Annotated in this window: 204 protein-coding genes, 2 tRNA genes and 4 pseudogenes (2 of these 210 running past the window's edge); 95 read left to right on the plus strand and 115 right to left on the minus strand. The window is 73.7% G+C overall.

Features of this window, described 5'->3' with window-relative positions; all coding sequences use genetic code 11:
* The 4 genes from ACLQ2V_RS00520 to ACLQ2V_RS00535 all read left to right on the plus strand — a co-directional run.
* Positions 1 to 28: the 3' end of a multifunctional oxoglutarate decarboxylase/oxoglutarate dehydrogenase thiamine pyrophosphate-binding subunit/dihydrolipoyllysine-residue succinyltransferase subunit gene (locus ACLQ2V_RS00520; protein ID WP_425716960.1), read on the plus strand. 3,734 nt of this gene lie to the left of the window's left edge; only the last 28 of its 3,762 coding nucleotides appear in the window; its start codon lies beyond the left edge, outside the window; it ends in the stop codon at positions 26 to 28.
* A 123-nt stretch (positions 29 to 151) separates the two neighbouring features.
* The gene (locus tag ACLQ2V_RS00525) at positions 152 to 331 is read left to right on the plus strand and encodes a DUF6104 family protein (protein ID WP_007072780.1); all 180 of its coding nucleotides are present in this window, start codon (positions 152 to 154) and stop codon (positions 329 to 331) included.
* 67 nt (positions 332 to 398) lie between these two features.
* The gene (gene pta, locus ACLQ2V_RS00530; RefSeq protein WP_425716340.1) at positions 399 to 2,465 is read left to right on the plus strand and encodes a phosphate acetyltransferase; all 2,067 of its coding nucleotides are present in this window, start codon (positions 399 to 401) and stop codon (positions 2,463 to 2,465) included.
* On the plus strand, positions 2,462 to 3,580 hold the full coding sequence (locus ACLQ2V_RS00535) for an acetate/propionate family kinase (RefSeq protein ID WP_425716341.1): 1,119 nt from the start codon (positions 2,462 to 2,464) through the stop codon (positions 3,578 to 3,580). The genes pta and ACLQ2V_RS00535 overlap by 4 nt, the downstream gene beginning before the upstream one ends.
* A 104-nt stretch (positions 3,581 to 3,684) precedes the next feature.
* On the opposite strand, the gene ACLQ2V_RS00540 is transcribed toward ACLQ2V_RS00535, so the two are convergent.
* Positions 3,685 to 3,861, minus strand: a complete 177-nt coding sequence (locus ACLQ2V_RS00540; RefSeq protein WP_425716342.1) for a hypothetical protein — start codon at positions 3,859 to 3,861, stop codon at positions 3,685 to 3,687.
* Positions 3,862 to 4,189: 328 nt separating this feature from the next.
* Between ACLQ2V_RS00540 and ACLQ2V_RS00545 the strand changes: the two genes are divergently transcribed.
* Both ACLQ2V_RS00545 and ACLQ2V_RS00550 read left to right on the plus strand, forming a co-directional pair.
* Positions 4,190 to 5,134 carry an alpha/beta hydrolase family protein gene (locus tag ACLQ2V_RS00545; protein WP_425716961.1) on the plus strand — a complete coding sequence of 315 codons (945 nt, stop codon included), beginning with the start codon at positions 4,190 to 4,192 and terminating at the stop codon, positions 5,132 to 5,134.
* A gap of 78 nt (positions 5,135 to 5,212) precedes the next feature.
* On the plus strand, positions 5,213 to 6,178 hold the full coding sequence (locus ACLQ2V_RS00550; protein WP_425716343.1) for an alpha/beta hydrolase family protein: 966 nt from the start codon (positions 5,213 to 5,215) through the stop codon (positions 6,176 to 6,178).
* 572 nt (positions 6,179 to 6,750) lie between these two features.
* On the opposite strand, the gene ACLQ2V_RS00555 is transcribed toward ACLQ2V_RS00550, so the two are convergent.
* From ACLQ2V_RS00555 to ACLQ2V_RS00565, 3 genes are all read right to left on the minus strand, one after another.
* A complete protein-coding gene (locus tag ACLQ2V_RS00555) occupies positions 6,751 to 7,713 on the minus strand; it encodes a zinc-binding dehydrogenase (protein ID WP_425716962.1) in 963 nt (320 codons plus the stop codon).
* A 42-nt stretch (positions 7,714 to 7,755) separates the two neighbouring features.
* On the minus strand, positions 7,756 to 8,934 hold the full coding sequence (locus ACLQ2V_RS00560; protein ID WP_425716344.1) for an NAD(P)-dependent malic enzyme: 1,179 nt from the start codon (positions 8,932 to 8,934) through the stop codon (positions 7,756 to 7,758).
* A 139-nt stretch (positions 8,935 to 9,073) separates the two neighbouring features.
* Complete coding sequence (locus ACLQ2V_RS00565; RefSeq protein ID WP_425716345.1) at positions 9,074 to 9,454, minus strand: S26 family signal peptidase; 381 nt, start codon at positions 9,452 to 9,454, stop codon at positions 9,074 to 9,076.
* 83 nt (positions 9,455 to 9,537) lie between these two features.
* Between ACLQ2V_RS00565 and sodN the strand changes: the two genes are divergently transcribed.
* From sodN to ACLQ2V_RS00580, 3 genes are all read left to right on the plus strand, one after another.
* The gene (gene sodN / locus ACLQ2V_RS00570; protein ID WP_425716346.1) at positions 9,538 to 9,942 is read left to right on the plus strand and encodes a superoxide dismutase, Ni; all 405 of its coding nucleotides are present in this window, start codon (positions 9,538 to 9,540) and stop codon (positions 9,940 to 9,942) included.
* 62 nt (positions 9,943 to 10,004) lie between these two features.
* Positions 10,005 to 10,529, plus strand: coding sequence for a GNAT family N-acetyltransferase (locus tag ACLQ2V_RS00575; protein ID WP_425716963.1), 525 nt, complete (start codon positions 10,005 to 10,007; stop codon positions 10,527 to 10,529).
* Positions 10,526 to 10,933 (plus strand): ATP-binding protein, encoded by a 408-nt coding sequence (locus ACLQ2V_RS00580; protein WP_425716347.1) that lies wholly within the window; start codon positions 10,526 to 10,528, stop codon positions 10,931 to 10,933. The genes ACLQ2V_RS00575 and ACLQ2V_RS00580 overlap by 4 nt, the downstream gene beginning before the upstream one ends.
* Positions 10,934 to 10,964: 31 nt before the next feature.
* Here ACLQ2V_RS00580 and ACLQ2V_RS00585 read toward each other — a convergent pair whose 3' ends face one another.
* On the minus strand, positions 10,965 to 11,351 hold the full coding sequence (locus tag ACLQ2V_RS00585; RefSeq protein WP_425716348.1) for a hypothetical protein: 387 nt from the start codon (positions 11,349 to 11,351) through the stop codon (positions 10,965 to 10,967).
* 43 nt (positions 11,352 to 11,394) lie between these two features.
* Here ACLQ2V_RS00585 and ACLQ2V_RS00590 point away from each other — a divergent pair, with 43 nt between their 5' ends.
* Together ACLQ2V_RS00590 and ACLQ2V_RS00595 are read left to right on the plus strand one after the other, a co-directional pair.
* Complete coding sequence (locus tag ACLQ2V_RS00590) at positions 11,395 to 12,345, plus strand: diacylglycerol/lipid kinase family protein (RefSeq protein ID WP_425716349.1); 951 nt, start codon at positions 11,395 to 11,397, stop codon at positions 12,343 to 12,345.
* A 448-nt stretch (positions 12,346 to 12,793) separates the two neighbouring features.
* Complete coding sequence (locus ACLQ2V_RS00595; protein ID WP_007072794.1) at positions 12,794 to 13,051, plus strand: WhiB family transcriptional regulator; 258 nt, start codon at positions 12,794 to 12,796, stop codon at positions 13,049 to 13,051.
* 108 nt (positions 13,052 to 13,159) lie between these two features.
* Here ACLQ2V_RS00595 and ACLQ2V_RS00600 read toward each other — a convergent pair whose 3' ends face one another.
* The 4 genes from ACLQ2V_RS00600 to ACLQ2V_RS00615 form a co-directional block, all read right to left on the minus strand.
* On the minus strand, positions 13,160 to 13,882 hold the full coding sequence (locus ACLQ2V_RS00600; RefSeq protein WP_425716964.1) for a sirohydrochlorin chelatase: 723 nt from the start codon (positions 13,880 to 13,882) through the stop codon (positions 13,160 to 13,162).
* Between the two features lie 62 nt (positions 13,883 to 13,944).
* A complete protein-coding gene (locus ACLQ2V_RS00605) occupies positions 13,945 to 14,721 on the minus strand; it encodes a phosphoadenylyl-sulfate reductase (protein WP_425716350.1) in 777 nt (258 codons plus the stop codon).
* Positions 14,718 to 14,876, minus strand: a complete 159-nt coding sequence (locus ACLQ2V_RS00610) for a hypothetical protein (RefSeq protein WP_425716351.1) — start codon at positions 14,874 to 14,876, stop codon at positions 14,718 to 14,720. The genes ACLQ2V_RS00605 and ACLQ2V_RS00610 overlap by 4 nt, the downstream gene beginning before the upstream one ends.
* Positions 14,873 to 16,585 carry a nitrite/sulfite reductase gene (locus ACLQ2V_RS00615; protein ID WP_425716352.1) on the minus strand — a complete coding sequence of 571 codons (1,713 nt, stop codon included), beginning with the start codon at positions 16,583 to 16,585 and terminating at the stop codon, positions 14,873 to 14,875. The genes ACLQ2V_RS00610 and ACLQ2V_RS00615 overlap by 4 nt, the downstream gene beginning before the upstream one ends.
* 399 nt (positions 16,586 to 16,984) lie before the next feature.
* On the opposite strand from ACLQ2V_RS00615, the gene ACLQ2V_RS00620 reads away from it, so the two are divergent.
* Together ACLQ2V_RS00620 and ACLQ2V_RS00625 are read left to right on the plus strand one after the other, a co-directional pair.
* Positions 16,985 to 18,580: a glycosyltransferase family 39 protein gene (locus tag ACLQ2V_RS00620; protein ID WP_425716965.1), complete on the plus strand. Its 1,596-nt coding sequence runs from the start codon at positions 16,985 to 16,987 to the stop codon at positions 18,578 to 18,580.
* 399 nt (positions 18,581 to 18,979) lie between these two features.
* Entirely contained in the window at positions 18,980 to 19,240 is a 261-nt protein-coding gene (locus ACLQ2V_RS00625; protein WP_425716353.1) for a winged helix-turn-helix domain-containing protein, read from the plus strand.
* Between the two features lie 210 nt (positions 19,241 to 19,450).
* Here the strand turns inward: ACLQ2V_RS00625 and ACLQ2V_RS00630 are convergent, their stop codons facing one another.
* Positions 19,451 to 21,091 (minus strand): histidine kinase N-terminal domain-containing protein, encoded by a 1,641-nt coding sequence (locus tag ACLQ2V_RS00630; protein WP_425716354.1) that lies wholly within the window; start codon positions 21,089 to 21,091, stop codon positions 19,451 to 19,453.
* A gap of 25 nt (positions 21,092 to 21,116) precedes the next feature.
* The gene (locus tag ACLQ2V_RS00635) at positions 21,117 to 22,148 is read right to left on the minus strand and encodes an SIS domain-containing protein (protein WP_425716966.1); all 1,032 of its coding nucleotides are present in this window, start codon (positions 22,146 to 22,148) and stop codon (positions 21,117 to 21,119) included.
* Positions 22,149 to 22,397: 249 nt separating this feature from the next.
* Here ACLQ2V_RS00635 and ACLQ2V_RS00640 point away from each other — a divergent pair, with 249 nt between their 5' ends.
* The gene (locus ACLQ2V_RS00640) at positions 22,398 to 24,239 is read left to right on the plus strand and encodes a tetratricopeptide repeat protein (RefSeq protein ID WP_425716355.1); all 1,842 of its coding nucleotides are present in this window, start codon (positions 22,398 to 22,400) and stop codon (positions 24,237 to 24,239) included.
* A gap of 62 nt (positions 24,240 to 24,301) precedes the next feature.
* Here the strand turns inward: ACLQ2V_RS00640 and ACLQ2V_RS00645 are convergent, their stop codons facing one another.
* Together ACLQ2V_RS00645 and ACLQ2V_RS00650 are read right to left on the minus strand one after the other, a co-directional pair.
* The gene (locus tag ACLQ2V_RS00645; protein WP_425716356.1) at positions 24,302 to 24,817 is read right to left on the minus strand and encodes a GNAT family N-acetyltransferase; all 516 of its coding nucleotides are present in this window, start codon (positions 24,815 to 24,817) and stop codon (positions 24,302 to 24,304) included.
* Positions 24,814 to 25,029 carry a biotin/lipoyl-binding carrier protein gene (locus ACLQ2V_RS00650; RefSeq protein ID WP_425716357.1) on the minus strand — a complete coding sequence of 72 codons (216 nt, stop codon included), beginning with the start codon at positions 25,027 to 25,029 and terminating at the stop codon, positions 24,814 to 24,816. Before ACLQ2V_RS00650 ends, ACLQ2V_RS00645 begins: the two co-directional genes overlap by 4 nt.
* Before the next feature lie 247 nt (positions 25,030 to 25,276).
* Between ACLQ2V_RS00650 and ACLQ2V_RS00655 the strand changes: the two genes are divergently transcribed.
* Positions 25,277 to 25,351, plus strand: a complete 75-nt coding sequence (locus tag ACLQ2V_RS00655; RefSeq protein WP_386988480.1) for a 50S ribosomal protein bL37 — start codon at positions 25,277 to 25,279, stop codon at positions 25,349 to 25,351.
* A gap of 199 nt (positions 25,352 to 25,550) precedes the next feature.
* Here the strand turns inward: ACLQ2V_RS00655 and rsrA are convergent, their stop codons facing one another.
* The 5 genes from rsrA to ACLQ2V_RS00680 all read right to left on the minus strand — a co-directional run bounded on the left by rsrA (position 25,551) and on the right by ACLQ2V_RS00680 (position 28,876).
* Positions 25,551 to 25,847 carry a mycothiol system anti-sigma-R factor gene (rsrA, locus tag ACLQ2V_RS00660; RefSeq protein ID WP_425716358.1) on the minus strand — a complete coding sequence of 99 codons (297 nt, stop codon included), beginning with the start codon at positions 25,845 to 25,847 and terminating at the stop codon, positions 25,551 to 25,553.
* Position 25,848: 1 nt separating this feature from the next.
* Positions 25,849 to 26,676 (minus strand): sigma-70 family RNA polymerase sigma factor, encoded by an 828-nt coding sequence (locus ACLQ2V_RS00665; RefSeq protein ID WP_425716359.1) that lies wholly within the window; start codon positions 26,674 to 26,676, stop codon positions 25,849 to 25,851.
* Between the two features lie 206 nt (positions 26,677 to 26,882).
* On the minus strand, positions 26,883 to 27,527 hold the full coding sequence (locus ACLQ2V_RS00670; RefSeq protein ID WP_425716360.1) for an alpha/beta family hydrolase: 645 nt from the start codon (positions 27,525 to 27,527) through the stop codon (positions 26,883 to 26,885).
* 48 nt (positions 27,528 to 27,575) lie between these two features.
* Positions 27,576 to 27,968, minus strand: a complete 393-nt coding sequence (locus tag ACLQ2V_RS00675; protein ID WP_425716361.1) for a WhiB family transcriptional regulator — start codon at positions 27,966 to 27,968, stop codon at positions 27,576 to 27,578.
* A 200-nt stretch (positions 27,969 to 28,168) separates the two neighbouring features.
* Positions 28,169 to 28,876: an SOS response-associated peptidase gene (locus ACLQ2V_RS00680; RefSeq protein ID WP_425716362.1), complete on the minus strand. Its 708-nt coding sequence runs from the start codon at positions 28,874 to 28,876 to the stop codon at positions 28,169 to 28,171.
* A 115-nt stretch (positions 28,877 to 28,991) separates the two neighbouring features.
* Between ACLQ2V_RS00680 and aroA the strand changes: the two genes are divergently transcribed.
* From aroA to ACLQ2V_RS00700, 4 genes are read left to right on the plus strand one after another with little or no spacing between them, the layout of a single operon-like run.
* On the plus strand, positions 28,992 to 30,293 hold the full coding sequence (gene aroA / locus ACLQ2V_RS00685) for a 3-phosphoshikimate 1-carboxyvinyltransferase (protein ID WP_425716363.1): 1,302 nt from the start codon (positions 28,992 to 28,994) through the stop codon (positions 30,291 to 30,293).
* A 58-nt stretch (positions 30,294 to 30,351) separates the two neighbouring features.
* Entirely contained in the window at positions 30,352 to 31,443 is a 1,092-nt protein-coding gene (gene rsgA / locus ACLQ2V_RS00690) for a ribosome small subunit-dependent GTPase A (RefSeq protein ID WP_425716967.1), read from the plus strand.
* A gap of 55 nt (positions 31,444 to 31,498) precedes the next feature.
* Entirely contained in the window at positions 31,499 to 32,317 is an 819-nt protein-coding gene (hisN, locus tag ACLQ2V_RS00695) for a histidinol-phosphatase (RefSeq protein ID WP_425716364.1), read from the plus strand.
* 59 nt (positions 32,318 to 32,376) lie between these two features.
* Positions 32,377 to 33,312 carry a hypothetical protein gene (locus ACLQ2V_RS00700; RefSeq protein WP_425716968.1) on the plus strand — a complete coding sequence of 312 codons (936 nt, stop codon included), beginning with the start codon at positions 32,377 to 32,379 and terminating at the stop codon, positions 33,310 to 33,312.
* 52 nt (positions 33,313 to 33,364) lie between these two features.
* Here the strand turns inward: ACLQ2V_RS00700 and ACLQ2V_RS00705 are convergent, their stop codons facing one another.
* Positions 33,365 to 34,633 carry a glycosyltransferase gene (locus ACLQ2V_RS00705; protein WP_425716365.1) on the minus strand — a complete coding sequence of 423 codons (1,269 nt, stop codon included), beginning with the start codon at positions 34,631 to 34,633 and terminating at the stop codon, positions 33,365 to 33,367.
* Positions 34,634 to 34,839: 206 nt separating this feature from the next.
* On the opposite strand from ACLQ2V_RS00705, the gene ACLQ2V_RS00710 reads away from it, so the two are divergent.
* The 3 genes from ACLQ2V_RS00710 (at position 34,840) to ACLQ2V_RS00720 (ending at position 37,324) form a co-directional block, all read left to right on the plus strand.
* On the plus strand, positions 34,840 to 35,838 hold the full coding sequence (locus ACLQ2V_RS00710; RefSeq protein ID WP_425716366.1) for an SDR family oxidoreductase: 999 nt from the start codon (positions 34,840 to 34,842) through the stop codon (positions 35,836 to 35,838).
* Positions 35,838 to 36,608 carry an ATP-binding protein gene (locus ACLQ2V_RS00715; protein WP_425716367.1) on the plus strand — a complete coding sequence of 257 codons (771 nt, stop codon included), beginning with the start codon at positions 35,838 to 35,840 and terminating at the stop codon, positions 36,606 to 36,608. The genes ACLQ2V_RS00710 and ACLQ2V_RS00715 overlap by 1 nt, the downstream gene beginning before the upstream one ends.
* 143 nt (positions 36,609 to 36,751) lie before the next feature.
* A complete protein-coding gene (locus tag ACLQ2V_RS00720) occupies positions 36,752 to 37,324 on the plus strand; it encodes a DUF5709 domain-containing protein (protein ID WP_425716368.1) in 573 nt (190 codons plus the stop codon).
* Positions 37,325 to 37,370: 46 nt separating this feature from the next.
* Here the strand turns inward: ACLQ2V_RS00720 and ACLQ2V_RS00725 are convergent, their stop codons facing one another.
* On the minus strand, positions 37,371 to 38,075 hold the full coding sequence (locus ACLQ2V_RS00725; protein ID WP_425716369.1) for a response regulator: 705 nt from the start codon (positions 38,073 to 38,075) through the stop codon (positions 37,371 to 37,373).
* A complete protein-coding gene (macS, locus tag ACLQ2V_RS00730) occupies positions 38,072 to 39,205 on the minus strand; it encodes a MacS family sensor histidine kinase (RefSeq protein WP_425716370.1) in 1,134 nt (377 codons plus the stop codon). Before macS ends, ACLQ2V_RS00725 begins: the two co-directional genes overlap by 4 nt.
* Before the next feature lie 121 nt (positions 39,206 to 39,326).
* On the opposite strand from macS, the gene ACLQ2V_RS00735 reads away from it, so the two are divergent.
* Positions 39,327 to 39,782: an ATP-binding protein gene (locus ACLQ2V_RS00735; protein WP_425716371.1), complete on the plus strand. Its 456-nt coding sequence runs from the start codon at positions 39,327 to 39,329 to the stop codon at positions 39,780 to 39,782.
* 51 nt (positions 39,783 to 39,833) lie between these two features.
* Here the strand turns inward: ACLQ2V_RS00735 and ACLQ2V_RS00740 are convergent, their stop codons facing one another.
* Positions 39,834 to 40,772, minus strand: coding sequence for a ribose-phosphate diphosphokinase (locus ACLQ2V_RS00740; protein ID WP_425716372.1), 939 nt, complete (start codon positions 40,770 to 40,772; stop codon positions 39,834 to 39,836).
* Between the two features lie 63 nt (positions 40,773 to 40,835).
* Here ACLQ2V_RS00740 and glpK point away from each other — a divergent pair, with 63 nt between their 5' ends.
* Positions 40,836 to 42,320 (plus strand): glycerol kinase GlpK, encoded by a 1,485-nt coding sequence (gene glpK / locus ACLQ2V_RS00745; protein WP_425716373.1) that lies wholly within the window; start codon positions 40,836 to 40,838, stop codon positions 42,318 to 42,320.
* Between the two features lie 19 nt (positions 42,321 to 42,339).
* Here the strand turns inward: glpK and ACLQ2V_RS00750 are convergent, their stop codons facing one another.
* Both ACLQ2V_RS00750 and ACLQ2V_RS00755 read right to left on the minus strand, forming a co-directional pair.
* The gene (locus ACLQ2V_RS00750; RefSeq protein ID WP_425716374.1) at positions 42,340 to 42,762 is read right to left on the minus strand and encodes a hypothetical protein; all 423 of its coding nucleotides are present in this window, start codon (positions 42,760 to 42,762) and stop codon (positions 42,340 to 42,342) included.
* Positions 42,763 to 42,861: 99 nt separating this feature from the next.
* A complete protein-coding gene (locus tag ACLQ2V_RS00755; protein WP_425716375.1) occupies positions 42,862 to 43,695 on the minus strand; it encodes a phosphoribosylaminoimidazolesuccinocarboxamide synthase in 834 nt (277 codons plus the stop codon).
* A gap of 136 nt (positions 43,696 to 43,831) precedes the next feature.
* On the opposite strand from ACLQ2V_RS00755, the gene ACLQ2V_RS00760 reads away from it, so the two are divergent.
* Positions 43,832 to 45,163 carry an ABC transporter substrate-binding protein gene (locus ACLQ2V_RS00760; RefSeq protein WP_425716376.1) on the plus strand — a complete coding sequence of 444 codons (1,332 nt, stop codon included), beginning with the start codon at positions 43,832 to 43,834 and terminating at the stop codon, positions 45,161 to 45,163.
* Between the two features lie 47 nt (positions 45,164 to 45,210).
* Here the strand turns inward: ACLQ2V_RS00760 and ACLQ2V_RS00765 are convergent, their stop codons facing one another.
* Positions 45,211 to 45,462, minus strand: a complete 252-nt coding sequence (locus ACLQ2V_RS00765; RefSeq protein WP_425716377.1) for a hypothetical protein — start codon at positions 45,460 to 45,462, stop codon at positions 45,211 to 45,213.
* Between the two features lie 139 nt (positions 45,463 to 45,601).
* Positions 45,602 to 45,675 (minus strand) — tRNA-Met (locus tag ACLQ2V_RS00770).
* A 134-nt stretch (positions 45,676 to 45,809) separates the two neighbouring features.
* On the opposite strand from ACLQ2V_RS00770, the gene ACLQ2V_RS00775 reads away from it, so the two are divergent.
* Positions 45,810 to 46,358, plus strand: a complete 549-nt coding sequence (locus ACLQ2V_RS00775; RefSeq protein ID WP_425716378.1) for a nucleotidyltransferase domain-containing protein — start codon at positions 45,810 to 45,812, stop codon at positions 46,356 to 46,358.
* 171 nt (positions 46,359 to 46,529) lie between these two features.
* On the opposite strand, the gene ACLQ2V_RS00780 is transcribed toward ACLQ2V_RS00775, so the two are convergent.
* The 3 genes from ACLQ2V_RS00780 to ACLQ2V_RS00790 all read right to left on the minus strand — a co-directional run bounded on the left by ACLQ2V_RS00780 (position 46,530) and on the right by ACLQ2V_RS00790 (position 50,794).
* Positions 46,530 to 46,603, minus strand: a tRNA-Met gene (locus ACLQ2V_RS00780).
* Positions 46,604 to 46,675: 72 nt separating this feature from the next.
* Positions 46,676 to 49,669, minus strand: a complete 2,994-nt coding sequence (locus ACLQ2V_RS00785) for a UPF0182 family protein (protein ID WP_425716379.1) — start codon at positions 49,667 to 49,669, stop codon at positions 46,676 to 46,678.
* A gap of 111 nt (positions 49,670 to 49,780) precedes the next feature.
* Positions 49,781 to 50,794 carry a YlbL family protein gene (locus ACLQ2V_RS00790; protein WP_425716380.1) on the minus strand — a complete coding sequence of 338 codons (1,014 nt, stop codon included), beginning with the start codon at positions 50,792 to 50,794 and terminating at the stop codon, positions 49,781 to 49,783.
* 184 nt (positions 50,795 to 50,978) lie between these two features.
* On the opposite strand from ACLQ2V_RS00790, the gene ACLQ2V_RS00795 reads away from it, so the two are divergent.
* Positions 50,979 to 52,208: a zinc-dependent metalloprotease gene (locus tag ACLQ2V_RS00795; RefSeq protein ID WP_425716381.1), complete on the plus strand. Its 1,230-nt coding sequence runs from the start codon at positions 50,979 to 50,981 to the stop codon at positions 52,206 to 52,208.
* Between the two features lie 198 nt (positions 52,209 to 52,406).
* Here ACLQ2V_RS00795 and ACLQ2V_RS00800 read toward each other — a convergent pair whose 3' ends face one another.
* Entirely contained in the window at positions 52,407 to 53,006 is a 600-nt protein-coding gene (locus ACLQ2V_RS00800; protein ID WP_425716382.1) for a hypothetical protein, read from the minus strand.
* Between the two features lie 298 nt (positions 53,007 to 53,304).
* Positions 53,305 to 53,835: a M48 family metallopeptidase gene (locus ACLQ2V_RS00805; protein ID WP_425716383.1), complete on the minus strand. Its 531-nt coding sequence runs from the start codon at positions 53,833 to 53,835 to the stop codon at positions 53,305 to 53,307.
* A 511-nt stretch (positions 53,836 to 54,346) separates the two neighbouring features.
* Between ACLQ2V_RS00805 and ACLQ2V_RS00810 the strand changes: the two genes are divergently transcribed.
* The 3 genes from ACLQ2V_RS00810 to ACLQ2V_RS00820 all read left to right on the plus strand — a co-directional run bounded on the left by ACLQ2V_RS00810 (position 54,347) and on the right by ACLQ2V_RS00820 (position 57,277).
* The gene (locus tag ACLQ2V_RS00810) at positions 54,347 to 54,514 is read left to right on the plus strand and encodes a DUF5679 domain-containing protein (RefSeq protein ID WP_007464795.1); all 168 of its coding nucleotides are present in this window, start codon (positions 54,347 to 54,349) and stop codon (positions 54,512 to 54,514) included.
* Between the two features lie 212 nt (positions 54,515 to 54,726).
* Positions 54,727 to 55,890 carry a hypothetical protein gene (locus ACLQ2V_RS00815; RefSeq protein WP_425716384.1) on the plus strand — a complete coding sequence of 388 codons (1,164 nt, stop codon included), beginning with the start codon at positions 54,727 to 54,729 and terminating at the stop codon, positions 55,888 to 55,890.
* Between the two features lie 10 nt (positions 55,891 to 55,900).
* Positions 55,901 to 57,277 (plus strand): ABC1 kinase family protein, encoded by a 1,377-nt coding sequence (locus ACLQ2V_RS00820; RefSeq protein ID WP_425716385.1) that lies wholly within the window; start codon positions 55,901 to 55,903, stop codon positions 57,275 to 57,277.
* 313 nt (positions 57,278 to 57,590) lie between these two features.
* Here ACLQ2V_RS00820 and ACLQ2V_RS00825 read toward each other — a convergent pair whose 3' ends face one another.
* The 3 genes from ACLQ2V_RS00825 to ACLQ2V_RS00835 all read right to left on the minus strand — a co-directional run bounded on the left by ACLQ2V_RS00825 (position 57,591) and on the right by ACLQ2V_RS00835 (position 60,637).
* Complete coding sequence (locus ACLQ2V_RS00825) at positions 57,591 to 57,956, minus strand: WhiB family transcriptional regulator (protein ID WP_425716386.1); 366 nt, start codon at positions 57,954 to 57,956, stop codon at positions 57,591 to 57,593.
* Positions 57,957 to 58,082: 126 nt separating this feature from the next.
* On the minus strand, positions 58,083 to 58,337 hold the full coding sequence (locus ACLQ2V_RS00830; protein ID WP_425716387.1) for a hypothetical protein: 255 nt from the start codon (positions 58,335 to 58,337) through the stop codon (positions 58,083 to 58,085).
* Between the two features lie 125 nt (positions 58,338 to 58,462).
* Positions 58,463 to 60,637, minus strand: a complete 2,175-nt coding sequence (locus ACLQ2V_RS00835) for an ATP-dependent DNA helicase UvrD2 (RefSeq protein ID WP_425716388.1) — start codon at positions 60,635 to 60,637, stop codon at positions 58,463 to 58,465.
* Positions 60,638 to 60,724: 87 nt separating this feature from the next.
* Here ACLQ2V_RS00835 and ACLQ2V_RS00840 point away from each other — a divergent pair, with 87 nt between their 5' ends.
* Entirely contained in the window at positions 60,725 to 60,967 is a 243-nt protein-coding gene (locus ACLQ2V_RS00840) for a mycoredoxin (RefSeq protein WP_425716389.1), read from the plus strand.
* Positions 60,968 to 61,091: 124 nt separating this feature from the next.
* On the opposite strand, the gene ACLQ2V_RS00845 is transcribed toward ACLQ2V_RS00840, so the two are convergent.
* On the minus strand, positions 61,092 to 62,366 hold the full coding sequence (locus tag ACLQ2V_RS00845; protein WP_425716390.1) for an MFS transporter: 1,275 nt from the start codon (positions 62,364 to 62,366) through the stop codon (positions 61,092 to 61,094).
* A 181-nt stretch (positions 62,367 to 62,547) separates the two neighbouring features.
* Here ACLQ2V_RS00845 and ACLQ2V_RS00850 point away from each other — a divergent pair, with 181 nt between their 5' ends.
* From ACLQ2V_RS00850 to ACLQ2V_RS00860, 3 genes are all read left to right on the plus strand, one after another.
* Positions 62,548 to 63,552, plus strand: a complete 1,005-nt coding sequence (locus ACLQ2V_RS00850; protein WP_425716391.1) for a helix-turn-helix domain-containing protein — start codon at positions 62,548 to 62,550, stop codon at positions 63,550 to 63,552.
* 73 nt (positions 63,553 to 63,625) lie between these two features.
* Positions 63,626 to 63,865, plus strand: coding sequence for a DUF397 domain-containing protein (locus ACLQ2V_RS00855; RefSeq protein WP_425716392.1), 240 nt, complete (start codon positions 63,626 to 63,628; stop codon positions 63,863 to 63,865).
* A 218-nt stretch (positions 63,866 to 64,083) separates the two neighbouring features.
* Entirely contained in the window at positions 64,084 to 64,350 is a 267-nt protein-coding gene (locus ACLQ2V_RS00860; protein WP_425716393.1) for a hypothetical protein, read from the plus strand.
* Positions 64,351 to 64,548: 198 nt separating this feature from the next.
* On the opposite strand, the gene nudC is transcribed toward ACLQ2V_RS00860, so the two are convergent.
* Genes nudC through ACLQ2V_RS00880 form a run of 4 tightly spaced genes read right to left on the minus strand, consistent with a single transcriptional unit; the run spans position 64,549 to position 69,272 of the window.
* The gene (gene nudC / locus ACLQ2V_RS00865; protein ID WP_425716394.1) at positions 64,549 to 65,499 is read right to left on the minus strand and encodes an NAD(+) diphosphatase; all 951 of its coding nucleotides are present in this window, start codon (positions 65,497 to 65,499) and stop codon (positions 64,549 to 64,551) included.
* 17 nt (positions 65,500 to 65,516) lie between these two features.
* Positions 65,517 to 66,869 (minus strand): M16 family metallopeptidase, encoded by a 1,353-nt coding sequence (locus ACLQ2V_RS00870; protein ID WP_425716395.1) that lies wholly within the window; start codon positions 66,867 to 66,869, stop codon positions 65,517 to 65,519.
* Entirely contained in the window at positions 66,866 to 68,176 is a 1,311-nt protein-coding gene (locus ACLQ2V_RS00875; protein WP_425716396.1) for a M16 family metallopeptidase, read from the minus strand. The genes ACLQ2V_RS00870 and ACLQ2V_RS00875 overlap by 4 nt, the downstream gene beginning before the upstream one ends.
* A 10-nt stretch (positions 68,177 to 68,186) precedes the next feature.
* A complete protein-coding gene (locus ACLQ2V_RS00880; protein ID WP_425716397.1) occupies positions 68,187 to 69,272 on the minus strand; it encodes an LLM class flavin-dependent oxidoreductase in 1,086 nt (361 codons plus the stop codon).
* Positions 69,273 to 69,468: 196 nt separating this feature from the next.
* On the opposite strand from ACLQ2V_RS00880, the gene ACLQ2V_RS00885 reads away from it, so the two are divergent.
* The 4 genes from ACLQ2V_RS00885 to ACLQ2V_RS00900 are packed head-to-tail and all read left to right on the plus strand — an operon-like array spanning position 69,469 to position 72,739.
* Entirely contained in the window at positions 69,469 to 70,533 is a 1,065-nt protein-coding gene (locus ACLQ2V_RS00885; RefSeq protein ID WP_425716398.1) for an ABC transporter substrate-binding protein, read from the plus strand.
* Positions 70,530 to 71,318, plus strand: coding sequence for an ABC transporter ATP-binding protein (locus ACLQ2V_RS00890; protein WP_425716399.1), 789 nt, complete (start codon positions 70,530 to 70,532; stop codon positions 71,316 to 71,318). The genes ACLQ2V_RS00885 and ACLQ2V_RS00890 overlap by 4 nt, the downstream gene beginning before the upstream one ends.
* Complete coding sequence (locus ACLQ2V_RS00895) at positions 71,308 to 72,189, plus strand: ABC transporter permease (protein WP_425716400.1); 882 nt, start codon at positions 71,308 to 71,310, stop codon at positions 72,187 to 72,189. The genes ACLQ2V_RS00890 and ACLQ2V_RS00895 overlap by 11 nt, the downstream gene beginning before the upstream one ends.
* 1 nt (position 72,190) lies before the next feature.
* The gene (locus ACLQ2V_RS00900; protein WP_425716401.1) at positions 72,191 to 72,739 is read left to right on the plus strand and encodes an RrF2 family transcriptional regulator; all 549 of its coding nucleotides are present in this window, start codon (positions 72,191 to 72,193) and stop codon (positions 72,737 to 72,739) included.
* A 92-nt stretch (positions 72,740 to 72,831) separates the two neighbouring features.
* On the opposite strand, the gene ACLQ2V_RS00905 is transcribed toward ACLQ2V_RS00900, so the two are convergent.
* The 9 genes from ACLQ2V_RS00905 to ACLQ2V_RS00945 form a co-directional block, all read right to left on the minus strand.
* A complete protein-coding gene (locus tag ACLQ2V_RS00905; RefSeq protein WP_425716402.1) occupies positions 72,832 to 73,050 on the minus strand; it encodes a hypothetical protein in 219 nt (72 codons plus the stop codon).
* A 244-nt stretch (positions 73,051 to 73,294) separates the two neighbouring features.
* A complete protein-coding gene (locus tag ACLQ2V_RS00910) occupies positions 73,295 to 74,707 on the minus strand; it encodes a DEAD/DEAH box helicase (RefSeq protein WP_425716403.1) in 1,413 nt (470 codons plus the stop codon).
* 208 nt (positions 74,708 to 74,915) lie between these two features.
* Positions 74,916 to 75,119, minus strand: coding sequence for a cold-shock protein (locus tag ACLQ2V_RS00915; protein WP_007072850.1), 204 nt, complete (start codon positions 75,117 to 75,119; stop codon positions 74,916 to 74,918).
* A gap of 249 nt (positions 75,120 to 75,368) precedes the next feature.
* Entirely contained in the window at positions 75,369 to 78,878 is a 3,510-nt protein-coding gene (locus ACLQ2V_RS00920; RefSeq protein ID WP_425716404.1) for a UvrD-helicase domain-containing protein, read from the minus strand.
* 48 nt (positions 78,879 to 78,926) lie between these two features.
* A complete protein-coding gene (locus ACLQ2V_RS00925) occupies positions 78,927 to 82,694 on the minus strand; it encodes a PD-(D/E)XK nuclease family protein (protein WP_425716405.1) in 3,768 nt (1,255 codons plus the stop codon).
* A gap of 121 nt (positions 82,695 to 82,815) precedes the next feature.
* Positions 82,816 to 83,016, minus strand: coding sequence for a hypothetical protein (locus ACLQ2V_RS00930; protein WP_425716406.1), 201 nt, complete (start codon positions 83,014 to 83,016; stop codon positions 82,816 to 82,818).
* Between the two features lie 809 nt (positions 83,017 to 83,825).
* A complete protein-coding gene (locus ACLQ2V_RS00935; protein ID WP_425716407.1) occupies positions 83,826 to 83,960 on the minus strand; it encodes a hypothetical protein in 135 nt (44 codons plus the stop codon).
* A 598-nt stretch (positions 83,961 to 84,558) separates the two neighbouring features.
* Positions 84,559 to 85,104: a TIGR00730 family Rossman fold protein gene (locus tag ACLQ2V_RS00940; RefSeq protein WP_425716408.1), complete on the minus strand. Its 546-nt coding sequence runs from the start codon at positions 85,102 to 85,104 to the stop codon at positions 84,559 to 84,561.
* Between the two features lie 4 nt (positions 85,105 to 85,108).
* Positions 85,109 to 85,996, minus strand: a complete 888-nt coding sequence (locus tag ACLQ2V_RS00945; RefSeq protein ID WP_425716409.1) for a TIGR00730 family Rossman fold protein — start codon at positions 85,994 to 85,996, stop codon at positions 85,109 to 85,111.
* Positions 85,997 to 86,156: 160 nt separating this feature from the next.
* On the opposite strand from ACLQ2V_RS00945, the gene ACLQ2V_RS00950 reads away from it, so the two are divergent.
* Entirely contained in the window at positions 86,157 to 86,324 is a 168-nt protein-coding gene (locus ACLQ2V_RS00950; RefSeq protein ID WP_425716410.1) for a hypothetical protein, read from the plus strand.
* A gap of 162 nt (positions 86,325 to 86,486) precedes the next feature.
* Here the strand turns inward: ACLQ2V_RS00950 and dapE are convergent, their stop codons facing one another.
* Entirely contained in the window at positions 86,487 to 87,560 is a 1,074-nt protein-coding gene (dapE, locus tag ACLQ2V_RS00955) for a succinyl-diaminopimelate desuccinylase (protein WP_425716411.1), read from the minus strand.
* A 24-nt stretch (positions 87,561 to 87,584) separates the two neighbouring features.
* Between dapE and dapD the strand changes: the two genes are divergently transcribed.
* A complete protein-coding gene (dapD, locus tag ACLQ2V_RS00960; protein ID WP_425716412.1) occupies positions 87,585 to 88,544 on the plus strand; it encodes a 2,3,4,5-tetrahydropyridine-2,6-dicarboxylate N-succinyltransferase in 960 nt (319 codons plus the stop codon).
* A gap of 68 nt (positions 88,545 to 88,612) precedes the next feature.
* Here the strand turns inward: dapD and ACLQ2V_RS00965 are convergent, their stop codons facing one another.
* Positions 88,613 to 92,002, minus strand: a complete 3,390-nt coding sequence (locus ACLQ2V_RS00965) for a S8 family serine peptidase (protein WP_425716413.1) — start codon at positions 92,000 to 92,002, stop codon at positions 88,613 to 88,615.
* Between the two features lie 140 nt (positions 92,003 to 92,142).
* On the opposite strand from ACLQ2V_RS00965, the gene ACLQ2V_RS00970 reads away from it, so the two are divergent.
* Together ACLQ2V_RS00970 and ACLQ2V_RS00975 are read left to right on the plus strand one after the other, a co-directional pair.
* A complete protein-coding gene (locus ACLQ2V_RS00970) occupies positions 92,143 to 92,700 on the plus strand; it encodes a sugar O-acetyltransferase (protein WP_425716414.1) in 558 nt (185 codons plus the stop codon).
* Between the two features lie 104 nt (positions 92,701 to 92,804).
* The gene (locus tag ACLQ2V_RS00975; protein ID WP_425716415.1) at positions 92,805 to 95,363 is read left to right on the plus strand and encodes a hypothetical protein; all 2,559 of its coding nucleotides are present in this window, start codon (positions 92,805 to 92,807) and stop codon (positions 95,361 to 95,363) included.
* 72 nt (positions 95,364 to 95,435) lie between these two features.
* Here ACLQ2V_RS00975 and ACLQ2V_RS00980 read toward each other — a convergent pair whose 3' ends face one another.
* The 3 genes from ACLQ2V_RS00980 to ACLQ2V_RS00990 all read right to left on the minus strand — a co-directional run bounded on the left by ACLQ2V_RS00980 (position 95,436) and on the right by ACLQ2V_RS00990 (position 97,850).
* Complete coding sequence (locus ACLQ2V_RS00980; RefSeq protein WP_425716416.1) at positions 95,436 to 96,086, minus strand: nucleoside/nucleotide kinase family protein; 651 nt, start codon at positions 96,084 to 96,086, stop codon at positions 95,436 to 95,438.
* Positions 96,086 to 96,730 carry an SIMPL domain-containing protein gene (locus ACLQ2V_RS00985; protein ID WP_425716417.1) on the minus strand — a complete coding sequence of 215 codons (645 nt, stop codon included), beginning with the start codon at positions 96,728 to 96,730 and terminating at the stop codon, positions 96,086 to 96,088. The genes ACLQ2V_RS00980 and ACLQ2V_RS00985 overlap by 1 nt, the downstream gene beginning before the upstream one ends.
* Before the next feature lie 100 nt (positions 96,731 to 96,830).
* The gene (locus ACLQ2V_RS00990; RefSeq protein ID WP_425716418.1) at positions 96,831 to 97,850 is read right to left on the minus strand and encodes a prephenate dehydrogenase; all 1,020 of its coding nucleotides are present in this window, start codon (positions 97,848 to 97,850) and stop codon (positions 96,831 to 96,833) included.
* A gap of 232 nt (positions 97,851 to 98,082) precedes the next feature.
* Between ACLQ2V_RS00990 and ACLQ2V_RS00995 the strand changes: the two genes are divergently transcribed.
* Positions 98,083 to 99,924: a M48 family metallopeptidase gene (locus ACLQ2V_RS00995; RefSeq protein ID WP_425716419.1), complete on the plus strand. Its 1,842-nt coding sequence runs from the start codon at positions 98,083 to 98,085 to the stop codon at positions 99,922 to 99,924.
* A 364-nt stretch (positions 99,925 to 100,288) separates the two neighbouring features.
* Here ACLQ2V_RS00995 and dapC read toward each other — a convergent pair whose 3' ends face one another.
* Together dapC and fdxA are read right to left on the minus strand one after the other, a co-directional pair.
* On the minus strand, positions 100,289 to 101,404 hold the full coding sequence (gene dapC, locus ACLQ2V_RS01000; RefSeq protein WP_425716969.1) for a succinyldiaminopimelate transaminase: 1,116 nt from the start codon (positions 101,402 to 101,404) through the stop codon (positions 100,289 to 100,291).
* Positions 101,401 to 101,727: a ferredoxin gene (fdxA, locus tag ACLQ2V_RS01005; protein ID WP_007464872.1), complete on the minus strand. Its 327-nt coding sequence runs from the start codon at positions 101,725 to 101,727 to the stop codon at positions 101,401 to 101,403. Before fdxA ends, dapC begins: the two co-directional genes overlap by 4 nt.
* A gap of 79 nt (positions 101,728 to 101,806) precedes the next feature.
* On the opposite strand from fdxA, the gene ACLQ2V_RS01010 reads away from it, so the two are divergent.
* Positions 101,807 to 102,850 carry a GNAT family N-acetyltransferase gene (locus ACLQ2V_RS01010; protein ID WP_425716420.1) on the plus strand — a complete coding sequence of 348 codons (1,044 nt, stop codon included), beginning with the start codon at positions 101,807 to 101,809 and terminating at the stop codon, positions 102,848 to 102,850.
* 117 nt (positions 102,851 to 102,967) lie between these two features.
* Here ACLQ2V_RS01010 and ACLQ2V_RS01015 read toward each other — a convergent pair whose 3' ends face one another.
* From ACLQ2V_RS01015 to mshB, 3 genes are all read right to left on the minus strand, one after another.
* Complete coding sequence (locus tag ACLQ2V_RS01015) at positions 102,968 to 103,432, minus strand: hypothetical protein (protein WP_425716421.1); 465 nt, start codon at positions 103,430 to 103,432, stop codon at positions 102,968 to 102,970.
* 176 nt (positions 103,433 to 103,608) lie between these two features.
* Complete coding sequence (locus tag ACLQ2V_RS01020; RefSeq protein ID WP_425716970.1) at positions 103,609 to 104,082, minus strand: hypothetical protein; 474 nt, start codon at positions 104,080 to 104,082, stop codon at positions 103,609 to 103,611.
* Between the two features lie 17 nt (positions 104,083 to 104,099).
* A complete protein-coding gene (gene mshB, locus ACLQ2V_RS01025) occupies positions 104,100 to 105,026 on the minus strand; it encodes an N-acetyl-1-D-myo-inositol-2-amino-2-deoxy-alpha-D-glucopyranoside deacetylase (RefSeq protein ID WP_425716422.1) in 927 nt (308 codons plus the stop codon).
* Between the two features lie 85 nt (positions 105,027 to 105,111).
* Here mshB and ACLQ2V_RS01030 point away from each other — a divergent pair, with 85 nt between their 5' ends.
* Positions 105,112 to 107,250, plus strand: a complete 2,139-nt coding sequence (locus ACLQ2V_RS01030; RefSeq protein ID WP_425716423.1) for a prolyl oligopeptidase family serine peptidase — start codon at positions 105,112 to 105,114, stop codon at positions 107,248 to 107,250.
* 108 nt (positions 107,251 to 107,358) lie between these two features.
* On the opposite strand, the gene ACLQ2V_RS01035 is transcribed toward ACLQ2V_RS01030, so the two are convergent.
* The 5 genes from ACLQ2V_RS01035 to ACLQ2V_RS01055 form a co-directional block, all read right to left on the minus strand.
* On the minus strand, positions 107,359 to 109,101 hold the full coding sequence (locus tag ACLQ2V_RS01035; RefSeq protein ID WP_425716424.1) for an ABC transporter substrate-binding protein: 1,743 nt from the start codon (positions 109,099 to 109,101) through the stop codon (positions 107,359 to 107,361).
* Positions 109,102 to 109,223: 122 nt separating this feature from the next.
* Entirely contained in the window at positions 109,224 to 110,210 is a 987-nt protein-coding gene (locus tag ACLQ2V_RS01040; RefSeq protein WP_425716425.1) for an ABC transporter permease, read from the minus strand.
* 9 nt (positions 110,211 to 110,219) lie between these two features.
* Complete coding sequence (locus ACLQ2V_RS01045; protein WP_425716426.1) at positions 110,220 to 111,233, minus strand: ABC transporter permease; 1,014 nt, start codon at positions 111,231 to 111,233, stop codon at positions 110,220 to 110,222.
* Positions 111,230 to 112,243 (minus strand): ABC transporter ATP-binding protein, encoded by a 1,014-nt coding sequence (locus ACLQ2V_RS01050; protein WP_425716971.1) that lies wholly within the window; start codon positions 112,241 to 112,243, stop codon positions 111,230 to 111,232. The genes ACLQ2V_RS01045 and ACLQ2V_RS01050 overlap by 4 nt, the downstream gene beginning before the upstream one ends.
* Positions 112,244 to 112,248: 5 nt before the next feature.
* A complete protein-coding gene (locus tag ACLQ2V_RS01055) occupies positions 112,249 to 113,355 on the minus strand; it encodes an ABC transporter ATP-binding protein (RefSeq protein ID WP_425716427.1) in 1,107 nt (368 codons plus the stop codon).
* Between the two features lie 225 nt (positions 113,356 to 113,580).
* Between ACLQ2V_RS01055 and ACLQ2V_RS01060 the strand changes: the two genes are divergently transcribed.
* The 6 genes from ACLQ2V_RS01060 to ACLQ2V_RS01085 all read left to right on the plus strand — a co-directional run bounded on the left by ACLQ2V_RS01060 (position 113,581) and on the right by ACLQ2V_RS01085 (position 121,247).
* Entirely contained in the window at positions 113,581 to 114,129 is a 549-nt protein-coding gene (locus ACLQ2V_RS01060; RefSeq protein WP_425716428.1) for a Uma2 family endonuclease, read from the plus strand.
* Positions 114,130 to 114,161: 32 nt separating this feature from the next.
* Entirely contained in the window at positions 114,162 to 115,598 is a 1,437-nt protein-coding gene (locus ACLQ2V_RS01065; RefSeq protein WP_425716429.1) for a TldD/PmbA family protein, read from the plus strand.
* A complete protein-coding gene (locus tag ACLQ2V_RS01070; protein WP_425716430.1) occupies positions 115,595 to 117,058 on the plus strand; it encodes a metallopeptidase TldD-related protein in 1,464 nt (487 codons plus the stop codon). Before ACLQ2V_RS01065 ends, ACLQ2V_RS01070 begins: the two co-directional genes overlap by 4 nt.
* Positions 117,059 to 117,446: 388 nt before the next feature.
* A complete protein-coding gene (locus ACLQ2V_RS01075) occupies positions 117,447 to 118,253 on the plus strand; it encodes a hypothetical protein (RefSeq protein WP_425716431.1) in 807 nt (268 codons plus the stop codon).
* Between the two features lie 10 nt (positions 118,254 to 118,263).
* Complete coding sequence (locus tag ACLQ2V_RS01080) at positions 118,264 to 120,180, plus strand: fumarate reductase/succinate dehydrogenase flavoprotein subunit (protein WP_425716432.1); 1,917 nt, start codon at positions 118,264 to 118,266, stop codon at positions 120,178 to 120,180.
* Positions 120,180 to 121,247, plus strand: coding sequence for a succinate dehydrogenase/fumarate reductase iron-sulfur subunit (locus ACLQ2V_RS01085; RefSeq protein ID WP_425716433.1), 1,068 nt, complete (start codon positions 120,180 to 120,182; stop codon positions 121,245 to 121,247). The genes ACLQ2V_RS01080 and ACLQ2V_RS01085 overlap by 1 nt, the downstream gene beginning before the upstream one ends.
* Before the next feature lie 153 nt (positions 121,248 to 121,400).
* Here ACLQ2V_RS01085 and ACLQ2V_RS01090 read toward each other — a convergent pair.
* Positions 121,401 to 121,829 (minus strand): annotated as a pseudogene (locus tag ACLQ2V_RS01090) ((deoxy)nucleoside triphosphate pyrophosphohydrolase); the annotation flags it as partial.
* 183 nt (positions 121,830 to 122,012) lie between these two features.
* Between ACLQ2V_RS01090 and ACLQ2V_RS01095 the strand changes: the two are divergent.
* The 4 genes from ACLQ2V_RS01095 (at position 122,013) to ACLQ2V_RS01110 (ending at position 124,114) form a co-directional block, all read left to right on the plus strand.
* The gene (locus ACLQ2V_RS01095; protein WP_425716434.1) at positions 122,013 to 122,321 is read left to right on the plus strand and encodes a 4a-hydroxytetrahydrobiopterin dehydratase; all 309 of its coding nucleotides are present in this window, start codon (positions 122,013 to 122,015) and stop codon (positions 122,319 to 122,321) included.
* A gap of 117 nt (positions 122,322 to 122,438) precedes the next feature.
* Positions 122,439 to 122,765, plus strand: a complete 327-nt coding sequence (locus tag ACLQ2V_RS01100) for a hypothetical protein (protein WP_425716435.1) — start codon at positions 122,439 to 122,441, stop codon at positions 122,763 to 122,765.
* Positions 122,766 to 122,947: 182 nt separating this feature from the next.
* Positions 122,948 to 123,313, plus strand: coding sequence for a PH domain-containing protein (locus tag ACLQ2V_RS01105; RefSeq protein WP_425716436.1), 366 nt, complete (start codon positions 122,948 to 122,950; stop codon positions 123,311 to 123,313).
* An 81-nt stretch (positions 123,314 to 123,394) separates the two neighbouring features.
* A complete protein-coding gene (locus ACLQ2V_RS01110) occupies positions 123,395 to 124,114 on the plus strand; it encodes a SanA/YdcF family protein (RefSeq protein ID WP_425716437.1) in 720 nt (239 codons plus the stop codon).
* Between the two features lie 24 nt (positions 124,115 to 124,138).
* On the opposite strand, the gene ACLQ2V_RS01115 is transcribed toward ACLQ2V_RS01110, so the two are convergent.
* The 6 genes and pseudogenes from ACLQ2V_RS01115 to ACLQ2V_RS01140 form a co-directional block, all read right to left on the minus strand.
* Positions 124,139 to 125,047, minus strand: a complete 909-nt coding sequence (locus ACLQ2V_RS01115) for an alpha/beta hydrolase (protein ID WP_425716438.1) — start codon at positions 125,045 to 125,047, stop codon at positions 124,139 to 124,141.
* Positions 125,048 to 125,122: 75 nt separating this feature from the next.
* Positions 125,123 to 125,749, minus strand: coding sequence for a histidine phosphatase family protein (locus tag ACLQ2V_RS01120; protein WP_425716439.1), 627 nt, complete (start codon positions 125,747 to 125,749; stop codon positions 125,123 to 125,125).
* Between the two features lie 186 nt (positions 125,750 to 125,935).
* A complete protein-coding gene (locus tag ACLQ2V_RS01125) occupies positions 125,936 to 126,340 on the minus strand; it encodes a CPCC family cysteine-rich protein (RefSeq protein ID WP_425716440.1) in 405 nt (134 codons plus the stop codon).
* Between the two features lie 187 nt (positions 126,341 to 126,527).
* On the minus strand, positions 126,528 to 127,613 hold the full coding sequence (gene ychF, locus ACLQ2V_RS01130) for a redox-regulated ATPase YchF (RefSeq protein WP_425716441.1): 1,086 nt from the start codon (positions 127,611 to 127,613) through the stop codon (positions 126,528 to 126,530).
* Positions 127,614 to 127,672: 59 nt separating this feature from the next.
* On the minus strand, positions 127,673 to 128,419 hold the full coding sequence (locus tag ACLQ2V_RS01135) for a Type 1 glutamine amidotransferase-like domain-containing protein (RefSeq protein WP_425716442.1): 747 nt from the start codon (positions 128,417 to 128,419) through the stop codon (positions 127,673 to 127,675).
* 284 nt (positions 128,420 to 128,703) lie between these two features.
* A pseudogene (locus ACLQ2V_RS01140) lies at positions 128,704 to 129,114 on the minus strand (hypothetical protein); the annotation flags it as partial.
* Between the two features lie 250 nt (positions 129,115 to 129,364).
* Between ACLQ2V_RS01140 and ACLQ2V_RS01145 the strand changes: the two are divergent.
* Positions 129,365 to 130,852: an AlkA N-terminal domain-containing protein gene (locus tag ACLQ2V_RS01145; RefSeq protein WP_425716443.1), complete on the plus strand. Its 1,488-nt coding sequence runs from the start codon at positions 129,365 to 129,367 to the stop codon at positions 130,850 to 130,852.
* A pseudogene (locus ACLQ2V_RS01150) lies at positions 130,849 to 131,343 on the plus strand (methylated-DNA--[protein]-cysteine S-methyltransferase); the annotation flags it as partial. The gene ACLQ2V_RS01145 and the pseudogene ACLQ2V_RS01150, both read left to right, overlap by 4 nt.
* Positions 131,344 to 131,483: 140 nt before the next feature.
* Here ACLQ2V_RS01150 and ACLQ2V_RS01155 read toward each other — a convergent pair.
* Positions 131,484 to 133,073 (minus strand): hypothetical protein, encoded by a 1,590-nt coding sequence (locus ACLQ2V_RS01155; RefSeq protein ID WP_425716444.1) that lies wholly within the window; start codon positions 133,071 to 133,073, stop codon positions 131,484 to 131,486.
* Positions 133,074 to 133,454: 381 nt separating this feature from the next.
* Here ACLQ2V_RS01155 and cysC point away from each other — a divergent pair, with 381 nt between their 5' ends.
* Both cysC and galT read left to right on the plus strand, forming a co-directional pair.
* Entirely contained in the window at positions 133,455 to 134,984 is a 1,530-nt protein-coding gene (gene cysC / locus ACLQ2V_RS01160) for an adenylyl-sulfate kinase (RefSeq protein WP_425716445.1), read from the plus strand.
* A 134-nt stretch (positions 134,985 to 135,118) separates the two neighbouring features.
* Entirely contained in the window at positions 135,119 to 136,195 is a 1,077-nt protein-coding gene (gene galT / locus ACLQ2V_RS01165; protein WP_425716446.1) for a galactose-1-phosphate uridylyltransferase, read from the plus strand.
* A 265-nt stretch (positions 136,196 to 136,460) separates the two neighbouring features.
* Here the strand turns inward: galT and ACLQ2V_RS01170 are convergent, their stop codons facing one another.
* From ACLQ2V_RS01170 to ACLQ2V_RS01180, 3 genes are all read right to left on the minus strand, one after another.
* Positions 136,461 to 137,675 carry an NADP-dependent isocitrate dehydrogenase gene (locus ACLQ2V_RS01170; protein WP_425716447.1) on the minus strand — a complete coding sequence of 405 codons (1,215 nt, stop codon included), beginning with the start codon at positions 137,673 to 137,675 and terminating at the stop codon, positions 136,461 to 136,463.
* Positions 137,676 to 137,979: 304 nt separating this feature from the next.
* A complete protein-coding gene (locus ACLQ2V_RS01175; protein ID WP_425716448.1) occupies positions 137,980 to 138,930 on the minus strand; it encodes a malate dehydrogenase in 951 nt (316 codons plus the stop codon).
* A 102-nt stretch (positions 138,931 to 139,032) separates the two neighbouring features.
* Positions 139,033 to 139,893: a bifunctional methylenetetrahydrofolate dehydrogenase/methenyltetrahydrofolate cyclohydrolase gene (locus ACLQ2V_RS01180; protein WP_425716449.1), complete on the minus strand. Its 861-nt coding sequence runs from the start codon at positions 139,891 to 139,893 to the stop codon at positions 139,033 to 139,035.
* Between the two features lie 458 nt (positions 139,894 to 140,351).
* Between ACLQ2V_RS01180 and ACLQ2V_RS01185 the strand changes: the two genes are divergently transcribed.
* The 5 genes from ACLQ2V_RS01185 (at position 140,352) to ACLQ2V_RS01205 (ending at position 145,983) form a co-directional block, all read left to right on the plus strand.
* Complete coding sequence (locus tag ACLQ2V_RS01185; protein WP_425716450.1) at positions 140,352 to 141,956, plus strand: peptide ABC transporter substrate-binding protein; 1,605 nt, start codon at positions 140,352 to 140,354, stop codon at positions 141,954 to 141,956.
* Between the two features lie 82 nt (positions 141,957 to 142,038).
* Complete coding sequence (locus ACLQ2V_RS01190) at positions 142,039 to 142,977, plus strand: ABC transporter permease (protein WP_425716451.1); 939 nt, start codon at positions 142,039 to 142,041, stop codon at positions 142,975 to 142,977.
* Positions 142,970 to 143,926 (plus strand): ABC transporter permease, encoded by a 957-nt coding sequence (locus ACLQ2V_RS01195; RefSeq protein WP_425716452.1) that lies wholly within the window; start codon positions 142,970 to 142,972, stop codon positions 143,924 to 143,926. Before ACLQ2V_RS01190 ends, ACLQ2V_RS01195 begins: the two co-directional genes overlap by 8 nt.
* Before the next feature lie 4 nt (positions 143,927 to 143,930).
* Positions 143,931 to 144,968 (plus strand): ABC transporter ATP-binding protein, encoded by a 1,038-nt coding sequence (locus tag ACLQ2V_RS01200; RefSeq protein WP_425716453.1) that lies wholly within the window; start codon positions 143,931 to 143,933, stop codon positions 144,966 to 144,968.
* On the plus strand, positions 144,952 to 145,983 hold the full coding sequence (locus ACLQ2V_RS01205; RefSeq protein WP_425716454.1) for an ABC transporter ATP-binding protein: 1,032 nt from the start codon (positions 144,952 to 144,954) through the stop codon (positions 145,981 to 145,983). Before ACLQ2V_RS01200 ends, ACLQ2V_RS01205 begins: the two co-directional genes overlap by 17 nt.
* 138 nt (positions 145,984 to 146,121) lie before the next feature.
* Here the strand turns inward: ACLQ2V_RS01205 and purH are convergent, their stop codons facing one another.
* The gene (gene purH, locus ACLQ2V_RS01210; RefSeq protein WP_425716455.1) at positions 146,122 to 147,693 is read right to left on the minus strand and encodes a bifunctional phosphoribosylaminoimidazolecarboxamide formyltransferase/IMP cyclohydrolase; all 1,572 of its coding nucleotides are present in this window, start codon (positions 147,691 to 147,693) and stop codon (positions 146,122 to 146,124) included.
* A 65-nt stretch (positions 147,694 to 147,758) separates the two neighbouring features.
* A complete protein-coding gene (gene purN / locus ACLQ2V_RS01215) occupies positions 147,759 to 148,379 on the minus strand; it encodes a phosphoribosylglycinamide formyltransferase (RefSeq protein ID WP_425716456.1) in 621 nt (206 codons plus the stop codon).
* Between the two features lie 329 nt (positions 148,380 to 148,708).
* Here purN and ACLQ2V_RS01220 point away from each other — a divergent pair, with 329 nt between their 5' ends.
* Positions 148,709 to 148,963: a CD225/dispanin family protein gene (locus ACLQ2V_RS01220; RefSeq protein ID WP_425716457.1), complete on the plus strand. Its 255-nt coding sequence runs from the start codon at positions 148,709 to 148,711 to the stop codon at positions 148,961 to 148,963.
* Between the two features lie 29 nt (positions 148,964 to 148,992).
* Positions 148,993 to 149,574: a DUF4190 domain-containing protein gene (locus ACLQ2V_RS01225; RefSeq protein WP_425716458.1), complete on the plus strand. Its 582-nt coding sequence runs from the start codon at positions 148,993 to 148,995 to the stop codon at positions 149,572 to 149,574.
* Between the two features lie 187 nt (positions 149,575 to 149,761).
* On the opposite strand, the gene ACLQ2V_RS01230 is transcribed toward ACLQ2V_RS01225, so the two are convergent.
* Positions 149,762 to 151,054: a DUF6350 family protein gene (locus tag ACLQ2V_RS01230; protein ID WP_425716459.1), complete on the minus strand. Its 1,293-nt coding sequence runs from the start codon at positions 151,052 to 151,054 to the stop codon at positions 149,762 to 149,764.
* A 159-nt stretch (positions 151,055 to 151,213) separates the two neighbouring features.
* On the opposite strand from ACLQ2V_RS01230, the gene ACLQ2V_RS01235 reads away from it, so the two are divergent.
* Positions 151,214 to 151,474, plus strand: a complete 261-nt coding sequence (locus ACLQ2V_RS01235) for a hypothetical protein (protein ID WP_425716460.1) — start codon at positions 151,214 to 151,216, stop codon at positions 151,472 to 151,474.
* 175 nt (positions 151,475 to 151,649) lie between these two features.
* Here the strand turns inward: ACLQ2V_RS01235 and sucD are convergent, their stop codons facing one another.
* The 3 genes from sucD to ACLQ2V_RS01250 form a co-directional block, all read right to left on the minus strand.
* The gene (gene sucD, locus ACLQ2V_RS01240) at positions 151,650 to 152,537 is read right to left on the minus strand and encodes a succinate--CoA ligase subunit alpha (RefSeq protein WP_425716461.1); all 888 of its coding nucleotides are present in this window, start codon (positions 152,535 to 152,537) and stop codon (positions 151,650 to 151,652) included.
* A gap of 2 nt (positions 152,538 to 152,539) precedes the next feature.
* Complete coding sequence (gene sucC, locus ACLQ2V_RS01245; RefSeq protein ID WP_425716462.1) at positions 152,540 to 153,718, minus strand: ADP-forming succinate--CoA ligase subunit beta; 1,179 nt, start codon at positions 153,716 to 153,718, stop codon at positions 152,540 to 152,542.
* Positions 153,719 to 154,166: 448 nt separating this feature from the next.
* Positions 154,167 to 154,571, minus strand: a complete 405-nt coding sequence (locus ACLQ2V_RS01250; protein WP_425716463.1) for a cobalamin B12-binding domain-containing protein — start codon at positions 154,569 to 154,571, stop codon at positions 154,167 to 154,169.
* Between the two features lie 392 nt (positions 154,572 to 154,963).
* Here ACLQ2V_RS01250 and ACLQ2V_RS01255 point away from each other — a divergent pair, with 392 nt between their 5' ends.
* Together ACLQ2V_RS01255 and ACLQ2V_RS01260 are read left to right on the plus strand one after the other, a co-directional pair.
* Positions 154,964 to 155,674: a M23 family metallopeptidase gene (locus ACLQ2V_RS01255; protein ID WP_425716464.1), complete on the plus strand. Its 711-nt coding sequence runs from the start codon at positions 154,964 to 154,966 to the stop codon at positions 155,672 to 155,674.
* 275 nt (positions 155,675 to 155,949) lie between these two features.
* Complete coding sequence (locus ACLQ2V_RS01260) at positions 155,950 to 156,735, plus strand: M23 family metallopeptidase (protein WP_425716465.1); 786 nt, start codon at positions 155,950 to 155,952, stop codon at positions 156,733 to 156,735.
* Between the two features lie 86 nt (positions 156,736 to 156,821).
* Here ACLQ2V_RS01260 and ACLQ2V_RS01265 read toward each other — a convergent pair whose 3' ends face one another.
* Both ACLQ2V_RS01265 and pcrA read right to left on the minus strand, forming a co-directional pair.
* A complete protein-coding gene (locus ACLQ2V_RS01265) occupies positions 156,822 to 157,379 on the minus strand; it encodes a dihydrofolate reductase family protein (protein WP_425716466.1) in 558 nt (185 codons plus the stop codon).
* 24 nt (positions 157,380 to 157,403) lie between these two features.
* Positions 157,404 to 159,830, minus strand: a complete 2,427-nt coding sequence (gene pcrA, locus ACLQ2V_RS01270) for a DNA helicase PcrA (RefSeq protein WP_425716467.1) — start codon at positions 159,828 to 159,830, stop codon at positions 157,404 to 157,406.
* A 205-nt stretch (positions 159,831 to 160,035) separates the two neighbouring features.
* Between pcrA and ACLQ2V_RS01275 the strand changes: the two genes are divergently transcribed.
* On the plus strand, positions 160,036 to 161,886 hold the full coding sequence (locus tag ACLQ2V_RS01275; protein WP_425716468.1) for a bifunctional metallophosphatase/5'-nucleotidase: 1,851 nt from the start codon (positions 160,036 to 160,038) through the stop codon (positions 161,884 to 161,886).
* Between the two features lie 234 nt (positions 161,887 to 162,120).
* Positions 162,121 to 162,513, plus strand: a complete 393-nt coding sequence (locus ACLQ2V_RS01280; protein WP_425716469.1) for a chorismate mutase — start codon at positions 162,121 to 162,123, stop codon at positions 162,511 to 162,513.
* Positions 162,514 to 162,737: 224 nt separating this feature from the next.
* Here the strand turns inward: ACLQ2V_RS01280 and ACLQ2V_RS01285 are convergent, their stop codons facing one another.
* The 7 genes from ACLQ2V_RS01285 to ACLQ2V_RS01315 form a co-directional block, all read right to left on the minus strand.
* Positions 162,738 to 163,751 carry an ABC transporter ATP-binding protein gene (locus tag ACLQ2V_RS01285; protein WP_425716470.1) on the minus strand — a complete coding sequence of 338 codons (1,014 nt, stop codon included), beginning with the start codon at positions 163,749 to 163,751 and terminating at the stop codon, positions 162,738 to 162,740.
* Positions 163,744 to 164,772 (minus strand): ABC transporter ATP-binding protein, encoded by a 1,029-nt coding sequence (locus ACLQ2V_RS01290; RefSeq protein WP_425716972.1) that lies wholly within the window; start codon positions 164,770 to 164,772, stop codon positions 163,744 to 163,746. The genes ACLQ2V_RS01285 and ACLQ2V_RS01290 overlap by 8 nt, the downstream gene beginning before the upstream one ends.
* A gap of 26 nt (positions 164,773 to 164,798) precedes the next feature.
* Positions 164,799 to 165,770 (minus strand): ABC transporter permease, encoded by a 972-nt coding sequence (locus ACLQ2V_RS01295; protein ID WP_425716471.1) that lies wholly within the window; start codon positions 165,768 to 165,770, stop codon positions 164,799 to 164,801.
* Positions 165,763 to 166,689 (minus strand): ABC transporter permease, encoded by a 927-nt coding sequence (locus ACLQ2V_RS01300; RefSeq protein ID WP_425716472.1) that lies wholly within the window; start codon positions 166,687 to 166,689, stop codon positions 165,763 to 165,765. Before ACLQ2V_RS01300 ends, ACLQ2V_RS01295 begins: the two co-directional genes overlap by 8 nt.
* A gap of 148 nt (positions 166,690 to 166,837) precedes the next feature.
* The gene (locus ACLQ2V_RS01305) at positions 166,838 to 168,475 is read right to left on the minus strand and encodes a peptide ABC transporter substrate-binding protein (RefSeq protein WP_425716473.1); all 1,638 of its coding nucleotides are present in this window, start codon (positions 168,473 to 168,475) and stop codon (positions 166,838 to 166,840) included.
* A gap of 620 nt (positions 168,476 to 169,095) precedes the next feature.
* On the minus strand, positions 169,096 to 169,785 hold the full coding sequence (locus tag ACLQ2V_RS01310; RefSeq protein ID WP_425716474.1) for a response regulator: 690 nt from the start codon (positions 169,783 to 169,785) through the stop codon (positions 169,096 to 169,098).
* A 2-nt stretch (positions 169,786 to 169,787) separates the two neighbouring features.
* Positions 169,788 to 171,026 (minus strand): PspC domain-containing protein, encoded by a 1,239-nt coding sequence (locus ACLQ2V_RS01315; RefSeq protein WP_425716973.1) that lies wholly within the window; start codon positions 171,024 to 171,026, stop codon positions 169,788 to 169,790.
* A 184-nt stretch (positions 171,027 to 171,210) separates the two neighbouring features.
* Between ACLQ2V_RS01315 and ACLQ2V_RS01320 the strand changes: the two genes are divergently transcribed.
* The 3 genes and pseudogenes from ACLQ2V_RS01320 to ACLQ2V_RS01330 all read left to right on the plus strand — a co-directional run bounded on the left by ACLQ2V_RS01320 (position 171,211) and on the right by ACLQ2V_RS01330 (position 174,565).
* Positions 171,211 to 172,767, plus strand: coding sequence for a PspC domain-containing protein (locus ACLQ2V_RS01320; protein ID WP_425716475.1), 1,557 nt, complete (start codon positions 171,211 to 171,213; stop codon positions 172,765 to 172,767).
* A pseudogene (locus ACLQ2V_RS01325) lies at positions 172,764 to 172,947 on the plus strand (hypothetical protein); the annotation flags it as partial. The gene ACLQ2V_RS01320 and the pseudogene ACLQ2V_RS01325, both read left to right, overlap by 4 nt.
* A 364-nt stretch (positions 172,948 to 173,311) precedes the next feature.
* Entirely contained in the window at positions 173,312 to 174,565 is a 1,254-nt protein-coding gene (locus ACLQ2V_RS01330; RefSeq protein WP_425716476.1) for a phosphatidylserine decarboxylase, read from the plus strand.
* Positions 174,566 to 174,633: 68 nt separating this feature from the next.
* Here the strand turns inward: ACLQ2V_RS01330 and ACLQ2V_RS01335 are convergent, their stop codons facing one another.
* A complete protein-coding gene (locus ACLQ2V_RS01335) occupies positions 174,634 to 175,551 on the minus strand; it encodes a CDP-alcohol phosphatidyltransferase family protein (protein WP_425716477.1) in 918 nt (305 codons plus the stop codon).
* A gap of 472 nt (positions 175,552 to 176,023) precedes the next feature.
* On the minus strand, positions 176,024 to 176,971 hold the full coding sequence (locus ACLQ2V_RS01340; protein ID WP_425716478.1) for an NUDIX domain-containing protein: 948 nt from the start codon (positions 176,969 to 176,971) through the stop codon (positions 176,024 to 176,026).
* Positions 176,972 to 177,115: 144 nt separating this feature from the next.
* Here ACLQ2V_RS01340 and ACLQ2V_RS01345 point away from each other — a divergent pair, with 144 nt between their 5' ends.
* Positions 177,116 to 177,481, plus strand: coding sequence for a PspC domain-containing protein (locus ACLQ2V_RS01345; protein WP_425716479.1), 366 nt, complete (start codon positions 177,116 to 177,118; stop codon positions 177,479 to 177,481).
* Between the two features lie 16 nt (positions 177,482 to 177,497).
* Here ACLQ2V_RS01345 and guaA read toward each other — a convergent pair whose 3' ends face one another.
* Positions 177,498 to 179,054, minus strand: a complete 1,557-nt coding sequence (gene guaA, locus ACLQ2V_RS01350) for a glutamine-hydrolyzing GMP synthase (protein WP_425716480.1) — start codon at positions 179,052 to 179,054, stop codon at positions 177,498 to 177,500.
* Between the two features lie 60 nt (positions 179,055 to 179,114).
* Positions 179,115 to 180,827 carry an FAD-dependent oxidoreductase gene (locus tag ACLQ2V_RS01355; protein WP_425716481.1) on the minus strand — a complete coding sequence of 571 codons (1,713 nt, stop codon included), beginning with the start codon at positions 180,825 to 180,827 and terminating at the stop codon, positions 179,115 to 179,117.
* A gap of 212 nt (positions 180,828 to 181,039) precedes the next feature.
* Between ACLQ2V_RS01355 and ACLQ2V_RS01360 the strand changes: the two genes are divergently transcribed.
* Positions 181,040 to 182,158, plus strand: a complete 1,119-nt coding sequence (locus tag ACLQ2V_RS01360) for an LCP family protein (protein ID WP_425716482.1) — start codon at positions 181,040 to 181,042, stop codon at positions 182,156 to 182,158.
* Positions 182,159 to 182,474: 316 nt separating this feature from the next.
* Positions 182,475 to 183,665, plus strand: coding sequence for a Cmx/CmrA family chloramphenicol efflux MFS transporter (locus tag ACLQ2V_RS01365; protein WP_425716483.1), 1,191 nt, complete (start codon positions 182,475 to 182,477; stop codon positions 183,663 to 183,665).
* A 37-nt stretch (positions 183,666 to 183,702) separates the two neighbouring features.
* Here the strand turns inward: ACLQ2V_RS01365 and ACLQ2V_RS01370 are convergent, their stop codons facing one another.
* From ACLQ2V_RS01370 to guaB, 3 genes are all read right to left on the minus strand, one after another.
* Complete coding sequence (locus ACLQ2V_RS01370; RefSeq protein WP_425716974.1) at positions 183,703 to 185,157, minus strand: M1 family metallopeptidase; 1,455 nt, start codon at positions 185,155 to 185,157, stop codon at positions 183,703 to 183,705.
* A 239-nt stretch (positions 185,158 to 185,396) separates the two neighbouring features.
* Entirely contained in the window at positions 185,397 to 186,515 is a 1,119-nt protein-coding gene (locus ACLQ2V_RS01375) for a GuaB3 family IMP dehydrogenase-related protein (RefSeq protein ID WP_425716484.1), read from the minus strand.
* Between the two features lie 33 nt (positions 186,516 to 186,548).
* Positions 186,549 to 188,111, minus strand: coding sequence for an IMP dehydrogenase (guaB, locus tag ACLQ2V_RS01380; RefSeq protein ID WP_425716485.1), 1,563 nt, complete (start codon positions 188,109 to 188,111; stop codon positions 186,549 to 186,551).
* Between the two features lie 222 nt (positions 188,112 to 188,333).
* Between guaB and ACLQ2V_RS01385 the strand changes: the two genes are divergently transcribed.
* Positions 188,334 to 188,747, plus strand: coding sequence for a DUF5319 domain-containing protein (locus ACLQ2V_RS01385; RefSeq protein ID WP_425716486.1), 414 nt, complete (start codon positions 188,334 to 188,336; stop codon positions 188,745 to 188,747).
* Between the two features lie 7 nt (positions 188,748 to 188,754).
* Here ACLQ2V_RS01385 and ACLQ2V_RS01390 read toward each other — a convergent pair whose 3' ends face one another.
* The gene (locus tag ACLQ2V_RS01390) at positions 188,755 to 189,570 is read right to left on the minus strand and encodes a response regulator transcription factor (protein ID WP_425716487.1); all 816 of its coding nucleotides are present in this window, start codon (positions 189,568 to 189,570) and stop codon (positions 188,755 to 188,757) included.
* Between the two features lie 255 nt (positions 189,571 to 189,825).
* Between ACLQ2V_RS01390 and ACLQ2V_RS01395 the strand changes: the two genes are divergently transcribed.
* Positions 189,826 to 190,209 carry a WhiB family transcriptional regulator gene (locus ACLQ2V_RS01395; protein ID WP_425716488.1) on the plus strand — a complete coding sequence of 128 codons (384 nt, stop codon included), beginning with the start codon at positions 189,826 to 189,828 and terminating at the stop codon, positions 190,207 to 190,209.
* Between the two features lie 178 nt (positions 190,210 to 190,387).
* On the opposite strand, the gene ACLQ2V_RS01400 is transcribed toward ACLQ2V_RS01395, so the two are convergent.
* The 3 genes from ACLQ2V_RS01400 to groES form a co-directional block, all read right to left on the minus strand.
* Complete coding sequence (locus ACLQ2V_RS01400) at positions 190,388 to 192,007, minus strand: molybdopterin-dependent oxidoreductase (protein WP_425716489.1); 1,620 nt, start codon at positions 192,005 to 192,007, stop codon at positions 190,388 to 190,390.
* A gap of 115 nt (positions 192,008 to 192,122) precedes the next feature.
* Entirely contained in the window at positions 192,123 to 193,772 is a 1,650-nt protein-coding gene (groL, locus tag ACLQ2V_RS01405; RefSeq protein WP_425716490.1) for a chaperonin GroEL, read from the minus strand.
* Between the two features lie 69 nt (positions 193,773 to 193,841).
* Positions 193,842 to 194,156 carry a co-chaperone GroES gene (gene groES, locus ACLQ2V_RS01410; RefSeq protein WP_320066466.1) on the minus strand — a complete coding sequence of 105 codons (315 nt, stop codon included), beginning with the start codon at positions 194,154 to 194,156 and terminating at the stop codon, positions 193,842 to 193,844.
* Positions 194,157 to 194,511: 355 nt separating this feature from the next.
* On the opposite strand from groES, the gene ACLQ2V_RS01415 reads away from it, so the two are divergent.
* From ACLQ2V_RS01415 to ACLQ2V_RS01440, 6 genes are all read left to right on the plus strand, one after another.
* Complete coding sequence (locus ACLQ2V_RS01415) at positions 194,512 to 195,750, plus strand: THUMP-like domain-containing protein (RefSeq protein WP_425716491.1); 1,239 nt, start codon at positions 194,512 to 194,514, stop codon at positions 195,748 to 195,750.
* Positions 195,751 to 195,987: 237 nt separating this feature from the next.
* The gene (locus tag ACLQ2V_RS01420) at positions 195,988 to 197,076 is read left to right on the plus strand and encodes a sugar ABC transporter substrate-binding protein (RefSeq protein ID WP_425716492.1); all 1,089 of its coding nucleotides are present in this window, start codon (positions 195,988 to 195,990) and stop codon (positions 197,074 to 197,076) included.
* Between the two features lie 35 nt (positions 197,077 to 197,111).
* Positions 197,112 to 197,918 (plus strand): ATP-binding cassette domain-containing protein, encoded by an 807-nt coding sequence (locus ACLQ2V_RS01425; protein ID WP_425716493.1) that lies wholly within the window; start codon positions 197,112 to 197,114, stop codon positions 197,916 to 197,918.
* 107 nt (positions 197,919 to 198,025) lie between these two features.
* Positions 198,026 to 199,180, plus strand: a complete 1,155-nt coding sequence (locus ACLQ2V_RS01430; RefSeq protein ID WP_425716975.1) for a sugar ABC transporter permease — start codon at positions 198,026 to 198,028, stop codon at positions 199,178 to 199,180.
* 7 nt (positions 199,181 to 199,187) lie between these two features.
* Positions 199,188 to 200,369 (plus strand): ROK family protein, encoded by a 1,182-nt coding sequence (locus ACLQ2V_RS01435; RefSeq protein ID WP_425716494.1) that lies wholly within the window; start codon positions 199,188 to 199,190, stop codon positions 200,367 to 200,369.
* A gap of 80 nt (positions 200,370 to 200,449) precedes the next feature.
* Complete coding sequence (locus ACLQ2V_RS01440; RefSeq protein ID WP_425716495.1) at positions 200,450 to 200,740, plus strand: DUF1707 SHOCT-like domain-containing protein; 291 nt, start codon at positions 200,450 to 200,452, stop codon at positions 200,738 to 200,740.
* Positions 200,741 to 200,761: 21 nt separating this feature from the next.
* Here the strand turns inward: ACLQ2V_RS01440 and ACLQ2V_RS01445 are convergent, their stop codons facing one another.
* The 4 genes from ACLQ2V_RS01445 to ACLQ2V_RS01460 all read right to left on the minus strand — a co-directional run bounded on the left by ACLQ2V_RS01445 (position 200,762) and on the right by ACLQ2V_RS01460 (position 205,946).
* Complete coding sequence (locus ACLQ2V_RS01445; RefSeq protein WP_425716496.1) at positions 200,762 to 202,525, minus strand: ABC transporter ATP-binding protein; 1,764 nt, start codon at positions 202,523 to 202,525, stop codon at positions 200,762 to 200,764.
* Entirely contained in the window at positions 202,525 to 204,228 is a 1,704-nt protein-coding gene (locus tag ACLQ2V_RS01450; RefSeq protein ID WP_425716497.1) for an ABC transporter transmembrane domain-containing protein, read from the minus strand. The genes ACLQ2V_RS01445 and ACLQ2V_RS01450 overlap by 1 nt, the downstream gene beginning before the upstream one ends.
* A 247-nt stretch (positions 204,229 to 204,475) precedes the next feature.
* Positions 204,476 to 205,681, minus strand: a complete 1,206-nt coding sequence (locus ACLQ2V_RS01455; RefSeq protein ID WP_425716976.1) for a helix-turn-helix domain-containing protein — start codon at positions 205,679 to 205,681, stop codon at positions 204,476 to 204,478.
* 61 nt (positions 205,682 to 205,742) lie between these two features.
* Entirely contained in the window at positions 205,743 to 205,946 is a 204-nt protein-coding gene (locus ACLQ2V_RS01460) for a hypothetical protein (RefSeq protein WP_425716498.1), read from the minus strand.
* 238 nt (positions 205,947 to 206,184) lie between these two features.
* Between ACLQ2V_RS01460 and ACLQ2V_RS01465 the strand changes: the two genes are divergently transcribed.
* Positions 206,185 to 207,627, plus strand: a complete 1,443-nt coding sequence (locus ACLQ2V_RS01465; protein ID WP_425716499.1) for a helix-turn-helix domain-containing protein — start codon at positions 206,185 to 206,187, stop codon at positions 207,625 to 207,627.
* On the opposite strand, the gene ACLQ2V_RS01470 is transcribed toward ACLQ2V_RS01465, so the two are convergent.
* Positions 207,606 to 208,172 (minus strand): NUDIX hydrolase, encoded by a 567-nt coding sequence (locus tag ACLQ2V_RS01470; RefSeq protein ID WP_425716500.1) that lies wholly within the window; start codon positions 208,170 to 208,172, stop codon positions 207,606 to 207,608. The genes ACLQ2V_RS01465 and ACLQ2V_RS01470 overlap by 22 nt on opposite strands.
* A gap of 442 nt (positions 208,173 to 208,614) precedes the next feature.
* On the opposite strand from ACLQ2V_RS01470, the gene ACLQ2V_RS01475 reads away from it, so the two are divergent.
* Positions 208,615 to 209,160: a hypothetical protein gene (locus tag ACLQ2V_RS01475; protein ID WP_425716501.1), complete on the plus strand. Its 546-nt coding sequence runs from the start codon at positions 208,615 to 208,617 to the stop codon at positions 209,158 to 209,160.
* Positions 209,161 to 209,219: 59 nt separating this feature from the next.
* Positions 209,220 to 210,335, plus strand: a complete 1,116-nt coding sequence (locus ACLQ2V_RS01480) for an AAA family ATPase (RefSeq protein WP_425716977.1) — start codon at positions 209,220 to 209,222, stop codon at positions 210,333 to 210,335.
* On the opposite strand, the gene ACLQ2V_RS01485 is transcribed toward ACLQ2V_RS01480, so the two are convergent.
* From ACLQ2V_RS01485 to ung, 6 genes are all read right to left on the minus strand, one after another.
* Positions 210,316 to 210,570 carry a hypothetical protein gene (locus tag ACLQ2V_RS01485; protein WP_425716978.1) on the minus strand — a complete coding sequence of 85 codons (255 nt, stop codon included), beginning with the start codon at positions 210,568 to 210,570 and terminating at the stop codon, positions 210,316 to 210,318. The two genes, ACLQ2V_RS01480 and ACLQ2V_RS01485, sit on opposite strands and share 20 nt — an antisense overlap.
* A gap of 32 nt (positions 210,571 to 210,602) precedes the next feature.
* Positions 210,603 to 211,649, minus strand: a complete 1,047-nt coding sequence (gene tsaD, locus ACLQ2V_RS01490) for a tRNA (adenosine(37)-N6)-threonylcarbamoyltransferase complex transferase subunit TsaD (RefSeq protein WP_425716502.1) — start codon at positions 211,647 to 211,649, stop codon at positions 210,603 to 210,605.
* A gap of 6 nt (positions 211,650 to 211,655) precedes the next feature.
* On the minus strand, positions 211,656 to 212,096 hold the full coding sequence (gene rimI / locus ACLQ2V_RS01495; RefSeq protein WP_425716979.1) for a ribosomal protein S18-alanine N-acetyltransferase: 441 nt from the start codon (positions 212,094 to 212,096) through the stop codon (positions 211,656 to 211,658).
* Between the two features lie 173 nt (positions 212,097 to 212,269).
* Positions 212,270 to 212,947 carry a tRNA (adenosine(37)-N6)-threonylcarbamoyltransferase complex dimerization subunit type 1 TsaB gene (tsaB, locus tag ACLQ2V_RS01500; protein ID WP_425716503.1) on the minus strand — a complete coding sequence of 226 codons (678 nt, stop codon included), beginning with the start codon at positions 212,945 to 212,947 and terminating at the stop codon, positions 212,270 to 212,272.
* 89 nt (positions 212,948 to 213,036) lie between these two features.
* Positions 213,037 to 213,897 carry a maleylpyruvate isomerase family mycothiol-dependent enzyme gene (locus ACLQ2V_RS01505; protein ID WP_425716504.1) on the minus strand — a complete coding sequence of 287 codons (861 nt, stop codon included), beginning with the start codon at positions 213,895 to 213,897 and terminating at the stop codon, positions 213,037 to 213,039.
* Between the two features lie 91 nt (positions 213,898 to 213,988).
* Positions 213,989 to 214,690, minus strand: a complete 702-nt coding sequence (ung, locus tag ACLQ2V_RS01510; protein WP_425716980.1) for a uracil-DNA glycosylase — start codon at positions 214,688 to 214,690, stop codon at positions 213,989 to 213,991.
* 133 nt (positions 214,691 to 214,823) lie between these two features.
* On the opposite strand from ung, the gene ACLQ2V_RS01515 reads away from it, so the two are divergent.
* From ACLQ2V_RS01515 to ACLQ2V_RS01535, 5 genes are all read left to right on the plus strand, one after another.
* Positions 214,824 to 216,215 carry a lipase family protein gene (locus tag ACLQ2V_RS01515; protein WP_425716505.1) on the plus strand — a complete coding sequence of 464 codons (1,392 nt, stop codon included), beginning with the start codon at positions 214,824 to 214,826 and terminating at the stop codon, positions 216,213 to 216,215.
* Between the two features lie 173 nt (positions 216,216 to 216,388).
* The gene (locus ACLQ2V_RS01520) at positions 216,389 to 217,528 is read left to right on the plus strand and encodes a sensor histidine kinase (protein WP_425716506.1); all 1,140 of its coding nucleotides are present in this window, start codon (positions 216,389 to 216,391) and stop codon (positions 217,526 to 217,528) included.
* Positions 217,529 to 217,598: 70 nt separating this feature from the next.
* Entirely contained in the window at positions 217,599 to 218,264 is a 666-nt protein-coding gene (locus ACLQ2V_RS01525; protein ID WP_425716507.1) for a response regulator, read from the plus strand.
* 106 nt (positions 218,265 to 218,370) lie between these two features.
* On the plus strand, positions 218,371 to 219,018 hold the full coding sequence (locus tag ACLQ2V_RS01530; RefSeq protein WP_425716508.1) for a DUF2306 domain-containing protein: 648 nt from the start codon (positions 218,371 to 218,373) through the stop codon (positions 219,016 to 219,018).
* Positions 219,018 to 220,016, plus strand: coding sequence for an NAD(P)-dependent alcohol dehydrogenase (locus ACLQ2V_RS01535; protein ID WP_425716509.1), 999 nt, complete (start codon positions 219,018 to 219,020; stop codon positions 220,014 to 220,016). The genes ACLQ2V_RS01530 and ACLQ2V_RS01535 overlap by 1 nt, the downstream gene beginning before the upstream one ends.
* Before the next feature lie 60 nt (positions 220,017 to 220,076).
* Here ACLQ2V_RS01535 and tsaE read toward each other — a convergent pair whose 3' ends face one another.
* The 4 genes from tsaE to ACLQ2V_RS01555 all read right to left on the minus strand — a co-directional run bounded on the left by tsaE (position 220,077) and on the right by ACLQ2V_RS01555 (position 224,384).
* Positions 220,077 to 220,559 carry a tRNA (adenosine(37)-N6)-threonylcarbamoyltransferase complex ATPase subunit type 1 TsaE gene (gene tsaE, locus ACLQ2V_RS01540; RefSeq protein WP_425716981.1) on the minus strand — a complete coding sequence of 161 codons (483 nt, stop codon included), beginning with the start codon at positions 220,557 to 220,559 and terminating at the stop codon, positions 220,077 to 220,079.
* A 56-nt stretch (positions 220,560 to 220,615) separates the two neighbouring features.
* Positions 220,616 to 221,704 (minus strand): alpha/beta fold hydrolase, encoded by a 1,089-nt coding sequence (locus ACLQ2V_RS01545; RefSeq protein WP_425716510.1) that lies wholly within the window; start codon positions 221,702 to 221,704, stop codon positions 220,616 to 220,618.
* Between the two features lie 14 nt (positions 221,705 to 221,718).
* Entirely contained in the window at positions 221,719 to 222,837 is a 1,119-nt protein-coding gene (alr, locus tag ACLQ2V_RS01550) for an alanine racemase (RefSeq protein WP_425716511.1), read from the minus strand.
* 77 nt (positions 222,838 to 222,914) lie between these two features.
* A complete protein-coding gene (locus ACLQ2V_RS01555; RefSeq protein ID WP_425716512.1) occupies positions 222,915 to 224,384 on the minus strand; it encodes an NAD(P)H-hydrate dehydratase in 1,470 nt (489 codons plus the stop codon).
* 422 nt (positions 224,385 to 224,806) lie between these two features.
* On the opposite strand from ACLQ2V_RS01555, the gene ACLQ2V_RS01560 reads away from it, so the two are divergent.
* Positions 224,807 to 225,103 (plus strand): hypothetical protein, encoded by a 297-nt coding sequence (locus ACLQ2V_RS01560; RefSeq protein ID WP_425716513.1) that lies wholly within the window; start codon positions 224,807 to 224,809, stop codon positions 225,101 to 225,103.
* Positions 225,100 to 225,770, plus strand: the 5' portion of a protein-coding gene (locus tag ACLQ2V_RS01565) for an alpha/beta hydrolase (protein WP_425716514.1). 1,075 nt of this gene lie beyond the right edge of the window; only the first 671 of its 1,746 coding nucleotides appear in the window; it begins with the start codon at positions 225,100 to 225,102; its stop codon lies beyond the right edge, outside the window. The genes ACLQ2V_RS01560 and ACLQ2V_RS01565 overlap by 4 nt, the downstream gene beginning before the upstream one ends.

Here is a 225,770-nt window from a genome sequence, read left to right on the forward strand (position 1 = left end):
GATCGAGGCGGCCCTGCCCCGCCCGTGACCCGAGGCACCCTGCCGCGCGCCGGGGCAGCGACCGTCGCCACGACGGGCCGCTGCCCCGGCGCGCGTCGGCACCCCACCCGACCCGGCCGCCGGCCGGGTGGCGAGGAATGAGGACGTACGGATGTACTTCACCGATCGTGGCATCGAGGAACTGGTCGAGCGCCGCGGCGAGGAGCAGGTCAGCGTCGAGTGGCTCGGTGAGCGGCTGCGCGACTTCGTGGACCTGAACCCGGAGTTCGAGACCCCGATCGAGCGCTTCGCGACCTGGCTGGCCCGCCTCGACGACCCCGACGACGACTGATTTCGTGACCTTCGGCCCAGGTCACACAGCCTGGGTGCGCCGGGGTGCGATCTTGTAGCGTGGGGCCGTGGCCCGCAGCGTGTATCTGACCAGTGTGAGTTCCGGCGGGGGCAAGTCGACCATCGCGCTCGGCCTCGCTGAACTTCTTTCCCGACAGGTCGAGCGGATCGGGGCGTTCCGCCCCCTGGTCGGCGGCGCCGGCCCCGACCCGATCCTCGCCCTGCTCACCGAACGTTACCGGATCGACCTTCCGGTGGCCGACCTGTACGGCACGACGTACGCGGAGGCCAGCGCGCTGGTCGCCGACGGCCGGCGCGAGGAGCTGATCTCCCGGCTGGTGCAGCGGTACCGCGACGTCGAGCGGCGCTGCCCGGCGATGGTCGTGGTGGGCAGCGACTTCGCCGACGGCGGCGACGGCGCGGGCCCCCGTGAACTGGCCTTCAACGCCCGGCTGGCCACCGAGTTCGGCAGCGTGGTGGTGCCGGTGATCGACGGCTTCGGCCAGGAGCCGGAGGCCATCGCGGCGGCGGCGCGCGGGGCGTACCACGACCTGGCGGACCTGGGCGCGACGGTGCTGGCGGTGATCGCCAACCGGGTGCCGGGGCCGATGACGCTGCCCGACCTGCCCGTCCCGACGTACGCCATCCCGGAGGTGCCGGCGGTGTCGGCGCCGACGGTGGCCGAGGTGGCGGCGGCGCTGGGCGCGACCATGCTGGCCGGCGACGACGCCGCGCTCGGCCGCGACGTGCTCGACTACGTCGTCGGCGCGGCGCACGTGCCGACCCTGCTGGACCACCTGACCGAGGGCGCGCTGGTGATCACCCCCGGCGACCGGGCGGACCTGGTGGTGGCGGCGAGCGCCGCGCACGTCGCCGGGCAGGTCTCCCTGGCCGGGGTGGTGCTCACCCTCGGCGAGCAGCCGGACCCGCGGGCGATGCGGGTGGTGGCGGGGCTGAACACCGGCTTCGCGGTGCTCTCGGTGCCCAGCGACAGCTACGACACGGTGGCCGCGTCCAGCCGCATCGAGGGGCGGCCCAGCGTCGCCAACCCCCGCAAGGTGGAGGCCGCGCTCGGCGCCTTCGAGGCGAACGTCGACACCGACGACCTGTCCCGCCGGCTGCGGGTCAGCCGCTCCGAGCGGGTCACCCCGCTGATGTTCGAGTACGACCTCATCGACCGGGCCCGGTCGCAGCGCCGCCGCCTGGTGCTCCCCGAGGGGACCGAGGAGCGCATCCTGCGGGCGGCGGAGATCCTGCTGCACCGGGGCGTGGCCGAGCTGACCCTGCTCGGCCGCCACGACGACGTCGCCCGGCGCACCCGGGAGCTCGGCATCGACATCACCGGCGCGACCGTGGTCGACCCGGCGACCAGCGAGTTGCGCGACGAGTTCGCCGAGGCGTACGCGAAGCTGCGCAGCCACCGGGGCGTCACCGTCGAGCTGGCGCACGACGTGGTGGCCCAGCCGAACTACTTCGGCACGATGATGGTGCAGACCGGGCACGCCGACGGGATGGTCTCCGGGGCCACCCACACCACGGCCGCCACCATCCGCCCCGCCTTCGAGATCATCCGGACGGTGCCGGGGCTCTCGGTGGCCTCCAGCGTCTTCTTCATGCTCCTCGCCGACCGGGTGCTGGTCTACGGCGACTGCGCCGTCAACCCCGACCCGGACGCCGCCCAGCTCGCCGACATCGCCCTCTCCTCGGCCGACACCGCCGCCCGGTTCGGCATCGAGCCCCGGGTGGCGATGCTGTCGTACTCGACGGGGACCTCGGGGGCGGGCGCGGACGTGGAGAAGGTCGCGGCGGCCACCCGGCTGGTCCGCGAGCGTCGCCCGGAGCTGCTGGTCGAGGGCCCGATCCAGTACGACGCGGCGATCGACCCCCGGGTGGCGGCCACCAAGCTGCCCGACAGCCCGGTCGCCGGGCGGGCCACGGTCTTCATCTTCCCGGACCTGAACACGGGCAACAACACCTACAAGGCGGTGCAGCGCTCGGCCGGGGCGGTGGCCGTCGGCCCGGTGATGCAGGGCCTGCGCCGCCCGGTCAACGACCTGTCCCGGGGCGCCACCGTCGCGGACATCGTCAACACCGTGGCGATCACCGCCATCCAGGCCGCCGGGGAGGCGTCATGAGTCGGGTGCTGGTGCTCAACTGCGGTTCGTCGTCGGTCAAGTACCGGCTCTACGACGGCGAGGAGATCCTCGGCTCCGGCACCGTCGAGCGGGTCGGTGAGGCCGGGCGCGGTCCGGCCGACCACGAGACCGCCGTACGGCAGATCCTCGACGGGCTGGACCTGGGCGGGCTCGCCGCCGTCGGGCACCGGGTGGTGCACGGCGGGCGGCGCTTCACCGAGCCGGTGGTCGTCGACGACGCGGTCTTCTCGGCGATCGAGGAGATCGTCCCGCTCGCCCCGCTGCACAACCCGGCGAACCTCGCCGGCATCCGGGTCGCCCGCGAGGCGCTGCCCGGGGTGCCGCAGGTCGCCGTCTTCGACACGGCGTTCCACCACACCCTGCCCGAGGCCGCCGCCACCTACGCGATCGACCGGGCCACCGCCGAGCGGTACGGCGTGCGCCGGTACGGCTTCCACGGCACCTCGCACGCGTACGTCTCCCGGCGCACGGCGCAACTGCTGGGCCGGCCGTACGAGGAGCTGAACACCATCACCCTGCACCTGGGCAACGGGGCGAGCGCCTGCGCCGTGGCCGGTGGGCGCAGCGTGGCCACCTCGATGGGGATGTCCCCGTTGGAGGGGCTGGTGATGGGCACCCGCAGCGGCGACCTCGACCCGACGGTCATCTTCCACCTGCGCCGCGAGGGCGGCATGACCGTGGACGACATCGACGACCTGCTGAACCACCGCAGCGGCCTGCTCGGGCTGACCGGGGCCAACGACATGCGCGAGGTGCAGGCCCGCTACGAGGCCGGGGACGCCGCCGCCACGCTCGCCTTCGACGTCTACTGCCGCCGGATCACCGGCTACGTCGGGGCGTACTACGCCCTGCTCGGGCGGGTGGACGCGATCACCTTCACCGCCGGGGTGGGCCAGCACTCCCCCGAGGTGCGGGCCGCCACGCTGGCCAACCTGGGCCGGCTGGGCATCGCCGTGGACCCGGAGCGCAACGCGGGCAGCGGCGACCGGGTGATCTCCCCGGACGGCGCGGAGGTCGCCGTCTGCGTCATCGCCACCGACGAGGAGCGCGAGATCGCCCGGGAGACCCGCACGGTGGTCGAAGGGCCCCACTGACCGCCCCTCGATCGCAGGAGCCGGCGACTGCGCGTGGCCGGCGACTGCGCGTGGCCGGCGACTGCGCGTGGCCGGCGACTGCGCGTGGCCGGCGACTGCGCCCGTCAGGCCAGGGCCAGCCAGGCGACCACGGCCAGCAGCAGCACCACGACGACCACGCCACCCACCAGCAGCGGCGTGCGGGACGCCACCGGGGCGGCCGGGGCGGCACCGTCGGGCTCGTGGGCGAACGCCTGGAACTGCTCGGTGTTGCCGCTGGGGTCCACGTACTTGTCAGCCATGGCCTGACCATAGCCAAGGCCGCCGACCGCGCCGCGCCCACCCGGGCGACGCGCCGCACGAGACGACGGATCGGCACCGCCGGCTCCCCCGGGTGGCCTGCCCGGCCGCTCCGGGTGGCCTTCCGGACCGGCCCGGACGGTGGGACCGGCCCGCCCTCGGGCCGCCTACCGTGAGGGGGTGAACGCCCGACGGCTGCGCGCCGCGCCGCTGGCACCCCCGCGCGCCGCCCCGCTGGCACCCCCGCGCGCCGCCCCGCTGGCACCCCCGCGCGCCGCCCCGCCGGCATCCCCGGTCGGCGTCCCGCCGGCACCTCCGCGTGGCAAGCCGCTGGTGGCCCTGCTCGCCGTGCTGACGGCGGCCCTGCTGGCCGGCTGCGGCACGGTCACCCCGGCCGCCCCCGGTGCCGCCCTGTCGGTGCGGTCCGCACCCACGGTGGCGTACCCGGTCGGGGTGCGCACCTTCACCCTCGACCCCACCGGCGCCCGCCCACTGCCGGTGACCGTCTGGTACCCGGCCGCCGCCACGGGCGGGGTCGCCCGGGGGCGCTTCCCGGTCGTCGTGTTCAGTCACGGGCTGGGCAGCCTCCCCGCCCTGCACGCCCCGCTGACCACCCGTTGGGCCGCCGCCGGCTTCGTGGTGGCCGCGCCGGCGTATCCGCACACCCGGCGGGGAGCCGCCCGGTTCAGCCGGGCCGACGTGCGCAACCAGCCCGCCGACGCCTGGCGGCTGATCCGGCACCTGGTCCTGCTCGGTGGCCGCCGGGGCGACCCGTTCGCCGGCCACCTGGACACCGCCCGGTTCGCCGCGGCCGGGCACTCGGCCGGCGGCTTCACCACCGCCGGCATGTTCACCTCGGGGCACCCGTCGCGGCTCCGGGCGGGCATCGTGATCGCCGGAGGCGGCCTGGCCGGCGCGTTCGCCGGCGCGAGCGCGCCGGTGCTCTTCGTGCACGGCGACGCCGACCAGGTGGTGCCGGTCACCGTCGGCCAGGCCGCGTACGCCCGCGCGCCCGGCCCCGCCGCCTTCCTCACCGTCACGGGCGGCGACCACGGCGGCTACCTGGGCCCCACCCACCCCGCCTTCCCGGAGGTCCTCGCCACCACCACGAACTTCCTCCGCTGGACCCTCTACAACGACCCCAGGGCCCTCCCCGCCCTCCCCCCACCCGCTTCCTCCCCCCACACCACCTGGCATCCCCGCAACCTCCCCACCCCACCCCCACCCCCACCCTCCGTGGATCATGGAGGTGTGGTGCCGGCCTTGTCCCGTTGAGTGGCTTTCCGGAGCCACCACGACTCCAAGATCGACGGACCCGGCGTCGCGCGGCGGCGGGTGAGGGAGGATGGGCCCATGGGTCGTCGTGTCGTCGCGCTGGTCGTCAGCGCTCTGTTCGTCGTCGGGGTGGGCGGGTGCTCGGGCGGGGATGGGTCGGGCGGGTCACCCGGCTCGCCGACCCCCGCCCGGAGCGAGTCGGCCCCCGCGCCACGGGTCCCGGCCGGTAGCGCGCCGAGTGCGACCTTCGCGGTCGGCGTACGGCAGCTCAAGCTCAGCCGCGACGACCGGCCGCTGCCGGTGACGATCTGGTACCCGGCCCGGGGGACGGCCGGGAAGTCGCCGCAGCGCTCCGCGCCCACGGCGACCGGGCGCTTCCCCGTGGTGATGTTCAGCCACGGCATGAACAGCCGACCGGCCGAGTACGCCACCCTGCTCGCCCGCTGGGCGTCCGCCGGGTTCGTGGTGGCCGCGCCGACCTTCCCGCACACCTCGCAGGGCAGCGACGGCACCCTGTTCGACGTGCTCAACCAGCCCGCCGACGTGTCGTACGCGCTGACCCGGGTGCTGACACTGAACGCCAAGGCCGGCGATCCGCTGCGCGGGCGGCTCGCCACCGACCGGGTCGCCGCGGCCGGGCACTCGGCCGGCGGGGTGACCACGATCGGCCTCTTCACCACCGGGCGCGACGAGCGGCTGGACGCCGGGGTGGTCTTCGCCGGCACCTCCCTCGGCGTGGGGACGGCGTTCGCCGGGGCCGCCGCCCCGCAGCTCTTCGTGCACGGCGAGGCCGACGAGGTGGTCGACTACGCCTCGGGCCGGGCGGCGTACGACAAGGTGCCGTGGCCCAAGGCGATGCTGAGCCTGCCGAAGGGCGACCACGGCCGCGCCCTGCTCACCGACGGCGCGGCCCTGCGGGTGGTGTCGGACACCTGCGTGGAGTTCCTCCGCTGGAGCCTCTACGGCGACGCCGAGGCCCGGCGACGCCTGCCGGCCGAGGCCGCCCGCGGCGAGCTGGCCACCCTCGACGACCGGCTCTCCTGACTGTGCGGCTGGCCGGGCCCTTCCCCGCCTGAGGAGGGGCGCCATGCTTACCGAGATCACCCCCGGTCATTGGCTGGCCGCCGTTGACGCCCCCGTGACCCCGGTCGACTGACGCCAGAGCACCCGGGGCCCCACGAGGGCTCCCGGTGCTATTCCTCGGACAGTTCCGGGCGGTGTTCAGCCGTCAGCCGGCGCGGCACGACAGCTTTCCCGCGCGGACCAGAGGGCCGGCGCAGGTTGACAGCGCGCCGCGCTCGAGATCTTGGTAGGAAATGGCCCCCATAGGGGCCGATTCCTACCAAGATCTTCACGTTTTCCATAGAGTGGAACAAGGTTCCCGAAATTCGGGCTCGATGAAGTGGTCCCTCGGCGCGCACAGAGACGAGCCAGAGCGGCGGGAAGCCCTAGGAGTGCGCGGCCAGCCTGGCACGCATGACCGCCACGGCCGGTCTCCCCCGGTGCCCGGAATCCCCCTCGCTCCACTCCATGTACGGCATATCGCGCTCTCCCGGAACGGAGAAGGCCCGTTGCCCACCCCATCCGGCGGGCGACCGACGTACCCGGGCGGGCGGTCAGGCCGTGTGGTCGATGACGATCTTGCCGAAGACGTCGCCGGAGTGCATCCGGGCGAACGCGTCGCCGATCCGGCTGAACGGCACGACGCTGTCCACCACCGGGTGCACCTCGTGCTCGGCGCAGAACGCCAGCAACTCGGTCAGCTCGCCCGGGGTGCCCATCGAGGTGCCGAGGATCTCCAACTGCATGGCGAAGACCCGGCGCAGGTTGACCTTCGGCTCGTACCCGGCGGTCGCGCCGGAGACCACGATCCGGGCCATCGGCGCGGCCGACTTCAGCGAGTGGTCGAAGGTGGCCTCCCCGACCGTCTCGATCACCACGTCGACCCGCTCCGGCAGGCGCGCGCCGGGGGCCAGGGCGGTCGCCCCCAGCTCGGTGATCCGGTCCCGCTTGCCGGCGTCGCGGCTGGTCGCGTACACCCGTTTGCCGAGCGCGACGGCGAGCGCGACGGCCGCCGTGGCGACGCCGCCGCCCGCGCCCTGGACCAGCACCGACTCGCCCTCGGAGACCCGACCCTTGGTGGTGAGCATCCGCCAGGCGGTGAGCCACGCGGTGGGCAGGCAGGCGGCGTCGGTGGCGGAGACCCCGCCCGGCAGGGGCAGCAGATTCACCCGGGGTACGGCCACCCGCTCGGCGAAGGTGCCGGGGAAGCGCTCGGAGAGGATGGAGATCCCGCGCGGGTCGCCCGGATCGGGCACCAGCGGGTAGACCACCACCTCGTTGCCGTCCGGGTCGGTGCCGACCGCGTCGCAGCCGAGGATCATCGGCAGCCGGTCCGCGGCCAGCCCCACGCCGCGCAGCGACCACAGATCGTGGTGGTTGAGCGAGCTGGCCCGCACCCGCACGGTGACCCAGTCGTCCTCGGGATGGATCGGCTCTGGACGCTCGCCGACGGTCAGCGCGGAGAGCGGGTCGGCGGCGTCGAAGCTCGACGCGAAGGCAGCACGCATGACCCGCACCGTAACAAGCACCGAGGCCCATAAGAAGGCCAAGCAGGCGGGTCAGGCGCGGGCGACGCCGTCGCGGCGGGCGGCGTCGGCCACGGCCTCGGCGACCGCGGGCGCGACCCGAGGGTCCAGCGGGGACGGCACGATCGCGTCGGCGGTCAGCGTCTCGGCGACCACGCCGGCGATGGCCTGGGCGGCGGCGACCTTCATCCCCTCGGTGATCCGGGTGGCCCGGGCGTCCAGCGCCCCCCGGAAGACGCCGGGAAAGGCCAGCACGTTGTTGATCTGGTTGGGGTAGTCGCTGCGCCCGGTGGCGACGATCGCGACGTGCCGGGCGGCAACGTCGGGGTCCACCTCGGGGGTCGGATTGGCCAGCGCGAAGACGATGCCGCCGGGGGCCATCCCGGCCACCGCCGCCTCCGGGATCCGCCCGCCGGAGACGCCGATCAGCACGTCGGCGTCGCGCAGCGCCTCGGTGACGTCGCCGTGGCGACCCTCGGCGTTGGTGTCGGCGGCGAGGGCCGCCTTGGTGCCGGTGAGCTCGGCCCGGTGCCGGCCGATGATCCCCTTCGAGTCGCAGACCACCACCCGGGCGGCGTCCACTCCCCCGGCGATCAGCATTCGGGTCACCGCCACCCCGGCCGCGCCCGCGCCGACGACCACCACCCGCAGGTCGCCGAGCTTGCGGTCGAGCAGGGCGGTGGCGTTTCGCAGCGCGGCGAGCACGACGATCGCGGTGCCGTGCTGGTCGTCGTGGAACACGGGGATGGGCAGCGCCTCGTCGAGGCGGCGCTCCACCTCGAAGCAGCGCGGCGCGCTGATGTCCTCCAGGTTGATCCCGCCGAACGAGGGGGCCAGCGCCCGCACCACCGCCACGATCTCGTCCACGTCCTGGGTGTCCAGGCAGATCGGCACCGCGTCCACGCCGCCGAACTGCTTGAACAGCACCGCCTTGCCCTCCATCACCGGCAGCGCCGCGCGCGGGCCGATGTTGCCCAGCCCCAGCACGGCCGAGCCGTCGGTGACGACCGCGACGGTGTGCCCCGCCCAGGTGTACTCGTCGGCCAGGGCCGGGTCGGCGGCGATCGCCTGGCAGACCCGGGCCACCCCCGGGGTGTACGCCAGGGAGAGGTCCTCCCGGCTGGTCAGCGGAACGGTCGAGGCGATGGCCATCTTGCCGCCGGCGTGCAGCGCGAAGACGGGCTCGGCGGGGTCCACGGTGGGTGAAGACATGGTGACTCCAGGATCTGTCGAGCAGATGGGGCGTCCGGGCCGGAGGCTAGGTGAGGCGTCGGCGGTGGTACGCGGTGCGGGGGTCACCCGGGCACCTGCTGAGCATAGTGTCGGCGCCCGGGCCCTGATGTGAGCAGGGTCATACTCGGCGGTAGCCTGCCGGGCGGCGCAGCCTACCCGGCCGGGGCCAGTAGCGGGCCACCACGCGTCCCCGCACGTCGGCCACGCCGTACGCCCGGGAGTCGTCGGTGACCAGGTCGTTGTCGCCACGTACCCACCAGCCGCCGTCCTGCGCGCGGACCGCGCGCTTGACCACCAGCAGCTCCGGGCGGGTGCGGAAGACCGCGATCACGACGTCGCCGGGACGCACGGGCCGCCCCCCGCAGCGGACCAGCACGGCGTCGCCGTGGCGCAGGGTGGGTGCCATGGACGGGCCGGTCACCAGTACGGCGGCCAGCGGCCCACGCAGTCGCGGCGCGGCCCCGGGGTCGGGCGCGGCCGGGGATTCGTCGGGGCGCACCCGTTTTCACCTCCGCCCCGTTGGGGACGATGTCAGGAGTAGTGTCGTCTTGGATCATCGCAAACTTCTTATGGAGGATCCCGATGCGACTTCCCCGCATCCTCATGCCGCGCGTCACCGCCAGCGCCCACTGCGACCTGCCCTGCGGCATCTACGACCCGGCCCAGGCCCGGATCGAGGCCGAGTCGGTCAAGGCCATCGCCGAGAAGTACCAGGCGAACACCGACCCGGAGTTCCGCACCCGGGCGCTGATCATCAAGGAGCAGCGCGCCGACCTGGTCAAGCACCACCTGTGGGTGCTCTGGACCGACTACTTCAAGCCGGCGCACTTCGAGAAGTACCCGCACCTGCACACCCTGTTCAACGAGGCCACCAAGCTCGCCGGCGCGGGCGGGGCCAAGGGCAGCGTCGACCCGGCCAAGGCCGACGAGTTGCTCGGCAAGATCGACGAGATCTCGAAGATCTTCTGGGAGACCAAGCAGGCGTGACTGCCGGCCTGATCCCGACCGTGCGGCCGGTGCGTCCCGAGGACGTGCCGGCCGTCGTCGCGATGGTGCACGAGCTGGCCGAGTACGAGCGCGCGCCCGAGCAGTGCCACCTGACCGCCGAGCAGCTCCACGCCGCCCTCTTCGGCCCGCAGCCGGCGCTGCACGGTCACCTGGCGGTGGACGACGCCGACCGCCCGCTCGGCTTCGCCCTGTGGTTCCTCAACTTCTCCACCTGGGCCGGGGTGCACGGCATCTACCTGGAGGACCTGTACGTCCGCCCGGAGGCCCGGGGCACCGGCGCGGGGCGGCGGTTGCTGGCCACCCTGGCGGCGATCTGCGTGCAGCGGGGCTACCGCCGGCTGGACTGGTCGATGCTCGACTGGAACCCGGCCGCCGGTTTCTACGCCTCGGTCGAGGCCACGCCGATGTCGGACTGGGTGTCGTACCGGCTGGCCGGGCCGGCGCTGCACCGCCTCGCGGCGCAGGTGGGCGGGGTGCCGGGCGAGGTGCCGGCCGCCCGGGGCAGCGCCCCCACGCGGGAGCCGGCCCGAGCGGGTAGAGTCCCGCACCGGGGGGATGAGGCGTGACTCAACTGACCGGCCAGCCAGCTACCGACGACGACGTGGTGCACCTCACGGTGCCCGCCGACGGCGGTTACCTCGGCGTGCTCCGTACCGCCACGGCCGGCCTCGCCGCCCGTCTCCAGTTCGCCCTCGACGAGATCGAGGATCTGCGGATCGCCGTGGACGAGGCGTGCGCCATGCTGCTGGCCATCGCCACCCGCGACGCCGAGTTGGAGTGCCGCTTCGCGGTGACCGACGATGCGCTCACCGTCGAGGTGACCGTGCCGACCGTGCGCGGGGCGACGCTGCCCTCGGAGTCGTCCTTCGCCTGGAAGGTGCTGACGGCCCTGACCACGGCCGCCTCGGCGAACGCCGCCAACGGCCGGGCCACCATCGCCCTGCTCACCCGCCGCGCCTCCCGCTACTAGCCGCGCCTCCCGCTACCGGGCGGGGCCGGGGTCAGAAGCCCAGGGCCCTGGTCGTTGCCGGGGTCACCAGGAGGGCGGGGACGGTCACGCCCAGGGCGATCACGGGGACGCCGAGCCAGGCGAGGCCGCCCTGGATCATGTACCAGCCGATCGGCAGCAGCAGGAGCTGAAGGGCGATCGCCGGGGCCCGGCCGCCGGCCCGTCGGCGGCCCAGCAGCCCGCCCAGGGCCCAGAGCCCCGCCGCGCCGGCGATCGCGAAGCCGGTCACCAGCAGCGCCGACGGCAGGTCGGTGACGGTCGCGGTGAGGTCGGCCCAGACCAGCCACGCGGCGACCAGACCGAGCGCGACCGCCTCCCCCCGGAGCAGCCCGACCGCCCAGCGCAGCGGGGTCGGGTTCCGGTCCGAGTCGATGGTCACGCGCGACACGATACCCGTGGTGGATCGGGGTACAGTGCCGCCCATGCGGGCCGTCCTGGTGGTCAATCCGAAGGCCACCACCACCAGCGAACGCAGCCGGGACGTCCTGGTCCGGGCGTTGCGCAGCGAAGTCGAGCTGTCGGTGCGGTACACCCGGCGGCGGGGCCATGCGATGGACCTGGCCCGGGAGGCGGCCGAGGAGGGCGTCGACCTGGTGGTCACCCTCGGCGGTGACGGCACGGTCAACGAGGTGGTCAACGGCCTGATGACGGCCCAGTCACCCACCTTCCGCACCGGCGAGACGACCGCCGAGCGGCTGCCGGCGCTGGCCACCGTGCCGGGCGGCTCGACCAACGTCTTCGCCCGGGCCCTGGGCCTGCCCCGCGAGTGGCCGGACGGCACGAGCATGATCCTGGAGGGGCTGCGCCTGGGCCGGTCGCGGACGATCGGGCTGGGCCGGGCCGACGACCGTTACTTCACCTTCTGCGCGGGCTTCGGCCTCGACGCGGCGGTGATCCACCGGGTGGAGCAGTCCCGCCGGCGCGGCCGGGTCTCCACGCCGGGGCTCTACCTACGGTCGGCAATCGGTCAGTACTTCGTCGGGGCGGACCGTCGGCACCCGACGATCACCCTGGAGCGGCCCGGCGAGCCCGCCGAGAGCGGGCTGGCGACCGTGATCGTCCAGAACACCGCGCCGTGGACGTACCTGGGCGACCGGGAGATCAATCCGAACCCGCAGGCGTCGTTCGATCTTCGGCTCGACGTGTTGGCGATGCGTCAGCTCCGCGTGGCTAGCACCACACGCACTGTGACGCAGGCCTTCTCCCGGGCGCCGGACCCGCGCGGCCGCCAAGTTCTTCGGCTGCACGACGTGGGCGAGTTCACCCTGCTAGCGGGCCGTCCGCAGGCCTTCCAGCTGGACGGCGACTATCTCGGCGAGCGGGAAATAGTCAGATTCGCATCCGTTCCGGCGGCACTGAGAGTAATCTGTTAGGCCTCGGGTACAGGCCTTCGTGGAGCGGTCCCCCTCACCGCAGACCGCGGTGGCCGCCACACCGAGGGTGAGGTGCCGGAAATGTCAGCAATGTCACGCCGACTGTACTATATTGATCCTCGACTGTGGTACGCCGGGTGACTGGGTCACTCCAGTAACCGGCACAAAGGGTCGTGAGCTCGCTCACCCACTCGGAGTTTTTTCCGGGTGTCACCCTTGACATTGCGTGAGTTCGTGAAAGTATTCACAAACGAACTTGAGTTACCGGGGCATTGCTTGGAGCGTTCACCACGTTGAGCCGTTCCAGCAGGTCCCAGGGCCACAAGAGTCTGCTCACGCAACGCCGAATTGATGGACGCGAACAGTAACCATCCGGCTTGCGTACGCATTTAAGAAAAGCCCCAAAGACAATCTCTACCACCCATCCAGAATGAGGAGTGTTGCCGCCATGGACTGGCGTCACCATGCTGTCTGCCGCGACGAGGACCCGGAGCTGTTCTTCCCGATCGGGACGTCTGGTCCGGCTCTCCTTCAGGTCGAGCAGGCCAAGGCCGTCTGCCGGCGCTGCTCCGTGACCGACCAGTGCCTGCAGTGGGCCCTGGAGTCCGGTCAGGACGCCGGCGTCTGGGGCGGGATGAGCGAGGAGGAACGGCGCGCCGTCAAGCGGCGCGGCGGCCTCCGGGTGCTGCGCGCTCACTCCGCCTGACCGACCCACACCGCACCACACCACACAAGGCTCACGCCCCGGCAGGGAAACCCCTGCCGGGGCGTTCTGCTGCCCGGGGCTGCGCACCCGGAAGGGGCGTGGCACCGCTCAGGCCGTCGCCACGGCCCGGTCCACCCGGCGGGCCACCAGGGCGGCCAGCTCCGGGGCGTCGGTGAGTGACCCGGAGACCGCCACCGCGCCGGCCGCTCGCCCCGCCGCCACCACCGCGTCGTGGAAGAGGCCGGGAGCCAGGAAGTACGCCGACACGGCCACCCGGCCCGCACCCGCCGCCCGCAGCCGGGCCACCGCCGCGCCGACCGCCGGCGGGGCGGCCGAGGCGTACGCCACCCGGCACGGCACCCCCAGCTCGGCGCCGAGCGCCCCGGCCACCCGCCCCACCGAGCCGCGCGCCCCGGCGTCGCGGGTCCCGGCGGCGGCCAGCACCAACGCGTCGAACCGGCCTGGCGCCGCCTCGGTGAGCCGCCGCCGCAGGCCGGCCAGGAGGCCGGCGTCGACCGTGCCGCCGGCCGGGCCGAGCACGTCGCCGACGCGTACCTCGATCGGTGGGCCCGACCCACGGGCCGCCGCGAGCGCCGCCGGGATGTCCACCCGCCGGTGGTACGCGGCGGTGAGCAGCAGCGGCACCAGCACCGCCCGGCGGTGACCGGCCGCCGCCAGCGACCGCAGCACCGCCGCCGGACCGGGGTCGGTGTGGTCCAGCCAACTCGCCCACACCGACCCGCCGGGGCGGGCGGCGGCGACCGCGCGGGCCAACGCGCGGGTCGCCTCGGCCGCCCGGGGGTCCCGGCTGCCGTGCGCGACCAGGACCACCGGGTCCCGGCTGCCGTCCACGCCAGGCAGCACCGGCTCCGGTGGGCCGGTCGCGGCGGCGCTCAGAGGTGCAGCCCGCACTCGGTCTTCTCGAACATCGCCCACCGGCCGGCCCGGGGGTCCTCCCCCGCCTTCGTCCGGCGGGTGCACGGCCAGCAGCCGATCGAGCCGTAGCCGCGCCGGAACAGCTCGTTGACCGGGATGTCGTGGCGGGCGACGTAGGCGTCCACGTCCGACTGGGTCCAGGCCGCGATCGGGTTGACCTTCACCCGGCCGCGCCGGGCGTCGAAGGTCACCACCGGCGTGTTGGCCCGGGTCGGTGACTCGTCCCGGCGCAGCCCGGCGGCCCAGGCGTCGTACCCGGTCAGCGCCCGCTCCAGCGGCTCGACCTTGCGCAGCTGGCAGCACTCGTCCGGGGAGCGGTTGAACAGCCGGGGGCCGTACTCGCCGTCCTGCTGGCCCACGGTGAGCCGGGGCCGGATGGAGCGCACGGTGACGGGCAGCCGCCGGGCCACCTCGTCGCGGACCCGCAGCGTCTCCGGGAAGTGCAGGCCGGTGTCGAGGAAGATCACGTCGATCCCCGGCGCGACCCGGGAGACCAGGTGCGCGAGGACGCCGTCGGCCATGGAGCTGGTGACGCAGAACCGGTCGCCGAACGTCTCGGCCGCCCAGCGGGCGATCTCCAGCGCCGGTGCCCCCTCCAGCTCCCGCCCGGCCCGCTCGGCCAGGGTGCGCAGCTCCTGCGGGTCGCGTCGGGCCGGGTCGGCGTCGACTCCGCCGCCGGGGGTCGGGCCGCCGGTCTGGATCAGCCCCAGGCTCACGGCGGAGACGACCCTCATCGGGTCACCGCCCGGTCGAGCAGCCCGGTGAACTTCACCGCGAAGACTCGGGTGCAGGCGTGGCACTCCCAGGCGCCGTGGCCGGCCTCGCTCGGTCGCAGGTCCTCCTCGCCGCAGTACGGGCAGTACAGCGGCACCGATCTGGTCTCACTCATCGCAGCTCCTCCTCGTCGGCTCTGACCACCCAGTTGGCGAACGTCTCCCCCGTGGTGCGGCCCGCCAGGTAGCGGCGGGCGATTCTCTCGACGTACTCCGGAAGCTCCTCGGCGGTGGTCTTCAGGCCGCGCAGCTTGCGGCCGAAGCCCGCGGTCTGCCCCTGCGCCATGCCCAGGCCGCCGCCGAGGTGGACCTGGAAGCCCTCGACCCGGCGGCCGTCCGCGGCGAGGACGAGCTGCCCCTTGAGGCCGATGTCGGCGACCTGGGTGCGGGCGCAGGCGTTCGGGCAGCCGTTGAGGTGGATGGAGATGTCCGCGTCGAAGTCGCGCAGCCGCTCCTCCAGCCGGGCCACCAGCTCCTCGCCGCGCGCCTTGGTCTCGACGATGGCCAGCTTGCAGAACTCGATGCCGGTGCAGGCCATGGTCCCGCGCCGCCAGGCCGACGGCCGGGCCGCCAGGCCGATCCCGCGCAGCGCCTCCACCAGCGACTCGGTCCGCTCCGGCGGCACGTCCAGCACCAGCAGCTTCTGGTACGGGGTGAGCCGCACCCGGTCGCTGCCGTGCGCCTCGACCGCGTCGGCGAGCCGGGCGAGCTGCGGGCCGGAGACCCGACCGACCACCGGGGCGGCCCCGACGTAGTTGCGCCCGTCGCGCTGCCGGTGCACGCCGATGTGGTCGACCGGCCGGGCGGGCAGCTGCGGGGCGGGGCCGTCGAGCAGGGTCCGGCCCAGGTATTCCTTTTCCAGCACCTCGCGGAAGCGCTCCACGCCCCAGTCGGCGACCAGGAACTTCAGCCGGGCCCGGCTGCGCAGCCGGCGGTAGCCGTAGTCGCGGAAGATGCCCACCACGCCCGCCCAGACGTCCGGGATCTCGGCCAGCGGCACCCAGGCGCCGAGCCGCTTGGCCAGCATCGGGTTGGTGGAGAGGCCGCCGCCGACCCAGACGTCGAAGCCGAGCCCGTGCTCGGGGTGGTCGACGCCGAGGAACGCGATGTCGTTCGCCTCGTACGGGGTGTCCACCAGCCAGGAGATCGACGTCTTGAACTTGCGGGGCAGGTTGGAGTAGTTCTTGTCGCCCACGTACCGGCGGACGATCTCGTCGATCGCCGGGGTCGGGTCGAGCCGTTCGGCCTCGGCCACCCCGGCGACGGGGCTGCCGAGCACGATGCGCGGGCAGTCGCCGCACGCCTCGGTGGTCTGCAGGCCGACCGACTCCAGCCGACGCCAGATCTCCGGCATGTCCTCCACCCGGATCCAGTGGAACTGGACGTTCTGCCGGTCGGTGAGGTCGGCGGTGTCCCGGGCGAACTCCCGGGAGATGTCGGCGATGACCCGGAGCTGGGCCAGGGTGAGCTGTCCGCCGTCCACCCGGACGCGGAGCATGAAGTACTCGTCCTCCAGCTCGTGCGGCTCCAGCACGCCGGTGCCCGTGCCGTCGATGCCGGGCCGGCGCTGCGTGTAGAGCCCCCACCAACGGAACCGGCCGCGCAGGTCCTGCGGGTCGATGGAGGCGAAGCCCCGGTGGGCGTAGACGTTCTCGATCCGGGCCCGGACGTTCAGCGGGTCGTCGTCCTTCTTGATCCGCTCGTTGGCGTTGAGCGGCTCGCGGTGACCGAGCGCCCACTGCCCCTCTCCCCGGTTCTGCCGGGGCGCCCGTGCCGTGGGTGCGCCGGGCACGTCGGGCCGGGCCGGGGTGCTGCTGACCGCCATCGCGGCGTCCTCCGTTGTCTGCTGTGCCTCGTGGCGCGCACGCGCGGCCGGCCCGTGGGACGGGCCGTGGACGGCGATGTCGGACGGCCGGCGCGAAGCGCCCGAGACAGATGGGTCGGGCGTCGTCAGGTGGCCGGACAGATGGCGCTGCGCACGCGGCCGTAGTCGACGTGGCGACGGGCCACGAAGCGACGGAGGAAAGCGGCGGCCATACGGCCATGCTCCCACACCCCGAGGCACCCATCCAGCGAGCGCGGGTGTGATCCCACATCACGGGCCACCGATGCGTAATCGCCCTCGATCAGGCAGGAGTTCCCGGCGGGGCGGGGCGCTACGGCGTCCGCCCGCCGGGGGTCGGCGGGGTGTGGAAGGCTCGGCGGCGTGAGCGATTCGCCCGCTATGCGGCAACCACCGGGGCGGCTCGGCCCGGTGTGGCTCGGCCCGGGGTGGCTCGGCCCGGTGTGGTTCTGGCCGACGCTGGCGACCCTGGCGATCGGCGGCGTGGGCCTGGGCTCCGCCCAGCCGTGGCGGGACGAGCTGGCCACCTGGAGCGCCGCCACCCGGCCGCTGGGCGCCCTGGCCCGGATGGCCGGCGTCATCGACGCCGCGAGCTGGCCGTACTACCTGCTCATGCACGGCTGGGTGCGGGCGTTCGGCGACTCGCCCGCCGCGCTGCGCCTGCCGTCCACGCTGGCCATGGCCGCGACGGCCGGGCTGACGGCGGTCCTCGGGGCGCGGCTGCTCGGGCCCCGGGCCGGGCTGCTCGGCGGGCTGCTCTTCGCGGTCCTCCCTGGCACCTCCCGGTACGCCCAGGAGGCCCGCCCGTACGCGTTCGTCGCCCTCTTCGCGGTGCTGGCGACGCTGCTGCTGGTCCGGGCGCTGGACCGGCCGGGTCGGCGGCGCAGCGCCGGCTACGCCGCCGCCGTCGTCGCGCTCGGCCTGGCCCACCTGGTCGCGCTCGTCCTGCTCGCCGCCCACGCGACGGCCGTGCTGGCCGCCGACCGACGCGCCGACCGCCGCCGCGAGACCCCGCCGGGCCGCTCCGACGCCTCCCGGCGCGCGGTGCGGGGCCGGCCACTGTGGGCCCGGCCGCTGTCGGGCCGGCCACTGTGGGCCTGGCTCGCCGCCGTGCTGGCCGCGCTGGTCGTGCTGGCCCCTCTGGCGCTGCTGGCGCTGGGCCAACGCGGCCGGCAGCTCGACTGGGTCGACCCGGCTCGCCCCGCCGACCTGATCGCGCTGCCGGGCGCGCTGGCCCAGAGCGGCACCGTGGGCGGGCTGCTGCTCGGGCTCGCCGCGCTCGGGGCCGCCCGCGCGCGGCGACGGGCCCTGCTCCCCGCCGCCTGCGCGGCGCTGCCGGTGCTGCTGGTCTTCCTGGCGGGGCTGGCCGGGCCGCTCTGGGTGCCGCGCTACCTCTTCTTCACCGTCCCGTTCGCCTGCGTCCTGGCCGGCGCGGCGCTGGCCGGAACCGACCCGGCGGCCCGCCCACCGGGGACGGGAGCGGGTACGGAGAAGACGGCCGGGGTGCCGCTGCCGGCGGCGCTGGCCGTGGTGCTCCTCGCCGGCCTCTTCGGGCTGCCCGACCAGGCGGCGCTGCGGCACAGCCACGAGTGGCCACGCGGCGCGCTGATCGACTACGCGGGGGCGGCCCGGGTCATCGGCGAGCAGAGCCGCAGCGGGGACGCGATCGTCTTCTCCCCCCGCGACGGTTGGCTCTTCCTCGATCTGGGGCTGCGCTACCACCTCGGCGACGGGGAACCCCGCGACGTGCTGGTCGTCCGGGGCCAGGACGCCCGCGGCGACTACTGGGTCGACGAGTGTCCGCGCCCGGCCGAGTGTCTGGCCGGGACGCGTCGGGTCTGGCTGGTGGTCGCCGGGCGGCGGGCGGACCCGGTCGAAGCGGTGCCGGGCGCGACGGGACGGGCGCTGCGCGACGGCTTCACCGTCGAACGGGTCACGCCCCGGCCGGGCCTCACGGTGGCGCTGCTCACCCGTTAGGTCGGCCCGAATGACGTAAGAGAACCGCTGACCGGCACCCCGCCGGTCACCGCTCCACGAAGCAACCGGGGCGCACCGGGAGGGTTCCCCGGTACGCCGTGCGGCCAGGTGCCCCTCCGCCCAGCGCCACTGACGACACCCGCTGTGCCCGGTGCACGAACCGCACCGCTTGCCGTCCCGGTGCACCTCCGCACTTCCCCTGGCCGCGTGGAACAGGTCCGTGCGGCTCGGGGGCCCGTCGTCCATCGCCATCTCCGCCTCCAGGGATGGGCAGCAGGTCCGGCCACGGAGCCCCTGGTCACGTGGCCGGACTGCTACCTCAGTCCCCGGGCTGCCAACCGAAGGGGACCTCTCACACAACTTGCCATGGTAGCCATGGGTAGTCAAGCATCCCCGAGGGTGGTTCACTGGAATCGCCGACCGGAGGGGATTTCTACCGTGCCGCCCTATTCATCCATTTATGAACGCATTGCTGACGAAATGGCGGAGCGCATTGCGTCCGGTGAGTTCCCGCCAGGAGGCAAGCTGCCCAGCCGCGCGGAACTCTGTGCGGAGTACGAAGTCTCCGACTTCGTGGCCGACCGCGTATTCCTGACGCTGAGGATGCGCGGCCTGACCGAAACGGTGCCGGGGCGCGGCGTGTACGTCCGGCAGCCCTGAGCGGCCAGGAGAGTGCACACGAAGCGGCCCGGACCATTCTGGTCCGGGCCGTTGCCCGTGCGGGCTCAGCCTGAGCGCTGAGTGTGGTGCCGTGGGCATCGCTCTTCATATCAGTGACATTGCGGTCTCCGCCTCGGCCTAACGCGCGATGTCATCGACATGAAGTTGATCAATCCGTCGGGGCCACGCGCCCCGGTCCCTCGGGGGCGGTCAGGAGCGGGCCAGGGGGACCACCAGCACCGCCTCGGTGCCCGCCTCGGCACCGTTGCGCAGCTCGATGGTGCCGCGCAGTTCCCCGGTCACCAGCGCCCGGACGATCTGCAGGCCGAGCCGGCCGCTGCGCTCGGCGTCGAACCCGGCCGGCAGGCCGCGCCCGTTGTCGGCGACGGTGACGTGCAGTTGCTTGCGGAACCGGTGCACCGAGACGACCACCTGCGGCGCGAGCGCCGACTCGACCCCGGCGACGGGAAGCAGGCTGCCGGGCCCCACCGCGCCGCCACCGGCCACCCCGCCGGCGGCCACCACGGCGCCGCCGGCCACCACCGCAACAGCACCGCCGGGGGCCGGCCCGGAGCCGTCCTCGGGGCCCTCCGGGGGCGGGAAGCCGTGCTCGACCGCGTTGAGCAGCAACTCGTTGAGGACCATGACCAGCGAGGTGGCGATCTCGGCGGGCAGCACCCCGAAGCTGCCCTTGCGGCGCATTCCCACGGTCTGCTCGGTCGCCGCGACCTCGGTCGCCGCGCTGGCCACCCGGTCGACGATGCCGTCGAACTCGACCGCCTCGTCGCTGGACATGGAGAGCGTCTCGTGCACCAGGGCGATGGAGGCGACCCGGCGTACCGACTCCTCCAGGGCGACCCGGGCCTCGGGCATGGCGACCCGGCGGGCCTGTAGGCGCAGCAGCGCGGCGACGGTCTGCAGGTTGTTCTTCACCCGGTGGTGGATCTCCCGGATGGTGGCGTCCTTGGTGATCAGGGCGCGGTCGCGGCGGCGTACCTCGGTGATGTCGCGGACCAGGACCAGCGCGCCGATCGGCACCCCGGCGGGCATCAGCGGCAGCGCCCGGGTCAGCATGGTCGCGCCCCGGGCGTCGATCTCCCGCCGGGGCGGGGCCTCGCCGCGCAGGGCGGCCAGGATGGCGTTGCCGGCGTCGGTGCCCTCCAGCGGGTCGCCGGCCAGCCGGCGGTGCAGCTTGGCCAGGTCCTCCCCGACCAGGTGGGCGGCGTAGCCGAGCCGCCGGTACGCGGACTGCGCGTTCGGGCTGGCGTAGGTGACCTTGCCGCCGGCGTCGAGCCGGACCAGCCCGTCGCCCACCCGGGGCGCGGAGGTGGTCTCCCCGGGGTGCCGGGGCGGCGGGAACGTGCCGTCGGCGATCATCTGCGCCAGGTCGTCGGCGGTGGTGAGGTAGTTCAGTTCGAGCTGGCTGGGGGTGCGGGCGGTGGAGAGGTTGGTGTCCCGCCCGACCACCGCGATCACCTCGCCGGCCTCCCCGTCGGCGGTGCGCAGCCGCACCGGGATCGCCTCGTGCCGGGCGGGCACGTCGCCGTACCAGACCGGGTCGCCCTCCCGCCAGATCCGCCCCTGCCCGTAGGCGATGTCCAGGTGGGCCACCTCGGGCCCGCCGACGATCCGCCCCACCTGGTCGTCCTGGTACGCGGTGGGGGCGGTCGTCGGGCGGACCTGCGCGACGCAGAGGAAGCTGCCCTCGTCGTTCACCGGCACCCAGAGCAGCAGGTCGGCGAAGGAGAGGTCGGAGAGCAGCTGCCAGTCTCCGGCGATCCGGTGCAGGTGGTCGATGTCGGCGGGGCGGAGCTGGGTGTGCTCCTCGGCGAGTTCGCGCAGCGTGGACACGCCGCCCAGCCTGCCACGCCGGCCCTCACATCGTCGCGGTGACCTTCTTCAGGCCGCGCGGGGCGTCCGGGTCCTCGCCCCGGGTCAGCGCCAACGCCAGCGCGAGGCGCTGCACCGGCAGGATGTCCAGCAGCGGGGCGTACCGCTCGTCGACCTCGGGGACGGCGAGCCGGGTGGCCCCCTCGACGTCGGCGGAGCCGACCACCACCACGTCGGCGCGGCGTTCGCCGAGGCGGGGCAGCACCTCGCCCATCGACCGGCCGCCGGGGCCGGAGCCGACCACGGCCAGCACCGGGACGTCCGGGTCGGTCATGGCCAGCGGGCCGTGCAGCAGGTCCGCGCCGGAGAAGGCCAGGGCCGGCAGGTACGACGTCTCCATCAGCTTCAGCGCCGCCTCCCGGGCGGTCGGGTACGCGTAGCCCCGGCCGGTGGTGACGAGCTGGGCGGCGAAGCGGTAGCGCGGGGCGAGCTGGGCCGGGGTGGCGTCGTCGAGGGTGCGGGCGGCCAGCTCGGGCAGGGCGGCCAGCGCGGCGCGCTCCTCGGCGGGCAGCGCCCCGTCGCCGGCCCGGATGCCCTCCACGAGCATCAGCAGGGCGAGCAGTTCGGCGGTGTACGACTTGGTGGCGGCCACCGCGCGTTCGTGCCCGGCGGCGATGTCGACGCTCAGCTCGGCGACCTCGGCCAGCGGCGAGTCGGGCTGGTTGGTGACGGCGAGGGTCAGCGCGCCGGAGCCGCGGGCGGCGCGCAGCACCTCGGCGAGGTCGGGCGAGCCACCGCTCTGGCTCACCCCGACGACCAGTGCCCCGGAGAGGTCGGGCCGGGCGCCGTAGAGGGTGACCGCGCTGGGCGAGGCGAGCCCGGCGGGCAGGCCGAGCCGGATCTCGGTCAGGTACGCCGCGTAGAGGGCGGCGTGGTCGGAGGTGCCCCGGGCGGTGAAGACCACGTGCCGGGGGCGGCGCTGCGCGATGACGGCGGCCACCCGGGCGATCGCGCGAGCGTGCTCGGCGGTGAGCAGCCGTTCGTAGCCGGCCGGCTGCTCGCTGATGTCGGCGGCCATCCCGGCCCCTGGACGCGTCACGAAAACCCCTTCCCTGCGCGATTGCCGCGCGTTTGCTGTTCAGTCTTGCACTTTTCACCCGACCCGGGCAACGGAGTGAGCAGCATCGCGCAGGGTATGCCCTCCCGACCCAACATCACCTAGGCTTGCCCGACCCGCCGACGCGTGGGGCGACCGCGCGGGGGCGACCGCGCGCGGTGGCGCTCCGGCCGCCGGGTGGGACGAGCACCCTACGAGCGAGAGGCCCACGTGTCCGAGGGAAGGGACGATTCCCCGCTGTCGGCGCAGGAGGAGCTCGCCCTTGCCCGGCTGGCGCTGGACGAGGGCGACCTGGCGCATGCGGCCGGGCACGTCGCGGGGGCGCTGGCCCTCAAGCCCACCCTGCCCGAGGCGCACGAGACGCTGGCCCGGCTGGCCGCCGCCGGGGGCGGCGGGGGCGTCGAGCTCTTCCCGCTGCACCAGCGCGTCTTCGTCGGCACCGTGGTCGCCCGCGCGCACCTGCTGGCCGCGTCGGGCCGACCCACCGAGGGGCTGGAGCTGCTGGCCGCCGCCACCGGGCACGACCGGAGCGCAGACTGGGCCGGGGTGCCCTGGGTCAGCGCCGCCGACCTGCCGCAACGGCTCGATCCCGAGCGGATCGCCCAGGTGCTGATGCAGGTCTGCGCCGCCGTGCCCGACCCGGTGCCACGCGCCGAGCGGGCCCCACTTCAGCCGTACCTCGCGTTGGCCCGCAACGCGGCCACCGCCCACCCCCGGCACGGTCTGCTGCTCGGCTCGGCCTCCGCGCTGGCCCGCCGGCTCGGCGAGGTCGACCTGGCGATCCGCTGGGCCGCCCGGGGCGTACGTGTCGCGCCGTCGAAGCTCGGCGAGGTCTGGCTCGGGTACGCCTACCGCAGCGCCGGCCGCACCCGCGACGCCCTCGCGGCGCTGCGCCGGGCCGTCGACCACGACCCGAGCGACCTCGCCGTGTACGCCGACATCGCCGGCACACTGGCCGACACCGGCCGGCTGGACGAGGCGCTGGAGTGGACCGACCGGGCCCTGGCCCGCGACCCCACCTTCGACTGCGCCGTGCACACCGCGCACCGGCTGCGCTTCCAGCGCGACGGCGACGTGGCGCACCTGGTGGCCCTGGCGGACTTCGTCCGCGACCACCCCGACGACACCCACGAGCACGGCGACCTCGCCGAGTGCTGCCGCAGCCGGCCCTGGCTCGGCCAGGTGACCCCCGCCGCCGGCGCGGCGGTGGCGGTGCTGCGGCACGCCCTGGCGGAGGAGCACGGCGGCCTCGGCGTGACCACCGTGCGGCTGGAGACGCTGGAGCCGCCGAGCGCCATGCGTACCGTGGCGACGGCCGCCCCGGGGCTGCGGGTCGAGGTGGCCGAGGTGGCCGACCCGGACCCGCGCGAGCCCCGCCGGGCCACCGAGCGGCCGCTGTGGCGCTGGGACGGCACCGTCGCCGCCCCGACGGTGCCCGCGCCGTCGGCCGAGGCCGCCGACCGGATCCGGCAGCTCGCCCACCCGGCCTGGGCGCACCCCCCGGCGGCGTACGACGCGGCGGTCGGGCTGGCCACGCTGGGCCTGGCCGACCTGCTCGGGCTGCTGGTGCACCCGCCCTCGGCGCCCGCCACCGGGATGGGCCGGCTGCTGGCCGGGCAGGACCCGTCGCTGTGGGTGCGCTGCGTGCAGGTCTGGGCCTGCCTGGGGCTGCTGCACCACCGCACCGACGAGCCGTGGCCGGAGTCGACCCGCCGCAGGGCGCTGGTCGACCTGGTCTGGGGCGTGGAGGACTGGATCACCGAGGCGGCGCTGTTCGCCCTGGTCACCGCCGCCTGGGTGGACCCGTCCGCCCGCGCCGACGTGGCCCGGGTGGTGGCCGAGCGGCTCGCCGACGCCGCCGCCGTGGCGAAGGAACGGCCGGTGCCGATCGCGGTGTCGCTGGCGTACCTGGCGCTGGCCACCCCGGCGCTGGACCCGGCGACGACCACGCTGGCCGGTGAGCTGATCTCCGGCCCGGGGCCCGCACCGCGCCGGCCGGGCCCGCTGCGCCGGCTCTGGGGCCGGCTCACCCGGCTGCGCCGTCGCCCCTGAGGCGCGGCCGACAGCCCGGGTCAGGCGGCCGACAGCCCGGGTCAGGCGGCCGACAGCCCGGGTCAGGCGGCCGTGGCGGGGAATTCCAGGCGCAGGCCGAGCAGGGTGATCCCGGGGGCCGGGGACCAGTCCCGCTCCGGGACGCGGACGAAGCCGAGCCGCTCGTACATGCCTCGGGCGGTCGCGGCCAAGCCGTCCCGGACGCAGATCGCCACCGCCGTGCAGCCCTGCTCGGCCGCGCGGGACAGGCAGGCCCGCACCAGCGCCCCGCCCGCGCCGCGCCCCTGGGCCGCCGGGTCCACCGCCAGCATCCGGAACTCGGCCTCACCGGGGGCGCTGATCTCGGCGTACGCGGTGCCGGCCAGCACGAACGTGACCGATCCCAGCAGCGCGCCGGTGGCCTCGTCGACGGCGACCAGCACCTCACCGTCGGTCGCCCGGGACGCCACGTCGGCGAGCGTGACGGCGTACGCGTTCTCGCCCTTGAGCTGCCCGTCGTTGTCGTACGCGGCGACGGTCAGCCGCCCCACCGCCGCGAACTCGGCCTCGGTGGCCCGCCGGACCGCGACGCCGCTCAACCGATCACCGCGATCAGGTCGCCGTCCTGCACCACGTCGCCCTCGCTGACCGCGAGCCGCTGCACCACGCCGTCGGACTCGACGACGACCGGAATCTCCATCTTCATCGACTCCAGGATCACCAGGGTGTCGCCCTCGGACACGGTGTCACCGGCCGAAGCGACGACCTTCCACACGTTCGCCACCATCTCGGCGCGGACCTCCTCGGCCATCTCGACCCTCCCTCTCCAGGTGTGCCTGCGTGTCTGGGTATCCAATCATGCGCCGACGGCCCGTGGGAGGACCCGCGCGCGGCAGGACGGCCCTCGGCGGGCCGGTGGGCCGCCCCGGCGGCGCAGGGCGGACGCCGACCGCACTAGCATCAGCGGGTCGGCCCCCGGTTGCCTCGGGGGCCGGTACGCGACCACCGCCGCGCTTCTGCGCGCGGGCGGGAAGTGACCAGCACCAGAGGAGGTCGACATGGCGAAGAAGTCCCGGAAGAAGAAGGCCCGGAAGAAGAGCAACGCTAACCACGGCAAGCGTCCCAACTCCTGACCGGCGCGGCGGGCCCGCCCGCCGACCGTTCAGCCGTCCCGCCCGGCCCCTCGGGGCCCACGGACGGCCGATGGCCCGGGTCGGTCGACCCGGGCCATCGTCGTGTCTCGGTGCCGCGCAGGGGCCTCGACGGGCGGGCCAGCGCGGCCAGCGGTCCCGCAGGGGCGTCAGTCGGCCAGCTCGCGGGGCTCGGTGCGCGTCAGTCGGCCAGCTCGCGCGGCTCGACCGTCGTCGTCGTCTCGACGACCACCAGCTCGGTCAGTCGAATGCGCAGCCGCTCGCGCAGCTGGTCGGGCGCGGTCTCGTTGCCGCAGCAGCGGGCGACCAGCGCCTTGATCTCCTGCTCGAGACCGTACTCGCGCAGGCAGGGCCCGCACTCGTCGAGGTGGCGGCGGATGAGGGTGCGGCGCTCCTCGCCGCACTCCAGGTCGAGGTAGAGGTAGACCTCGGCGAGCACCTCGTGGCAGTCCGTCTCGTGCGGCTTCCCACAGCTCACGTCACACCTCCCGGCCGGCGACGGCGGTCGAGTCCTTGCTTGGCTGGGCGGCGGAGAAGCCGCGCTCCCCGGCGTACCGTTCGAGCAGCTTGCGCAGATTGCGCCGGCCGCGGTGCAGCCGCGACATCACCGTGCCGATGGGCGTGCCCATGATGTCGGCCACCTCCTTGTAGGAGAAGCCTTCGACATCGGTGAGGTAGACAGCCATCCGGAACTCCTCCGGCAACTGCTGGAGGGCCTCCTTGACGTCGCTGTCGGGCAGCCGGTCGAGCGCCTCGGTCTCGGCCGAGCGCAGCCCCTTGGAGGTGTGCGACTCGACGGCGGCGAGCTGCCAGTCGGTGATCTCCTCGGTGGGCGCCTGGATCGGCTGGCGCTGCCGCTTGCGGTACGAGTTGATGTAGGTGTTGGTCAGGATGCGGTACAGCCAGGCCTTCAGGTTGGTGCCCTGCTCGAACTGGTGGAAGGCCGCGTACGCCTTCAGGTACGTCTCCTGGACCAGGTCCTCGGCGTCCGCCGGGTTGCGCGTCATGCGCAGCGCGGCGGCATAGAGCTGGTCGACGAAGGGCATCGCGTCCCGCGCGAAGCGGGCCCTGCGCTCGTCCGTCTTCTCGGTGGTCAACCGCACATCCCCTCGCGTCGGATGCTGTCTCGCCGAGGATACGCGCCGAAACCCGGCCGTAGATTCACTTTCGGCCGGTGTGCTGGTGCTCACCACCACCGCCGGCGCGTCCGGCCGCGTGGTCGCGGACCAGCCTGGGGCGTCGAGCAGCCGTCTGAGCTGCCGCGCCTCCCGTTCGCCCCGTTCCCGGCTCCGTGTTTGCGTCGGCACCGGTCACCCCCCTAGCAGAGATCGCTTCCCTCGGGGGTAACGCGGATCGACGGGCCCCGCATTCCGGTTGGCCGCTCCCCGTTCCTGGTCCCGGCCCCGGCGGTGCGCCGGCGCTGGGACCAGGAAGGGCCTGGGAGGGCGGCGTCGGCCACCGAAGTTTCGGGCAATCCGACACCACCGGAGACAACGACGCGCGCCGCACCGGGTCACGGCCGGGCGGCGCTCCCGCCGGCCGCCCAGCCGTGGGCACGCAGCCAGTCGACCGCCACGGCGGCCGTGCCGACCGGGTCGCCGCGCAGGTCGTGCCGGTCACCGGGACGGCGGACCACCCGGACCGGCGGGCCCGCCTCGGGCACCCCGAAGGGGTCGCGGTCGCCGTTGAGCACCAGCGTCGGCAGGCCGGTGGCCAGCTCGGCCGCCCGGGAGCGTTCCGGGCGGCCCGGCGGGTGCAGCGGGAACGCCAGCGCCAGCACCGCGTCGGCGCCGACGGCCACGGCGGTCCGGCAGGCCACCCGCGCGCCGCTGGAGCGGCCGCCGACGACCAGCGCGGGCACGGCGGGGTGCCGCCGGCGCAGGTGCCCGAGGACCGCCGTCCACGCCTCGTCGAGGTGCCCGGCGGGGGCGGGGGCCCGCCGCCCGGCCAGCCGGTAGGGCTGGGTCACCCGGACCACGGCCACCCCGGCGACGACCGCCGCGTCCCGTACGGCCCGCAGGTCCGGCGCGTCGACGTCACCGCCCGCGCCGTGACCGAGCACCAGCAGGGCGTGCGGCGCGGCGGCGGGCAGGTCGGTGTCGATCCGGGCCGGCCCGCGTGGGGTGGCGATCTCGTCGGTGTGGCGCACCGGGCCCATTCTGCTCCCCGGCCGACCCGCGCCCAGCCCTGCCGAGCCCGTCGTGGCTCAGCTCAGCGGCACCAGGGTGAGCAGCCGGTCGCGCACCGGCGGGCCGGCCTCCCCGGCCGCCTCCGGGTCCGGATCCACCTCGCCGCGCCAGGCGACCAGCATCGCCCGCCGCTCGCGCGGGGTGGTGCCGCCCCACACTCCGTGGCAGTCACCGACCTCCAACGCCCAGGCCAGGCAGGAGCCCTGCACATCGCAACTGCGGCAGAGCGCGACGGCCGCGTCGGCCGGCTCGTTTGGCGCCGGAAAGAACGTCTCCGGATCCACACTCTGGCAGGTGCCTCTGGTCCGCCACGCATCGTCCTGTCGCCGTTCACGCAGTGCCCGCAGTAGTCGCGGGTCCCGTCGCGCGGCGGCCACCTCGTGCGGCCGCGGCATACGCGCCCGTGTCATTCACCCACCTCCCCCGTGGGACCGGCAAGATCGATGGACGTCGTTCGCACCGTACGAATCGTCGCCCACTACCGGCGCTGTGTTCTATCGCATTTGGGGACACGGAGACAAGGGCCGGCGGGAAAGTGTGCCTGAAGAGCGGGGCGACGATTCACCCACAATGCGAGCAAATCAGCACCCGACAATGCGCCCACCTGCTGTCAGAAAAGCGTCAATTCCTCCGCCGGCGCGCTCCGCTCCGCCAGCCGGGCGGTCAGCCCCGGCCCGTCGTTGCGCACGTTGCCGACCTGCGGCCCGACCGGCCGGATCTCCAGGCCCGCCAGCCACCGCGCGGGCGGCGGGTCGAGCAGCGCCGCCGGCTCGTCCACCGGCCCCAACCAGGACGCCCAGCGCTCCCGGGGCAGCAACAGCGGCATCCGCTCGTGCACCTCGGCCAGCGCGCCGAGGGCGGCCGTGGTGAGCACGCTGAACGTCGGCACCGGCCCGGCCGGGCCGTCCCAGGTGGTCCAGATGCCGGCCAGCGCCAGCACCGAGGCGTCCGCCGGGGTGAGGTAGTACGCCTGCCGCCCGCCCTCGGGCCGGCGGACCCACTCGTACCAGCCGTCGGCGGGGACCAGGCAGCGGCGGCGGGCGAACGACGACGCGTACGCCCGGCTGGTGGCCAGCGTCTCGGCCCGCGCATTGATCATCCGGGCCCCGGCGGCGGGCGACCGGGACCACGGCGGCAGCAGGCCCCACCGGCCGACGCAGAGGGCGCGGTGCCCCTCGGGGGTCAGCCGCACCAGCGGCACCGCACTGGTCGGGGCGACGTTGTGGCTGGACCGCACGGCGCCGTCGGTCTCGTCGGACGAGGAGAACAGCTCGCTCAACTCGCCCGCGTTCCGGGTCGTCGCGTACCTGCCGCACATGGGCACACGCTAACTCGCCACGCCGCGTTCGGTTGTCCCGCCGGGGGCGTCCCGCGAAGCGGGAGCGCGGCTGTCGACCGGCCGCGCCGGGGGCGAAAGACGGCAGAATACGACCGTGGAGAATTCGATCGTCACCCGGCCGCTGCGGCCCTGGACCGCGCCCACCGCCGCCGACCCGGTGGCGGCCACGCTGCGGTTGCCCGGCTCCAAGTCGATGACCGCCCGCGCGCTGGTGCTCAGCGCGCTGGCCGGCGGCCCGTCCACGCTGCTGGGGGCGCTGCGCGCCCGGGACACCGAGCTGATGGCCGGCGGGCTGCGGGCGCTCGGGGCGCACATGTCGATCGCCGACGACGACCGCTGGCTGGTGCGGCCGCACCCACTGGTCGGCCCGGCCCACGTCGACGTGGGGCTGGCCGGCACGATCATGCGCTTCGTGCCGCCCGTCGCCGGCCTCGCCGACGGGCGGATCACCTTCGACGGCGACCCGCAGGCCCGCACCCGGCCACTCGGCCCGCTGATCGGCGCGCTGCGCTCCCTCGGGGTCCGGGTCGACTCCCCGGCCACCGGCAGCCTGCCGCTGACCGTCTTCGGCGCCGGCCGGGTCACCGGCGGCGAGGTGGTCATCGACGCCTCCGCCTCCAGCCAGCTCGTCTCCGGCCTGCTGCTGGCCGCGCCGCGCTTCGACCGGGGCGTGGTGGTCCGGCACGTCGGCCCGCCGGTGCCCTCCGCGCCGCACCTGCGGATGACCGTGCAGATGCTGCGGGCCGCCGGCGCGGCCGTCGACGACGGCACCCCCGACGTCTGGGTCGTCGAGCCGGGCGCGCTGACCGGGCGGAGCTGGGAGATCGAGCCCGACCTCTCCGGCGCGGTGCCGTTCTTCGCCGCCGCGCTGGTCACCGGCGGCGAGGTGACCCTGCGGGGCTGGCCGCGCAGCAGCGCCCAGCCCGTCGACCAGCTCCGCACGCTGCTGCAACGGATGGGCGGCGAGGTGACGCTGGGCACCGCCGGGCTGACCGTGCGCGGCACCGGCACGGTGCACGGGATCGACGCCGACCTCTCCGACGTCAGCGAGCTGACCCCGGCGCTGACCGCGCTGGCCGTGCTCGCCGACTCGCCGTCGCGGTTCACCGGGGTCGCGCACATCCGGGGCCACGAGACCGACCGGATCGCCGCGCTCGCCCGCGAGTTCACCGGCCTGGGCGCCGACCTCACCGAGTCCGTCGACGGGCTGGAGATCCGCCCCCGCCCGCTGCGCGGCGGCGCCTTCCGCACGTACCACGACCACCGGATGGCGCACGCCGCCGCGGTGACCGGGCTGGCCGTGCCCGGCATCGAGCTGGACGACGTGTCGTGCACCTCGAAGACCATGCCGGAGTTTCCGGCACTATGGTCGGCAGTGGTGACCGAGAAGAGCTGACCGGCGGGGGGACGTCCTGACCACCAAACGGCGGGAGTACGACGAGGACGACGTGCGGATCCGGCCCGGGAAGTCCTCGCGCCCTCGTACCCGGACCCGGCCCCGGCACGACGATGCGGTCGACGGCTTCGTCATCGCCGTCGACCGGGGCCGCTACACCTGCGTGCTCTCCGACGCCGGCCGGGATGACCCGCCGGTGACCGCGATGCGCGCCCGCGAGCTGGGCCGCAAGTCCGTGGTGGTGGGCGACCGGGTGGGCCTGGTCGGCGACACCGGCGGGGCGGCCGGCGCGCTGGCCCGGATCGTCCGCATCGCCGAGCGCCGCTCGGTGCTGCGGCGCACCGCCGACGACGACGAGACCACCGCCGAGGGGCGGCTGGAACGGGTCGTGGTCGCCAACGCCGACCAACTGGTCATCGTCAGCGCGCTGGCCGACCCGCCGCCGCGCACCGGCTTCATCGACCGCTGCCTGGTGGCCGCGTACGACGCCGACATCGAGCCGCTGCTCTGCCTCACCAAGGCCGACCTGGCCGGTCCCGAGCAGGTGGTCGGCTACTACGCCGAGCTGGAGCTGCCGTACGTGCTGGTCCGGCCCGACTCCGACCTCGACGCGCTGCGCGACCTGCTGGCCGGGCGGGTGTCGGTCATGGTGGGGCACTCCGGGGTGGGCAAGTCGACCCTGGTCAACCGCCTCGTCCCCGCCGCCGCCCGGGCGGTCGGCGTGGTCAGCGCGATCGGCCGGGGCCGGCACACCTCCACCAGCGCGGTGGCGCTGCCGCTGCCGTTCCGCCCGGGCGCCCCGACCGAGGCCGGGCGCTCCGCGGCGTCCGGGGCCGCGCCGGGCTTCGGCGCCGCCGCCGGCTGGATCGTCGACACCCCGGGCGTACGCAGCTTCGGGCTGGCGCACGTCTCGGCCGAGAGCCTGCTGCACGGCTTCCCCGACCTGGTCGAGGCGACGGTCGACTGCCCGGTCAACTGCCAGCACACCGCCGAGCAGGCCGGTTGCGCGCTGGACGCCTGGGTGGCCGCCGGCCGGGCCGACGCCCGGCGGCTGGCGTCGTACCGCCGGTTGCTGGCCTCCCGCACGGGCGAGGGCGACTCCCGCGAGCCCGACCAGCGCAACCCCGGCGACCCGCTGGCGGGGTCGTGACCCGCCGGCGACCCGCGCGCCGACCGCCCACCGGGCCGCCGCTACCGTCTGCGCCATGACCGGGTACGCCGACGACCTCGCCCTCGCCCACCTGCTCGCCGACCGGGCCGACGCCATCTCCACGGCCCGGTTCCGCGCCCTGGACCTGCGGGTGGAGGCGAAGCCGGACCTGACCCCGGTCTCCGACGCCGACACCGCCGTGGAGCGGGAGATCCGCGCGGTGCTGGCCCGGCGACGGCCCGGCGACGGCCTGCTCGGCGAGGAGTACGGCGCGCAGCCCGCCACCGGGCCGGACGGGCGGCGCTGGGTGGTCGACCCGATCGACGGGACGAAGAACTTCGTCCGGGGGGTGCCGGTCTGGGCCACCCTGATCGCCCTGCTGGAGGGCGACCGCCCGGTGCTCGGGCTGGTCTCCGCGCCGGCGCTGGGCCGGCGCTGGTGGGCCGCTGCGGGCGCGGGCGCGTACGCGGGCCCGGACGCCGCGCACGGCACGCCGATCCGGGTCTCACGCGTGAACCGGCTGGCCGACGCGAGCTTCTGCTACTCGTCACTGTCCGGGTGGGAGGACGCCGGCCGGCTGGAGCCGATGCTCCAGCTCATGCGCGACACCTGGCGCAGCCGGGCGTACGGCGACTTCTACGGTTACATGCTGCTGGCCGAGGGGGCGCTGGACGTGATGGTCGAGCCGGAACTGTCGCTGTGGGACGTCGCCGCGCTGGTGCCGATCGTCACCGAGGCCGGCGGCGCCTTCACCGACCTGGCCGGCCGGCCCGCCCCCGGCGGCGACGCGGCCACCCACGGCAGCGCCGTGGCCAGCAACGGCCCACTGCACGCCGAGGTCCTCGACAGGCTGGCTCGGCCGATCGCGCGCTGAGCGCCGGCAGCCTCTATCCTCGCCAGGTGGTGTCCTCCGGTTGGTATTTCCTCGCGGCGATGATCGTCGCGTACGGCATCGCCAACCTGCTCCAGTCCGTTGCCGCCGCGCGCACCACGCTGCACCACACCTTCGATCCGTGGCTGCTGCTGCGGCTGGCCGGGCACCGCACGTACCTGGTCGGGTTGTTCTGCCAGATCGCCGGCTTCGTGCTGGCGTTCCTGGCCCGCAAGGACCTGCCGCTGTTCCTGGTCCAGGCGAGCGTGGCGGCCGGGCTGGGGGTGACCGCCATCCTGGGCGTGCTGGTGCTGAAGTGGCGGCTGCCGAGGGCGGAGATCGCGCTGCTGGGCCTGCTCTTCGCCGGGATCACCGGGCTGGTGCTCGCCGCGCAGCCGGCACCGTCCAAGCAGCTCGGCACCGCCGGCCTGATCGCGCTGGCCGCGACGCTCGTGCTGATCGGGGTGCTCGGCTTCTTCGCGGTACGGCTGCACGGCGCCCCCGGGTCGGTGGCGCTCGGCTCCCTGGCCGGGCTGGCCTTCTCCGCCGCCGCGGTGGCCGCCCGCCCGCTGGCCGGGGTGGGGAGCCTGGAGGGGGTCGTCCGCGACCCGCTGCTCTACCTGCTGGTGGCGCACTCGCTGGTCGGTCAGCTCCTGCTCGGCCTGGCCATGCAGCGCGGCTCGACCACGGCGGCGGTCGCCGCGATGGACGCGGCCGGCGCGGTGCCGGCCGCGATCGTGGGGTTGCTGCTGCTCAACGACAAGATCTGGCCGGGCCGGGAGTGGCTGGCCGCGCTGGGCTTCCTGACCACGCTGGTCGCGGTGATCGGGCTCACCCGGTACGCCGAGCCGCAGCACCAGCCCGGGGCCCCCCGGCAACGCGAGCGCAAGATCGCCCCGGCCCCCGCTCCCGCGCCCGCCCCGGCCCCCGCGCCGGCCCCGGTCCGCTCGCGCGGCTCGGCGGCGCAGCTGGACCGTGCGGCGGAGCCACGCGGCTAGCCGGCCCGAGGCCGCCCGACCGCACCGGCCCGGGGCTGGCCGACCGCACCGCCTAGCCGCCGCCCGACTGCACCGTCTCGACGCCGCCCGACTGCACCGTCTCGACGCCGCTTGACCGGGCCGTCTCCTCGACCGGTCGACGCCGGCGCACCACCCGCTCGTAGAGCCGCTCCAGGGCCCCGGCCGTGCGCTCCCAGGTGTAGCTGCACCGCACCCGGTCCACCGCGGCGTGCCCGTAGGCGAACCGGCCGGCGTTGTCGGCCAGCAGTCGGCGCAGGGTCACCCCCAGGGTCCGCACGTCGCCCGGGGGCACCAGCTTCCCGGTGACCTCGTCGACCACGGCGTCGGCGATGCCGCCCATCGCGTACCCGACGACCGGCACGCCGCAGGCCATCGCCTCCAGCGACACCCGACCGGCCGAGGAGTAGCGCGGGGTGCAGGCGACCACGTCGGCCGAGCGGTACCAGGTGGCCATCTGGTCGTGCGGCACCCCGCCGACCAGCTTCACCTGGCTGCCCACGCCGGTGCGCTCGGCCAGCTCGCGCAGGCGGCGGGCCTCGGCGTGCCCGGCCAGCTGGTCGGCCGGCGGGCCACCGGCGATCACCAGCTCGGCGTCGCCGACCAGCAGCATCGCCCGGATCAGGTCCTCCTGTCCGTGGCCGGCCGAGAGCCCGCCGACGGAGAGGATCCGGTGCCGCCGGTCGCGCGGCGCCGCCTCGCCGTCGGGGTGGAACCGCTCGACGTCCACCCCGGTCGGCACCATCGCCACCGCCGCGCGTTGCAGCCCCATCCGGGTCAGCTCGTCGACCTCGTCGTTGCTCTGCGCCACCGCGATGTCCACGGCCCGGGTCAGGGCCCGCTCCAGCGGGATGCGGGTCCCGGGGCCGTCGTACTGGGGGCCGAGGTGACGAAGCTGCTCGACGCCGAGGGAGTGGAACGTCTGCACCACCGGGATGTCGGTCTCCCGGACCGCGTGCGCGGCGGCCAGCCCGCCCACCCAGTAGTGCCCGTGCACCACCTCCGGGGTCCACTCCCCCGACCACCGGTCGGCCAGCCAGCGGCCGAAGGCGGCGACGTGCGGGACCAGTTCGGCGGTGGGCGTCGGGGCGGCCGGGCCGATCGGGACGCGCTCCACCCGATAGCCGTCCACCTGCAGGGTCGCCGGCAGCGACGGGTGGTCGCGGCGCTCGTAGACATGCACGTCGTGGCCCCGGCCGGCCAGTTCGGCGGCGACCCGGGCGATGTGCTCGCGGGTGCCCACCACCGGACCGTCGACGAGCGGGGACGGGCCGGAGTGCGCGCAGACCAGGCCGACGCGCATGGGTCACCTCCATGGCTTTTCGTTGAGCTTGGTGGGTCCTCCCGGTCAGAGGGTCCCATTAACCGCGACCCCGGGAAGCGAAACCTGCCAAGTCGCGGCGGCCACCCCGGGCGGGGCGACCCACCCCGCCCGACCCTTACTCTGCGCGACGACTATCTGACCAGCCTGGGCGGCATGAGGGGGCTCGCCGAGGGTACGGGCGAAGAATGCCTCTCACCCGCACCATCGACGACACGACCATCGTGCTCACCGGTGCTTCCAGCGGCATCGGCGTGGCGACCGCGTACGCGCTGGCCCGTCGCGGCGCGGCCGTGGTCCTGGCGGCCCGCAGCGGGGCGGCGCTGGAGCAGGTCGCGACCCGCTGTCGCGCGCTCGGCGGCCGGGCGCTGGCCGTGCCCACGGACGTCACCGACCCGGTGGCGGTCGAACACCTCGCCGCCCGCGCGGTGCAGGAGTTCGGCCACCTCGACGCCTGGATCAACAACGCGGCGGTCAGCGCGGTGGGCCTCTTCGACGAGATCCCGGTGGAGGAGTTCCGCCGGGTGCTGGAGGTGAACCTGCTCGGTGCCGCGTACGGGATGCGGGCGGCCCTGCCGTACCTCGACGCGGCCGGCGGCGGGGTGCTGGTCAACAACGCCTCCGTGCTCGCCGAGGTGGCCATGCCCTACCAGTCGGCCTACAACGCGACCAAGCACGGCCTGCGCGGGCTCGCCGACACGATCCGGCAGGAACTGCGCGTCACCGGACGGGGGCACGTCTCGGTCTGCACGGTGCTGCCGGCCACCATCGACACCCCGTTCTTCCGGCACGCCGCCAACCACACCGGCCGGGAGCTGGTCCCGCCGCCCCCGGTGTACCCGCCGGAGCTGGTGGCCGAGACCATCGTCCGGGTGCTGCGCCGGCCCCGCCGCGAGGCGTACGCCGGGGGTGCCGCCCGGCTGATCGCCGCCCAGTGGCGGGTGGCCCCGGCGTTGGCCGAACGCGCGCTCGCCTGGTACGGCCGCCGGACCGAGCTCGGGTCCGCCGCCCGACCGGAGAGCACCGGGAACGTCTTCACCGCCGACGCGGCGGCCCGACGGGACGGCGGGTGGCACGGCCGGCGGCGGCAGCTCGTCCGGATGAGCGCCGCCTTCGGGCTGGCGGCGGCCGGCACGGCGGTGGGCACGATGGCGGCGATCGGTCGCCGACCACGGACGGACCGCTGATGGAGCGCACCGACCGACCGGACGCCCGCGAGCGGACCGCACCGCGCCAGGGCGTCGACGCGCACTGCCGGATGGAGGCCGACGGCTCGGGCGTGCTCCGGTTCTCCGGGGTGCTCGACGCCACCGCCACCGAGGCGGTCCGCGACGCGCTGCTCCTGCGGCTCTGCGAACGACCCGGCCCGCTGGTGGTCGACCTGACCGGGCTGCGGATCGCCGACCCGACCGCCCGACGGATCTTCGCCGAGGTGCGCCGGGAGGTCGCCGACTGGCCGGCCGCCGAACTGCTGGTCCTCGACCCCACCGGGGCGACGGCCGGCGACGACGGGCCCTCGGGCTGCGCCACCGCCGACGAGGCGACGGTGGCGCTGGCCCGCCCCCCGCTGGCCACGGCGACCAGCACCGAACTGCCGCCGACCGTGGGGGCGGCGCGGCTGGTCCGGATGCTGTTGACCGACCGCTGCGCCCAGTGGGGGCTGCCCGAGCTGGCCGAGCCGGGCTGCATCGCGGTGACCGAGATGGTCAACAACGTGGTCGCGCATGCCCGTACCGCGATGACCGTCCGCCTGGCGGCCCGGGACGACACCCTGCACATCGGCGTACGCGACCACTCCCGGCGGCAACCGGCCCTCCCCGGGGCGGCCCCGGTGGACACGGCGGGTGGGCGGGGCCTGCTGTTGATCGACACGGTGGCCCGGCGCTGGGGCAGCACCCTGCTGCCCGACGGCAAGCTCATCTGGGCGGTGCTGCGCCCCGATCCCGCAACGCCCTGATCCCGCCGGTCCGGCGGGTCGACCGCCGGCCTGGGGCGTTCGTCCCTGTTCTGCCGGCGCTGCGGCCGAGCGGCCGACGCGGTCGGCGAATAGTGCCGGGGCGGCATCGGTTACCCGGGGTGGGCAGTGGGTAGTGATCAGCCATGCGCGACGACGAGTACCCGACCCCCGTTTCCGATCCCGAGGCGGAGGGGCTGCCCGACACCGCCGACGACGACTCGACGGCCAACGACGACGTCGAGACCGGCCGCGAGGCGGACGGCCCGGAGCCGGCCCAGCTCCCCGGTGACCGCACCCCGGTGGCGGTGGACGCCTTCGGCACCACCGCCCAGGAGCAGCTCGACGGCGAGTCGCTGGACTACAAGCTGCAGCGGGAGAGCTACGAGCGCCCCGCCGACGACCCGCTGGCCGCCCCGGTCGACCCGGCCATCGCCGCCGAGGCCGACAGCGAGGAGGCCGCCGCCCAGGCCCAGCTCGCCGCGGACGTGATCGACCCGGGTCCCACCTCCGACCCGAACTCCCCGGTCTCGATCTACGACCACGGCCAGCTCGGCACCGTGGCCGACGCCCAGGTCGGCCGGCTGGTGGAGCCCGACGAGGGGGTGCGCAGCGACACCGAGACCGACAACGTCGCGTACGACGCGGGCGCGGCCGGCGGCGGCGCGAGCGCCGAGGAGCTGGCGATCCACGAGACCCAACCGCCCGCCTCGAACTGAGGCGGCGGTTCGCGACGGCCCGACCGGCGGTCCCCGGTCGGGCTCGTCAGCCGTCGAGGCCGCGTTCGATGGCGTACCGGGTCAGCTCGACCCGGTTGTGCAGGTGCAGCTTGCCCAGCGTGTTCTGCACGTGGTTCTGCACCGTGCGGTGGGAGAGCCCGAGCCGCGCGGCGATCTGCTTGTAGGACATCCCCTTCGCCACCAGGCGCAGCACCTCGGTCTCCCGGTCGGTGAGCCGGGGCGTGGCCCCGGCCCGGCCACCCGGGCCGGCCGCGCCGTCGCGCCCCCCGGCGGGCCCCTCGGATCCGGCCGCCAGCCGGCGGAACTCCCCCAGCACCAGGCCGGCCAGCCCCGGCGTGCAGACCGGCTCCCCCGCCGCCGTGCGCCGCACCGCGTCCAGGAACTCGGCCGGCGCCGCCGACTTGAGCAGGTAGCCGGTGGCCCCGGCCTTCACCGCGTCCAGCACGCTCTGGTGCTCGCCGCTGGCGGAGAGCATCAGGACCCGGACCCGGGGCAGCGCGGCGCGCAGCCCCCGGATCACCTCGACGCCGGAGATGTCGGGCAGTTGCAGGTCGAGCACCACCACGTCCGGCCGGGTCGCGGCGGCGACCCGGACCGCCTGGCGGCCCTCGCCGCTGGTGGCGACCACCAGGTGACCGGCCTCGGTCAGGTCCCGGGCCACCCCCTCGCGCCACATCGGGTGGTCGTCGACCACCATCACCCGGATGCCGGCCGGCCCCTCGGGGTTCATCGGGCGGCCCTCGGCACGGTCAGCTCGACCTCGGTGCCGACGTCGGGGGTGGAGGTGATGCTCACCGCGCCGCCGAGGTCGGCCACCCGGCCCCGGATCGACTGCGCCACCCCGAGCCGGCCCTGCCGGGCGGCCTCGTCGAGGCGGCCGGCGGGGATGCCCGGCCCCTCGTCACGCACCGAGACGGTCACGGTCTCCCCCTCGTCCTCGACCAGCACCCAGGCCCGCCCGGCGGCGTGCCGGGCCACGTTCTCCAGCGCCGCCCCGGTCGCGGCGGCCAGTTCCCGGGCCACCGGGGCGGGCAGCGGGACCGCGGTGGCCGGCGTCGAGAGCGAGACCGTCGCCGAGGCGTACCGGGCGAGCAGGGCGCGCAGGTCCAGGGTGCCCGTCCCGTCCTCGGGGGCGGGGCCGGGGGGTGGCGCCCCGGCGATCAGGGCGCGCAGGGCGGCCTCCTGCTCCCCGGCGAGCCGGGCCAGTTCGCCGGCCTCCCCGTCGAGGTGGGCGCCGCGCCGCTGCACCAGCGCCAGGACCTGCAACACGGAGTCGTGGATGTCGCGGGCGAGCCGCTCCCGTTCCCGGGTCGCCGCCTCCAGCTCGACCGCCCGGTGCAGCCGCTGCTCGGCGGTCGCCGCCAGCCGGGCGACGTGCCCGACCACCACGCCGGCCAGCAGCAGCAGGATCGTGCCGGTCAGGGTGGACTGGCCGATCCGGTCGCGGGTCGCCAGGTCGGCCCCGCCGACCAGCAGCGCGGCCACCACCCCCCGCCGCCGGCCGCCGGAGACCGCCCAGGCCAGCACCGGCCCGGCCAGCCAGACCACCGCGAGGATCGGCACACCGGCGGCGAGCGCACCCCGGCCCTGGGCCCACGGGCCGACCAGCAGCACCCCGAGCACGACCGCGAGGTCGGCCAGCAGCAGCGGCCAGCCCCGCAGCGCCGGGCGGGCGTACCCGTAGGCGGTGGTCACCGTCCAGCCGAGCATCACCAGCAGGACCACCCCGGCCACCACCGGGTGGGCGTACCGGTCGGCGTCGCGCAGGATCAGCAGACCGACGTACGCCAGGGCGGCGAAGCGGAACACCGCGACGGCCCGCCAGAGCGGGACCTCGAATCCACCGGGCGGGGACGGCACGCCCGACACGATGCCACAGACCGCCGCGCGGGCGGCAGGAGCGCCGGATGCGCGACCACAAATCCTGGCGTACGGTGAATAAGCCGCAAACAGGTCCGTGACCCACCCCCCGGACGGGGCCATGACGAACGCAGAACCACCGGCACCGCGTACGGTTGTGCCCATCGACACTTCGCCCCTGATCGCCGAGGCATTCGCTCAGGCCGAGGTTACCGCGCTGCGCCACGCGGTCACCTGCCACGCGCATGCCGCGGGCCTGGCCGGGCAGCGCCTCGACGACTTCGTGCTGGCGGTCAACGAGTTGATCACCAACGCGGTGCGGCACGGCGGCGGGCGGGGCTGGCTGCGGCTGTGGCAGCAGCCGGGGCGACTGGTCTGCGAGGTCGCCGACCACGGCCGGGGCATCGGCGCGGCGCGGCTCGACGACCACCGCCGCCCCGCCCCCGAGACCGCCGGCGGCTGGGGCCTCTGGCTGGCGCGCGAGTTGAGCGACGCCATGCAGGTCGAGACCGGCGCGGCCGGCACCACGGTGCGGATCAGCTCCACCGTCGGCGTCCCCGAGCCCGCCGGGGAGTGACCGACCCGCACCGCGCCGGGCCGATTCCCGGCTCAGGCGACGATTGCCCGCTCAGGCGAACAGGGAACTGACCGACTCCCCGTTGTGGATCCGGCGCATCGCCTCGGCCAGCGCCGGCGCCACCGAGAGCACCTCAAGCTTCGGCACCCGCTTCTCCGTCGGGATCGGCACCGTGTTCGTGCAGACGATCTCCAGCACCCCGTCCTGGTCACTGAGCCGCTCCAACGCCCCGCTGGAGAAGAGGCCGTGGGTGCAGGCCAGCCGGATCGAGCGGACCTTCAACTCCCGCAGGTGGCTGATCAGCTCGATCACCGTGCTGCCCTTGGCGATCTCGTCGTCGAGCACGATCACGTCCCGGTCGGCCACCTCGCCGATCACCGTGCTGATCTCGACCCGGTCGTCGCTGAAGCGCTGCTTCGCCCCCGCCGCGACCGGGGTGCCGAGCATCCGGGCGAACGCGGCGGCCTGCTTGGCGTTGCCCAGGTCCGGGGAGACCACCACCGCGTCGCTCAGGTCGTACTGGCGGAAGTGACCGGCCAGCTCGCGCAGCGCGTGCAGGTGGTCCACCGGGACGCTGAAGAACCCGTGCACCTGCGGCGAGTGCAGCGTCATCGCCAGCACCCGGTCCGCGCCGGCCGAGGTCAGCAGGTCCGCGACCAGCCGGCCGCCGATCGAGATGCGCGGCGCGTCCTTCTTGTCCGAGCGGGCGTACGCGTAGTGCGGCAGCACCACGGTGATCCGACCGGCCGAGGCGCCTCGGGCGGCATCGATCATGAGCAGCAGCTCGACCAGGTTCTCCTGCACCGGCGGCACCAGCGGCTGGATCAGGAAGACGTCACGCTCCCGGCAGTTCGCCTGGAGCTGCACCTCCAGGCAGTCGTTGGCGAACCGGGACACCCGCACGGGGCGCAGCGGCACCCCGAGGTGGGCACAGATCTCGTCGGCGAGGTCGGGATGGGCGGTTCCACTGAAGACGGCGATGTCGCGCACGATGACCGATCGTACGGCCGTCCACGCAAGGCGGACCGGCGGCGGGCCGGGTACGGTGCTGCGGTGACCGGAGAGTACGTTGCCGCCATTGACCAGGGCACCACCTCCTCGCGGTGCCTCGTGTTCGACCGGGCCGGGGAGATCGTCGCCGTGGCCCAGCGCGAGCACCGGCAGAGCTTCCCCCGCCCCGGCTGGGTCGAGCACGACGCCGAGGAGATCTGGGACAACGTCCAGTTGGTGGTCCGCGAGGCGCTGGACGCGGCCGGCATCGGGCCGGCCGGGCTGGCGGCGGTCGGCATCACCAACCAGCGGGAGACGACCGTGGTCTGGGACAAGGCCACCGGCCGCCCGGTCGCGCCCGCCGTGGTCTGGCAGGACACCCGCACCGGGCCGCAGCTGCGGGCGCTGGCCGACGCGTACGGCGAGCAGCGGCTGCGCGAGCGCACCGGGCTGACCCTGGCCACGTACTTCGCCGGCCCGAAGCTGCGCTGGCTGCTCGACCACGTCGACGGGCTGCGCGAGCGCGCCGAGCGGGGCGAGGTGCTCTTCGGCACCATGGACAGCTGGCTGATCTGGAAGCTGACCGGCCGGCACGTCACCGACGTGACCAACGCCAGCCGGACGATGCTGATGGACCTGACCACCCTCGACTGGGACCCGGAGCTGCTCGACGCGCTCGGCGTGCCGGCCGCGATGCTGCCGGAGATCCGCTCCTCCGCCGAGGTGTACGGCACGGCCGGCGGGCCGCTCGCCGGGGTGCCGGTGGCCAGCGCGCTCGGCGACCAGCAGGCCGCCCTGTTCGGGCAGACGTGCTTCCAGCCGGGCGAGGCGAAGTGCACCTACGGCACCGGCAGCTTCCTGCTGCTCAACACCGGCGCGAGCCCGGTCGCCTCGACGCACGGCCTGCTCACCACGGTCGCGTACCGCATCGCCGGCCAGCCGGCCGCGTACGCGCTGGAGGGCGCGATCGCGGTGACCGGCTCCCTGGTCCAGTGGCTGCGCGACAACCTGGGCCTGATCTCCACCGCCGCCGAGGTGGAGGAGTTGGCCCGCACCGTGGACGACAACGGCGGCTGCTACGTGGTGCCGGCGTTCTCCGGGCTCTTCGCCCCGCACTGGCGCAGCGACGCGCGCGGGGTGATCGCCGGGCTGACCGGGTACATCGCCAAGGGGCACCTGGCCCGCGCGGTGCTGGAGGCGTCCGCCTGGCAGACCCGCGAGGTGGTCGACGCGATGAACGCCGACTCCGACGTGGCGCTGCGCCGGCTGCGGGTCGACGGCGGGATGACCGCGAACGCCCTGCTGATGCAGTTCCTCGCCGACGTGCTGGACGTGCCGGTGGTTCGCTCCCGGATCACCGAGACCACCTGCCTGGGTGCCGCCTACGCGGCCGGGCTCGCCGTCGGCTTCTGGCCGGACCTGGCCACCCTGCGCGCCCAGTGGCGCTCCGACGCGCAGTGGAGCTCCACGATGGCGCCCGAGCACCGCGACCGGGAGCTGCGCCAGTGGCGCAAGGCGGTGCAGCGCACCCTCGACTGGGAGGAGTGACGGGCAGGGCGGCGATCCTTCAGCACATCAGCAGGGCGCGAGATGCCTGACCCAGGCAGGCAAGAGCGGCAGCATCGGCGGTCAGGCCAGCCGGCAGCCACCACTCCCTCTCGAAGACGAGACGGTTGTCGTAGGCGACGCCCATGGTCGTGTATCGAGAGCTCCGCGAACCCACGACGATGGTGTCCAAGAACTCCGTGTCGTCGTCTGCGGCGAGGTGACCCTGATCCTCGCTGCTCAGCGGCACGTAGAGCCACACCGAGACGTGTTCGTCGTCGGAAAGGACCCGCCAGAACAGACAGGGCTCACCCTCCGCTCGCACCACCCCCAGGGTGGGCACGCCGTTATAGCGATCGATGATCTCAACAGCCTCGACGGTAGGTAGGGGTGCCCAAGCGAGGTTTCCCAGCTCGGGCGTAGGTCCGATCTCCGCTCGTGGCATGCATCCATCCTTGGAGCGCCGCCGCTATCACTGAAAGCGATACCCTACTTACCAACAGCGGCATCCGGCGGCATTTCGCGCCCAAACCCGGCGTCGCGGTCAGGCCCAGGTCTCGCCGGTGAGCCGCTCGTAGACCTCCACGTAGCGGGCGCGGGTCGCCTCGATCACCTCGGCGGGCACCTCGGGTGCCGGCGGTTGCCGGTCCCAGCCACCGCTGGTCGCCCAGTCCCGGACGTACTGCTTGTCGTAGGAGAACTGGGCCCGGCCCGGCTGGTAGAACTGCGCCGGCCAGAACCGCGACGAGTCGGAGGTCAGCACCTCGTCGGCGAGGACCAGGGTTCCGTCGGGCGCCCAGCCCAGCTCGATCTTGGTGTCGGCGACCAGGATGCCCCGGTCGGCGGCGATCTCCGCGCCGCGCCGGTAGATGTCGATGGTGATCTGCCGCAGCCGCTCGGCGGTCTCCGGGCCGACCTTCTCCGCCACCTGCTGGAAGGTGATCGGCTCGTCGTGCTCGCCCTTGGGGGCCTTCGTCGACGGGGTGAAGATGGGCTCCGGCAGGATCGACGCCTCGACCAGCCCGCGGGGCAGCTCCACGCCGGAGACCGCGCCGGTGCGCTCGTACTCGGCCAGGCCGCCGCCGGTGAGGTAGCCCCGCGCGACGCACTCGACCGGGACCATGTCCAGCCGCCGACAGCGGATCGCCCGGCCGGCGAACTCCGCCGGCACGTCGGTGGCCGAGACGACGTGGTTGGGCACCAGGTCGGCGAGCTGGGCGAACCACCACAGCGAGAGCGCGGTGAGCAGCCGCCCCTTCTCCGGCACGGGTGTCGGCAGCACCACGTCGTAGATGGAGATCCGGTCCGAGGCGACCAGGATCAGCTCCTCGCCGTCGGCGTAGACGTCCCTGACCTTGCCGGAGTGCAGAAGTTTCACGCGCCCTAGTACACCATGGGCCGGTGGGAGGCCCGGCCCGGCCCGGTCACCCGGCACCGGCCGGACGGCCGTTGACACCCGCCCGCGTCGGCTGTGTAAATGGTCCGACCGCCCACCGGACGACCAGGAGAATCGCGTGCCCATCGTCCGTCCCCCGCTGCCGCCCCGTCCCGCCGCCGATCCGGGCCGTCGCCGGCTGCTGGGGGCGCTGCTCGGGATGCCGCTGGCCGCCTCCGGTCTCGCCGGCTGCGGTGGCGAGGAGGAGACCCCCGTCGACGACGGGCCGGTCGAGCTCTCCGTCTTCTGGTACGGCAGCGCGAAGCGGGCCGAGCTGACCGAGAAGGCGCTGCGGCTGTACTCCGCCCGCAACCCCCGGGTCAACTTCCGGGTGACCTGGCAGGGCTTCGACGGCTACTACGACCGGCTGGCCACCCAGGCCGTCGGCGGCAACGTGCCCGACCTGATCCAGGTCGACGACAGCGTCCTGACCGAGTACGCCCGGCGGGACGTCCTGCTCGACCTCGGCGGGTACGCCGCCGAGAAGCGGATCGACCTGAGCGGGCTCCCGCCGGGCCTGGTCCGCTACGGCGAGGTCGACGGCCGCCCGATGGCCGTGGCGGCGGCCCAGACCACCGCCGCCGTGGTCTACAACCGCGCGCTGCTGCGCCGGCTGGAGGTCCCGCCGCCGGCCAGCGGCCTGTCCTGGCCGGCGTACGTCGACTGGGCCGCCCGGGTCACCCGGGCCGCGCGGGGGCGGGTGGCCGGCACGATGGACCCCTCCGGGGACCACCGGGCGCTCTGGCTCTGGCTGCGTTCCCGGGGCGGTGAGCTGTACCAGGGCCGTCAGCTCGGCTTCACCGAGAACGACCTGCTCGACTGGTTCGAGCTGTGGCAGGGTGCCCGGACCCGCCGGGCCACCCCGAGCGCCGCCCTGATCGACCAGGCCGACGGCGGGGAGGCCAACCGGCAGCTCGTGGTCACCGGGCACACCGCCGCCTCGTTCGCGTGGGCCCACCAGCTCCCCGAGCTCCAGCGCTACACCGACGACGAGCTGGCGGTGGCCGCGATCCCCGGCCCGCCCGGCGTCCAGTGGGCGCGGGCGTCGATGTACTGGGCGGCGTTCCGCGGCACGCGCCACCCCGGCGTCGTGGCGGAAGTGATCAACTTCCTCACCACGAACATGGATGCGGGCATCGCCCTGGGCAACGAACGCGGCGTGAACCCCAACCTCGCCATTCGCCGCTACGTCAGGGGCAGCCTCACCGACGTCGGCCAGGAGCGGGCCGCGGACCTGGCCGCAGCCCTCGCCGACGGGCTGGGCCCGGCACCCAGCCCGCCCCCGAAGGGACACGCGCGGGTGCGGGCCCTGCTCGTCGCGGCGGCCGAGACCGTTCGCTCCGGCCGGATCGGCATCCGGCCGGCGGCGGCCCGGTTCGTCGCCGAGGCCAACGCCGCGCTGGCCCAGTGAGACCCCCGCCGACGGGGTCGTAGGTCAGCGCGGCGGACGGTCGTCGGTCAGCGCGGCGGCCGATTGCGACGGTTGCGCATCAGCATGAGGACCAGCACCACGATCCCGCCGACCACGACCAGGCAGCAGAGCAGGCCCACGACGCCCAGCCCGCCACCCCGGGACTTACGCCTGGCCGCCTCGACCACCAGCTCGCCCGTCCCGGAGGACGCCCACGCCGCCACCGGGACGAAGACCGACACCATCACCGCCGTGAGGACCGCGCCGAGCCGTCCCCACCACCTGTTCAAAGAAGTCATGTGGTCATCCTCGCCGAGCAATGCAACAACGGCACGCTGGACGACGAGGATTCGGCGCGGCTTCGCCGGAGAAGGACCGGCTCCGAAGGGCGGGAACGGCGAAAGGGCCCGGAGTTTCCTCCGGACCCTTTCGCACTCGTAGCGGGGACAGGATTTGAACCTGCGACCTCTGGGTTATGAGCCCAGCGAGCTACCGAGCTGCTCCACCCCGCGTCGACTTCAATAGTCTATCCCATCCCCACCCCCACCCCCACACCCCCCACCCCCACACCCCCGAAATCGTGGATCATGGACTTGTGGTGCCGGTTTCGTGGCGATAAGCGGCCTTCACGACCCACCACGACTCCATGATCGACGAAAAAGGCCGGTCGGTGGGCGACGATGAGGGGGTGGAGGCGCAGCTGCGGGGCATCGGGGAAGTCATGGGGGTTGCTCGGTGCGGTGGGGTCGCGGTGTGGCTGCGGGGCGGGTGGGCGATGGACTTCCACCTCGGCGAGGTGACCCGGCCGCACCTCGACGTCGACTGGTACTGCTGGCGCTCCGACGCCGACTGGCTGGCCGACGCGCTGCTCGGCCGGGGCTGGCGGGTGGATCACCGGGTGCCCGTCGACAACCAACTCGACCTGCTCCGCGCCGACGTCGAGATGAGCTTCGCCTACCTGGAGCGGGACGCGACGGGTCGGGTGGTGGTCGGCGGCGGGCCGTGGCGGGGCACGCCGCTGCCTGAGGGGATGCTCGACGGCCCACCGGGTCGGCTCGGCGGGCTGACCGTGCCGGTGATCTCCGTGGCCGCTCAGATCGAGTTCAAGGAGATGTACCCGGTCTGGATGCCGCACCGGCCCCGGCGGGCGAAGGACGCCGCCGACGTCGCACGCCTGCGCGCCGGCCCCGCCTGACTCACCGGGAGGGATCCGGAGCCCGCACCAGAGGCCGAGCCCGCGCCAGAGGCCGAGCCCGCGCCAGAGGCCGAGCCCGCAACAGAGGCCGCGAAGGTGACGGGGCGAGCGGGTTGCGGGGGCCGGCATGCGAAAGGCCCCGGAGTTTCCTCCGGGGCCTTTCCTAACGAGTAGCGGGGACAGGATTTGAACCTGCGACCTCTGGGTTATGAGCCCAGCGAGCTACCGAGCTGCTCCACCCCGCGTCGACTCGTTAACCGTAGCGCACCACCCGGTCCGGCCGCAAAACGGCCCCTCCCCGGCGGCTGCGGCGCTGGTCAGCCACCCGGTGCCGCCGAAGGCGAGGGGGGCGTGCCGCCGCTCGGTGGGACGCTCGCCCCCGGCGATGCCGGGACCGACGGGCTGGCCGCCTGCTGCGCCCGCTGGAACGCGGTCATCGCCTCGTCCAGGGCCTTGAGCGCCCGCCCGTACCGCTCGAAGTCGCCGGACGTCTGCGCGGCCTTCACCTCGGCAATGGCGATCTGCACCTTGGCCGCCGCCTGGGCCAGGTCGCCGGTCAGCGGTGGGGCGGTGTTCGGAGCACCGGTGGGCGGGGTCCCGCCGGTCGGCGGGGCCTCGGGGGTCTGCGGTGGGGCGGTGCCGCCCTCGGGCACCTTCTTACCCAGCTCGACGAGCTGCTTGATGCCCTCGGTGAGGTTGTTGGCCAGCACCACGTACGACCCGCCGTCGCCGTACGACAGCAGCACCTTCTGCAACAGCGGGTACGCGTCCGTCTGGTTGCTCTTCACGTACACCGGCTCGACGTAGAGCATCCCGTTGCCGAACGGCAGCGACAGCAGGTTGCCGTACTGCACCTGGGCCTGGTTGGAGGAGAGCAGGTTGAGCTGCTGACGGATGTTGGCGTTGTTGGTCATCTGCTGGTGCACCTGCACCGGCCCGGAGATCCGGGTCTGGTCCGGCAGCTCCAGCACCTCCAGTTGCGGCTTGCCGTCCGCGTACGACCCGGAGATCAGCGCGGCGAGGTTCTGCCGGCCGTTCGGGGTGACCGCCGAGGTGAGCTGGAAGCGCGGCGTGGCCTGCCCGGGGAACTGCGTCCACAGGTAGAACGGGGGCTGCCGCTCCCCCTCGTCCGGGTTGTCCGGCACGTTCGGCACCTGCCAGAAGTCCTGTGCCGAGTAGAAGTCGCCCGGCGCGGTCACGTGGAACTTGGTCAGCAGGTTGCGCTGCACCTTGAACAGGTCGGCCGGGTACCGGAAGTGCTCCCGCAGCTCGGCCGGGATCTGGTCGTTGGGCAGGATGAGGTCCCCGCCGAACGCCTTGTTCCACGCCTTGAGCACGGGGTCGGTGTCGTCGAACTCGTAGAGCCGCACCGTGCCGTCGTACGCGTCGACGGTGGCCTTGACCGAGTTGCGGATGTAGTTGACGTCCTCCCGGGCGAGCTGGAACGTGCCCCGGCCGGTCAGCTCGTCGGTGGTCTCCGCCTGGAGGTTGACCCGCTCGGCGTACGGGTAGCTCGCCGCCGTGGTGTAGCCGTCGACGATCCACTGCACCCGGCCGCCGACCACCGCCGGGTACGGGTCGCCGTCGAGGGTGAGGAACGGCGCGACCTTCTCCACCCGGTCGCGGGGGTTGCGCACGTAGAGCAGCTTCGAGTTCTCGTTGACCGCCTCGGAGAGCAGGAAGTTGGATTCCGTCTCCTTGAGCGCGTAGAGCAGCCGGCGGGCGAACGAGCCGATCTCGACGCCGCCCTCGCCGGTGTAGGTGTAGTACTGCTCGCCGCCGGTCTGGGTGGGCCGGTCGAACTCGGCGTTGCGGTCCGGGTTGGCCTGCCCGACGATCGCGTAGTCGGTGGGGCCCATCCGCTCGCCGTAGTAGATGCGCGGCTGGGTGGCCGGGATCTGCTCGACCTGGGAGGAGCACGCCTCCTGGGTCTTGTCGCCGAGGAAGCCCGAGACGAAGTACGGCTGCCCGCCGCAGACCACCTCGTTGGCCGGCGCGGCCACCAGCCCGTAGCCGTGGGTGTAGACGGTGTGCCGGTTGATCCAGGTGTTCTGCTGGTCGGTCAACCCGTTGTAGTTGACCTCCCGGACGCCGACGACGTAGTCGGAGGTCTCCTTCTCCACCGCGTACCGGTCGATGTCCAGCTTCGGGCCGAAGTCGTAGAAGCCGCGGACCTGCTGGAGCTGGGTGTACGTCTCGGAGACGAGCTGCGGGTCGAGCAGCCGCACGTTCGGCACCACCGACTTGTCGGTGGCCAGGCTCGCCGGCGGCACGAGGTTGTTCGCCGCGTACGGCGTGGTCTTCGTGTCGGCCAGCCCGAACGCCGCCCGGGTGGCCCCGATGCTGCGCTCGATGTACGGGGCCTCCTTGTCCTTGGCGCTCGGCTTGACCTCGAAGGTCTGCACCGCCCAGGGGTAGATGCCGCCGATGGCGACCGCCGAGACGCCGAGCAGGGCCAGCGAGATGCCCGGCCAGATCAGGTTCCGCATCACCGCGTTGGAGAACACGATGATCGCGATGGCCACCACGACCGAGATGTAGGCGAGGATCTCCTTGGCCGGCAGCAGCGCGTTGATGTCGGCGTACCCGGCGCCGTAGAGCTTCGCCCCCTCGTTGTACTCGAGCAGCATCGAGCGCCGGTCCAGCACGTACGCGAGGGCTTTGAGCAGCACGAAGACCGCGACGAGCGTGCTCAGGTGGGCCCGCGCGGCGCCGGTCATCCGGTCACCGACGCCCTGCAACCGCACGCCGCCGAAGACGTAGTGCACGGCCAGCGCGCCGAGCAGGGCCAGCACCACCACGGTGAAGCCGACGCCGAGCAGGTAACGCCAGAACGGCAACTGGAAGACGTAGAAGCCGATGTCGATGCCGAACTCCGGGTCCTTGACGCCGAAGTTGCCGCCGTTGCGGAACAGCAGCCACTGGGTCCACCGGCCCTGCGCGGAGAGCCCGGCGAGGATCCCGATGCCCAGGGCGACGAGGCTGATCCACAGGCCGAGCCGGGCGCTCAGCACCGCGCGGTACCGCTCCAGGGCGGGCTGCCCCGGCGAGCGCGGCCGCAGCCGGTACGCCAGCCAGAGGTTGCCGCCGAGGATCACCGCCATGGCCAGGCCGACGACGAGGAAGAGCAGCAGCCGGGTGGCGAGCACGCCGGTGAAGACCTCGGTGTAGCGGACCTCGTCGAACCAGAGCCAGTCGGTCCAGACCCGCACCCCCAGATAGAGCACGATCAGGACGGCTACCGCCGCGATCAGCACCCCCATCAGGACGCGTCCGCGTCGGCTCATCCTCGGCAGGGGGCTGCTACGCATGACCACTGTTTGGCTCCGCACGCTCGATGTGATCGGCTCCGACCAGGCACCCAGAGTACGGGGTGTTCCTGACAGCGTCAGCGCACGGTCACGCCGAGCGGGTGCGTGCCGTCAGCAGCGGGTCGGCTGGCCGCCCGCGCGCAGGGTCTCCAGGGCCGTCAGGGCGTCGTCGAGCGTGCTCACCTTGAGCAACGGCAGGCCCGGCTGGGCGTTACGGACGGCCTCGGCGCAGTTGTCCTGCGGCACCAGGAACACCTTGGCCCCGGACTGCTTCGCGCCGACCAGCTTCTGGGCGATCCCGCCGATCGGGCCCACCCGGCCCTCGTCGTCGATCGTGCCGGTGCCCGCGATGATCTTCCCGCCGGTCAGGTCGGCCGGCTCCAGCTTGTCCACGATGCCCAGGGCGAACATCAGGCCGGCGCTCGGGCCGCCGATGTCACCCAGGTCGATGGAGAGGGTGAACGGGTGCGGCTGCTGCTGGTCGATCTCGACACCGATGCGGGGCCGGCCGTCCTGCTCCCGGCTGGTCACCTGCGCCGTGTCGGCGGCACCGGCCCGGGTGTAGCCGATGGTCAGCACGCTCCCGGCCGGCTCGGCCCGGATCAGCTCGGTGAGCCGACCCGCGCTGGTCACCGGCGTGCCGTCGACCGAGGTGACCACGTCGCCGGGGCGCAGCGCCGAGGCCGACGGGCCGTCCGCCGCCACGGTCTTGACCTGCACCTGCACCGGGTAGCCCAGCTCGCGCAGCGCGGCCGTCTCGGCGCTGGTCTGCGAGTTGCGGAAGTCCTCCTCGTTGCGCTGCTCGATCTCCTTGCGGGTCTCCCCCGGCGGGTAGACCAGCTCGCGCGGCACCACCGCCTCGTCGGGGGAGAACCAGCCGGCCAGCGCCGAGCGCAGCCGCACCGTCGGCTGCACCCCGACCGTGGTGAGGCGGAGCTGACCGGCGGAGGCCGACGTCGCCCGCCCGGAGACCTGGATGACGTCCTTGCCGTCCGAGGTGCCCAGCGTGTTCACCGTCGGCCCCGGGCCGAGCACCACGTACGGGATCGGCGCGTTGAGCACACCGAAGCTGAGCAGGGCGGTGAGCAGGGCGCCCAGGAGTACGGTCACGCCGCGACGTCTCATGGCGCAGAGCGTACCGAGCCACCGCCCGGGGATCCCGACGGCGACGGGACGACTTCGCCCTCAGCGCAACGCCGAAGGCGGCGACCTGGGGCGCGGCCCGCGTACCGTAGACGTCGTGCCTGATATTCCGTTCGGTTTCGCGCTTCCGGGTGGGCAGCCACCAGACCCCAACGATCCCGCGCAGATGCAGCAGTTCATGACGCAGTTGCAGCACCTGCTCTCCGCGCCGGGCAGCGGGCCGGTCAACTGGGACCTGGCCCGGCAGGTGGCCGCCAGCCAGCTCGCCGCCGCGGGCGACCCGGCGGTGTCGCCGCACGAGCGGCACGCGGTCGAGGAGGCGCTGCGCCTGGCCGACCTCTGGTTGGAGCCGGCCACCGCCTGGCCGACGGGCATCCGCGTGTCGCTGGCCTGGAACCGCAACGAGTGGATCTACAAGACGCTGGACGTGTGGCGCAAGCTCTGCGACCCGGTGGCCAGCCGGATGGTCGGCGCGATGGGCGACCTGGTGCCGCCGGAGGCACGCGCCCAGCTCGGCCCGATGCACTCGATGATGGCCACCCTCGGCGGCGCGCTCTTCGGCGGGCAGCTCGGGCAGGCGCTCGGCTCGCTGGCCGCCGAGGTGCTCTCCGCCGGCGACATCGGGCTGCCGCTGGGACCGGCCGGCACCGCCGCGCTGATCCCCGCCAACATCCGCGCGTACGGCCAGGGCCTGGAGCTGCCCGAGGACGAGGTGCGGCTCTACGTGGCCCTGCGCGAGGCGGCTCACCAGCGGCTCTTCCAGCACGTGCCGTGGCTGCGCGGGCACGTCTTCTCCGCCGTCGAGACGTACGCCTCGGGTATCCGGGTCAACCGGGAGGCGATCGAGGAGGCCATGGGCCGGGTCGACCCGACCGACCCGGAGTCGATGCAGACGATCGCCCTGGAGGGCATCTTCACCCCCGAGGACACGCCGGCGCAGAAGGCCTCGCTGGCCCGCCTGGAGACCGCGCTCGCCCTGGTGGAGGGCTGGGTCTGCCACGTGGTCGACGAGGCGGCGGGCAACCGGCTGCCGAACGTCGTGCGCCTCGGTGAGGCGTTCCGCCGGCGGCGGGCGGCCGGGGGGCCGGCCGAGCAGACGTTCGCCGCCCTGGTGGGGCTGGAGCTGCGCCCGCGCCGGCTACGCGAGGCGACGACGCTCTGGGCGGCGCTGGCCGAACACCGGGGCATCGCCGGCCGGGACGCGGTCTGGGGCCACCCCGACCTGCTCCCCTCCGACGACGACTTCGCCGACCCGGCGGCCTTCGCCACGGCCCGCGTCGATCTGGACGACGAGCTGGCCACGTTCGACTTCAGCGCGCCGGGCGGCCCGCAGGAGCAGGCCCCGGGCACTCCCCCGCGCACCGAGGGCACCGGAGACGACGCCGAGGGCTCCTGACCCCCCGCACCCGACCCGCATCCCCCACCCACGGCCGCCGGCGCAACCCGCGGCGGCGGCCGCGTCCCCGTCCCTGCAACGCCGCACCGGGCCCCACCGGCAGGTCTTGGCAGGAAACGGCGCCCCTTCCCGGGGCCGGGAGCTTCCAAGATCCACCCGACGTCGGGGGCGGCGAGCGGAGGAAGGCGGGTGGTGGGGTCAGGGGTGGTGGGAGAGCAGGGCGCGGGTGGTTTCCCAGCCTTCCACGGCCGGATCGAGGTTGGTCAGGTCGGCGGGGCCGCGCAGCCGCCGCCAGGCGGCGGTGACCGCCACGTCCCCGGGCTGCGGGGCGGCCCGGCGCACGTCGGCCGGGAACGCCGTGTCGAGGTCCACCTCGGGCAGCCAGCCCGGCACCGGCAGCCGCGACGCGATGCCGAGCAGGCCGGGACCGGTCCCCTCGGCGGGGGCCACCGCCACCGGCCGGGTGGTCAGCGGACGGAGCAGCTTGCCGACGGTCAGGCCGGGCAGGTCCGGCGCGTCGGCGGCGACGACGGCCGCCTGGTCGTACCCGGTCAGTGCGGCCAGGACGGCGGTGCCGGTCGCGGCGGGCACCTCGTACACGGTGGTCCCCGGCCAGACCAGCGACTCGGCCAGCGCCCGGTCCTGCGGGGTGGCGGCGATCGCGGTCTCCACCTCCTGGAGGGTGGCGAGCAGGTCGACCACGTCCTCGGCGAGCGCGGCCCGCCAGGCCGCCGGGTCGATTCCCGGCGGTGTCCACGGCACCGGCCCGAGCAATGCCACCACCACACGTCTGGCCACGCCCCGACCCTAGGCGGTCGGTGCCCCGCCCGCTCCCCCGGGCTGAGGCGAGGAACGCCCGACGGAATCGAGGCGAGGCGGCGCGGCCAAGGCGAGGCGGCGCGGCCAAGGCGAGGCGGCGCGGCCAAGGCGAGGCGGCGCGGCCAAGGCCGAGGGCCGACGCAATGTCAGTGACAAGGCATTCCCGCACCGATGATCACCGAATGTCATTGACATGAAGTCGATCATGGGCGGGGTGAGGCCGGGGCCACACGCGATTCGTTCGACGATGAACGGCGCGGGGTCGGGCGGTAGGCGGTCAGTCGACCAGTGGGCTGCCGGAGGCGGCGGCGACGCCCTCCAGGTAGCCCCGGGCCCGCTCGGCCTTCGGGTAGCGGCCGACCAGCGCCCAGAAGCGGGCGTTGTGGCTGGGCACGATGAGATGGGCCAGCTCGTGCAGCAGGACGTAGTCGATCACCCAGTCGGGCATGTCCTGGATGCGGTGCGAGATGCGGATGGTCCGGTCGGCGGGGGTGCACGAGCCCCAGCGGCCGTTCTGGTTGGTCACCCACCGCACGCTGGCCGGGATCGCCCGGTCGCCGTACTCGGCGAAGTAGAGGCCGCGCAGCCGGGTGGCGCGGTCGAACAGGTCGTCGTCGGAGCGGCCGAGGCGCCCCTCCCGGGCCGCCAGCCGGGCCAGCATGCGGTCGACCCATTCGGTCTCCTCGGCGCGGGAGAACTGGTCGGGGATGAGCACCACGACGCGTTCACCGTCGCGGTAGGCGGACACCGTGCGTCGCCGGCGCTGGCTGCGTCGGACCTCGACGACCGGCTTCCGCGCGCCCGCCATCAGTGGGCCGCGCAGCCTCGGATTGCTGTCACGAAGGAAAGCTAATGCGTACTGACCAGGGGTACGCAAGAGTCAACACCACGACACGCGCCCAAAGAGTCCGGATTTGTCGGCTAGAGTCCGAAAAAAATCCTTGCGGAAAGTCACGGAGACGCTCCGTGACGGTGCCCGCTGCCTCGTGGACGGCACACCGGCTCGCTCTCCCCACCGTAGGGGATCAGCTCCCCGTTCGCCTGCCGGGGCCCACCGAGAGGGGTTCTGGGGCTTTCGTCCGGCGTGTCCCCGCCAAACTGACTTATCCGACCTAATTCGGCATGCACACTCTCGACGTCGACTTGCTCACAGTGTCGAAGCACAGCTGACATGAACCCGCCCTCACCTGGGTAGGGTCCGCGGACCAGCGGTCACGAGCGTGGCCGCGGAGAAGTCCCAGCGCCGGCGCCCCGCGTGGCCCGGCACCGGGCACACCGCCGGAACCGGATTGACCGGCGGACGAGACGAGGAGGGCACCGTGGCCGACCAGGCCCAGACTTACAACGGTTACTGCGTCAAGTGCAAGGAGAAGCGGGACTTCGAGGGGCACGTCGAGGTCTCGAAGACCGGGATGAACATGGCCAAGGGCAAGTGTCCGGTGTGCGGGACAACAGTGAACCGCATCCTGGGCAAGGCCAAGGTCTGACCGGTACGGCCCCGGTGCGGGGGAGGGCGGCCACGGCCACCCTCCCCCGCCACCTTTTCACGCCCCCGCCGCCGCTCACTGTCGGGTGGGCGACACAAATACCGACGGGCTGTGGATAACTCGGCTTTTCCTGTGGACAACCCTGGACAGGGCGATGCCGGCCTGTGGACAACGATCGACCGACAGCACGGACTCGGTGACGATCTGTTGCCATGAGCGCCAGCCCCGCCGTGTCGCCCCGGCCCACCCTGCTTCCCGGCCTGACCCGTCTCTGGCGGGACCGGCACACCCTCCAGCTCGGGCTGGGCTCGGGGCGGGCCGTCCTCGTCGAGGTGGCCAACCCCCGCGCCGTGCGGGTCCTCGACCTGCTCGACGGCAGCCGCAGCGAACGGCTCGTGCTGGCGCGCGCGGCCGACGTGGACGTGTCGCCGGACGAGGCGCGCGGGCTGATCGACGCGCTGCGCGGCGCCGGGCTGGTCGTACCCGCGCACACCCTGCTCCCCCGCGACCTCGCCGGCCCGGCGCGACACCGCCTGGCGGCGGAGGCCGGCGCGCTGGCCCTGGCCGCGCCCGGCCTGCCCGGCACGCCGGCCCAGGTGCTGCGGCGACGGCGGGCGGCCCGGGTGCTCGTGACCGGCGCCGGTCGGCTGGGTGCCCCCGTCGTCGTCGGGCTCGCCCAGGCCGGGGTGGGGCACGTGCACCCGGAGCTGACCGGCGTCGTGCGCCCGGCCGACCTGGTCGGCACCGGGCTCGGCGCGGCCGACCTGGGTTGCCCGCTCGCCCCGGCGGTCCGTGCGGCGGTGGACCGGGTCGCGCCCGGCACCGCCACCCGCCCACTGCGCCGCTGCCGGCCCGACCTGGTGCTCCAGCTCGGCGTCGACCGGCCGGCGGAGCTGCTGGCCGCCGGGTTCGCCCAGCGTCGCCAGCCACACCTGCTGCTCACCCTGCGGGAGGGGGTCGCGACGGTCGGCCCGCTGGTGCACCCGCCGGGCGGCCCCTGCCTGCGCTGCGTCGACCTGCACCGCACCGACCGCGACCCGGGTTGGCCGACGCTCGCCGCCCAGCTCGCCGGCGACGCGGCCGACCAGTGCTGCGACACGGCCACCCTGCTGGCCGCCGCCGGGTACGCCGTCGCCGAGGCGCTGGCCCACCTCGACGGGGCGACCCCGGAGACGCTGGGCTGCGCCGTCGAGGTGACCGGCGCCGGTCGGCTGCGACGGCGGGCCTGGTCGCCCCACCCGTACTGCCGATGCTCCGGCGCGGGGCCCGTGACGCGCCGGCCGGGAGACGCCGCGCGGGCCGTACGCCGACCCCGAATCGGCGGTGACCGGCCCCAGCCCGCCCACGGAGCAGCAGGGAGGGGCCCGAGTCGGTAACAATGGCCGGGTGACCGACATCCCGCGCCGGGCCGTGTCCCGGACCGCCAAGCTCGCCGCTCTGCCGCTCGGCTTCGCCGGTCGGACCGTCCTCGGCATGGGTAAGCGCGTCACCGGGCTCGCCTCCGACGTGATCTCGGCCGAGATCCAACAGCGCACCGCCGAGCAGCTGTTCAGCGTCCTCGGCCAGCTCAAGGGCGGCGCGATGAAGTTCGGGCAGGCCCTGTCGGTCTTCGAGGCGGCCCTGCCGGAGGACATCGCCGCCCCCTACCGGCAGGCCCTCACCAAGCTCCAGGAGGCCGCGCCGCCGCTGCCGGCGGCCACCGTGCACAAGGTGCTCGCCGAGCAGCTCGGGCCGGGCTGGCGGGAGCGCTTCGAATCCTTCGACGACACCCCGGCCGCCGCCGCCAGCATCGGGCAGGTGCACCGGGCCGTGTGGCGGGACCCGGACGGCGGCCCGTCCCGCGAGGCGGCTGTCAAGATCCAGTATCCGGGGGCCGGCGACGCGCTGCTCGGCGACCTCAAGCAGCTCTCCCGCCTCGGCGGGATGTTCCGGGCCATCCAGCCGGGCCTGGACGTCAAGCCGCTCCTGGCCGAGCTGCGCGAGCGGATCGCCGAGGAGTTGGACTACGAGCTGGAGGCCGAGTCGCAGCGCGCCTTCGCCGCCGCGTACGCCGACGACGAGGAGATCTTCATTCCGGCGGTGCTCACGGCCACCCCCCGGGTGCTGGTCACCGAGTGGATCGGGGGCACCCCGCTCGCCGAGATCATCCGGGCGGGGACGGAGGAGCAGCGCGACGAGGCCGGCCGGCTGATGGCGATCCTGCACCTCTCCGCGCCGGCGCGGGCCGGCCTGCTGCACGCCGACCCGCACCCGGGCAACTTCCGGTTGCTGCCGGACGGCCGGCTCGGCGTGATCGACTTCGGTGCCGTGGCCCGGATGCCGGAGGGCACCCCCGAGCCCATCGGCCGGCTCGCCGGGCTGGCGCTGCGCGGCGATGCCGACGGCGTGGTCTCCGGGCTGCGCGAGGAGGGCTTCGTCAGCCCCACCGAGCCGATCGACGCCCAGGCGGTCCTCGACTTCATCCGGCCCATGCTCGATCCGGTCGCCACCGAGGAGTTCCGGTTCACCCGGGCCTGGCTGCGGGCCGAGGCGACGCGGCTGGCCAGCCCCCGCTCGCCGGCGTACCAGCTCAGTCGGCAGCTCAACCTGCCGCCGTCGTACCTGCTGATCCACCGGGTGACGCTCGGGTCGATCGGGGTGCTCTGCCAACTGGAGGCCAAGGCGCCGTACCGGGCGATCCTGGAGCGCTGGCTGCCCGGCTTCGTCCCGCCGAAACCCGACGCCCCCGCCTCGACGCAGCGCCCCGGGGAGACGACCGCCTGACCGGGCCGGCCGCACGACGACGCGGGGGGTGCCGGCCGATCGGCCGGCACCCCCCGCGGGTTCGGTTCGGTTATCGGACGCCCAGCTCGCGCGCAGCCCGGTGGCTGCTGTCGATCGCGACGGTACGGGCGGAACGCGTTGCCTCAGTGCTCGTGGTGATGTGACCGGCCTGAGGCCGGGGCATTCGGGCCCGGGACAACGCTTCGTGGAGTAGTTGCATCTCGATGGTGCCGTTGGGCAGGTGCAGCATGTCTCTCAGCTCTCTCTCGTGGCCGGTGCGGGGCACCGACGGGGTTGGTGCGGATCGGGTGTGTCAGGCAGCGAGCCGGACGCTCTCCCGCGGCTGGGCCAGTCCACTGGCCGCCAACCGCGCCTCGGCCTCGACCTTCAGCGCGGCGTCACGGGCGACGTCCTCCTTGCGCGGGCGGCCCCGGGGCCGCTTGCGCGGGACGACCGCGCCACGCTCGAAGATCTCGCCGCCCCAGACGCCCCAGGGCTCGGCCCGCTCCGCCGCACCGGCGAGGCACTCGACGCGCAGCGGGCAGTCCCCGCAGAGCGACTTGGCCAGCTCCAGCTGGGCGGGCGAGTCGGAGAACCACAGGTCGGGGTCGAACTTCCGGCAGGGCAGGTTCGCCTCCAGGTCGACGCGCGCGTCGATGGGGGCCAACGCCAGACTCATCTCCCGGTCACCTCTCTCTCACTTCGATCTCGTGGATCGCATTCCGACGAACTTCGGGGCAAAAAATTAAGGCCGCGGATCCCGGTAGCGGGTTCCGCGGCCTCAAGGTGAGCCGGAGTCTGAGATTCAGACCGGTCTACCTCGAGGTGGAACACCGCGGCCATCGCTGCGCCGCTTGGCACCGTCGACTCCATTGCCCATGAAGCCACTGGTCCCCTCGACTCCGGCGAACGGCGCAACAGTCAGGTGCAGCTCGGCCTGAACCTGGACCTGGTGCGTCTGCGGAGCCCACGGTCGGGCGGCGGGGGCCACCCGGACAGTCGACAGCGGGGACACGGCAGCGGGCATCGCCGCGGGGCGCTCATAGGTGAGAATTTCCATCGGTGACACCTCCCTGACGTTCCTCGAAGTCGACTGTTCTTCACCCCGCCTGAGCAGCCACAATGGAGCTGGCCGCGAGGTGTGTCCTGAGGCTATTCCTCGCCCGGGGGCGAGGGCAAACGAATTTACGGGTCGATTTCGAAAGTTTTCTCAGGGCAGACTTCCTCGACCGTCGCGCCCGCCACGAGGGCCAGCACCGTCTCCCCGTAAAGGCCGATCTTGCGGGGGCCGATCCCGGCGATCGCGATCAACTCCTCGGGCCGGCCGGGCCGTCGTTCCGCCAACGCGACGATGGTTGCGTCGGTGAAGATCACGTACGCCGGGACCTTCTGCGCTGCGGCCACCCGGGCCCGCCAGTCGCGCAGCCGCCCGTACAGCTCCTCGTCGATGTCGGACGGGCAGGTCGGGCAGCGGCCGAGCTTGCGGTCCGGGCCGGCGACCAGGGTCGCGCCGCAGATCCGACAGGAGACCACCTGGGGGCGACGGCGCTCGACCCGCTTGGTCGCCGCGCCACCGCCGGCCTTGGCCCGCTCCGGACCGCCGCCGCCGGAGCGGTCGAGCTGCGGCAGGAACCGCGACGGCCGCCGGGCCCGCCCACCGGGCGAGCGGGCCACCGCGTACGACAGCCAGAGCCACTCGCGGGCCCGGGTGATCCCGACGTAGAGCAGTCGGCGCTCCTCCTCGACCTGCTCGGCGGTGCGGGCGTAGGTGGTGGGCAGGGTGCCCTCGGATAGCCCGACGAGGAAGACCGCGTCCCACTCCAGCCCCTTGGCCGAGTGCAGCGACGCCAGCGTCACCCCCTCGACCGTCGGCACGTGCTGCTGGGTGGCGCGGCGGGCCAACTCGTCGTTGAAGTCGCTCAGCGTCACCGGCCGCTGCACGGCGGCGGCCTCGCCGATCGGCAGCACCGGCGGGGTGGCCGCGTGCTCCTCGGCGAGCTGCACCAGCGCGGCCAGCGCCTCCCAGCGTTCCCGGGCCGCGCCGCCGGCCGGGGCGCCCTCCGCGGACCAGCCGACCGCCGAGAGCCCCTCCGCCACGGCGTCGCGCAGCGGCAGGTCGCCGGGGAGCGAACGGGTGGCGGCCCGCAGCGCCACCATCGCCTGGCGCACCTCGACGCGCTCGAAGAACCGCTCGGCGCCCTGCAGCACGTACGGCACCTCGGCCTCGGTGAGCGCCTTCTCGTACGCCTCGGACTGGGCGTTGGTGCGGAACAGCACGGCGATCTCCCGGGCGGGGGTGCCGGCGGCCACCAGGGCCCGGCAGCGGGCCGCCACGGCGGCGGCCTCGGCCGGCTCGTCGGTGAAGATCCGCAGGTCCGGCTCGGGGCCGGGTGGGCGCTGCCCGCGCAGCTCCAGCCGCAGCCGGGCCTCCACGCCCCGGGCCTGGGAGATGACCGCGTTGGCCAGCCCGACCACCTGCGGGGTGGAGCGGTAGTCGCGCACCAGCCGGACCACGGTGGCGTTCCGGTGGCGGCGCGGGAAGTCCACCAGGTACGCCGAGGTGGCCCCGGTGAAGGAGTAGATCGTCTGGCTGGCGTCGCCGACCACGGTCAGGTCGTCCCGGCCGCCGAGCCACGCCTCCAGCAGCCGCTGCTGCAACGGGTTGACGTCCTGGTACTCGTCGACCACGAAGTGCCGGTACTGGGTGCGGACCTGCTCGGCCACGTCCGGGTGCTCCTCGATGCCCCAGACGGCGGCGCGCAGCATGTCCTCGAAGTCGATCACCCCGTTGGCCCGCTTGATCGTCTCGTACGCGGCGAAGACCTCGGCCACCCGGGCCGGCTCGTGCGGGGTGTCGCGCAGCGCCTTGGCGGCCGCGACGACGTACTCCCCTGGCTCGACCAGGGAGGACTTGGCCCACTCGATCTCGCCGGCCAGGTCCCGGGCGGCGGCCCGGTCGGTGCGCAGGCCGACCCGGGCGGCGGCGAGGGTGACCACGCGGGCCTTGCTGTCCAGCAGCTCGGGCATCCCCCGCCCGTGTAGCAGCCGGGGGGCGAAGTAGCGCACCTGGCGCAGCGCGGCGGCGTGGAAGGTGCGCGCCTGCACCCCGGCCGCCCCGAGCAGGGTCAGCCGGCTGCGCAGCTCGGCCGCCGCCCGCGCGGTGAAGGTGACCGCGAGCACGTGCCGGGGGGAGACCTCCCCGGTCAGCGCCCGGTGGGCGATCCGCGAGGTCACCGCCCGGGTCTTGCCGGTGCCGGCGCCGGCCAGGACGCAGACCGGGCCGGCGGGGGCGGTCACGGCGGCGCGCTGCTCCGGGTCCAGCCCGGCGAGCACCCGTTCCGACGCTGAATGAACCACCACAGCGAGGAATCATCTCAGCTCCGGGTGATGTTGCAGCGGTTAGCCTGGCCTGACCGGGCCGGCTGACGGATCTTGGAGGACCTGATCATGTTGACGATGTACTCGACCCCGTGGTGCGGCTACTGCCACCGGCTCAAGTCGCAGCTCGACCGGGAGGGCATCGCGTACCAGGTGGTCGACATCGAGCAGGACCCGAAGGCGGCGGAGTTCGTGATGGGCGTCAACGGCGGCAACCAGACCGTCCCGACGCTGCGCTTCGCCGACGGCAGCGCCCTGACCAACCCGTCGATCAACCAGGTCAAGCAGCACCTGGCGGCCCTGCCGGGCTGACCGCGCGACCGGGCTCCGGCAGAGGTGGTCGGCGCACCACCTCTGCCGGTCGCACGGCAGGCCCGGGGGCCGGGCGACCCGGCCCGCGCGGCGGGTCCAGGGCGACCCGGCCCGCGCGGCGGGTTCAGGGCGTCCGGTGGGCGACCCGGGGCTCGGCGGCGGCGGGAGCCGGCGGGCGGCGCTGCAGCGGGATGCGGGGCAACGCGCCGGGCGCGGGCGGCGGCGCGGAGAGCCGCCGGCCCCGCCACAGGAAGACGCCCGCGGTGGCGGTGGTCAGGCCCACCAGCGCGAAGAGCAGCCGGTAGTCGAACACGCCGACGAGCAGCGCGCCGGCCCCGATGGAGATCGCCTGCGGGGCGCTGATCAGCGCCTCCGACGCCGACGTGACCCGGCCGACCAGGCCCGTGGGGGTGCGCCGCTGGATGAGCGTGTTCATCCCCACCGTGATCAACGGAAGCGCGGCCCCGGCCAGCAGCAGCGCCGCGCAGCCCAGCCAGAGCCCCGGATACGCCAGGGCGAACGCGGCGGGGCCGAAGAGGGTCACCCCGGCGGCCAGTGCGCCCACCTCCCCCGTGCGGCGCACCACGGTGGCGGAGCAGAGGCCGCCGACCAGGCCGCCGAGGCCCTGCACGGTGACGAGCACGCCGACGAACGCGGCGTCGCGGCGCAGCCCCTGGTCGACGTACGCGAAGATCAGTGCCTCGGTGAAGCCCATCACCAGCGAGGCGAGGCCGTAGCCGAGCAGCGCCCGGCGCAGCGCCGGCTCGCCGGCGAGGTGCCGCAGCCCGGCCCCCAGCTCGACCGACCACCGCCGTCCCAGGCCGGCCGACGGCGTCTCGGGCACCCGGAGCAGGACGGCCACCACGGCGGCCACGACGAACCCGGCCATCGCCAGCGCGGTCAGCAGCCAGCCGCCGACGGCGGCGTAGAGCGCGGCACCGGCGAGCGGCCCGATGAGTCGCAGCGCCTGGCGTACGGTCTGCAACGCCCCGTTGGCGTCGGCCAGCAGCTCGACCGGGACCAGCTGCCTAGTCAGCCCGCCGATCAGCGCGCTCAGCGTCAGGTAGGAGAGCCCGTAGAGGGCGGCGACCACGTAGATGGTCGGCACGTCGGCGCTGGTCGAGACCGTGAAGAGCGGGGTGAGCAGGAGCGCGGTGGCGAGGTTCGCGGCGATGAAGAAGGGCCGGCGAGGATAGCGGTCGGTCGCCCAGCCGACCAGCGGCGCGAGCACCATCGGCGCGATGATCGCGAAGATCGTCGCCCCGGCCAGCCCGTCGGAGCCGGTCAGGTCCTTCACCCAGATGGCGAGGGCGAGCAGCAGGATCGACTCGGCTGCCATGCTGGCCAGCAGGGCGCCGAACAGCAGGCGGAACTCGGGGCGGCGCAGGACGGTGCACATCGGTTTTCCTCTCGCAGGGGTGGGGTGGGGGGTGGCCCGCGTCGTGGCAGCGGTTCTCTTTTCCGCGAGACACACCCCCGTCGGAGCTTCCGACGTCGGTCGCGCCGTCCATACTGACCGTGGGGGGCGACTTTCAGACAGTTACCGTCGCGTCTGCGCGGCCGATGGAGAAGAGGACACCGTGCCTCCTGCCGGACTCAGCCCGATCATGCGTCGTCGCAGGTTGGGCACCGATCTGCGCCGACTACGCGAGGCCGCCGGGCTGACCGGTGAGCAGGTCATCGCCGCGGTCGGCTGGGCCTCCGCGTCGAAACTGTCCCGTCTGGAGAACGGCCGCAGCCGCCCCGACCCCGACGACGTGCGCGCCCTGCTGGACCTCTACGGGGCCGACGAGGCCACCGGCGCGGAGCTGCTGGACATCGCCCGGCAGGCCGGTGACATGCGGGGCTGGCTGAAGAAGTACCCGGTGATGACCCCGCAGCAGCGCATCTTCGCCGAGCTGGAGGCGGGCTGCACCGAGATCCGGGAATACAACCCGGTCCTGGTCCCGGGGCTGTTGCAGACCCAGGGGTACGCCCGGCTGCGGATCGTCTCGGCCCAGCAGGTCGAGTCCGGGGTCGGCGACCCGGAACCCGACGCGGTCCCGGAGCCGCCGCCGGCCCCGGTGGCCCCGGAGACCCAGATGGCCGCCCGGCTGGCCCGCCAGTCGCGGCTGCTCCGCGCCGACGCGCCGCACTACACGGCGGTGCTGGAGGAGGCCGCGTTGGGCCGCCGCGCCGGCCCGCCGGAGGTGCTGCGGGAGCAGTTGCGGCAGCTCGCCGAGCTGGCGGGGCAGCCACACGTCACCCTGCACGTGCTGCCCCGAGAAGCGCGGATCGGCGAGTGGTACCTCCCACCGACCGCGTTCTCGATCTACCTCTTCGCCGACCCCCTCGACCCGGAGACGCTGGCCATCGAAGGCGACTTCACCAATGCCATGTCTACCGAGGCAAACACCGTAAATCGCTATAAAGTGGCGTTTGAGTGGTTGCGCGCGGCGGCGCTCTCCGCATCGGACACCGTCACCTGGCTCTTCGAGGAGTCGGAGCGGCTGGTGGAGGCGGGGGAGCCGTCCACGGCGGCCCACGGGTCGGCAACGGCGCCGCCCCAACGCCGCCGGCACTCCGGACGCCTGACGGATCGGTGATCCCGCCCGGGACCACGCCGTCCGGCGTGCGGCACCACTGTCCCGTCGGAAGAGTTCCAGTCAGGAGCAGATCATGCACGACATCAGCGACACGCCGTCCGCCCTCGCCCCGCGCCTGGCCGCAGCCGCCTGGCGCAAGAGCACCCGCAGCCAGACCTCCAACTGCGTGGAGGTGGCCCCGCTGCGCGGCGGGCCGGCGGCGGTGGCCCTGCGCGACAGCAAGGACCGCGGCGGCCCGGTGCTGCTGTTCGACCGGGCCGGCTGGCGGGGGTTCCTCGCCGGGACGAAGGGCGGGCAGTTCGATCTGAGCTGATCCCACCGAGCGGGTCGGGGCCGTCGGCGCGCTGCCGGCGGCCCCGTCGCAGCTGCGATCGGCAACCCCGCTGAGCAGGGTTCATCCGATCGAGGGACCTGGGGAACCAATCGTCGGGTTTCACTTGCTGGGCCCTGGCGCGGGCGTAACATGTGTCGGCAGAGTGACGTGGAACTTCCACTCAGTACCGTCCGTCACGGTCGCATCCGGAGACCCCCATGCGGTTCCTGATCGTACGCACCGACATCCGTGCCGCCGCAGACCTCGACATCGTGACCGCCTGGGCCGGGGGTGGCCGGGTGCGCGACGAGACCATCTCCCCCGAGCCGCGCCGCCAGGTGATGCGCGCCGAGGACCGGGACGCCGCCCTGCTGCTGGCGCGGGCCCTCGCCACGGCGGGCTCGGTCCGCCGAGGCCGACAGCGGATCAAGGTGCTCCCCCTCGACGACGCCCGCACCCCCTGGCAGTACGAGTCCGGCGGCTGAGGCGACCGACGTCCGTCCCGGTCGGATCGGCTCCCCGCCGTGGTTCCCACCCATCCCGACCAGGACGGCCCGTGTTCCCGGCCCGGGTTTCGTCGCGGCAACGACGGCCCCGGGCCGGGACCGCGTCCGGGTCCGGGGCGCAGGCGGGCCGGACCCCGATCGCGGCCGGGTCGGGCCGGGGCGGCGAACGCCGTCGGGTCAGCAGTGGCCGTCGAGCCAGCGGTGGATCAGGAACCGGGCGATCGACGTCGGCGGGGGCAGGGACAGCTCGTTGCCCTCCCCCACCTCCACCCGGTGCCCGGCCAGCGCCGCGCCGATCTCCCGGCGGGTGAACCAGCGGGCGTGCGCGATCTCGGCCGGATCCACCCGCACCCGGTGCTCCGGGTCGGCCAGGGCGAGGAAGCCGAGCATCAGCGAGCCGGGGAACGGCCAGGGCTGGCTGCCCGCGTAGGTGATCTCCTCGACCGCCAGGCCGACCTCCTCCCCGACCTCGCGCAGGACGGCGGCCTCGGCCGACTCGCCCGGCTCCACGAACCCGGCGAGGCAGGAGAATCGGCGTCGACCCGACGTGCCGGCCCAGGCCGCGTTGCTGCCGAGCAGGCAGCGCCCGTCCAGCCCGGCGACCCCGTCGTGGACCATGACGATCATCGCCGGGTCGGTGCGCGGCCAGACCCGGCCCCCGTCCGGGTCGATCCGCGACCAGCCGGCCTCGTCCACCGTGGTCCGGTGGCCGGTGGCCGGGGACCAGCCGTGCCGCAGGTGCCAGTTCAGCAGCGCCAGCGCGGCGGTGAAGATCCCGGCGTCGCGGTCGCCCAGCAGGTGACCGACCTCGGTCAGGTGCGCCGCCCGGGTGCCCGGCAGCTCGGGCAGCGGAGAGTCCACGGCGAAGACCGGCACATCGTCGGGCTCGACGCCGAGGAACATCGGCACCGAGCGGGGGGCCGGCGGCAGCTCGCCGGAGGCGAGGAGCACCAGCTCCGGCGGGGAACCCCCGGCGCGGACCAGGGCCCGCCCTTCGCTGGCCGAGTCGAGCACCAGCACCCGGGCCCGCTCCCACGCCTGCGCCAGCCACTGCGGGTCGGAGCGCCGGTGCGCGGCCCGGTCCAGGGTGGAGCGGGCCAGCGGCAGGGCCGTCTCGCCGTCGGTCACCGCCCCCTCCCGAACGCTCACGGGCTGGCCGGGGCGGTGTCGACCGGGGTCAACGCCGTCAGGGCGGGGGCGATCCGTTCGGCGTCGCCGAGCACCACGGTGACCGCCCTGTTCGGCGCGAGGTAGCGCCGGGCCGCCTCCGCCACGTCGTCGACGGTGGTCCCCGCCAGCCGGGCGGCGTACTCGGCGAGGAAGCCCAGGCGCAGGCCGCTGCCCGCGTACGCGCTGGTCAGCGACGCCAGGCCACCCTGGGTGGAGATCCCGAGCTGGAGGGTGCCCAGGGCGTACTGGCGGGCCTGCTCCAGCTCCTCCGGCTTGACCGCGACGGTGGCGAGGCGACCCAGCTCGTACGTCGTCTCCAGCAGCGCCGGCGCGGTGACCTCGGTGGCCACCTCGGCGGCGGCGACCAGCACCGAGCCGGCCACCGAGTGCTCGACCAGCGAGTGCGGGCCGTACGTGTAGCCCTTGTCCTCGCGGATGTTCTCCACCCAGCGGGAGGAGAAGTAGCCGCCGAAGATCAGGTTGGCCAGTTGCAGCGCGGCGTGGTCGGGGTGGGTGCGGGGCACCGCCGGCAGCGCGATCCGCAGCGAGGACTGCACCGAGCCGGGCCGGTCGACCAGCAGCAGCGGGCCGGGCTCCAGCGGCGGCGCGGGCGGCAACTCGGCGCGGTGCCCGGCGCCGGCCCAGCCCGACAGGGCCTTCTCGGCGGCGTCCAGCGCCCGCTCCGGCTGCACGTCGCCGACCAGCACCAACACCGCGCCGCCCGGGTGCACCCGCTCGGCGTGCAGCCGGCGCAGCGCCGCCGGCCGGACCGCCCGGACCTGCTCCGGCTCCGGGGTCTGCACCGCGTACGGGTGCCGGCCGTAGACCCGGCGCAGCAGGGCGGTGCGGGCCAGGTGGGCCGGCTGGCTCTGGGCCATCTGGATCCGGTCGACCAGCCGGTCCCGCTCGGTGCCGACCTCCTCGGCCGGGTACGTCGCGCCGGTCAGCACGTCGGCCAGGATCTCCAGCATCCGGTCCAGGCCGGTGACCAGCCCCGCGCCGGAGAGCATCAGCCGGTCGGCGTCGATGCCGGCGGAGAGCCCGCCGCCGACCGCCTGGAGCTCGGCGGCGATCCGCACGGCGCTCATCGACTCCGTACCGGAGAGCATGGTCTGCGCGAGCACCGCACCCCGGGCCAGGTGGGTCCGGCCGGTCGGCATCCAGAGCCGCAGCTCGACCAGCGGGACGGCCGGGCGACGCACCGCGAGGACGGTGAGCCCGTTGCCGAGCGTGCGCTCGACCTGCTTGGGCAGCTTCAGCGGGCGGTTCGGGCCGAGCGGCGGCAGCGTCCGCGCCCCGGTGGTGGTGGTCGTCGTCTTCGCGCTCATCGTGCCCCTCCGGGGATGACCTCGACCGCCGCGCGGCGCTCCGGCCGCAGGGTGGCGGCGGCGGCCCGGATCTGCTCGTCGGTGACCTCGCCGACCAGCCGGGGCAGCTCGTTGAGCAGGCCCGGCTCGCCGCGTTGCTGTTCGAGCACCGCCATCCGCAGCGCCCGGCCGAGCGCCGCGTCGGTGTCGCGCAGCAGGTGGGTGGCCATCCGGGCCTGGGTACGGGCCAACTCCCCGTCGCCGGGCCCGTCGGTGGCCAGCCGGTCCAGCTCCTCGTCGACGGTGCGCAGCACCTTCTCCACGTCCCCGCCCGGCGGCAGGTGCGCCTCCAGCAGCAGCGCGGTCGGGTCCCGCACGTCGAACGGGTCACCCATGAAGCCGACGTACCCACCGAGGCCGGTGACCGCGCGGTCGCGCTGGACCAGCCGCTCGACCAGCCGGGACGCGTCGCCGTCGGTGAGCACCTCGGCGAGCACCACGTACGGCAGGTACCCGGCGAAGTCGGTGATCGGGTCGGGCACCCGCCAGGCGGCGGCGACGGCGGGCAGCGGGGCCAGCGCGTCGGTGTACGAGGAGCGCCGCTCGGCGGTCAGGTCCGGCTCGGCGAAGTCGGGGCGCTGCGGGGCGGGGCGGGCCGGCACGTCGCCGAAGTGCCGCTGGATCAGGCCGGTGGCCTCGGCGACGTCGACGTCCCCGCTGACGGCCAGCACCGCGTTGCCGCTGGCGTAGTAGCGGCGGAAGAAGTCCGTGGCGTCGGCGACGGTGGCCGATTCCAGGTCGACGAAGGAGCCGTAGCCGTCGTGCGCGTTGGCGAAGGTGTCGAACATGACCGGCGGCAGGGTCAGCCAGGGGAACCCGCCGTACGGGCGGTTGAGCACGTTGACCCGGATCTCCTCCTTGACCACGTCGACCTGGTTGCGCAGGTTCTCCTCGGTCAGGCGGGGGCCGCGCATCCGGTCGGCCTCCAGGAACAGCGCCCGCTCCAGGGCGTTGCTCGGCAGGGTCATGTAGTAGTCGGTGTAGTCGTGGTGGGTGGAGCCGTTGAAGGTGCCGCCCGAGCCCTGGACGTGCCGGAAGTGGGCCAGCTTCTCCAGGTTCTCCGAGCCCTGGAACATCAGGTGCTCGAAGAGGTGGGCGAAGCCGGTGCGCCCCTCGGGCTCGGAGCGGATGCCGACGTCGTAGACCACCGCCACCCCGATCACCGGTGCGCTGCGGTCGGGGGTGAGCACCACCCGCAGGCCGTTGTCGAGGGTGAACCGCTCGACCGGATACTTCGTCGCTGGAATTCTCGATCTCCGCGCCGCCACGTGACCGACCCTAGCGCGTCGGCACCGCCAGGGGCGCGGTCACCCGGGGGAGCACCTCCGCGCCGACCCGCTGCGCCTCCTCCCGGTGCGGCCAACCGGAGAGGACGAACTCGTCCACGCCCTGGGCGGCGTACTCGTCGAGGCGGGCCGCGACCTCGGCGTAGCTGCCGACGAGCGCGGTGCCCGCGCCCTCGCGGACCAGGCCGATCCCGGCCCAGAGGTTCGGCGCGACGGTGAGCCCGTCGGCGCGGCCGCCGTGCAGGGCGGCCATCCGGGCCTGGCCGACGGAGTCCATCCGGGCAAAGCGGGCCTGGGCGGCGGCGATGCGCTCCGGCCCCATCCCGGCCAGCAGCCGGTCGGCCTCCGCCCACGCCTGCGCGGCGGTGGGCCGGGCGATGACGTGCAGCCGCAGCCCGGTGCGCAGGGCGCGCCCCCGCCCGGCGGCCAGGGCGCGCACCCGGGCCACCCGGGCGCCGATCGCGGCCGGCGGCTCGCCCCACATCAGGTACGTGTCGGCCTGCCGGGCGGCCACCGCCTCGGCGGCCGGGGACGCCCCGCCGAAGTAGATCGGCGGTGGGTCGGCCAGCGGGGCGGCCAGGCCGCCGCCGGCGATGCGGTAGTGCTCGCCGGTGAAGTCGAACGGCCCGCCCCGCCAGGCGCGGCGGAGCACGTCGACGAACTCCCCGGTGCGGGCGTAGCGGGCGTCGTGGTCGAGGAAGTCGCCGTACGCCCGCTGCTCGGCGGGATCGCCGCCGGTGACGACGTTGAGCGCGAGCCGGCCGCCGGAGACGGCCTGGAACGCCTCGGCCTGCTGGGCAACGAGGGTGGGCAGCGCGAATCCGGCCCGGACGGCGACCAGCATGCCGATGCGGTCGGTGTGCTGGGTGACGGCCGCGCAGACGATCCACGGGTCTGGGCAGCCGGAGCCGACCGGGGTGAGCAGCGCGGCGAAGCCGGCCGCCTCGGCGGCGCGGCCGACCTCGGTCAGGTAGCCGACGGTGGCGGCCCGGTCGTGCCGCGCCGCGCCGGCCGTGACGGTGGCCGCGCCGACCTGGTGCCCGTCGCCGGAGGTGGGAAGGAACCAGTGGAAGGTCACGCCGACCGCCTCTCCGCGTCGGCCGGGCGGCCGGAGGGGACCACCCGGAGCCGCCGATCAACCTACCAAGAAGGTAGGAAAAACGGGAATAACAACGAGCGCTCATCCCGCGATGTGGACGGTTCTTGACGTCGCCCCGCCCCTCGCCCAACCTTCCCACTAACTAAGTAGGAATACTGCGGATTGGACATAGCTGATGAGACGGTTCCCCTTCCGTCGACTGACCACCCTGGCCACCCTCGCCGTGGTCGGCACGGCCACCCTGGGCCTCACCGCCGCCTGCGGCTCCGACGACGACGCGGCCGCCGGGGGCTCCGGGCCGGTGACGCTGCGGCTGGGCTACTTCCCCAACATCACCCACGCCTCGGCAGTGGTCGGGGTGGAGAAGGGCATCTTCGCCGAGAAGCTCGGCGGGGCCGCCAAGCTGGAGACCAAGACCTTCAACGCCGGCCCCGCCGCCATCGAGGCGATCTTCTCCGGGGCGCTCGACGCGACGTACATCGGGCCGAACCCGACCGTGAACGCCCACTCCAAGTCCAAGGGCGAGGCGGTCCGGGTCGTCTCCGGCGCCGCCTCCGGCGGCGTCGCGCTGGTGGTCAAGCCGGGGATCACCTCCGTCGAGCAGCTCAAGGGCAAGAAGATCGCCACCCCGCAGCTCGGCAACACCCAGGACGTGGCGCTGCGCTACTGGCTCAAGGAGAAGGGCCTGACCGCCACCAAGGAGGGCGGCGGCGACGTCAAGGTGGTCCCGCAGGAGAACGCCCAGACCGTGGAGACCTTCACCAGTGGGGCGATCGACGGCGCGTGGGTGCCCGAGCCGTTCGTCTCCCGACTGGTCAACGCCGGCGGCAAGGTGCTGATCGACGAGCGCGACCTCTGGCCGGACAAGAAGTTCGTCATCACCAACCTGATCGTCTCCACCAAGTTCCTCAAGGCCCACCCCGACGTGGTGCGCAAGCTGGTCGAGGGGCAGGTCGCGGCCAACGAGTTCGTCAACACCAAGCCCGACGAGTCGCACCAGGCCATCTCCGAGCACATCGGCAAGATCACCGGCAAGCCGCTGGACGTGAAGCTCATCAAGCAGGCCTGGCCGACGCTGGAGTTCACCAACGACCCGATCGCGTCCTCGCTGAAGACCGGCCTGGACCACGCGGTCGCCGTCCAGCTCACCCAGCCGGTCGACCTCAACGGGCTCTACGACCTCGCCGACCTCAACGAGATCCTCAAGGCCCAGGGCAAGCCCGAGATCGCCCAGCCATGACCACGACCACCACGACCACCACGACGCCACGCAGCGCGACCGGCTCGGTCGCGCTGCACGGCGTGACCAAGGCGTACGGGCAGGGCGAGAACGCCGTCCTCGCCCTGGACGGGGTCTCCCTCGACGTCGCGCCCGGCGAGTTCGTCTGCCTCGTCGGCGCGTCCGGCTGCGGCAAGAGCACCCTGCTCAACCTGGTCGCCGGCCTCGACCGGGTCAGCGGCGGGCGGATCGAGCTCGGCGACGGGGTGAACCCCGGGCTGATGTTCCAGGAGTCCGCCCTCTTCCCGTGGCTCACCGTCGAGGGCAACGTCGAGGTGCCGTTGAAGCTGCGCGGCCTCTCCCGGGCCGCCCGCCGCGAGCGGGTCGCCGAACTGCTGCGCACGGTGCACCTGTCCGACTTCGGGCGCAAGCGCCCGCACCAGCTCTCCGGCGGCATGCGGCAGCGGGTCGCGCTGGCCCGCACCCTCGCGCTGGACACCCCGGTGCTGCTGATGGACGAACCGTTCGGCGCCCTCGACGCGATGACCCGGGACATCCTGCACGACGAGCTGGAGCGGATCTGGACCGAGCGCAAGCTCACCGTCCTCTTCGTGACCCACAACGTCCGCGAGGCGGCCCGGCTCGCCGACCGGATCATCCTGCTCTCCAGCCGGCCCGGCCGGATCATCTACTCCACCCGGGTCGACGTGCCCCGGCCGCGCCGCATCGACTCCCCGGAGATCGCGAACATCGCCGCCGAGGTCACCGACAAGCTCCGTACGGAGGTGGGCCGCCATGGCCAGTGACACGCTCGCCGGAGCCCGCGCCGACGCGGAGATCTCCGGACTCGACGCGCTGGAGATCGCCGGTCGCCGGAAGGTGACCTCCCGGGCCGCCACGATCTGGGCCTCGACCTGGCCGAAGCTGGCCGCGCTCGGCATCGCCGTCGGTGCCTGGCAGATCGTGGTCTGGGCCGAGATCTGGCCGCCGTACTCGCTGCCCGGCCCGGTCACCGTCGGCCAGGAGCTGCTTCGGCAGGCCGGCGGGACGCAGCTCTGGGACGGGATGGCCACCACCCTGCGCCGGGCGGCGGTCGGCTACGTCTTCTCCGTCGGGGTCGGCCTGCTGCTGGGGCTCGCCGTGGCCCGCTTCCGGGTGCTCCGCGCCGCCATCGGCTCCATGATCACCGCATTGCAGACCATGCCGTCGATCGCCTGGTTCCCGCTGGCGATCCTGCTCTTCGAGCTGAGCGAGAAGGCGATCTTCTTCGTGGTGGTGCTCGGCGCGGCCCCGTCCATCGCCAACGGGGTGATCAGCGGCGTCGACTACGTGCCGCCGCTGCTGGTGCGGGCCGGGCGCAACCTCGGGGCCCGGGGGCTGAACCTCTACCGGTACGTCATCGCCCCCGCGGCGCTGCCCGCCATCGTGGCCGGGCTCAAGCAGGGCTGGGCCTTCTCCTGGCGCAGCCTGATGGCCGGCGAGCTGATCGTGGTGGGCATCTCCCAGACCTCGCTGGGCGCCCAGCTCACCTACGCCCGCGAGTTCAGCGACGCGCCGTGGCTACTCGCCACGATGATCGTCATTCTGGCCGTCGGGCTGGGGGTCGACGCCGCGTTCGGGGCAGCCGACAAGGCGATCCGCCGCCGCTGGGGTGTGCTGGACCAGGCCGGGCAGTGACGTGTACGTCTCCGCGCGCAGCGACTACGCGCTCCGGGCCATGCTCGCAGTCGCCGCCGCCTCGGGCGGCGGCGACCGGCGGCCCGACGGCCCGGCGGCCGGCACCCCGACGGCGGGCGACCCGGCCGGCGCCCCTGCGGCGGGCGGGGCGCTGGTCAAGGCGGCGGCCCTGGCCGAGAGCCAGGCCATCCCGCTGAGCTTCCTCCAGGGCATCCTGCTCGACCTGCGGCGGGCCGGGCTGCTGCACAGCCACCGGGGCACCGAGGGCGGCTACGCCCTGGCCCGCCCGGCCGCCGACATCAGCGTCGGCGACGTGCTCCGCGCCGCCGGTGGGTCGCTCACCTCGGTGCGCGGCCTGCCGGCCGGGCACACCGGTTACCACGGGGTGGCCACCGGGCTGCACGACGTGTGGCTGGCCGTTGACGGGGCGATCGCCCTGGTGGTCGACCGGACCACCCTGGCCGACCTGCTCACCGGGCAGGACGGCGACGAGCACAGCGGGGCTGCCCCGGTGCGGGTGCGGCCCGTCGACCGCGTCGGCGGCCCCTGACCGCCATCACCAAGCGACCTGAGCAGACCTCGACACTTCGCGTCCCCACGCCAGCAACATGAGGTGCCCAGGATTACGCGTGCCGGCCGGGCTCAGCCGGCCGACTCGTCGGTCACCTCGACGACGGAACCGGTCAGGTCGGCGCCGGCACCCGGTTGGTGCAGCCCCACCACCCCGGCCGGCGCCCGGCCGCTGCGCGCGGGCTGCCAGGGCGAGAACGCCACGGCCGTGGCGAGCAACAACCCCACCCCCGCGACCGCCAGCACCACCGCCAGTTCCCGTAGTGCCCCCGACTCGACTTCGCCCGACATGGTCCACCCCTCCCCCATCCGGACCGGCCCCCACCGACCCGTGTTCCCCCGGGGACAGCATCGAGTACGCCGGCCCGGTGGAACAGTCGCCGATCGGCCCCTGCCGGTCTGATTTCCGACTCGATCATCGGGCGAACGGCCGCAGTAGGGGGCCGGGCGACCGACGCAGGCCGCCGACCGGGAAGAACCCGGTCGGCGGCCTGCGCGAACGAAGCGGACCCGGCGCAGCGCCGGGTCGATGGGGTCAGGCGATCCGGGGGCGGCGCGGCCGACGCGACCGGCCCGAGGCGCGGTGGCCGTCCCGCCCGGCACCCGCTCCGGTGCGGCTCCGCCCGTCCTCGGCGCTGCCGCCGACGCGCGGCGCACCCCCGGGCGCGGAGCCGCCCGCGACGTGGGACGAGCCCACTGGACGGGACGAGCGCGAGCCACGACCGCCCGACGCGGAGCGCTCCGGCGCCGGAGCGACGATGGTCACCGGCATCCCGGACGGCTCACGGGCCCCGGTGACCCGGGCCACGGCCGCCTCGTCGCCGACGCGGACCTGGGTGGCCTGCGGCCGGATGCCGGCGGTGGCCATCAGCCGGGACACCTCCCGGCGCTGCTCGGGCAGGACCAGGGTGACGACGGTGCCCGACTCGCCGGCCCGCGCGGTACGCCCGCCACGGTGCAGGTAGTCCTTCGCCTCGGTCGGCGGGTCCACGTTGACCACCATGTCGAGGCCGTCCACGTGGATGCCCCGGGCCGCCACGTCGGTGGCGACCAGCGCGGTCACCTGCCCGGTGCGGAACTGCTCCAGGATCCGGGTGCGCTGCGGCTGGGACTTGCCGCCGTGCAGGGCCGCCGCGCGTACCCCCTTGGAGAGCAACTGGCGGGCCAGCCGGTCGGCGCGGTGCTTGGTGCCCATGAACAGGATGGTGCGGCCCTCGCGGGCGGCGATCCGGGTCAGGGTGGCCGGCTTGTCCTCGGCGTCGACGTGCAGCACGTGGTGGGTCATCGCGGTGACCGTGGCGGTGCCGGGGTCGACGGAGTGCGAGACCGGGTTGCTGAGGAAGCGGCGGACCAGCCGGTCCACGCCGCCGTCCAGGGTCGCGGAGAAGAGCATCCGCTGGCCGTCGGGGGCCACCTGCTCCAGCAGCTTGGTGACCTGCGGCAGGAAGCCCATGTCGGCCATCTGGTCGGCCTCGTCGAGGACGGTGATGGCCACCTGGTCGAGCCGGGCGTCACCGCGGTTGATCAGGTCGTGCAGCCGGCCGGGGGTCGCCACGACCACCTCGGTGCCGGAGCGCAGGGCGTCCGCCTGACGCTGCAGGGACAGACCGCCGACGATCGTCGCGGTACGCAGTCCGAGCGCCCGGGCGTACGGGGTCAGCGCGGTGGTCACCTGCTGGGCCAGCTCACGGGTGGGCACCAGCACCAGGGCCAGCGGGCGCCCCGGGCGGGCCCGGCGGCCGGCGGTGCGGTGCACCAGCGGCAGCCCGAAGGCGAGGGTCTTGCCGGAGCCGGTGCGGCCCCGGCCGAGCACGTCGCGGCCGGCCAGCGAGTCCGGCAGGGTGGCCGTCTGGATCGGGAAGGGCTCGGTGATGCCCTGCCTGGTCAGCTCGGCCAGCAGCTCCGGCGCGAGGCCGGTGGCGGAGAACGAGGGAATGACGGTGGTCATGCAAGAGCCTTCCTCGACGCGGCACGTGTCGAGGAGGCGCCGGACGGCGCTGCACCGGCGGCGGGGCCGCGGTGGTCACAAGCACGAACCGAAGGTGGGGTGCGGCCGGCCCGCACGAGGCGGACCGGCCGCGAGCACCGCGCCCGAGGCGCGATGGGTGTTCCGAAGAACGGTGGTGCCTGCTCCGAGGAGCAGTGGTGCGGGGCGATCAGAGCGGGCGGATGTTCTCCGCCTGCGGGCCCTTCTGGCCCTGGGTGATCTCGAACTCGACCCGCTGGTTCTCGTCCAGGCTCCGGTAGCCGGAGGACTGGATCGCCGAGAAGTGGGCGAAGACGTCAGCGCCGCCGCCGTCCGGGGTGATGAAGCCGAAGCCCTTGTCAGCGTTGAACCACTTAACGGTGCCAATTGCCATGTGTTCAGTCTCCTTGACGGAACGTTCGGACACGCACGTGTTGCGGCCCGAAGAGGGAGGAGTGAACCACGCCGGTATGCGTGGAGCACTTGTCGCTTCTGGTCGCCCCGCCCGGAGAGCACCGGACACAACAAAGTGCGCCTGGGGCTACAATCCGCCAGGCGCACATAAAGTCTCTGGTAACCAAAACTGCAACCCGGCTAAGGTAGCACAGATTTCGGGCCGCGAACCAGGCGGTGCCGAAAAACTTCATTCCCGCCCCGGCAGACCGGCCGGCGGGGACGCCTCCGGCACGCCGTTGACCTGCGGGGACGCGTCCGGCACGCGGGTGACCCTGGGGGACGCCTCGGGCACGCGGGTGATCAGGGCGGTGAGCCCCTCGGCGTCGAGCAGGTCCGTCGGGCGGACCGTCACCCCGTCACGCACGTAGTGGAAGGCCGCGCCGACCCGCTCCACCGGCACCCCGGCCAGCTCGGCCCAGGCCAGCCGGTAGACGGCGAGCTGCACCGCCGCCGCCTCGGCCGCCGCCCCCACGGGCTGCCGGCCGGTCTTCCAGTCGACCACGTCGTACCGGCCACCGAGGCCGGCGAAGACCGCATCCATCCGGCCGCGCACCACCAGCCCGGCGATCACCGTGGCGAAGGGCACCTCCACCTCCACCGGCACCCGCTCGGCCCACTCCCCGGCCAGGAACCGCGCCTGGAGCTCCGCCAGCGCCTCGTCGGGCGCGGCGTCCGCGTCGGCCGCCCCCGGCAACTCGTCGACGTCGAGCAGCCGGTCCGCGCCGAAGCGCCGCTCCAGCCAGGCGTGGAAGGCGGTGCCCCGGCGCGCGTACGGGTTGGGCTCGACGGGCATCGGGCGGCGCAGCGCCCGGGCCAGCTCCTCCGGGTCCCGGCGCAGCGCCACGAGCTGGGTCACCGAGAGCTGGCCGGGCAGCGCCACCTCGACCGCCCCCGTCCCGGCGGCCAGCTCGGCCCGCTCGGCCAGCAGCAGGTCGGCCTCCCGCCGCCAGCGGGCCACCTCCGGGTCCTCGCCCTGAGCGTCGCCGTCACCGGTGGCCGGCGGGACCGTGGCCGCCGGGACCGTGGCGACGGCCGGCGACGGCGTCGGGGGCGTGATCGCGGGTGGGTGGTCGCCGGCGAGGAACCGGCGGACCAGCGCGGCGGCCTCGGCCAGCGCCGGGCGGCGAGCGCCCAGCGGATCGGCCGGCCACTCGGCGCGCAGCACCACCTCCGTGGTCGGGTTGACCGCGTCCCCGCCCGGCTCGGGGGCCCACCGGTCCACCACGTGCCCGTCGCCGCCGGCCAGGCACGCGTCGTACACCTCCCGGAGGAAGACCGACGGCCCGCGCGGGCGCTTCGTCGCCTCGCCCCACCAGTACCCGGAGCAGAGCAGCAGCCGCCGGGGGCGGGTCACCGCCACGTACGCCAGCCGGCGCTCCTCCTGCTCGTCGTGGGCCCGCCAGGCGTCGGTGAAGTCGGCCAGCGCGCGGGCCACCGCGCGCTGGTCGGCGGCCTCGGCCAGGCCCAGCTCCGGCAGCCCGTCGGCGTCGCCGCGCAGCGGGAACGGCAGCACCCCCAGCCCACCGAGCCAGTGGTCGGAGTTGCGCACCGGGCCGGGCCAGCTGCCCCGGCTCAGGCCGGCGACGGCCAGCACGTCCCATTCCAGGCCCTTCGCGGCGTGCGCGGTGAGGATCTGCACCGCGCCGTCGACGACCTCCACCTCGCCCGGGGAGAGGCCGCGCTCGGAGTCCTCGGCGGCGGCGAGGTAGGCCAGGAACCCCGACAGGGTGGCCGCCGGGGACTCCCCGCTGAACCGGGCCGCCACGTCGCCGAGGGCGTCCAGGTGGCCCCGCGCCAGGCCGGCGTCGCCGGTGCCGTCCCGGCCGGCCCGGACCGCCACCTCCACGTCCAGGCCGATGGTCCGCTCCACGTCCGCGATCAGCTCCGGCAGCGTCTGGTCCAGCCGGTAGCGCAGCAGCGCCAGCTCCTCGCCGTACGCGCGCAGCCGGGCATAGCCCTGCACCGAGTACGCCTGGGCCGGCCCGAGGTCGGCCAACGCCTCCACCAGGGTGGCCTCGTCGAGCAGGTCCACCGCGATCTCCGGCCCGTCGTCGACGGCGACCCGGCGGCGGGCGACGGCCACGGCCCGCGCCCGGCGGTGCAGGGCCACCAGGTCACGTGGCCCGATCCGCCAACGGGCGCCGGTGAGCAGCCGCAGCAGCGCCGCCCCGTCGGTCGGGTCGGCGAGCACCCGCAGCGTGCACACCACGTCGCGCACCTCGGGGGTGTCCAGCAGCCCGCCCAGCCCCACCACCTCGACGGGCAGGCCCCGGGCGCGCAGCGCGGCCGAGATCGCCGGGATCTGGCTGCGCAGCCGGACCAGCACGGCGGTGCTGGGGCGCTGCGGCACCGGGATGTGCTCGGGCAGCGCCCCCGGCAGCCGGGCCGCCCCCCGCCAGGCCGCCAGCACGCTGTCGGCGATCCAGTCGGCCTCGTCGGCGTACGTCGGCAGGAGCGCGCAGTGCACGGTGCCGGCGGCCAGGCCACCGGGCGTGCGGTGCGGGATCGGGTCGGCGACGCTCAGGGCCGCGCGCAGCCGCGGCACCCGGGCCCCGGCCGCCCGCAGCGGGGTGGCCAGCACGTTGGCCACGCCGAGGATCTCCGGGCGGTTGCGCCAGCTCGTGCTGAGGCCGAGCACGGCCGCCGGGGCGCCGTCGGCGCGGGCGAACTCGGCGGGGAAGCGGTCCAGGGTGCCGGCGCTGGCCCCGCGCCAGCCGTAGATGGACTGGCAGGGGTCGCCGACCGCGGTGACCGGGTGCCCGCCGCCGAAGAGGGCGTTGAGGAGCACCACCTGGGCGTGGCTGGTGTCCTGGTACTCGTCGAGCAGCACCACCCGGAAGCGGTCCCGCTCGATCGCGCCGACCGCCGGATGGTCGCGGGCCACCCGGGCCGCGCGGGCGAGCTGGTCGGCGAAGTCCATCGCCTCGAAGTCGGCCTTGCGCCGGCCGTACGCGCGGACCAGCGGGAGCAGCTTCAGCCGGGTCTGCTGCAACGCGAGGGCCTTGCGCACGTCGGCGTAGACCCGGCCGGGGCGCGACTGCACGTCGGCGAAGAACCGGCCGGTCCAGGCGGCCAGGGCGTCCGGCTCGACCAGGTGCTCGTCCAGCTCGCCGGCGAGCGCCAGCACCGCGTCGGTGATGGTGGCGGGCATCCGGTCCACGCCGGTCATGTCGCCGTCGTAGTTGCGCACCAGCAGGTCCACGAGCTGCCAGCGGGACGCCTCGGTGAGCAGCCGGGTGGAGGGCTCGTACCCGGCGCGCAGGCCGTGCTCGGTGACGATCCGGCCGGCGTACGAGTGGTAGGTGGAGACGGTCGGCTCGCCGGCGAACGGGTCGTCGAGCGGGTCGCGGCTGCGCCGCCCGAGCCGGCGCACCAACTGGTCGAGCCGGGTCCGCACCCGGTGGCCCAGCTCGCCGGCCGCCTTGCGGGTGAAGGTCAGGCCGAGGATCTGCTCCGGCCGGACGTACGCGTTGGCGACCAGCCAGACCACCCGGGAGGCCATCGTCTCGGTCTTGCCGGAACCGGCGCCCGCGACCACCAGCAGCGGCTCCACCGGCGCGGAGATGATCTCCGCCTGCTCCCGGGTGGGCGCGGGCAGCCGGAGCAGCTTCGCCAGCTCGACCGGCGTGTACCGGGGGCCGGAGTCGGCGACCCGGGGTGCCGGGGCGGCGACGCCGAACAGGGCGGGCTGGGTCACGGTGCCTCTTCGTTCACGGCTCTTCGTTCACGACTGCTCAGGATCGCCTCACGGGTGGTCCGGGCGGCGGGTGGCCGGCGGCTCGACGACCTGACGCCCCTGCCCGGAGACCGGGCAACTGGTGCGCACCGGGCAGACCCGGCACTTCGAGTTGGCCACCGCGGCGAAGGTGGCGGCGGCCATCGTATCGGCGGTGCGCCGCACCAGCGCGGTCGCCCAGCCGGCCTCCGGCCCCTGCCCCGCCGCCGGCTGGCTCTGCTCCTTGGCGTCCTTCGCCGCCGTGCCGAGCTGCACCAGGGCCGCGCCCCCGGACTCGTCGCCGAACTCGGCGAACGCCCCCGCCTCCACCGCCGCCTGGTACGCCCCCAGCTGCGGGTGCTCGCCGATCTCGGGCTCGGTGACCACGGTGGACCGGCCGGTCTTCAGGTCGATCACCACGAGCCGCCCCTCGGCGTCGACCTCCAGCCGGTCCACCCGGCCGGTCAGCTCGACCGGCCGCTGCGGGTCGTCGAGCCGGACCGCGAACTCGTGCTCGATGGCCAGCAGCCGGCGCGGGTTGCCGGCCAGCCAGCGCAGCAGCTTGTCGACCATGGCCTCGGCGCGTTCCCGCTCCGGGCCGACCATCCAGCGGGCGGCCAGCTCGATGGCGTCGAAGCGGGCGGCCACGTACTCCAGCAGGGCGGTGCGGTCGGCGCTGGCGTCCTCGGCGAGCATCGCGGCGGCGTGCACCAGGTTCCCCACCCCCTGCGCGGCGCTGGCCGGGCCGCTGCCGCCGTGCCGTTCCAGCAGCCAGCGCAGGCTGCACCGCAGCGCGCTCTCCATCCCCGACGGGGTGACCCGCACCGGGTCGCCCTCGTCGACCAGCGGCCGGTCGTCGGAGAGGCCGCGCAGCCCCCACCAGTCGTCCGGGTGCGCGCCGGGCACCCCGGCGGCGGCCAGCCGGGCCAGCTCGGCCGCCGCCGCGCGCCGCCGGTGCTGCGCCGCCGCCGGGTCGGCCACGGCGGTACGCAGCTCCGCGACCAACGCCGGCAGGGTCAGTGCCCGGGGCGGCCCGACCACCGGCAACACCACCGGCCCGGCCCCTTCCTCCCCGGCCGACTCCTGCTCCCCCGCCGGCTCCTTCCCGGCCGCCTGCTCCCCGCCGGCCGGGCTCGGCACCGAGCCGCCGCCCGGCTGCACAGGCGGTTGGCCACCGCCCGGCCCACCCGGCTGCGGGTCGTCGTCCTCGGGGGCGGTCGGCTCGGTCGGCCCACCCGGCTGCGGGCCGCCGTCCTCGGGGGCGGCCCGGTCGGTCGGGTCGAGTTCGTGCAGGAAGCGGCTGGGCTGCTCCTCGTGGTCGTCGCCGCCGACCGCCGCCGAGGCGACCGCGCTGACCAGCAGCCGGTGCCGGGCCCGGGTCACCGCCACGTGGAAGAGCCGGCGCTCCTCGTCGAGCAGGGCGGAGGTCTGCCCGATCAGGACGGCCCGCCCGCCGTCGCCGGAGCCCCGGCCGGCGAGCACGTCGACCAGCCGCTCCGAGCCGAGCAGGCTGCCGCGCAGCCGCAGGTCCGGCCAGACGCCCTCCTGCACCCCGGCGACCGCCACCAGGTCCCATTCCAGCCCCTTCGCGGCGTGCGCGGTGAGCAGCCGGACCGCCTCACCCCGGTCGGCCGTCGCGGCCAGGGTGTCGGCCGGCAGGTCCTGGGCGAGGACGTGGTCGAGGAAGACCTCCGTGCGGGCGCCGGGCAGGCGGTCGGCGAAGCGGGCCGCCGCGTCGAAGAGCACCAGCACCGCGTCCAGGTCCCGGTCGGCGGCCTCGGCCCGCCAGCGCCGGGCGATCTCCGGCTCGGCGGTCGCCGCCCGCCCCCGGGTGATCGCCCCGGCCCAGCGCTCGGCCAGGCCGCTGGCGTCCCAGACCGCCCAGAGCACGTCCTCGACGGTCGCCCCGGGCCGCTCGGCCGTCTCCCGGGCCACGGCCAGCAGGCCGGCCACCGCCTGCGCCGGCTCCGCCCAGTGCCGGTCGACGGCCGCCAACTCCTCCGGGTCGCGCAGCGCGTCGATGATCAGCTCGCCGGAGGGGCGGCGGTCACCGACGGCCAGGGCGAGGGCGCGCAGCCCCTGGCGCAGCCGCCGCTCGGCCAGCGGGTCGGCCCCGCCCAGCGGCGAGTGCAGCAGCGCCACCGCCGCCTCCTCGTCCAGCCGCTCCGGCTCCAGCGCGCAGCGCAGCAGGAGCAGCAGCGGGGCGACCGCCGGTTGCAGGTGCAGCGGCAGGTCCTCGCCGTGCACCACGGTCGGCACCCCGGCGGTGTGCAGCGCCCGGCGCAGCACCGGCAGTTGCCGGACGGCGGAGCGGACCAGCACCGCCATCCGCGACCAGGGCACGCCGTCGAGCAGGTGCGCCGCGCGCAGCGCCTGGGCCAGCCAGGCCGCCTCGCTGGTGGCCGAACGGAACGTGCAGACCTGCGCCGAGCCGGACGGCGCGTCGGGCAGCGGGCGCAGCCGCCGGTGGGCGTTCGGGCCGCGCAGCCGGCCGGCGAGCCGCCGGGTGGCGGCGATCAGCCCCGGCCCCGCCCGGTACGAGGTGGTCAGCACGAGCTGGGCGGCCGGCGCGCCGGAGGCGGTGCGGAACCGGTGCGGGAAGGCGGTCACCCCGGCCGGGTCGGTGCCCCGGAAGCCGTACGTGGCGGAGTCCGGGTCGGCGAAGGCCACCAGGGACTTGCCGCCGCCGGCCACCACGGCGAGCAGGTCGAGCTGGGCCGGGTCGGTGTCGGCCAACTCGTCGACGTACACGTGGGTGAGGCGGCGGCGCTCGGCCTCCAGCAGCTCCGGGTCGTCGAGCAGCAGCCCGGTGGCGGCCCGGACCAGCTCCGCCGGGTCGTACGCGATCGAGCCCCGGTTGCCGACGTCGCGCAGGGCGAGCACGGCGACGTATTCCCGCAGGAAGCGGGCGGCGGCCGGCCAGTCCGCGCGGCCCAGCTTCTCCCCCAGCCGGGCCAGCTCCGCCGGGCCCACCCCGCGCTCGGCGGCCCGCATCAGCAGGTCGCGGAGCTGGGCCGCGAACGCCCGGGTACGCAGGGCGGGGCGCAGGTCCTCCGGCCAGCCGACCGGGTCGTCGTCGGGCTCGTCGCCGACCACGGCCAGCAGCTCGCGGATGATCAGATCCTGTTCCGGGCCGGTGAGCAGCCGGGGCGACGGCTCGCCCCGCTCGGCGGCGGCCCGGCGCAGCAGCCCGTACGCGTACGCCGGGAAGGTGCGCACCAGCGGCTCGCGCAGCACGCGGTGGCCGTCGGCGGCGATCCGGGCCTCGATGCGGCGGCGCAGGTCGGTGGCCTGCCGGCGGCCGAAGGTGAGCACCAGGACCCGCTCGGGGTCGACCCCCTCGGCGACCCGGGCGGCGACCGCCTCGACCAGGGTGCTGGTCTTGCCGGTGCCGGGGCCGCCGAGGACGAGCATCGGCCCGTCGGTGCGCGCCACGATCTCGGCCTGGGTCGGGTCGTCACGCCACTCGGCCCGGCCACCCTCCCCCTCGGGCTCGCCGCCTGCCTGGGAGCCGGCGGGCTGCGGGCCGGCGGGCTGCGGGCCGGCGGGCTGCGGGCCGGCGGGCTGCGGGCCGGCGGGCTGCGGGCCGGCGGGCTGCGCCGGGCGGGTCGGGACGGCGTGCGGCGGGCCACCGGCGGGCGGCGCCTCGGCGTGCGCGCCATCGGCGCCCGGCCCTGCGGCCCGACGCTCCCGCGTGGTCGCCCCCTCGGGCCGACCGTCCCCCCGCGCCGCCCCGCCGGGCCCACGACCCTCCGGGGCCGCCTCGGCGGGCCGACGCACCAGCCGGTACGCCTGCATCCCCCCATCCCACCACGCCCCTACGACACCCACCGCCGCACCGTGGCCTGACGGGTCCACGGGTCGACCACCCCGCCGGGACGCCTCGCGTCAGCCCGCCGCTCGCGGCGGGGCCACGGCGCTATCGGTCAGGCTGGTCTGTCGGCTTCTTCGCCGTCTCCCCCGGCTTCTTCGCCGTCCACCCGAGCCGATCCGCGATCAGCATGCCGATACCCGTTCCGAGCACCCCGAAAAACCCCGTCCAGAACGGCCGGGAGAAGACGAATACGTAGATCAGCAGCAGGGCCACCAGCACAGTCAGCAGCCACAGGTAACGACGCAAGTGGATCACCTCGGCCCTCATCCCCATCAGTGGTCGCGCACCCCACCCTCCATCCCTGCCCGGCGATTGTCCATCCGAGGACAACCAGCCCACTGGTCGCCGAACCGACGGCCAGTGGCAGCGCCTGCCTCTCCTTACCTCTTACGGTTGGCTCGCCTCCCGGCCCAGAGGAAGCCGACGGTCAACGCCGCCATCGCTGCTGCACCAGATCCGACGGCCACCTCCAGCGGCCGATCGAATCCGCTCCCCAGCATGGCCACGAATGTCAACATCATCGCGCGAACAGGCTCCACAAGAAAGCTCTTGGCGAGTCACTCAAGGCGGCTCATTCCAATCTCATCGCTTGATTAACAGGCAGGCACCACCGGCACTGCGTGCCGACAGGCACCACCGGGAGGCAGCCCAGCGCGCCAACCGCCGTACTGCCGACGTCAGGGCGAGGAGCACCAGCGGCGGCCTGACCTTCCAAGGCCGGGCCGGCAGAGCCGTCAGCTGCAAGTCTGTGCATCGCGCCAGTGCGCATCGGGGTTTCCGCCGTCTGACGGAGACCCCCGATGCGATTAAACCTAGTACTCATTACAGCGCTGGAGCTGACCGCACTGATAGCGGATCCACAGTCGGCGCGCCATCAAGCTGGCATCTTGACCTTCCTGCTCATCGGCGTACTAGATACATAACGCCTGTAGCGAGGACAGCCATCAGGATGCCGCTACCCACTGTCACAACCCACCCGGCATGAAGGATCAGCCCGCCAATCACGAGCCCAGCAACCAGCATTGCGGCAGCGAAAGCTGCGTAACTTGCCCGGGTCATGAAATCCTGCCCTTCACATCCTCGATGTGCAGGCTGCCAGCGTAGGTGCCGGTGTTGGCGCCGGTCATCTGCTTCGCCGCGCCGCAGGTCATCGGGTTGACCGCCGCAGGACCCGGCGCGGTGCACGCCATGCCGACTCCAGCAAGCCGCGCTTCTCGACGCGGCGGGCTCGGGTCCTACGCCGACGCCGGCCAGACCCCTGAAAAGGCGGCAAGTCAGCGTCGTTGGTGCCGTCGCAGCAGTACGGCCGTCCACACGCATACCGCAAGGGACGCGACAAGGACCAAGGCTCGGATCATTCGCTCGTTTCCGCCGAGATCCTCGGTTACGAGCGGTAGGGCAACCCACAGAGCAAAGAAGCCTGAAGCCAAGGTTGCAGCCCAAAGATAGCGTTCCTTGGGAGCCAACTCTTTAAGTAGCACCATCACACCCTCCACAAGCATCGTTGACGAGGCAACGCCGACCGACGCCGGATGCCCCTGCCGTCGGCCAGCGTTGCGCGGATGCCTCACGTGCTTACAGGTCCCCGTCTCCCGTAAGTCATCGTTGACGCCGTCAATAGCGCCGGCAGCGAAGTCCCCTACCGCACCCGCTGCGCTGCTGCTTAACGGCGGGCTTGCCGACATGTTCGAATTACCGTGGAGCAAATGCCGGAGCCCAGAGAAACGGCCATCAGGAGAGTGCGCGCCTGAAGTGGCCAAATCAGGCGCCATGGTAGCGGGCGGCGGGTCAGCGCAGGTGGGGTTCGAGGGCGTCCAGGGCGGCGGGGACCGAGTCGGCGACCGTGAGCAGGCCCAGGCCCGCCGGCTTGAGGAAGTTGCGGTCGGCGAGGCCGCCCAGCCAGTCGAGCAGCGGGCGGTAGAAGCCGTCCGCGTCGACCAGCACCATCGGCTTGGCGTGCAGGGCGAGGGTGGCGGTGGTCCAGACCTCGAACAACTCGTCCAGGGTGCCCAGCCCGCCGGGCAGGGTGAGGAACGCGTCCGAGCGGTCGAGCATCAGGGTCTTGCGCTCGGCCATGCTGCCGGTGACCAGCAGCTCGTCCGAGGCGAGGTCGGCCACCTCCAGGTCCATCAGGCTCTGCGGAATCACCCCCAGGGTGGCGCCGCCGGCGGAGCGGGCGCCGTCGGCCAGCGCGCCCATCATCCCGACGCAGCCACCGCCGCTGACCAGGGTGTGCCCGCGCCGGGCGAGCTCCGCGCCCGTCTCGGTGGCAAGATCCAACCAGCGCTGGTCGAGGGTACGGGAGGACGCGCAGAACACGCAGATCGCCGCCACCGACTCAGCCCTCCCCGTCCGGCTCGCCAGCCGACTGCCCGGCTGTGGCCGCCCCCTGCTCGGCGGCGGCCGACTGCTCCGCCCCGGCCCGCGCGGCGGCCTCCTGGCGGACCGCCTCCTGCTCGACGGAGAGCGCGTCCGCGGCCGCAACGATGTGTTGCACCGCGGCGTCCACGTCGTCGGTGAGGCAGATCAGCTCCAGGTCGACCGGCCCGATCTTGCCGTCGGCCGCCATCGTGTCGCGCAGCCAGTCGAGCAGGCCCCGCCAGTACGCCGTGCCCATCAGCACCACCGGGAACCGGGTGACCTTGCCGGTCTGCACCAGGGTCAGCGCCTCGAAGAGCTCGTCCATGGTGCCGAAACCGCCGGGGAGCACCACGAACGCCTGGGCGTACTTGACGAACATGGTCTTGCGGGCGAAGAAGTACCGGAAGTCGATGGCCAGGTCGACCCACTCGTTGAGGCCCTGCTCGAACGGCAGCTCGATGCCGAGCCCGACGGAGAGCCCGCCGGCCTCGCTGGCGCCCCGGTTGGCGGCCTGCATCACGCCCGGCCCGCCGCCGGTGATCACCGCGTACCCGGCGGCGGCCAGGGCGGCGCCCAGCTCCTCGGCCAGCCGGCACTCGGGGCTCTCCGGCGCGCTGCGGGCGGAGCCGAAGACGCTGACGGCCGGCGGCAGGTCAGCCAGGGTGTCGAAGCCCTCCACGAACTCCGACAGGATGCGCAGCGCCCGCCACGCGTCGCGGGTCTTCCAGTCGTCGCGCCCCCGCGAGTCCAGCAGCCGCTGGTCGGCGGTGCTGGTGGGGATGGCGCTGCGACGAAGCGTGACCGCGCCCCGGTGCCGTTCCCGCCCCGGCTCGCGACCCGGGCTGCGTCCGTTGCTGTCACTCATGGGAGCAACCGTAGTGGAGGGTCCCCCCACCTGCTGCGGACCCCGGCCGGGGGCGGGCGGGAAGTTCCTCGCGAACGAGGCAACTAATTCGGTCGCACCCGCGTCTTAGTATTCGCATACGGGGTATGCCCCGGCACGCGCCTTCGGGGGAGGAGACAGCGTGATCAGCAGCACCGAGATGATCCGGATCCGTCGACAGATGCAGCGACGGATCCGGGACGTGGTGGCCGAGCGCCGCCGCGCCCGGCAGTTCGAAGCCACCGTCGCCGACCTCACCGACGACCCGACCGACGCCCGTCCCGACCCGTCCCTGACCCCAACCGCCTGACCACCCACCCACCCACCCCACCCCCCGGCCCGGCCCGGCCCGGCCCGGCCCAGGAAGTTGATCAAGAGGTTTGCGTCAAGAAACCGACGCCGGTTGACGCAAACCTCTTGATCACCGGGCCGGGGGTGGGGTGGGGTGGTGGGGTGGGGGGGTGGGGTGGGGTTAGGGCAGGGTCAGCCAGCGGTGGAGGGTTTCTGCGCCGGCGCGGATCTTGCTGATCTCGACGTGTTCGTTCGGGTGGTGGGCCAGGTTGGGGTCGCCGGGGCCGAAGTTCAGCGCGGGGATGCCCATCGCGGCGAACCGGGCCACGTCCGTCCAGCCCAGCTTGCCGATCGGCGGCGCGTCGACGGCCGCCAGGAACTCCTTCGCCGGGGGCGCGTCCAGCCCGGGGGCCGCGCCGGGGGCCGCGTCGGTCACCCGCACCTCGAAGCCCGCGAAGACCTCGCGCAGGTGCGCCTCGGCCTCGGCCGGCGTCCGGTCCGGCGCGAACCGGTAGTTCACCTCGACCTCGCAGTGGTCGGGGACCACGTTGCCGGCGACCCCGCCGGTGATCCGGACGGCGTTCATCCCCTCGCGGTAGTCGCAGCCGTCGATGGTGACCCGGCGGGCCTCGTACCCGCCGAGGCGGTTGAGCACCTCGGCGGCGGCGTGGATGGCGTTGACCCCGTGCCAGGAGCGCGCCGAGTGGGCCCGTACGCCGGTGGTGGTGACCACGGAGCGCATGGTGCCCTGGCAGCCGGCCTCGACGATGCCGTGGGTCGGCTCCAGCAGCAGCGCGAAGTCCGCCGTGAGCCATTCCGGGTGCGCCTCGGCGACCAGGGTGAGGCCGTTGTACTTCGACTCGATCTCCTCGGCCTCGTAGAAGAAGTACGTCACGTCGTACTTCGGCTCGGGGAGGGTGACCGCCAGGTGCAGCGCGTGCGCCACCCCGGACTTCATGTCGGAGGTGCCGCAGCCGTACATCAGGTCCCCGCGCGTGGTCGACGGGAAGTTGTTGTTCAGCGGCACCGTGTCGAGGTGCCCGGCGAGCACCACGCGGGAGGCCCGCCCCAGGTCGGTCCGCGCCATCACCGTGTTGCCGTGCCGGTACGTGGTCAGGTGCGGCACGCCACGCAGCACCTGCTCGACGCAGTCGGCGATCGCCTTCTCGTTGCGGGAGACGGACTCGATGTCGACCAGGACGCGGGTCAGCTCCACCGGATCGGCGAGGACCTCGGGGGTCAGCGGGTTCTCCATGATTGGCACGGTACCGTCACAGACGTGACGACTGCACAGCCTGCGTGGGGCATCGGCCTCGCCACCATCACCGCCGACGAGCAGGTCCTCGACACCTGGTACCCGACGGGGAAGCTGGGCCTCGGCAAGCTGCCTCTGGTCCCGGGCGAGGACGAGGCGGACGTGCTGGACCTGCCGCCCGGGGCGGTCGGCGAGCGGGCGCTGCCCGGTCTGCGTACGGCCCAGGTGGTCACCGTGATCGGCGCGCTGGACGACCCGATCGCGGACGCCGCCGACGCGTACCTGAGGTTGCATCTGCTCTCGCACCGGCTGGTCCGCCCCAACGAGCTCAACCTCGACGGCATCTTCGGCAAGCTGGCGAACGTGGCCTGGACCTCGGCCGGGCCGTGCCCGCCGGAGCGGGTCGACGAGTTGCGGGTGATCGAGCGGGCGGCGGGGCGGCACCTGGCCGTCTACGGGGTGGACAAGTTCCCCCGGATGACCGACTACGTCGTCCCCTCCGGGGTGCGGATCGCCGACGCGGACCGGGTCCGGCTCGGCGCGCACCTGGCCGCCGGCACCACGGTCATGCACGAGGGCTTCGTCAACTTCAACGCCGGCACGCTGGGCACCTCGATGGTCGAGGGGCGGATCGTGCAGGGCGTGGTGGTCGGCGACGGCTCCGACATCGGCGGCGGCGCGTCGATCATGGGCACCCTCTCCGGCGGCGGCACCGAGCGGGTGCGCATCGGCCAGCGGAGCCTGGTCGGCGCGAACGCCGGCGTCGGCATCTCCCTGGGCGACGACTGCGTGGTGGAGGCGGGCTGCTACCTCACCGCCGCCTCGAAGATCACCCTGCCGGACGGCCGGGTGGTCAAGGCCCGCGAGCTCTCCGGCGTCGACGGCCTGCTCTTCTGGCGCAACTCGGTCACCGGCGCGCTGGAGGCCCGCCCCCGCACCGGCCGGGGCATCGAGCTGAACGCCGCCCTGCACGCCAACGACTGACCCGCCGCCACCGACCCCGCTGCGTCCGGGCCCGGCGCCGAACGTGGCCGCCGGGCCCGGACGCCGCATCACCGCAGCGCGTACGCCTGGATGATCCGGGTGGTCACCGTGCTGCCGACGCTGTCGCGCGCGGTGGCCCGCAGGGAGACGTGCCCCGGGCCGGCCGGGTGCTTCAGCGTGGCCACCCAGCCGCCGCCCTGGTGGCGGCGCAGCTCGGCCTTGCGCCAGGTCTTCCCGCCGTCGTAGGAGGCGTCGACGGTCAGCTTGACGACCTTCGCCGACGGGGCACCGTCCTGCCGCTCGACCCGCACCGGCACGGTGAAGGACCGGCCGGCCGGGGCGCTGTTGTCGACCCGCAGCGCCGGGGCGAAGCGCACCGCCATGGCCGGCAGCGCCGCGAAGCGGGTGCCGGGGACGTGCTTCGAGCGGAACGTCCAGGCGCCGGTGACCTCGGTGCTCAGCGCCGTGAAGTCGCGCTTGGCCAGGATCTCCACCCGGTAGTCCGCCGCGCCCGCCGGCACCTTGAACTCACCGTAACCGGCGTACTCGCTCTCCCCGACCAGCTTGCCGTCGCGGTACAGCCGGGTCCACTCGGCGGCGTTGAGCGACCCGCCGGGGTGCCCGGCCGCGTCGCTGTGCACGGGCAGGTCGGCCACGATGATGTCGCCCGTGCGGGTGATCCCCTCGCCCTCCCAGTACCGCTTCGGGAACGACGGCCCGTACGGGGCGGCGCCCCAGGTCTCGTGGGACGTCCGCCCGGCCCGGTACGCGGTGGGCCGGCTGAGCAGCATCGCCTGGGTCTCCAGCCAGCCCTCCGGTTCGCGGGTGCCGAAGTCCAGTTCGGTCTCCCACCGCACCCGGTTGGTGCTGTAGTGCTCGACCCGGCGGCCGGGCGTGGGGGTGGGCAGGACCAGCGCGGAACCACCGGTGTTGTACTCCGGCGTGCCCAAGACGATCCGCTCGGCCTCCAACCCCGGGTACGCGTCGCGGAAGGTGTGCGTGACGGTGGCCAGGTCCCCGCTGCGGTAGTGCTTGACGAAGCCCGTCGGCATCCGGCCGGGGAACGCCTCCAGCAGCGCGTACAGGTAGCGGCTGTCGGCGGTGTCCTCCTCGGCCCACTGGCTGCCGATGGTGGCGACGAAGCGTTCGGCGGTGCTCGCCGCACCGAGGTGCCCACTGGTCAGCCCCTCGAAGCTGGCGGACCAGAGGCCGAAGGAGTAGGTGCTCTCGTCGGCGGCGAAGAAGGTCGAGCTGACGTCGATCAGGTGCGGGACCGCGCCGCGCTGCGGCACGGTGTTCAGCACCGGCTTCGTGGCGCGGGCGTCGACGGTGAGCCGCAGTGGCCGGTCGACGACCACTTCGGGCCGGGCGAGCGTGGCGGCCCCGGCGGGTTCGCCGGCGTCGTCGGTGGCGAAGAGGTAGCTGAGCAGCCCGTAGCGGCCCTTCGGCAGGCGCACGGTGGCCGTGCCGTCGGCGTCGTAGACGTCCGCGTAGCCGAAGGCGCCCAGGTTGACCAGGGAGCTGGAGTAGTCGGCGGTGGGCCGGCCGTCGTGGCCGACGTGGCTGATGGTGACCTCGTAGCTCTCCACCTCGCGGTTCACCGCGATCGGGGTGACCGCCGTCGTCGCGCCGGAGCGGGCGACGACCCGCCCGGTGTAGTAGCCGTCGGGGCCGGCGACCCGGGTGTCGGCGGTGACGGTGGTCTGCGCCCGGCCGCCGGCCGGCACGGTGACCCGGGACGCGCCGAGGCGGAACACGCCGGCCGGGGCGGGGTCGCCGTCGGGGCCGGTGGCCTCGACGGTGAGGTCGAGGGTGAGCGGGGCGGTGCCGGAGTTGTGCCAGGCCACCGTCCGCTCGACGACCGGGTCGTCGCCGTGCGGCCACTGCGCCCGGCCGAACGACACGCTCACCGGTTCGCTGGTGAGCCGCTGGTCGATGGCGCGGGCCACGTCGACCCGCCCCGCGCCCTGCTGGTACGCGGTCTGCTCGGGGTGCGGCTTCGCCGCGGCCATCAGGGTCGACTTGAGCGCGCCGGCCCGCCAGTCGGGGTGCCGCTGGGCCAGCAGCGCCACCGACCCGGCGACGTGCGGGGTGGCCATCGAGGTGCCGGAGAGCGACATGTACTTCTCGCCGACCGGCTCGCCGATGTCGCTGCCGGCGGCGCGGGCCGCGACGATCTCCACCCCGGGGGCGGTGAGGTCCGGCTTGAGGGCGTCGTCGCCGACGCGGGGGCCGCGGCTGGAGAATTCGGCCAGCTCGTCGTCCCGGTCGACCGCGCCGACGGCCAGGGCGGCGTCCGCGCTGGCCGGGGAGCCGACCGAGCCGTCGGAGCCGTCGTTGCCGGCGGCGAGGACGAAGAGGGTGCCGGTCTGCGCGGTCAGCGTCTGCACCGCCTGCTCCAGCGGGTCCACCTCGGGGGTGTCCATGCCGCTGAGGCTCATGTTGACGACGGTGGCGTGCTTCTCCGCCGCCGCCCACTGCATGCCGGCGAGGATGGCCGAGTCCGAGCAGCCGAAGCTCTCGCAGACCTTGCCGGAGAGCAGCGTCGCGTCCGGCGCGACCCCCCGGTACTTCCCGCCGGAGGCGGCGCCGCTACCGGCGATGATCGAGGCCACGTGGGTGCCGTGGCCGATCACGTCGCCGGGCTCGGGCGCCTCGCTGAAGTTGCGCGACTCGGCGAGCCGGCCGGCGAAGTCGGCATGGTCGGGGTCGACGCCGGTGTCCAGCACCGCGACGGTGATCCCCCGGCCGGTGAGGCCCGCCTGCCAGGCGACCGGCGCGCCGATCTGCGGCACGCTGTGGTCCAGGGTGACCTGACGCCGGCCGTCCAGCCAGAGCCGGTCGACACCCCCCGCCGTGTCGACGCGGGCCGCGGCCCGGCCGGTGGTCATCGCCGCCCAGACCGCGCCGGTGCGGGTCTTCTCGGCGCTCAGCGCCGCGCCGCCGATGGCGGGCAGGTCGCGGGTCACCCGGGTGCCGGAGATGGCGGCGACGGCCCGGCGGGCCTCGCCCGCGCGGTACGACACCAGCAGCGGCAGGGTGTCGCGGTGGGCGTCGTCGTAGCCGGCCTCGATCAGCCCGGTGACGTCGAAGAGCCGCCGGTCGACCTTGCCGGAGCGCAGCAGCGGAAGCGCGTCCTGGGGCAGCACGCTCACCCGGCCCCGGTTGCGTTGGATCAGAAAGCGCAGGTCGTCGCGGCCGGTGGCGGGCCGGACGGAGACCGCGCCGCCGGCGGCGACGGTGACCCGGTCGCCGGTGACCAGGGTGACGGTCACCGGGCGGCCAGCCGTGGAACCGGCCGGTGGGGTGCCGGCGGGTTGCGCCCCGTCGACCGACGTGGCGGTCAACGCGGTCGGGCCGGCGGCGGGGGCGGCACCGGCGGGAGTGGTCAGCGGTGCCGCGAGCACCAGACCGAGGGCCAGCGCCAGGCCGACCGGTTTTCTTCCTCTTCGTTGCAACGGATCCTCCTCGTGCGTCGTCTTCACTGTTGGGGTCGCGCGGACACAGAGAAGAATTGCATACTCGGTATGCGTAGGAGAAGACCAGAAGGTGACAAAGTTCGCACGATCCGGCAAGCGACTTCGGGGAGGATCGGGCCATGACCTCCATGAGGGACCGCATGCTCGCCGGCGAGCTCTACCGCGCCGAGGACCCGGAAATCCTGGCCGACCTGGACCGGGCCGCCCGCCGCAACGAGGCGTTCAACCGCAGCTCGGCCGCCGATCCGCAGGGCCGACTGGCCGCGCTGCGCGACCTGCTCGGCACGGTCGGCGACGACGCCTGGGTCCGCCCGCCGTTCCACTGTGACTACGGCTGGAACATCCACCTCGGCCCGCGCGGCTTCGTCAACTTCAACGCGGTCTTCCTCGACGTGGCCCGGATCAGCATCGGCGCCGACGCCCAGATCGGGCCGAACGTGCAACTGCTGACGGCCACCCACCCGGTCGACCCGGAGCCCCGCCGCCAGAAGTGGGAGGCGGCCCAACCCATCACCATCGGGGAGAACGTCTGGCTCGGCGGCGGGGTGATCGTGCTCGCCGGGGTCCACATCGGCGACGACACCGTGGTCGGCGCGGGTGCCGTGGTGACCCGCGACCTGCCGGCGAACGTCGTCGCGGTGGGCAACCCCGCCCGGGTCGCACGCCGCCTCGCCTGACCGCCACAACCGCCCCGACCTGCGAAAACGTCTCGTCCCGGGGGTAGCCGAAGCAGGCCCCCAGGGTGCACTCTGGGTAGCGAGACAGTTACTAGGAGGCACCGATGGCCGGCCGGGTGCTCGAACTTCGCGTCCACGGGGTGTCCAACACGCCCCCGGCACAGGTGCTCGGGCTGACCCCCGCACCGGGCGAGGACTCCCCCCGCCCCTGGCTGGTCGCCGGGGACGAGGTGACCGGCTTCTACCGCTCCACCGCCGTCCGCCCGGACGACTCGGTCGTCGTCGAGGCGTACAGCTGGGGGCAGTTGACCTCCGGCGCGCGGACCGCGCGGGACGTGGAGCGGGCCCTCTGGACGCTGCTGCTGCCGTTCACGCTCGCGAACGTGGCGCTGCACGCCCGGCCCGGCATCCCGGCCGACCCGGACCAGGAGCGCTGGGGCAGCCGCTCCGGGATCACCGCCTGGCTGATCCGGCTGTTCTGCCTCAGCCTCACCGGGACGCTCGTGCTCGCCGCCACCGGCATCGGGGTGGACCTCATCGCCTGGCAGTGCGTCGACGACGAGTGCCTGCGTCGCCTCCCCGGGCCGTGGGAGTTCCTCGCCCACGGCTGGTGGCGGCAGGGCCCGCACGCCCTGGTCGTCGGCCTGGCCGTCCCGCTGGGCCTGCTGGTCCTCCTCGGCCTGCTGGCCTGGCGGACCTACCAGTACGAGGCAGAGATGCCCGCCGCGCCGGCCGCCGACGCCCCCACCCAGGACGCGCCGGCCACCAACCCGTTGCAGGATCACACCTTCTGGTGCGGCGAGGGGCAACTGCGCCGCTCCGGGGTGCTCCACCTCTGCGTCGGGGCAGCGGTCGCGGTGGCCGTGCCGCTCGGCGCGGTGCTGGCGATGGACCCGCCCCTGGGCGTACGGGCCGTCGTCGCCTGGCCCACCGTCGGGCTGCTCGTCGCGGTCGTGACGATCGCGGTGGTGGCGCTGGGCCGACCCTGGCTGAGCCGCCGCGCCGGTGACACCCCGCTCGGGGCGTGGAGCGTCACGGTCATCGTCCTGACCTGCGCCGGGATCGGCGGCACGGTGCTGCTCCTGCTGCTGCCGGACGGCCCCGCCGGCACCCCGCTGGCACAGCTACGCCCGCCCGCCGGGTGTCTGCGCGACCCGGCCACCGCCGGCTGCGCGATCGACCACTCGCTGCCCGGCTACGACTGGGTCATCGCCTGGTACGGCACCGGCCAGGTGTTCCTGCTGGCGGCCATCGCCGCGGTGTCCCGCTCCGGTCGACGGGCGGCGGCCGCGCCGCTCGCCGCCGCGCTGCTGCTCCCCCTCGGGTTCGGCTGGATCGCCGGCTGGCTGCCCGCCGCGCCCGCCGCGCCGTCGTGGCTGGACGGCTGGATGCTCAGCGCCCCCGCGCTCGCCCTGGCCGGCGTCGGGCTGCTGCTGCCCCGCACCGGCCCCGCCACACCGGCCACACCCCGACAACCGCACGCCGACCTCGCCTGGGGCGGCCGGGGACCGGCGGTCGTCGCCGGCTTCGGCTGGCTGCTCGGCATCGCGTACGGCGCCGGGATGCTCTACTGGGTGACCGCCCGGCTCACCGACGGCTCACCGACGGACGCCGGGGCCGGCGTGGTCGCGCCACTGCCGGTGATGTGGGCCGGGCTCGCCTTCGCCGTCGCGCTGCTCGCCCTCGCCGGGCTCGCGCTCCGCGCCGGCCTGCTCTTCTACCGGCTGCGCCGCCAGGAGTACGCCGAGCTGGTGCCTGCCGGGAACACCCTCTCCGCCCACGACCGGCGGCGCTGCCGGGACGTCAGCGCCTTCCGGGCCCTGCACCGCCTGGTCGGTGAGCACGCCCTGCGGCTGATCGGCTGGTACGCGGCCCTCGGCGCGCTGCTCGGCGCCCTCGGGGTCGCCGCCGCCCTGTCCCACCGCGCGCCGGACGCCGCCACGGTCACCGGCTGGCCGACGATCATCGGCACGGTGGCCGACCTCGGCGACGCCCTGCTGGGCTGGCTGCCGGTGGCGATCGCCGCCGTGGGGCTGCTGGTGTACCGCAACGACACCGTGCGCCGCTCCGTCGGGGTGCTCTGGGACATCGGCACCTTCTGGCCCCGCGCCGCGCACCCGCTCGCCCCACCGAGCTACGCCGAACGGGCGGTGCCCGAGTTGCAGACCCGCACCGCCGGCCTCCTCGCGCTCGGCGAACACGACCCGCGCCGGGTGGACGGCATCATCCTGTCGGGGCACAGCCAGGGCACGGTGCTCTGCGCGGCGGTGATCCTCCAGCTCCCGGCCCGGTGGCGACAGCGGATCTGGTTCTTCTCCTACGGCTCCCAGCTCACCCGCCTCTACGGGCGGATCTTCCCGGCGTACTTCGGGCCCGAGCGGCTGCCGGCGCTGACCGACGCCCTGCGCGGGCCGTCCGGGTGGCCGGGCTGGACCAACTTCTGGCGGCCCACGGACCCGCTGGGTTGGCAGGTCGCCGCCGGAGAACGGGACCTGCCGGTGCCCGACCCGGACGCCCTGCACCCGACCGGCGGGGAGGTCGCCGACCCGCCGATCCGCAACCACGGCGGCTACCCGGACGCCGCCGAGTTCCGCCGCGAGCGGGCCCGGGTGACCTGGCTGCTGCGCCGGCCGGTCCCGGCCCCCCGCGAGGGCGTCGACTAGCCCCCGGCGGCCGCGTCCGGGGCCGGCCGGCCCGTCCGGGGCCGTGGCGTCCGGGGCGGCGGGGCCGTGGCGTCAGTCGGGCGGCGGCTGCGGGGCCACCCGGACCACCAGGTCGGCGCGGTCGGCGGTGGCGGCCACCAGGGCCGCATTCGTCTCGTCGCTGCCCAGCGCCCAGGCCCGCGCCTGCTGCGGCGACCGCCCGTACGCCTCGTGCCGGGCGGTCAACCTGCCCCGGCGCAGGTCGGCGTCGAGGTCGAGGAACCACGCCTGGTGCAGCAGCGAGCGCGCCTCGTCCCAGGGGTCCTCGGGCAGCAGCAGGTAGTTCCCCTCGGTGACCACCAGCCGGACCTGCGGCGGCACCTCGATCGCCCCGGCGATGGGCTCCTCCAGCTCCCGGCGGAACTGCGGGGCCCAGACCGAGGTCGGCTCCAGCCGGTGCAACCGGCGCAGCAGCGCGACGTAGCCGCCGCCGTCGAAGGTGTCCACCGCGCCCTTGCGCCCGTCCCGGCCGAGCCGGCGCAGCTCGGCCTGGGCCAGGTGGAACCCGTCCATCGGGACCAGCCGGGCGACCGGCCCCAGCTCGGCGACGATCCGCTCGGCCAGGGTGGACTTGCCGGCCCCCGGTGCGCCGGCGATGCCGAGCAGTTGCCGGGGGCCGCTCTCGGCCAGTGCGCGGGCGCGGGCCACCAGCTCCGCCACCGGCAGCACCCGCGCGGCCGGCATCAGTCGAGGACCGCTGCGGTGATCGTGAAGCGTGCCTGCACCGCCGCGTGCACGCTCTGCGCCTGCGGATCCAGCTCCAGCTCCGGCGGGCCGCCCTGGGCGAGGTCACCGGCGAACGCCGCGCGGGCCATCATCGGCTGCGGGCCACCCCCGCCGTCGGCGAGCTCCAGCAGGGCGGTCACCCGGGCGCCCAGCGCCTCGGCGTACTCCCGGGCGCGGGCCACCGCGTCGGCGATCGCGGCGTGCCGGGCCTCGCGGTACGCCGGGCTGTCCGGGCGCAGCGACCACCACGGGCCGGCGAGCTCCACCTGGTCCTGGTCGGCGAGGCGGAGCATCAGCTCGCCCAGCGCGGTGAAGTCGGTGACGGTGACGGTGGTGGCGACGCTGCCGTGCCAGGCCACCACCCGCTCGCCGGAGCGTCTCGTCTCCGGCCACACCCGCAGGTCGCCGGTCTCCCGGCGGTCCACCGCCGGCTCGGCCGCGTCGAGCAGCACCCGGACGGCGGCGGCCCGCTCGGCGAGCCGGGTCAGGGTGGCCTCCCGGTCCCGGTCGCGGGCCGTCGCGGTCACCGTGAACCGGGCCAGCTCGGGGGCGACCTCCCGGTACGCCTCGCCCCGCACCACCACGACCGGCTCGTCCACCATGCCCCCACCCTAGAGCAGAGCCGGGCACCTCATCGACGCCTGCGGGTTCTCTGTCGACCGCTGCCCGCGCGCCGGGCCGGGGGTCAGGCCGGGCCGGGGGTCAGGCCGGCGCGGCGGGTAGGTGCCCGGTGTAGGTGACCGTGCCCCCCGCCACCCGGCAGCCGGTCAGGTGGCCGCCGGCCGCCCCGAGCCCCAGCAGGTACGCCAACTCCTCGGCGACGGCCCCGTCGACCGGGAACTGCCGGTCGGCCGGGGAGAGCGCGCGGTCGAGCAGAGTGAGCCGCAGCTCGCGCGCCCGCTGGTAGTGCCCCACCAGGGCCGCCGCGTCGCCGGCCCGCAGCGCGGCGGCGAGTTGGTCGAGGAACCCGGTCACCCGGGCGAGCTGGTCGAGGACCTGCGCCCGGTTGTTCAACAGCATGTCGGCCGTCCGCGCGGCCGGGGTGCCGGCGACCCGGGTGCCGTCGCGGAAGCTCCCGGCGGCCAGGCCGAGCACGGCGTCGCGTACGCCGGCGTCCGCCACCGCGCCGGCCAGGCTGCCGGCCAGCAGGTGCGGCACGTGCGAGGCGAGCGCCGCCGCCGCGTCGTGGGCGTCCGGTGTCATCGGCACCACCCGCGCGCCGAAGACGTCCACGACCAGGGCGGCCAGCGCCCGGAACCGGTCGAGGCCCGCCGCGGTGGGGCAGAGCACCCAGGCGGCGGCGTCGAGGAGCCCGGCGTCGGCGGCGGCCAGGCCGGCGCGCTCCGCCCCGGCCATCGGATGCCCCGGCACGAAGCGGCCGGTCAGGCCGTGCGCCGCAGCGAAGTCGGCGATCCCGCCCTTCGTGCTGCCCACGTCGGTGAGCACACAGTCGCCGCCGGCCAGCCCGGCCACGGCCAGCAGGGTCTGCGGCAGGCGGGACAGCGGGCCGCAGAGGAACACCACGTCGCGGTCGCGGACGGCCTCGGGCAGCTCGTCGGGGAAGGCGACGCCCCACGCCCGCCCCTGCGCGCGGGTGGCGGCGTCCGGGTCCCAGCCGGTGACGTCGAGCCCGGCCTCGCGCAGCCGCAGCAGCACGGAACCGCCGATCAGCCCGGTGCCCACCACCGCCGCCCGTCGGAGCCCACCGGGCCTCTCCACCATCTACGCACCTCGGCGTCTCGATCGGCACACGTCGAGGTCCCCCGACCCGTTCGGCCCCGAGGATAACGCCCGCCGGAGGATGCCGTCGGCTGCCGGCGCGGGTGCCATCGGGTGCGGTGGATGGTAGGCCTTCCCGCCCTGGCCGGAAGGGGGATGTCCGATCAAGATCCACGCCGTACGGTCCCTCCCGCCGGCCACCACACCGGTGGCCGTACGGGGAAAGGGCAACATCATGGCCGCGACGTACCGGGCTCTCGCCTCGGTGCTCATGTTGATCGGCTTCTACGTCGTCGCGCTGCTTCAGCTCGTCGCCGTCGCCGCGCTCGGCTTCTGGCTGCACCAGCGGCTCAGCGGCCTGGCCACCGCCAAGCTCACGATCCCGCTGCTGGTCGCGCTCGGCGCGGTGCTGGTCGGGCTCTGGCGGGCCATTCGTACCAAGAACGAGCCCGCGCCGGGGCTGATCCTCGACGAGCGGGCCGCGCCCGGCCTCTGGGCCACCGTGCGCGCGCTGGCCGCCGAGGTCGGCACCCGCGCACCGGACGAGATCCGGCTGGTGCCCGAGGTGAACGCGGCCGTCGCCGAGCAGAGCACCATGCTCGGCCTGGTCGGCGGTCGGCGGACCATGTACGTCGGGCTGCCGCTGCTGCAGGCGATGCGGGTCGACCAGCTCCGTTCGGTGCTGGCACACGAGCTGGGCCACTACTCGGGTCGGCACACCCGCCTCGGCGGGGTGGCGTACCGGGGGCGGTTGGCGATCGGCGAGACCATCGGCCGCATCGGCCGGTACAACCCGGTCGGCTGGGTCTTCCGGGGATACGCGCGGCTCTACCTGCTGGTGGACAATGCCGCGTCGCGCCGCCAGGAGCTGGAGGCCGACCGGTCCTCGGTGCGGCTGGCCGGCCGCGAGGCGGCCGCCTCCGCGCTGCGCACCCTGCCGGCGCTGGACGCGGCCTGGTCGTTCTACATGCGCAGCTACGTCCAGCCGGGCTGGTCGGCGGGGCTCGCCCCGGACGATCTGTTCGGCGGCTTCGCCCAGCTGCTCGCCGGCAGGCGGGGCCAGATCGACGACCTGCGGGAGAACGCGCCCGACCGGCCGGGCTCCCGCTGGGACACCCACCCGCCCATCGGCGTACGGGTGGCCGCGATGGCCGACGCGCCGGCCGACGCCGCCGCCGTCGACGCCCGGCCGGCCGCCGGGCTGCTGGCCGACGTCGACGCGGCGGGCCGGCAGTTGCAGGGCATCGTGATCGACCACGAGGGGCGGCAGGTCCTGCCCTGGCCGGAGTTCATCGCGGCGGCGATCGCCGCCGGCGGGCAGCAGGAGGCCGACAGCATCTACCGGGCCGCCGGCCGCTTCACCGGCGCGGAGGAGCCCGGCCTGTCGACGGTGCTGGAGCTGGTTCGCGCGGGTCGGCTGGGCGAGTTCGCCGTCCGGTTCTTCCCCGACTCCACCGATGAGGAGGCCGCCGCCCGCTTCGCCGGCCCGATGCACACGCTCGTGGTCAACGCGGCGATCCGCGCCGGGTGGGCGCACTGGCAGCTCTCCTGGTCCGACCCGGCCCGGCTGGTCGGCCCGGACGGCGAGCCCTGCGACCTCTCCGACATCGCCAAGCTGGCGGTCGACCCGCGCACGCTGGACGTGGCGCTGGCCCGCCTCGCCGAGCTGGGCGTCGACCCGGCCGGCGCGACGGCGGTGCAGCGGCGGGTCTCCGGCGACGACGCCGACCTGGTCGGCGGGCTCGCCAACTTCAAGATCGACGGTGTCGAGCACGACGTGCTGGTCCTGGACCGGGGCCTGGTGCTGATCCCCGACCCCGGCAAGGCCAGCAAGGGCGAGGAGCGGCTGCGGGCGCTGGTCGGATCGGTGCCGGTCGCCGAGCTGGCGACCCGGCACCCCTTCCTGCCGTACGAGGAGATCACCTCCGTGGTGGTGCGGCGCGAGGTGCCGCTGAAGGCCGAGCTGACCCTGCACGGCGGGCGGACCATGGCGATGCAGGAGCTCTTCTCCAGCGAGTTCCTGGGCAAGCACAGCCGCGACGCCCTGGTGTCGCTGTTCCGCCGCATCGGCGAGTGACCCGCGTGGTGCCCCGGGCCGGCCGCCCGGCGCGGGGCACCACCGGAACCGTCCAGCGTGACGGCACCCCCGCCCTCACACCTTCGGGTGCATTCCTTGTCGCCATGGCGACAAGGAATGCACCCGGTGCAGGCACGGACGCGATTCACCCACCCATGCCCGCCGCAGCGAGCGCCGAACCTCACTGCACGAGCACCAACGCGCCCACCTCGCCACGCCACGCAAGCCCCGCCGCCGCAGCGGGGACGGGTCAGCACCTCCGTCGCTTCCGCCGCGTACGCGGACCAGCACCAGCACCGCCTGCCCGGCACCGGCTGCCCGGCACCGGCTGCCCGGCACCGGCTTCGGCACCGGCTTCGCCGGGTCAGGGCCGGGCGAGGCGGGCGGCCACCGCCGCGATGTGCTCGTCGGACTCGGTGAGGGCTGCGCGCACGTGCCGCGCCCCGCCTGGGCCGTAGAAGACGCCGGCGGCGACCAGCACGCCCCGCCGGGCCAACCAGTCGACGGTCGCCCAGCAGTCCTCGTCGCGGGTCATCCAGAGGTAGAGCCCGGCCTCGGAGTGCTCGACGGTGAAGCCGGCCCCGGTGAACGCGGCGAAGAGCCGCTCCCGTCGGGCCCGGTAGCGCTCCCGCTGAGCGTCGGCGTGTTCCTGGTCGCCGAGCGCGGCGATCATCGCCGCCTGCACCGGGGCGGGCACGATCATCCCGGCGTGCTTGCGCACCTTCAGGAGCTCGGCCACCAGCGCCGGGTCGCCGGCGACGAAGCCCGCCCGGTAGCCGGCGAGGTTGGAGCGCTTGGAGAGCGAGTGCACGGCCAGCACCCCGTCGTACGACCCGCCGCACACCTCGGGCGCGAGCACGGAGACCGGCTGCGCGTCGGCCGACCAGCCCAGCGGCAGGTAGCACTCGTCGCTGGCCACCACGGCGCCCCGCTCCCGGGCCCAGTCGACCACCTTGCGCAGGTGGTTGGCGGGCAGCACCCGGCCGGTGGGGTTGCCGGGCGAGTTCACCCAGACCAGCCGTACCCGGGGGTCGGGGCCGAGCGCGGTCAGCGAGTCGGTGCGCACGGTGGTGGCGCCGGCGAGGCGCACCCCCGCCTCGTACGTCGGGTAGCAGACCGACGGCACCACGACGACGTCGCCGGGGCCGACCCCGAGCAGGGTGGGCAGCCACGCCACCAGCTCCTTGGAGCCGATGGTGGGCAGCACCCCGAGGCCGTCGACGCCCGCGCCGCAGGCCCGGCCGACCCAGGCCGCGATGGCGGCCCGCAGGGCGGGCGTGCCGGCGGTGAGTGGGTAACCGGGGGCGTCGGCGGCGTCGGCCAGGGCCTGTCGGATCACCGGGGGCACCGGATCGACCGGAGTGCCCATGGAGAGGTTGATCAGGCCGTCCGGGTGCGCCGCGGCCAGGGTGGCCGCGGCGTCCAGGGTGTCCCAGGTGTAGTCGGGCAGCCGCGACGAGACCGGCGCGGGCCGGTTCAGTGGCCCTCTCCGCGCGGCGGCTGGGCCGCGACGAACGTCGCGTCCTTCTCCACCTTGCCGATCTTCGAGGCACCACCGGGCGAGCCCAGGTCCTCGAAGAACTCGTAGTTGGCCCCGGTGTAGTCCTTCCACTGCTCCGGGACGTCGTCCTCGTAGAAGATCGCCTCGACCGGGCACACCGGCTCACAGGCACCACAGTCGACGCATTCGTCAGGGTGGATGTAGAGCATCCGGTTGCCCTCGTAGATGCAGTCGACCGGGCACTCCTCGATACATGCCTTGTCGAGCACATCCACGCAGGGCTCGGCGATGATGTAGGTCACCGGTCTTCTCCTCCGCAAGACACGCCGCGATCACCCGCGACGGTTAGAGCCTAGTATCTCGCCGGGGAGGGGGTCGATCGTGCTCCGACAGCAGGATGTGGGACACCGGATCGTGGTCCGCCGGATTGTGGGGATTCGCGAAGGCCGCCCGCTCTTCTCCGACGCCCTGGGCGACTTGGTCGAGCTGACCGAGACCCATGTCACTCTGCTGACCGTCCGGGGCCGGCTGCGGGTTCCCGTCGCCGAGGTGCACCGGGCCAAGCGGGTACCGCCCGCCCGCCGGCCGACGGCCGCTGCGGTCGTGGCGCTGGAACTGGCCGCCGACGAGGCGTGGCCGGCGCCGGTGCGGGGCCGGCTCGGCGACTGGTTGCTGCGCAGCGCCGAGGGCTGGACCGGCCGGGCGAACTCCGCGCTACCGGTGGGCGACCCGGATCGGCCGCTGCCGGCCGCGCTGGACGCCGTCGCGCGCTGGTACGCCGACCACGGCCAGCCCGCCCTGGTGAACACCCCGTTGCCGCTCGCCGCGCCGGTCGGCGCCGAGCTGGACGCCCGGGGCTGGGGCACCCGCCCGCCGACGCTGGTGCAGACCGTCCCGCTGGCCACGCTACGGGCGGCCGACACCGGCTCCCCACGCCCCGGCAACCCCACGCCTTCACCGCCCGAGAGCCCCACGCCGCCGCCGGTCGAAAGCCCCACGCCACGCCCGCCCGACAGTGCCGGGCTGCCGCCGGTCGAGCTGGTCGCCGCGCCGTCGGCGGCCTGGCTCGCGGTCGCCGCCGGCCGCAAGGGGGGCCTGCCGGAGGCCGCCCGGCACGTGCTCACCGCCGTGGACCGGCTCTGCTTCGCCCAGGTGTACGCCGACGGCGAGCTGCTGGCCATCGGCCGGGGCACGGTCACCGGGGGCGGGCGTTGGCTCGGCCTGACCCTGCTCGAGGTGCTGCCGCACGCGCGCCGGCAGGGCCTGGCCACCCACGTCGTCCGCGCACTGGCCGACTGGGGCGCCGCACTGGGCGCCACCGACGCCTTCCTCCAGGTGGAGCAGCGCAACGCTGGCGCGCTGGCCCTCTACCGCACCCTGGGCTTCACCACCCACCACAGCTACCTGACCCGCACCGCCCCCTGACGAAGGACGGCAACGCCCGGCCGCCTCCGTCGATCTTGGAGTTGCGGTGGGAGCGAACCGCCACAAAACGGCCCCTTCGGGCACCACAACTCCAAGATCGACGGGCGATCGGGGTGGTCAGCGGCGGACGGGGCGGCGGGGCTTCGCCGTCTTGATCTCCGCGTAGCGCTTCAGCAGCCGGGAGCGGTGGTCGCGGCCCAGCGCGGTGAGGGTCAGGTGACCGGCGAGGACACCGACGGCGGCGGCCACCAGGTAGACCCCGATCTCGCCGAAGAGCGTGGCCACCCCGCCGTCGAACGGGTTCTGCCCGACCAGCAGCGGCCCGACCAGGACGGTCAGCGCCAGCGCGACCCCCACGGCGGCAGCCACGTCGCCGCCCCAGTTGGCGACCGAGCGGTGCTGCCCCCAGCGGAACACCAGCCCGGCGAGGATCGCCCCGATCGCCAGGAACATCGCCAGGGACACCCGCGACTCGGCCGCGTCGTCACCCTCGAAGCCGAGCTTGACCACCACCCGGGCGGCCACGTTCACCGCGAAGAGCGCCGCCGCCAGCAGCGCGAGCACCCGCCACCGATCCTTCATCACAAGCCTCCCGCCGTACCGCCCGCACCCACGGCGGGCTCCTCCGCAGGATGTCTTACCACCGCGAGCCGGTTGCCGTCACCACCCGCGGCCGGGCACCGTCACGCCACGCCGTCAGGCCACACCGTCACGCCTCGCCGTCACGCCTCGCCACGCCGTCACGCCTCGCCACGCCGTCACGCCTCGCCGTGACGCCTCGCCTCGGGGCGGCGGGCCGGCGCCGGCGCCAGCACCTGGCGGAAGCCGATCACGGCGAAGGTCATCGCCCCGGCGACGATCATCGCCAGGCCGACCCAGTTGTCCCCGGCCAGCAGCAGGTCGCCCTCGCTGGTCCGGACGGCCGCCGCGCCCATCAGCGCGAACCAGGGCGTCCCCGGCAGCAGCACCGCCCAGCGGCTGCCGACCGCCGCGTACGCGAACCAGCCGAGCGCGATGTTGGCGGCCACGGCCAGCAGCACCGACACCCCGATCAGGTGCCCGTCGACGCGGACGGTCGACCAGATCAGCTCCAGCAGGCCGGTCGCGACCGCGCCGAGGACCGCCACCAGGCCGCCGGCGACCCGCAGCGCGAGGTCGAGCAGCCGCCGCGACCGCCCCGGCGAGGGCGGGGCCGACTCGGGGGCGGAGGGCGGTGGCGGGACGACCGACATCGGCGCGGCGGGCAGGGTCACCGGGTGCCGGCCGCCGCGACCGAGGCCCGGTCGGGGCCGCCATCGAGGCCCAGCCCCGCGAAGAGGTCGTCCTCCCAGCCGTACGGGCCGTTGCCCGGCCCCTTCTGGCCCACCGCCAGGGTGAAGTACTCCACCCCCATGAACTCGGCGCCGAAGTTGCCGGCGATCGAGTAGAGCCAGGAGGTGGCCGGGATCTGGGTGGCGTGGGCCCGCATCGCCGCCTCCTTGGCGGCGTGCCGCTCGGTGGCGTCGATCCGGGCGGCGATCTCCGGGTCGGGGGTGCCGAAGGGCAGGTCGTCGACGCTGTCGATGCCGTCGAAGGGGTTGTCGGACGACTCGGTGAACTGGTCCAGCCCGGCCTCCAGCACGCTGCGGGGCATGGCCGTCCAGTAGACCTTGGCCGGGGCGATCCCCTCGGCTGCGGCCAACTCGTGCGCCCGCATCGCCACCCGGTGCGCCTGGATGTGGTCGGGGTGGCCGTAGAAGCCGTTCGGGTCGTACGTGATCAGCACCTGCGGGCGGACCTCCCGGATGACCTCCAGGAGCTGCCCGGCGGCGACGTCGAGGTCGGCCTGCCAGAACGCCCGGGGGTGCTCGTTGGTGGCCAGGCCCATCATCCCGGAGTCCCGGTACCGGCCCGCGCCGCCGAGGAAGCGGTGGTCGGTGACGCCGAGCGCGGCGCAGGCGGCGGCCAGCTCGGCGACCCGGTACCCGCCGAGCTGATCGGCCTCGGCGGCGGCGAGCCGGGCCAGCTCCGGCACGTGGATCTCACCCTCCTCGCCGAGGGTGCACGTCACCAGCGTGACGTGGGCGCCGGTGGCGGCGTAGTGGGCCATCGTCGAGCCGGTGCCGACGGTCTCGTCGTCGGGGTGCGCGTGGACCAGCAGGAGGCGGCGGTCAGGCAGCGTCGTCACGACGGCCACTCTAACGGGCCGGGGAGCCCCTCCGGGGCGACGCGTCCGGGCAGGTGACCCACATCGGCCCCGGAGCGGCTCTACGATCCGACGTGTGGACTTTCCGGAGCTGGCCGCCCGTACCCGTCGGTTCGGTCACGGTGCGCCGCGCGCCGTCAGCGTGACCGACGACGGGGCCAGGGTGCTCTTCCTGCGCTCGTCCGGGCCGCAGGACCCGGCCGACGCGCTGTGGCTGCTGGACGTGGCTACCGGCGAGGAGCGTCTGCTGGCCGACCCGGCGGCGCTGCTCGGCGACGCCCCGGCCGCGCTCTCCCCGGGGGAGCGGGCGCTGCGCGAGCGGCGGCGGATCAGCTCCGCCGGCATCGCCTCGTACGCGCTGGACGCCGCCGGCCGGGTGGCGGTCTTCACGCTGGCCGGCCGGCTGTTCCGGGCCGACCTGGTGCACTCCGACGTGGTCGAGGTGACCGCCGTGGGCCCGGTGATCGACCCGCGGCCGGACCCGACGGGCGAGCGGCTGGCGTACGTCACCGACGCCGCCGACGGGGTGCGCCGGGGCGAGCTGCGGGTGGTCGCGGCCGACGGCGCCGACACCCTGCTGGCCGGCGAGGACGCCGGGGTCACCTGGGGGCTGGCCGAGCACGTGGCGGCCGAGGAGTTCGGCCGCTTCCGGGGGTACTGGTGGGCCCCGGACGGGTGCTGCGTGCTGGCCGCCCGGGTCGACGAGTCCCGGCTGCCCCGCTGGCACCTGCACGACCCGGCGGAGCCGGCGAGCCCGCCGCAGAGCATCGCGTACCCGCAGGCCGGCGGGCCGAACGCGGAGGTGAGCCTGCACCTGCTCGACCTCGACGGCGGCTGGGTGGACGTGCACTGGGACCGGGAGACCTACCCGTACCTCACCTCCGTCGACTGGGCCGACGGCAACCCGCTGATCACGGTGCTGCGCCGCTCCCAGCAGCACGGCCTGGTGCTGGCGGTCGACCCGCGCACCGGGGAGACGCAGGTGCACGCCGAGCTGGCCGACCCGCGCTGGGTGGAGCCGATCCCCGGCACCCCGGCGCACCTGCCCGACGGCCGGGTGCTGGTCGGCGGCGAGCTGGCCCACGACGGGTACGACGCCCGCTGCCTCTTCGCCGACGGCAGCCTGCTCACCCCGCCCTCGCTCTACGTACGCCGGGTGGTGGGGCGGCTGCGCGCCGGCGACCGCCCGGTGGACCTGCTGGTGGAGGCGAGCGAGGGCGAGCCGAGCCAGCGGCACCTGTACCGGGTCCGGACGCTGATCGGCGGCGGGGTGGACGCCCGGCGGATGAGCGCCACCCCCGGCTGGCACACCGCCGCCGTGGGCGGCGACACGCTGGTGGTCGGCACCGCCTCGCTGGAGCAGCCGGGGACCACCTGGGCGGTGTGGCGCGGCGACCGGGAGGTGGCCCAGCTCCGCTCGCTGGCCGCGGCCCCGCCGTACGCGCCCCGGCCGATGCTGGTGCGGGTGACCGACCGGCGGCTGCCCAGCGCGGTCGTCTACCCCACCCACCACGTCAAGGGCAGCCGGCTGCCGGTGCTGCTGGACGTCTACGGCGGCCCCGGGCACCAGGAGGTGCGCGCCGACCGGGCGGCCTGGCTGGAGCGGCAGTGGTGGGCCGACTCCGGCTTCGCGGTGGTGACGGTCGACAACCGGGGCACCCCCGGGGTGGCCCCGTCGTTCGAGAAGGCCGTGCACCGGCGGGTCGCCGACGTGGTGCTGACCGATCAGATCGACGCGCTGACGGCGCTGGCCGGCAAGCACCCGGACCTGGACCTGGGTCGGGTCGGGGTGCGGGGGTGGTCGTTCGGGGGCTGGCTGGCCGGGCTGGCGGTGCTGCGGCACCCGGAGCTGTTCCGCTGCGCCGTGGTGGGTGCCCCGGTCACCGACTGGGGGCTGTACGACACCGCGTACGCCGAGCGGTACCTGGGCGCGCCGGAGGACGGCACCGACGTGTACGCCCACCACTCGCTGCTGGAGCTGGCCGCCGAGCCGCCGGTGACCGGCGAGCCGGCCCGGCCGATGCTGCTGGTGCACGGCCTGGTCGACGACAACGTGGTGGCCGCGCACACGCTGCGGCTCTCGGCGGCGCTGCTGGGCGCGGGCCGCCCGCACTCGGTGCTGCCGCTGCCCGGCGCGACGCACATGGCGGCGGGCGGCCTGTCGGAGCGCCTGCTCCGGCTGGAGCTGGACTTCCTCCGCACCCACCTGACCTGAGACCGCACCCGCCTCGGGCTGGGACCGCCGCACCCGCCTCGGGCTGGGACGCGAAAGGGGCCCCTTCCCAGTGGGAAGGGGCCCCCGCGCACCGTCAGGAGGCGGTGGTTACGGCTTGACGAACGCGTTGACGAAGGCCGGGTAGCCGAAGACGCTGGAGATGAAGACCCCGCCGGCCTTGGAGCCGTGCACGAGGTACGCCACGTCGACGTAGAGCGGCACCACCGGCGCGTGCTCGGTCATGATCTTCTGGTCGACCTTGGCCCACTCCGGCCCCTGCTTGGCCGGCTCCAGGGCGAGGATACGGTCGAACTCGGCGTTGATCGCCGGGTCGTTGAAGAACGAGCTGTTGCTGTTGCCCTCGGCCTTGATGCTGCGGCCGTCGTAGAGCACCGGCAGGATCGACGCGCCGCTGGGCCAGTCCGCCGCCCAGTTGCCGATGTACAGGTCCCAGGGGTTGTTCTTCTTCTTGACCTCGTCGAGCTTCGCGTCGTCCGGGATGTTCCGGACGGTGATCTTGAAGCCGGCCCGCTCCAGGTTGCTCTTGAGCTGGATGGCGATGCGCTGCTCGGTGGTGTTGTCGGCCACGCCGAGGACCAGCTCCGGGGTCTTGCCGCCGAGCAGTTCCTTGGCCTTGTCGACGTTGCCGCTGGCCCCGGCCGGGTACGCGTCGTACGCCTGGTAGCCGATCGTCGACGCCGGCATCAGGGTGGTCATCGGCTGGGCCACGGTCTGGCCGCCGACGGCCTTGATCAGGCCGTCCCGGTCGATGGCGTAGTTGAGCGCCCGGCGGACCGACAGGTCCGTCACCCGCTGGTTGTTGATGACGAGGTTGTTGGCGCTCGGCGTCGGGGAGAGGATGCTGCGCGACTTCAGCGCCGGGTCCTGGGCCACCTTGGCGACCAGCGCCGGCGGCACGTAGTTGAAGGCGATCGCGCTCTGGTCGGCGCCGTTGTCGGCGATCACCCGGTTGTTCGCGGCGTCGGCGGTCGGGCCGAAGCTCCACACGAACTGGTCCGGGTACTGGTGGCGCACCGGGTCGGTCTTGGCGTCCCAGTGCGGGTTACGGTCCAGGGTGAGCTGCACGCCGACCTGGTTCTTGGCGACCTTGTACGGGCCGGACGAGAACGGCTTCTGGTCCAGGTTGACGCCGGTGTCCTGGTCGGCCTTCAGCGGGGCGCTGGTCGGCAGCGACGCGGCGAACGGCAGGTCGCAGCGGGGCTTGGCGAACTCGAAGCGCAGGGTCTTCGGGTCCGGGGTGGTCAGCCCCGGCGGCAGCGAGGTCTTGTTCTTCTTGAAGTCCCACTTGGTGTCGAACTCGGGGCTGTCGGCCAGCCACTCCTGCAGGTAGGTCGGGCCGCCGGCGAGGTCCGGGTCGAAGGACCGGGCGATGCCGTACCCGATCTCCTTGGAGGTGATCGGGCTGCCGTCCTCGAACTTCACCCCGTCCTTGATCTTGAATTCCCAGACCTTGCAGTCGTTGTTGACGTTGGTGCCCGGGGTCTCGGCGAGGTCGCCGACGAGGACCAGGCCGCCCTTGCCGTCGTCCTTCCAGGTGGTCAGGTAGCGGGAGAAGAGCGGGTTGGTCATCAGGCCCGCGAACGAGTACGTCCGCTGCGGGTCCAGGTGGGAGATCGGCGTCTCCCGGATGATGGTGAAGGTGCCGCCCTTGCTCGCCCCGGCCACCTCGGCCGCCGGGCCCTGCGAGTCCTTCGGGTCGGTGGCGATGACCCCGGTCTGCTGCCGGGTGTTGTCCACCGTGCTGCCCTCGCCCGTGTTCTCCGAGCAAGCCCCCAACGTCACCACCAGTGCGATGGCGCCGCCTGCGGCGACCGCTGCGCGTGGTCTCATCAACTACCTCCTACACCCGGTGCCGCCGGGCGTGAGGCGCCCGACGTCCCGAGGATCGTAAAGACGGAAAACTTCGGTTTGGGTAACGGTTGTCGATAGTTCCGGCGGCGGCCCGGTGACGGTCAGCGCAACCGCACCCGGGGGTCGATCACCGCGTAGAGCAGGTCCACCAGGACGTTGGCCAGCACCACGAAGACCGCCGAGATGAGCACGGTCGCCATGATGGTCGGCAGGTCACCGTCGCTGACCGCGTTCACCGCGGTACGCCCCAGCCCCTGGATGCCGAACGTGGTCTCGGTGATCACGGTCCCGCCCAGCGCCCCGCCGACGTCCAGCCCGGCGATGGTCACCACCGGGGTGATCGCCGCGCGCAGCGCGTGCCGCCCGTACACCTTGGGTTTGGTCAGGCCCTTGGCCTTCGCGGTGCGGACGTAGTCCTCCGAGAGTGTCTCCAGCATCTGCGCGCGGGACAGTCGGGCGTAGATGGCGGAGTAGAGGAAGGCCAGCGCCACCCAGGCCAGCACCAGCCCGCTGGCCCACTTCAACGGGTTGACGAATATCGACGTGTAGCTCGGCACCGGCAGCAGCCGCAGGGTGTAGACGAAGACCAGCAGCAGCACCGCGCCGACGAAGTAGAGCTGCATCGACGCGCCGGTCAGCGAGAAGCCGATGGCCGCCCGGTCCAGCCAGGTGCCCCGGCGCAGCGCGGAGATCATGCCGAGGCCGACGCCGAGCAGCAGCCACAGGATCGCCGCGGGGATCACGATGCTCAGGGTCACCGGCAGCACCCGGGAGATGGTGTCGAAGACCGCCTCGTTGTTGACGTACGACCAGCCCAGGCAGGGCGCGTCGCACCGGCCGCCCTGGGCGCTGCCCAGGTCCCGGCCGGTGAAGATGCCCTTCATGTAGCCGGCGTACTGGGTGATCAGCGGGTCGCGCAGGCCCAACTCCTGACGGACCCGCTCCAGCCGCTCCGGGTTGCAGTTCTTCGGGCACATGCCGGTGACCGGGTCCCGGGGCAGGGCGAAGAACATCAGGAAGCTGAGCACGCTCACCGCGAAGAGGGTGAGGGCGGCCGAGAGCAGCCGCTTGACCAGGAAGCGCAGCATGGCGGACCCCTACCGGGACGACTTCGGGTCGAGCGCGTCGCGCAGCGCGTCCCCGAAGAGGTTGAAGGCGAGTACCAGCGCGAAGATGGTGATGCCGGGGAAGAAGACGTACGCCGGGTCGGTCTGGAGGTACTCCAGGCTGCGGTAGATCATCCGGCCGAAGCTCGGCGTCTCGTCGGTGAGCCCGACGCCGATGAACGACAGCGCCGCCTCGCTGGTGATGAACGACGGCACCGCCAGGGAGAACGACACCAGGATCGGCGCCCAGATGTTCGGCAGGAGCTGGCGGAACAGCATGTGCCCCAGGCCCGCGCCGCTGGCCCGCGCCGCCTCCACGAACTCCCGCTCGCGCAGCGCGATGACCTGCCCCCGGACCAGCCGGGCGGTGCTGGTCCAGTTGAACAGGGCGAAGATGGCGATCAGCACGCCGATCTGGAACGCGGGCGGCACCGCCTGGCGCTGGCCGTAGAAGCGCAGCGCGATGGTCGGGGTCAGCGCCAGCGCGACGATCAGGAACGGCATCGCCAGCACCAGGTCGGTGATCCAGTTGAGCACCGCGTCGATCCAGCCGCCCAGGTAGCCGGCGAGGGTGCCCAGCAGGATGCCGATCGCGGCGGTGATCACGGCGGCGGTGAACGCGATGAACAGCGAGGTGCGCAGGCCGTGCACCATCCGGATGAAGATGTCCCGGCCCAGGCTCGGCTCCAGCCCGAACCAGTGCTCGCCGGTGATGCCGCCGGCGTAGCCCAGCGGCATGCCGAAACCGTCGAGCCGGCTCTGGAACTGCTCGCGCGGGCCCACCCCGTACACCGCCTGGATCAGCGGGACGGCGAGCGCCACCAGCACGAAGAAGATCAGCATCACGGCGCTGACCACGGCGGTGCGGTCCCGCCGCAGCCGGGCCCAGGCGAGCTGGCCGGGCGACCGGCCGACGAAGCCCTTCGCCTTCGGCGCGTCGCCGTCGCCGTCGCCGGTGGACTCGATCTCGACCAGCGCCGTGCCCTCGATCGGGGACAGGCTCACCGCGTCACCTCCGCACCGCTCAGCTCGGCCCGCTCGGTCTCCGGGAAGTGGCAGGCCGTCGACTGCGCGCCGCCGTCCCGGGGCACCAGGGCGGGCGTCTCGGTGGCGCAGACGTCCTGCGCCTTCCAGCAGCGGGTGCGGAACCGGCAGCCCGACGGCGGGTCCAGCGGGGTCGGCACGTCGCCGGTCAGCCGGATCCGACCGCCCGACCCGAGCGCCGTCACGTCCGGGATCGCCGAGAGCAGCGCCCGGGTGTACGGGTGCTGCGGGCGCTCGTAGATGTCGGCCCGGTCGCCGATCTCCACGATCCGGCCCAGGTACATCACGGCGACCCGCTGGCAGAAGTGCCGCACCACGGCCAGGTCGTGGGCGATGAAGACGAACGCCAGCCCGAGGTCGCGTTGCAGGTCGCGCAGCAGGTTGACCACCTGCGCCTGGATCGAGACGTCCAGGGCGGAGACCGGCTCGTCGGCGACGATCAGCTTCGGCCGCAGGGCCAGCGCGCGGGCGATGCCGACGCGCTGGCGCTGCCCGCCGGAGAACTCGTGCGGGTAGCGGTTGTAGTGCTCGGGGTTGAGCCCGACCAGCTCCAGCAGCTCCTGCACCCGCTTCTTCACGCCGCCCGGCGGGTCGATCCCGTTGACCTGCAACGGCATCGCCACGATCCGGCCGACCGTGTGCCGGGGGTTCAGCGAGGCGTACGGGTCCTGGAAGATGATCTGGAGGTCCTGCCGCAGCGGGCGCAGCTCGCGCCGACCGGCGTGGGTGATGTCCCGCCCGGCGAACTCGATCTTCCCGGCGGTCGGCTCCAGCAGCCGCACCAGCATCCGGCCGGTGGTGGTCTTGCCGCAGCCGGACTCCCCCACCAGGCCCAGGGTCTCGCCGGGGCGCACCTCGAAGTCCAGCCCGTCGACGGCCCGCACGAGGCCGGTGGAGCGGAACCCGGAGCGCACCGGGAAGTGCTTGGTCAGCCCGCTGACCCGCAGCAGCGGCTCGGTGTCGACACTCATCCCGCTCATCGGGCCACTCCCACCTGGGCGACGTCCTCGCGGTACAGCCGGGTGCGTTCCTCGGCCGGCAGGTGGCAGGCCACCAGGTGCCCCTCCTCGTCGCCGGCCGGGCGCAGCGCCGGGACCTCGGTGCGGGAGCGGTCGCCGTTGCGTCCGGCGTACCGGCAGCGGGGGTGGAAGGCGCAGCCCGGCGGCAGGTCGATCAGGCTGGGCGGGTTGCCCGGGATGGGGAGCAGGTCCGCGTCCGCGTCGCCGTGCAGCGACGGCACGCTGGAGAGCAGACCCCAGGTGTACGGGTGCTGCGGGCGCCGGAGCACCTGCTGCACCGCGCCGCGCTCCACGGCCCGTCCCCCGTACATCACCAGCACCTCGTCGGCGACCTGGCTGACCACGCCGAGGTCGTGGGTGATCAGGATGATCGCGGAGTGGAACTCGGCCTGCAGGTCGGCCAGCAGGTCGAGGATCTGCGCCTGCACGGTCACGTCCAGGGCGGTGGTCGGCTCGTCGGCGATGAGCAGGTCCGGGTCGTTGACCAGCGCCATGGCGATCATCGCCCGCTGCCGCATGCCGCCGGAGAACTCGTGCGGGTACTGGTCGTACCGGTTCGCCGGCTGCGGGATGCCGACCCGGCCGAGCATGTCGACGGCCCGCCGCCGGGCCTCCCGCCGGCCGGCCGTCGGGTGGTGCACCCGGAACGCCTCGGCGATCTGCTTGCCCACCGTGTAGTACGGGTGCAGCGCCGAGAGCGGGTCCTGGAAGATCATCGCCATGTCCCGGCCGCGCAGCCGGCGGACGTCCTCCTCGGGGAGGCCGACGAGCTGCCGGCCGCCCAGGGAGATCCCGCCGGTGATGGTGGCGCGCTTCGGGTCGTGCAGGCCGAGGATCGCCAGCGAGGTGACGCTCTTGCCCGAGCCGGACTCGCCCACGATGCCGAGGGTGCGCCCGCGCTCCACGGCGAAGGAGACCCCGTCCACCGCGCGGACCGTCCCGTCGCTGGTGTCGAAGCGCACCCGCAGATCCTCGACCCGAAGGTACGGGCCGTCGGCGCGCTGCTCCGGCCCGCCGGGGCGGTCGCCCGGTTGCCCGGAGGGCGCCGGTGCTGGCTTGTCCACGACCGCCTCCCTCAGTGCGAAGAGAACCTGCAACAGATCACTGAGGCTGAAAATAAGCTACGAGTCGGGCGCTGTCAGCGGGGGGCAGCGTAACGACTCGGCATCTACCGCCGACACCCCTCACCAGGACATCGACGTCAAGGTGCAACCTCGCTCGCACGTCCGGTGCGACCATGGTGGCGGCGACCGGGAGACGATCCGCGTCGGACCGAGGTGGAGGTGACCATGACTGCGGCGGTGTTCGACCACGACGGACCGTGGACGGAGGAGGCTTACCTCGCTCTCGGCGAGACGTCCCAACGGGTCGAACTCTTCGACGGGAGCCTCTACGTGACCCCAGCCTCCACCCCACGGCACCAGAACATCTCCGGCGAACTGCGGGCCGCCCTGCGGACGCCGGTCCGCGAAGCGAAGCTCCGCGTGCTGGAGGCCGTCAACGTCCGGCTCAAGCCGGGCCGCATCCCCATTCCGGACCTCGTGATCACCGGAGAGATCGACTTCGACGACCCCAACATCGAGGCGAGCGACGTGCGGCTGGTCTGCGAGATCATCTCGCCGAGCAACGCGTCCGCCGACCGGGTGCTCAAGATGCACTACTACGCCGACGCCGGCATCGAGTGGTACCTGCTGGTCGAGCAGGCGAGCGGGACACTGCACCTGTACCGCCGGCAAGGTCGTCACTATGTCGAGCAGTCGGTCGTCAAGCCGGGCGAGGTGCTCGAGTTGACCGAGCCGGTGCGGGCGTCGATCCGGCCGGAGGATCTCGTCCCCTGACGGATGTCGGTGGGGTCGCCTAGGGTCGGCCCATGACCGGATTCGACGCGGCGTCCGCCGCCGTGCAGGCGGCCCTGGACGCGGGGGCCCGGTACGCCGACGCCCGGGTGATGCACCGGCGGTACGAGTCGATGTCCGCCCGCAACGGCGACATCGAGGAGCTGACCCAGGACGAGAGCCTCGGGCTCGGCGTCCGGGCGCTGGTCGGGTCGAGTTGGGGCTTCCACGCCGTGCCCGACCTCTCCGACGCGGCGGCCCGCGACGCCGGCCGGCGGGCCGCGCGGATCGCCGCCGCGAGCGCGCGGGTCCCCGGCCCGCCCATCGAGCTGGTGCCGGCCGCCCCGGTCACGGCGAGCTGGGCCTCGGCCTGCGAGGTGGACCCGCTCGGCGTGGCGCTGGCCGACAAGGGCGACCTGCTGGTCGACGCGACCGCCACCATGGCCGCCCACGGCGCGGACGTGGCCGAGGGGCTCTACCAGGTCTGGGACACCACGAAGTGGTTCGTCTCCAGCGAGGGCCACCGCATCGACCAGCGCATCCGCGAGTGCGGGGGCGGCATCTCGGCCACCTCGATCGGCGACGGCGAGACCCAGCGCCGCTCCTACCCGAGCTACCGCGGCCAGTACGGCACCACCGGCTGGGAGCTGGTCACCTCCCTCGACCTGGGCGCGCACGCCGCCCGGATCGCCGAGGAGAGCCGGGCGCTGCTGACCGCCCCGCTCTGCCCGGCCGGCGAGACCGACCTGATCCTTGGCGGCGAGCAGTTGGCGTTGCAGATCCACGAGTCGGTCGGGCACGCCATCGAGCTGGACCGCATCCTCGGCTGGGAGGCCGCCTTCGCCGGCACCTCCTGGCTGGACCTGGCCCAGCTCGGCTCGCTGCGCTACGGCTCGGAGCTGATGAACGTCACCATCGACCCGACGATCCCCGGCGCGCTGGGCAGCTTCGGCTTCGACGACGAGGGCTCCCCGGCGGTGCCGCGCGACGCGGTGCGCGAGGGCCGGTGGGTCGGGGTGCTCGCCGGGCGGGACTCGGCCGCCGTCGCCGGCCTGGACTACGGCGGCAGCGTACGGGCCGACGGCTGGGCCCGGCTGCCGATGGTCCGGATGACCAACGTCGGCCTGGAGCCCGGCCCGCACACCCTCGACGAGATCATCGCGGCCACCGACGACGGGGTGCTGATGGACATCAACCGCTCCTGGTCGATCGACGACAAGCGGCTGAACTTCCAGTTCGGCTGCGAGGTCGGCTGGGAGGTCAAGCGGGGCCGGCGGGGGCGGATGCTGCGCAACCCCACCTACACGGGGATCGGCCCGCTCTTCTGGCGCTCGATGGACATGCTCTCGTCCGAGACCGTCGCCTGGGGCACCCCGAACTGCGGCAAGGGCCAGCCCGGCCAGATCGGGCACACCGGCCACCCGGCCGCGCCGGCCCGTTTCCGCAACGTCCGAGTGGGGGTGCGCGCATGAGCGAGCGGGACGAGCTCGACCTTGCAGGGCGGGTGGTGGAGCTGGTGCGCCGGCTCGCCGGGCCGCAGGCCGAGGCCGAGGTGGTGGTCAGCCGCTCCGACCTGGCCCTGACCCGCTTCGCCAACTCCTTCATCCACCAGAACGTCGCCGCCTCCGGGGTCGAGGTGCGGCTGCGGCTGCACGCCCAGGGTCGGACGGCGGCCGGCAGCGGCAGCGTGGTCACCCCGGAGGGGCTGGCCGCGCTGGTCGAGCGGACCGTCGCGGCGGCCCGGCTCTGCCCGGCCGACCCGGCGTGGCCGGGGTTGGCCGAGCCGTCGCCGGTGCCACCCGCCCCGGCCTGGGACGAGGCCACCGCCTTCGCCGAGCCGGCCGAGCGGGCCGAGCGGGTGCGCGCGTTCGTGGCCGCCGTGGGCGGGCTGGAGGCGGCCGGCTACTGCCGCACCGCGTACCGGGCGGCGGCGTTCGCCAACTCGGCCGGGCACTCGGCGCGGGGCAGCGCCGCCGAGGCGGCGATGGACGGCATCGCGCGGGCCAGGGGCGCGGACGGCGTGGCCCGGATCTGCGCCGGTCGGCTGGCCGACCTCGACGGGGCGGCGCTGGGGGCGCGGGCCGCCGCCAAGGCCCGCGCCGCCGTGGACCCGATCGAGCTGCCGCCGGGCCGGTACGAGGTCGTGCTGGAGCCGGCCGCCGTCGCCGACCTGCTGCACAACTTCGCAAGGTGGGGCTTCAACGGCAAACGGCACGTCGAGCGGCAGTCGTTCGTCGAGTTGGGCGCGGCCCAGTTCGACCCGGCGGTGACCCTGGTCGACGACCCGCTGGCCGGCTCCGGCCTGCCGTTCGACGCCGAGGGCACCGGCCGGCGGGCGCTGAGACTGGTCGACGCCGGCACCACGGTCGCCGTGGCGCACGACCGGCGCAGCGGTGCGGCGGCCGGCGCGGCCTCCACCGGGCATGCGGCCCCGGGCGCGGCCACCTTCGGTCCGACGCCCGACAACCTGCGACTGATCGGCGCGGGCGGGCCCGCCGCCACCGCCGGCGCCGCCCGGCCGGAGACGACGCCCGGCGGGACCGGCTCGCTCGCCACCACCGCCGACACCCCGGCCGCGTCGGCCACGCCGGTCGGGCCGGTGCTCGACGCCGAGTCCGCCGCCCTGGTCGCCGGGATGCGGCGCGGCCTGCTGGTCAGCGACTTCTGGTACACGCGGGTGCTGGACGCCAAGAGCATGGTCATCACCGGCCTGACCCGCAACGGGGTCTGGCTGGTGGAGGACGGCGTGCCCGTGCGGGCGGTGCGGGACTTCCGGTTCACCGAGTCGTACCCCCGGGCGTTGGGGCCGGGGGCGGTGCTCGGGATCGGCCACCGGCCGGTCCGGCAGCCCGACCGGGTCGACGGCACCTGGTGGGACGCCCCACCGCTGCGGCTGGCCGCCTGGAACTTCACCGGCGGGGCCTCCGGCTGACCCGGCCCGCCGCCGCGCCGCGAGGCGGGGAGCGGCGGGACCGTGCCCGCCCACGGCGGGGAGCGGCGGGACCGTGCCCGCCAACGGCGCCCGCCCGCCGAGTGGCGGGATCCACACCGGGGCGGTCCGCTGGTCGCGCCGGACAGTGAGGTTCTTAACATCGGACGTTGAAGGTGTGGCCCGGACTTTGCGCGAGCCCGGGCACACGGGACACTCGCTTGCGCGGACGGCCAGCGAAGATCGGCGTAACGTGTGGCACTTAGCTGCGCCGGTGTGTCCGGTGCGGCGTTGGTGTGCGCGCGACGTGGCAGCGGTAGAAGGTTCGCCGGTCCGCGTGCCGACCGGAACAAGATGCCGCCCGTGAGGGCCCCTCAGGGAGACGACTCGAATGACATCAACGGCAACGAAGCCGCGGGGAGCGCGAGCGCGCGCCGCCATAGCGGCGAAGACGTTGCGGACGGACCGCTGGTGGTTGGCTCCGCTGATCACCGTCGTCGGGCTCACCGCCTGGATCGCGTACGCGACGGTCCGGGTCTTCATGCACAAGTGGTACTGGGTCGAGGATTACCACTACCTGACCCCGTTCTACTCCCCCTGCGTCACCGAGCGGTGCGTCGAGGGGGCCTCGCACTTCGGGCGGTTCCTGCCCGACTGGTGGATCATTCCGGACGCGGCGCTGACCCTGCCGTTCCTGTTGCTGTTCCGGCTGACCTGCTACTACTACCGCAAGGCGTACTACCGGTCGTTCTGGCTGTCGCCGCCGGCCTGCGCGGTGCCGGACGGTCACCAGAGCTACTCCGGTGAGACCCGGTTCCCGCTGCTCGGCCAGAACCTGCACCGCTACTTCTTCTACGCCGCCGCGATCATCTCGCTGATCAACACCTGGGACGCGATCCTGGCCTTCCACTCGCCGCAGGGCTTCGGCTTCGGGCTGGGCAACATCGTCCTGCTGGTCAACGTGGTGATGCTCTGGGCGTACACGATCTCCTGCCACTCCTGCCGGCACATCATCGGCGGGCGGCTCAAGCACTTCTCCAAGCACCCCGTGCGGTACAAGGCCTGGACGGTCGTGTCCAAGCTCAACGTCCGGCACATGCAGCTCGCCTGGATCACCCTCGGCACCCTGGCGCTGACCGATTTCTACATCATGGCGGTCGCGGCCGGTTGGTTCGACGACCTGCGGTTCATCAACTAGAGGGCCTGACATGACCACCACGAATCGCATCGAACGACACCACTACGACGTCGTCGTGATCGGGGCCGGCGGCGCCGGCCTGCGTGCGGCGATCGAGGCCCGGCTCGCCGGCAAGAAGACCGCGATCATCTCCAAGTCGCTCTTCGGCAAGGCGCACACCGTGATGGCCGAGGGCGGCGCGGCGGCCGCCATGGGGAACGTGAACAGCCGGGACAACTGGCAGGTGCACTTCCGCGACACCATGCGCGGCGGCAAGTTCCTCAACAACTTCCGGATGGCCGAGCTGCACGCGAAGGAGTCGCCGCAGCGGATCTGGGAGCTGGAGACGTACGGGGCGCTCTTCGACCGTACGAAGGACGGGAAGATCTCCCAGCGCAACTTCGGCGGCCACGAGTACCCCCGGCTGGCGCACGTCGGCGACCGGACCGGCCTGGAGCTGATCCGCACCCTCCAGCAGAAGATCGTCTCCCTCCAGCAGGAGGACAAGGCGGAGTTCGGCTCGTACGACGCCCGGATCAAGGTCTTCGCCGAGACCACCATCACGGAGCTGCTGCTCGACGGCGACCGGGTCGCCGGGGCGTTCGGCTACTACCGGGAGTCCGGGGAGTTCATCCTCTTCGAGGCCCCGGCCGTGGTGCTGGCCACCGGCGGCGTCGGCCGGTCGTACAAGGTCACCTCGAACTCCTGGGAGTACACCGGGGACGGGCACGCCCTCGCGCTGCGCGCCGGGGCGACGCTGATCAACATGGAGTTCCTCCAGTTCCACCCGACCGGCATGGTCTGGCCGCCCTCGGTGAAGGGCATCCTGGTCACCGAGTCGGTGCGCGGCGACGGCGGCGTGCTGAAGAACTCCGACGGCAAGCGGTTCATGTTCGACTACGTCCCCGACGTCTTCCGCAAGCAGTACGCGGAGACCGAGGAGGAGGCGGACCGCTGGTACACCGACCCGGACAACAACCGGCGTCCGCCGGAGCTGCTGCCCCGCGACGAGGTGGCCCGCGCCATCAACAGCGAGGTCAAGGCCGGTCGGGGCACCCCCGCCGGCGGGGTGTACCTCGACATCGCCTCCCGGCGCTCGGCGGAGGAGATCCGCCGCCGGCTGCCCTCGATGTACCACCAGTTCAAGGAGCTGGCGGACGTCGACATCACCAAGGAGCCGATGGAGGTCGGGCCGACCTGCCACTACGTGATGGGTGGCGTGGAGGTCGACCCCGACTCGGGGGCGGCGTTCGGCACCGTGCGCGGGCTCTTCGCCGCCGGTGAGGTCTCCGGCGGCATGCACGGCTCCAACCGGCTCGGCGGCAACTCGCTGTCGGACCTGCTGGTCTTCGGCAAGCGGGCCGGCGGGCACGCGGCGTCGTACACCGATCAGTTGACCGCGCGCCCGAAGGTCGCCGTCGGCGCGGTCGAGGCCGCGGTGGAGACGGCGCTGGCGCCGTTGCAGCGCGACACCGGGGAGAGCCCGTACCAGCTCCAGCAGGACCTGCAGGTGGTCATGGGGGACCTGGTCGGCATCATCCGGCGCGAGGGCGAGCTGGCCGACGCGCTGGGCCGGCTGGCCGAGCTGCGCGAGCGGGTGGCGAAGGTCAGCGCGGTCGGCGGCCGCCGGTACAACCCGGGCTGGCACCTGGCGCTGGACCTGCGCAACATGCTGGTCGTCTCGGAGTGCACCGCGAAGGCGGCGCTGGAGCGGCAGGAGTCGCGCGGCGGGCACACCCGGGAGGACTTCCCGACCATGGACCCGAAGTGGCGGCAGGTGAACCTGGTCTGCTCGCTCGACGGCGACGCCGTGCGACTGACCCACAAGCCGCTGCCGAGCATGCGGCCGGAGCTGATCGGCCTGTTCGACCGCGCGGAACTGGCCAAGTACCTGACCGACGAGGAGCTCGCGGACTTCGACGCCCTCGCTGAGGAGGCGGGCAAGTAATGGGAACCAAGCGTCACTTCAGGGTCTGGCGCGGCGACGAGACCGGCGGCGACCTGCAGGACTACCAGGTCGAGGTCAACGAGGGCGAGGTCGTCCTCGACGCCATCCACCGGCTTCAGGCCACCGACGCGCCGGATCTGGCCTGCCGGTGGAACTGCAAGGCCGGCAAGTGCGGCTCCTGCTCGATGGAGATCAACGGGATGCCCAAGCTGGGCTGCATGACCCGGATGTCGACCTTCGAGGAGAACGAGACCGTCACGGTCACCCCGCTGCGCACCTTCCCGGTCATCCGGGACCTGGTCACCGACGTCTCGTTCAACTACGAGAAGGCGCGGGAGACCCCGGCGTTCGCGCCGCCGGCCGACCTGGCCCCGGGCGAGTACCGGATGCAGCAGGTGGACGTCGAGCGCTCGCAGGAGTTCCGCAAGTGCATCGAGTGCTTCCTGTGCCAGAACACCTGCCACGTGATCCGTGACCACGAGGAGAACGAGCAGGCCTTCGCCGGCCCCCGGTACTTCATCCGGGCCGCCGAGCTGGACATGCACCCGCTGGACACCAAGACCGACCGCAAGGAGTACGCACAGGCGGAGCAGGGCCTCGGCTTCTGCAACATCACCAAGTGCTGCACCGAGGTCTGCCCCGAGCACATCAAGATCACGGACAACGCGATCATCCCGATGAAGGAACGCGTCGTCGATCGCAGGTACGATCCCCTTGTGTGGCTCGGTAGCAAGATCTTCCGCAGGGGCCAGGTGCCCCAGACCAGCGTGGCCAGCGCCTCGCACCCCGGCGCCGTGCACGCCAGCGCGGCCAAGGGCGGGGTCCACTCGCACGCGGGTGGCTCGCACGACCCGCGCGCCGAGGCCCAGGCCCAGAGCGGTGTGAACTGGCACCGCGAGGTGCCGAGGCCGACCGTCCCCGCGACGGACACCAACGGCAAGCTCCCGCTGACGGAGCTGACCTTCGACCGGGCCGCCGCGCCGTCGCCGTTCGGCGACGACGTGACGTTCCCGCTCCCCCCGGAGCACCTGAACTTCGCCCACCCGGAGCAGGACGAGAAGCACTGAACCACCCGCGAAGGGGGTCGACGGCCACGGCCGCCGGCCCCCTTCGCGCTGCCCGGGGGCCGGCCCGCGTCATTCGCTGCCGGGGGGCCGGCCATCCTCTTCGCCGCCCGGGACCCGGCGCTCCTCGTCGCTGGTCGGGGCGGACGGGGGCAGGAGCAGGGGGCGTAGGGCGGAGACGATGGGGGCGTCGGCGGGCAGCCAGGTGACCGAGTCGAGCTCGGCGGCGGAGAGCCAGCGCAGGGCGGAGTGTTCCAACGCCTGCGGCCGGTCGCCGTGCAGCAGGCGGACGGCGTACACCTTGAGCACGGAGCGGCCGTGGGCCATCCGCACGTTGCGGCCGACCCGGTCGCCGACCTCCACGCGGACGGCCAGTTCCTCGGCGCACTCCCGGGCCAGCGCGGCCGTCTCGCTCTCCCCCGGCTCCACCTTGCCGCCCGGGAACTCCCACATGCCGGCGACCTCGGGCGGGGCGGACCGGGCGCAGGCGAGAACCCGCCCGCCCTCGATGATCGCCGCGCCGACGATCACCTTGGCGGCGCGTCGATCGCCGTGTCCGTTTTCGATAGCCCGTTCGGTCCGCACGACCATCCAGAGTGCCAGATCCGTCGGCGGTTTGGGTACCGTAGCTGTCCGCTAGGGCAATAGAAGTGGTAAGTGTGGGCGTGGACACACCCACAGCCGGAGGACAGACTTGAGGGCACCGGCGAGACACGGGACGGCGACGATTTGGCCACAGGCCGGCAACGACGCCTGGGAGGTGCGGTGATGCGGGTGCTGTTCAGGTCGCGGGCGAAGGACGACTACCTGAGCGACGCGTTGACCCTGCTCACCGGGTGGACCCGGGAGGGCGAGGAGATCCGCCGCACGCTGGTGATCGACGACACCCAGCACGCCGCCCTCACCGAACGGGTCAAGGTGGTGGCCGACGCCCTGCACCTACGCCCCGAGATCAACCGCCGCGACGACCGGACCCTGATCCGGGTCGGGCACGGCGACGGCGCGCCGCTGGGCGAGGGCGAGGTCCTGCTGGCCGCCCGCATCGAGGACGCCTACCGGGCCGTCACCAGCGCCTGAGATCTTCCTGAGAGATTTTTGTTTTCCCGAATGGCACGCGGGTAGGGATTTCGGTGCGGGAGGCACTAATGCTCCCGTAGAGGATGAACCCTTACGAAACCCCCATTCGGAGCTGACATGACCACGCCGAGCACCGCCACCCACCCGACCGACCACGTCGACCACCGTCCGGGCCACGACGTGCACCACGCCCCCCGACACGGCGACGAGACCAAGCCCTCGTGGAAGACCAGCGAGCTGGCCATCTACGTGCTCGCCGTCATCGGCGTCCTGATCGCCTCGGCCACCGTCGGCGACGGCGCGGCCGAGAACGGTACGGACTACTTCGCCGCCGACAAGGCCTGGTGGTACATCACCCTGCTGACCATCGGTTACCTGATCAGCCGGGGGCTGGCCAAGTCCGGCAGCCACACCCGCGACAGCGACCCGCGCACCAAGCGGTAGGCGCGCCGGCGTCCCCGAGCCCCGCCTACGCGTCGTCGACGCCCGGCGGGGCTCCGTGCGTCCGTGGCTACCATCCGCAGGCGCATGACGGCGAATTCCTCGACCCCCTGCCGATACCCGTGTACGACGCGACGGACGGACGACGGACGGGACGTTGGCGCGACCGACCTACCGTGGGATGCATGGCCAACGCGACTTATGACCGCAAGGAGCAGTTCCAGCAGATCCAGAGCGGGCTGCTCGACCGGGAACAGATCATCGCCGTCTACGACGCCGTGGGCACCGGCACCGGGTTCATCGGCCTGACCGACCGGCGGGTGATCATCCAGGACCGGTCCTTCGTCGGGAAGCGGTTCGCGATCACCAGCATCCCGTACTCGAAGATCACCAGCGTGAGCGTGGTGAGCAACAAGTCGTGGGGCGGGGAGTTCTTCTCCACCGGGTCGATCGCCATCCACGTCGGCACCCACACGTACGAGGTCGAGTTCCGAGGCGCGCAGAAGAGCCACCACGTGCACAACGTGATCCTGCACTACATCTCCTCCTGACCATCCCGTCGACGGGTGCGTCTGTTGTTGCCGGGGCAGCACCAAACGCACCCGTCGGTCGCCCCTGGGATACTTGGCCGCATGCGGCGTCGACTCTCCACCTTGCTCACCCGGCTGCCTACCGCCGGGGGTCGGCGGGCGCGCTGGCTGCGCCGGGCCGTCGTCGCGGCCGTGGTCGGCGCGGTGCTGCTCACGGGCGCCACCGTGGCGAGCGTGTCCTGGATCCGCGGGACGGCCGACGGGCATCTCTACGCCGAGGCGGAGGTCCCCGAGGCCCCGGTCGCGCTGGTGCTGGGCACCAAGGTCCACCCGGACGGGACGCCGTCGCCGTTCCTCACCGCCCGCCTGGAGATCGCCCGCCGGCTGCTCGCCGCCGGCCGGGTGCGGGCGATCCTGCTCTCCGGCGACAACATGAACCCCGGCTACGACGAGCCGACCGCGATGCGGCGCTGGCTGCTCGACCAGGGGGTGCCGGCGGAGCAGATCGTGCTCGACTACGCCGGCTTCGACACGTACGACTCGTGCGCCCGCGCGAAGCGGATCTTCGGGGTGGAGCGGGCCACGGTGGTCACCCAGTCCTTCCACCTGCCCCGCGCCGTGGCGGTCTGCCGGCGGCTCGGCATCGACGCCGCCGGGGTCGGCGACGAGACCGCCCGCCGGTACGAGCGGACGTGGCAGGTCAGCTCCACCCGCGAGTACGGCGCGTGCGTGAAGGCGGCGGTCGACGTGCTCTCCGGCCGCGACCCGGCCCACCTCGGCCCCCGGGAGACCGGCGTGCAGGACGTGCTGAGCCGCGCCTGACCCCGGTCCTCGGGGCCCTCTCGCTCAGTCGGAGCCGGGTCGGCCGGGCGGCAGCAGCGCGTCGAGCCAGCTCAGCATCGCCGCCTCGTACTGCGGGCTGATGTCGTCAAGGGTCTCGCCTTGGTCCAAGGTCGGGTAGTGGTCGCAGCCGTCGAGCCGGCAGACGGTGGGCGCGACGGCCGCCCCGGCGGTGGCCCGCCGCCAGGCGGTGACGCTGTCGTCGATCGGGACCCACCCGTCGGTCGCCCCGTAGAAGAGCAACGTCGGGCAGCTCACCCGGGCGAAGACGGGCACCGGGTCGAAGTCCATGTCCCGCCAGGTGCCCGGCCGGTCGGGCAGCTCACGCGGCACGTACGCCAGGGGGAACCACGGGCGCTCGGCGGCCCGGTCGACGACCGCCTGGGCCCGGGGCCGGTCGAGCTCACCCCGCTGGTACGCCTCCATCGTCGCCCGCAGCCGACCCAGCTCGGCCACCTCGGCGTCGCCGTACCCGTGCCCGCGCAGCTGCTCGGCGGTGCCGTAGCGCATCTGGGCCGCCGGGCTGACCCCGCTGCTGGAGACGAGCACGAGGAAATCGACCAGGTCGGGGCGGAGCGCGGCGGTCAGCGGGGCCGCCCACGCGCCCTGACTGAGCCCCCACAGCCCGCTCGGCACGTCGCCGACGTGCCGGCGCAGGGCCCCGAGGGCCACCGCCGCGTCGGCCGCCTGGTCGGTCAGGGGGACGTCGCGGCCGGCCAGCCGGGGTCGGCGGTCGAAGCGCAGCACCGCGATCCCCGCGCCGGGCAGCAGCCGGGCCAGGTGCTCGTAGCAGAAGTACGACCGGTGCCCGGCCTCGGCCGCGTGCAGCACCACGATCCCGCCCCGGACCGGCCCGACGGGCAGGTCGACGGTCGCCGGCAGCCGCCCGCCGCCGCTTTCGAGAGCGACCTCCACGCCGCCACCTCCCTGGGTAAGTCGGGCGTGACCTTGGACGTTACCGATGCCCGGGAACTCGCTTGGTCGGGTGGGTCAGGAGACGTCGCTGAAGCGGCGCAGGGTCCAGCGGGGCGGGGGCCAGCCCGTCGGGTCGCCGTCGGTGGTCCACTCGGTGACCGAGGCGAGGGCCACCTCCATGTCGAACCCCCGGAAGATCGGCTGGGAGGCGAGCGCGTGGAAGGAGCCTTCGACCGTCTCGGTGTGACCGACCAGCACGACGTTGCCGCCCCGGTGCCGGTGGGCGATGTCCATGATCGCGCGGCTGACCCGTACCACCAGCTCCGCCCAGGTCTCGTTGCCCTCCTCGAACGGCCGGAACACCCCGCCGCCCTCAGTCGCGTGACCGTTCTGGAACTGGGACATCGGCAGCCCGTCCGCGTACGGCGGGGTGTGCCAGGCGCAGAGCCCGCAGTCCGCCACCGGGCTGACGCCCAGCGCCGAGGCGATGGGCCAGGCGGTCTCGACCGCGCGGCGCAGCACGGAGGAGTAGACGGCCACCGGGCCGGCGACCGCGAGATCGTCGGCGAGTCGCTTGGCCAGCCGGTCTGCCTGCTGATGGCCCGTTTCGGTCAGGCCCCGGCAGCCGTGCGGGCCACCGACGACCCCCTCGACCTGGTGCACCGACTCACCATGCCGAACGAAGAGCAGCCGAGTTCGCATCACGTCATCATGCAGCGCATTGGCTGACCTGTCGATCAAGGATCACCCATGGAGTCCATTCGGACCTCGGGGGCGGCCTTGGAAAGCCGCTCGCTCCGGCCAACCCGCCCTTACGCCATCCCAAACAGGACGTATGTCCTATTCGCGGAAATTACCGTAGGCGACCCTGAGACAACGGAGCGAGTTTCATTCTTCAGCCGTCTCGGGCGTCGATCGGCGGCGTCTGCGCTGCGCCCAACGGGCTTGTCGCTCGGCATACGCGCGCCGTGCATCTGCCAGGCTGACCGGCCGGGCGGCGTAGGCACGCCGCGCATCCGTCAGACTGAGCGAACCGTTGGGGCCGCCCCGCACCGTGTCAGCGTCTTCGTCGTCCTGCCCGTCGTCCTCCCAATAGCAGGCGAAGCAGATCTCGAACTGACCTCGCCCATCGAGCGTCGGGTGCCGGCAGCAGGGACACGCGTACGGTCCGCCACCCGCTTTGGCCACTACAGATCGATGGTTCAACGCCTCCATGTACTGCTCAAACCATTTGGCGCGGCGCGCGAGATCTTCTGCCGACGGCTTTTCCTGCTTACCGGCAGGTTCGTCCATCCGCCGTGCCTCTCGTCGTCGCTCCAGTTAAGTGTCGAGCGCACACAGATTGCCCTGCCGCAGGGCGGCGGTGCTACCGCTTTCGCCCCGACGCCGCAAAGCACGTGGATGGCGCCGACCTGATGACGCCCCCGAATGTGCCCCGAGCGAGGGCACATTCGAGTGAGCTGTGAAAACGGGGTCGGATTCAGACGTTGAACCTGAACTCCACGACGTCGCCGTCCTGCATGACGTAGTCCTTGCCCTCGATGCGGACCTTGCCCGCCGCCTTCGCCGCCGCCATCGACCCGGCCGCGACCAGGTCGTCGAAGGAGACCACCTCGGCCTTGATGAAGCCGCGCTGGAAGTCCGAGTGGATGACCCCCGCGGCCTCCGGGGCGGTCGCGCCCACCGGGACCGTCCAGGCCCGCGACTCCTTCGGCCCCGCCGTCAGGTACGTCTGGAGCCCGAGCGTGCGGAAGCCGATCCGGATGAGCTGGTTCAGGCCGGGCTCGTTCTGCCCGATCGACTCCAGCAGCTCGCGGGCCTCCTCCTCGGGCAGGTCCACCAGCTCCGACTCGATCTTCGCATCCATGAAGACGGCCTCGGCCGGGGCGACCAGGGCGCGCAGCTCGTCGAGGAACGCGGCGTTGGCCAGCTCGGCCTCGTCGACGTTGAAGACGTACAGGAAGGGCTTCATGGTGAGCAGGTGCAGCTCGCGCAGGTGCTCCACCTCGATCTTGGCGGCGGCGGCCCCCGAGTAGAGCGTGGTGCCGCCGTCGAGGACCTCGATGGCCTGCTTCGCGGCGGTCACGGCGGCGGCCCGGTCCTTGCGGAGCTTGGCCTCCTTCTCCAGCCGGGGCAGCGCCTTGTCCAGGGTCTGCAGGTCGGCCAGGATCAGCTCGGTGTTGATCGTCTCGATGTCGTCGGCCGGCGAGATCTTGCCGTCGACGTGCACCACGTTCGGGTCGGAGAAGGCCCGCACGACCTGGCAGATCGCCGCCGCGTCCCGGATGTTGGCGAGGAACGCGTTGCCCCGGCCCTGCCCCTTCGAGGCGCCCCGGACCAGGCCGGCGATGTCGACGAACGACACCGGGGCCGGCAGCACCTTCTGCGAGGAGAAGATCTCGGCCAGCTTGTGCAGCCGGTCGTCCGGCAGCCCGACCACGCCGACGTTGGGCTCGATCGTGGCGAACGGGTAGTTCGCCGCGAGCACGTCGTTCTTGGTCAACGCGTTGAACAGGGTGCTCTTGCCGACGTTGGGCAGGCCGACGATGCCGATGGTGAGACTCACGACCAGCCAGCCTACGCCGGTCACCGCCAGCGCCGGGCAGGCGACCCCTCCACAAGCCGTCAGGCGGGCCAGGCGGTGAGCAGCCGGGGCTCGATCCGGGTCTCCCGTACGCCGCCGTCGGCCTGCCGGCCGACCTCGTACGCGGCGACGCCCTCGCGGTCGGCGACCGCCTCGACCAGCCGGGTGCCCCGGTAGACCAGCCCCACCCCGTCGTCGGTGCAGTGGCTGGTCGGCAGCGTGCCGTCGGCGACCAGCCCGTGCATCAGCGGTCGCCGCTGGTCCTCGCTGTCGTAGTGCACCCCGTTGCCGTACGGCAGCCAGCCCAGGCCGTCGGTGAAGCCGCGCAGCCGGGGGCCGAAGCTGTCGGTCGCGCCGCCGAGGTGCCAGCAGATCGAGCCGGCGGAGACCCCGGCGAGCACCACCCCGGCCTGCCAGCACTCGTGCAGGATCTCGTCGAGGCCGTGCACCCGCCACACCGCGCAGAGGTTGGCCACACTGCCGCCGCCGACCCAGATCACGTCCTGGGCGAGCAGGTGGGCGCGGACGTCGTCGACGTTCGGCATCGGGAAGAGCGCCAGGTGCGACGCCCGGAACCGGGTGCCGGCGAACGCCCCGTAGACGGCGCTGATCGAGGCCGCCGGGTCGCCGACGGCCTGGCCGAGGTAGCAGAGCCGGGGCGCGGGGCCGGCCTGGGCCAGCTCGGCGGCCAGCTCGAAGACCGGGCCGGGGCGCAGGTCGGTCGGGCCGCGACGGCGGCTGACGAAACCCATGCTGGTGGCGATGATGGTCGGCTCGCTGGCGGGCACGGCGGTCCTCTCCTGGGCGTTCCTCCTGCGGTCGGTGCGGGAGCCGCCGCCCCGGGCCCGAGGCCCCGAGCCCGCCGGCCGTCGCCGCACCGAAGAACTCATCCTGCCAGCAGCCGAGCCTCTCCGGTGCCCGGCCCGACCGCCGCCCGCCCGGGAGCCGCCGGCTCCCGCCCAAGGGTCGCCTCCCGCCCGAGGCCGGCGCTCGGGTCCCGCCCGGCGGAGCCGGAGCGCTCCCCCGCCGGCAGCGCCCGTTCGGTGATCCCCGACAGCTCGTGGGTGACGAACTCCCGGCGGGCCGTCGGCGGCAGCTCACGGGCCGCCGCCGCCGGCAGCGCGAACCGGTACGCGGCGGACGGGCCCGCCGCCTCGGACTCGCCGAGCATCCAGCGCACCTCGTCGACCGTCCAGCCCAGGCCGCAGCGACCCGCGACCTCCCGGACCAGGCGCAGCCCCACCCGGGTGTCGTCGTCGTAGAAGCGCATGCACCAGTGGTGCGCCCACATGCCGAGGGCGCGCAGGCCGGCGGCGTCGAGCGAGGCGGCGAGCCGGCCGCACGCCGTGTCCCGGAACGCCCGCCCCGGGTCGTCAGCCCGGTCCCGCTCCATCGCCCCGTACGCCGCCGGGGCGACCGCCCGCATCCGGTCGTAGAAGCCCTGGGCGACCCCACGGTCGACCCGCGCCCGCCCCGATCGCATCAGCGGACACCTCGCCCGGCCACGCTCGCCATCGCCCGCACCCTTCTTGAGTTGGTGGCGGGACGGTACCGGCCCCTACCGACACTTTCTCCGCTCGTGGGGCCGGCCGGCCTTTCCGGGCTGTTCGCGGCGTTCCCTTCCGAACCCCCGGCCGGGTCCAAGTCACCCCCACGGCCAGGCCGATCCACTCCCACGGCCAGGTCCGATTTCCGCGCGCCGCGGGGCCGGGCGGCGGGGCAGTATCGGTGCCGTGGAGTTGGACTTCGAGCACTGCTACCGGGCCGTGGACAGTCGTGACCAGCGGTTCGACGGCTGGTTCTACACCGGCGTCACGTCGACCGGGATCTACTGCCGGCCGTCCTGCCCCGCGACGACGCCGAAGCGGCACAACGTCCGGTTCTTCCCGTCCGCCGCCGCCGCGCAGGGGGCCGGGCTGCGCGCCTGCCGCCGCTGCCGCCCGGAGGTCGCGCCGGGCTCGCCCCAGTGGGACGTCCGGGCGGACGTGGTGGGTCGGGCCATGCGGCTGATCGCCGACGGCGTCGTCGACCGGCACGGCGTGCCGGGGCTCGCCGCCCGGCTCGGCTACACCGAGCGTCACCTGCACCGGATGCTCCGCGACGAGCTGGGTGCCGGGCCGCTGGCGCTGGCTCGGGCGCAGCGCGCGCAGACGGCCCGAATCCTGATCGAGACGACCGGACTCGGGATGGCCGAGATCGCCTTCGCGGCCGGCTTCGGCAGCGTCCGGCAGTTCAACGACACGATCCGCGAGGTGTACGCCGCAGCCCCGTCCGAGCTACGTAACTCCCCCGGTCGGCGGCCGGTCGACGGCGGGGCGGGCACCATCGGCCTGCGGTTGGCGTACCGGCCGCCGTTGCACGCGGCGGCGCTGCTGGACTTCCTCGCGCTGCGGGCGCTGCCCGGGGTGGAGGAGGTGCGCGACGGGACGTATCGCCGGGGGTTGCGGCTGCCGCACGGCCCGGCGGAGGTGGCGCTGACGCCGGTCGCCGGGCACGTGGCGGCGACGCTGCGCCTGGCCGACCTGCGCGACCTGGCCCCGGCGGTGGCCCGCTGCCGCCGGCTGCTCGACCTCGACGCCGACCCGACCGCCGTCGACGGCACCCTAGCCGCCGACCCCGCCCTGGCCGCGCGGGTCGCGGCGGAGCCCGGGGTACGTCTCCCGCGCGCCGTCGACGGTGTCGAGATGCTGCTCCGGGCGATCGTCGGGCAGCAGGTCTCGCTGGCCTCAGCCCGCACCACTATCGCCCGTCTCCTCGCCTCGACCGCCACCGCTGTCGATCATGAGGATGGCGGCCACGCCACCGGCGCGACGCGGCGCCAACTTCATGATCACGGTGGCTTGCTGCGGGGGTTCGTCAGCGCGGAGGAGTTGTTGGCGGCCGGCGACGACGCGTTCCGGATGCCGGTGGCCCGGCGGGAGACGATCCGGGCGGTGGCGCGGGGCGTCGCCGAGGGCAACCTCGACCTCGACCCGGGTGGCGACCGGGAGGAGACCGTGCGGCGGCTGCTCGCGGTGCCCGGGATCGGCGCGTGGACGGCCGGGTACGTGGCGATGCGCGCCCTCGGCGACCCCGACGTCTTCCTCCCCACCGACCTGGCCGTCCGGCGGGGCGCCGCCGCCCTCGGCCTCCCCACCGACCCGACGGCCCTCGACGCGTACGCGAGACGCTGGCGTCCCTGGCGCTCGTATGCCGTGATCAGACTATGGAGAGCAGCATGAACGTCACCCTCGACTGCGTGGTCGTCGACACCCCCGCCGGCCCGCTGAGCATCCTGGCCGGCCCCTCCGGCGCGGTCCGGGCAGCCGGCTTCACCGCCGCCCCGCAGACGCTGCTGCCGTTGGTGCACCCGGGGCTGCACGGCCCGCTGCGGCGGCGGGGCGACCTCGGCCCGGTCACCGCAGCGGTCGCGGCGTACCTCGGCGGCGAGTTGACCGCGATCGACGCGGTGCCGGTGGAGCAGCACACGGGCGGGGTCTTCCTGGCGCACGCGTGGCAGGTGCTGCGCGCGGTGCGGCCGGGCCGGCCGGTGACCTACACCGCGTACGCTGGGCTGGCCGGTCGACCGGCGGCGGTCCGCGCCGCGGCGGCGGCCTGCGCCCGCAACGCCGCCGCCCTCTTCGTGCCGTGCCACCGGGTGCTGCGCACCGACGGGAGCCTCGGCGGGTACCGCTGGGGGCTGGACGTCAAGCGGTGGCTGCTCGCCCACGAGGCGGGTGCGGGAGGGACCCGCACCGGCAGCGGCACCGGCAGCGGCAGCGGCAGCGGCAGCGGCGTAGGAGACCACGCCGGGAACGGGCCGCAGGCCGCACTGCTCTCCCCGCCGTCCTGAGCTTGCCGACGGGGTGCCCGTCAGGGCCGGCGCAGGGGCACGCTCTCCGCGCGTAGGTCCTGGCGGAGCCGGTCCACCGCGCGGCCGAAGCCGAAGAACGCCGCCAGCAGCAGGGCGGCCATCCCGGCGAAGACCGGGACGGTGAACGCCGGGCCCTGGTAGGGGCCGTCGAACTGGGACCGCGTCACGACCGACGCGAGGATCTGGGCGGAGAGCATCCACGCGGCGGGCCCCAACACCAGCAGCGCGACCCGCCCGCCGATGTCCGGCCGGGCGATCGACGGCCCGGAGGGTGCCGCGACGCCGGGACCGGGAGCGGCCGGGGCGACAGCATCGGCGGCAGCCGAGGCCACATCGGAAGCGGTCGGGGCGGGACCGGGAGCGGTCGGGGCGGAGGTCGGGACGGCGTCCGATGCGGTGCCGATCGACGCGGTGGCGGCGAAGGCCGTGCCGAAGCCGAACGCCAGGCCCAGGCCGAGGACCGTCAGCAGGGGCATGACGATGTCCACCGAGGGCAGCTCGGCGCGCACCACCGGGGCCGACATCGGCAGCGCCACGGCGGCCACCAGCAGGCCGAGCGCGTCCCACGGCAGCAGCCGGGGCGCGTGCCGGGCCAGCATCGCGCCGACCGCGACCGCCGCGACGCCGACCGCCGTGATCAGGCACGCCCGCCCCGGCGCGGCGCTGAAGCTCAGCCGGACCCCGTAGAGGGAGATCGGGCCGGCGGCGACGCAGAGCACCACCCACCGCGCCCCGACCGCCCGGCCGAGACGGTACGCGTACCCGAGCAGGACCAGCCCGACGACGACGGCGAGCACGACGGCGGAGAAGTACTGGAACCCCTGGACGGCCTGCTCCCGGCGCGGCCCGGCCAGCCCGTCGGGGCTGAGCCGGAACTGCTGCACGACCCACCAGCGGACGGTCAGCCCGACCAGGGCGAGCGTCGCGGCGACGCCGACGACCAGCAGCGGCCCCGGACGGAACCGGCCGGCGAACGCGGGCCCCGTCACGCGGGCCCGCCGCCAAGCGACCGCCATGGCACCGACGGTGAGCAGGACGGGGAGCCAGAGCTGCACCTCCGGCCGGGGGCCGTGGGACTCGGTGCCGGGCAGCAGGAGCACCGCCAGCGCGGTGCTCACCGGGTGCAGTACCAGGCCCCCGGCCAGCCCGGCGGCGACCAACCGACGGCCCGGCCGCGACGCCTGCCCGACGGCCAGCAGGGCACCGCCCAGCGCCAGCCCCGTGCCCGCCACCCCGACGAGGGCGGCCAGCAGCAGCCCCGGCGCGGGCGACGAGGTGGGCAGCAGGTGCGCGCCGCCCGCGACCGCAAGGTCGGTCAGGAAGGTCAGCAGCAGGCCGCCGAGGGCGACCGGCCAGCCGGGCAGCCTGGGCAGCAGCGCCGGCAGGGTCACCGCCACGGCCACCGCCAGGCAGGCCAACACGGCCGGGCGCAGCGGCTGGCCGCCCCGGACGAGGTCGACGAAGCCGGACTGGGCGGCCAGCGGCACGCCTCGCCCCGCGAAGACCACCCCCACCGCGAGCGCCGCCGCCGCGTCGACCAGCATCGTCGGATCGCGCCCGATCGCGCGCACCCCCGTCGCCTCGCCCATGGATGGCCTCCCCCGCGTCCCCGGACGCAGCGATGGTGACACGGGCCCACTCCCGGCCGCTGTCCCGTTCACGCCAGACGAACGAAACAGACCATCCCGAGGCGGGTGGCACGACGGGCGAAACGATGGATCTCGGTAGCAGCCGGCCCCGCCAGGGGCCGAGATCGACCAAGATCTACCCGAGGGCTCGGGTCCGACCGGTGGCCGGCGGATCCGGGGGGCCGGTCGGCCGGTCGACCGCTACGCTCCGGGGAGGCCCCGCCCCGCCGCGCGCCGCCGCCTGACCGGTCCCGAGTCCCTTCGCGACGGTAAGGGGGCGGTGCTCTCGACCGATCGCCGGTCGGCTGAGAAACTGTGGGCCGGCCAGTAGTGGGGGGTGCGATGAGCAACGGGTGGGTGCTGCCCGACGAGGTGCTTCGGGACGCGCCGGCGTACACGCCGCGACCCGGGGAACTGGCCGATCTGGAGTTGTTGCTGATCGGGGCGTACGCCCCGCTCACCGGCTTCATGACCCGCGCGGACCTGGCCTCGGTCAGCCGGCGTGGCCGGCTCGCCGACGGCTCGTCGTGGCAGGTCCCGGTGGCGTTGCAGGTGCCGACGTCACTCGTCGCCGGCCTGAACCTGGCCGATCCGCTGCGCCGGACGCTGGTGCTGACCGACGGCGAGGGGGCCCCGGTCGCGTCGCTGGAGGTCGCCGACGCCTGGCCGGCCCGCGAGGGCGTCGCCGGGGTCGGTGGGACGGTGCGTCGCCTCGGCGACGGCGGTCACGGGCCGTTCCAGCGGCTGCGCCGCGACCCGGCGGAGATCCGGGCGCTGCTGCCCCAGGGGCGGGTGCTCGGCGTCTTCGCCGATCGGCCCCTGCACCGGCCGCAACTGGCCCAGATCGCCCACGCCTCGCGCACCCTGGGCTCGCACCTGCTGATCATGATTCCGGTCGGCGAGGGCACGACCCGGGGGCTGCCCTCCGAGGCGCTGGTCCGCGCGGTCTTCGCCGCCCGGGACCGGATGCCCCCGGCGACCCTGGTCGCGGTGCCGGTGGCCCGCCGCCGCGACGAGATCAGCGACGCCCTGCTCCAGGCCCGGGTGGCCGCCGCGTACGGGGTGACCCACCTGCTCTCCACCAGCGAGATGCTCTCCGGCGCGGGCCTGCGGGTGCTGGTGCCCCGGGAGCTGGCCTACGACAGTCGCGACGGGCAGTGGCGCTGGCGGGAGGACATCCCGCCGCGCAACCGGCGGCTGGCGTTGAGCCAGGCGGAGATCGACGACCTGCTCGACCGGGGTTTCCCACTGCCGGAGTGGCACACCCCGCCGGCCGTGGCCAAGGAGCTGACCCGGGCCCGGCCGGCCCGGCGGCACCGTGGGCTGGTGGTCTTCCTGACCGGCCTCTCCGGCTCCGGCAAGTCGACCATCGCCCGTGGCCTGTCCGACCTGCTGCGCGAGCAGGGCGACCGGACGGTCACCCTGCTCGACGGCGACGTGGTGCGCCGCGAGCTCTCGGCGGGGCTGACCTTCAGCAAGGCCGACCGCGACGTCAACGTCCGGCGGATCGGCTGGGTCGCCGCCGAGATCGCCCGGCACCGGGGGGTCGGCATCTGCTGCCCGATCGCCCCGTACGCGCAGGCCCGCGCCGCCGCGCGGGAGATGGCGCAGGCGGCCGGCGCGGGTTTCGTGCTGGTGCACGTGGCGACCCCGATCGAGGTCTGCGAGCAGCGCGACCGCAAGGGCCTCTACGCCCGCGCCCGCGCCGGTTTGCTCACCGGGATGACCGGCGTCGACGACCCGTACGAGGTGCCCACCGACGCCGACGTGGTCGTCGACACCAGCGGGCTGTCGATCGACGAGGCGGTGGACGCGGTGATGCACCACCTGACCGAGACCGGGTGGGTGGAGCCCCGACTCCAGTCGACCTGACCCCCGGCCGGTTGACAGCGGGCGTTGCCCGGGTACCCGGGGTGCTCGGGCCGGCCGTGGTGGGCCCGGGCGAGACCACGCGCGCGTCGGGGCCCGGACGGGCGTCGAGCGCGCCGAGGAGAGGCGACGGCGCAGTGAAGCGTACGACGATCGAGCTGGCCGACGGCCGGGAGCTGATCTACTTCGACGAGCGGGACGACGCGGTCCGTGACCAGCCGGACCGGCGGGAGCTGCCGCCGCCCCCGCCCGCGTCCCAGCTCCGGTACGACCCGCTGACCGACGAGTGGGTGGCGGTCGCCGTGCACCGGCAGACCCGCACCTTCCTGCCCCCGGCCGACCAGTGCCCGCTCTGCCCCTCCCGCGACGGCCGGCTCAGCGAGATCCCCGCCCCGGCCTACGACGTGGCCGTCTTCGAGAACCGCTTCCCGTCGCTGAGCCAGCGCATCGCCGAGGAGCCGGGCCAGATCACCCCGTTCACCCCGGTCCGGCCCGGTCAGGGCCGCTGTGAGGTGGTCTGCTTCACCGACGATCACGACGCCTGGTTCGGCACCCTGCCGCCGAGCCGGGTGCGTACCGTGCTGGACGCCCTCGCCGACCGGACGGCGGCGCTGGCCGAGCTGCCCGGGGTGGAGCAGGTGTTCTGCTTCGAGAACCGGGGCGTGGAGATCGGGGTCACGCTGCACCACCCGCACGGGCAGATCTACGCGTACCCGTTCGTCACCCCGCGCACCCGGTCGATGCTCGGCGCGGCCCGCCGGCACGCCGAGCGCACCGGCGGCGACAACCTCTACGCCGACGTGCTGGCCGCCGAGCGGGCCGCCGGCACGCGCGTGGTGGCCAGCAACGAGCACTGGACGGCGTACGTGCCGGCGGCGGCCCGCTGGCCGTTCGAGGTGCATGTCGCCCCGCACCGGCCGGTGCTCGACATCCCGGCGCTCAGCGACGCCGAGCGGGACGCCTTCGGCCCGCTCTACCTGGACGTGCTGCGCCGCTTCGACGGCCTCTTCGACGCCCCGATGCCCTACATCGCGGCCTGGCACCAGGCCCCGGTGCGCATCGACCGGGAGCTGGGGCACCTGCACCTGCAGCTGTTCAGCATCCGGCGGGCGGCGGACAAGCTGAAGTACCTGGCGGGGTCGGAGTCCGGCATGGGGGTCTTCATCAACGACATCGCCCCGGAGCGCGCCGCCGAGCTCCTGCGCGCCGCCTGAGCCCCGCCCCCGCCGGGCCTGAGCCCGCGGCGCCGGCGGGCGACGCGCAGGCGCGCAAACAGGGCGCGGGGGGCCCGGTCACGGGCCCCCCGCAGGGAAGGGACGGGCTGGCTGTGTGCGACAGCCGGGAGGGCCGGCCGATCGGCACTCGCGTGGCGAGGCGACCGGCGGCGGCCTTCCTGGACGCGGCTGGCACCACGTCCACTCAGCTCAACGAGGCAGGCGGGCCCCCGGTGACGCGGGCCGCCGCGCGCTCGCGGGTGGCTCAGGCCAGCCGGCGGGCCAGGTTCTCGTCCAGGGCGTTCATGAACTCGTCGGTGGTCAGCCACGGGGCGTCGCGCGAGATGAGCAGCGCGAGGTCCTTGGTCATCTGGCCACCCTCGACGGTGTCGACGATGACCTGCTCCAGGGTGTCGGCGAACTCGGTGACCGCCGGGGTGCCGTCCAGCTTGCCCCGGTGGGCCAGGCCCCGGGTCCAGGCGTAGATCGAGGCGATCGGGTTGGTCGAGGTCTTCTCGCCCTTCTGGTACTGCCGGTAGTGCCGGGTGACGGTGCCGTGGGCGGCCTCCGCCTCGACGGTGCGACCGTCCGGGGTCATCAGCACCGAGGTCATCAGGCCCAGCGAGCCGAAGCCCTGGGCGACGGTGTCGGACTGCACGTCACCGTCGTAGTTCTTGCAGGCCCAGACGAAGCCGCCCTCCCACTTCAGCGCGGCGGCGACCATGTCGTCGATGAGCCGGTGCTCGTAGGTGATGCCGGCGGCGGCGAACTCGGCCTTGAACTCGTTCTCGAAGACCTCGGCGAAGAGGTCCTTGAACCGGCCGTCGTAGGCCTTGAGGATGGTGTTCTTGGTCGACAGGTAGACCGGGTAGCCGCGGTCCAGGCCGTAGCGCAGGGAGGCGCGGGCGAAGTCCCGGATCGAGTCGTCGAAGTTGTACATGCCCATGGCGACGCCGCCGCCGGGGAAGTTCGCGACCTCCATCTCGACCGGGGCGGAGCCGTCGGCCGGGGTGTAGGTGATGGTCACCGTGCCCGGGCCGGGGACCACGAAGTCGGTGGCCTTGTACTGGTCGCCGTGGGCGTGCCGGCCGATGATGATGGGCTTGGTCCAGCCCGGCACCAGGCGCGGCACGTTCGACATGATGATCGGCTCACGGAAGACCACGCCGCCGAGGATGTTGCGGATGGTGCCGTTCGGCGACCGCCACATCTTCTTCAGGCCGAACTCCTCCACCCGCGCCTCGTCCGGGGTGATGGTGGCGCACTTGACGCCGACGCCGTGCTGCTTGATGGCGTTGGCGGCGTCCACGGTGACCTGGTCGTCGGTGGCGTCCCGGTGCTCGATCGAGAGGTCGTAGTAGTGCAGGTCGACGTCGAGGTAGGGCAGGATCAGCTGCTCCCGGATCTGCTTCCAGATGATCCGGGTCATCTCGTCGCCGTCGAGCTCCACGACCGGGTTGTTTACCTTGATCTTCGCCATCGACCGGCGCTCCTCTCGGGGGACACGTGCTATAGCAGTACGAGCGTACTGGAAACCGGCCGGTAACTCTCGGCCGGCCTGGCGTCCGCCGGGAAAACGGGACGCACGGCACAGCCGACGCCCCACCCACGCCGACGATGCCGGCACGCCGCGCAACCGGTCTATCACGCGCGCCGCGCCGCCCGCCGGGTAGGGGCCGGCCCCGTCGCCGGGTAGGGGCCGGCGAGGGACCGGCCGCAGCGCCGCGACCGCGCCCGACGCGCGTACGTCAACGCGGGCGCTCCGCGCGGCCCGACCGCCCGGCTCACATGTCGGCGACGTCGGCCTGTTTGGCGCGGACGGCCTCGGCGGCGGCCCGGAGGCTGGCCAACTCGTCGGCGTCCAGCTCCGTCTCGACGACCCGGCGCACTCCCCCGGCCCCGATCTCGGCCTCGACGCCCAGGTAGACCCCGGAGATGCCGTACTCGCCGTCGACCCAGGCGCAGACCGGCAGCACCGCGCCGGAGTCCTCGGCGACGGCCTTGGCCATCCGGGCGGCGGCGGCCGACGGGGCGTAGTACGCCGAGCCGGTCTTGAGCAGCGCGACCACCTCGGCCCCGCCGTTGCGGGTCTTGTCGACCAGCTCCTCGATCTGCCGGGCGGGCATCGCCTCGCGCAGCGGCCGGCCCTCCACGGTGCTGCGGGACGGCACCGGGACCATGGTGTCGCCGTGCGAGCCGAGGGTCAGCGTCCGCACCGAACGCACCGGCACGCGCAGGGCCTCGGCGACGAAGTTGGTGAACCGGGCGGTGTCGAGCATCCCGGCCTGGCCGAGCACCCGCCCCTTGGGGAAACCGCTGGCGAGCTGGGCCAGCGCCGTCATCTCGTCCAGCGGGTTCGACACGACGATGACGACGGCGTCCGGGGCGTGCCGGGCCACGCTCTCGGCGACCTGACGGACGATCCTGGCGTTGGTCGCCAGCAGGTCCATCCGGCTCATGCCCGGCTTGCGCGGCAGCCCGGCGGTGATCACCACGACGTCCGAGCCGCCGATGGCCTCGTACCCCTCGCCGTTCGGGCCGGTGGTGACGCCGACGACCGTGGTCTCGAAGTCCTCCACGGGGCGCGACTGGTTGAGGTCCAGGGCCAGGCCCGCCGGCCGGCCCGCCACGATGTCGGTGATCACGACGGTGTCGAAGACGTCGTACTCGGCCAGGCGCTGCGCCGTGGTGGAGCCGTAGAACCCGGCCCCGACGACAGTGACCTTCTTCCCCATGGCCGCCCACTCCCTGTAACCGTTCGGTGAACCGACCGTATCAGTCGGCCCGGTGCCGACCGGGGCGAAACCGGCCACGGTCGGCGGGACGGGGACGGGCGGTCAGCCGCGCTCGGCGCGCTCCACCACGTTGGTCAGCAGCATGGCGCGGGTCATCGGGCCGACGCCGCCCGGCATCGGGACCACCCGGCCGGCGACCTCCGCGACCTCGGGATCCACGTCGCCGGTGTAGCGGCCCTTGCCGTCCTCGCCGATCACCCGGGTGATGCCCACGTCGACCACCGTCGCGCCGGGGGTGATCATGTCGGCGGTGAGCAGCCCCGGCACCCCGGCCGCGACGATGACGATGTCCGCCCGGCGGGTGTGCGCGGCCAGGTCGAGCGTGCCGGTGTGGCAGAGGGTCACGGTGGCGTTCTCGCTGCGCCGGGTGAGCAGCAGGCCGAGGGGGCGCCCCACGGTGTTGCCCCGGCCCACGACGGCCACGTCGGCGCCGCGCAGCGCCACGTCGTAGCGCCGCAGCAGCTCGACGATGCCGCGCGGGGTGCAGGGCAGCGGGCCGTCGTAGCCGAGGACCAGCCGGCCGAGGTTGACCGGGTGCAGGCCGTCGGCGTCCTTGTCCGGGTCGATCATCTCCAGCGCCCGCTGGGTGTCCAGATGGCCGGGGAGCGGAAGCTGGACGATGTAGCCGTGGCAGGCCGGGTCGGCGTTGAGCTCGGCGAGGGTGTCGTCGACCTGCTGCTGGGTGGCGTCGGCGGGCAGCTCCCGGCGGATCGAGGCGACCCCCACCTCGGCGCAGTCGCGGTGCTTGCCGTTGACGTACGCCTGGGAGCCCGGGTCCGCCCCGACCAGGACGGTGCCCAGCCCCGGGGTGATGCCGCGCTCCGCCAGTGCCTTGACCCGCGTCCGCAGCTCGTCCTTGATCTGCGCCGCGGTCGCCTTGCCGTCCAGGATCGTCGCCGTCACGCCCAGATCGTCTCACGTCCCGGGCGCCCGGTTCGGGCGACCCGGGACCGGGCCCGGCGCACCCGGCCGCCGCTGCGACCGCGCATCGACTCGTGACCGTCCGTCACGTGTCGATAGTCACTCACCGTCACAAGCTGTTCGGCTCGCCACACCGGGAGCCAGACGACGGGGGACTAAGGGCTTCTAGACGGATAGCCGGCTCCAAAGGTGACGCCGAGGCGTCCCGGGTCGGGAACCCCGCAAATCGACCCGGCAAATCCCCTGCCTATTGCCGATTGACCGGTCGGCGTTAGCAGAGTCGCCGGGCGTCGACAAGCCGGTGGCGGGCCCTCCGTCGCCGCCCCACGGCACCCGCTTTGCCGACCGGCACCGCGCCGACCTACCGTTGCCAATCGTTGCGCAGCGTTACCCCAGCGCCGGGCCCGACCGCGCAGCGTGAGGACAACGAGGGAGACCAAATGCGTGTTCGTAGGCTTGCCGCCTGGACCGCTCTCCCGCTCGCGGTGACCCTGGGCCTGGTGGCCTGCGGCTCGGGCGGCGACGGCGGATCCGGCGAGAGCGACCCCAACGCGGCCGTGCGGATCGAGATCGCCGAGCCGCAGCACCTGGTGCCGACCAACACCAACGAGACCAGCGGCTCGCAGGTGCTCAGCGCCCTGTTCAGCCCGCTGGTCGACTACGACGAGGCGAACAAGCCGTACGAGGTGGCCGCCGAGTCGGTGACGTCGTCGGACAACATCGTCTGGACGGTGAAGCTCAAGGACGGCTACACCTTCCACAACGGCGAGAAGGTCGTCGCCGACAACTACATCGACGCCTGGAACTACGGCGCGTACGCCCCCAACGGGCAGAACTCCAGCTACTTCTTCGAGAAGTTCGCCGGCTACGACGACCTGCAGGGCGAGCAGCCGAAGGCCAAGACGCTGAGCGGGCTGAAGAAGGTCGACGACCTGACCTTCACCGTCACGCTGGCCCAGCCGTACAGCGAGTTCCGCACCATGCTCGGCTACACCGCGTTCTACCCGCTGCCGAAGGCGGCCTTCTCCGCCCCCGGCGTGCTGGCCGAGGGCTACGAGCAGGCCCCGATCGGTCAGGGCCCGTTCCGGATGAAGGGCACCTGGCAGCACGACGCCAAGGTCGAGGTGGAGAAGTACGACGCCTTCCCCGGCGAGCAGCCGAAGGTGGCCGGCGTCGAGTTCCGGATCTACCAGCAGCCGACCGCCGCGTACGCGGACGTGCTGTCGGACAACCTCGACGTGATCAAGACGATCCCGACCGAGAACCTCTCGACCGCCTCCACCGACCTCGGCGACCGGTACCTGCAGAGCTCCGCCTCCTCGCTCAACGTGCTGGCCTTCCCGACCTTCCAGAAGGAGTTCAGCAAGCCCGAGGTGCGCAAGGCGATCTCGATGGCGATCGACCGCGAGGAGATCACCAAGTCGATCTTCAAGGACTCGCAGCAGCCGGCCCGCTCCTTCGTCTCGCCGGTCGTGGCCGGCTACCGGGAGAACACCATCGGCGCCGCCGGTGAGTTCGACCCGGCGAAGGCCAAGGCGGCGTACGAGGCCGCGGGCGGCCCGAAGAAGATCGAGCTGTCGTACAACGGCGACGGCGGGCACAAGGACTGGGTCGACGCGACCTGCAACCAGCTCAAGGCCAACCTGGGCGTGGACTGCGTGGGCAGCGCCGAGCCGAAGTTCGCGGACCTGCTGACCAAGCTCAAGGCCAAGCAGCCCGTCGGCCTGTTCCGGATGGGCTGGGTCATGGACTACCCGTCCATGGAGAACTACCTGGGCCCGCTGTACAGCAGCAACGGCTCGTCGAACTACTACGGCTACAGCAACGCGGAGTTCGACAAGCTGCTGGCCGAGGGCGCGCAGGCCAAGAGCGAGGAAGAGGCGATCAAGAAGTACCAGGCCGCCGAGGACCTGCTGGCCGAGGACATGCCGGTGATCCCGCTGCGGTACGGGCAGAACAACTTCGGTCACTCGACCAAGGTCGCCAACGTGGAGATGGACCTGTTCGACCGGGTCAACCTGTTGAAGATCGAAGCCATCAAGTAATTCGCGGACGGAACGGGTCGGGCCGGCACCAGCTGGCCCGACCCGCCACGCGCTTTGCCCCTTTTCAGGAAGACTGCTCAGTATGCTCCGCTTCATTCTGCGGCGACTGCTCCAGATGGTCCTGGCCTTCTTCGGGACCACGCTGATCGTCTACGCGCTGATGTTCGCCGGTCAGGGCGACCCCATCCAGGCACTCGCCGGCGAGCGCCCGGTGACGGCCGCCCAGCGGGCATACCTCACGGAGAAGTTCAACCTCGACCGCACCGGCGTCGGCGGCTTCTTCTACCGCTACTTCGACTACCTGAAGAACCTGCTCCAGGGCGACCTCGGGCAGTCGCTGACCGGCCGGCAGATCGGTGACATCCTCGCCGCCGCCTGGCCGGTCACCGTCAAGCTCGCGTTGATCGCGATGGCGGTGGCGGTGCTCTTCGGGGTCACCGCCGGCGTCGTCGCCGGGATCCGCCGCGCCGGCATCTTCGACAACTCGACCCTGGTGCTGACCCTGCTGGTGCTCGGCATCCCGACCATCGTGCTGGCCCCGCTGGCGCAGTACTTCTTCGGCGTGAAGTGGCAGCTCTTCCCGCCCACCGCCGGCGCCGACCCGGACCTGCGCTCGCTGCTGCTGCCCGGCATCGTGCTCGGCTCGCTCTCGCTGGCCACCGCGCTGCGGCTGACCCGGACCTCGGTCGTGGAGAACATGCGCGCCGACTACATCCGCACCGCCCGGTCGAAGGGCCTGGTCAAGCGGCGGATCGTCACGGTGCACGTGCTGCGCAACTCGCTCATCCCGGTGATCACCTTCCTCGGCGTCGAGCTGGGCAACCTGATGAGCGGCGCGATCATCACCGAGGGCGTGTTCAACATCCCCGGCATCGGCTTCAACCTCTTCCGCGGCATCCGCACCGAGGACGGCCCGCTGGTGGTGGGCATCGTCAGCGTGCTGGTCGTGGTCTACCTCGTCTCCAACCTGGTGGTGGACGTCCTGTACGCCGTACTCGACCCGAGGATCCGCTATGAGTGACTTCGAGACCGTCGCCGCGACGGAGAACCAGGCCGCGCGGCGGGGGGTGTCCGGCGAGCCCGGCACGCCGGGTCGGGTCGGCGAGCCGCAGAAGCCGCGCAGCCTTGCCGGCGACGCCTGGCGGGACCTGCGGCGCAGCCCGATCTTCTGGCTCAGCCTCACCCTGGTCGTGCTGGTCTCCGCCATGGCGATCGTGCCGGCGCTCTTCACCGCCAACGACCCGCGCGACTGCGTGCTCTCCCGCCAGCACGCCGGGCCGTCCGGCGGGGCCATCTTCGGGTACGACTTCCAGGGCTGCGACACGTACTCCCGGGCGGTCTACGGCGCTCGGGCGTCGCTGCTGGTGGGCGCGCTCTCGGCGCTGCTGACCGGCGTCATCGCGCTGGTCGTCGGGATGCTCGCCGGGTACTTCGGCGGTTGGATCGACGCGGCGCTCTCCCGGGTGATCGACATCGTCCTCGGCATCCCGCTGCTGCTGGCCGCGATCGTGCTGCTCAAGCGGGTCAGCAGCAGCAGCGACAACGTCCGGCTCTTCGCGGTGATCTTCGTGCTGGCGGTCCTGGGCTGGACCACGGCGGCCCGGGTGGTCCGCTCCTCGGTGATCACCGCCAAGGAGCAGGACTACGTGGCCGCCGCCCGGATGCTCGGCGCCGGCAACGGCCGGATCATGTGGCGGCACATCCTGCCCAACGCGCTCGCCCCGGCGGTCGTGGTGCTCACCATCGCGCTCGGCTCCTTCATCTCCGCCGAGGCGACCCTGAGCTTCCTCGGCATCGGCCTGAAGGCGCCGACGATCTCCTGGGGCATCGACATCGACGCCGGCCGGGTGCACATGCGGGAGTCCGCCACGCCGCTGGTGGTGCCCTCGGCGTTCCTCGCGCTGACCGTGCTGGCCTTCATCATGCTGGGCGACGCGATCCGCGACGCCTTCGACCCGAAGCTGCGGTGACACGATGACCTACCCCGTTGCCCGGCCGACGCCGGCCTCCCCCACCCCGCCGGGGGGCCACCTGCTGGATGTCCGGGACCTGCACGTCGAGTTCCACACCGGCGAGGGCGTGGCCCGGGTGATCAACGGCGTGTCGTACCACCTGGATGCCGGCGAGACCCTCGCCGTGCTCGGCGAGTCCGGCTCCGGCAAGTCCGTCACCGCCCAGGCGATCATGGGGATCCTGGACACTCCGCCGGCCCAGGTGCGCTCCGGCCAGATCCTCTACCAGGGCCGGGACCTGCTGCAACAGTCGGAGGAGCAGCGCCGCCAGGTGCGCGGCAAGGAGATCGCGATGATCTTCCAGGACGCCCTCTCCGCGCTGAACCCGGTCTTCCCGGTCGGCTGGCAGATCGGCGAGACGCTGCGCCAGCGCGCGGGGATGTCCCGCGCCGCCGCCCGCGCCCGCAGCATCGAGCTGATGGACCTGGTACGGATCCCCGCCGCCGCGAACCGGCTCGGCGACTACCCGCACCAGTTCTCCGGCGGGATGCGCCAGCGCGTCATGATCGCCATGGCGCTGGCGCTGAACCCGAAGGTGCTGATCGCCGACGAGCCCACCACCGCGCTGGACGTCACCGTGCAGGCCCAGATCATGGACCTGCTGACGGAGCTGCGCCGCGACCTCGACATGGCGATGATCCTGATCACCCACGACCTCGGCGTCGTGGCCGGCGTCGCCGACCGGATCGCCGTCATGTACGCGGGCCGGATCGTCGAGCACGCCGACGTGCGCTCGCTGTACCGGTCGCCGGCCCACCCGTACACCAAGGGTCTGCTGGAGTCGATCCCGCGCCTGGACATGCGCGGTCGGGCCCTCTCGACGATCCGCGGGCTGCCGCCGAACCTGATGCGCATTCCCTCCGGCTGCCCGTTCCACCCCCGGTGCCCGTACGTCCAGCAGGTCTGCGTCGACGTGGTGCCGCACGACCTGGTCCTCGGCGACGGCCGGACCAGCGCGTGCCACTTCGCCCAGGAGGTCCGTGATGACAGCGCCCGCTAGCCCGGCCAAGGTGCGCGGCGAGGCGATCCTCACCGTCGACAACCTGGTCAAGCACTTCCCGATCCACCGGGGGGTGCTGTTCCAGCGTCGGGTCGGCGCGGTGAAGGCCGTCGACGGGGTCAGCTTCGAGCTGCGCCGGGGCGAGACGCTCGGCGTGGTCGGCGAGTCCGGCTGCGGCAAGTCGACCCTGGCCCGGCTGCTGATGCGGCTGGAGACGCCCACCTCCGGCCGGGCCACGCTGGAGGGCAAGGACCTCTTCGGCTCCTCCGGGGCCGAGCTGCGCCGGCTGCGGCGCAACATGCAGATGGTGATGCAGGACCCGTACACCTCGCTGAACCCGCGGATGACCGTCGGCGACATCATCGGGGAGCCGTTCGACATCCACCCGGACGCCGCGCCGAAGGGCAGCAAGCGTCGGCGGGTGCGGGAGCTGCTGGACGTGGTCGGGCTGAACCCGGAGCACATCAACCGCTACCCGCACCAGTTCTCCGGCGGTCAGCGCCAGCGCATCGGCATCGCCCGCGCGCTCGCCCTGCGCCCCGAGATCATCGTCTGCGACGAGCCGGTGTCGGCCCTCGACGTCTCCATCCAGGCCCAGGTGATCAACCTGCTGGAGAACCTCCAGGACGAGCTGGGCCTGTCGTACATCTTCATCGCCCACGACCTGTCGGTCGTGCGGCACATCTGCGACCGGGTCGCGGTGATGTACCTCGGCAAGATCGTCGAGATCGGCACCGAGGACGAGATCTACGAGCGGGCCACCCACCCGTACACCCAGGCGTTGCTCTCGGCCGTGCCGGTGCCCGACCCGGAGGCCCGCGACGACCGCAACATCATCCGCCTCACCGGCGACGTGCCCAGCCCGGCCGACCCGCCCAGCGGCTGCCACTTCCGCACCCGCTGCTGGAAGGCCCAGGAGGTCTGCGCCCGCGAGGAACCCCACGCGGTCCCCCGCGCCGCGGACCCCCACCCCTCGGCCTGCCACTTCGCCGCCCTCCGCCCCACCCCCCGCTGACCCCACCCACCCCCCGAACGAGCGGGTTGATCAAGAGGTTTGCGTCACGTTCGATCTCTGAGTTGACGCAAACCTCTTGATCAACGCGGCGGGGGTGGGTGGGGTGGGGTGGGTGGGGTGGGTGGGGTGGGGTGGGGGTCAGTGGGAGAAGTGGCGGGTGGAGGTCAGGTACATCGTTACGTTGGCGGTCTTGCAGGCGGCGATGACCCCCTCGTCGCGGATCGAGCCGCCCGGTTGGACGATCGCCGTGACGCCCGCGTCGATGAGGAGCTGCGGGCCGTCGGCGAAGGGGAAGAACGCGTCCGAGGCGCAGACGGCGCCCTTCGCCCGGTCGGCGCCCGCCCGGGTGACCGCCAGCCGCGCCGAGTCGACCCGGTTGACCTGGCCCATGCCGACGCCGACCGTGGCGCCGTCGCGGGCCAGCAGGATCGCGTTGCTCTTCACCGCGCGCACCGCCCGCCAGGCGAACACCAGGTCGCGCAGGGTGTCCTCGTCGGCCGCCTCGCCGGTGGCCAGCCGCCAGTTCGCCGGGTCGTCGCCGTCGGCGTCGATCCGGTCGGCCAACTGCACCAGCACCCCGCCGGTGACCTGCCGCCACTGCGCCGGCAGCGGGGCGTACGCCGGGGCGCGCAGCAGCCGGATGTTCTTCTTGCCCTGCAGGGCCTCCACCGCGCCGGGCTCGAACTCCGGGGCGACCAGGACCTCGGTGAAGATGTCGGCGACCTGCCGGGCCAACTCCACCGAGACGGGCCGGTTGACGGCGATGACCCCCCCGAACGCGGAGACCGGGTCGCAGGCGTGCGCCTTGCGGTGTGCCTCGGCGACGTCGCCGCCGACGGCGATCCCGCACGGGTTGGCGTGCTTGATGATCGCCACGGCCGGCTGGTCGGGGAAGTCGTTCGCCGCCCGCCACGCGGCGTCCGCGTCGACGTAGTTGTTGTACGACATCTCCTTGCCGTGCAACTGCTCGGCCTGGGCCAGGCCGGGCGGGCTGCTCGGGTCGGTGTAGAGGGCACCGGCCTGGTGCGGGTTCTCGCCGTAGCGCAGCACCGACCCGCGGCGCAGGGAGAGCCCGGCGAACTCCGGCCAGCCCTGCGCGTCCGGGGCCAGGGTCGCGGCGCACCAGTCGGCGACGGCCACGTCGTACTCGGCGATGGCGGCGAACGCGCGGGCCGCCAGCGCCCGGCGCTGGGCCAGGGTGAACCCGCCCTCCGCGACGGCCGCCAGCAGGGCCGGGTACGCGGCCGGATCGGTGACCACGGCGACGCTGGCGTGGTTCTTCGCGCCCGCGCGGACCATGGCCGGACCGCCGATGTCGATCTGCTCGACGCACTCCTCGACGCCGGCGCCGGAGGCGACGGTGGCCTGGAACGGGTAGAGGTTGGAGACCAGCAGGTCGATCCCCGCGATGCCGTGCTCGTCGAGCTGGGCGGCGTGGGAGTCCCGACGCAGGTCGGCCAGGAGGCCGCCGTGGATCGCCGGGTGCAGGGTCTTCACCCGGCCGTCGAGGATCTCGGGGAACCCGGTCACCGACTCCACCGGGGTCACCGGCACCCCGGCGTCGGCGATGGTCGACGCGGTGCTGCCGGTCGAGACGAGCTGGACGCCGGCGGCGTGCAGGGCGCGGGCCAGCTCGACCAGGCCGCTCTTGTCGTAGACGCTGACCAGCGCCCGTCGGATCGGGCGGCGCGCGGCCTCGGCGGAACTCACGGAAGCCTCGGCCTCGGGGGAACTCACGGAAGCCTCGGAAGAGCTCACGGAAGCCTCGGGGGAACTCACGGAATGGTGACCTTTCGTCCGGTGATCGTCCAACCTTCGCGGACCAGCCGTCCGACCTGCTCGACGAGCTGACGCCGCTCGGCGACCTTGATGCGCTCGGTGAGCGTGGCCTCGTCGTCGCCGTCGAGCACCGGCACGGCGACCTGGGCGACGATCGGGCCGGTGTCCGTCCCGGCGTCGACGAAGAAGAGGGTGGCCCCGGTGACCTTCACCCCGTAGGCGAGGGCGTCGCGGGGGCCGTGGATGCCGGGGAACGCCGGCAGCAGGGTGTTGTGGGTGTTGAGGTAGCGGTCGCCGAAGGCGGCGAGGAAGTCGGCACCGACCAGCTTGAGGAAGCCGGCGGAGACCACCAGGTCGGGGCGGTGCGCGGCGACCTGCGCGGTGAGCGCGGCGTCCCAGGCCGTCCGGGTGGGGTGGTCGGCGACCCGTTCGACGAAGGTCGGCACCCCGGCGGCGGCGGCCCGGTCCAGGCCCGCGATGCCGGCGCGGTCCGCGCCGACGGCGACCACCCGGGCCCCGTACGCCGGGTCGGCGGCGGCGTTTAGCAGCGCCTGGAGGTTGCTGCCGGAGCCGGAGACGAGGACGACGATGCGGGCGACGGACGCGGGCTCGGTCACGCGGCCACCATATCGGGCAGGGCGGGGCCACCCGCGCCTGGGCGGACGGGGCGGAAACGGCGGGTCGGCGCAGGGCCGGGACGGCCGGGAACGGGTGGTTGGACGGGGCGGAAACGGCGGGCGGGCAGGTCGCGGAATCCGGGCGGCGACGGATTACCGACCCTTCTTTGTCGCCCTCACCCTGTACTCTGCCGGTCGCTCGGTGCCCGGCGTAGGCCGGAAACCGCACCCGTCAGTGACCCGACACATGCGTTGTGTCGATGTAACGAGGAGTAGGCGCGATGCAGCCCGGTTACCAGTCCCAGCCCCCGCAACAGATCAATAACAACATGACCATGTCGATCGTGGCCATCTTCCTGTTCTGGCCGTTGGCCATCCCCGCCATCATCAACGCCTCGAAGGTCAACCCGCTCCTGCAGCAGGGGAACTACGCGGAGGCCCAGCGGGCGGCGGACGAGTCCAAGAAGTGGTCCAAGTGGGCCCTGATCGTCGGTATCGCCTGGTACGTGATCGCCATTGCCTGCTGCGCGCTGGGCGGCGTTGCCGGGATCATGGGGGCGGACACCAGCACCACCAGCTACTGACAGCACCCTCAGGCAAGGAGCGCCGACCCATGCAGCCCGGTCAGGACCCGTACGGCCAGCAGCCCCACGACCCGAACCAGCCGCAGTACAACGACCCGTACGCCCCGCAGGCGCCCTACGGGCAGCAGCCCACGTCGGGCCAGCCGTACGGGCAGGATCCGTACGGGCAGCAGCCGCATGCGCCCTACGGGCAGCAGCCCACCTCGGGTCAGCCCTACGGCCAGCCCACCTCGGGTCAGCCCTACGGCCAGCCGGCGTCGGGTCAGCCCTACGGTCAGGATCCGTACGCCCAACCGCTCTACGGGGCCGCGCCGGGCTACCCCAACGCCGGCTACCCGCAGGCGCAGGGTCAGCAGAACACCCTCGGCCTGGTGTCGATGATCCTCGGCATCGCGGCGATCCCGCTGCTCTGCTGCCTCTACCTCGGCGTCCCGGTCGGCATCGCCGCGATGGTCACCGGCTTCCTGGGGCGGCAGAAGGCGACCCAGGGGCTGGCCAGCAACGCGGGTCAGGCCATGGCCGGCATGATCTGCGGAGCGGTGGCCGTGGTGCTCGGCCTCCTGCTGTTCGTCCTCTCCGTCGTCGGGCAGATCAACATGCCCACCACCTGAGTCGGCGGCAACGGCGAGGGGCGTTCCGGAGCGATCCGGAACGCCCCTCGGCGCGTCCGGCGCACCTCGACACGTCCGGTGCCCTGGACCCGTTCGGTGCCCCTCGGGCGCACTCCCCACACCCCGAGCGCCCCCGGTGCCACCCGCGAGCCCTAGCACTGCCGCCCGCGCCCGGCGAGCCGGGTCGTCAGGACGACGCCCTCGCCCGCGACAGGGAACGGGTCGCGGCGGCACCGAGCACCGCGCCGACCCCGATCACCGCCGTGGCCACGCCGGCCACCTGCCACGGCACCGGGCCGAGCTCGGCCAGTCGGCCCCCGCCGAGCGGCCCGCCGGAGGCCGCCGCGAGCGCACCGAGCAGCCCACCGGCGACCGGGCCGGCGAGGGCCGCCGGTAGCAGCAGGGCCGGCCAGGCCACCTCGGCGCGGTCCCGGGCGGCCAGCCGCAGCAACCGCCGGGCCAGCAGCCAGCCGGCGGCCATGGCCGCCAGGACCGGCACCGCCAGCAGGCCCGCCCCGAGCCCGTCGACCGGCCCGCTGGGCAGCCCGGCCAGCAGCGGTACGGCGGGCAGCGCGCCCACCGAGACCTCGCTGGTGCGTACGGCGGTGTCGGTGCCGACGGCGAAGCCGGGGCCGAGCAGGTAACTGGTGGACCAGATCGTGGCGTTCGGCGCGTAGGCGAGGCTGAGCAGCGTGATCCCGGCCTGCCCGGCGACTCCCGTGCGGTAGGCCCCGATCATGTCCGCGGCGTCCCCGCCGCCGGTGGCGATCGCCAGCCCGGCCGCCCCGGCCCCGGCCCCGAGCAGGAGCAGCGCGGCGACCAGCCCGGTGCGTACCCCGTCGCGCAGCGCTGCGGGTGCCCGGTGGACGAGCAGGCCGGCCACGCCGGTGGTCCGGGCCGCCCCGACCAGGGCGGCGAGCGCCCCCAAGACCGCGAAGGTGACCCCGGCACGGATCGGGGAGATCGCCGAACCGCCGATGCCGGCCAGCACTGCGGCGAGCGCGCCGAGCAGCGCGTACCCGATGCCGACCGCGCCCGCAGCGGTGAGCGCCTGGCGGGGTGAGCGCCCGCCGCGGGCGCCGATGGCCCGGCTGGTGTGCACCCCGGCGCGGGTCAGCCGCCAGACGGCCAGCACGGTCAGCGCCAGCGGCACCAGGCCGAACGGCCCGGCGTCGGTGTCCAGCGGGACGCCGTGGCCGAGCAGCCAGCCGGCCAGCCCGGCTCGCAGCGCCCCGGTGACGGAGCCGGCGTCCTCGCTGAGCTGGGCGAGCCCGAGCACCAGCGCGACCGGCAGGTACGACGTGAGCGCCGCCCAGGTGGCGGCGACCCCGGCGGCGACCGCGAGGGGGGCCCGGCCCCGGCGGCTCTCCCCGCCTCGGGGCGCGGGCACCCGGGGGCGGCCGGGACGGCCGGCGGGCCGGTCGTCGGCGCCGACCCCGGCGGCCCGACGGCGAGGCTGATCAGGGGGGACGGAGGACATCGGCTCTACTCTGGCACGCCGGGCCTCCGGGGGCAGTCCGATACCGCCCCCCGCTCGGCCGGAAGTTCCGTGATCCACCGACTGCCACCCCCGATCCGGTCTAGCCTCGGCCCAGGACGCGACCTTCCCGTCGCGGCCGCCGACCGCTCGGAGGAAGCCGTGAACGCCGCGTATCCACCGCCGCCGCCCGCCGGCGGTCGGGACCGCACCACGGCGTGGGGCGTGCTCGGCATCGTCCTCGGCCTGATCTGCTGCGGCATCCTCGGGGTCGGCTTCGGCTACCTGTCGATCCGAGACGCCAAACGATACGGCCGCTCACCGGTGCTGGGCTACGTGGCCATCGCGCTCGGTGTGCTCAACATAATCGGCAGCGTCATCCTGCGGGTGGGCGGCCACCACCCGTTGTGGAACAACGACTGAACCGGTCGACGCGCCCCGCCGGCCGGGCCGACCGGCACGACGACCGCACCCACCGGCACGACGACCGCACCCACCAGCGCGACGACCGGGCCGACCGGCACGGCCCCGGGCGGCTGGCCCGACGACGAGAAGGGGCCGACCAGCCGGTCGGCCCCTTCTGCGGGTGTGGCGTCGGTCAGCGGGCGGACATGATCTCCCGCATCAGGTTGGCGGTCTCGGTCGGGGTCTTGCCGACCTTCACGCCGACGGCCTCCAGCGCTTCCTTCTTCCCCTCGGCGGTGCCCGCCGAGCCGGAGATGATCGCGCCGGCGTGGCCCATGGTCTTGCCGGGGGGCGCGGTGAAGCCGGCGATGTAGCCGACCACCGGCTTGGTCACGTTCGCCTTGATGAACTCGGCGGCCCGCTCCTCGGCGTCGCCGCCGATCTCACCGATCATCACGATGGCGTCGGTCTCCGGGTCGGCCTCGAAGGCGGCCAGGGCGTCGATGTGGGTCGTCCCGATGATCGGGTCGCCACCGATGCCGACGCAGGTCGAGAAGCCGATGTCGCGCAGCTCGTACATCATCTGGTAGGTCAGCGTGCCGCTCTTGCTGACCAGGCCGATGCGGCCCGAGCCGGTGATGTCGGCGGGGATGATGCCGGCGTTGGAGGCGCCCGGCGAGGCGATCCCCGGGCAGTTCGGCCCGATGATCCGGGTCCGCTCCCCCTTGGCCACGTTGTACGCCCAGAACGCGGCGGTGTCGTGCACCGGCACGCCCTCGGTGATCACCACGGCCAGGTCGATCCCGGCGTCGATCGCCTCGATCACCGCGGCCTTGGTGAACTGCGGCGGGACGAAGATGACCGTGACGTCGGCCCCGGTGGCCGCCATGGCCTCGGCGACGGTCGCGAAGACCGGCAGCGACGTGCCGTCGAAGTCCACGCTCTGGCCCGCCTTGCGCGGGTTGGTGCCGCCGACGACGTTGGTGCCGGCGGCGAGCATCCGCCGGGTGTGCTTGGAACCCTCGGAACCGGTCATCCCCTGCACGATGACCTTGGAGTCCTTGGTCAGCCAGATAGCCATTGTCAGACCCCCGCAGCTGCCAGCTCGGCGGCCCGCTCGGCCGCGCCGTCCATGGTGTCGACCCGCTGCACCAGCGGGTTGTTCGCGCTGTCCAGGATCGCCCTGCCCGCCTCTGCGTTGTTGCCGTCGAGGCGGACCACCAGCGGCTTGGTGACCTGCTCGCCGCGCTGCTCCAGCAGGGCCAGCGCCTGGACGATGCCGTTGGCGACCTCGTCGCAGGCGGTGATGCCGCCGAAGACGTTGACGAAGACGCTGCGCACCGACGGGTCGGAGAGGACGATCTCCAGCCCGTTCGCCATCACCGCGGCGCTCGCGCCGCCGCCGATGTCGAGGAAGTTCGCCGGCTTGACGCCGCCGTGCCGCTCGCCCGCGTACGCGACCACGTCGAGGGTCGACATGACCAGACCCGCGCCGTTGCCGATGATGCCGACCTCGCCGTCGAGCTTGACGTAGTTGAGGTCCTTCTCCTTGGCGGCCTGCTCCAGCGGGTCCACCGCGGCCTGGTCGACCAGGCCCTCGTGGTCGGGGTGGCGGAAGCCGGCGTTCTCGTCCAGGGTGACCTTGGCGTCGAGCAGCAGCAGCTTGCCGTCGCCCGCCTTCGCCAGCGGGTTCACCTCCACCAGCGTGGCGTCCTCGGCGACGAATGCCCGCCAGAGCCCCACGGCGGCCTCGACGACCTGGTCGGCGACCTCGGCCGGGAAGTTCGCGGCGGTGACGATCTCGCGCGCCTTGGCCTCGTCGACGCCCGTGACGGCGTCGATCGGGGCCTTGACGACCCGCTCCGGGGTGTCGGCGGCGACCTGCTCGATGTCCATGCCGCCATCGACGCTGGCGATGCAGAGGAACGTACGGTTCGCCCGGTCGAGCAGGTACGAGAAGTAGTACTCCTCGGCCACGTCCGCGGTCACCGTGATCATGACCTTGTGGACCGTGTGGCCCTTGATGTCCATGCCGAGGATGTCGGTGGCGCGGGCCACCGTCTCATCCGTGCCCTCGGCCAGCTTGACGCCGCCCGCCTTGCCCCGGCCGCCGACCTTCACCTGCGCCTTGACGACCACCCGGCCGCCGAGTCGCTCGGCGATCGCGCGGGCCTCCTCCGGGGTGTTGGCGACGCCGCCGGCGAGCACGGGCAAGCCGTGCCGCTCGAACAGGTCCCGCCCCTGGTACTCGTACAGGTCCACGATTGCGCGTCCCGTCCCGTCTCCGCGGCGCGCCGTCGCGCCGCCGCCAGCGTGTGAAAACAGTTTGACGCCTGTCATCAGTTCGAACAGGCCTTTGGCCGCAGCCTAGCGAGGTGGGCACGGCCGGCAACCGAGCGGGTGCGCGGTGTGCCCTAATCCACAGGCGGGTGCGGCTCGCGCTGGCCGGGCCGGCGGGTGGGGGATTTCGGCGGCGTTCTTCCAGGGGTGGCGTAACCCCCTGGTCAGGGCCTCGTTGAGTCAGGTGTCGGAGCGCTGAGTCAGCGCGACGACGGGACGGCCGATGCCCTGTCGGTCGAGGGGTGGCGGCGGGGCATCGTGCATAGAGGGGCCGGACGTGTGAGGGGTGCGTCCGGCCCCTCCCCCGTGTCCAGGGGAGGGCAGTGTCCCGGAAAGGGCGCCTCTCCGGGGGAGGGCGCCCCGGGCCGGGTCAGGCCACCGGCTGGGCGATGTTGGACCGGACCCACTCCACGATCGACTGGGTGGTCGCCCCCGGGGTGAAGATCTTCGCCACGCCGAGCTGTTGCAGCTCCGGGATGTCGGCGGCCGGGATGATGCCGCCGCCGAAGACGACGATGTCCCGCGCGTCGCGCTCGGCCAGCAGCTCCACGACCCGCTTGAAGAGCGTCATGTGCGCCCCGGAGAGCACCGAGAGGCCCACGGCGTCGGCGTCCTCCTGGATGGCGGTCTCCACGATCTGCTCCGGCGTCTGGTGCAGGCCGGTGTAGATGACCTCCATCCCGGCGTCGCGCAGGGCGCGGGCGACGACCTTGGCCCCCCGGTCGTGGCCGTCGAGACCCGGCTTCGCGACGACGACCCGGATACGTGAGCTCATCAGCGGACACCTTTCGCGGCGCTACGACTGTCACCTGAACGAACGGTAACCCGGCCGGCAACCCCCGGGGAATCCGGGCGGCGACTGACGGGCGAGATGCCGCCCGTCAATCCGGCCAGCCGGTCGCAGACCGGTGACAGTGGTCACTTTCGGCGACGAACGGGCAGGTGGAGGGCCTCGCCGGCCGCGGACAGACACCCGTAATTCCGGCGTAAGCGGACAGAGCGACACGCCAATTACCCGGAGTGGCTTGTGAGGGGCGTGGGGGTTGGCTACCGTTGCCACGGTTGTCATCAGGTCCACGGACGGGTGACGACGCGGTCAGCCGACGTTCACCAGCACGTCAACGAACCCGGCCGGCCGCTTCGGAACCCCGACAACGGAGGGTGTGCGTGCGCCAGCGCCTGTCGTCTGAGCCCGATCGATATCGCGGCCGCCGCCGCGTGCCCGCCCCCCCGCGTAGCCGTTACGCCGCCGTCGTCACCACCGCGTTCGTCGGTGCCGGCCTGGTCGCGCTCGGTGCGGCGGCGCTGCCGGACGCCAAGGGCGTCAGCCCCTCGGTCCTCGACGAGCTCAAGCAAGCCTCGATCACCAGCGAGGACGCCGCGCTCCGCGCGGACTCCGCCGACCGGGCCTCCCGGGACCGGGTGGAGACCAAGGGCTCGTCCGTGCAGGACGCCTGGCTCCTCCCGCTGAAGAATTACGAGTTCACCACGCCCTACGGCATGCACTCGGACAAGCTGCACACCGGCGTCGACCTGGTCGCCGCCGAGGGCACCCCCTACGTTGCCGTCCACGCGGGCACCGTCACCAAGGCCGGCTGGTCCGGCGGCTACGGCTACACGGTGATCGTCAAGCACGCCGACGGCAGCGAGGCCATCTACGGCCACTCCTCCGCGCTGACGGTCCAGGAGGGGCAGCAGGTGAAGGCGGGCGACCAGCTCGGCCTGGTCGGCAACACCGGCCACTCCTACGGCGCGCACCTGCACCTGGAGCTGCATGTCAACGGCAAGCCGAAGGACCCGGTGCCCTACCTCCAGGACCGCGGGGTGGACATCAAGATGCAAATCGAGGCACTCTACAACGACGTGAGCGCTTCCTGACGCTCCGTATCGCCCTGTGACCGCCCGGATCAGTCGATCCGGGCGGTTTTTCATCCCCGGCCGCCGCCGGATGTCTGCTGGACCACACCGTCGGGTGTGACCGAGCCCACCCAGCTCATGATCACTTATCGGGACGGCGTCGCCGAGAGTGGGACACACCGGGCGCACCGCAGCCGCAGCAGCATGCCGTCGCCGCGCCCCCGGCCCGCCGGCCGCCCGGTCGGGCCCCAAGATTTCGAGGTCCCCGACCCCTCGAAGACGTGAAGGTCCCCGCCGTGCAGGAAGTGAACAACCTGAACGAGAACACCCCCGACGCCCCGGCCCGCCACCGACGACGCGGCCGGCGCTACCTGGTCGTCGGCGCGGTGGCCCTGCTCGGGCTCGGCGTCGCCGGCGTCGGCGTCGCCACCACCACCGGCGACGCCGACGAGTCGATGCCGGCCGCCGTGGCGGCCGACGCCCGCGACCGCGCCGAGGCCGCCGCCCGCGCCGACCGCTCCGCCCGCGAGTCGGCGAGCCCGGCCGCCCCGAGCGCCACCCCGTCGCCCAGCCCGTCGAGCTCCAGCCCGAAGCCGTCGAGCGCGCGGCCCCCCGCGACGCGGAAGGCGACCGTCAAGCCCAAGCCGAAGCCCGTCGCGAAGAAGACCAGCAGGCCCGCCCCGGCCTGGGTCATCCCGATGGCCGGCGCGGAGATCACCTCCTGCTACGGCGACCGGTGGGGCACCCTGCACGCCGGCATCGACTTCGCCCTGCCCGCCGGCACCCCGATCCGGGCCTCCGCCGCAGGCACCGTGACCAAGGCCGGCGACGTGGGCGACGGGTACGGCATCTCCGTCGTCGTCGAGCACGCCAACGGCTACCTGACCCACTACGCCCACCAGAGCCGCACCACCGTCGGCGTGGGCGACAAGGTCAAGGCCGGTCAGGTCATCGGGTACGAGGGCTCCACCGGCGACTCGACCGGCCCGCACCTGCACTTCGAGGTGCACCAGGGCAGCATGTGGAACCAGATCGACCCGGCGCCGTTCCTGCGCGCCCGGGGCATCGACGTGGCCTGCTGACGGCTGGGTAGGTTCTCCCCGAAGATGGCGTTGCGCCGCTGGTCGCAGGCCGCGACCGGGGCCGGTCGACTCCGACCGGTGCAGGCTCAGCGGGTCCGGTAGTGGGCGTAGATCAGCCCGCTGTCGAAGGCACGCTGATCGACCATCTCGAGGTCGAGGCGCACGCCGTCGGGGAAGAACCGCTTGCCGCCGCCGACCACGCTCGTGGTGATGAAGAGGTGGTACTCGTCCACCAGGCCAGCCGCGATCGCCTGGGCCGCGAGGTTGGGGCCGTCGACGGTGAGATCGTGATCGGCCTCGGCCTTGAGCTTGCGCACCGCGGCCGGGTCGAAGGCCCGCTCGATCCTGGTCTTCGCGCTGAAGACCGACTCCAGCGTCGTGGAGTACACGACCTTCTCCGCGGCCTGCCAGTCGCGGGCGTATTGCAGGATGTGCGGCGGCTGGTCGGGCTCGGAGTGGGCGGTCTCCCAGTAGAGCATCGTCTCGTACATCCGTCGGCCGTAAAGATAAGTGCCGACGGGGCGGAAGAGGTCGTTGACGAAGGTGTGCACCTCCTCGTCCTCGGCCCCGGTGCCGAGGCCGCCCTCCGCCGCCTCGGCGTACCCGTCGAGGGAGGTGATCATCGAGTAGATGAGCTTCGCCATGCCTCTCCTCGGGGTGGCGGTGGGTCAGAGCTTGTCGATCGGGGCGTGCCGCAGCACCAGCCACATCTTCTGGTCGCCGAAGTCGATCTGCGCCCGCGCCCCCGGGCCGTGCCCCTCCACCGCGAGCACCCGGCCCAGGCCGTACCGCTGGTGGTTGACCCGGTCCCCGGCCGCGACCTTCGGGCCCTGGGGCAGCTCGCTGGCCGTGGCCAGCCGGCTGCCGTCCACGCCGAGCCGCTTGGCCAACTGCGCCGCCTTCGGGGTGCCCCCGGTGAAGCCGCCCACGCGGTCCGCGCGGCCCCCGACGCCGCCGCCACCGCCGCCCCACGAGGTGTACGTCCCCTCGGTGCGCTCCCAGCGCACCAGCTCCGGCGGCAGCTCCTCCAGGAAGCGCGACGGCGGATTGTAGGACGGCTGCCCCCACGCCGAGCGGGTCACGGCGCGGGACAGGTAGAGCCGCTGCCGGGCGCGGGTGATCCCCACGTACGCCAGCCGGCGCTCCTCCTCCAGCTCCCGGGTGTCGCCCAGCGAGCGCAGGTGCGGGAAGACGCCGTCCTCCAGCCCGGTCAGGAAGACCACCGGGAACTCCAGGCCCTTGGCGGTGTGCAGGGTCATCAGGGTGACCACGCCCGGGTGCGGCTCGGCGTCGTCGGCCTCGGTGCCCCCCGGCGCCGAGCGGGGCTGCTCAGGGATCTGGTCGGCGTCGGCCACCAGCGCCACCTGCTCCAGGAAGCCGGCCAGCGTGGCCCGCTCGCCCTCGGCCCCCAGCGATTCGATCCGCTCGGTGTATTCCCGGGCGACGCTGACCAGCTCCTGGAGGTTGTCGACCCGGCCGGCGTCCTGCGGGTCGAGGCTCTCCTCCAGCTCGGTGAGATAACCCGAGCGGGTCAGCAGCGCCTCCAGCACCTCCTCCGGGGTGCCGGTGTCGGCCAGCTCGCGGGCCCCGTCGAGCAGCGCCACGAAGTCGGCGATGCCGTTGGCCGCCCGGGTGGAGATGCCCGGCGCGGCCTTGGCCCGGCGCAGCGCCGCGCCGAAGGAGATCCGGTCCCGGCTCGACAGCGCCTCGACGCACGCCTCCGCGCGGTCCCCGATACCCCGGCGCGGGGTGTTCAGGACGCGGCGCAGGCTGACCGTGTCGTCGTCGTTGACCACCGCGCGCAGGTAGGCCAGCGCGTCGCGGACCTCCTTGCGCTCGTAGAAGCGCACCCCGCCGACCACCTTGTACGGCAGGCCGACGCGGATGAACACCTCCTCGAAGACCCGGGACTGGGCGTTGGTGCGGTAGAAGACCGCCACGTCGCCGGGGCGGGCCGCGCCGTCGTCGACCAGCCGGTCGATCTCCCGGCCCACCCAGTCCGCCTCGGCGTGCTCGGTGTCCGCGACGTACCCGACGATCTGCTCGCCGGCCCCGGCGTCGCTCCACAGCCGCTTGGGCTTGCGGGAGGTGTTCCGGTCGATCACCGCGTTGGCGGCGTTCAGGATGGTCTGGGTGGAGCGGTAGTTCTGCTCCAGCAGGATCGTCCGGGCGTCGGTGAAGTCCCGCTCGAACTCCAGGATGTTGCGGATCGTCGCGCCCCGGAACGCGTAGATCGACTGGTCGGCGTCGCCCACCACGCAGAGCTCGGCCGGCTCGACACCCTCGGTGCCGGAGACCAGCTCCTTGATCAGCGTGTACTGGGCGTGGTTGGTGTCCTGGTACTCGTCGACCAGGACGTGCCGGAACCGGCGGCGGTAGCCCTCCGCGACGTGCGGGTGCGACTGGAACAGGTGCACCGTCGTCATGATCAGGTCGTCGAAGTCCAGCGCGTGCGCCTCGCGCAGCCGCCGCTGGTAGAGCGTGTACGCCTCGGCGAGCGCCCGCTCGTTGGGGCCGCTGGCCCGCCCGGCGAACTCCTCCGGGTCGACCAGCTCGTTCTTCAGGTTGGAGACCTGGGCGGCCAGCCCGCGCGCCGGGTAGCGCTTCGGGTCGAGATCCAGCTCGCGGGCGACGAGCTGCATCAGCCGGCGGGAGTCGTCCGCGTCGTAGATCGAGAAGGTCGACTTCAGGCCGGCGTGCTCGTGCTCGGCGCGCAGGATCCGCACGCAGGCCGAGTGGAACGTCGACACCCACATCAGCCGGGCGCGCGGGCCGACCAGGTTGGTCACCCGCTCCTTCATCTCGCCGGCGGCCTTGTTGGTGAAGGTGATCGCGATGATCTCACCGGGGTGCACGTCGCGGGCGGCGAGCAGGTAGGCGATCCGGTGGGTGAGCACGCGGGTCTTGCCGGAGCCCGCCCCGGCCACGATCAGCAGCGGCGAGCCGGAGTGGGTGACGGCGTCGCGCTGGGGCCCGTTGAGGCCCTCCACCAGCTCCTGCGGGTCGAGGCGACGGGCCGGGCCGGGGCGGGCCGGCGGGGCCGCCGCGGACTCGGGCGCGGGCGGGGACGCGGGGATGTCGAAGAGAGGCTGCATCGCAGGGCGAGTCTATGCCGCCGGTCCGACACCCCGACGCCGCGCACCGACGAGACCCGTCGCCGCTGCCCGACCGCAGGTCCGACGCCGCACGCCGAAGAGACCAAGCCGTCACCCGCCCGGCTCTGGCGCGGCCGTCCCCGATCCACGACGATGGCCGGTGGACCCCCGGATCCTCCCCCGTACACGATTTGGGAGAAAAACCATGAGTCAACCGCGCTCGCGCGGTCGGGCGGTGCTGCGTCACCTCGCCGCGCCGGCCCTCGCACTGGCCGTCGTCGCCACGCTGCCGGCCGTAACGCGGCCCGCGCCGGCCCCGGCCGACACCTCCTCAGCGGCGCTCGCCCCCGTCTCGGTCTCCTACGCCACGCCGCTGGGCGCCGAGGTCAAGGGAAACTTCCTCAGCTACAACGACTTCCACGGCGCCATCGACCCGCCCGCCGGCAGCGGGGCCGCCGTCAACGGCACCCCGGCCGGCGGGGTGGAATACCTCGCCACCTGGCTGAAGCGGCTGCGGGCCGAGGCCAAGGCCGAGGGACGCACCAGCACCACCGTCGGCGCCGGCGACCTGATCGGCGCGTCGCCGCTGGTCAGCGCCGCGTTCCACGACGAGCCGACGATCGAGCTGATGGACAAGATCGGGCTGGAGATCAGCTCGGTCGGCAACCACGAGTTCGACGAGGGCGTCAAGGAGCTGATCCGGCTCAACAAGGGCGGCTGCCACCCGACCGACGGCTGCGCCGACGGCGACGGCTTCCGCGGCGCGAAGTTCACCTACCTCGCCGCCAACACCCTCGACAAGAAGACCGGGCTGCCGATCCTGCCCCCGGTCGACGTCAAGCTCGTCGGCGGCGTGCCGGTCGGCTTCGTCGGGGTCACCCTGGAGGGCACCCCGGGGATCGTGAACCCGGCCGGGATCACCTCGGTCAAGTTCGCCGACGAGGTGCAGACCGCCAACAAGTGGGGCGGCCTGCTCAAGCTTCTCGGCGTCAAGGCCATGGTGCTGCTGGTGCACGAGGGTGGCGCACAGTCCCCGCCGCCGAGCGCCCCGGGCGTCTCCGACTGCGCCAACTTCTCCGGCCCGATCGTGGACATCGTGCGCGGCCTGCGGCCGGAGTTCGGCCTGGTCGTCTCCGGCCACACCCACCGCTTCTACTCCTGCTCGCTGCCGAACTCCTCCGGCCAGCCCAGCGTGGTCACCAGCGCCGGCACCAACGGCCAGTTGGTCACCGACGTGGACTACTCGCTGGACCGCCGCTCCGGCCGGTTCACCGGGATCTCGGCCCGCAACGTGGTCGTCGAGAACGGCGTACGCAACCCCGACGGCACCTGGCAGCAGAGCACCCCCGGTGTCTACGTGCGCAACCCCGCGCTGGTCGACGCGGACGCCAAGGCGCTGGCCGACAAGTACCGCGCGGCGGTCGCCCCGATCGCCAACCGGGTGGTCGGCAGGATCACCGCGGACATCGTCCGGGACGTGCGGCCCAACGGTGAGAGCCCGCTCGGCGACGTGATCGCCGACGCGCAACTGGCGTACACCTCCGGCGACGGGGCGCAGATCGCCCTGATGAACCCGGGCGGCGTGCGGGCCTCGCTGTCCCACGGGGCGTCCACCGGCGGCGAGGACCCGGGCGAGGTGACCTACGGCGAGGCGTTCAGCGTGCAGCCGTTCAACAACCTGGTGGTCACCCAGAGCTTCACCGGGGCCCAGCTCAAGAACGTGCTGGAGCAGCAGTTCCCGGGCTTCAACGGGCAGAGCACCCAGAAGATCCTCCAGGTCTCCGCCGGGCTGACCTACTCGTACGACAGCACCGCGCCGGCCGGCGCCCGGGTGAGCGCCCTGGCGCTGAACGGGACCCCGATCGACCCGGCGGCCAGCTACCGGGTCACCACGAACGACTTCCTGGCCAACGGCGGCGACGGCTTCACCGAGCTGGCGGGCGGCACCGGCCGCACCACCGCGCCCGGCTTCGACATCGACGCCCTGGTGTCGTACCTGGGCGCGGGCGACCCGATCGCCCCGGGCCCGGCGGACCGCATAACCCGCCTGGGCTGAGGTCCGCAGGGGTGCCCCTTCTCGACGCGATTCCTTGCGGAGCGGGTCGGCGGGTGGGCATACTCAACGCTGTGATGGCTGAGCGCGGCTATTTTGGCTACGGCACCGGGAGTCCGGCAGCCGTGGGTCGCGCCTGATCAGATCAGACCTACGAAAAGCCCCGGGCTCTAAAGAGCCCGGGGCTTTTCCGTCCCGGGATCCGAGCACCGGGCCCAATCCCCGAGGGGTACGGCGATGATGACAGACGTGGCGGAGCAGAGCGGGAGCGTGGCACAGTCCGTGCCCGGCGACGAGCCCGGGGCCACCGGGCCGACCGGCGGCGCGACCGGGCCGGCGACGGCGGCGGCCACCGGGGCGCCCCGGACCGGCACCGACGACTCGGCCGCCGCGGCGCGGATCGTCGACATCCGGGAACGGATCGACGAGATCGACCGTACTCTGATCGGGCTGTGGCGGGAGCGGGCCGCGCTCTCCCACGAGGTGGGCGCGACCCGGATGGCCTCCGGCGGCACCCGGCTGGTGCTCAGCCGGGAGCGGGACATCCTGGAGCGGTTCCGGCAGGCCCTGGGGGCCGACGGCACTCAGCTCGCCCTGCTCCTGCTGCGGGCCGGCCGCGGCCCGCTGTAGGGCTCCGGCGCGGGTTCGTCGGCGCGGGTGCGTCGCCCCCCGCGCCCTGCGGCCGCCGCGCCCGCCGCGCAGAGACGCGGGAAGACCCGGCAGCCCGCCGCGCAGAGACGCGAGCAAGACGCGGCAGCCAGCCGCGCGGGAAGGCCCGGCGCGCCCAGACGCGAAACCGCCTGCCGGCGTCGTGCGGACGGCGGCAGGCGGTCGGTTCGGTCGGCCCGGGAGACTCACGCTCCGTGGGTGGGGACGACCTCACGCTTCTCCGCGAAGTGGCAGGCGCTCGGGTGGTCCGAGCCGGGCCGGACCTCCAGCGCCGGGACCTGCTCGGCGCAGATGTCCTGCGCCTTCCAGCAGCGGGTCCGGAACCGGCAGCCCGAGGGCGGGCTCACCGGCGACGGCACGTCACCGGTGAGTCGGATGATCGCCTTGTTGTTCCGCTGGGTCGGGTCCGGCACCGGCACCGCCGAGAGCAGCGCCTGGGTGTACGGGTGGCTCGGCCGCTCGTAGATCTCGTCCTCGGTGCCGATCTCGGCGATCTTGCCGAGGTACATCACCGCGACCCGGTCCGAGAGGTGGCGCACCACCGACAGGTCGTGGGCGATGAAGACGTACGAGAGCCCGAGCTCGTTCTGGAGCTTCTCCAGCAGGTTCATCACCTGCGCCTGGATGGAGACGTCCAGCGCCGACACCGGCTCGTCGCAGACGATGACCTCCGGCCGCAGGGCGAGCGCGCGGGCGATGCCGATGCGCTGGCGCTGGCCGCCGGAGAACTGGTGCGGGTACCGGTTGATGTGCTCCGGGTTGAGCCCGACCAGGTCGAGCAGCTCCCGGACCTTGTCCCGACGGCTGCCCTTCGGCGCCACCTCCGGGTGGATCTCGAACGGCTCACCCAGCAGGTCACCCACGGTCATCCGGGGGTTCAGCGAGGTGTACGGGTCCTGCATCACCAGCTGGATCTGCCGGCGGAGGCGCCGCAGTGCCGCACCGGAGAGCTTGGAGATGTCCTGGCCCTTGTAGAACACGCTGCCGGAGGTCGGCTTCTCCAGGTTCATCAGTACCCGGGCGAGGGTCGACTTGCCGCAGCCGGACTCGCCGACCACGCCGAGCGTCTCGCCGGCGCGCAGGTCGAACGAGACCCCGTCGACCGCCTTGACCTGGCCGATGGTCTTGCGGAACACCACACCCCGGGTGACGGGGTAGTGCTTGACCAGGTCGCGGACCTCGATGATGTGCTCAGTCACGGTTCACCAGCTCCTCGGCGAAGTGGCAGGCGCTGGCCCGGCCGTTGCCCACCTGTAGCAGCGGCGGGCGCTTCTCCCGGCACACCGGCTGGGCCATGGGGCAGCGCGGGTTGAACGGGCAGCCCGGCGGAATGTTCATCAGGTTCGGCGGAAGGCCCTTGATGGTCCGGAGCTGCTGCCCCTTCTCGTCCAGCCGCGGAATCGACTCGATCAGACCGATCGTGTAGGGGTGCGCCGGCTTGGCGTACAGGTCGTACACGTCGGCTTCCTCGACGATACGGCCGGCGTACATGACCGCGATCCGGTCCGCGACGTCGGCGACCACGCCGAGGTCGTGGGTGATCAGGATCATGCCCATCTGGCGCTCCCGCTGAAGCTCGGCGAGGAGGTCCATGATCTGGGCCTGCACGGTCACGTCGAGCGCGGTGGTCGGCTCGTCCGCGATCAGCACCTCCGGGTCGAGCGCCAGCGACATGGCGATCATCGCGCGCTGCCGCATACCGCCGGAGAACTGGTGCGGGTAGTTGTTGAACCGGCCCTTGGCGTTGGGGATCTTGACCTGGTCGAGCATCTCGATCGCGCGCTTCTTGGCCTCGGCGCGGCCCATGCCCCGGCGGATCCGGAACTGCTCGGCGATCTGGAACCCGACGGTGAAGACCGGGTTCAGCGCGGAGAGCGCGTCCTGGAAGATCATCGCGATGCCCTCGCCGCGGATGCGGCGGCGCTCCTCGTTGGACATGCGGAGCATGTCCTTGCCGTGGAAGCGGACCTCGCCGCCGGTGACGAAGCCGGGCGGCGTGTCGAGGATGCCCATGATGGTCTGTGCCGTGACGCTCTTACCGGAGCCGGACTCGCCGAGCACGGCGAGGGTCTCCCCCGCGTCGACGTGGTAGGTGACCCCGTTGATGACCTTGGCGACGCCGTCCCGGGTACGGAACTCCACCCGCAGGTCTTCGACCTCGAGCAACCGCCCGGCGGGACGTCCGGAGCCGCCGGGTCCCGGCGCGGACTGCTCAGACACGAGAATGTCGGACAACTGGATCTCCCCTAGCGGAGTTTCGGATCGAGGGCCTCGCGGACCGCCTCGCCGAGCATCACGAAGCTCAGCACGGCGGCGACGAGGAACGCGGCGGGGAAGAACACCAGCCCTGGCGCGACTCGGAGGAAATCCTTACCGTCGCTGATCATGATGCCCCAGGACACCACCGGTGACTTCAGACCGACGCCCAGGAACGACAGGGTGGCCTCGGCGCCGATGAACGAACCGACCATGATCGTGCCGTAGACCAGCAGCGGGGCCAGGCAGTTCGGCAGCAGGTGCTTGAGGATGATCCGGCCGGTCCCGGCGCCCAGGGCGCGGGCGGCGACGATGTAGTCGGCCTCCTTGGTGGCCAGCACCGAGGAACGCATCAGCCGCATCACGACCGGCCAGCTCAGCACGACCAGGGAGGCGATCACCAGGCCCATGATCTCGGACTTGCTGTTGCCCGAGCCGGAGCCGTTGAACGTGGTCAGGATGACGATCGCGCCGAGCACGAAGGGCAGCCCGAAGAAGACGTCGGCGATCCGGCTGAGCAGGCCGTCCACCCAACCACCGCGGTAGCCGGAGATGATGCCCATGGCACCACCGAGGAGCAGCGTGCCGACCACGGAGAGCACGGCGACGATGATGGAGGCCCGCGCGCCGTAGATGACCCGGGCGTAGACGTCCCGGCCCTGCACGTCGTAACCGAACCAGCCGTTGGCCGACGGCTTGTCGAGGCTCCTGGTGAGCGAGCCGTCGACGGGGTTGCCGCCCGGGGCGAAGAGCCCCGGGAAGGCCGCCATCATCACGAAGAGGAGGATCAGCGCGGCCGAGACCCAGAACAGCGGCTTGCGTCGCAGGTCCCGCCACGCGTCGCCGAGCAGGCCGCGCGGCTTCTCGTTGCTCTGCGGCAGCCCCGTCCCGGTGGGTGCGACGGTGTCGGTCGGCTGAACAGCGGGAGTGCTGACGATCGATGCGGTGCTCGGGTCACTCATAGCGGATCCTCGGGTCCAGGGCGGCGTAGAGCAGGTCAACCAGCAGGTTCATCACGAGATAGACCAGGACCAGCACCACCACGATCCCTACCACGGTAGCGCTTTCCTTGGTGACGATCGCGCGGAAGACCTGGCGGCCGATTCCATTGATGGAGAAGATGCCCTCGGTGACGATCGCGCCGCCCATCAGGGCACCGAGGTCGGTGCCGAGCAGGGTGACCACCGGGATCAGCGAGTTGCGCAGCAGGTGTACGCCGACCACCCGGCGCATCGGGAGCCCCTTGGCGATGGCGGTACGCACGTAGTCGGCGCGGCGGTTCTCCGCGATGCTCGTGCGCGCCAGCCGGGCGATGTAGGCAACCGATGCGCTACCGAGCACGAAGCCCGGCACGATCAGCTCGGAGAGCCGCATCTCGGCGGAGACGGTCGGCTTGACGATGCCCCACTGCACGCCGAGCAGCCACTGAAGCACGAAGCCGACGACGAAGACCGGCAGCGCGATCAGGAAGAGGGTGGAGACCAGCACCAGGTTGTCCAGGAAGCCGTTGCGCCGCAGACCGGTCAGCACGCCGGCGCCGAGGCCGATCACGGCCTCGATGGCGAGCGCCACCAGGGCCAGCTTCAGGGTGTTCGGGTACGCCGTCAGGATGATGTCACTGATCTCGCGCTGCGAGAAGGTCGTGCCGAAGTCGCCCTGAAGCAGGTTCTTCATGTAGTTGGCGTACTGCACGAAGACGTTGTCGTCCAGGTGGTACTTCTCCGTCATGACGGCGACGTACTGGTCCGGGCAGCGACGCTCACCGCACTTGCCGGCGAACGGGTCACCCGGGACGGCCCAGACGAGCCAGTAGATGAGGAACGTCGTACCGATGAAGACCGGCACGAGTTGGAGCAGCCGTCTCAACAGATAACGGCCCATGGGGTCCTCCAGACAAGGGGCGCGTCGGACGGCCGACACGGTGGTGACAACGTTGCGAGCGGAGCGTGGTGACACCCGTTCGCGGAACGGCCCCGGGTCGGGCTCACCGGGATTGCGGCGAGCCCGACCCGGGGTCAGACCGTTCGGATCAGAGCTCGACCGAGGTGATGTCGAGTTCGCCGACGTTGTTCAGCTCGAGCTTCTTGATCTTCTCCGAGTGACCGGACTGCTGACCGTAGAAGTAGACCGGGATGGTCGGAACTTCCTGGTCGACGATCTCGATCGCCTTGGCGAAGCCCTCGTGCGAGGCCTCCAGGGTCGGCGCGGCACCGGCCTGCTTGGCCAGGGCGTCGACCTCCTTGTTGCTGTAGAGGCCGTCGTTCGAGGAGCCGCCCGTCACGTAGAGCGGGTTGACCCAGTTCTCCACGTCCGGGTAGTCCTGCTGCCAGGCGGCGCGGTACGGGCCCTTCATCTTGTGGGCGTTGATGTTGGCGCGGAAGACCGCGAAGGTCGGGACGCCCTCGGCCCGAGCGTTGATGCCCAGGTTGGTCTTGATCTGCTGCGCGACCGCGTCCATCCAGTCCTTGTGGCTGGAGTCGGCGTTGTAGTAGAAGACCATCTCGCCCGGGAAGCCACCGGCCTCGGCCAGCAGCCGCTTGGCCTCGGTCACGTCGAACTTGCAGGCGGTGCAGTTGCCCGCCTTCGCACCCGGGGTCAGCGGGTTCGCCCAGCTGTCGGCCGGCTTGCGGGTCCCGAAGAAGATCTTGTCCGAGACCTCCTGCCGGTTGATCGCCAGCGACACGGCACGACGCAGCTTCGGGTCCTGGAAGCGCTTGTCGTACAGGGGGAACGCGATCAGCGCGGTCGTCGGCGTGGTCGTCGACCGGCCCCGCTCCGCCAGGTCGGCCTTCCACTTGTCACCGGCGAGCGCCGAGGTGGGGACCGTCTCCATGAAGTCAAGGTTGTTGGAGAGCAGGTCGGTGTAGGCCGCCGTCTCGTCCTGGTACAGCTTGACGTCGACGTCCTTGACCTTCATGGTGTCGCGCAGGTTGTAGTCGTCGAAGCGGGTCAGCTTGATGAGGACGTTGTCCTCCCACGACACGAACTTCACCGGGCCGTTGGCGATCGGCTTCTTGCCGAACTCCTCGGGCTTCTGGGTGAAGAAGACGTCCGGCAGCGGCATGAAGGCGGCGTAGCCGAGCTTGGTCGGGAAGACCGCAGTCGGGGACGCGAGCGTGACCTCGAAGGTCTGCTCGTCGATGATCTTCAGGCCGGACATCTTGTCGGTCTTCGGCTCCGGGGCCTTCTGCGGGCCCTCGCCGTCCGGGTCCATCGCGTAGGTGTCCGCGAAGCCCTGGATGTCCGAGAAGAAGGTGCCGTTCTGCGCCGCGTTCGGCGAGTAGGCGGACCAGTTCCAGGCGTCGACGAAGTTCTTCGACTTCACCTCGGTACCGTCGTGGAACTTGGTACCCTTCTTGATCTTGATGGTGAAGACCTTCGAGTCCGTGGTGGTGATGGACTCCGCCAGCGCGTTGCGCGGGGCCCCACCGTCGTTCGGGTACTCGACCAGACCGGTCCACAACCAGTCGATGATCTTGCCGCCACCGGTCTCCGTGGTGTTCGACGGGACCAGCGGGTTCTCCGGCTGCACGCCATGGATGGTGATCGCGCCGTCCTTGCCGCCGGCGGCGTCGCCGTCGCCGTCGCCGGTCGAGCAACCGCTCGCGACCAGCGCAGCAGCCGCGCTGAGCGCGATCGCGCTCGTCGCCCGCTTCGAGACTCTCATTCCGAGGGGCCTCCTCTTTCTGAACCTGGATCCGTCGTGGGTTTCACGCTCGTTTGGGGGTGACACCGCCTGGCCGCCCTGGGAAGGGCCGCCGGGTGCACAGGGAAGCCGAAGACGCCCCTGGTGTTCCGATCCGCCGGGCTCCCCACCCGACGAGGCGCGGCCCGAAGCAGGCGACACAGCCACGAGGCCACCGCGAGGAGCGGAGGTCGTGGTCGCGAGCCGTACGGAGTGCCGCACACCGGGGGTGAGGTGCTGCAACTGTGACACCTACCGGCCCATTACGTGAAGGTGCCGTTATCAAGCCGTTAGTTGGTCGCCGTGTTGCCGATACTTGAAAAAAGATCACAAAAAGCTCCGGCCACACCGCCCTGACCAGGGGATACGCGCTGAGCGCGGTGCCGGACGGCTGCGGACGCGCCCGACTCTGTGAGCTTTGCCGCTCGAAACCGACGCCCGTCGAAGTCCACCGCTCGACGCGCATGATCACCCGTAGGGACGATGCTCGACTCGGCTGTGCGGCCACCGGAACCGGCCGGGCGGGTGAGGGACGAAGACGGTCCGCCGGAGCGACGAAGTGAAGCCGACGGATGCCACACCGTGCCGGACCACCGGTTCGGTCAGACCAACCGGCGATCGGCCGCCCACCGGGACAGCTCGTACCGGTTGGACATCTGGAGCTTGCGCAGCACGTTCGACACGTGCGTCTCGACCGTCTTGACGGAGATGTAGAGCTCCTTGGCGATCTCCTTGTACGCGTACCCCCGGGCCAGCAGCCGAAGCACCTCCCGCTCCCGGTTGGTGAGCTGGTCCAGCTCCGGGTCGGCCAGCGGGGCGTCCGGCCGGGCCGCGAAGGCGTCCAACACGAACCCGGCCAGCCGGGGGCTGAACACGGCGTCCCCGTCGGCCACCCGGCGGACCGCCGCGGCCAACTCCGCCGCGGAGATGGTCTTGGTGACGTAGCCCCGGGCACCGGCCCGGATCAGGCCGATGACGTCCTCGGCCGCGTCGGAGACGCTCAGCGCCAGGAAGCGCACCGTCGGGTGGCTACGGCGCATCGCCTCCAGCACCGCCCGGCCGCCGCCGTCGGGCATGTGCACGTCCAGCAGCACCACGTCGGGGGCGGTGGCGGCGATCCGGGCCACCGCCTCGGCCACCGTGCCCGCCTCGCCCACCACCTCGACGTGGGCGCCCAGCTCGGCGCGTACCCCCGCGCGGAACATGGCGTGGTCGTCGACGAGGAAGACGCGCAGCCGCCCGGGGCGGCCCGGGGCCTCCCCGGTCGGCCCGTCCGAATGGTGCTCGGCCATGGTCAGCTCTCCCTCTCCGCAGTGGACTGGTCGCGGGGGATCGGCAGGATCAACCGCACCTCGGTGCCCTCCCCCGGCACGGAGCGGATCTCCGCCCGGCCGCCGTGCCGCTTCATCCGTCCGACGATCGAACCCCGTACGCCGTGCCGGTGCTCCTCCACCGTAGCCAGGTCGAAGCCGCTGCCCCGGTCCCGCACGAAGACGCTGATCTGCTCCGGCTCCACCTCCGCGTAGAGCGAGACCGAGCGCACCCCGGCATGCCGGGCCGCGTTCACCAGCGCCTCCCGGGCCGCCGCGACCAGCGCCCCGACCCGCTCGTCGGTCTGCCGATCACCCACCACCACCGGTTCCACGGTGACCGCGAAGGTGTCCTCCACCTCGGCCGCCGCCTGCTCCAGGGCCGCCGCGAAGCGTTCGGCGGGCGAGGCCGTCGGCTTGTAGAGCCAGGTGCGCAGCGACCGTTCCTGCCCGCGCGCCAGCCGCTGCACGGTCGTGGTGTCGGCGGCGTTGCGCTGGATCAGGGCGAGGGTGTGCAGCACCTGGTCGTGCACCATGGCCGCCAGCTCCGCGCGTTCCTGCTCGCGGATGCGTCCCTCCCGCTCCGCCCGGAGCTGGTTGTACGTCCGCCACAGCACCGGCGCCGCCACCACCCCCACCCCGGCCAGCCCCACCAGGGCGAAGACGACGCCGTTGACCACCGCCTCGATGTTCTGGGCCGGTGAGTAGACCGCCACGACGCCGATGATGCCGACCGCGACCAGCACCCCGCCGCCGATGAAGCGCAGCACGAAGGCGCGCCGGTCGCTCTCCTGGACCACCGCGCCCAGCCAGGGCACCGCCAATCCCTCGCCCCACTGCCGGCGGCGTTCCGGGGCGGACTGGTGCCAGATCACGCCGGCGCCCACCGCGATGATCGCGACCAGCCAGCCGGCGGTGCCGGTCGCGCCGACGGAGTCGAAGACCAGCACCTGCACCAGGAGCACCCCGAGCCCGATCGCCACGAACGGCAGCAACTGACCCACGTCCCGCCGGGGCGGGACGGCGATGTCACCGGGGCGCAGCGGCACGACCGCCCAGAAGGCGGCGTAGAGCAGCAGCCCGAGCCCGCTGAAGCCGAGCAGGACCGTGAAGGCGATCCGCACCCGCACGACCGGAATGCCGAGGTGGTCGGCGATTCCGGCGGCCACGCCGGCCGCCATCCGGTGCTCGGGCGCCCGGTACAGGCGCGGTGGCTGGGTCAGGGTGCTGATCGGGACTCCCCGGGTCAGGAGGTGGACGCCGCCGACGCGGTGCGCCTCGATCGTCACACGCCGGCATCGCCCCGGGCCACGGGGACGCCCCCGACATCCGCCCCCGAAGATCTCAGGGTGGGGTCAGGGTCGGTTCCTGAGGTGGGCCGGCGGGTCGGGGCAGCAGGATCGAGGCATGACCGAGGAAGCTGCCCCGTCGCCCCCCACCGGGGCGGCACAGTCGGCCGGGCCACCGCCGGCGGGCCCGAAGCCCGCCACCCCCGCCGACCCGTTCCCGCCGCCGGGGTTCGAGGGCTACCCGCCCCCACCGCCCGCAGCCGCCGGCTTCACCTCCCGGTACGGGCTGCTCCGGCCCCGCGAGGGCCGCTACCTGGCCGGCGTGTGCGCGGCGATCGGCCGGGCCACCAACACCGACCCGGTGCTGTGGCGGGTGTTGCTCGCCGTGCTCGGGTTCTTCGGCGGCATCGGCATCCTCGGGTACGTCGCGGCCTGGCTGCTCATCCCGGGCGAGGGCGACACCGCCTCCCCGCTCGAGTCGATGCTGGGACGGGGCCGCTCCAGCATGTCCCCGATCACCGTGATCGTGCTGACCATCCTGGCGGCGGTGAGCTTCGGCTACATCGTCACCGACGGGTTCCGGGCGGTGCTGCTCGGCGCGGCGATCCTGGTCGGCGGCGCGCTGCTGCTCAACCGCTCCTCCTCCGGCCCCGGCGCACCGACGCCCGCCCCGCCCGGCCCGGTGCCGCCGACGGGGGCGACCGCCCCGGCCCCGTTCGCCCCGCCCACCGGCCCCGCCGCCGCCCCCGGCCCGGCGTTTCCCGGCACGCCCTCCACCGCGACCCCGGCCGCCCATGTCTCGACCGCCGCCTGGGCCCGGTCAGCGGTCGGGACGTGGGCCGCCACCGCACCGGCCGGGCCGAGCGCCGGGCCGGCGGCGGGCACGCCGAGCGGTCCCCTTCCCCCGGTCGGCGTGCCCGGGCCCGGGTATCCGCCGGTCGACGCCCCCCGGCCGCCGGCCGGTTACCGGCCGCCGTTCGCCCCGCACGGCCCGTACGCCGCCGGCCCGCGGCCCGCCCCGCCCGCGCCGGCCCGCCCCGCGGGCAAGCCGGCGAAGCGGCCCCGGGAACGCTCCCCGCTGGGCGCGGCGACCTTCTCGCTGGTCTTCCTGGCGCTCGGCCTGGTCGCCGTCGCGGACCTGCTGAACCTGGCCCCGGTGAGCCCGGCGGCGTACTTCGCGGCGGCCCTCGGCACCATCGGCCTCGGCCTGCTCGTCGGCGCCTGGTTCGGCCGGGCGCGCTGGCTGATCGCGCTCGGGCTGGTCACCTCGGCGGCGCTGGGCGTGGCCACGGTGGCCGAGTCCTACGACCGGATCCGGGGCGTGGACGGCAACGTCACCTGGGCCCCCACCGACCACCGCGACCTGGCCGACCGGTACGAGAACAACTTCGGCGACGCCGTGCTCGACCTGCGCGGCGTCGACCTCGACCAGCGGGAGACCATGGTGATCCTCACGGTCACCTTCGGCACGGCCACCGTGCTGGTGCCGCCGAACGTCGACGTGACCACCGTCGCCGACGTCAACGCCGGCAACGCCACGGTCTTCGGCAACCACTCCTCGGAGCTGGACGGCCGACTCCGGGAGAGCACCGACCTGGGCGGGGACGGCGCCGGGGGCGGGAAGCTGCGCCTCTACGTCCACGTCAACGCCGGCAACCTGGAGGTGACCCGATGAGGGCACACCGCACCGACCTCGTCTCCCTCGCCTTCGGTCTGGTCTTCGTGGCCCTCGCCGGGGCGTGGCTGCTCGCCCAGGTGCTGGGCCTGGCCCTGCCGCCGGCTGGCTGGTTCCTCGCCGGCGGGCTGATCCTCATCGGCGTGCTGGGGCTGACCGGCGCGCTGCGCTCCGGGCGAGCCGACCGCCACGCCGGGACCCAAGGCGACCGCAACTCCGGGACCCAAGACGACCGCAACTCCGGGACCCAAGACGACCGGAGCGCCGGGGCCCGGCCGGCGGCGGAGCGGAGCGGGGCCGTCGATCCCGGTGCCGGGCCGGGCACGGGGGCCGGTCCGGCACCGGCCGACGAGTGGGCCACCACCGACCCGACCCTGGCCACGCCGACGATCGACCCGACGGCGGCGTCCACACCGGATGGGCCGCCCCCCGGGCCGGGCCGCTCGGGCGGCTGAGCGCAGCGGTGCGGTCGCCCGCTCGGGGCGCATATGCTGGTTGGTGGAGAGTTCGTCTCCGTCGCTACCCCGTCAGGAGCCCGTTCGAGATGACCCAGTCCCCCGCCGTGCGCGTCACCGGCCGATCCGGTCCGGTCCGCGTCGGCGAGCCCGCCGCCCGTACCCTCGTCACCGAGTTCGCCCGGCGCAACGACCCCAAGGCCGGCCTGCTGGTCGGCGCGACCCCGACCAGCGCGGTGCTGGCCGCGGCGATCGAGGCCCTGCTGCCCGGCGACACGCTCACCGTCGTGCCGACCCCGGCGACCGCGCCCGCCGACCTGCGCGAGCACGTCACGGCCCAGGGCCGCTGGGTCGCCGACCGGGTACGGGTGGTGGACTCCCTCGCCGAGGCCGACCCCGCCGAGGTGGTGATCGCCGCCGAGCCGCTCACCGGCACCGTCGAGGAGGCCCGCGCCACGATCGACGGCCTCACCAAGTACCTCGCCGACGGCGCGGTGCTCAGCCTCGCCGCGCCGGTCGCCCCGGGCCGCACCGGCGGTGCCGCCGCCGAGTTGGAGCGGCAGGGCGCGCTGCACGGCGTCGGCACCGACCTGGTGCTGCGCAACTCCCCGCCGGTGCGGGTCTACCGGCTCCGGTTCACCCCGGCGGGCGCGGCGCTCGCCGCCCGGCTGGCCCCGGCGCACCGGCCGTCGAGCGTCCCGCTGACCCGCAACATGCACATCGACTCCAACGGCGTGGCCGCGGCCGGGATCACCCTCGGGCTCGCCGCGCTGGCCCGGGTGGTCCGGCCGAAGTCGAAGCTCTGGCTGCTGCCGGCGCTGGCCGCCGCTCCGGTGGCCGCGTTCTTCCGGGACCCGCAGCGCGACGTGCCCGAGGACCCTTCGGCCGTGGTGGCCTCCGCCGACGGGCAGGTGCTGTCGGTGCAGCGGCTGCACGACGAGCGCTTCGGCGACGGCGAGTGGCTGCGGGTGGCGGTCTTCCTGTCGGTGCTGGACGTGCACGTCAACCGGTCCCCGGTGGCCGGCAAGGTGGTGGACTACTTCGTCGCCGACGGCGGATTCGTCAACGCCATGAAGCCGGCCGCCGAGCACAACGTGGCGGCGTACACGGTGCTGGAGACCGAGCACGGCACGGTGGTCGTGGCGCAGCGCACCGGGCTCATCGCCCGGCGGATCGTGCAGCGGGCCCCGGTCGGCGCGCTGCTGGCGCGCGGCGAGCGGTTCGGCCTGATCCGGTTCGGCTCGCGGACCGACGTCTACCTGCCGGCCGACGCGGCCGACCCGCTGGTCGGGCCGGGCGACAAGGTCGTCGGCGGGGCCACGGTCATCGCCCGCTGGCGCTGAGGCGGGACGGAACGACCGCAGGGGCGCCGCTCGCGCGGCGCCCCTGCGGTGTTCGGTCGGTTGTCGGATCAGGCGGCGCGGCGCTGGTGCAGCCAGAGCAGCGGGCCGCTGACCAGGTAGCCCACCACGACCAGGGCGAAGGTCAGCCGGACGTCGACCAGCGCACCGACCACCGGGACCAGCCACAGCCACGGCGGCAGCTTGACCAGGCGGGCCAGCTTCGCGTACGGGAAGCTGGAGACCATCGCGAAGGCCAGCAGCGCCACCCCCGCGATCTGCACCAGGCCGGGCAGCGGCAGCCCGAGGGCCACGGTCAGGGCGAGCACGGCCGCCGCCATCGTGGTCGGCACGCCGCAGAAGAAGCGGCCGTCCTTCGGTGAGACGTTGAACCGGGCGAGCCGGATCGCCGCGCAGGAGGCGACGAGCGCGGCGGCCACCGCGGCGGCGGCCGGCGGTGCCTCGCCGGCCAGCGAGGCGTAGACCACGACCGGGGCGGCGAGGCCGAACGAGCACATGTCGGCCAACGAGTCCATCTGGGCGCCGAACGGACTGGCCACCCCGAACTTGCGGGCCAGCAGGCCGTCGAGCCCGTCGAAGACGACGCAGGCGATGAGCAGGAGCGCGGCGATGCGCGCCTCGCCGTGCATGGCCACGAAGATGGCGTTGATGCCGAGCACCAGGCTGGCCAGGGTGCAGGCGTTGACCAGCGCGAACTTGGCCCGGCGGGCCGGCGTGCGGGCCCCCGGCAGCAGCGGGATCGACGCCGAGGTCGGGTCGTCGACCGGGATGCTGGGGGGCAGCGCCGGGCTCACCGGCGCGATCGCCTGGGCCTCGGTGCGCTCGTACCGGTCGAGACCGTAGCGGCGGCGCTGCCGGTCGAGGTAGCGGTGCTCGGGCGAGGCCAGGTCGCCGCCCAGGGTGGTGTCGTCACGACGACCCACCCTCACGAGCAACACCTGACGGGCGAACGTGCTGCTGCGGCGCAACGGGCCCGCCCAGCGACGCCCTGCGGGACGCGGACTGTCAGTCGTACGACGCCGGCGCCATGGGGCTCTCGGCACGTTTCCTCCATCACCGGTTCGCTGGCCGCCACGGGGCGGGGATCCGGCCTTCTCGGCCGGACCGCTGCTGGCTCGGCAGCCGTTCAAGCGGAGTACACCATTGCACAGGGGAGTGGGACTTGGCGATAGCTGCCGGCGGTACTCACTTCTGGTCAAACCGCGCGATCCGCCTCATTATTCCCGTCTCGGGCTTCCCGCCCGTTCTTCCCTCAACCCTGACTGCAGCCTACCGGAGCCCGTCCACCCCGGCCCGCCGACGGCGCGCTATCCCCCCGAATGTCCGCTTCCACCAGCCCTCCCCACCCCATCACCCGGCCCATTGATCATGAAGTTATTGCCTACCGACCCGGCGTGTCACGGCAACAATTTCATGATCAACGCGGCAATGGGGTGCGGGTCACGTCAGGTGGGCGGCCTGGACGGCTTCGGCGGTGACCTCCGTCAGGTGGTCCGGGGGGAGGGCGCCCAGTTCCTCGCGGGCGAACCAGCGGGCCTCGCAGGTGGAGCCGCCGACGTCGATCACGGTGGGCGGGGCGGGCTGGTCGACCGCCACCCGGTAGAAGGCGCGCACGCCGTGCCAGTCGATCGGGTAACCCTCCGGGCCGAGCGAGGCGGCGTCGCGGTGACTGGCCACGCCGAGCAGCTCGACCAGGCGGCCCCGCTGGCCGGTCTCCTCGACCAGTTCGCGGATCAGCGCCGCGCCCGGCTGCTCGCCGTAGTCCGTGCCGCCGCCGGGCAGGTGCCAGCAGCCGGCCCCCGGGTACCCGGCGGAGATCCGGGTCAGCAGCACCCGGCCCGCCGGATCCGTGGCGACCGCGTACGCGGCGAAGCGCTGGGCCCGGTGCAGCCCGTCCGGGCCGGGGACCGCGTAGAAGGAGGGGAACTCCGGTGCCTCGTCGGGCACCACGTCGGCCGAGGAGGCGGGCAGGCCGAGGGCCCGCGCGGTGAAGGCGCGCAGCGGCAACTCGGCGGCCTCGGCGGGGGTGAACCAGCGGGCCAGGTCGGTGGGGCGGTCGACCCGGTCGGCCAGCGTGCCGCCGCGCACCGAGACCTGGTAGATGAGCCGGTCGGTGTGGATCGTGATGCCCCGCTCGGGCAGGGCCCGCATGTCCGCCAGGACGTCGGCCAGGCCGGCGACGGCGACCGAGAGCCCGGTCTCGGCGGCCGTCTCCCGCACGACGGTGTGGAACGGGTCCTCGCCGTGGTCGACGGCGCCGCCGGGCAGGGACCAGGCGCCGGGGGTGCCGGAGCGCTCCGATGCGCGGACCAGCAACACTCGGCCGACTGAATCGGCACAAACTGCGTATGCCGCGATCCTGCGCAGCGGCTCCAGCATGGTGGTCACGGGGGCAAATTCTCCCCGGCCGACGTTACCGCCAGAGAAAAGAGTCAGATTCCTGACTAATGACTGGATCATCAGGGATCGATCAGGGTAGTGGTCCGGGCCATCACCGAGGTCGGCGGACACCCGGGCGGGGAGCCTGGGGGCATGACCTCGACGCAGTCGCACCAGCCCCCGTACCGGCAGCTCCGCCGCCCCACCACCGACCGGATGGTGGCCGGGGTGGCCAGCGGCCTCGGCCGCTACTGCACCGTCGACCCCACCCTGGTCCGGGTCGTCCTCGCCGTCGCGACCCTACTCACCGGCGGGGTCGCCGCCCTGGCGTACCCGATCATGTGGTTCCTGATGCCGGAGGAGCCGGCCGGCGCCCCGGCCTGGCCGCACCCGACGGCGGGCGCGGCGACGCCCGGCCCGGTGCTGGCGGGGCCGGGCGGGCCGGCGGACGGCACCCCGGTCACCCCGGCCGAGCCGGTCACCCAGGTCGTCCGGACGGTGCCGCCCACGGCCGGGTGAACCGGCCGGGCGGGCGTCACTCCCACTCGATGGTGCCCGGCGGCTTGCTGGTGACGTCCAGGACCACCCGGTTGACCTCGGCCACCTCGTTGGTGATCCGGGTGGAGATCCGGGCGACGACCTCGTACGGCAGCCGGGACCAGTCGGCGGTCATCGCGTCCTCGCTGGAGACCGGGCGCAGCACCACGGGATGGCCGTAGCTGCGCCCGTCGCCCTGCACGCCGACGCTGCGCACGTCGGCCAGGAGCACCACCGGGAACTGCCAGACCCCCCGGTCCAGGCCGGCGGCGGTCAGCTCCTCGCGGGCGATCAGGTCGGCCTGGCGCAGCAGGTCGAGCCGCTCCCGGTCGACCGCGCCGATGATCCGGATGGCCAGGCCGGGGCCGGGGAACGGGTGCCGCCAGACCATCGCCTCGGGCAGCCCCAGCTCCAGCCCGAGCGCCCGGACCTCGTCCTTGAAGAGCGTGCGCAGCGGCTCGACCAGGGCGAACTTCAGGTCCTCCGGCAGGCCGCCGACGTTGTGGTGGCTCTTGATGTTGGCGGTGCCGGTGCCGCCGCCGGACTCCACCACGTCCGGGTAGAGGGTGCCCTGCACCAGGAACTCGACGTCGCCGTGCGCGGCGATCTCCCGGGCGGCGGCCTCGAAGACCCGGATGAACTCCCGGCCGATGATCTTGCGCTTCTGCTCGGGGTCGGTCACCCCGGCCAGCGCGCCGAGGAACCGGTCGGCCGCGTCGACCACCTTGAGCTTGATGCCGGTGGCGGCCACGTAGTCCTTCTCCACCTGCTCGGCCTCGCCGGCGCGCAGCAGCCCGTGGTCGACGAAGACGCAGGTGAGCTGGTCACCCACGGCCTTGTGCACCAGGGCTGCGGCGACGGCCGAGTCCACCCCGCCGCTCAGGCCGCAGATGACCTCCTTGTCGCCGATCTGCGCGCGGATCCGGGCGACCTGCTCGTCGATGATGTTCTCGGGCGTCCAGGTCGGCTCGACGCCGGCGATGTCGTAGAGGAAGCGGGTGAGCATCTCCTGCCCGTGCGCGGTGTGCCCCACCTCCGGGTGGAACTGCACGCCGGCCCGGCGGCCGGCCAGGTCCTCGAACGCGGCGACCGGGGCGCCGGCCGACTCGGCGGTCACCGTGAAGCCGGCGGGGGCCTCGGTGACGCAGTCGCCGTGGCTCATCCAGACCGGCAGGTCGGCCGGCAGGTCGCGGAGCAGCACCCCGGGCTCGGTGAGGCGGGGACGCAGCGGGGTGCCGCCGTACTCGCGGTTGCCGGTGCGCGCCACGGTGCCGCCGAGCGCCTGGGCCATCGCCTGGAAGCCGTAGCAGATGCCGAAGACCGGCACGTCGGAGGTGAACATCCCGGCGTCGATCTGCGGGGCGTCGGGGGCGTAGACGCTGGCGGGACCGCCGGAGAGGATGATCGCGGCCGGGTTCTTCGCCAGCATCTCGGCCACCGGCATCGAGTGCGGGACGATCTCCGAGTAGACCTTCGCCTCGCGCACCCGACGCGCGATGAGCTGGGCGTACTGGGCTCCGAAGTCCACCACGAGGACGGGACGAGGCGTGCTCATGGGCGCGAGCCTACCGACAGTCACGTTCGCGCCGGGCGGGGGTCGGCCGGTTCCGCCCTCCTAGCCCTGGGCGTCCAACCCCCGCAGGGCGGCGGGGGCGTGCGACGGGACGGCCGGGTCGGCGGGCGGCACCGGCTCCAGCCGGCGGTACGGGGCACCGAGCGGCGGCCGGGGGTCGGCCTCGCCCCGGTTGGGCCAGAACGACATCGCCCGTTCCGCCTGGGCGGTGATGGTCAGCGACGGATTCACCCCGAGGTTCGCCGAGACCGCCGCGCCGTCCACCACGTGCAGCCCGGGGTGCCCGTACATCCGGTGGTAGGGGTCGATCACGCCGTCGTCGGCGGTGGCGCCGATCACCGCGCCGCCGAGCAGGTGCGCGGTCATCGGGATGTCGAACGGCTCGGTCAGCGACCCGCCCGGCGTCCCGTCGATCTCCTCGGCCAGCAGCCGGGCCGCCGTGTTGCCGGCGGGGATCCAGGTCGGGTTGGGCGTGCCGTGGCCGGGGCCGGAGACCATCCGCTGCCGGAAGAGCCCGCGCCGCCAGCGGGTGGTCAGCGAGTTGTCGGCGGACTGCATCACCAGCGCGATCACGGTCCGCTCCGACCAGTTGCGGACGGTGAGCATCCGGGCGGCGGTGCCGGGCTGCCGCAGCAGGGTGCCCACCCAGCGCCGGACCCGGTGCGGGCCCCCGTCGACCAGCAGCGACTGGAGCAGCCCCATGACGTTGGAGCCCCGCCCGTAGCGGACCGGCTCGATGTGGGTCTGCGGGTCCGGGTGGAAGGAGCTGGTGATCGCCACGCCCTCGGTGAAGTCCAGCCCCTCGGCGCGGGCCCGCCCTGGTGCCACGGAGGCCCCGAGGATGGCCTCGGAGTTCGTCCGGGTCAGCTCGCCCACCCGCGGCGACAGCTCGGGCAGCGCCCCGGTGGCCCGCATCTGGTGCAGCAGCCGCTGGGTGCCGAGCGCTCCGGCGGCGAAGACCACCTGGTCGGCGTGGAACACCTGGCGGTGTTTGCGCAGCCAGGCCCCGGTGCGGACGGTCTCCACCCGGTAGCCGCCCCCGTCGGCCGGGCGGACGGCGGTGACCGTGGTCAGCGGGTGCACCCGCGCGCCGAGCCGCTCGGCCAGGAAGAGGTAGTTCTTCACCAGGGTGTTCTTCGCCCCGTGCCGGCAGCCGGTCATGCACGCCCCGCAGTGCGCGCAGCCGCCGCGCTCGGGGCCCACCCCGCCGAAGTACGGGTCGGCGACCCGCTCCCCCGGCCGGCCGATGTGCACCCCCACCGGGGTCGGGTGGTAGGTGTGCCCGACCCCCATCCGGTCGGCGACCGCCCGCATCGCCCGGTCCGCCCGGGTGTGCACCGGGTACGTGGTGACGCCGAGCATCCGCTTCGCCTGGTCGTAGTGGCGGGCCAACTCGGCCCGCCAGTCGGTGATGTCGCGCCACTGCGGGTCGGCGTAGAACGCGTCGAGCGGCTCGTAGAGGGTGTTGGCGTAGACCAGCGAGCCGCCGCCCACCCCGGCCCCGGAGAGCACCAGCACGCCGCCGCGGGCCTTGCGGCTGACCGAGCGGAGCAGGGTGATGCGTTGCAGGCCGTAGCAGCCGAGCTTCGGCGCCCAGAGGAACCGGCGCAGTCGCCACGACGTCTCGGGGAACTCGTCGTCGGCGAAGCGCCGCCCGGCCTCCAGGACGCCCACGGAGTAGCCCTTCTCGGCCAGCCTGAGCGCGGTGACGCTGCCGCCGAAGCCGGACCCGATCACCAGCACGTCGTACCTCATCAACGAATCATTACCGACGAGTAGCCATCCACACCACTGTCCGTTTTCGCGGGTCTCGCAGTCGCCCCCGGCGGCGGCGCGCTGACGCCGGTCGATCGGGCGGCCGGGCGAAGCGGCCACCACGACGCCCCGCCGCCCGCGTAGGGTGCGCAGGTGCGCCCGGCCGCGAACCCGGCGCGCCGGTCGAAGCGTTGTACGGGTGGGGGTGTGACATGGCCGAGGCGACGGGAACCGCCCGCCGGCGGTGGCGGCTGGGGCTGGCCGTCCTCGCGGCGCTCGTGCTGGTGGCGGGGGGCGCGACGGCGCTCGTCCGGCTGACCGCCGACCGGCAGTCCGAGCCCGGGGCCGCGCCGGCCACCGCCTCGCCCACGCCGCCGCCCGCCGCGCCGAGCCCCACGCCGCCGCCGGGGGCCGACGTGACCGGCCCGCTGAACCTGCTGCTGGCCGGGGTGGACACCCGGGTCAGCGTCCCCGACTGGGAGCCGCACGGCGACGCCGTGCTGGTGGCACACGTGACGAAGGAGCTGGACCGGGCGTACGTCTTCTCGCTCCCCCGCGACCTGCTGGTCGGCATCCCCGCCTACAAGAAGTCCGGGTACTCCGGCGGGAGGACCAAGCTCACCCACGCGATGAGCTACGGCAGCCGGGTGCCCGGCAAGCCGAAGCAGCCGAGCGTCCCCCAGGGGTACGAGCTGCTGCGCAGCGCGGTCAGCGGGTACACCGGGCTGCGCTTCGACGCCGGGGCGGTGGTCACCTTCCAGGGCTTCGCCAAGCTGGTCGACGCCGTCGGCGGGATCGACGTCTACATCGACCAGCGGACCGTCTCGCTGCACCGGCAGCCCGACGGCCGCCACCGCGCCCCGGCGTCGAACGGCGACGGCTACGTCGGCCCGCAGATGGTGTACGAGAAGGGCGAGCGGCACCTCAACGGCTGGCAGGCCCTGGACTACGCCCGGCAGCGCTACGGCCTGAAGAACGGCGACTACGACCGGCAGCGCCACCAGCAGCAGCTCATCCGGGCGCTGATGCGCAAGATCCAGGGCGAGGGCGTGTCCCGGCAGCCGCAGCGGGTCGAGCAGATCGTCGGCGCGCTGGGCGACACCCTGACGTACGCGGGCGGGCCCCGGATCGTCGACCTCGCGTACGCGCTCGGCGGGTTGCCGGCCGACCGGCTCGTCCTGGTCGGCCTGCCCGGCGAGGGGGTGGGCAAGGGCAGCGCCTACCGGGGCGAGCAGCTCAAGCCCGTCGGCCGGGAGTTCATCGCCGCGCTGAAGAAGGGCCGGGCCGAGCAGTACCTGGCCGACCACCCCGAGCTGGTGGTGAAGAAGTAGGCGGCCTCGTGGCCCCGCGCCGGTCCCGCCCGCTACCAGGCCTCGACCGCCGGCAAACGGTGGACAGGGCGGCCCGGCGTCGCTATTTTGTGGAGCGTGCCTGGCCCTGAGGCGAAAAGACGCCAGCCACCGGTGATCGGTGGCTGATCGCGTAGTCGTGTGACGACCCTGCTCGAGTCGAGCAGCGCGCCGTAGGTTCGCCATCGATCAACCGCATCGCGGGATTCCGCCCGGATCCTTTCCCGGGCTCTCTCAACGTGACCACCCTCGCGTGGATCGCGTCTCCCACTGTCTGCGATGTAGTTGGAGCTTCTCGATGCCTTTCGCCATCTACGTTCTCGGCCTGGCTGTCTTCGCCCAGGGAACATCGGAGTTCATGCTCTCCGGCCTGGTACCGGCCATCGCCGCCGATCTTGGCGTGTCCGTCCCGACCGTCGGAACACTGACCTCGGCCTTCGCCGTCGGTATGATCGTCGGCGCGCCGTCGGTCGCGATGCTGAGCATGCGTTGGCCGCAGCGCCGCGCGCTGCTCAGCTTCCTGATCACCTTCCTGCTGGCGCACGTGGTCGGCGCCAGCACTTCCAGCTTCGGCGTGTTGCTGGCAACCCGGGTCGTCGCCGCGCTGGCCATGGCCGGCTTCCTGGCCGTCGGCCTGGCGACCGCCGCGGGCATCGCCGGCCCCGGCGCCAAGGGGAAGGCCACGTCGGTGCTGCTCAGCGGCGTGACCCTGGCCTGCGTCGCCGGTGTTCCCCTGGGCGCCGCGCTCGGTGGGGTCTGGGGTTGGCGGGCGGCGTTCTGGGCGGTGGCCGCCAGCTCCGCCCCGGCCGTGATCGCCATCCTGCGGGCCGTGCCGCCCACGCCCGTCGACCCGGACGCGCCGACCGCACGACACGAGCTGCGGGCACTACGCAGCCCACAGCTGATCATCACGCTGCTGCTGGGGGCTTGCGTGAACGGCGCGACGTTCTGCTCGTTCACGTATCTGGCCCCGGTGACGACCGAGGTCACCGGCCTCAGCACGGGTTGGCTGCCGGGGATCCTCGCGGTGTTCGGCATCGGCTCGTTCGTCGGCGTCAACGCCGGTGGCAGGCTGGCCGACAGGCGGCCCCGCCAGGTGGTGACGATCGGCGGCACGGCGCTGCTGGCGGGCTGGCTCCTGTTCGCCCTCACCGCCGCGAACCCGTTCGCCGCCCTCGCGCTCGTGTTCGTGCAGGGTGTCCTCTCGTTCACCGTCGGATCCACGCTGATCTCGCAGGTTCTCTACCAGGCGGCGGATGCGCCCAGGCTCTCCGGCGGATTCGCCACCGCGGCGATGAACGTGGGTGCCGCCGCCGGCCCGGCCCTCGGGGGTGCGGTCCTCGCCGCCGGCCTGAGCTACCGCTCTCCGCTGCTCGTCAGCGCCGCGCTGGTGGCAGCCGCCCTGGTGATCCGGGGCGTGTCCCGCGCGCTCGGCGGCAGCCCCGGGCGTGACCGGTCCCAACCCCAGGCAGCGCACCAGCCTCGCTGACCTCCCGCCGGGCCGGTCGTCAGGCCCGCGCCCCGGGTCAGCGGGGCGCGGGTCGCGCCGGCCGCTCGGTGCCGTAGAGCCAGGCGTCGAAGAGCGGGTCGAGCTGGCGGCCGGAGACCTGCTCGGCGAGGGCGACGAAGTCGGCGGTGGTGGCGTTGCCGTCGCGCTTGTCGGCCACCCAGGTGCGCAGCAGCTCGAAGAATGCCTGGTCGCCGATGGTGGTGCGCAGCGCGTGCACGGTCATCGCCCCGCGCTGGTACACCGACTGGCCGAAGAGGTTCGCCGCGCCCGGCTTGCCCGGCGGGACCCGCCAGAGCTGGGCGGAGGCGCCGGTGTACTCCGCGTCGAACGCCTGCTGCGCGCTGCGCCCGTCGCGGTGCTCCGCCCAGAGCCACTCCGCGTACGTGGCCAGACCCTCGTTGAGCCAGATGTCCTGCCACTTCGTCAGCGCGACGCTGTTGCCGAACCACTGGTGGGCCAGCTCGTGCGCCACCACCTCGGTGTTCTCGCCCTGCTGGAAGAAGTTGGCCGAGTAGACGGGGCGGCTCTGCGTCTCCAGCGCGTACCCGATGCCGGGCTCGGAGACGACCACCCCGCCGTACGCGGCGAACGGGTACGGCCCGAACACCCCCTCCAGGTGGTCGGCCACCTCGACGGTACGGGCGATCGAGGCGTCCGCCGCGCCCTTGGGCAGCTTCGTGGTGACGGCGCTGAAGACCGGCCGCCCCTTGTGCTCGCCCCGGGTCACCCGGAACTCGCCGATCGCCACGGTGCTCAGGTAGCTGGCCATGGGCGAGCGCTCGGCCCACCGCCAGGTGGTCCAGCCGGCCCGGGTGGTGTTGCGCACCGGCACCCCGTTGGCGACGGCCGTCAGCCCCTGCGGGACGGTGATCTCGAAGTCGTACAGCGCCTTGTCGGAGGGGTGGTCGTTGACCGGGAACCAGGTGCTGGCCGACTCCGGCTGGCCGACGGCCACCGCGCCGTCGGAGGTGTGCCGGAACCCGCCCTCGCCGAGGGTGTTGTTGTGCAGCGGCGTCGGCGAGCCGTCGTAGCGGATCTCGGCGGTGAAGCCGTTGCCGGAGGTCAACCCGTTGGCCGGGGTGACGACCAGCTCGCCGTCGGCGTGCGCGTGCCGGGCGGGCGCGTCGTCCACGGTCACCGCGCGCACGGTCAGCCCGGCCAGGTCCAGGTTGAACGAGGCGAGATGGGCGGTGGCGGTGGCCTGCACGGTGGTGGTGCCGGAGAGGTGGTCCTTCGCCGGGTCGTACCGGACCTTCACGGTGTAGCGGGTGACGTCGTACCCGCCGTTGCCGTACCGGGGGAAGTAGGCGTCGCCCGCCCCCGCCGCGCCGGCCTTGAACTGCCGCGGTGGGGTCGGCGACGCGGTGGCCTGCGGCCCGGCCGGCTCGGGGTGCGTCGTGGTGCAGGCGGCCGGCCCGAGCGCCACGGCAGCCAGCAGCCCGGCCCCCAGGCGCAGCCCTCGCAGGCGCAGCGTCATCACGTCGTCCCTCCCGGCGAGGCCCCGGCCGCTCCGGCCCCTCGTCGGCCGCCCCACCCCGCCCGCGGCAGCCTACCCAGCGCCGTCCAGCGGCGCGGCGGCCCGGCCGGGGAGAAGCCTAGGCCGCCCCGGGGGCCGGCCCGCGCGGAACGGACGGAAACCACCGGCGGACGCGAAGCCGGGGTGGCCGTCCCGGTGGGGACGACCACCCCGGCCCGGGGCGGCGGTGCGCCTCAGCGGTCCAGGACCAGGCCGACCTTCTGGAACTCCTTGAGGTCGCGGTAGCCGCACTTGGCCATCGCCCGGCGCAGCCCGCCGAAGAGGTTGAGCTGGCCGTCCGGCTCGTCGGCCGGGCCGAAGAGCAGCCGCTCCATCTCCCCGAGCGGCTCGCCGGCCACCTCGAACGCGCCGCGCGGCAGCGACGGGTGGCTGGCCGCCGAGTGCCACCACGCGCCGCCGGCCGGGGCCTCCGCGCAGAGCGAGAGCGGCTCGCCGAGCATCACCGCGTCCGCGCCGCAGCCCAGCGCCTTGGCGATGTCGCCGGAGGTCTGGATGTCGCCGTCGGCGATCAGGTGCACGTACCGGCCGCCGGTCTCGTCGAGGTAGTCGCGGCGGGCCGCGGCGGCGTCGGCGATCGCGGTGGCCATCGGCACCCGGATGCCGAGCACCGACTCGGTGGTCGACCAGTCGTCGCCGCCGATGCCGACGATCACCCCGGCCGCGCCGGTGCGCATCAGGTGCAGCGCCGTCTTGTAGTCGGTGCAGCCGCCGACGATGACCGGCAGGTCGAGGTCGGCGATGAACTCCTTGAGGTTCAGCGGCTCGTCGGTGGTGGAGACGTGCTCCGCCGAGACGATGGTGCCCTGGATGACCAGGATGTCCACGCCGGCGTCGAGGATCACCGGGGCCAGCGCCAGGGTGTGCTGCGGGGAGACCCGCACGGCCACGGTGCCGCCGCCGGCCCGCAGCTCGCGCACCCGCTCGGCGATCAGGTCCGGGCGGATCGGCTCGGCGTACACCTGCTGGAGCCGGCTGGTGGCGCGGGCGTCCTCGTCGAGGCCGGCCAGCTCCTCCAGGATCTTGGTCGGGTTCTCGTACCGGGTCCAGAGGCCCTCGACGTTGAGCACGCCGAGGCCGCCGAGCTGGCCGAGCCGCACGGCGGACTGCGGGCTCATCGTCGCGTCCGAGGGGTGGCCCACGCACGGGATGTCGAACTGGTACGCGTCGAGCTGCCAGGCCGTGGAGACGTCGTCGACGTCCCGGGTGCGGCGGCTCGGCACGATGGCGATGTCGTCCAGGTGGTAACCGCGCTGCGCGGTCTTCCCCTGGCCGATCTCGACCACGTCACGCATGGGGGCTCCAGGTGTCTTAGGGGGATGGGAGGATCAGCGGGAGTGGTAGTTGGGGGCCTCGACGGTCATCTGGATGTCGTGCGGGTGGCTCTCCTTGAGCCCGGCCGCGGTGATCCGGATGAGCTGGCCCCGGTCGTGCAGGTCGGGGATGTTCTCCGCGCCGGCGTACCCCATCGCCAGGCGCAGCCCGCCGACCAGCTGGTGGGCCACCCGCGACAGCGGCCCCCGGTAGGGCACCTGGCCCTCCACGCCCTCCGGGACCAGCTTGTCGTCGCTGAGCACGTCCTGCTGGAAGTAGCGGTCCTTGCTGTAGGACTTGGCCTGGCCCCGCGACTGCATCGCGCCCAGCGAGCCCATCCCCCGGTACGCCTTGTACTGCTTGCCGTTGACGAAGATCAGCTCACCGGGGCTCTCCTCGCAGCCGGCCAGCAGGCTGCCGAGCATCACCGTGTCGGCGCCGGCCACCATGGCCTTGGCGATGTCACCCGAATACTGGATCCCGCCGTCGCCGATCACCGGGACGCCCGCCGGGCGGGCGGCCCGCGCCGCCTCCATGATCGCGGTGATCTGCGGCACGCCGACCCCGGCGACGATGCGGGTGGTGCAGATCGCGCCCGGCCCGACCCCGACCTTCACCCCGTCGGCGCCGGCCTCGACCAGGGCCTTCGCCCCGGCGTACGTGGCGACGTTGCCGCCGACGATGTCGATGGCGACGTCGGCCTTGAGCCGGCGGACCATCTCCAGCACCGCCCGCTGGTGGCCGTGCGCGGTGTCCACGATGATCACGTCGACGCCCGCGTCGACCAGGGTGCGGGCCCGCTTGTACGAGTCCTCGCCCACGCCGATCGCGGCCGCCACCCGGAGCCGGCCCGCGTCGTCCTTGCTCGCCTCCGGGTACTGCTCGCTCTTGGTGAAGTCCTTCACCGTGATCAGCCCGCGCAGCCGACCCCCGGCGTCGACGATCGGCAGCTTCTCGACCTTGTGCCGGCGCAGCAGCGCCAGCGCCTCGTCCTTGCTCACCCCGACGGGCGCGGTGACCAGCGGCGGGCGGGTCATGATCTCGTGGACCGGGGTGGACGGCTCGGAGACGAAGCGCATGTCCCGGTTGGTGACGATGCCGACGAGCTGACCGTCGCCGTCGACCACGGGGACGCCGGAGATCCGGTACCGCCCGCAGAGCTCGTCCACCTCGCGCAGGGTGTCCTTGGGGCTGGCGGTCACCGGGTTGGTGATCATGCCCGACTCGGAGCGCTTCACCAGGTCGACCTGGAGCGCCTGGTCGTCCACGGAGAGGTTGCGGTGCAGCACGCCGATGCCGCCCTGGCGGGCCATGGCGATGGCCATCCGCGCCTCGGTGACGGTGTCCATCGCGCTGGAGATCAGCGGGATGGTCAGCTCGACGTTGCGGGTCAGCCGGGTGCGCGTGTTGACCCGGCTGGGCACCACGTCCGACTCGCCGGGCTGCAGCAGCACGTCGTCGAAGGTGAGGCCGAGCGGGACCACCCGGGCCGAGCCGGCGGGCAGCTCCGGCAGATGGCCGCCCAGCTCGCCGCGGTCGACGCCGGCCGGAAGTTCAGTGCTGGGCGAATTGTCCACGAATGCTCTCCTGAGCTGGTCGGGTGGCTTCAGCGAGGCGGCGCGCGCGGAGATCCGCCGCACGCCGGGTGACGACGCGTCGGTGCCATCGTACCCATCAGGCTCGGCCGACCCCGCCGGTGCCGGGCGGAAGGTCGACGCTGCGTGACGGCGGCGCCCGGCGCGGGGCCGCCGGGCGGATGGGGGCGGGCGGCGGGTGGGCGTGGGGGCTACGGTGAGGGGGTGCACGACGAGCCCATCGACCCGTTCAACGGCGACCCGGCCGATCCGGCGGCCGAGTTGCACGACCCGGACGGCGACGCCGCGCTCGACCCGCTGACCGAGGTCGAGCGGCAGGACGTGCTGGAAGACCTGGCCGACCTGGAGATCTACCAGGCGCTGCTGGGGCCCGTCGGGGTGCGCGGTCTGGTGATCGAGTGCGAGGACTGCCGCGAGCCGCACTACTTCGACTGGGACCTGCTCCGGGGCAACCTGCGCCACCTGCTCAACTCCGGTCGCCCCCGGGTGCACGAGCCGGCCTACGACCCGGACCCGGACCACTACGTCACCTGGGACTACGCGCGCGGCTACGCCGACGGGGTGCACGACACCCTGACCGAGGGCACGGAGGACGACGAGGCCGAGCCGAAGGGCTGATCCGCGCTCAGCTGACCAGCCCGGCCCGGAAGCCGGCGGCCACGGCGTGCGCCCGGTCGCGGGCCCCGAGCTTGCGGAACAGCCGGCGGGCGTGCGTCTTGACGGTGTCCTCCGAGACGAACAGCTCCCGGCCGATCTCGGCGTTGCTCTTGCCCTCGGCCATCCCGAGCAGCACCTGCTGCTCCCGCTCGGTCAGCCCGACCGCCCCCCGCGCGCTGCGGGCCGCCGCGCCGCGCCGCCCGGTCGCCGACTTATCCGACTCCTCCGGCTCGCCGCCGGTGGCCTCCGGGTCGTCGTCGCCCCGCTGCACCGGCACCACCGCGGGCGTGCCGCCCGCCACTTCCGGCGGGCCCGGCCAGGCCGCGCCGGGGTTCTGCGTGGGCCGGCCGCCGGGAGCGGGCCGGGTCGGGCCGCCGACGGTGGCGGTGTCGCGGGCCGGGTGCCGGGCGGCCCGGCCGGGCGCGGCGAGCAGCAGCAGGGCCTTGGCCACGGCGGTGGTCAGGTCGTGGTCGGTGCCCTGGATCAGGCCGCGGGCCCCGGCGCCCATGGTGGCGGTGGCGGCCTCGGACTCCTCGGCCCCGAGCAGCAGCACCGCGGCGTGCGGCGCGCGGGCCAGCACCCGCCGCACGAAGCCGGCGCTGTCCGGTCGGGTGAGCGCCGTGTCGGCGAGCACGACGTCGGCCGGCCCCTCCGCCAGGCGCAGCATCACCTCAGGATCGGAGACGGCGGTACGAATGGCGGCGGACAGCCCGAGCCGTGCCGCCGCGGAGTTCAGTTGCTGGGCGGCGAGCGGTGTCCGAACGCACACGAGAACGGTACGCACTGTGGTCTCCTCTCCGACCCAGAGCAGACCACGGCGGGACGGGCCGGGGTGAGCGTTCCCGGCAATCCTCCGAACTTTTCCGACAGATAGGGCATATGCCCCATCTCGCTCGAAGGTTTTGGATCACAGAAGTGTGAGCCGACGCGACGCGGGGTACCGGGAGCCCGAGCCGGAAACGGTGCGCCCGCGCGGCCAGCCGCCCGGACACCTGTCAACTGACGACCGCCGCGGTGCCGCGCGGGAGGAGGGGTGCTGATGTCGAACGTACGCAGACTGCCCGGACCCATCGTCGACCTGTGGGACTGGCAGCGCCTCGGTGCCTGTCGGGGTCGCGACAGCGCCCAGTTCTTCCACCCCGACGGCGAGCGCGGCTCCTCCCGCCTGCGCCGCGAGTCGGAGGCGAAGTCGGTCTGCCGGGCCTGCCCGGTCCGGGCCGAGTGCGCCGCGCACGCCCTCGCCGTCCGCGAGCCGTACGGGGTCTGGGGTGGCTTCAGCGAGGCCGAGCGGCTGCGGCTGCTCGCCGTCGGCTGGGAGGACCTGGCCGACCGCCGGCAGAGCCGGGTCGACGTGGCCCGCCTGGAGGCCCGCCTCGGCCGGCCGCACAAGTCCACGATGCCGGCCCAGCGCAACGTCGCCTGACCGACCCGCTCCCCGGCACACCGCAGCCCGCCCGACCCTCGGCACACCGCACCACGATGCCGCGCCCGACCACCCTCGGGCGCGGCATCGTCGTTCCTCCCCGACGTGTCGGCGTGTCCCGGCCGACCCGTCGGCCCACCCCGCCGGCCATCCCGCCCGGCCACCCCCCTGAGGGGCGTCAGCGCACGGTGACCTTGACCGTGTGCCAGCCGGTCGCGCCGTCCGGGTCGACCCGTTGACGGCGTTCGGTCTGCGTCTCGCCGTCCGCGTCGGTGGCCCGCACCTGGAGGGTGTGCTCGCCCGCGCTGGCCGGCCACCGCCAGGACCACTGCACCCAGGTGTCCACCGAGGCGGTCGGCGCGAGCGTCGCCTCCTGCCACGGGCCCTCGTCGACGCGTACCTCGACCCTGGCGATCCCCCGCTGCTGGGCCCAGGCGACGCCGGCCACCGTCACCGGCCCGGCGGTGAGCCGGTTGCGGGGGCGGGGCGTGTCGATGCGGGACTGGGTCTTGATCGGCCCCTGCGCCGACCAGCCCCGGGGCACCCAGTACGCGTCGAAGTCGGCGAAGCTGGTCAGCTCCAGCTCGGTCACCCACTTGCAGGCCGAGACGTAGCCGTACAGGCCGGGCACCACCATCCGCACCGGGAAGCCGTGCTCCACCGGCAGCGGTACGCCGTTCATGCCGACCGCCAGCAGGGCGTCGCGGCCGTCGCGCAGCACCGCCGTCGGGGTGCCGCAGGTCCAGCCGTCGACCGCGCGTCCCACCACCTGATCCGCGCCCGGCTCCGGCTGGGCCTCGTCGAGCAGCTCCCGGATCGGCACGCCCAGCCACCGGGCGCTGCCGATCAGGTCCCCGCCCACCTCGTTGGAGACGCAGGCCAGGGTGATGTGACGCTCGACCATCGGGCGGGCCAGCAGCTCGGCGAAGCTCAACTCGATCGGGTTGCGGACCCGGCCGTGGATGCGCAGCCGCCAGCTGAAGGGGTCGACCTGCGGCACCACCAGGGCTGTGTCGATCCGGTAGAACTCGGCGTTCGGGGTGACGTAGGGGGCGAGCTGGGCGACGGCGAGGTCCGCCCCGGCCGGCAGCGCCGGCGCGGGCGAGACCGGCGCGGGCAGGACGACCGCCTGCCGGGCCGTCGACACGCCCCGCCGCCCGGCCAGCCAGTGCCCGCCCAGGCCGGCAACGGCCGCCGCCCCGGTCAACGCGCCGACCCCGGTCAGGAACCGCCGCCGCCCCTGCGGATCTATCTCCGCCCCACTCGCCCCTGATGCGGGCACCGACGACGGGCCACCCGGGGCGGGCACCGACGACACAGCGGCGGGCGCTGGTGGGGTGGGTGGGGTCCACGGCCACGGGTCGAGTTGGAGCGGGCCGGCCAGCAGCAGCCAGAGCACCAGCGCGCCAAGGCCCGCACCGACCAGCGACGGGAGCGCGTCGGCGGGGTCCGCGCCGGGCCGGGTGAGCGCGGCGGCGATCCCGAGGACGGCGAAGGCCGCGATCCCGGCTACCCCCACCCACAGTCGGCGGACGGCGGCCAGGCCGAGCAACGCCGCGATGCCGGCCAGCACCAGGGCCGTCCCGACCAGCAGGGCAAGCTTGTCGTACCGGCCGAAGACGGCGATGGCGAACTGCTTCAGGGGCTCGGGGACGGTGTCCACCACCACCGACCCGACGGCGATCAGGGGCGCGGAGCGGGGACCGGTCAGCACCGCCACCGGCTCGGCCGTGCCGATGGCCACGGTGGCGGCGGTGATCCCGGCCAGCGCGGCGTACCCGCGCGAGGGACTGCTCATTCCGCCAGTGTCCGCATCGCACGGTCCGTCGCCCAGTCGGGATCGCCGCACCCGTGACGGCGTCAGGGCACGCCGTCCGGTGACGGCGTGCCCTGAGCGGTGTCGTACGACCGGGTCAGAACCCCGGGCCGTGCTGGTGACCGTGGCCGTGCGAGTGGCCGTGGCCGCCACCGGCGGCGGCCGGCTCGGCCTGCTCCGGCTTCTCCACGACCAGGCTCTCGGTGCTGAGCAGCAGGCCGGCGATCGAGGCGGCGTTGGTGACCGCGTTGCGGGTCACCTTGACCGGGTCGATGATGCCGGACTTGACCAGGTCGACGTACTCGTCGCGAGCGGCGTCGAGGCCCTGGCCCCACTCCTTCTCGGCGACCTTGTTGACCACCACGTAGCCGTCGTGGCCGGCGTTCTTGGCGATCCAGCGCAGCGGCTCGACCAGCGACTTGCGCACGATCGAGACGCCGACCTTCTCGTCACCGGTGAAGCCGAGGTCGTCGTCGAGCACCGACGCGATCTGCACCAGGGCGGCGCCGCCACCGGGCACCGTGCCCTCCTCGACGGCGGCCTTGGTCGCGGCGATGGCGTCCTCGATGCGGTGCTTGCGCTCCTTCATCTCGACCTCGGTCGCCGCGCCCACCTTGATGACCGCGATGCCACCGGAGAGCTTCGCCAGCCGCTCGGCCAGCTTCTCCCGGTCCCACTCGGAGTCCGAGGCCTCGATCTCCTTGCGGATCTGCGCGACCCGGTCGGCGACCTCGGTGGCCTGGCCGCCACCGTCGACGACGGTGGTGTTCTCCTTGTCGATCACGACGCGCCGGGCGGTGCCGAGCACCTCCAGGCCGACCTGGTCGAGCTTGTAGCCCAGCTCCGGGGCGACCAGCTCGGCGCCGGTCAGGATCGCCATGTCCTGCAGCATCGCCTTGCGGCGGTCGCCGAAGCCCGGGGCCTTCACGGCGCAGACCTTGAGGGTCTTGCGGATCGCGTTGACCACCAGGGTGGAGAGGGCCTGGCCCTCGACGTCCTCGGCGATGATCAGCAGCGGCTTGCTGTCCTGGAGGACCTTCTCCAGCAGCGGCAGCAGCTCCTCGATCGCCGAGATCTTCTGCGTGGTGATCAGGATGTACGGGTCGTCGAGGACCGCCTCCTGCTCCTCCACGTCGGTGACGAAGTTGGGGGAGATGAAGCCCTTGTCGAACTGGAGACCCTCGGTCACCTCCAGCTCGGTGGCCAGCGCGGAGCCCTCCTCGACGGTGATGACACCGTCGCGGCCGACCCGCTCCATCGCCTCGGCGATCAGCTCGCCGATCGTGGCGTCCTGCGCGGAGATCGTCGCCACGTGCGCGATCGACTTCTTGTCGGCCACCTCGACGGCCCGGCCGAGCAGGGCCTCGGAGACCTTGGCGGCGGCGGCGTCGATGCCGCGCTTGAGGCCGGTCGGGTTGGCCCCGGCGGCCACGTTGCGCAGGCCCTCGCGGACCATCGCCTGGGCGAGCACGGTCGCGGTGGTGGTCCCGTCGCCAGCGATGTCGTTGGTCTTGGTTGCCACCTCCTTGACCAGCTGCGCGCCGAGGTTCTCGTAGGGGTTGGTGAGCTCGATCTCCTTGGCGATGGTGACGCCGTCATTGGTGATCGTGGGCACACCGAACTTCTTGTCCAGGACGACGTTGCGCCCGCGCGGTCCGAGAGTGACCTTGACCGTGTCCGCGAGGGCGTTGACACCGTGCTCGAGCAGGTGTCGGGCGTCGTCCGAGAAGCTCAGGATCTTCGCCATGAATGTCCCTTCGAAGCGTCCTGCCCCGGCCCGGCGAGCCGGACCGGGGCAGGGACACTGATCGGTTGGTTACTTCTCGATGACCGCGAGGACGTCGCGGGCGGAGAGCACCAGGTACTCCTCGCCGGCGTACTTGACCTCGGTGCCGCCGTACTTCGAGTAGAGGACGGTGTCGCCGACCGAGACGTCAACCGGGATCCGGTTGCCCTTCTCGTCGACGCGCCCCGGGCCGACAGCGAGGACGGTGCCCTCCTGCGGCTTCTCCTTGGCGGTGTCGGGGATCACGATGCCCGACGCCGTGGTGGTCTCAGCCTCGTTCGCCTGGACCAGGATCCGGTCCTCGAGCGGCTTGATCGCAACCTTGGTCGCGGTAGTCACGGGCATACCCTCCTGGGGTACTGGTTTCGTTACCGACCGGCGAGCCGGTCGGCGTCAATCTGCCACATGCCACCGGGCGGGGCCGTCGTCGCGGGTGCCGGTCCGCCTGGCGTTCAGCCACCGGGCACAGGGCCCGGAAGCTGGCACCCTCGATGGGAGAGTGCTAATCGCAGGTTATGCCGTGGCTAGCACTCCGTCAAGGAGAGTGCCAGCGCGTCGCCCTTCGTGTCACCCCGATCGCGCCGCACCGGGCCCCGGGGGACACCCGCGCGGCACGCCCGAGAACGGCCGGCGCGGCGAGGATCCCGCCGGTCGCCGGCCTGCCGCCGGGCGCCCCGGCCGGGCCCGGGACAATGGGCGGGTGGATCTCGACCAGTTCGCCGCCCTGCGTACCCCCGAGGGGTCGGCCGCGCTCGCCGCGGCGACCGAGGTGGCCGGCGGCGACCCGCTGGTCGCGGCGGGCGCGCTCCGCTCGGCCGGCGTCCCGGCCGGGCTCGCGGCGGCGGCGCTGACCCAGGCGGAGCTGCGCCGCCGGGCGGTCGGCAAGTTCGGCCCGGCGGCGGCCGGGATGTTCCTCACCCGCGCCGGGCTGGAGCAGGCCACCCGGGGGGTGGTCGCCGCCCGACGGGCCGAGCGGCTGCGCGCGGCCGGGGTCCGCACCCTCGCCGACCTGGGCTGCGGCCTCGGCGCGGACGCGCTCGCCGCCGCCCGCGCCGGCATCCGGGTGTACGGGGTGGAGGCCGACCCGCTCACCGCCGCGATGGCCGCCGCGAACGCCGAGGCCGCCGGGCTGGCCGAGGCGTTCACGGTGGAGTGCGGCGACGCCACCACGTTCGACGTGACCCGGGTAGACGCCGCGTTCTGTGACCCGGCCCGCCGCCGGGCCGGCACCGGGCGACGGATCTTCGACCCGAACGCCTACTCGCCGCCGTGGGACTTCGTGCTCGGCCTCGCCGAGCGGGTGCCGCACACCGTGGTCAAGGTGGCCCCCGGGCTGGACCACGCGCTGATCCCCGCCGACGCCGAGGCGGAGTGGGTGAGCGTGGCCGGCGACCTCGTCGAGGCCGCCCTCTGGTGCGGCCGGCTCGCCGGGGTCCCCCGTCGCGCCACCCTGCTGCGCGAGCCGGCGGGGCTCCCCGGTGCGGTCGGGCTCCCGGCCGGCACCGCACCGGCGGCGGCCCTCGCTGGGCAGCTCACCGGCTCCGGGGCGGCCGAGGCGGCCGTCGGCCCGGTCCGCCGGTACCTGCACGACCCCGACCCGGCCGTGGTCCGCGCCCACCTCGTCGCCGAGCTGGCCGACGCCCTCGACGCCACCCTCGCCGACCCGAGCATCGCCTACCTCTACGCCGACGCGCCGGGCGCGACGCCCTTCGCCCGCTGCCTGGAGGTCACCGACGTGCTGCCGTTCTCGCTGAAGCGGCTGCGCGCCCTGCTGCGCGAGCGCCGGGTGGGGCGGGTCGAGATCCTCAAGCGCGGCTCGGCGCTGGAGCCGGAGAAGCTGCGGCGGGACCTGCGGCTGGCCGGGCCGGAGCCGGCGAGCCTGGTGCTGACCCGGGTGGCCGGCGCTCCCACCGTGCTGCTGTGCCGGCCGGTGGGCTGAGCAGCACCGCCGGGCGGAGCCCGCACCCGCCGGTCGACCACGCAGCGTGACGGATTGCGGCATCCGTGTTGCGAAGTTGTTACCGTCCGCTACCTGCTCCCGACCCTTCCCGGCCTTGTGTGCGCGGGCCAGGGGCAATAGGTTGCCGGATACAACAAAGCGGACGCGATCGCCACCCCTCGCAACGAGTCGGCACCACGCGCCGCCGAGTTCCGCCCCTCGAGAGGAACCGTGCCCATGCGTAGCGGGATCCTTGCCATCGCCACCGTCGGCCTGCTGGCCGCCGGGGGCCTCACCGGGTGCGGCGGCGACCCGGACGACGACCCCGCGCGGCCGAGGCCGAAGATCGGCGTGATCCTGCCGGACAGCGCCTCGTCGAACCGTTGGGAGGCGGCGGACCGCAAGTACCTGGAGGCGGCCTTCACGGCCGCCGGGGTGGAGTACGACATCCAGAACGCGCAGAACGACAAGGCGCGCTTCGTCACCATCGCCGAGCAGATGATCACCAACGGGGTGACCGCCCTGATGATCACCAATCTCGACTCGGGCACCGGCAGGGCCGTGCTGGACAAGGCCACCCAGCGGGGCGTCGCCACGATCGACTACGACCGGCCCACGCTGGGCGGCTCCGCGCAGTACTACGTCAGCTTCGACAACGTGGCCGTGGGGCGGCTACAGGGCGAGGGCCTGGTCCGGTGCCTGGCCGAGAAGGGCACCCGCAAGCCGGTGGTGGCGGAGCTCAACGGGGCGCCGACCGACAACAACGCCGCCGAGCTGAAGTCGGGCTACGACGCCGTGCTCCAGCCGAGGTACGACGCGCGGGACTACGTCAAGGGGCCGGACCAGTCCGTCCCGGAGTGGAACAACACCACCGGCGGCACCATCTTCGAGCAGATGCTGACCCAGACCGGCGGCCGCATCGACGGCGTGCTCACCGCCAACGACGGGCTGGCCAACGCGGTCATCTCGGTGCTGACGAAGAACAAGCTCAACGGCAAGGTCCCGGTCACCGGGCAGGACGCCGACGCCCAGGCGCTGCAACACATCCTCGCCGGGGACCAGTGCATGACCGTCTACAAGCCGATCCGGAAGCAGGCCGAGGTGGCGGCGGCGCTGGCCGTCGCGCTGGCCCGGGGCGAGAGGAGGCAGACCGAGCACACCTTCCACGACACCACGGGCAACCGGGACGTCCCGGCCGTGCTGCTGACCGCCCAGCCGATCACCAGGGAGACGGTCAAGGACGTCATCGCGGACGGGTTCGTCGAACGCGACGCCGTCTGCACCGGCCGGTACGCCGCGCTCTGCGCCGCGAACGGCGTGAGCTGAGCTTGGCCGCGCCCGGCGCAGTAGAGGAGAGCAACATGTCCGAGTCACCCCTGTTGGAACTGCGCGGCGTCGACAAGAGCTTCGGCCCCGTGCAGGTCCTGCGCGACGTCGACTTCTCGGTCCGCCCCGGCGAGGTGACCGCCCTCGTCGGCGACAACGGCGCAGGGAAGTCCACGCTGGTCAAGTGCATCAGCGGCATCCACGCCGCCGACTCCGGCGAGTTCTTCTTCGAGGGGCAGCCGGTGACCGTCAGCGGCCCCCGCGACGCCGCCGCCCTGGGCATCGACGTCGTCTACCAGGACCTCGCCCTCTGCGACAACCTCGACGTCGTACAGAACATGTTCCTCGGCCGGGAGCGGCGCTCCGGCCTGGTGCTCGACGAGCCGGCCATGGAGGAGCTCGCCGCCCGGACGCTGGCCGCGCTGTCGGTGAAGACGATCAGCTCGCTGCGCCAGCACGTCGCCAGCCTCTCCGGCGGCCAGCGCCAGACGGTCGCGATCGCCAAGGCGGTGCTCTGGAACAGCCGGCTGGTCATCCTCGACGAGCCGACGGCGGCGCTCGGCCTGGCCCAGACCGCCCAGGTGCTCGAGCTGCTGCGGAGGCTGGCCGACAACGGCCTGGCCGTCGTGCTCATCTCGCACAACATGAACGACGTCTTCGCCGTCTCCGACCGGATCGCGGCGCTCTACCTCGGCCAGATGGTCGCCCAGGTCCGGACGACCGACGTCACGCACGCCCAGGTGGTCGAGCTGATCACCTCGGGGCGCAGCGGGCGGCTCGGCACGACCGCCGAGGGCGGCGCCGGCTACCACAGCGCCAAGACCTCGGGGGCCGGGCAGTGACCACCCAGACGCAGGCCACGTACGCCGAGCCGGTGGCCGCCCCCGGCGGGCCGCCCACCCTGCGCGGGCACGTCCGCAGCTACCTGGCCCGCCTGCGCGGCGGCGACATGGGCGCCCTGCCGGCCGTGCTGGGCCTGGTCGTGCTCTGCGCGTTCTTCTCGGTCCTGCGGCCCAACTTCCTCACCGCCGGCAACTTCGCCAACCTGTTCACGCAGGGCGCGGCCGTCGTGCTGATCGCGATGGGGCTGGTCTTCGTCCTGCTGGTGGGGGAGATAGACCTCTCCGCCGGCTTCGCCAGCGGGGTCTGCGCGGCGGTGCTGGCCAACCTGCTGACCGTCCAGGGCTACCCGTGGTACGTGGCCACCCTCGCCGCCCTCGGCACCGGCGCGCTGATCGGGCTGACGCTCGGCTTCCTGGTCACCAAGGTCGGCATCCCGTCCTTCGTGGTCACGCTGGCCGGCTTCCTCGCCTTCCAGGGCGTCATGCTCATCCTGATCAAGGGCGGCACCAGCATCCCGGTCCAGGCCGAGCCCATCGTGGCCATCGAGAACAGCAACCTCCCGCCGCTGGCCGGCTGGCTGCTGGCCGCCGTGGCGGTGACCGGGTACGCCGCCGTGCAACTGCTGCGCCACCGCAACCGCTCCGTCCGGGGCCTGGTCACCGATCCCCCGTCGGTGCTGCTGGCCCGCGTCCTCGCCCTCGCCGTCGGCGTCGGCGTCGCCGTCTACGTGCTCAACCTCGAACGCAGCCTGAACAGCATGATCAGCTCGAACCGGGGCATGCCGGTCGTCGTACCATTGCTGGCCGTGCTGCTCGTCGCGTTGACCTTCCTGCTGTCGCGCACCGCCTACGGCCGGCACGTGTACGCCGTCGGCGGCAACCGGGAGGCCGCCCGCCGCGCCGGGATCAGCGTCGACCGCATCCGCATCTCGGTCTTCGTCATCTGCTCCTCGATGGCGGCGGTCGGCGGTGTCGTCGCCGCCAGCCGGTTCAGCTCCGTGGACGCCAACACCGGCGGCAGCGACGTGCTGCTCTACGCCGTCGGCGCGGCCGTCATCGGCGGCACCAGCCTCTTCGGCGGCAAGGGCCGGGTGGTCGACGCGGTGCTCGGCGGCGCGGTGGTCGCGACGATCGACAACGGCATGGGGTTGATGAACGCCAGCTCCGGGGTGAAGTACCTGCTCACCGGGTTGGTGCTGCTGCTGGCCGCCGGGATCGACGCGCTGTCGCGCCGCCGTGCCGTCGCCACCGGAAATCGCTGAACAGCCGATGCGTGCAGGCCCGAGCCAGGAGGAGATTCGCCGGCAGAATCTCGGCGCGCTGCTGCGTCACGTCCACGTCCACGGCGCGACGTCGCGCGCCACGCTCACCACCGCGCTGGGGCTCAACCGCAGCACCATCGGCGCGCTGACCACCGACCTCGTCACCGCCGGCCTGGTCAGCGAGGAGACCCCGAAGGAGACCCGGCGGGCGGGGCGACCATCGCTGGTGGTCCGTCCCGAGTCGGGCCGGGTCTACGCCTGGGCGCTGAGCATCGAGGTGGACCGGCTGCGGGTCGCCCGGGTCGGCCTCGGTGGCGTCGTGCTCGGCCGGCGCACGCTGGAGCGTCCGCGCGGCCTGCTGGCCGCGCAGACCGCGCCGCTGCTGGCCGGGGAGCTCAGGGCGATGCAGCAGGAGGTACCCCCCGGCACCACCTGCATCGGCGTGGGCATCGCGGTCTGCGGGATGGTCCGCCGCGACGACGGCCTGGTCCGGCTGGGCCCGCACACCGGCTGGGTGGACGAGCCGATCGGGGCCGCCCTCTCCGCGGAGCTCGACATCGGCGCGACACCCCTGGTGGGCAACGTGGCCGACGTCTGCGCGTTCGCCGAGTACACCCGGGGTGCCGCCGTCGGCTGCCACAACGTCATCTACCTGCACGGCGACGTGGGGGTGGGCGCCGGCATCATCGCCGGCGGCCGCCGGCTGACCGGGCACGGCGGGTACGGCGGCGAGGTCGGCCACATGGTCGTCAACCGGGACGGGGCGCCCTGCGCGTGCGGGTCGCGCGGCTGTTGGGAGTCCGAGATCGGCGAGCACGCCCTGCTGCGGGCGGCGGGCCGGCCGGCCGCCCACGGCCGGGAGGCGGTGCTCGCGGTCTTCGACGCCGCCGACCGGGGCGACGCGCGGGCCCAGGCGGCGGTGCGGCAGGTCGGCGACTGGCTCGGCTTCGGCGTGGGCAACCTGGTCAACATCTTCAACCCGGAAATGGTGATCTTCGGGGGGACGACGCGGGACCTGTACCTCGCGGCGGCGGCCCAGATCCGCAGCCGGCTCAACGCGGTCGGCCTCTCCGCCTGCCTCGAACACGTCCGGCTGCGCACGCCGATGCTGGGCGACGACGCCGCCCTGATCGGCGCGGCCGAGCTGGCCTTCGAACGGTTGCTGGCCGACCCGCTCGACGCCGGCTGACCCGCTACCGACCCGGCCGCCTCCCGCGAACCGCTCGACGCCGGCTGACCGGGCCGGCGCGGCTGCGTACGCTGTCCCTCGTGGACGTCGAGCTGCGCGCCTCCGACGACGACCGGCACCGGGTGGTCGCCGAGCTGCAACGGCACACCTCGGCGGGCCGGCTCAGCCTCGACGAGTTCTCCGAGCGGGCCGGGCTCGTCTGGTCCGCCCGGACCCTCGGCGACCTGGCCACGGTGACCCGCGACCTGCCGGCGGAGCCCGCCCCCGCCGGGGCGGCGGCCGACCACGGCCGGCGGGACCTGCTGGTCGTCTTCGCCGTGGCCGTGGCCACCCTGGTCCTGCTCGGCCTGCTGATGGCCCTCACCCGCTGACCCGCCCGCCCGGCGGCGGGGTCAGCCGTGCCAGGAGCGCCAGAGGGCGGCGTAGGAGCCGCCCGCCGCCACCAGCTCGTCGTGCGGGCCCAGCTCGGTGATCCGGCCGTCCTCCACCACGGCCACCCGGTCGGCGTCGTGCGCGGAGAAGAGCCGGTGCGCGATGGCCACCACCGTCCGCCCGGCCAGCACGGCGGCCAGCGAGCGCTCCAGGTGCCGGGCCGCCCGGGGGTCGATCAGCGAGGTGGCCTCGTCGAGCACCAGCGTGTGCGGGTCGGCCAGCACCAGCCGGGCCAGCGCGAGCTGCTGGGCCTGGGCCGGGGAGAGCGGCCGCCCGCCCGCGCCGACCACCGTGCCCAGCCCCTGCGGCAGCGCGTCCACCCATTCCAGGGCGTCCACCGCCGCCAGCGCCGCGCGGACCCGGGCCGGGTCGGCGTCGGGGCGGGCCAGGGCCACGTTCTCGGCGAGGGTGCCGATGAAGACGTGGTGCTCCTGGGTGACCAGCGCGACGTGACCGCGCAGCTCCGCCAGGGGCAGCTCGGCCAGCGGCCGCCCGTCGACGGTCACCGACCCGGTGCGCGGGGCGTGCACCCCGGCCAGCAGCCGGCCCAGGGTGGACTTGCCCGCCCCGGACGGCCCGACGATCGCCAGCTTCTCCCCCGGCTCGGGGACCAGGGTCACCCCGTGCAGCACGTCCCGACCCGGCCGGTAGGCGTACCGGACGTCGCGGGCGGCCAGCCGGGGAACGTCGACGCCCCGGTTCACGGCCGGCGCCTGCGGGGCCGAGGCGAGGCCCGCCCGTGGGTCGCCGGTCGTGGAGACCCCGAGCAGGCGGGCCATCGACGCGCCGCCCACCTGCAACTCGTCCAGCCAGGCCAGCAGCCGGTTGACCGGGTCCACGAGCTGCTGGGCGTAGAGGGTGGCGGCGGTGACCTGACCGAGGCCGACCCAGCCTTTCAGGTGGAACCAGCCGCCGATGACCAGGGTGGCGACCATCGGCACCACGTACCCCAGCTCGGCGACCGGGAAGAAGACGCTGCGCAGCCGGAGGGTGTACCGCTCGGCCGCGTACGACCGGTGGATGTCGGCGGTGGTGCGGGCCCGGCGGCGGGCCTGCTGGCGCAGCGCCTCGGTGGTCCGCGCCCCCTCGACGGTCTCGCTGATGCCGTCGGTGATGTCGGAGTAGGCGGCGTTCGACCGCAGGTAGCCCGCCGGGGCGCGGCGCAGGTACCAGCGGGTGCCGACCCACAGCAGCGGCACCGCCAGCAGGGCGGGCAGCACCAGCAGCGGGCCGGTGAGCAGCAGCGCGGCGACCACGAACACGATGGTGACCAGCGCGATCAGCGTCTGCGGCAGGGCGAACCGGACGGTCTTGGACAGCGCGGCGACGTCCCGGGACGCCCGGGTGAGCAGGTCGCCGCTGCCGGCCCGTTCCACGGTGGTCAGTGGCAGGGCGAGCACCCGGTCGACGAACTCCTCGCGCAGCTCGGCGAGCAACCCCTCGCCGAGGCGGGCCGAGGCCAGGTGGGCGATCCGGGTCAGCGCCGCCTGGGCGACCACGAACCCGCCGATGGCCAGGGCGATCCGGTCCACGGTGAGCGTCGAGGTGCCCTGGGAGATCCCCTGCACCAGGTCGCCGAGCAGCCGCGGCGCGGCCAGCCCCGCCGCCGCGGCCAGCGCGTGCAGGCCCAGCGCGGTGCCCAGGGCGCGGGGGTGGCGGCGGATCAGGGCGCGGGCGTACCGGCGGACCTGGCCCGCGTCGGCGACCGGCAGCACGGCGCTCATCAGCTCTCCCCCCGGCTCACCGTGGCCGCGTACCGGGGCTCGGTGCGCAGCAGTTCCTCGTGCGGCCCCTGCGCCACCACCTTGCCGTCGGCCACGAAGACCACGCACTCGGCGCGGCCCAACACCAGCGGGCTGGTGGTGCAGACCAGGGTGGTGCGGCCCCGCCGGGCCGCGCCGAGCCGCCCGGCGATGCGCGCCTCGGTGTGCGCGTCCACCGCGCTGGTCGGCTCGACCAGCACCAGCGTCTCCGGGTCGGCCACCAGCGCCCGCGCCAGCCGCAGCCGCTGCTGCTGGCCGCCGGAGAACTCCCGCCCCCGCTCGGCGACCCGGCCGTCCAGCCCGCCGGGCAGGGCCTCGACGATGTCGGTCGCGCTCGCCGCGTCCAGCGCCGCGCGGAGCCTCGCGGCGTCGGCCGCGTCGTGCGGGTCCAGCTCCGCCCGCAGCGGGCCGGTGAAGAGATGCGCGTCGTTGTCGGCCACCAGGATCCGCTCCCGCACCGTCGCCAGCGCCACCTCCCGCAGCGGTACGCCGTGCAGCGTCACGTCCGCGTCGACGTACCGGCCGAGCCGGTCGGCGATCGCGGTGGCGTCCTGCGGCGCGGCGGCGGCCAGCGCGGTGAGCCGGCCGGCCGGCACGACCAGCCCCGACTCGGCGTCGGCCAGCTCGCCCGGCCCGGTTGGCAGACTCGCCGGGCGGGCGGGGTCGACCAGCTCGGGGGCCAGCCGCAGCAGCCGGACCACCCGCCGGGCCGCCACGTGCCCCCGGGTCAGCCGGTCCACCGCCTCGGTGAGGTTGCGCAGCGGGCTGACCAGGAACGCGGTGTAGCCGTAGAAGGCGACGAGCTGGCCGGCGCTGATCTCGCCCCGCAGCGCGAACCGCGCGCCCAGCCAGGTGACCAGCACCAGGAACGCGCCGGGCAGCAGGATCTGGGCGGCCTCCAACAGCGACTCCACCCGCGCCACCCGCAGCCCGTCGGCGCGCAGCGCCTGGGACCGGCTCCGGTACCGGGCCGACAGCACCGGCTCGCCGCCGACCCCGCGCAGCACCCGCAGCCCGGAGACGATGTCGGCCGCCTGGGCGGTCAGCGCCCCCTCCGAGTCCCGGTACGACTGCTGCCGGTCGTGCAGCGGCCGGATGAGCAGCCCCACCACCGCCATCAGCAGCGGCACCCCGAGCACCACGACGAGCCCGAGCGGCACCGACGCGGAGAGCAGGATCACCGCCACCGCCGCGATGGCGACCAGCGAGCCGGCGCCCCGGGCGGTGATGTCGATCGCGCCACCGATCTGGCTGATGTCGGCCGTACCGATGCTGACGACCTCGCCGGCCGCGACCCGGCCGGGCAGCGCGGCCCCCAGCCGGTTCGCCGCGTCCACGGTGAACCGCACCGTCCGGTACGCCGCGCCCAGCCAGTTGGCTATCGCGCAGCGGTGCCGCAGGAGGCCCGCCCCGGCCTGGAGCACGCCCAGCCCGAGCAGCACCAGCCCCCAGGTGAGCAGCGCGCCCCCGTCGCGGCCGGTGAGCCCGGCGTCCACGGCCTGCCCCACGGCGGCCGGCACCAGCGCCCGCGCGCCCATCCAGGCCACGCCGAACCCGATGCCGGCGAAGAAGGTCAGCGGCTGCCGGCCGGCCAGCCACAGCAGGTAGCGGGTCGGCGAACGGTCGTCGGGTACGCCGGTCTCGCCGGCCGGGTCGTCACGCATCCGGCGACGCTAGGCGGCCAGCCATCGACCACGCCAACGCTTTCCCTGTCACCGGTTCCGCCCGAGTTTGGTTACCGGTTCCGCCCGAGTGCGGCGAGGACATCCTCCGCGAGGCCGCGCGCCGGGCAGCGCGGAATGTGGCAGACCTGGCAACGACCGCCCCTGTCGGGTCGATGCCGACGCAGGACCGCTCGGGCGGTCAGGGCGAGCCGGTTGTGGATCTGGGCCAGAGACAGGAACGGGGCGGTCACCGGGTCAGCCCGATCAGCGACGCCAGGCGGGCCACGCCGGCCGCGACCGGCCGAACGGACGCCACGAACTCGACCATGGCGTGGGCCGCCGGGCGGTAGCGGATCTCGGCCGGCGCGGTCCGTTCGGCGTCGACCAGGGCCCGGCCCGCCCGGAGCAGGTCACCGACGTGCAGGTACGCCCGCGCGGCATCCACCAGGTGCGCGGCCCGGTGCTCGACCGGCAGCAGCGACCACCCGCTCGCGCCGACGGCCTTCTCGTGCCAGGCGACCGCCGCTCCGCCGTCGTCCAGGTCGACCGCCGCTGTCACCCGCGCCAACCGGACGCTCGTGGAGCCGAAACCCGTGTGGTGGTGGTCCTGGCTGCCGTCGACCCGTTCGGCGATCTCGCCGGCCTGGGCGAGCAACTCCCCCGCGCCGCGCGCATCGCCACAGCTCGCAGCGGCGAGCGCAGCCTCGACCAGCAGTGTTCCGCAGAGCGCCAACTCCGGCGGCGCACCGGCCTGGGGCACCGTCGGCGCGATCCGGTGTGCGGCGGTGGCCGTCGCCGACATCGCCAACCTGCCCCGCTCGGCGGCACGCAACGCCTGCCCGAGGGGGATCGCGGCGGCCGCTGCCAAGAGCGGGTCACCGGACGCCGCCGCCATCGCCCGGTCGGCGGCCAACCAGGCCAGGTCGGCCTCCCCCAGCTTCACCAGCACCGACGCCGTGATCCGGTACACCTGGATCAGCAGATCCCCCTCACCTTGGGTGGCATGGGCGCGCTGGGCGTCGCCGAGCAGGCCCGGCAGCATCCGCATCAGCTGCGGGTAGTGCGCACGCTGGTAGCTCAGCCAGGCATGTGTCACCTGTCGATCCAGTTCGCCGACCGGTGGCACCGCCCGGAGAGGCGGTCCGGGCTGGAGGAAGTCGTAGCGGGCCAGCGCAGCCCGCACCCTGTCCACGTCCTCGTCGATCGCACCGGCCACCGCCGGCCTGGTGGCTGCGCCGGTCAGTACCGACACGTCCACCCGCAGCACTCCGGCGACGTCCTGGATGACGGAGAACCTGTCCAGGGAGCGGACGCCCCGCTCGACCTTGTCCACCCAGCTCTTCGACTTGCCGAGCCGGTCGGCCAGCATCTGCTGCGTCATCCGTCGCCGGTCCCGCCACCGCGCCACCCGACGACCGATCGGCTCGTCTTCCGGCGGTTGCGAGACGCTCATCGCGCTCGGCCCGAAGAACGGCGGTGCGGCGTACGGATGGCTGCCCACCCGGACCGGGTCGTCACAGGGCAGCACCGACGATCTTGGCGTAGTGGCCGCGTCTGTCGACTGCCTGTCGGCGCTCCTCGCAGGGGCACGGTCGGCCGCAGCGGCACAGGTTCAGCTCCGTCGCCTCGTGCGCCACCAGCAGCGCGTCAGCCGCCTCGATCTGCTCGCGGGCGTACTCGGTCAGCGCCTTCAGGTCGCGGAGCGCACCCACGGTCATCGGGCCGGTGAGATGGTCGGCGGGAGCCGTGCAGGCGTATGACGACGATCGGGTGAATCGGGCGGCAAGCTCTCCGAGGCGTAAGGCATGCCCGCAGAATTGCGCCGGCGCCGGCCCATAAGCCATGTCGACGGCTCATGTGACAGTGACATGTGCTGGCTCGACCTGCGTCTCCTCCCGTTCTAAGCTGCGAGCTGAACACCGTCAGTAGTTGGATCATCGCGCTGGGAGCGCGCCGTTGCTCGATTCGCTTCAGATCCCGGGCCACCTGTGGTGGGACAAGGCCGTGCGCGCGGCTCTCGACGCCCGTGACGTCGGAGCCTTGTTCCGACACGTCAGCCGCTTGGCCCACGCGAGTCAGACCCGCATCGGTGCCGCCGTCGGACTTGAACAGGGCTATGTCAGCCGCATCATGGCTGGACGGAAGGTCACCTCCATCGACGTGCTGGAACGCATCGCCGATGGCCTTCGGATGCCTGACGAGGCACGTATGACGTTGGGGTTAGCCCCGCGCCAACGCGCATCCCCCAGTGACACAGCCGACTCCGTCCATCAACGGCATCCTGATCCACCTGTCGACCGGTCCTGGCACCAGGAGGTCAGCGCGGCCGCGCAGCTTTGGGAAGGTGAAGTGAACCGTCGAGACGTGATTCGCCAAGCGGCCTTCAGCACGGCCGGCTACACCCTTCCAGCGCTCCGCTGGTTCACCGCGCCTCCGCCGCGTGACGTGGACCGAGCCGGTGGCCGCAGCATCGGTCAGCCCGACATCGACACGATCCGGGAGATGACCGCAACCTATCGGCGACTGGACAACCAGTACGGAGGCGGGCACGCCCGCGAGACAGTGGTCCGCTACCTGCACCAGGAGGTGGCCCCGATCCTGACCGAGGGTCGATACAATCCCGCAACCGGCCGGCGGCTACTCAGCGCCGTCGCCGAATTGACTCAGCTCGCCGGTTGGCAGGCCTACGACGAGGTCGATCACGGGGCTGCCCAGCGACACCTCGCCGTCGCGCTGAATTTCGCCCATGCGGCGGGTGACTCCGTGCTCGGAGCGGAGATCCTTGCCGCCATGAGCCATCAGGCGACCTACCTCGGCCATACCGGAGCAGGTGTCGATCTCTCCCGCGCCGCGAGACGGACCGCGCACCTTGCTGGTGTGACGATCCTGGCCGCCGAGGCGTTGGTCATGGAGGCACACGCCCACGCTGCCGCAAAGAACGAAGGGGCTTGCGCCCAAGCGCTGCACCAGGCAGAACGCACCCTCGACCGGGCTGACCGCAGCAGTGTCCCGCGGTGGTTGGGCTACTTCGACGAGGCATACCTGTCAGCCAAGTTCGGCCACTGCTTCACCGCGCTCGGCAAGCCGGCGCAGGCAGAACGCTTCGCCGTCAAGTCGCTGAGAATGAACGAAAGCTACGTACGCGGCAAGGCGTTCAACCTCGCCCTACTTGCCACCGTCCAGGCGCAGCGGAACGAACCCGACAGGGCCTGCGCCATCGGCGCGGAAGCGCTGGCCTTGGCCTCGCAGCTCCGATCCGCCCGCGCCGCCGGCTACCTGCACGACCTGCGAGCCCAACTCGCGCCGCATCGCCGCAGACCTGCCGTCCGCCACTTCACCCATCAGGTCGACGCCACCCTCGGGCCCCGCCGAGACGGCTACAACTCGCCCCGCGCCTGACGTGCGGTCAACTCCAGCACGGCGATCACGGTGCCGGCTCCGACGATCTCCCCGTGCTCCACGAGGGCACGGGCCTGGGCCAACGGTATCCAGGCGACCCGTTCCGCCTCGTTCACATCCACCGGAGCACCCGTGTGCTCCGCCCTCCGAGCGAAGAACAGCAAGTTCTTCGCGTCCGCCGTCGCGACCCACGGCTGGAACGACAGCAGCGGCTCGACCTCATGCGGCCGCCAGCTCGTCTCCTCCTCGACCTCACGCACCGCGCACCGCGCAGGCTCCTCATCGCCGTCGACGTAGCCGCCGGGGAGTTCCCACACCCATTGGTCGAGCACGAAGCGATGCCGCCGCATCAACAACAGCCGCTGCTGGTCGTCCAGCACGGCAACCATGGCAGACAGGGGAGCCCGGATCACGTACTGCTCGAACCGGACACCGTCCGGCAGCTCGACCTCGGCGATGCTCAGCCGAGCCTTCCGGCTGTCATCCACCACCCGCTCGCCGTGGATCGTCCATCGGGTCAGCCCTGTCGCCTCGTCGTCAGCCACCCCGCCAGTATCGGCCAACCCTGGCGATCAACCCAGATCCCGTTCTGCGGTGGATCGGACGATGGACCCGGAGACCATTGCAGCAGCGAGGTGCCACTGGGGGGCTGGCTGAACGACCCGAATCCAAGTTACCGGTCGCACTTTATGCAGGACGGCTTCGACCACCACAGGCGCGCCAGGAAAATTGCGTGACGAGGCACCAGCGTGAACGAAGTTCATATGGTTTATAGCTGTTGACACACCAAGAATTTGTCAATTAGGTTGCAGTCCCGAAGTCACAGATGCCAGGAAGGGAGTTCAGTTGTTCCAGGTAGACCTTCAGGACAGCGTGACTCGTCTCGCCCGGTCACTGGAGGTGCCCAAACGACTGACTAGCTTGCACCCACGCAGACAAGGCCATGCGGGTAACTACTCCGCCCTACCTCCGGCAGTAGTCCTTGGGGTGATATCGGCGTTCGAAGGATTTGCCGAAGACTTCCTGGCCACAGCGCTCTATCTGCGGGGCTTTGGGATGGGCCAGATAGCCAGGCGCGTATCGATGAACAATCCAACGGTTCACGATTTTCAGAAGAAATGCCAGACAGAATTTCCCGGAATCGCGACAAGGTTGGCGGGCTCATCTCCGTTGCAGGTATGGAACATTCCATCCGTGCACGGTCGACCAGCCACCGAAAGGATTACCTGGGAAGAAGCATGCAAGCGCGCTGACGGCTGGATGGAGGTACGGCATTGTTTAACCCACGGCCTTGCCTCCGGCTGGCGAAGCGAAGTGTGGCCAGGTCCTCTAAAGGGAAACACGACGGCCAGCAGTGTGCTTCGGGCGAAGCCGGGCGGCAGACACTCCATCGGCCTCATAGGCGCCATTTCGTGTGCCCGCATCTACCTCTACGGTGCCGAGCGAATCGCGACCGAGGTTGCAAAGGAATTGGGCCATACACTGCTGTGGGAAATCCCCGATTTTCCTTTGAGAAACGGGGAAACGACATGATCCCGAGACGGCCAAAGGGCACGAATACGCGGCGCCCCCCATACCTCCTGCGGTTGAAGGTGCTCAACTTCCGGAGCCTTCGCGACGTCGAGGTCCACCTGGGGGCGTTGAACGTTCTCGTGGGTCCCAACGGCGCGGGCAAGTCGAATCTCCTCGACGTAATCGCTTTCCTTGGCGATGCCACCCGCGATGACCTGGCACCGGCGCTCGACCGGCGCGCCGGGTTCGATCGGGTGGTCTTTCGGGCCGCCAAGGGATCTCGGCAGTCGATCAGCATCGAGGTCGAGGCTGCGGTGACCAAGAACAGCTCCCTGAAGGCGACCGACACCTACACGCTGAAGTTCTCGTCCGACAAGATGAAGTCCGGTCGCAGCGAGAAGGAGCGGTACTACCTGCGGCGAGCGGAGAGCTTCGCATTCAAGCGGACGGCTGGTCCTGGCCGACGGATCACGGTCAAGGGCGGTCGGATCACGTTCCACAAGCCGGAAGGTGGGGAAGACACCGCGAGCCTGCGGGAGGGTTCCCTCGGCTTGTCGACGTTACCGAAACTAAGCCCGGAGGACGGTGGCGAGCAGGTGGAGGCGCTGGCGAATCTGTTCGCCGGCTTCCGGGTGTTCGACGTCGACGTCCCTGCCGCGCGTCGACCGTCGCAGGAACGCACAAGTGAGCGCCTGCACAACGACGCGAGCAACCTCGCCGCGTTCCTCGCGTTCCTGGCCGATCGGCACGCCGACCGGTTCGACGCGCTGCAACGCGACGCCCGTGCCTTCATTCCTGGTCTGGAACGGCTGGAGTTCACCGCGATCGGCGGTGCCGGAGAGGGAACCGTCCTCACCCTGGTCGAGCGAGGCCTGCCGGGGGCGACCACGCTGCGAGAGGCCTCCTACGGGTCCATTCGCGCCCTCGCCCTGCTCGCGCTGCTCTACGACCCGTCTCCCCCACGGCTGACGTGCATCGAAGAGATCGATCACGGGCTGCATCCGCACATCCTCGACCGACTTGTCGAACTGTTGCGCGAAGCCTCCGGCCGTACGCAGTTCCTGATCGCCACCCACTCCCCCGCGCTGGTGAATCGGCTGACGCCCGACGAACTCATCGTCTGCGAGCGGGGCGACGACGCCGCATCACTTCTCGAACGCCAGCCGGCAGCGGGGTTCAGCGGTCGACTTGGGTGAAGTCCCAGGTGTGCGGCGGGCGGGCGACCAGGGTCGCGGGCGGGTCGGGCAGCGCCCGGGGGCTGCTGCGCCACTTCGAGATCACCACCACCCGGTGGTCGGTGGAGCTGAACACCTCGCTGGACAGGTGCAGCGGGTCGTGCTCGAACTCGGGCAGGGCGGTGTCGCAGACCCAGGTGATCAGGTCGGCGAAGCCGTACGCCTCGGCCCGCGCCTCCCACATCCGTACGATCACGTCGTCGCTCCCCTCGCCGGCACCTCGGGTGGTCACACGCTGACCGTGGTCAACGGCAGGGACGAATCGGCCGGCAGGTCCAGCCGGCTCGGCGCGACCCCGGCGGCGACCAGGTGCGCGCCGAGCGCCGCCACCATCGCCCCGTTGTCGGTGCAGAGCTTCGGCCGGGGCACCCGGACCCGGATGCCGAGCTTCGCCGCCCGCTGCTCCGCCAGCACCCGCAGCCGGGAGTTCGCGGCCACGCCCCCGCCGATCACCAGCGTATCGACCCCGTGGGCGCGGCAGGCGGCCAGCGCCTTCGCGGTGAGCACGTCGCAGACCGACTCCTGGAACGACGCGGCCACGTCGGCCACCGGCACCGGCTCGCCGGCGCGCTGCCGGGCCTCGACCCAGCGGGCCACCGCCGTCTTCAGGCCGGAGAAGGAGAAGTCGTACTCGTGCCGGGCGAGGTCCTTGGCTGCGGTCAGCCCGCGCGGGAAGCCGATCGCGGTGGGGTCGCCGGCCCGCGCCTCCCGGTCCACGTACGGGCCACCCGGGAACGGCAGGCCGAGCAGCCGGGCCACCTTGTCGAACGCCTCCCCGGCGGCATCGTCGATGGTCGCGCCGAGCGGGGTGACCCCCCGGGCCAGGTCGTCGACGAGGAGCAGGGACGAGTGCCCCCCGGAGACCAGCAGGGCGATCGCCGGCTCGGGCAGCGGCCCGTGTTCGAGGGTGTCCACGGCGACGTGCGCGGCGAGGTGGTTCACCCCGTACACCGGCTTCTCGGCGGCCAGCGCGTACCCCTTGGCGGCGGCGACACCGACCAGCAGCGCGCCGGCCAGACCCGGCCCGGAGGTGACCGCGATGGCGTCGATGTCGGCGATGGTCACCCCGGCCTCGGCCAGCGCCCGGTCCATGGTGGGCACGATGGCCTCCAGGTGGGCGCGGCTGGCGACCTCGGGCACCACCCCGCCGAAGCGGGCGTGCTGCTCGACGCTGGAGGCCAGCGCGTCGGCGAGCAGGGTGTGCCCGCGTACGATGCCGACCCCGGTCTCGTCGCACGAGGTCTCGATGCCGAGGATGAGCGGTTCGTCGGCCATGGCTCCTCAGTCCTGCTCGCGCCGCATGACCAGCGCGTCGGTGTTGCTGGGTTGGTAGTAGCCGCGACGCACCCCGATTGGCTCGAAGCCGTACGTCGCGTAGAGCCGCTGGGCCGGGGCGTTGTCCGCCGCGACCTCCAGCAGGGTGCTGCGTACGCCCCGGTCGGCGGCCTCGGCCAGCAGCGCCTCCAGCAGGGCCCGGCCCACGCCGCGCCGCTGGGCGTCCCGGCGGACCGCGATGTTCTGCACCCACGCCTCGTCCGGCGGGGCCACAGCCAGCCCGGCGTAGCCGAGCAGGGCGCCGCCGTCGGTGGCCACCAGGTAGAAGTGGCCGTTGGCCAGCTCGCTCCAGAACATCCCCGGCGACCACTGCTCGGCACCGAAGAGGTCGGCCTCGATCGGCAGCACCTCGTCGATGTGCCACCACCGGAAGCGTTCCAGCCGCACGGCGGCGGCGCTCACGGTGCCGCCCCGTCCAGCCGGCCCCGCTCACTCCTCGCGCTCACGGTGCCACCTCAGCTCGCGACTGCGGGGCTCGCAAACCCCGCTCACTCCTCGCGCTCACGGTGCCACCTCGGCTCGCGACTGCGGGGCTCGCAAACCCCGCTCACTCCTCGCGCTCACGGCAGGACCGGTTTGCGGGCGGTGGCGGCCACGGCGTCCGGGCGGCGCAGGTAGAGCGGGGTGAGCGGGTCGCCGGGAGCGCCGGAGCGGATCCGCTCGGCCGCCAGCGCGGCCAGCGCGGTCGGGTCCGGGTAGCGCGGCTCGGCCCGCAGCGGCAGGTCGAAGACGTCGGCGTACCGGTGCGCGCCGTCGCCGACGACGGCGGTGACCCCGAGGTCGCGGGCGTGCCGCGCGGCGTCCGCCGGGGTGTCCACCTCCGGGCCGGCGACCCGCCGGCCCGCGCCGTCGTAGACCGCCCAGTAGACCTCCCGGCGGCGGGCGTCGCCGGCCGCCAGGATCGGCTCGCCGGCCGCCGCCGGGTGGCCGATGCCGTCCAGCGAGCAGACGCCGTACGCGGGGACGCCGAGCACCTGGGCCATGGTGGCGGCGGTGACCAGCCCCACCCGCAGCCCGGTGAACGGGCCGGGGCCGAGGCCGACGACGATCGCGCCCAGGTCGGTGGGGCGGGCGTCGACCTCGGCGAGGATCGCGGCGACCTGCGGGGCGAGCAGTTCGCCGTGCGCGCGGGCGTCGACGGTGCGGCGCTGGGCGCGGGGCGTCAGGCCGTCCGACGTGACCTCCACCAGTGCCGCGGTCACCGCGGGGGTCGAGGAGTCCAGCACCAGTACGAGCACGAACGCCACCCTAACGGGCCGGCCGCCACCCCCGGTGACGCCCCGGCTCGAATGTGCCGAGCGGCGCAGCCTGCCGCAGCGGGTTCGGGTCAGCTGGGGGTGCGCACGACGCGGAGGAAGGGCAGGAGCAGCCAGGGGCGGCGGCCTCGGATGGCGACGCCGCCGGTGAGCGCCGCGCGGACCCGGCTGATCCGGCCGAACAGCATCAGGTTGAGCGTCGCCGGCTCGAACCGGACCCGCACGTCCGGCGGGGTGCCCGGATCGGCCACCGTCACCACCCCCTGGCGCAGGACGAGGGTGATGTCGGAGCAGTATGCCGACCGGAACTCCACCATGATCGGGCGGTCACGGGGCGGCACGTCGGTGTCGAGGAGCCGGCCGTAGCCGCCCCGGATGACGCCCACCGTGAAGACCTCGAAGAAGAGCACGGCCTCCTCACCCGGCATCTCCCATGGCCGGCCGGTGGCACGGGCGATGTCCCACCCGTGCACGAGCAGCTCGTTGACGAGGTGGCTGAAGAGGCCGGCGAGGGTCGGGCGGGCGTCGCCGAACCAGCTCAGTCGCTCGTCGGGGTCGCGGTCGGCGGTGATCGCGAGGATCTTGCCCACGTCGGCGCGGAGCTGTGCCAGCAGCGGCTGGGGCGACCGTTCGGTCAGGTGCAACAGGATCAGGTCGTTGATCTCCTCGATGGTGTCCACGGTGACGGTCGGCAGCCGGGCATCGAGGCCGGGAATCGGCAGCGGCGGATGGTCGGGATCGAGCTTCGTCGCATACCACCAGGCGACCGAGACCAGGTGGACGACGGTGTCCGCGACCGACCAGTGCGCGGTGACCAGGGTCTCCAGCTGGTCGACGGACTCGACCAGCCGGACGAAGCGGTCGGTGGCCCCCTCCAGCGCGCCCCGGGCCCTCTGCCACTGCTCGGGGGTGACGCTCGCTGTCGCCGCCATGGAACACCTCCGATCGTGGAGCCACGGGTCGAGCGAAGTCTATGTCCGACGGTCGCGCCACGCTGCCCGCTCGACCGCCGCAGGCGAGGCCCTACCCGGCGGAACGCTCCCAGTCGATGGTCGGCAGGCCGGCGTCAGCGAGGGCCTTGTTGGTCGCGCTGAACGGCCGGCTGCCGAGGAAGCCACGCGGGTTCATCGGGCTCGGGTGCCCGGCCTCCAGCACCACGTGCTGCGGGTTGGTCACCAGGGCGGCCTTCTTGCGGGCGTAACCGCCCCAGAGCAGGAAGACCACCCGCTGGTCGAGGGCGTCCAGCGCCCGGATGGTGGCGTCGGTGAACTCCTCCCACCCCTTGTTGGCGTGCGAGCCCGGGGTGGCCTGCCGGACGGTGAGCACCGAGTTGAGCAGCAGCACGCCCTGCGCCGCCCAGCCGTCGAGGTTGCCGCTGCGCGGCTTCGCCACGCCCAGGTCGTCGGCCAGTTCCTTGAAGACGTTGCGCAGCGACGGCGGGACGGAGACGCCCTCCCGGACGCTGAAGCTCAGCCCGTGCGCCTGCCCGGCCTTGTGGTAGGGATCCTGCCCGAGGATCAGCACCCGGCAGTCGGTCGGCGCACAGAGCCGGTAGGCCGAGAAGAGGCCCTCGACCGGGGGGAAGACGGTCTGGGTGGCGTATTCCCCGGCGACGAAGTCGGCCAGCGCGGCCGTGCGGGCCGGGTCGAGGTGCGGGGTGAGCACGGCACGCCACTCGTCGGGCAGCAGGGCCAGCAGGTCGAGGGCGGGGGCGTCGTCGGGCATCGGCAACCTCTCGTAGTCGAACGCCACCTTCATACCAGCCCCGACCGACACTCCCGGTGCCGGAGAGTCGCCTGTGAGCCGGGCCGCTGCTAGCTTGCATTTACCCCCATCCATATTCGCCGAGGAGTGACCCGTGAGTCGCAGCGACCCCCGTCCCTGCTCCACCCCGCCGACGGTCTCCCCCGCCGGTCGCCGGGCACCGGCCGGCACCCGGCTGCTGGCCGTCGCGGCGGCAGCGGCCGCCGTCCTGGCCGGGTCCGGCGTGCCGGCCGCCGCCGACCTGTCGACGCAGGTGGTCTCCCGAGGGGTGACCATCCCCGCCTTCTACGACCCGCCCGCCACGCTGCCCGCCGCCAACGGCACGCTGATCCGCACCGAGCCCATGCCGCTCGGCCTGAGCATTCCCGGGCTGGCCGGCCGCCCGATGCCGGGCACGGCGACCCGGCTGATGTACCGCTCCACCGACTCGTCGGGCCGGGCCGTCGGCGTGACCGGGGCCTACCTCGAACCGTGGGCGGCGTGGCGGGGCACCGGCCCGCGCCCGCTGGTGGCCGTCGCCTCCGGCACCATGGGGCAGGGCGACCAGTGCGCGCCCTCGTTCTCCCTGCAGCACCCGCTGACCCTGACCGGTGACACCCTCTCGGTCGGCTACGAGGCGCTGGCCATCTACCGGATCCTCGCCACCGGCGCGGCGGTCGTCGTCACCGACTACGTCGGCCTGGGCGCGACCGACCGGCTGCACACCTACGTCAACCGCCTCGACCAGGGGCACGCCCTGTTGGACGCGGCCCGCGCCGCGCGGGCCGTGCCGGGCGCGTCGATCACCCCGACCTCCCGCGTCGGCCTGTACGGCTACAGCCAGGGCGGTGGCGCCACCGCCTCGGCGGCGGAGCTGCAACCCGGATACGCCCCCGACGTGCCCCTGGCCGGCACGTACGTCGGCGCGCCGCCCGCCGACCTGACCGCCGTGCTCAAGGGCATCGACGGCAGCGCACTAGCGGGCGCGCTGGGCTGGTCGATCAACGGGTTCGCCCAGTCCTACCCGGCCGTACGCGAGGTCATCGAGGCGAACGTCAACGCCACCGGCCGGGCGGCGCTGCAGGACATGTCCACGATGTGCGTCGGCGACGCGATCCTCGGCTACGGCTTCGCCAGGAGCAGCCGGTGGATCACCAGCGGCAAATCCCTCGGCGAGGTCATCGCGGCCGCTCCCCCGGCGCAGGCCGTGCTCGACCGGCAGCGAATCGGCACGCTCAAGCCGACCGGCCCGGTGCGCCTGGCCTCCGGCACCCAGGACGACATCGTTCCCCACCGGCAGTCCCGCCAACTGGCCGTGGACTGGTGCGGCAAGGGCGGCAACGTCACCTACGCCCCCGTCGTCCTGCCGAACCTCGGCGACAAGATCCTCACCAACCACCTGACTCCGCTCATCACCGACCAGGGTGATGCGGTGGCCTGGCTGACCGACCGCCTCGCCGGCCGGACGGTCTCCGCCAACTGCTGGTCGCTGCCCCTGCTGCCCTAGGCATCCCGCCGACCGACCGGGCGGCGCTCGTCAGGACGTGGCGAGGCGGCCGGAGGGTGGGCTCGAAGGTCGACGCGGCCTCCGCGCCCGCCCTGCGCCGGCCCGTCCGGCACGAACTGCATGAGAGAATTTCCGCGCGGGAATCTGCGCCGCCCCCTCCCTACCATGGTGGGGTGCCCGGCATCCTCCGTTCACTGTGGAACGAGCCCGGCCCGCCCCGCCCGCCGGCCCGGGTGTGGCGGGACTGGGTGCTGGTCGCCGTGCTGGTGCCCGTCACGCTCGCCGAGGGGGCGCTGCGCGCCGACGTCCCATGGCGACCCCTGGCCCTGGCCATCGCCGTCGGGATGGTTCCGACGGTGCTGTGGCGACGCACCCGGCCGCTGGCCATGGTCGCGATCGTCTTCGGCGCCACCTGCCTGGCCTCGCTCGCGACCGGCGTCGACCTGCCCGGCCTCGACTCGTTCGTCTTCGTCCTGCTGCTGCCCTACGCGCTGTTCCGGTGGGGCTCCGGGCGCGCCGTCGTGCTCGGCTCGGCCATCATGCTCGGGCACCTGGCGGTGTGGATCGGGCTCCTCCGCGCGCCGGCCGGCGACGCGCTCGGTGGCCTGGCGATCCTCGCCGCCGTCAGCGCCTCCGGCGCGGCGTTCCGCTACCGGGCCCATGCCCGCAGCCGCGAACTCGACCAGGTCAAGCTCGTCGAGCGCGAGCGGCTTGCCCGCGACCTTCACGACACCGTCGCCCACCACGTCTCGGCGATGGCGATCCGGGCCCAGGCCGGGCTGGCCACGTCGGCGACCCACCCGGAGGCGGCGGCCGACGCGCTGCGGGTGATCGAGGCCGAGGCTTCGCGGGCGCTGGCCGAGATGCGCGCGATGGTCCGCGTCCTGCGTACCGACCAACCCACCGAGTTGTCGCCGGGGCCGCGCGTGACCGACCTGGCCCAGCTCGCCGCGCCCGCGGACGGCAGCCCCGCCGTCGACGTGGAACTCGCGGGCGACCTCGACGGGCTCTCCCCTGCGGTCGGCGCCGCGCTCTACCGGCTGGCCCAGGAGGCGGTCACCAACGCCCGCCGGCACGCCCGCCACGCGACCCGCATCGAGGTACGCGTCTGCGTCGACGAGCGCTTCGCCCGCCTGCGCGTCAGCGACGACGGCGACACCGCCGCCACGAAGCCCGCCGCGCCACCCGGGTTCGGGCTGGTCGGCATGATCGAGCGGGCGAATCTTCTGGGCGGCACCTGCGAAGCCGGCCCCGGCCCCGACCGTGGCTGGACCGTCACCGCCGCGCTGCCCCGCGCCGGAGCCCCGGCGTGAACGGGCCCGGCGAGTGCAGCGGCGGGCTCGGCATGTCCCGTGACGGCTCGGAGCGCAAGGGAGGGGCGGTGTGAACGAGAGCGTGCGCGTGGTCGTCGCCGACGACCAGGAGATCGTCCGCACCGGGCTCAGGATGATCCTCGACGCCCAGCCCGGCATCGAGGTCGTCGGCGTCGCCGGCGACGGGCGGCGGGCCGTCGAACTGGCCCGGCGGCTGCGTCCCGACGTCTGCCTCTTCGACATCCGCATGCCCGGCCTCGACGGCATCGAGGCGACCCGGGCCCTGGCCGGGCCGACCGTCGCCGACCCGCTCGCCGTCGTCGTGATCACGACCTTCGACCTCGACGAGTACGTCTACGCCGCGCTCCGCGCGGGTGCCCGAGGCTTCCTGCTCAAGGATGCCGGGCCGGCGCTGCTCGCCCAGGCCGTCCACGCCGCCGCCAAGGGCGACGCGCTCATCGCGCCGAGCGTCACCACCCGGCTCATCAGGGCGTTCGCCGACGCCGGGCCGGCGGCCGCGCCGCCGAGGCAGCCCGTCGACCCGCTCACCGACCGCGAGGAGCAGGTGCTCGGCGCGGTCGCGCGCGGGCGGACCAACAGCGAGATCGCCGGCGAGTTGCACATCACGTTGAGCACCGTGAAGACCCATGTCACGAGCGTCATGCTCAAGCTCGGCGTCCGTAACCGGGTCGAGATCGCCATCTGGGCGTACGAGACCGGGCGGGCCCGTACCTGAGTCGACCCCTCGTACCTGGGTAGGGGACGCGCCCCCGACCATCGGCGGGGCGAACGGCGGCCCATGTGCCGATGAAACCGGCCGGCGACGCGGCGACGATCGACGTATGACAACCTCCTCCGCGCGGGCGGGCCTGCTGGTGCCGGCCGGCCTGGTCCTGCTGGCCGCCATCCCGGTGGTGGCCGGCGGTGTCCGCCTCACCGAGCTGGGCGGCGGCGCCGAGGTCACCCCCGACAACGTCCGGTTCTTCGACGCCCCGGTGCCGGTGGTCGCCCACATCGTCGGCGCCACCGTCTACTGCGTGCTGGGCGCGTTCCAGTTCTCCGGCGGGCTGCGCCTGCGGCGGCCGCGCTGGCATCGGACGGCCGGGCGCGTCCTGGTCCCCTGCGGCCTCGTCGCCGCCCTCACCGGCCTCTGGATGGCCCTCTGCTACGACCTGCCCCCGGGCGACGGCGACCTGCTGATGGTCGAGCGGCTCGTCTTCGGCTCGGGGATGGCGGTGTCGATCGTGCTCGGTTTCGCCGCGATCCGTCGTGGCGACGTCGTCCACCACCGGGCGTGGATGACCCGGGCGTACGCGATCGGGCTCGGCGCCGGCACCCAGGCCCTGACCACCGGGTTCTGGATCGCGGCCGTGGGCATGCCCGGCGTGGACGCCCGAGCCGGCGTCCTGGCCGCCGGCTGGCTGATCAACCTCGCCGTCGCCGAGTGGGTCATCCGCCGGCGTCCGGCCCGTCCCTCGATGGAGGCATGATGAAGGCGATCGTCCAGGAGCGTTACGGCTCACCCGACGTGCTCTCGCTGCGGGAGGTGCCGCCGCCCCGGCCCGCCGCCGACGAGGTCCTGGTCGAGGTACGGGCGGCGTCGGTCAACGCGCGCGACTGGCATGTCATGCGGGGCGACCCCTACCTGGCCCGGCTGGCCGACCCGGTCCACTTCGGCCGTCGCGGCCCACGGTTCCCGATCCGAGGCACGGATTTCGCGGGCCGGGTGGCGGCGGTCGGCGCGGCGGTCACCGGCTTCCGGGTGGGCCAGGAGGTCTACGGGGACACCGTCGTCGGCGGGGCCTTCGCCGAGTACGTCAGCGTCTCGTCGCGGACGCTCGCCGCGAAGCCGGCGGCGCTGACCTTCGCACAGGCCGCCGCCGTCCCGCTCGCCGCCAGCACGGCGCTGCTGGGCCTGCGCGACGCCGGTGAGCTGCGGGCAGGACAGCGGGTGCTGGTCAACGGCGCGTCGGGCGGGGTCGGCACGTTCGCGGTCCAGATCGCTCGCGCGCTCGGGGCCGACGTGACGGCGGTGTGCAGCACGCGCAACGTCGAACTGATCCGCTCGCTCGGCGTCGACCGGGTCGTCGACTACACGCGGGAGGACTTCGCCCGCACCGGGTTGCCACGCCACGACGTCGTCCTCGACCTGGTCGGCAACCGTTCCCTGGCCGATCTCCGGCGGGTGTTGATGCCCTCGGGCACCCTCGTCCTCTCCGGCGGCGGGGTGTCGACGGGCGGCAGCCTGCTCGGCCCGCTGGGCTTGTTCGTCCGCGCCGAGGTGGTCCGCCGGTTCGTCGGCCACCGGATCGTCCGGCTCGATGTGCCGGCGGACGCCGCGAACCTGGCCACGCTCGGCGAACTCGCCGACGGGGGTGCGCTCACCCCGGTCATCGACCGCAGCTATCCCCTGGCACGGACCGCAGACGCCATCCGGTACGTCGAGACGGAGCACGCGCGAGCCAAGGTCGTCATCACGGTTGCCTAGTGCGCTGGGCGCCGCGCCGGTCACGCCGTCCGGGGTCGCCGCGTCGGCGGCCGACCCCCGTCAGCGCAGCGCGGCGAGGCGGTCGGCCCAGTCGCCGCCGACCGGCTCCAGCTCGACGGTCCGGGTGTCGTCGTCGCGCCGGTCGATGCGGACCCGCAGGTGGGCGTCGACCAGCCGCTCGACCAGCCCCTCACCCCACTCGACCACGGTCACCGAGTCGTCCACCGAGGCGTCCAGGTCCAGGTCGTCGATCTCCGCGCGCGGGTCGGCGGCGTCGCCGAGCCGGTACGCGTCGGCGTGCACCAGCGCCACCGTCCCGCCGCGCGCCGGGTCGGGGCGGTGCACCCGGGCGATCACGAAGGTCGGCGAGGTGATGTCGCCGCGCACCCCCAGGCCCGCGCCGATCCCCTGGGTCAGCGCGGTCTTGCCGGCGCCCAGCGGGCCGGTGAGCAGTAGCAGGTCCCCGGCGCGCAGCACGCCGGCCAGCCGCCGGCCGAACGCGTGCGTGTCCTCGACGCCCGGCAGCGTCACGACGACCCCCACCGGCCCGCCCGCCGAGGCGGCACCGGCAGCGCCCGCCGAGGCGGCGTTCGGCGCGCTCACAGTGCCTCCAGGAAGCGTTCCAGGGCGGCGTCGACCTCGTCGGCGTGCTCCAGCATCACCACGTGCCCGCTGTCGTGGATCTTCACGAAGTCGGCGTGCGGCAGCCGCCGGACGATCTCCTCGGAGTGGGTCACCGGGGTGAGCATGTCCTTGTCGCCGACCACCACCAGCACCGGAGTGCCGGCCAACGCCGCCAGCGCCGGGTACCGCGAGTGGGTGGCCAGGGTGCGCAAATAGCGGGTGACCGTGTCGGCGGAGGTCCGCGAGTTCATCTGCTCGACGTACGACACCAGGGCCGGGCTCGGGCTCGGGGTGCCGAAGCCGTACCGGCGGGTCAGCAGCCAGGCCACGTTCGACGTGGACTGCCGGGCCCTGTCGATCACCGTGCCGCCGTACCGGGTGGCATTGTTGATCACGCTGAGCATCGGGGAGCCGACCCGGCCCAGCAGCGCCGGGGCCACCAGCTTCGTCTCGGCCAGCAGCCCACCCGAGGTGGCCATCAGCACGGTGCCCACCACCCGGTCGCCGAAGAGCTCCGGATAGAGCTCGGCGAAGGCCATGATGGTCATTCCGCCCATCGAGTGACCGACCAGCACCAGCGGCCCCTGCGGGGTGGTCCGGTCGAGCACCTCACGCAGCGTGCGGCCCAGCGCGGTCAGGTCGTACTCTCCGGTCTCCAGCCGCCCCGACCGGCCGTGCCCCGGCTGGTCGTACGCGACGATCCGGTAGTCGCCGCGCGCGGCGAGCATCTTGCGCTGGAAGTGGAACGTCCCCATGTCCAGGCAGAAGCCGTGCACCAGCACCACGGTCGGGTGCCCCGGCACGGGCCGGGTCGGCTCCACCACCTCGACGTGCACGTCGGTGCCGTCGGGCAGTTCCAGCTCGAACGCCTCGTCGTACCGTTGCTGGCCGAAGACCTCGTCGGCGTACCGGTCGGTGGGGTCGTTGCGGAGTCGACGGACCAGGGCGCGTTCGCTCACCACGCCCGCCGCGAGCCCGGCGGCGGCCACGCCCACGGCGGCCCCGAGCACACCGGCGACCCGCCCGGCGGCGGTACGCGGCCGGGGGATGCGCAGCCTGCTCACCAGTCCACCCCCGGTCACGGCCGTTCGCCGTCGTAGACGCGGGGCACCCGGACCCCGCCGAACCGGGTGACGATCTCGTAGTTGATGGTGCCGGCGGCGGCGGCCCAGTCGTCGGCGGTGGGCGCACCGTCGGCACCGTCGCCGAAGAGGGTCGCCACGTCGCCGGCGGCCACCGGGTCGTCGCCGCAGTCGACGACGAACTGGTCCATGCAGACCCGGCCGGAGACCGTGCGCCGCCGGCCGGCGAGCTGCACCGGCCCGCTCCCCGAGGCGTGCCGGGGCACCCCGTCGGCGTAGCCGAGCGGCACCACCGCCAGGTTGGCGTCGGCCTCGGTGACGTAGGTGTGGCCGTAGGAGACGCCGCTGCCCGCCGGGACCCGCTTGGTGAGCATGACCCGGGCGCGGGCGGTCATCGCCGGGCGCAGCCCGAAGGTCTGGCCGGCCACCGGGGAGAGCCCGTAGACCGCGACCCCGGGGCGGACCAGGTCGAAGTGGGTGTCGGGGCGGGTCAGGGTGGCGGCGGAGTTCGCCAGGTGCCGGTAGCGGGGGCGCAGCCCGGCCCGCTCGACCAGCTCCAGCCCTTCGTGGAAGACGGCGAGCTGACGGTCGGTCGTGGGGTGGCCGGGCTGGTCGGCGTAGACGAAGTGGCTCCACACGCCGACCACCTCGGCCAGCCCTTCGGCCTGGGCCTTCCCGGCGGCCTCCAGCAGCGCCGGCCAGTCGGCGATCGTGGCCCCGCCGCGCGCCAACCCCGTGTCGATCTTCAGGTGCAGGCGGGCCGGGCGGTCGGCCAGCCGGCTCGCCTCGATCATCTCGTCGAGCTGCTCCAGGCTGGCGGCGGCCAGGTCCACCCCGGCCGCGACGCCGGAGTGCAGGGCCAGGCCGGGGGCGAGCAGCCAGGCCAGCACGGGCGCGGTGATCCCGGCCCGGCGCAGGGCCAGCGCCTCGTCCAGGGTGCAGACGCCGAGCCAGTCCGCCCCGGCGTCGAGCGCCGCGCGGGCCGACGGGACCATGCCGTGGCCGTAACCGTCGCCCTTGACCACCGCCATCAGCTCGGCGCCGGTCCCCGCCCGCAGCCGCGTCACGTTCTCCCGGATCGCGTCGAGATCGACTCGTACCTCGGACTGCCACATGCCCCCAGCCTACTGACAGCGGAGATCAATCCGCCCTTCAGCCGCCGCAGGCGGGGGCGGAGTGCGGCCGGGAGCGGTCAGGGCAGGCGGGCGACGACCGGGCGAAGCGCGGCCGCCACGTCGGGCGCGGTCACCGGGCCGCCGCAGGCCGCCTCCCGCCCGGCCAACCCGTGCAGGTACGCCGCCGAAACCGCCGCCCGCTCCGGGGCCACCCCGGCGGCCAGCAGCGAACCCAGCAGCCCGGCCAGCACGTCGCCGGTGCCCCCGGTGGCCAGCGCGGGGGTGCCGGTCGGGTTGACGTACGCCCGGCCGTCGGGGGTGGCGACGATCGTGCGCTCGCCCTTGAGCAGCACCACGGCGTTCATCCAGGCGGCCAGCCGCAGCGCGGCGGCGACCCGGTCGGCCCCCGGGTCGCCGCCGCTGAGCCGGGCGAACTCCCGGTCGTGCGGGGTGATCACGATCGGGGCGTCCCGCCCGCGCAGCCGCTCCGCCATCGACCCGTCGACCAGCAGGGTCAGCGCGTCGGCGTCGAGCACCACCGGCACCGGGGCGGCCAGCACCGCCCGCAGCTCCGCGACCGCCTCCGCGCCGGTGCCGAGGCCACACCCGCAGACCCACGCCTGCACCCGCCCGGCGTCGGCGACCCGCCCGCTGGCGATCACCGACGGGTGGTGGCGCAGCACGTCGTCGCGGGCGCTGCCGGCGTAGCGGACCAGGCCGGTCGGCCCGGCGAGCGCCCCGCCGACCGAGAGCACGGCCGCCCCCGGGTACCCGGCCGAGCCGGTGGCCAGCCCGACCACGCCCCGGGTGTACTTCTCCGCCGCCGGCCCCAGCTCCGGCCACCACTCGACCACGTCGGCCCACTCGGGCACCCGCAGCGCGGGGGTGCCGCGCAGCCACGGCCCCAGCCCGATGTCGACCAGCTCGACCTGCCCGGCCAGCGCCGCCGCCGGGCCGACCACCAGGGCGGGCTTCAACGCCCCGAACGCCACCGTCACGTCGGCCCGGATCGCGCCGGGCCGCCCGGACGCGGCCGCCGGCACGTCGCCGGTGTCGACGGCGACCCCGCTCGGGACGTCCACGGCGACCACGCCGGCCCGCCGGCCGTCGCGCCCGCGCAGGGCGGGCAGCTCGGCGGCGAGCCGGTCGGCCGGCTCGCGCAGCCCACCGGTGCCGCCGATCCCGACGATCCCGTCGAGCACCAGGTCGACCACCGCCGGCGGCCGGTCCACCAGCCGGCCCCCGGCGGCCCGCAGGGCGGCCAGCCCCGGCCCGTGCGCCCGACCGGGGGTCAGCGGCAGGGCCGAGACGGCGACGCCCCGGCGGGCCAGCCGCGCCCCGGCGTAGAGGGCGTCGCCGCCGTTGTCGCCCGCCCCGACCAGCAGCAGCACCCGGGCCCCGTACACCCCGCCCCGGTCGGCCAGCAGCAGCGCGCAGCGCCGGGCCAGCCCGGCGGCGGCCCGCTGCATCAGCGCCCCGGCGGGGAGGGTGGCCAGCAGCCCGGCCTCCGCCGCCCGTACGTCCGCGACCCGCCACACCGCTTTCATGCCACCCCGTTTCGTCCGTTTCCCGCCGGGCATCCCGCCCGGGCGAGTTTGCCCCGCCGCGACGCCGCTCCCCGTTGCGACCACCATCGCCGACGCGCTCCCGCCGTCGTGGCACAACGAGGGATGCCGACGCGGCGCCCACCGCCGCCGAGCGCGAGCCGCCCGCCACCACGGCGGCCGACCGGCGGCAAACGGCCGCAGAGTAGCCGCCGGGTCGACCGCCGGCAAGGCCTGTGGACAACCGGGGTACGCCCACGCCGCCCGTTGTCCACAGGCACTGCCGGTCGCGCCCCGGGCTGCCTAGCGTGGTCGAGGTCACTGCCAGCCGTCGACGCCATCGGGGGCGCGTCCGCCGCCCGTCAACAGCATCGGGGTGGCGCGTCCGCCGCCCGTCGACGGCACCGAGCCGGAGGAGTCCGCCGATGACCGAGGAGCCGTACACCGTCCGCCCCGAGCTGCTGCGGGAGGTGGCCGGTGCGCTGCACGCCGAGGCGTACCGGTTGGGGCACGGGTTGGCCGGCGAGCCCGGTCTGGTGGTGGCCGCACCGGCCTGGCGGTCGGCGGCGGCCCTGGCGGAGCTGGAGGCGGCGGCCCATGCCTGGTGCGGGGCGCTCGGCGGGCGAGTGGCCGCCGCCGGGCACTCGCTGTCCGGCGCGGCGGACGGCTACGAGGCGGCCGACGAGCGGGCCGCCCGCCGACTGACCGCCCTGCCCCGGTGAGCGGGGTGGCGGGCCTCGGGGCGGGCGACCGGGCGGCGGGCGGCGGAGCAGCGGGCGACCGGGCAGCGGGCGACCGGGCAGCGGGCGACCGGGCAGCGGGCGGCAGGACGGCGGGCGACCGGGCAGCGGGCGACTCCGGAACGAGGTCGGCTCCCGGTGTCGGGGACGGCGGCTACGCCCGGCTCTGGGCGGCGGACCCGGCCGGCTGGGCGGCCGCCGGCACGGCCTGGCGGGGCCTCACCGGACTGGTCGACCGGCGGGCGGCGGCGCTGGACCGGGCGGCCGGGGCGCTGCGCGTCGGCTGGACGGGGGCCGCCGCCGGGGCGGCCGGCGGCCGGATCGGCACCCTCCGGGCCGACCTGTCCGCCCTCGCGCCGGCGGCGATCGAGACCGACCAGATCCTCTCCGAGCTGGGCGGACGGCTGCGCCGGGCGAAGGCGGGGCTGGTCGAGGCCGTGGCGCTGGCCGACGCCGGTGGGGTGCGCATCGACCGGCGCGGCGGGGTGAGCGTCGCCCCGGGGCGGGTCGGGCCCGGCGCGGCCGCGCCGCCGGTGGCGCGGGTCGCCGCCGCCGTGACCGCCGCCCTCGCGCTCGCCGAGGCGGCCGACCGGGAGGCGGCCGGGCGGCTCGACGAGCTGACCGGCGCGTCCCGCGCGGGCTGGGTCGC

The sequence above is a fragment of the Micromonospora sp. DT233 genome, from assembly GCF_049841815.1.
In the GTDB taxonomy this organism is placed as follows: Bacteria; Actinomycetota; Actinomycetes; order Mycobacteriales; family Micromonosporaceae; genus Micromonospora.

Coding starts and splice junctions, on each gene's coding strand:
- ACLQ2V_RS00525 (WP_007072780.1), top strand. CDS start 152: ATGTACTTCACCGATCGTGGCATCGAGGAACTGGTCGAGCGCCGCGGC.
- ACLQ2V_RS00535 (WP_425716341.1), top strand. CDS start 2,462: ATGAGTCGGGTGCTGGTGCTCAACTGCGGTTCGTCGTCGGTCAAGTAC.
- ACLQ2V_RS00540 (WP_425716342.1), bottom strand. CDS start 3,861: ATGGCTGACAAGTACGTGGACCCCAGCGGCAACACCGAGCAGTTCCAG.
- ACLQ2V_RS00550 (WP_425716343.1), top strand. CDS start 5,213: ATGGGTCGTCGTGTCGTCGCGCTGGTCGTCAGCGCTCTGTTCGTCGTC.
- ACLQ2V_RS00560 (WP_425716344.1), bottom strand. CDS start 8,934: ATGTCTTCACCCACCGTGGACCCCGCCGAGCCCGTCTTCGCGCTGCAC.
- sodN (WP_425716346.1), top strand. CDS start 9,538: ATGCGACTTCCCCGCATCCTCATGCCGCGCGTCACCGCCAGCGCCCAC.
- ACLQ2V_RS00575 (WP_425716963.1), top strand. CDS start 10,005: ATGGTGCACGAGCTGGCCGAGTACGAGCGCGCGCCCGAGCAGTGCCAC.
- ACLQ2V_RS00590 (WP_425716349.1), top strand. CDS start 11,395: ATGCGGGCCGTCCTGGTGGTCAATCCGAAGGCCACCACCACCAGCGAA.
- ACLQ2V_RS00595 (WP_007072794.1), top strand. CDS start 12,794: ATGGACTGGCGTCACCATGCTGTCTGCCGCGACGAGGACCCGGAGCTG.
- ACLQ2V_RS00605 (WP_425716350.1), bottom strand. CDS start 14,721: ATGAGGGTCGTCTCCGCCGTGAGCCTGGGGCTGATCCAGACCGGCGGC.
- ACLQ2V_RS00610 (WP_425716351.1), bottom strand. CDS start 14,876: ATGAGTGAGACCAGATCGGTGCCGCTGTACTGCCCGTACTGCGGCGAG.
- ACLQ2V_RS00615 (WP_425716352.1), bottom strand. CDS start 16,585: ATGGCGGTCAGCAGCACCCCGGCCCGGCCCGACGTGCCCGGCGCACCC.
- ACLQ2V_RS00620 (WP_425716965.1), top strand. CDS start 16,985: ATGCGGCAACCACCGGGGCGGCTCGGCCCGGTGTGGCTCGGCCCGGGG.
- ACLQ2V_RS00635 (WP_425716966.1), bottom strand. CDS start 22,148: ATGGCCGCCGACATCAGCGAGCAGCCGGCCGGCTACGAACGGCTGCTC.
- ACLQ2V_RS00650 (WP_425716357.1), bottom strand. CDS start 25,029: ATGGCCGAGGAGGTCCGCGCCGAGATGGTGGCGAACGTGTGGAAGGTC.
- ACLQ2V_RS00670 (WP_425716360.1), bottom strand. CDS start 27,527: ATGGGCCCGGTGCGCCACACCGACGAGATCGCCACCCCACGCGGGCCG.
- ACLQ2V_RS00675 (WP_425716361.1), bottom strand. CDS start 27,968: ATGACACGGGCGCGTATGCCGCGGCCGCACGAGGTGGCCGCCGCGCGA.
- ACLQ2V_RS00680 (WP_425716362.1), bottom strand. CDS start 28,876: ATGTGCGGCAGGTACGCGACGACCCGGAACGCGGGCGAGTTGAGCGAG.
- hisN (WP_425716364.1), top strand. CDS start 31,499: ATGACCGGGTACGCCGACGACCTCGCCCTCGCCCACCTGCTCGCCGAC.
- ACLQ2V_RS00700 (WP_425716968.1), top strand. CDS start 32,377: ATGATCGTCGCGTACGGCATCGCCAACCTGCTCCAGTCCGTTGCCGCC.
- ACLQ2V_RS00705 (WP_425716365.1), bottom strand. CDS start 34,633: ATGCGCGTCGGCCTGGTCTGCGCGCACTCCGGCCCGTCCCCGCTCGTC.
- ACLQ2V_RS00710 (WP_425716366.1), top strand. CDS start 34,840: ATGCCTCTCACCCGCACCATCGACGACACGACCATCGTGCTCACCGGT.
- ACLQ2V_RS00715 (WP_425716367.1), top strand. CDS start 35,838: ATGGAGCGCACCGACCGACCGGACGCCCGCGAGCGGACCGCACCGCGC.
- ACLQ2V_RS00720 (WP_425716368.1), top strand. CDS start 36,752: ATGCGCGACGACGAGTACCCGACCCCCGTTTCCGATCCCGAGGCGGAG.
- ACLQ2V_RS00725 (WP_425716369.1), bottom strand. CDS start 38,075: ATGAACCCCGAGGGGCCGGCCGGCATCCGGGTGATGGTGGTCGACGAC.
- ACLQ2V_RS00735 (WP_425716371.1), top strand. CDS start 39,327: ATGACGAACGCAGAACCACCGGCACCGCGTACGGTTGTGCCCATCGAC.
- ACLQ2V_RS00750 (WP_425716374.1), bottom strand. CDS start 42,762: ATGCCACGAGCGGAGATCGGACCTACGCCCGAGCTGGGAAACCTCGCT.
- ACLQ2V_RS00765 (WP_425716377.1), bottom strand. CDS start 45,462: ATGACTTCTTTGAACAGGTGGTGGGGACGGCTCGGCGCGGTCCTCACG.
- ACLQ2V_RS00775 (WP_425716378.1), top strand. CDS start 45,810: ATGATCGACGAAAAAGGCCGGTCGGTGGGCGACGATGAGGGGGTGGAG.
- ACLQ2V_RS00785 (WP_425716379.1), bottom strand. CDS start 49,669: ATGCGTAGCAGCCCCCTGCCGAGGATGAGCCGACGCGGACGCGTCCTG.
- ACLQ2V_RS00790 (WP_425716380.1), bottom strand. CDS start 50,794: ATGAGACGTCGCGGCGTGACCGTACTCCTGGGCGCCCTGCTCACCGCC.
- ACLQ2V_RS00795 (WP_425716381.1), top strand. CDS start 50,979: ATGCAGCAGTTCATGACGCAGTTGCAGCACCTGCTCTCCGCGCCGGGC.
- ACLQ2V_RS00805 (WP_425716383.1), bottom strand. CDS start 53,835: ATGGCGGGCGCGCGGAAGCCGGTCGTCGAGGTCCGACGCAGCCAGCGC.
- ACLQ2V_RS00815 (WP_425716384.1), top strand. CDS start 54,727: ATGAGCGCCAGCCCCGCCGTGTCGCCCCGGCCCACCCTGCTTCCCGGC.
- ACLQ2V_RS00825 (WP_425716386.1), bottom strand. CDS start 57,956: ATGAGTCTGGCGTTGGCCCCCATCGACGCGCGCGTCGACCTGGAGGCG.
- ACLQ2V_RS00830 (WP_425716387.1), bottom strand. CDS start 58,337: ATGGAAATTCTCACCTATGAGCGCCCCGCGGCGATGCCCGCTGCCGTG.
- ACLQ2V_RS00840 (WP_425716389.1), top strand. CDS start 60,725: ATGTTGACGATGTACTCGACCCCGTGGTGCGGCTACTGCCACCGGCTC.
- ACLQ2V_RS00845 (WP_425716390.1), bottom strand. CDS start 62,366: ATGTGCACCGTCCTGCGCCGCCCCGAGTTCCGCCTGCTGTTCGGCGCC.
- ACLQ2V_RS00855 (WP_425716392.1), top strand. CDS start 63,626: ATGCACGACATCAGCGACACGCCGTCCGCCCTCGCCCCGCGCCTGGCC.
- ACLQ2V_RS00860 (WP_425716393.1), top strand. CDS start 64,084: ATGCGGTTCCTGATCGTACGCACCGACATCCGTGCCGCCGCAGACCTC.
- ACLQ2V_RS00870 (WP_425716395.1), bottom strand. CDS start 66,869: ATGAGCGCGAAGACGACGACCACCACCACCGGGGCGCGGACGCTGCCG.
- ACLQ2V_RS00885 (WP_425716398.1), top strand. CDS start 69,469: ATGAGACGGTTCCCCTTCCGTCGACTGACCACCCTGGCCACCCTCGCC.
- ACLQ2V_RS00890 (WP_425716399.1), top strand. CDS start 70,530: ATGACCACGACCACCACGACCACCACGACGCCACGCAGCGCGACCGGC.
- ACLQ2V_RS00895 (WP_425716400.1), top strand. CDS start 71,308: ATGGCCAGTGACACGCTCGCCGGAGCCCGCGCCGACGCGGAGATCTCC.
- ACLQ2V_RS00905 (WP_425716402.1), bottom strand. CDS start 73,050: ATGTCGGGCGAAGTCGAGTCGGGGGCACTACGGGAACTGGCGGTGGTG.
- ACLQ2V_RS00910 (WP_425716403.1), bottom strand. CDS start 74,707: ATGACCACCGTCATTCCCTCGTTCTCCGCCACCGGCCTCGCGCCGGAG.
- ACLQ2V_RS00915 (WP_007072850.1), bottom strand. CDS start 75,119: ATGGCAATTGGCACCGTTAAGTGGTTCAACGCTGACAAGGGCTTCGGC.
- ACLQ2V_RS00925 (WP_425716405.1), bottom strand. CDS start 82,694: ATGCAGGCGTACCGGCTGGTGCGTCGGCCCGCCGAGGCGGCCCCGGAG.
- ACLQ2V_RS00935 (WP_425716407.1), bottom strand. CDS start 83,960: ATGGCGTGCACCGCGCCGGGTCCTGCGGCGGTCAACCCGATGACCTGC.
- ACLQ2V_RS00945 (WP_425716409.1), bottom strand. CDS start 85,996: ATGAGTGACAGCAACGGACGCAGCCCGGGTCGCGAGCCGGGGCGGGAA.
- dapE (WP_425716411.1), bottom strand. CDS start 87,560: ATGGAGAACCCGCTGACCCCCGAGGTCCTCGCCGATCCGGTGGAGCTG.
- ACLQ2V_RS00970 (WP_425716414.1), top strand. CDS start 92,143: ATGACCTCCATGAGGGACCGCATGCTCGCCGGCGAGCTCTACCGCGCC.
- ACLQ2V_RS00975 (WP_425716415.1), top strand. CDS start 92,805: ATGGCCGGCCGGGTGCTCGAACTTCGCGTCCACGGGGTGTCCAACACG.
- ACLQ2V_RS00980 (WP_425716416.1), bottom strand. CDS start 96,086: ATGCCGGCCGCGCGGGTGCTGCCGGTGGCGGAGCTGGTGGCCCGCGCC.
- ACLQ2V_RS00985 (WP_425716417.1), bottom strand. CDS start 96,730: ATGGTGGACGAGCCGGTCGTGGTGGTGCGGGGCGAGGCGTACCGGGAG.
- ACLQ2V_RS00990 (WP_425716418.1), bottom strand. CDS start 97,850: ATGGTGGAGAGGCCCGGTGGGCTCCGACGGGCGGCGGTGGTGGGCACC.
- ACLQ2V_RS00995 (WP_425716419.1), top strand. CDS start 98,083: ATGGCCGCGACGTACCGGGCTCTCGCCTCGGTGCTCATGTTGATCGGC.
- ACLQ2V_RS01015 (WP_425716421.1), bottom strand. CDS start 103,432: ATGAAGGATCGGTGGCGGGTGCTCGCGCTGCTGGCGGCGGCGCTCTTC.
- ACLQ2V_RS01020 (WP_425716970.1), bottom strand. CDS start 104,082: ATGTCGGTCGTCCCGCCACCGCCCTCCGCCCCCGAGTCGGCCCCGCCC.
- ACLQ2V_RS01035 (WP_425716424.1), bottom strand. CDS start 109,101: ATGAGACCACGCGCAGCGGTCGCCGCAGGCGGCGCCATCGCACTGGTG.
- ACLQ2V_RS01040 (WP_425716425.1), bottom strand. CDS start 110,210: ATGCTGCGCTTCCTGGTCAAGCGGCTGCTCTCGGCCGCCCTCACCCTC.
- ACLQ2V_RS01050 (WP_425716971.1), bottom strand. CDS start 112,243: ATGAGTGTCGACACCGAGCCGCTGCTGCGGGTCAGCGGGCTGACCAAG.
- ACLQ2V_RS01060 (WP_425716428.1), top strand. CDS start 113,581: ATGACTGCGGCGGTGTTCGACCACGACGGACCGTGGACGGAGGAGGCT.
- ACLQ2V_RS01065 (WP_425716429.1), top strand. CDS start 114,162: ATGACCGGATTCGACGCGGCGTCCGCCGCCGTGCAGGCGGCCCTGGAC.
- ACLQ2V_RS01070 (WP_425716430.1), top strand. CDS start 115,595: ATGAGCGAGCGGGACGAGCTCGACCTTGCAGGGCGGGTGGTGGAGCTG.
- ACLQ2V_RS01075 (WP_425716431.1), top strand. CDS start 117,447: ATGACATCAACGGCAACGAAGCCGCGGGGAGCGCGAGCGCGCGCCGCC.
- ACLQ2V_RS01080 (WP_425716432.1), top strand. CDS start 118,264: ATGACCACCACGAATCGCATCGAACGACACCACTACGACGTCGTCGTG.
- ACLQ2V_RS01085 (WP_425716433.1), top strand. CDS start 120,180: ATGGGAACCAAGCGTCACTTCAGGGTCTGGCGCGGCGACGAGACCGGC.
- ACLQ2V_RS01095 (WP_425716434.1), top strand. CDS start 122,013: ATGCGGGTGCTGTTCAGGTCGCGGGCGAAGGACGACTACCTGAGCGAC.
- ACLQ2V_RS01100 (WP_425716435.1), top strand. CDS start 122,439: ATGACCACGCCGAGCACCGCCACCCACCCGACCGACCACGTCGACCAC.
- ACLQ2V_RS01105 (WP_425716436.1), top strand. CDS start 122,948: ATGGCCAACGCGACTTATGACCGCAAGGAGCAGTTCCAGCAGATCCAG.
- ACLQ2V_RS01110 (WP_425716437.1), top strand. CDS start 123,395: ATGCGGCGTCGACTCTCCACCTTGCTCACCCGGCTGCCTACCGCCGGG.
- ACLQ2V_RS01120 (WP_425716439.1), bottom strand. CDS start 125,749: ATGCGAACTCGGCTGCTCTTCGTTCGGCATGGTGAGTCGGTGCACCAG.
- ACLQ2V_RS01125 (WP_425716440.1), bottom strand. CDS start 126,340: ATGGACGAACCTGCCGGTAAGCAGGAAAAGCCGTCGGCAGAAGATCTC.
- ACLQ2V_RS01155 (WP_425716444.1), bottom strand. CDS start 133,073: ATGGGCGAGGCGACGGGGGTGCGCGCGATCGGGCGCGATCCGACGATG.
- cysC (WP_425716445.1), top strand. CDS start 133,455: ATGAGCAACGGGTGGGTGCTGCCCGACGAGGTGCTTCGGGACGCGCCG.
- ACLQ2V_RS01170 (WP_425716447.1), bottom strand. CDS start 137,675: ATGGCGAAGATCAAGGTAAACAACCCGGTCGTGGAGCTCGACGGCGAC.
- ACLQ2V_RS01175 (WP_425716448.1), bottom strand. CDS start 138,930: ATGGGGAAGAAGGTCACTGTCGTCGGGGCCGGGTTCTACGGCTCCACC.
- ACLQ2V_RS01185 (WP_425716450.1), top strand. CDS start 140,352: ATGCGTGTTCGTAGGCTTGCCGCCTGGACCGCTCTCCCGCTCGCGGTG.
- ACLQ2V_RS01190 (WP_425716451.1), top strand. CDS start 142,039: ATGCTCCGCTTCATTCTGCGGCGACTGCTCCAGATGGTCCTGGCCTTC.
- ACLQ2V_RS01195 (WP_425716452.1), top strand. CDS start 142,970: ATGAGTGACTTCGAGACCGTCGCCGCGACGGAGAACCAGGCCGCGCGG.
- ACLQ2V_RS01200 (WP_425716453.1), top strand. CDS start 143,931: ATGACCTACCCCGTTGCCCGGCCGACGCCGGCCTCCCCCACCCCGCCG.
- ACLQ2V_RS01205 (WP_425716454.1), top strand. CDS start 144,952: ATGACAGCGCCCGCTAGCCCGGCCAAGGTGCGCGGCGAGGCGATCCTC.
- ACLQ2V_RS01220 (WP_425716457.1), top strand. CDS start 148,709: ATGACCATGTCGATCGTGGCCATCTTCCTGTTCTGGCCGTTGGCCATC.
- ACLQ2V_RS01225 (WP_425716458.1), top strand. CDS start 148,993: ATGCAGCCCGGTCAGGACCCGTACGGCCAGCAGCCCCACGACCCGAAC.
- ACLQ2V_RS01230 (WP_425716459.1), bottom strand. CDS start 151,054: ATGTCCTCCGTCCCCCCTGATCAGCCTCGCCGTCGGGCCGCCGGGGTC.
- sucD (WP_425716461.1), bottom strand. CDS start 152,537: ATGGCTATCTGGCTGACCAAGGACTCCAAGGTCATCGTGCAGGGGATG.
- ACLQ2V_RS01250 (WP_425716463.1), bottom strand. CDS start 154,571: ATGAGCTCACGTATCCGGGTCGTCGTCGCGAAGCCGGGTCTCGACGGC.
- ACLQ2V_RS01265 (WP_425716466.1), bottom strand. CDS start 157,379: ATGGCGAAGCTCATCTACTCGATGATCACCTCCCTCGACGGGTACGCC.
- pcrA (WP_425716467.1), bottom strand. CDS start 159,830: ATGCAGCCTCTCTTCGACATCCCCGCGTCCCCGCCCGCGCCCGAGTCC.
- ACLQ2V_RS01275 (WP_425716468.1), top strand. CDS start 160,036: ATGAGTCAACCGCGCTCGCGCGGTCGGGCGGTGCTGCGTCACCTCGCC.
- ACLQ2V_RS01280 (WP_425716469.1), top strand. CDS start 162,121: ATGATGACAGACGTGGCGGAGCAGAGCGGGAGCGTGGCACAGTCCGTG.
- ACLQ2V_RS01295 (WP_425716471.1), bottom strand. CDS start 165,770: ATGAGTGACCCGAGCACCGCATCGATCGTCAGCACTCCCGCTGTTCAG.
- ACLQ2V_RS01300 (WP_425716472.1), bottom strand. CDS start 166,689: ATGGGCCGTTATCTGTTGAGACGGCTGCTCCAACTCGTGCCGGTCTTC.
- ACLQ2V_RS01305 (WP_425716473.1), bottom strand. CDS start 168,475: ATGAGAGTCTCGAAGCGGGCGACGAGCGCGATCGCGCTCAGCGCGGCT.
- ACLQ2V_RS01310 (WP_425716474.1), bottom strand. CDS start 169,785: ATGGCCGAGCACCATTCGGACGGGCCGACCGGGGAGGCCCCGGGCCGC.
- ACLQ2V_RS01320 (WP_425716475.1), top strand. CDS start 171,211: ATGACCGAGGAAGCTGCCCCGTCGCCCCCCACCGGGGCGGCACAGTCG.
- ACLQ2V_RS01330 (WP_425716476.1), top strand. CDS start 173,312: ATGACCCAGTCCCCCGCCGTGCGCGTCACCGGCCGATCCGGTCCGGTC.
- ACLQ2V_RS01345 (WP_425716479.1), top strand. CDS start 177,116: ATGACCTCGACGCAGTCGCACCAGCCCCCGTACCGGCAGCTCCGCCGC.
- guaA (WP_425716480.1), bottom strand. CDS start 179,054: ATGAGCACGCCTCGTCCCGTCCTCGTGGTGGACTTCGGAGCCCAGTAC.
- ACLQ2V_RS01355 (WP_425716481.1), bottom strand. CDS start 180,827: ATGAGGTACGACGTGCTGGTGATCGGGTCCGGCTTCGGCGGCAGCGTC.
- ACLQ2V_RS01360 (WP_425716482.1), top strand. CDS start 181,040: ATGGCCGAGGCGACGGGAACCGCCCGCCGGCGGTGGCGGCTGGGGCTG.
- ACLQ2V_RS01365 (WP_425716483.1), top strand. CDS start 182,475: ATGCCTTTCGCCATCTACGTTCTCGGCCTGGCTGTCTTCGCCCAGGGA.
- ACLQ2V_RS01375 (WP_425716484.1), bottom strand. CDS start 186,515: ATGCGTGACGTGGTCGAGATCGGCCAGGGGAAGACCGCGCAGCGCGGT.
- ACLQ2V_RS01395 (WP_425716488.1), top strand. CDS start 189,826: ATGTCGAACGTACGCAGACTGCCCGGACCCATCGTCGACCTGTGGGAC.
- ACLQ2V_RS01400 (WP_425716489.1), bottom strand. CDS start 192,007: ATGAGCAGTCCCTCGCGCGGGTACGCCGCGCTGGCCGGGATCACCGCC.
- groL (WP_425716490.1), bottom strand. CDS start 193,772: ATGGCGAAGATCCTGAGCTTCTCGGACGACGCCCGACACCTGCTCGAG.
- groES (WP_320066466.1), bottom strand. CDS start 194,156: ATGCCCGTGACTACCGCGACCAAGGTTGCGATCAAGCCGCTCGAGGAC.
- ACLQ2V_RS01420 (WP_425716492.1), top strand. CDS start 195,988: ATGCGTAGCGGGATCCTTGCCATCGCCACCGTCGGCCTGCTGGCCGCC.
- ACLQ2V_RS01425 (WP_425716493.1), top strand. CDS start 197,112: ATGTCCGAGTCACCCCTGTTGGAACTGCGCGGCGTCGACAAGAGCTTC.
- ACLQ2V_RS01430 (WP_425716975.1), top strand. CDS start 198,026: ATGGGCGCCCTGCCGGCCGTGCTGGGCCTGGTCGTGCTCTGCGCGTTC.
- ACLQ2V_RS01435 (WP_425716494.1), top strand. CDS start 199,188: ATGCGTGCAGGCCCGAGCCAGGAGGAGATTCGCCGGCAGAATCTCGGC.
- ACLQ2V_RS01445 (WP_425716496.1), bottom strand. CDS start 202,525: ATGAGCGCCGTGCTGCCGGTCGCCGACGCGGGCCAGGTCCGCCGGTAC.
- ACLQ2V_RS01450 (WP_425716497.1), bottom strand. CDS start 204,228: ATGCGTGACGACCCGGCCGGCGAGACCGGCGTACCCGACGACCGTTCG.
- ACLQ2V_RS01455 (WP_425716976.1), bottom strand. CDS start 205,681: ATGAGCGTCTCGCAACCGCCGGAAGACGAGCCGATCGGTCGTCGGGTG.
- ACLQ2V_RS01460 (WP_425716498.1), bottom strand. CDS start 205,946: ATGACCGTGGGTGCGCTCCGCGACCTGAAGGCGCTGACCGAGTACGCC.
- tsaD (WP_425716502.1), bottom strand. CDS start 211,649: ATGGCCGACGAACCGCTCATCCTCGGCATCGAGACCTCGTGCGACGAG.
- ACLQ2V_RS01505 (WP_425716504.1), bottom strand. CDS start 213,897: ATGGCGGCGACAGCGAGCGTCACCCCCGAGCAGTGGCAGAGGGCCCGG.
- ung (WP_425716980.1), bottom strand. CDS start 214,690: ATGCCCGACGACGCCCCCGCCCTCGACCTGCTGGCCCTGCTGCCCGAC.
- ACLQ2V_RS01530 (WP_425716508.1), top strand. CDS start 218,371: ATGACAACCTCCTCCGCGCGGGCGGGCCTGCTGGTGCCGGCCGGCCTG.
- ACLQ2V_RS01535 (WP_425716509.1), top strand. CDS start 219,018: ATGAAGGCGATCGTCCAGGAGCGTTACGGCTCACCCGACGTGCTCTCG.
- alr (WP_425716511.1), bottom strand. CDS start 222,837: ATGTGGCAGTCCGAGGTACGAGTCGATCTCGACGCGATCCGGGAGAAC.
- ACLQ2V_RS01555 (WP_425716512.1), bottom strand. CDS start 224,384: ATGAAAGCGGTGTGGCGGGTCGCGGACGTACGGGCGGCGGAGGCCGGG.
- ACLQ2V_RS01560 (WP_425716513.1), top strand. CDS start 224,807: ATGACCGAGGAGCCGTACACCGTCCGCCCCGAGCTGCTGCGGGAGGTG.